This window comes from Clostridium rhizosphaerae, from assembly GCF_016765585.1.
Lineage (GTDB): Bacteria > Bacillota > Clostridia > Clostridiales > Clostridiaceae > Clostridium_AT > Clostridium_AT rhizosphaerae.
Genome location: NZ_JAESWC010000004.1, coordinates 57,672 through 235,187, shown reverse-complemented (window position 1 = coordinate 235,187; position 177,516 = coordinate 57,672). Strand labels below are relative to the sequence as shown.

139 protein-coding genes, 7 pseudogenes and 2 riboswitches (1 of these 148 cut by a window edge) are annotated in these 177,516 nt (G+C 33.1%); of the genes and pseudogenes, 121 read left to right on the top strand and 25 right to left on the bottom strand.

The features are described 5' to 3' along the window. Positions 1-1,461: pseudogene (locus JK636_RS11165) on the bottom strand (cohesin domain-containing protein); the annotation flags it as partial. 558 nt (positions 1,462-2,019) lie between these two features. Here JK636_RS11165 and JK636_RS11160 point away from each other — a divergent pair. From JK636_RS11160 to JK636_RS11140, 5 genes are all read left to right on the top strand, one after another. Then, the gene (locus tag JK636_RS11160; RefSeq protein WP_202749059.1) at positions 2,020-10,284 is read left to right on the top strand and encodes a S8 family serine peptidase; all 8,265 of its coding nucleotides are present in this window, start codon (positions 2,020-2,022) and stop codon (positions 10,282-10,284) included. A gap of 74 nt (positions 10,285-10,358) precedes the next feature. Then, on the top strand, positions 10,359-12,323 hold the full coding sequence (locus JK636_RS11155; RefSeq protein WP_202749057.1) for an O-antigen ligase family protein: 1,965 nt from the start codon (positions 10,359-10,361) through the stop codon (positions 12,321-12,323). 18 nt (positions 12,324-12,341) lie between these two features. Continuing rightward, positions 12,342-13,409: a cohesin domain-containing protein gene (locus tag JK636_RS11150; RefSeq protein WP_202749055.1), complete on the top strand. Its 1,068-nt coding sequence runs from the start codon at positions 12,342-12,344 to the stop codon at positions 13,407-13,409. A 41-nt stretch (positions 13,410-13,450) separates the two neighbouring features. Then, entirely contained in the window at positions 13,451-15,091 is a 1,641-nt protein-coding gene (locus JK636_RS11145) for a SpoIID/LytB domain-containing protein (RefSeq protein ID WP_202749054.1), read from the top strand. Between the two features lie 72 nt (positions 15,092-15,163). Then, positions 15,164-17,299 (top strand): S8 family serine peptidase, encoded by a 2,136-nt coding sequence (locus tag JK636_RS11140; RefSeq protein ID WP_202749053.1) that lies wholly within the window; start codon positions 15,164-15,166, stop codon positions 17,297-17,299. A gap of 181 nt (positions 17,300-17,480) precedes the next feature. Here JK636_RS11140 and JK636_RS11135 read toward each other — a convergent pair whose 3' ends face one another. From JK636_RS11135 to pgmB, 3 genes are all read right to left on the bottom strand, one after another. Beyond that, positions 17,481-18,848 carry an oxygen-binding di-iron domain-containing protein gene (locus JK636_RS11135; protein WP_243428200.1) on the bottom strand — a complete coding sequence of 456 codons (1,368 nt, stop codon included), beginning with the start codon at positions 18,846-18,848 and terminating at the stop codon, positions 17,481-17,483. 276 nt (positions 18,849-19,124) lie between these two features. Further along, the gene (locus JK636_RS11130) at positions 19,125-21,428 is read right to left on the bottom strand and encodes a glycoside hydrolase family 65 protein (RefSeq protein ID WP_202749052.1); all 2,304 of its coding nucleotides are present in this window, start codon (positions 21,426-21,428) and stop codon (positions 19,125-19,127) included. Positions 21,429-21,580: 152 nt separating this feature from the next. Then, positions 21,581-22,222 carry a beta-phosphoglucomutase gene (gene pgmB, locus JK636_RS11125; RefSeq protein WP_202749051.1) on the bottom strand — a complete coding sequence of 214 codons (642 nt, stop codon included), beginning with the start codon at positions 22,220-22,222 and terminating at the stop codon, positions 21,581-21,583. A gap of 164 nt (positions 22,223-22,386) precedes the next feature. Between pgmB and JK636_RS11120 the strand changes: the two genes are divergently transcribed. The 23 genes from JK636_RS11120 to JK636_RS11010 all read left to right on the top strand — a co-directional run bounded on the left by JK636_RS11120 (position 22,387) and on the right by JK636_RS11010 (position 48,356). Next, on the top strand, positions 22,387-23,340 hold the full coding sequence (locus tag JK636_RS11120; protein WP_202749050.1) for an AAA family ATPase: 954 nt from the start codon (positions 22,387-22,389) through the stop codon (positions 23,338-23,340). A 13-nt stretch (positions 23,341-23,353) separates the two neighbouring features. After that, the gene (locus JK636_RS11115) at positions 23,354-24,481 is read left to right on the top strand and encodes a DUF58 domain-containing protein (protein WP_202749049.1); all 1,128 of its coding nucleotides are present in this window, start codon (positions 23,354-23,356) and stop codon (positions 24,479-24,481) included. Then, the gene (locus tag JK636_RS11110; protein ID WP_202749047.1) at positions 24,478-25,731 is read left to right on the top strand and encodes a hypothetical protein; all 1,254 of its coding nucleotides are present in this window, start codon (positions 24,478-24,480) and stop codon (positions 25,729-25,731) included. The genes JK636_RS11115 and JK636_RS11110 overlap by 4 nt, the downstream gene beginning before the upstream one ends. A gap of 91 nt (positions 25,732-25,822) precedes the next feature. After that, the gene (locus JK636_RS11105) at positions 25,823-26,416 is read left to right on the top strand and encodes a hypothetical protein (RefSeq protein ID WP_202749045.1); all 594 of its coding nucleotides are present in this window, start codon (positions 25,823-25,825) and stop codon (positions 26,414-26,416) included. Between the two features lie 334 nt (positions 26,417-26,750). Beyond that, complete coding sequence (locus tag JK636_RS11100; RefSeq protein ID WP_338025764.1) at positions 26,751-27,104, top strand: DUF6514 family protein; 354 nt, start codon at positions 26,751-26,753, stop codon at positions 27,102-27,104. Positions 27,105-27,872: 768 nt separating this feature from the next. After that, positions 27,873-28,304: a holo-ACP synthase gene (gene acpS / locus JK636_RS11095; RefSeq protein WP_202749043.1), complete on the top strand. Its 432-nt coding sequence runs from the start codon at positions 27,873-27,875 to the stop codon at positions 28,302-28,304. Further along, positions 28,264-29,763, top strand: coding sequence for an NAD(P)H-hydrate dehydratase (locus tag JK636_RS11090; protein ID WP_202749038.1), 1,500 nt, complete (start codon positions 28,264-28,266; stop codon positions 29,761-29,763). Before acpS ends, JK636_RS11090 begins: the two co-directional genes overlap by 41 nt. A gap of 65 nt (positions 29,764-29,828) precedes the next feature. Then, positions 29,829-30,437, top strand: coding sequence for a germination lipoprotein GerS-related protein (locus JK636_RS11085; protein WP_202749036.1), 609 nt, complete (start codon positions 29,829-29,831; stop codon positions 30,435-30,437). Between the two features lie 65 nt (positions 30,438-30,502). Beyond that, the gene (gene alr / locus JK636_RS11080) at positions 30,503-31,663 is read left to right on the top strand and encodes an alanine racemase (RefSeq protein ID WP_202749034.1); all 1,161 of its coding nucleotides are present in this window, start codon (positions 30,503-30,505) and stop codon (positions 31,661-31,663) included. A gap of 416 nt (positions 31,664-32,079) precedes the next feature. After that, on the top strand, positions 32,080-32,400 hold the full coding sequence (locus JK636_RS11075; protein WP_021653889.1) for a CopG family ribbon-helix-helix protein: 321 nt from the start codon (positions 32,080-32,082) through the stop codon (positions 32,398-32,400). Further along, positions 32,360-32,707, top strand: a complete 348-nt coding sequence (locus JK636_RS11070) for a type II toxin-antitoxin system PemK/MazF family toxin (RefSeq protein ID WP_034568782.1) — start codon at positions 32,360-32,362, stop codon at positions 32,705-32,707. Before JK636_RS11075 ends, JK636_RS11070 begins: the two co-directional genes overlap by 41 nt. Positions 32,708-32,804: 97 nt before the next feature. Then, entirely contained in the window at positions 32,805-33,155 is a 351-nt protein-coding gene (locus tag JK636_RS11065; protein ID WP_202749032.1) for a hypothetical protein, read from the top strand. A gap of 163 nt (positions 33,156-33,318) precedes the next feature. Beyond that, positions 33,319-34,173 (top strand): YitT family protein, encoded by an 855-nt coding sequence (locus JK636_RS11060; protein ID WP_202749030.1) that lies wholly within the window; start codon positions 33,319-33,321, stop codon positions 34,171-34,173. A 303-nt stretch (positions 34,174-34,476) separates the two neighbouring features. Further along, positions 34,477-35,166 (top strand): cell division ATP-binding protein FtsE, encoded by a 690-nt coding sequence (gene ftsE / locus JK636_RS11055; protein WP_202749028.1) that lies wholly within the window; start codon positions 34,477-34,479, stop codon positions 35,164-35,166. Then, positions 35,156-36,046, top strand: coding sequence for a permease-like cell division protein FtsX (gene ftsX / locus JK636_RS11050; protein ID WP_202749026.1), 891 nt, complete (start codon positions 35,156-35,158; stop codon positions 36,044-36,046). The genes ftsE and ftsX overlap by 11 nt, the downstream gene beginning before the upstream one ends. 101 nt (positions 36,047-36,147) lie before the next feature. Then, positions 36,148-37,389, top strand: coding sequence for a murein hydrolase activator EnvC family protein (locus JK636_RS11045; RefSeq protein WP_202749025.1), 1,242 nt, complete (start codon positions 36,148-36,150; stop codon positions 37,387-37,389). 167 nt (positions 37,390-37,556) lie between these two features. After that, positions 37,557-38,759 (top strand): S41 family peptidase, encoded by a 1,203-nt coding sequence (locus tag JK636_RS11040; RefSeq protein WP_202749024.1) that lies wholly within the window; start codon positions 37,557-37,559, stop codon positions 38,757-38,759. Positions 38,760-38,782: 23 nt separating this feature from the next. Beyond that, complete coding sequence (locus tag JK636_RS11035) at positions 38,783-40,120, top strand: PDZ domain-containing protein (protein WP_202749023.1); 1,338 nt, start codon at positions 38,783-38,785, stop codon at positions 40,118-40,120. Positions 40,121-40,272: 152 nt separating this feature from the next. Beyond that, positions 40,273-42,258 carry an excinuclease ABC subunit UvrB gene (gene uvrB, locus JK636_RS11030; RefSeq protein WP_202749022.1) on the top strand — a complete coding sequence of 662 codons (1,986 nt, stop codon included), beginning with the start codon at positions 40,273-40,275 and terminating at the stop codon, positions 42,256-42,258. 12 nt (positions 42,259-42,270) lie between these two features. Next, on the top strand, positions 42,271-45,093 hold the full coding sequence (gene uvrA, locus JK636_RS11025) for an excinuclease ABC subunit UvrA (RefSeq protein ID WP_202749021.1): 2,823 nt from the start codon (positions 42,271-42,273) through the stop codon (positions 45,091-45,093). A gap of 185 nt (positions 45,094-45,278) precedes the next feature. After that, positions 45,279-45,716: an FHA domain-containing protein gene (locus tag JK636_RS11020; protein ID WP_202749019.1), complete on the top strand. Its 438-nt coding sequence runs from the start codon at positions 45,279-45,281 to the stop codon at positions 45,714-45,716. An 8-nt stretch (positions 45,717-45,724) separates the two neighbouring features. Next, complete coding sequence (locus JK636_RS11015; RefSeq protein WP_202749017.1) at positions 45,725-46,936, top strand: FtsW/RodA/SpoVE family cell cycle protein; 1,212 nt, start codon at positions 45,725-45,727, stop codon at positions 46,934-46,936. A gap of 1 nt (position 46,937) precedes the next feature. Continuing rightward, positions 46,938-48,356: a peptidoglycan D,D-transpeptidase FtsI family protein gene (locus tag JK636_RS11010; RefSeq protein WP_202749015.1), complete on the top strand. Its 1,419-nt coding sequence runs from the start codon at positions 46,938-46,940 to the stop codon at positions 48,354-48,356. Positions 48,357-48,424: 68 nt separating this feature from the next. Here JK636_RS11010 and JK636_RS11005 read toward each other — a convergent pair whose 3' ends face one another. Next, complete coding sequence (locus JK636_RS11005) at positions 48,425-48,634, bottom strand: hypothetical protein (RefSeq protein ID WP_202749013.1); 210 nt, start codon at positions 48,632-48,634, stop codon at positions 48,425-48,427. A 295-nt stretch (positions 48,635-48,929) separates the two neighbouring features. Between JK636_RS11005 and JK636_RS11000 the strand changes: the two genes are divergently transcribed. The 5 genes from JK636_RS11000 to hisC all read left to right on the top strand — a co-directional run bounded on the left by JK636_RS11000 (position 48,930) and on the right by hisC (position 54,505). Further along, a complete protein-coding gene (locus JK636_RS11000; RefSeq protein WP_202749011.1) occupies positions 48,930-49,535 on the top strand; it encodes a metal-dependent hydrolase in 606 nt (201 codons plus the stop codon). A 20-nt stretch (positions 49,536-49,555) separates the two neighbouring features. Continuing rightward, on the top strand, positions 49,556-51,421 hold the full coding sequence (uvrC, locus tag JK636_RS10995) for an excinuclease ABC subunit UvrC (protein ID WP_202749009.1): 1,866 nt from the start codon (positions 49,556-49,558) through the stop codon (positions 51,419-51,421). A gap of 21 nt (positions 51,422-51,442) precedes the next feature. Beyond that, positions 51,443-52,183: a phosphatase gene (locus JK636_RS10990; protein ID WP_202749007.1), complete on the top strand. Its 741-nt coding sequence runs from the start codon at positions 51,443-51,445 to the stop codon at positions 52,181-52,183. 61 nt (positions 52,184-52,244) lie between these two features. Continuing rightward, on the top strand, positions 52,245-53,159 hold the full coding sequence (murB, locus tag JK636_RS10985) for a UDP-N-acetylmuramate dehydrogenase (RefSeq protein ID WP_202749005.1): 915 nt from the start codon (positions 52,245-52,247) through the stop codon (positions 53,157-53,159). Positions 53,160-53,395: 236 nt separating this feature from the next. Next, entirely contained in the window at positions 53,396-54,505 is a 1,110-nt protein-coding gene (hisC, locus tag JK636_RS10980) for a histidinol-phosphate transaminase (protein ID WP_202749004.1), read from the top strand. A gap of 35 nt (positions 54,506-54,540) precedes the next feature. On the opposite strand, the gene JK636_RS24145 is transcribed toward hisC, so the two are convergent. Further along, positions 54,541-54,720: a four helix bundle protein gene (locus JK636_RS24145; protein ID WP_202749003.1), complete on the bottom strand. Its 180-nt coding sequence runs from the start codon at positions 54,718-54,720 to the stop codon at positions 54,541-54,543. 297 nt (positions 54,721-55,017) lie between these two features. On the opposite strand from JK636_RS24145, the gene rapZ reads away from it, so the two are divergent. The 13 genes and pseudogenes from rapZ to pyk all read left to right on the top strand — a co-directional run bounded on the left by rapZ (position 55,018) and on the right by pyk (position 70,276). Next, positions 55,018-55,902 carry an RNase adapter RapZ gene (gene rapZ, locus JK636_RS10970; RefSeq protein ID WP_202749002.1) on the top strand — a complete coding sequence of 295 codons (885 nt, stop codon included), beginning with the start codon at positions 55,018-55,020 and terminating at the stop codon, positions 55,900-55,902. Continuing rightward, positions 55,899-57,239, top strand: coding sequence for a gluconeogenesis factor YvcK family protein (locus JK636_RS10965; RefSeq protein ID WP_202749001.1), 1,341 nt, complete (start codon positions 55,899-55,901; stop codon positions 57,237-57,239). Before rapZ ends, JK636_RS10965 begins: the two co-directional genes overlap by 4 nt. Positions 57,240-57,252: 13 nt before the next feature. Next, the gene (gene whiA, locus JK636_RS10960) at positions 57,253-58,206 is read left to right on the top strand and encodes a DNA-binding protein WhiA (protein ID WP_202749000.1); all 954 of its coding nucleotides are present in this window, start codon (positions 57,253-57,255) and stop codon (positions 58,204-58,206) included. A gap of 6 nt (positions 58,207-58,212) precedes the next feature. After that, positions 58,213-59,520, top strand: a complete 1,308-nt coding sequence (locus JK636_RS10955; protein ID WP_202748998.1) for a DRTGG domain-containing protein — start codon at positions 58,213-58,215, stop codon at positions 59,518-59,520. A 21-nt stretch (positions 59,521-59,541) separates the two neighbouring features. Then, positions 59,542-59,832, top strand: coding sequence for a Dabb family protein (locus tag JK636_RS10950; protein WP_202748996.1), 291 nt, complete (start codon positions 59,542-59,544; stop codon positions 59,830-59,832). Positions 59,833-60,108: 276 nt separating this feature from the next. Beyond that, the gene (locus JK636_RS10945) at positions 60,109-60,867 is read left to right on the top strand and encodes an acyl-CoA dehydratase activase (RefSeq protein WP_202748994.1); all 759 of its coding nucleotides are present in this window, start codon (positions 60,109-60,111) and stop codon (positions 60,865-60,867) included. A gap of 94 nt (positions 60,868-60,961) precedes the next feature. Then, a complete protein-coding gene (locus JK636_RS10940) occupies positions 60,962-62,221 on the top strand; it encodes a double-cubane-cluster-containing anaerobic reductase (RefSeq protein ID WP_202748992.1) in 1,260 nt (419 codons plus the stop codon). A gap of 1 nt (position 62,222) precedes the next feature. Beyond that, entirely contained in the window at positions 62,223-62,462 is a 240-nt protein-coding gene (locus JK636_RS10935) for a putative Se/S carrier protein (protein WP_202748990.1), read from the top strand. Between the two features lie 147 nt (positions 62,463-62,609). Beyond that, positions 62,610-63,815: pseudogene (gene dnaE, locus JK636_RS10930) on the top strand (DNA polymerase III subunit alpha); the annotation flags it as partial. A 488-nt stretch (positions 63,816-64,303) separates the two neighbouring features. Then, positions 64,304-65,377, top strand: a pseudogene (gene dnaE / locus JK636_RS10925) (DNA polymerase III subunit alpha); the annotation flags it as partial. Positions 65,378-65,764: 387 nt separating this feature from the next. Further along, positions 65,765-66,976: pseudogene (locus JK636_RS10920) on the top strand (helix-hairpin-helix domain-containing protein); the annotation flags it as partial. Between the two features lie 248 nt (positions 66,977-67,224). Further along, on the top strand, positions 67,225-68,184 hold the full coding sequence (gene pfkA / locus JK636_RS10915) for a 6-phosphofructokinase (protein WP_202748989.1): 960 nt from the start codon (positions 67,225-67,227) through the stop codon (positions 68,182-68,184). A 334-nt stretch (positions 68,185-68,518) separates the two neighbouring features. Further along, positions 68,519-70,276, top strand: coding sequence for a pyruvate kinase (gene pyk, locus JK636_RS10910; protein ID WP_202748988.1), 1,758 nt, complete (start codon positions 68,519-68,521; stop codon positions 70,274-70,276). 161 nt (positions 70,277-70,437) lie between these two features. Here the strand turns inward: pyk and JK636_RS24140 are convergent, their stop codons facing one another. The 3 genes and pseudogenes from JK636_RS24140 to JK636_RS10895 all read right to left on the bottom strand — a co-directional run bounded on the left by JK636_RS24140 (position 70,438) and on the right by JK636_RS10895 (position 71,646). Continuing rightward, complete coding sequence (locus JK636_RS24140) at positions 70,438-70,560, bottom strand: IS3 family transposase (protein WP_420839271.1); 123 nt, start codon at positions 70,558-70,560, stop codon at positions 70,438-70,440. Positions 70,561-70,765: 205 nt separating this feature from the next. Continuing rightward, positions 70,766-71,104, bottom strand: a pseudogene (locus JK636_RS23875) (IS3 family transposase); the annotation flags it as partial. A gap of 272 nt (positions 71,105-71,376) precedes the next feature. Next, on the bottom strand, positions 71,377-71,646 hold the full coding sequence (locus tag JK636_RS10895) for a helix-turn-helix domain-containing protein (protein ID WP_202748986.1): 270 nt from the start codon (positions 71,644-71,646) through the stop codon (positions 71,377-71,379). Positions 71,647-72,058: 412 nt separating this feature from the next. Between JK636_RS10895 and JK636_RS10890 the strand changes: the two genes are divergently transcribed. Both JK636_RS10890 and JK636_RS10885 read left to right on the top strand, forming a co-directional pair. Beyond that, positions 72,059-72,214 (top strand): hypothetical protein, encoded by a 156-nt coding sequence (locus JK636_RS10890; RefSeq protein ID WP_202748985.1) that lies wholly within the window; start codon positions 72,059-72,061, stop codon positions 72,212-72,214. A gap of 17 nt (positions 72,215-72,231) precedes the next feature. Beyond that, on the top strand, positions 72,232-72,504 hold the full coding sequence (locus JK636_RS10885) for a hypothetical protein (RefSeq protein ID WP_202748984.1): 273 nt from the start codon (positions 72,232-72,234) through the stop codon (positions 72,502-72,504). 101 nt (positions 72,505-72,605) lie between these two features. On the opposite strand, the gene JK636_RS10880 is transcribed toward JK636_RS10885, so the two are convergent. From JK636_RS10880 to JK636_RS10870, 3 genes are all read right to left on the bottom strand, one after another. Further along, a complete protein-coding gene (locus tag JK636_RS10880) occupies positions 72,606-74,147 on the bottom strand; it encodes a sensor histidine kinase (protein WP_202748983.1) in 1,542 nt (513 codons plus the stop codon). Continuing rightward, positions 74,140-74,823: a response regulator transcription factor gene (locus JK636_RS10875; RefSeq protein WP_202748982.1), complete on the bottom strand. Its 684-nt coding sequence runs from the start codon at positions 74,821-74,823 to the stop codon at positions 74,140-74,142. Before JK636_RS10875 ends, JK636_RS10880 begins: the two co-directional genes overlap by 8 nt. Positions 74,824-74,934: 111 nt before the next feature. Further along, positions 74,935-75,399, bottom strand: a complete 465-nt coding sequence (locus JK636_RS10870; RefSeq protein ID WP_202748981.1) for a DUF4342 domain-containing protein — start codon at positions 75,397-75,399, stop codon at positions 74,935-74,937. A gap of 283 nt (positions 75,400-75,682) precedes the next feature. On the opposite strand from JK636_RS10870, the gene JK636_RS10865 reads away from it, so the two are divergent. The 8 genes from JK636_RS10865 to JK636_RS10830 all read left to right on the top strand — a co-directional run bounded on the left by JK636_RS10865 (position 75,683) and on the right by JK636_RS10830 (position 83,673). After that, positions 75,683-76,360 carry a YveK family protein gene (locus JK636_RS10865; protein ID WP_202748979.1) on the top strand — a complete coding sequence of 226 codons (678 nt, stop codon included), beginning with the start codon at positions 75,683-75,685 and terminating at the stop codon, positions 76,358-76,360. Between the two features lie 12 nt (positions 76,361-76,372). Next, positions 76,373-77,041 carry a CpsD/CapB family tyrosine-protein kinase gene (locus JK636_RS10860; RefSeq protein WP_202748977.1) on the top strand — a complete coding sequence of 223 codons (669 nt, stop codon included), beginning with the start codon at positions 76,373-76,375 and terminating at the stop codon, positions 77,039-77,041. 35 nt (positions 77,042-77,076) lie between these two features. Then, entirely contained in the window at positions 77,077-77,850 is a 774-nt protein-coding gene (locus tag JK636_RS10855) for a tyrosine-protein phosphatase (protein ID WP_202748975.1), read from the top strand. A 150-nt stretch (positions 77,851-78,000) separates the two neighbouring features. Beyond that, positions 78,001-79,503 (top strand): hypothetical protein, encoded by a 1,503-nt coding sequence (locus JK636_RS10850; RefSeq protein WP_202748974.1) that lies wholly within the window; start codon positions 78,001-78,003, stop codon positions 79,501-79,503. A gap of 205 nt (positions 79,504-79,708) precedes the next feature. Next, positions 79,709-80,716 (top strand): UDP-glucose 4-epimerase GalE, encoded by a 1,008-nt coding sequence (gene galE, locus JK636_RS10845; protein WP_202748973.1) that lies wholly within the window; start codon positions 79,709-79,711, stop codon positions 80,714-80,716. A gap of 295 nt (positions 80,717-81,011) precedes the next feature. Continuing rightward, a complete protein-coding gene (locus JK636_RS10840) occupies positions 81,012-81,374 on the top strand; it encodes a DUF1540 domain-containing protein (RefSeq protein WP_202748972.1) in 363 nt (120 codons plus the stop codon). Positions 81,375-81,616: 242 nt separating this feature from the next. Further along, the gene (rlmD, locus tag JK636_RS10835) at positions 81,617-82,990 is read left to right on the top strand and encodes a 23S rRNA (uracil(1939)-C(5))-methyltransferase RlmD (protein WP_202748971.1); all 1,374 of its coding nucleotides are present in this window, start codon (positions 81,617-81,619) and stop codon (positions 82,988-82,990) included. A gap of 8 nt (positions 82,991-82,998) precedes the next feature. Continuing rightward, positions 82,999-83,673, top strand: a complete 675-nt coding sequence (locus tag JK636_RS10830; RefSeq protein WP_202748970.1) for a LysE family translocator — start codon at positions 82,999-83,001, stop codon at positions 83,671-83,673. 48 nt (positions 83,674-83,721) lie between these two features. Here JK636_RS10830 and JK636_RS10825 read toward each other — a convergent pair whose 3' ends face one another. After that, a complete protein-coding gene (locus JK636_RS10825) occupies positions 83,722-84,606 on the bottom strand; it encodes a polysaccharide deacetylase family protein (RefSeq protein ID WP_202748969.1) in 885 nt (294 codons plus the stop codon). A 338-nt stretch (positions 84,607-84,944) separates the two neighbouring features. On the opposite strand from JK636_RS10825, the gene JK636_RS10820 reads away from it, so the two are divergent. From JK636_RS10820 to galE (JK636_RS10775), 10 genes are all read left to right on the top strand, one after another. Next, positions 84,945-86,504, top strand: coding sequence for a peptidoglycan-binding domain-containing protein (locus JK636_RS10820; RefSeq protein WP_202748968.1), 1,560 nt, complete (start codon positions 84,945-84,947; stop codon positions 86,502-86,504). Positions 86,505-86,663: 159 nt separating this feature from the next. Beyond that, positions 86,664-87,395 carry a creatininase family protein gene (locus JK636_RS10815; protein WP_202748966.1) on the top strand — a complete coding sequence of 244 codons (732 nt, stop codon included), beginning with the start codon at positions 86,664-86,666 and terminating at the stop codon, positions 87,393-87,395. Between the two features lie 791 nt (positions 87,396-88,186). After that, positions 88,187-89,275: a dipeptide epimerase gene (locus JK636_RS10810; protein ID WP_202748965.1), complete on the top strand. Its 1,089-nt coding sequence runs from the start codon at positions 88,187-88,189 to the stop codon at positions 89,273-89,275. A gap of 13 nt (positions 89,276-89,288) precedes the next feature. Beyond that, a complete protein-coding gene (gene ftsH, locus JK636_RS10805) occupies positions 89,289-91,103 on the top strand; it encodes an ATP-dependent zinc metalloprotease FtsH (RefSeq protein ID WP_202748964.1) in 1,815 nt (604 codons plus the stop codon). 16 nt (positions 91,104-91,119) lie between these two features. Continuing rightward, entirely contained in the window at positions 91,120-93,267 is a 2,148-nt protein-coding gene (locus JK636_RS10800; RefSeq protein WP_202748963.1) for a HelD family protein, read from the top strand. A 75-nt stretch (positions 93,268-93,342) separates the two neighbouring features. Next, complete coding sequence (locus tag JK636_RS10795) at positions 93,343-94,296, top strand: polysaccharide deacetylase family protein (RefSeq protein ID WP_243428198.1); 954 nt, start codon at positions 93,343-93,345, stop codon at positions 94,294-94,296. A gap of 364 nt (positions 94,297-94,660) precedes the next feature. Then, a complete protein-coding gene (locus JK636_RS10790) occupies positions 94,661-95,698 on the top strand; it encodes a LacI family DNA-binding transcriptional regulator (protein ID WP_202748962.1) in 1,038 nt (345 codons plus the stop codon). Between the two features lie 91 nt (positions 95,699-95,789). Continuing rightward, positions 95,790-97,352, top strand: coding sequence for a UDP-glucose--hexose-1-phosphate uridylyltransferase (gene galT / locus JK636_RS10785; RefSeq protein WP_202748961.1), 1,563 nt, complete (start codon positions 95,790-95,792; stop codon positions 97,350-97,352). A gap of 32 nt (positions 97,353-97,384) precedes the next feature. Further along, positions 97,385-98,545, top strand: a complete 1,161-nt coding sequence (locus tag JK636_RS10780; RefSeq protein ID WP_202748959.1) for a galactokinase — start codon at positions 97,385-97,387, stop codon at positions 98,543-98,545. Between the two features lie 96 nt (positions 98,546-98,641). Beyond that, positions 98,642-99,628 carry a UDP-glucose 4-epimerase GalE gene (galE, locus tag JK636_RS10775; protein WP_202748957.1) on the top strand — a complete coding sequence of 329 codons (987 nt, stop codon included), beginning with the start codon at positions 98,642-98,644 and terminating at the stop codon, positions 99,626-99,628. 107 nt (positions 99,629-99,735) lie between these two features. Here galE (JK636_RS10775) and JK636_RS10770 read toward each other — a convergent pair whose 3' ends face one another. Continuing rightward, complete coding sequence (locus JK636_RS10770; RefSeq protein WP_202748955.1) at positions 99,736-100,653, bottom strand: DUF2935 domain-containing protein; 918 nt, start codon at positions 100,651-100,653, stop codon at positions 99,736-99,738. Between the two features lie 154 nt (positions 100,654-100,807). On the opposite strand from JK636_RS10770, the gene JK636_RS10765 reads away from it, so the two are divergent. Next, on the top strand, positions 100,808-101,794 hold the full coding sequence (locus JK636_RS10765) for a Gfo/Idh/MocA family protein (protein WP_202748954.1): 987 nt from the start codon (positions 100,808-100,810) through the stop codon (positions 101,792-101,794). A 952-nt stretch (positions 101,795-102,746) separates the two neighbouring features. Here JK636_RS10765 and JK636_RS10760 read toward each other — a convergent pair. After that, positions 102,747-104,138, bottom strand: a complete 1,392-nt coding sequence (locus tag JK636_RS10760) for an aldehyde dehydrogenase (RefSeq protein ID WP_202748953.1) — start codon at positions 104,136-104,138, stop codon at positions 102,747-102,749. Positions 104,139-104,270: 132 nt separating this feature from the next. Between JK636_RS10760 and JK636_RS10755 the strand changes: the two genes are divergently transcribed. The 15 genes from JK636_RS10755 to JK636_RS10685 all read left to right on the top strand — a co-directional run bounded on the left by JK636_RS10755 (position 104,271) and on the right by JK636_RS10685 (position 121,788). Then, the gene (locus tag JK636_RS10755; RefSeq protein WP_202748952.1) at positions 104,271-106,991 is read left to right on the top strand and encodes a sigma-54-dependent transcriptional regulator; all 2,721 of its coding nucleotides are present in this window, start codon (positions 104,271-104,273) and stop codon (positions 106,989-106,991) included. Positions 106,992-107,264: 273 nt separating this feature from the next. Next, positions 107,265-107,567, top strand: coding sequence for a PTS sugar transporter subunit IIB (locus JK636_RS10750; protein WP_207751738.1), 303 nt, complete (start codon positions 107,265-107,267; stop codon positions 107,565-107,567). Between the two features lie 39 nt (positions 107,568-107,606). Continuing rightward, entirely contained in the window at positions 107,607-108,998 is a 1,392-nt protein-coding gene (locus JK636_RS10745) for a PTS sugar transporter subunit IIC (protein ID WP_202748951.1), read from the top strand. 62 nt (positions 108,999-109,060) lie between these two features. Further along, entirely contained in the window at positions 109,061-109,510 is a 450-nt protein-coding gene (locus JK636_RS10740; RefSeq protein WP_202748950.1) for a DUF3284 domain-containing protein, read from the top strand. A 15-nt stretch (positions 109,511-109,525) separates the two neighbouring features. Continuing rightward, positions 109,526-110,857 (top strand): 6-phospho-beta-glucosidase, encoded by a 1,332-nt coding sequence (locus JK636_RS10735; protein ID WP_274601610.1) that lies wholly within the window; start codon positions 109,526-109,528, stop codon positions 110,855-110,857. Positions 110,858-110,880: 23 nt separating this feature from the next. Then, the gene (locus JK636_RS10730) at positions 110,881-111,222 is read left to right on the top strand and encodes a PTS lactose/cellobiose transporter subunit IIA (protein ID WP_202748948.1); all 342 of its coding nucleotides are present in this window, start codon (positions 110,881-110,883) and stop codon (positions 111,220-111,222) included. Continuing rightward, entirely contained in the window at positions 111,197-111,517 is a 321-nt protein-coding gene (locus JK636_RS10725; RefSeq protein ID WP_202748946.1) for a hypothetical protein, read from the top strand. The genes JK636_RS10730 and JK636_RS10725 overlap by 26 nt, the downstream gene beginning before the upstream one ends. A 13-nt stretch (positions 111,518-111,530) precedes the next feature. Next, complete coding sequence (gene chbG / locus JK636_RS10720; RefSeq protein ID WP_202748945.1) at positions 111,531-112,274, top strand: chitin disaccharide deacetylase; 744 nt, start codon at positions 111,531-111,533, stop codon at positions 112,272-112,274. An 83-nt stretch (positions 112,275-112,357) separates the two neighbouring features. Then, on the top strand, positions 112,358-113,746 hold the full coding sequence (locus tag JK636_RS10715; protein WP_202748944.1) for a glycoside hydrolase family 1 protein: 1,389 nt from the start codon (positions 112,358-112,360) through the stop codon (positions 113,744-113,746). 37 nt (positions 113,747-113,783) lie between these two features. Beyond that, complete coding sequence (locus JK636_RS10710) at positions 113,784-114,689, top strand: ROK family protein (protein WP_202748943.1); 906 nt, start codon at positions 113,784-113,786, stop codon at positions 114,687-114,689. A 185-nt stretch (positions 114,690-114,874) separates the two neighbouring features. Beyond that, positions 114,875-116,656: a histidine kinase gene (locus tag JK636_RS24030; protein ID WP_202748942.1), complete on the top strand. Its 1,782-nt coding sequence runs from the start codon at positions 114,875-114,877 to the stop codon at positions 116,654-116,656. Further along, complete coding sequence (locus tag JK636_RS10700) at positions 116,649-118,205, top strand: response regulator transcription factor (RefSeq protein WP_202748941.1); 1,557 nt, start codon at positions 116,649-116,651, stop codon at positions 118,203-118,205. Before JK636_RS24030 ends, JK636_RS10700 begins: the two co-directional genes overlap by 8 nt. Before the next feature lie 105 nt (positions 118,206-118,310). Continuing rightward, a complete protein-coding gene (locus tag JK636_RS10695; RefSeq protein WP_202748940.1) occupies positions 118,311-119,240 on the top strand; it encodes an ABC transporter permease in 930 nt (309 codons plus the stop codon). Between the two features lie 20 nt (positions 119,241-119,260). Beyond that, positions 119,261-120,196 (top strand): ABC transporter permease subunit, encoded by a 936-nt coding sequence (locus tag JK636_RS10690; RefSeq protein WP_202748939.1) that lies wholly within the window; start codon positions 119,261-119,263, stop codon positions 120,194-120,196. A 119-nt stretch (positions 120,197-120,315) separates the two neighbouring features. After that, positions 120,316-121,788 (top strand): ABC transporter substrate-binding protein, encoded by a 1,473-nt coding sequence (locus JK636_RS10685; RefSeq protein ID WP_202748938.1) that lies wholly within the window; start codon positions 120,316-120,318, stop codon positions 121,786-121,788. 54 nt (positions 121,789-121,842) lie between these two features. Here JK636_RS10685 and JK636_RS10680 read toward each other — a convergent pair whose 3' ends face one another. Next, a complete protein-coding gene (locus tag JK636_RS10680; RefSeq protein WP_202748936.1) occupies positions 121,843-122,397 on the bottom strand; it encodes a hypothetical protein in 555 nt (184 codons plus the stop codon). Between the two features lie 379 nt (positions 122,398-122,776). On the opposite strand from JK636_RS10680, the gene JK636_RS10675 reads away from it, so the two are divergent. Further along, positions 122,777-123,298, top strand: coding sequence for a sterol desaturase family protein (locus tag JK636_RS10675; RefSeq protein ID WP_202748934.1), 522 nt, complete (start codon positions 122,777-122,779; stop codon positions 123,296-123,298). A 103-nt stretch (positions 123,299-123,401) separates the two neighbouring features. Here JK636_RS10675 and JK636_RS10670 read toward each other — a convergent pair whose 3' ends face one another. After that, positions 123,402-124,184: an alpha/beta hydrolase gene (locus tag JK636_RS10670; protein WP_202748932.1), complete on the bottom strand. Its 783-nt coding sequence runs from the start codon at positions 124,182-124,184 to the stop codon at positions 123,402-123,404. 183 nt (positions 124,185-124,367) lie between these two features. On the opposite strand from JK636_RS10670, the gene JK636_RS10665 reads away from it, so the two are divergent. Further along, positions 124,368-125,420 (top strand): aldose epimerase family protein, encoded by a 1,053-nt coding sequence (locus tag JK636_RS10665; protein WP_202748930.1) that lies wholly within the window; start codon positions 124,368-124,370, stop codon positions 125,418-125,420. A gap of 64 nt (positions 125,421-125,484) precedes the next feature. On the opposite strand, the gene JK636_RS10660 is transcribed toward JK636_RS10665, so the two are convergent. Continuing rightward, entirely contained in the window at positions 125,485-126,237 is a 753-nt protein-coding gene (locus JK636_RS10660) for a tetratricopeptide repeat protein (protein WP_202748928.1), read from the bottom strand. A 183-nt stretch (positions 126,238-126,420) separates the two neighbouring features. On the opposite strand from JK636_RS10660, the gene JK636_RS10655 reads away from it, so the two are divergent. From JK636_RS10655 to JK636_RS10590, 14 genes and pseudogenes are all read left to right on the top strand, one after another. Then, complete coding sequence (locus tag JK636_RS10655; RefSeq protein WP_202748926.1) at positions 126,421-127,032, top strand: hypothetical protein; 612 nt, start codon at positions 126,421-126,423, stop codon at positions 127,030-127,032. A 21-nt stretch (positions 127,033-127,053) separates the two neighbouring features. Further along, positions 127,054-127,770 carry a YesL family protein gene (locus tag JK636_RS10650; RefSeq protein WP_202748924.1) on the top strand — a complete coding sequence of 239 codons (717 nt, stop codon included), beginning with the start codon at positions 127,054-127,056 and terminating at the stop codon, positions 127,768-127,770. Between the two features lie 292 nt (positions 127,771-128,062). Next, positions 128,063-128,163: riboswitch (purine riboswitch) on the top strand. Between the two features lie 125 nt (positions 128,164-128,288). After that, positions 128,289-132,068 (top strand): phosphoribosylformylglycinamidine synthase, encoded by a 3,780-nt coding sequence (locus JK636_RS10645; RefSeq protein WP_202748922.1) that lies wholly within the window; start codon positions 128,289-128,291, stop codon positions 132,066-132,068. Positions 132,069-132,080: 12 nt separating this feature from the next. Further along, the gene (gene purE / locus JK636_RS10640; RefSeq protein ID WP_202748921.1) at positions 132,081-132,560 is read left to right on the top strand and encodes a 5-(carboxyamino)imidazole ribonucleotide mutase; all 480 of its coding nucleotides are present in this window, start codon (positions 132,081-132,083) and stop codon (positions 132,558-132,560) included. After that, positions 132,560-133,273 (top strand): phosphoribosylaminoimidazolesuccinocarboxamide synthase, encoded by a 714-nt coding sequence (gene purC, locus JK636_RS10635; RefSeq protein ID WP_202748920.1) that lies wholly within the window; start codon positions 132,560-132,562, stop codon positions 133,271-133,273. The genes purE and purC overlap by 1 nt, the downstream gene beginning before the upstream one ends. A gap of 1 nt (position 133,274) precedes the next feature. After that, positions 133,275-134,669 carry an amidophosphoribosyltransferase gene (gene purF, locus JK636_RS10630; protein ID WP_202748919.1) on the top strand — a complete coding sequence of 465 codons (1,395 nt, stop codon included), beginning with the start codon at positions 133,275-133,277 and terminating at the stop codon, positions 134,667-134,669. Between the two features lie 11 nt (positions 134,670-134,680). After that, positions 134,681-135,676, top strand: a complete 996-nt coding sequence (gene purM, locus JK636_RS10625) for a phosphoribosylformylglycinamidine cyclo-ligase (protein WP_202748918.1) — start codon at positions 134,681-134,683, stop codon at positions 135,674-135,676. Beyond that, the gene (gene purN / locus JK636_RS10620) at positions 135,664-136,272 is read left to right on the top strand and encodes a phosphoribosylglycinamide formyltransferase (RefSeq protein WP_202748917.1); all 609 of its coding nucleotides are present in this window, start codon (positions 135,664-135,666) and stop codon (positions 136,270-136,272) included. The genes purM and purN overlap by 13 nt, the downstream gene beginning before the upstream one ends. Before the next feature lie 24 nt (positions 136,273-136,296). Further along, entirely contained in the window at positions 136,297-137,799 is a 1,503-nt protein-coding gene (purH, locus tag JK636_RS10615) for a bifunctional phosphoribosylaminoimidazolecarboxamide formyltransferase/IMP cyclohydrolase (RefSeq protein ID WP_202748916.1), read from the top strand. A 17-nt stretch (positions 137,800-137,816) separates the two neighbouring features. Next, on the top strand, positions 137,817-139,061 hold the full coding sequence (gene purD, locus JK636_RS10610; RefSeq protein WP_202748912.1) for a phosphoribosylamine--glycine ligase: 1,245 nt from the start codon (positions 137,817-137,819) through the stop codon (positions 139,059-139,061). 156 nt (positions 139,062-139,217) lie between these two features. Beyond that, the gene (locus JK636_RS10605; protein WP_202748911.1) at positions 139,218-140,309 is read left to right on the top strand and encodes a GntR family transcriptional regulator; all 1,092 of its coding nucleotides are present in this window, start codon (positions 139,218-139,220) and stop codon (positions 140,307-140,309) included. A 28-nt stretch (positions 140,310-140,337) separates the two neighbouring features. Further along, positions 140,338-143,463, top strand: coding sequence for an alpha-mannosidase (locus JK636_RS10600; protein WP_202748910.1), 3,126 nt, complete (start codon positions 140,338-140,340; stop codon positions 143,461-143,463). A 143-nt stretch (positions 143,464-143,606) separates the two neighbouring features. Continuing rightward, a pseudogene (locus JK636_RS10595) lies at positions 143,607-143,744 on the top strand (bifunctional adenosylcobinamide kinase/adenosylcobinamide-phosphate guanylyltransferase); the annotation flags it as partial. Positions 143,745-143,801: 57 nt separating this feature from the next. Continuing rightward, positions 143,802-143,909, top strand: a pseudogene (locus JK636_RS10590) (cob(I)yrinic acid a,c-diamide adenosyltransferase); the annotation flags it as partial. A gap of 74 nt (positions 143,910-143,983) precedes the next feature. Here the strand turns inward: JK636_RS10590 and JK636_RS10585 are convergent. The 4 genes from JK636_RS10585 to JK636_RS10570 all read right to left on the bottom strand — a co-directional run bounded on the left by JK636_RS10585 (position 143,984) and on the right by JK636_RS10570 (position 150,854). After that, on the bottom strand, positions 143,984-146,602 hold the full coding sequence (locus JK636_RS10585; protein WP_202748902.1) for a glycoside hydrolase family 3 C-terminal domain-containing protein: 2,619 nt from the start codon (positions 146,600-146,602) through the stop codon (positions 143,984-143,986). A gap of 31 nt (positions 146,603-146,633) precedes the next feature. Continuing rightward, positions 146,634-147,386 (bottom strand): UTRA domain-containing protein, encoded by a 753-nt coding sequence (locus JK636_RS10580; protein WP_202748901.1) that lies wholly within the window; start codon positions 147,384-147,386, stop codon positions 146,634-146,636. A 71-nt stretch (positions 147,387-147,457) separates the two neighbouring features. Then, the gene (locus tag JK636_RS10575; RefSeq protein ID WP_202748900.1) at positions 147,458-149,854 is read right to left on the bottom strand and encodes a glycoside hydrolase family 38 N-terminal domain-containing protein; all 2,397 of its coding nucleotides are present in this window, start codon (positions 149,852-149,854) and stop codon (positions 147,458-147,460) included. A gap of 91 nt (positions 149,855-149,945) precedes the next feature. Further along, positions 149,946-150,854: an ROK family protein gene (locus JK636_RS10570; protein WP_202748899.1), complete on the bottom strand. Its 909-nt coding sequence runs from the start codon at positions 150,852-150,854 to the stop codon at positions 149,946-149,948. A gap of 171 nt (positions 150,855-151,025) precedes the next feature. Between JK636_RS10570 and JK636_RS10565 the strand changes: the two genes are divergently transcribed. The 18 genes from JK636_RS10565 to JK636_RS10480 all read left to right on the top strand — a co-directional run bounded on the left by JK636_RS10565 (position 151,026) and on the right by JK636_RS10480 (position 169,076). Next, positions 151,026-152,777: a class I mannose-6-phosphate isomerase gene (locus JK636_RS10565; RefSeq protein WP_202748898.1), complete on the top strand. Its 1,752-nt coding sequence runs from the start codon at positions 151,026-151,028 to the stop codon at positions 152,775-152,777. A 205-nt stretch (positions 152,778-152,982) separates the two neighbouring features. After that, positions 152,983-153,426, top strand: a complete 444-nt coding sequence (locus tag JK636_RS10560) for a DeoR family transcriptional regulator (protein WP_202748897.1) — start codon at positions 152,983-152,985, stop codon at positions 153,424-153,426. 19 nt (positions 153,427-153,445) lie between these two features. Continuing rightward, positions 153,446-154,237: a BglG family transcription antiterminator gene (locus tag JK636_RS10555; protein WP_202748895.1), complete on the top strand. Its 792-nt coding sequence runs from the start codon at positions 153,446-153,448 to the stop codon at positions 154,235-154,237. Positions 154,238-154,251: 14 nt separating this feature from the next. Beyond that, complete coding sequence (locus JK636_RS10550) at positions 154,252-154,686, top strand: PTS sugar transporter subunit IIA (protein WP_202748894.1); 435 nt, start codon at positions 154,252-154,254, stop codon at positions 154,684-154,686. Beyond that, positions 154,687-154,992: a PTS sugar transporter subunit IIB gene (locus JK636_RS10545; protein ID WP_202748893.1), complete on the top strand. Its 306-nt coding sequence runs from the start codon at positions 154,687-154,689 to the stop codon at positions 154,990-154,992. A gap of 337 nt (positions 154,993-155,329) precedes the next feature. Beyond that, complete coding sequence (locus JK636_RS10540) at positions 155,330-155,899, top strand: helix-turn-helix domain-containing protein (protein ID WP_202748892.1); 570 nt, start codon at positions 155,330-155,332, stop codon at positions 155,897-155,899. After that, positions 155,889-157,001: an ethanolamine utilization protein EutH gene (eutH, locus tag JK636_RS10535; protein ID WP_202748891.1), complete on the top strand. Its 1,113-nt coding sequence runs from the start codon at positions 155,889-155,891 to the stop codon at positions 156,999-157,001. The genes JK636_RS10540 and eutH overlap by 11 nt, the downstream gene beginning before the upstream one ends. Then, positions 156,991-158,769 carry an aminopeptidase P family protein gene (locus JK636_RS10530; RefSeq protein ID WP_202748890.1) on the top strand — a complete coding sequence of 593 codons (1,779 nt, stop codon included), beginning with the start codon at positions 156,991-156,993 and terminating at the stop codon, positions 158,767-158,769. The genes eutH and JK636_RS10530 overlap by 11 nt, the downstream gene beginning before the upstream one ends. Before the next feature lie 17 nt (positions 158,770-158,786). After that, a complete protein-coding gene (gene cobU, locus JK636_RS10525) occupies positions 158,787-159,335 on the top strand; it encodes a bifunctional adenosylcobinamide kinase/adenosylcobinamide-phosphate guanylyltransferase (RefSeq protein WP_202748889.1) in 549 nt (182 codons plus the stop codon). 55 nt (positions 159,336-159,390) lie between these two features. Continuing rightward, positions 159,391-159,584: riboswitch (cobalamin riboswitch) on the top strand. Between the two features lie 143 nt (positions 159,585-159,727). Continuing rightward, positions 159,728-161,236 carry a cobyric acid synthase gene (locus JK636_RS10520; protein ID WP_202748888.1) on the top strand — a complete coding sequence of 503 codons (1,509 nt, stop codon included), beginning with the start codon at positions 159,728-159,730 and terminating at the stop codon, positions 161,234-161,236. A 1-nt stretch (position 161,237) separates the two neighbouring features. Next, positions 161,238-162,191 carry an adenosylcobinamide-phosphate synthase CbiB gene (gene cbiB, locus JK636_RS10515; protein WP_202749230.1) on the top strand — a complete coding sequence of 318 codons (954 nt, stop codon included), beginning with the start codon at positions 161,238-161,240 and terminating at the stop codon, positions 162,189-162,191. Next, positions 162,191-163,279 carry a pyridoxal phosphate-dependent aminotransferase gene (locus JK636_RS10510; protein WP_243428197.1) on the top strand — a complete coding sequence of 363 codons (1,089 nt, stop codon included), beginning with the start codon at positions 162,191-162,193 and terminating at the stop codon, positions 163,277-163,279. Before cbiB ends, JK636_RS10510 begins: the two co-directional genes overlap by 1 nt. A gap of 13 nt (positions 163,280-163,292) precedes the next feature. After that, positions 163,293-164,369: a nicotinate-nucleotide--dimethylbenzimidazole phosphoribosyltransferase gene (cobT, locus tag JK636_RS10505; protein ID WP_202748887.1), complete on the top strand. Its 1,077-nt coding sequence runs from the start codon at positions 163,293-163,295 to the stop codon at positions 164,367-164,369. 35 nt (positions 164,370-164,404) lie between these two features. Further along, positions 164,405-165,352 (top strand): ABC transporter substrate-binding protein, encoded by a 948-nt coding sequence (locus JK636_RS10500; protein WP_202748885.1) that lies wholly within the window; start codon positions 164,405-164,407, stop codon positions 165,350-165,352. Between the two features lie 10 nt (positions 165,353-165,362). Further along, on the top strand, positions 165,363-166,409 hold the full coding sequence (locus JK636_RS10495) for a FecCD family ABC transporter permease (protein WP_202748884.1): 1,047 nt from the start codon (positions 165,363-165,365) through the stop codon (positions 166,407-166,409). 2 nt (positions 166,410-166,411) lie between these two features. Continuing rightward, a complete protein-coding gene (locus JK636_RS10490; protein ID WP_202748883.1) occupies positions 166,412-167,191 on the top strand; it encodes an ATP-binding cassette domain-containing protein in 780 nt (259 codons plus the stop codon). 18 nt (positions 167,192-167,209) lie between these two features. Continuing rightward, a complete protein-coding gene (locus JK636_RS10485; protein WP_202748882.1) occupies positions 167,210-168,544 on the top strand; it encodes a cobyrinic acid a,c-diamide synthase CobB in 1,335 nt (444 codons plus the stop codon). Then, a complete protein-coding gene (locus tag JK636_RS10480; RefSeq protein WP_202748881.1) occupies positions 168,537-169,076 on the top strand; it encodes a cob(I)yrinic acid a,c-diamide adenosyltransferase in 540 nt (179 codons plus the stop codon). Before JK636_RS10485 ends, JK636_RS10480 begins: the two co-directional genes overlap by 8 nt. 331 nt (positions 169,077-169,407) lie before the next feature. Here JK636_RS10480 and JK636_RS10475 read toward each other — a convergent pair whose 3' ends face one another. Beyond that, positions 169,408-170,514: a PRK06851 family protein gene (locus tag JK636_RS10475; protein WP_202748880.1), complete on the bottom strand. Its 1,107-nt coding sequence runs from the start codon at positions 170,512-170,514 to the stop codon at positions 169,408-169,410. A 155-nt stretch (positions 170,515-170,669) separates the two neighbouring features. On the opposite strand from JK636_RS10475, the gene JK636_RS10470 reads away from it, so the two are divergent. Then, a complete protein-coding gene (locus tag JK636_RS10470; protein ID WP_338025761.1) occupies positions 170,670-171,428 on the top strand; it encodes a SagB/ThcOx family dehydrogenase in 759 nt (252 codons plus the stop codon). A 114-nt stretch (positions 171,429-171,542) separates the two neighbouring features. On the opposite strand, the gene JK636_RS10465 is transcribed toward JK636_RS10470, so the two are convergent. Together JK636_RS10465 and JK636_RS10460 are read right to left on the bottom strand one after the other, a co-directional pair. Beyond that, positions 171,543-173,003 (bottom strand): 4Fe-4S dicluster domain-containing protein, encoded by a 1,461-nt coding sequence (locus JK636_RS10465; protein ID WP_202748877.1) that lies wholly within the window; start codon positions 173,001-173,003, stop codon positions 171,543-171,545. A 72-nt stretch (positions 173,004-173,075) separates the two neighbouring features. Next, positions 173,076-173,321, bottom strand: a complete 246-nt coding sequence (locus tag JK636_RS10460) for an NAD(P)H-dependent oxidoreductase subunit E (RefSeq protein ID WP_202749228.1) — start codon at positions 173,319-173,321, stop codon at positions 173,076-173,078. Between the two features lie 335 nt (positions 173,322-173,656). Between JK636_RS10460 and JK636_RS10455 the strand changes: the two genes are divergently transcribed. The 4 genes from JK636_RS10455 to JK636_RS10440 all read left to right on the top strand — a co-directional run. Further along, a complete protein-coding gene (locus JK636_RS10455; RefSeq protein WP_202748876.1) occupies positions 173,657-173,857 on the top strand; it encodes a hypothetical protein in 201 nt (66 codons plus the stop codon). 93 nt (positions 173,858-173,950) lie between these two features. Further along, entirely contained in the window at positions 173,951-175,672 is a 1,722-nt protein-coding gene (locus JK636_RS10450) for a [Fe-Fe] hydrogenase large subunit C-terminal domain-containing protein (protein ID WP_202748875.1), read from the top strand. Continuing rightward, a complete protein-coding gene (locus JK636_RS10445; protein WP_202748867.1) occupies positions 175,669-176,841 on the top strand; it encodes a SpoIIE family protein phosphatase in 1,173 nt (390 codons plus the stop codon). The genes JK636_RS10450 and JK636_RS10445 overlap by 4 nt, the downstream gene beginning before the upstream one ends. A gap of 45 nt (positions 176,842-176,886) precedes the next feature. After that, positions 176,887-177,516 carry the 5' portion of a transposase gene (locus tag JK636_RS10440; protein ID WP_202748865.1) on the top strand. 828 nt of this gene lie beyond the right edge of the window, so only the first 630 of its 1,458 coding nucleotides appear in the window; it begins with the start codon at positions 176,887-176,889; its stop codon lies beyond the right edge, outside the window.

Sequence of the window (177,516 nt, the reverse complement as noted above, 5' to 3'; positions counted from 1 at the left end):
AGTTCCAGTAATGGAAGTCCAAGTACCGGTATATACTAATGAAGTATTAGTCTCTTCGATAGTTTGAGGCTGAGGATCAGTAGGTATAGTAGTGTTAGAATTAATTTCAAAAGCATCAAAAATAACTATGGTATTAGAAGAAGAAGGATTCTTCTGTCCGGTAGCAACAATTTTAATAGTATGTAGAGCATTAGTTAAACCAGACTTTTGATAAACAGTTGTTTTAGTTTGCTCAGTAGCCGAATATAAATCAACATTAGCATCTAATACACCGTCAATGTAAACGTCAGCCTTACCTCTATTAAGAGCCTTATAAGAAATCCACTTAACAGAAGTACCAGTAAATTTATATTCAACAGAGGCTCCAGAAGCTAGAGCATATTTACCAGTACCACCACTATAACCAGTTCCAGTAATGGAAGTCCAAGTACCGGTATATACTAATGAAGTATTAGTCTCTTCGATAGTTTGAGGCTGAGGATCAGTAGGTGTATTAGTGTTAGAATTAATTTCAAAAGCATCAAAAATAACTATAGTATTAGAAGAAGAAGGATTCTTCTGCCCGGTAGCAACAATTTTAATAGTATGCAGAGCATTAGTTAAACCAGACTTTTGATAAACAGTTGTTTTAGTTTGCTCAGTAGCCGAATATAAATCAACATTAGCATCTAATACACCGTCAATGTAAACGTCAGCCTTACCTCTATTAAGAGCCTTATAAGAAATCCACTTAACAGAAGTACCAGTAAATTTATATTCAACAGAGGCTCCAGAAGCTAGAGCATATTTACCAGTACCACCACTATAACCAGTTCCAGTAATGGAAGTCCAAGTACCGGTATATACTAATGAAGTATTAGTCTCTTCGATAGTTTGTGAACTTGGTACCGTAGGAACAGTAGAGATATTGGAAGTTAAATTAGATGTAACTAAGGAAATTGTACCACCTTCACTATCCGACAACTTCACCAAAGCATTTAAAGAACCACCAGTATTCCCTGCATCAGGATCACTACTAATAAAATTCAATCCCAAATTCCCCGCCTTCAAAGCTTTAGCCTTTATAACAAATAACTTTCCATTAGCATTCGCTATACCAGGGCCATCGCCCTGCAGTGAAAATGCAAAATTAATAATTCCGGTAGTATCAGGCAATGTGGACTTTACTAATAGATTGTAGGTTGTCCCACAATTTTTTATCAAATCGCCTTCAGATATGTCTTGAATTTGTATCATTGATTTATCGTAGGCAAAGTCTATTGAACCTCCGTATAAATCGTTTATATTTTGTGCATTTACGTAAATATTAAAATCTTGTCCAACAGCCACGTTTGAGTCTACAGTGTAGTAAAGGTTTGCTGTGGTTGTGTCAGCTGCTTTGGCATTAATGCTTGGAAAAACTAAGATATTCATTACAAGAAAGAAACACGCCAAATAAGCAGTTACTTTTTTAAATTTCATTCATCCCTTCCCCCTTTGTTGAGTTAAAAAATAAGATTAGTATTTTTAATATAGTTATATTATGATGCCTCCTTTTGTAAAAGTATAATATTACTTTTATGCTTTGTTAAAGAAACGTGCGAAATGCTGCATGTTATTAAAAGCAAGCAATGGCCTTTTATCATTTATATATTTAAATATAAACCTATGAAAATATTTAAATATATAAATATTTACTTGAGCCATGCTGGTTTGCAGTAGATTTGCTTTCTATAATACCAATGAACAGGCTTATACCAACACTATTATTAAACAGCACATATTTGTATTGATTCATATAGAAAACTTTTTATAGAGATTTACAAATCTATACAACAATTCTACTATACTTTGTTTAAATTGTTAATAGAAAAGCAACAGATTTTGATTATTGATTGATTGGAAATAACTTGTATACTTGTCTATTAGAAGCATTGGTTAAGCATGTGCTTATACATAAAATGTTAACTATATGTTAACTATTATTAAGATAATATGGTATAATTATCCTTGGTTAAAACTTTTAAAAGGGGGAAAAACATGAAGAAGCTTAAGAAGTTTACAAGTTTGTTTATTCTTTATGTATTTATTGTTTCTACGGTGCTTCAAAGCGGTACTGTAAAAGTATTTGCAAAGGACGATGCGCCAAAGACTCAAAAACCTTTAAAGGCTGTTGAAGGTCAGCTTATTTTAAAGATTAAAGATTTAAACAATAAAAATTATGAAGAAACGTTAAAAAAGTATGATGGAAAAATACTTAAGGTTAATGGAAGTTCTATGTTAATAAGTGTTAATAATGAAAATGTGGACAAGACCCTTAAAGAACTTAAAGATAATGCTAACACTGATTATGTAGAAGTTAATGCTGTTGCTAAAAAGCAAGGCAGCACATCAGATCCTTATATTGGAACACAGGATTTTTTAAACTATGCCCACGTGCAGGAGGCATGGGATAATATACCTGCAAGCAGTACTCAGGTTACAGTGGCAGTTGTAGATACCGGTGTTATGTCAAGCCATGAGGATTTATCAGGAAGAGTGCTTACAGGGAAAAATATTTTAACCGGGAGTGCAGATACAACTGATAATGACGGACACGGTACTCAAATAGCAGGTATAATTGCTGCAAATACTAATAATAACAAAGGTATCGCTGGAATTGCAGGTACAACAAATACTAAGATACTGCCTGTAAAGGTTTCAGATGTGGGCGGAACTGCAACAAGCTTTGATGTTGCAAGCGGTATAAGATATGCAGCTGACAGCAGTGCCTCTATAATAAATGTAAGTATGGATGGAGAAGGTTGCAGCAAGACTGTTGAAGATGCAGTTAATTATGCCTTTAGTAAAGGCTGTACTGTTGTAGTTTCAGCAGGTGAAAATAATGATTATGCAGAAAATTACTGGCCAGCCAATATTGAGGGGACAATTGTAGTATCCAGTATACACGGTGGAAATTATGGAAAAGCTGTTACCTTGGCAGCAGGCGGAGAGGGTTATACTACAAGTAATACCGGAAAGTACACCTATGTTTTTGGAACCTCTTATTCTGCAGCAGCAGTTTCAGGGGTAGCGGCTTTAGCAAAGGTAAAGTTTCCATCCTATTCTAAAGCACAAATAGAAAATCTGTTGAAAAAATCAACCAGCAATGATTGGAAAAATTATTATAAAAATTATGATCAATATAATCATTATACAGGTAATGGACTTATAGATGCTCTTAAAATGACACAGGGTGCTGTCGGTTTTATTGAAATCACTTCTCCAAAATCATCAGATTACTATAATGGGGATGTTAATGTTAAATTTAAGGCTATTTCACCGGCAGATTTATCAAGAACTGAAATATACATAAATGATAGTACAACTGCTTTAACAACAATATCAGGTAACGGAAGCAGTGATTACACAACTGTAGTTTCTGCAGCATCTCTTCAAGAAGCAGCTAATAAGATAACTATAAAGGCTTATTCTAAAACAGGAGCCTCATATACTGATTACAGATATGTAAACGAGAAAAAAGGCTCTGATACCAAGGTTACAGCAGCCATACTTGGAATAAATAAAGAAAAACTTCCTAAAGGAACAAAAGTTTTCTTAAGAGCAGTTAATGATAAGAATGATAATGCAAAAATAGACGAAATTTCTGCTGCAGCTGATGATAACAGTAATGTAGTGTTTTATAATACTAAACCAACAGTATTGTATGACTTATATTTTTCTTACAATACTACTATAAACGGATTGAATGTACCGATTTTGTATGCAGCAAAAATTAATGGTTCCGGAAATTATTCAATTGATGCTTCTTCGCTTAAACAAAGAAGTGTTACTTCTAAAAAAGCTGATGGAACTCAATTAACAGGTTCTAAGCTTACTGTAAAGTCTTCCTTTGGTGATGCATGGATGAAGGGTATAAATATTGATAATAGTTTTGATTCAAATGGTAAGGCTCTTTTCTATGCACCGGATAATATTGATTTAGGTATTACAGTAACCAATGAAAAAGACGGTTATATGTATAATAAGCATTTAGATAGTTTAAATGGAGTAGATAGTATTAACCTTGGAGTAGATGGAACAGTTACTAAAGTTAATGCAGCTAATTACTATAGTTCTATGGTTACCTCAGAATTGTTGAATATTAATAGTATGGATGAGTTTGGATATTATAACAATGCAACCTTTAGTATTAAAAACAACAGTGCATATATTTCAAAAGCTTTTTCAGGCTATTATTACTCAGCAACTTTAAATTCTAGTAATGTGAAGAGGACTATTAGATATGAAGGCAAGACCTTGAGTCATAAAAACAGCATCGAAACCTTAAGCTTTGGCAGCTTAGGAGTTGATGTGAGACTGGAGCCTACGTCTGAAGGAGGCGTAAATCTATTTGCCGGAATAATAGACAGCAATAAAAACAGAGTTTATGTTTCAGGAAGTGATGATTTTAATATAAGTGTTTATGATCCTTCAGGAAAAATAGTACAAGCTACAGATTATGATTTACGTAAAAACGATGGGGAAGATGAATATGCCTATGAAACTTCAAGGTATTATGGCATTAAGCTTCATGACAATATGCCTAAGGGAACCTATAGTGTACAGGCATCAATAAACTATGCACCCATAGGAAATCTTATATCAAGTAAGGTGACCTTTGCAAATGGCTCCACAGACTCTACAGATAACAGCACACAAGCTACTGTTAATGTAAAAGCGCCTTTTAGTGTTGTAAGCTGGATGAGCGGAAGATATTATATTTACAACCAATCCGGAAATGTAATTAGTCAAGGATGGTTTGATTATAATCCATCTTCAACAAATGCAACTAGCTTTAAGGTTGATAAAAGTTTAATCAACTCAAGCAATAAAATTTATATTTATTGCGGCCAGGATGATGGTGATGGTAAAGGTGGGCAGTTCTGCTATGACAGGCAGCTTCCGACAGCTTTAGATAGTACCGGTGTTGTAAATATTGATAACTCTCAGGGAACGGCAAAAAGATTAACTTTCTCCATTGATGATGCGTCAAAGTTTAATATATTAAAAGGTGCTGAGATTAAAATTACTTCGAAATACATAAATTATGATGGATTAAAAACTGCAATTGATGATAAAGGTTTAAGTTATCTATGGGCTGATGACGGCCAGTATATGGCAAAGGCTTTTAATTCATCAGCAAAGTGCTACTTGGCTAAGACCTTTACGTCTAATGCCCAAAGTACTACAGTAACCTTTACAACTAATGATTTAGCAAAGTTTAGTGTAAGCGTAAATAACTTATCTGGATATAAAAAGAGCAGAGCCTATATAGATGGAATTGGTAATATAGAATTTACAAACTCGGATACATTAAATATATCACCTGTTTTAAATGCATCTGTATATTCAATTATTAATACTGCCTATGATGAAGCTTCAGGTACAATGTATCAGTATACCTATGACCTAAGTTATAATTTTAGCAAAGCAAGTGATGTAAAGCATATAAGTTTTGATGATACCACTGTTACTTTTAAAAGCTACTCCAATAATGTCGATTTACCTGGAGGTATAATTGCAGACTACAGCATTACCTCAGGGGGATTAACATTAAGCAGAATATATACAGATAATCTTTTTGATTTTATGAATGCCTTTAGGTCAAAACATCTTATAAGTATGGATCTTTATAATTCTTCCGGTGTACTTATAGATAGTACTAATTCATCTTTGAATAGATACGCAAGTGTATCACATGCAAGTTTAGTAAATAATACTCTAACTGCAGGAAACTATACTATTAAGATAAATGTACCAAATGCCATAAATTTAAAATGCACAGAACAGCCTGTAACTGTTACTACAAATAATATTCAAAGAATACGAGTTATGAATCCATTTAATGTTTCAAAGCCGGCTGCCTTTACAAAGCTTGATAGTATTAATGGAGAGTACACCACTGATAACAATGGATATATATTTGTAAAAAAAGGAACCTTTAGCTCAGTTAATGATTTTAGAGTAAACTACTCCGGAAGTGAAGGAAATGCCATATATTACGCTGACAGCTATAATTCATCTGACAGCGATATTGTCATTAATAAGGCTATAGCTTCTATGAAAAGTGTAAGCATAAAGCCCTTATATTCCCCAGGAAAAATTAATTTGGCCAATGGGATAGTTAATATGTATGATGGAAAGTGTGCTTCTATAAGCTTTAGCTTAAATTCACAAGGTCAGATTAATAATTTGTATATGAGTGGTGGTAAGTACAGCATATATGTTAGGGGACAAAATTATTACTTAACCTCAAGTTTAGACTTAGGCTCTAATCAGACTACTGCTTCTGTTGATAACAACAGCTATGCAACAATAAGCCTTGGAAGTGGAGTGACAAAAGATGTTAAGGTGGACTTGGAATATGACAGATTTGTTATGAATGAAAACTTGAATACAATTTATGTTTCACCTAATTGTTTTGTTAATTATTCTTATGAGGATTATGATAATGGAATAAGTTATCATAACAGCATAAATACAGTTAACCTGACTCAATACACTATCAAAATAGGAAGTCCAATTACAGCCAGCGCAAGCTTAGATAGCTCTGTAATTAGGCCTAATTCTACTGTTAATGCTAATTTGAGCTTGCAGGATGAAAACAAAAATAATATAGAAATCTCAAATTACTATGACAAGAGACCTGTAGTTACTGCCAATATTAAACAGGGAGGAACTTTGGTTGGTGCTGTTCAATGTAATCTTGGTCAAGATGGAATGGTTAGTTTCAATATGCCGTCGGTCAGCGGAGCAGTAACAGTAAACTTTGATATTCAATTTAACACTCTAGGAAAGGTTAATAGTAATTCCTGTGATTTAACTGTTGATGATTCGAGTTTTTATAAGGTTACTGTTTTAGATCCTATGGGTAATCCTGCTAAGGGGGGAACAATAAGCAAGTACCATTATTATGGAGGCTATACTATAGGCGATAATGGAACAGCATTTATTAACAAGTACGATATATCAAATGGTGATAAGCTTATTATTAATGGAAGAACAAACACAACAAATGAATTGTTTGTTTATAGCAGAACCTTTGATTCTGCTGTGCTTCAGTTTAAGGCTCAGTCTGATAATAAGAAAATTAATGTAACGGCTACATTGCCTGATGAAGCAAGTTTCCGGGATGGAAGATTTGCAATTTATCTAAATGGTAATGATTATCCAACCGAAATTTTTCAAGAGGATTTTCACGGCGACAATTCATGGAAAAGTTACAGCAATTTAAATGTCTATTTAGAAGGCGGAGTATATAACTTTGCAATGGATGATTACAGAACCTATTATTTAATCAGCCAGATAGATACCAGTAAAGCTTCAAGTGTTGTTTTAGATGGAAGCAAGATGGCTAGGTTAACTACTTCCTCTAGTGATGGATTTAGCTTTAGTTTAAATAAGATAAGTGAATATATGCAATATGGAGTTGCTGAGGTATTTGTTTCCCCAGGTGCAGAGCTAAGTTATTCACGTAATATGAATGACTATGGCATAAGTTTTTCTAACAAAGTAACTACTATTGCGGGCAGTACTATTAACATGGGTTTAGGAAGTAAATTAACTGTTACAGGTACACTTGATAAGAATACCTATGGGCCTGGAGAAAATATTAAGGCATCTATTAGTATTACGGATGAGAATAAAAATATTATAACAATTAATAGTTGGAACAGTAATAAGCCTGCAATCCAAGCAGTATTTAAAAATTCTATCGGTAATATTTTAGCTTCGGTAGACTGCACTATCAATTATGATGGAACTGTAAACTTTATTATTCCACCGGAGGCTGATGGAAATGTATCAATTAGTTTTGTACTTAAAAGCGATAAACTAGGTACTTTTAGCAGTGTAAGTTATCCTACTACTGTTGATTCAAGCAATTACTATAAGATATCTCTTATTGATCCTTATGGTAATCCTGCTAAGGGAGGAACATTAAGGTTTAGCAATGATTACAAAAACTATAATATTTCAACTGCCGGAACAGTATTTGTACCAAAGAGTACTCTAAGTGATGGTATGAGCTATAATGTTGTTGTAAGCGGAAACTGCAGCAGCAATGCAGATAAGTTTATATATGAAAGAACTATCACTTCAACTACTGTTAAGATAGGTAAAAATCCTGATACAAGCAGAATAAATCTTAGTATTACAAAGCCACAAGCATATAATGTTGATTATGCGTCTATACAAATAAGAAATGATTTTGGAAATGAAGTAGCTTATCAAAGCCTTGATATGAATTCTTATAGCTCTTGGTCAAATATGAATTATTGGTTTGATAAGAATGTATACAAAATTAGGGTTGAAATGGGATCATATGATGGTAGTAAATCCGTATCTTATATTTTATATGATGATATAGATACTGCAGCTGATACACAAGCAGTACTTGATGCAAATAATATTTCGAAGTTGACTTTTGTATATGATGGATTGAATTCGTTAAGTAATGAGAATTACTATGTTGGAAGTCCTTATTCAAATAGAAGTTATAGTTCAAGCGATATTTTATATGTATCTAAAAATAAAGGTTATAACATATCCGGAAATGGAACTATAAACATTAATGGAATTAATTCAAATTTTGGATTTTCTAAAAATAACTTTTTTGTGAAGGATGATATAACAGAGATCCATTTTGGTAAGACGCCGTATAAGTTTATGACATATAAGAATAATGAAATAGTTGATTATAAGCTGAAGGACGTTGTAAATATTGGTGATACACTCAATGCATATAGCTTAAGTGTTGTAGATGGCAATAATTATCAACTTAGTGTGTATGACTCAAATATTACAAATCTAAAATTAAACTTCTATCAGCAGGGAACAACTAATTTAGTAAAAAGTGTGGATGCAGCTTCAAATTCTTATAATCAAAAAAGTTTTGTTATTCCTAGTATGACTGAAGGAACTTATGATGTTAATATTACTGGTACTGCACCAGATGGAACATTAATAGCAAATAAAGCACAAAAGGTGAGTGTTTCATCACAAGATAATAATTACCGCTTTTATCCTCAATCAAAGGATTATTATAGTTCAATAAAGGAAGCAACAATTACTTTCTTTGAAGGAACTAAGATAATTTATAAAACTAGCTGCGATTCATATTCTTCAAGTGGTGAGCTGCTTGTTCCAAAGAGTATATTGACATCGGGAAAAGATTACATAGCATTGATTTCTTACACTGATTGGAATGGAAAGTATCATTACTTTAAGACAACAGTAAACCTTGATGGAAGCTTTAGTAGTATATATTTAACAGAGCCAGATACTAGTGTTGAGGTACCGTTAAAAGGAATTCCCAATGCTAAGATTGATGTTGTAAAAGACGGCGCTAGTTTAGGGCAATTTGCCTTAGCTGATGATGGTTCAGGAAATATGGTAGTACAGCCGGATAGCTATGAACTTATCTTAAAAGGTATGGATAAAAATACCGGCAAGTATTATGTACTTGATAAAAATATTACAGTTAACTCTGCAACAACAAGCTACAACTTTGATACCAGCAGTCTAAGCATACTTAGCGTAAATAGTTCATATAAAGGCGGTATCTATAGTGGAAGTTACATACTTCAAAAACAAGGAATCAATATTCAAAGCACAGTTGATTATAGTGATATGAGAGACAACAATATTTATGTTGACAAGGGAACATATACAGTTAGTACTTCCTTAGATGTTTCAGGCTTAGCTAATACCATAACAGGAAAATATACTGTTGACTGCAGTAATGCTACATCTGCAATAGAACTTGGCAAAAATTTAAAGGTAACAGCTGTATTAAATAAAGCAAGTTTTAATGCCGGCGAAACTCCAAGTGTTACTTCTGCTAAAGTAATGGATGGAACTGTTGAGCTTTCTGGTTTTATGGCATCAGACTTCTCAATAAGCTCCATAGATATTGTTCATAGAGGAAAGAGTTTTAAAAATTTCCAAGGTGCAATTCCTTCCTATATATCTGGAGAATGTAATTTAGGTTTGAATTTAGTTAATAAGGCTACCGGAACAATTTCTGTTTTAGCAGCTTCTGTTGTTATTAATAATTCAACCAATAAGGCATTAACAGATATTAATCTTGATGGTATAACAGATATATATGACTTAACTCTAATATCTAAGGATATGGGATTTGAAAAAGGAAAATCAGTAAATTGGGATGGAAGATGCAATGTGGAAAATAACGATGGTCTGAATAAGATAGATATCAAGGACCTAGCAAAGGCAGCACAAAATTATAATAAGAAGTATTAATTTCAAGAGGCTCGTTTTGAGCCTCTTTTTATTGTATAATTATTGTAGTAAATTAATTTCAACAGGAGAAAAACATGGAGAAGATTTTTTTAGTACTGCCGTTGATTCCATATTTTAAAGTACTTTCAGAAATTATAAATCCGATTATTTTTATATTAGCTTCACTAGTGGTCGTTATAAAATTTAGGAAGCGTTTGGTTAAGGTAGATTTATATTTAGGAGCAGTTCTTATAATAGGACTTTTAAGTGTATTTATCTCAAAGGATAAAGTGATTAGCTTGCTAGATTCCTTTTATATACTTATTTGCGTTCCCGTATTTATTATATCAAGGAAACTTTCTAAAGAGGAAAGAGCTAAAACCACCTTATGTATTATGTATGGGGGAATAATAACTTCAATATTATCTATTATTAGATATTTTACAAATACAGATTTAAGGCTTGATGGCCTCTTTAATTATGCTAATGCATCTGCACTTTACTTTGGTATTTGTGCTTTAATATTTTTTAGCGAGCAACACTTATTTAAGGAAAGTGCCAAAAGATATTTTGCAAACATAGGTGTTGTATTTGTTATAGCTGCTCTTTTCCTCACTCAATCAAAAGGTGGAATTTTAGTTTATGCTGCAGCTGTCTTATTTATTGCTTTTACTAAAAAGAAGGATAGACAAGCTTTTGTTAATAATTTATTGCTGTATAATTTTCTCGGACTTGTAATAAGTATTATATTTTACTATAGACAATATATAATTTTTATACTGGTTTTACCTATTATAATCTATTTGGCAGTAAAGCAGATTAAACTAAAGATTAAAGCTAACGTGATTTTGTATGGCATATTAGGCATCGCTATTATAGGGACTGCTATTGTTTTAAGTAGGACAAACCTAAATTCTTTTAAAGAAAGATTAGTTTTTTATGAGGATGGACTAAGGCTTCTTAAAAATAATCTTTTAGGGATAGGCGCAGGAAGGTTAAGCTATGAACAATATACTTATCAAACTGCTGCCTATGATATCAAATATATTCATAATGGCTTTCTTCAAATAGCTATTGATTATGGAATAATATTTTTTGTTTTATATATGGCTTTAATTATTTATATTTTATATAAGAAGTTTAATAAAAAACAATTATCACAGTTAAACTTTGTTATACCAATGATGATACTGCTTCACTCTTTAGCAGACTTTAGCATGAGTTTTATAATCATAAACATGATTTTGTGGTTCTACTTAGCTGAGGATTTAGAAAGGGACGGTTATCAAGTTAAAGGGACTGTTCCAGCCAAAGGGAGAGCCTCATCAAAGGTGAATTTGAAGGTGAAAGAAACTGTCTCATCAAATGTAGGGACTGCCACTGCTAAAAGTTACGGGGACGGTCTCTTACTTGGGGACACTCCTTTGCATAGGAAGGCAGGTATGGCTATTACTGTTTTACTTTCGTCTTTAAGTATATTAGCGATTGCATTTATACCGGGCCAATTTGTTTATAACATTGCTTCTATCAATAAAGGAAGCTCTGAAAAAAGTTATACAATATTAAAATCCTGGACATGTTTTCCTATGAAAACAATAAGGTATTATGATAAATTTTCCACTTTAGATTTTCAAATTTACTCCGATAAAAAGGATATTAAATACCTTAATGAAGCGATACAAAATTTGACAAAGTGTTTAAATGAACATGGAGATAATTCAAGGATTTATGAACTTTTAGGGAAAACCTATTTTAATCTTGGTGATTATGATAAGGCAGCAGAAAGTTTGAAAAAGAGTATTGAAGGAAGAAAATATTATCTTCAAAATTATGATGCACTTATTGAGTGTTATTATAATCAATTTAAGAGCGGAAGTTTGAGTAATGAAGAATATTCCAGTAAGCTGCAGGCAATTGAAAATAAAATTATTTCTTTAGGCAAAGAAATTAATGAAAAAAGCAAATTTATGAAAAATCAGCCCGATGGCAGTTTAAACGATTATGAGAAGAGTAGGATAAGCGAAGCCCAAAGTTTGAGCAATGAAACAGAAGAAAAGTAATGGGGGATTAGTGAAAATATGAGAAAAAGTATAATTGTCATTATTATTTTGTTTTTTATTATGATTGGCACTGAAGTCAGTGCTGCTTCAGGCCCGGATGTGCAGGCAGTTATAAGCGGCAAGTTTGATAAAGGAGAAAATATTCAAGTACTCATAAACATTAAAGATATTAAAACCTTTTATGCAGGAGACATAGAATATAAATATGATACCTCCGTACTTAAAGTAAAAAGCATAGAGCCTGGAGATTTAATAAGTAAGGCAGGAGTAAATAAGTTTGACGCTGTAAAGAAAATAGATGAACAAGCAGGTATAGTAAGATATGCCTTTAGCTGCATGGGTCAGATTGACGGGTTCTCCGGCACGGGAACTTTCGTTAAGATTAATGCCGAGGTATTGAAAAAGGATGATAAATTTTTTATAAGCAGCAAACCTTTTTTAAAGGCTTTTGACAGCAGCTATAATCTTAAGCTTCAGATTTGTGATAAGGATATAAAGGAGCTGGAATATAATTTTGCTGGGATAACCCCTCCTGCAACAACTCCGCCTGCTGAAAATAACACAGGAAACAGCAGTGCCAATAATAATAGTTCCGGCGGCACAAATGTAGGAGATAATAGTGCAGGTACAAATAATTCGGGTACTTCCGGTTCACCTGCTGGCAGTATATCATCCAGCAGCAATACATCAGCAGATGCTTCAACTAATGGAAAAACAAATTCTGAAACCTCAGCCAAAGTGGATGGTGGAAAGAAAAGTGAATCAATAATACAAATAGCCCTTGATAAAGTATTAAATGTTTTGGGAATAGACAATAAGAAAACTGAAGAAGCAAAACAGAAAAATAACATCGAACAAAACGTTGAAACTAAATCTCAACCCAGCGGGGACAATCCCTCACAACCGAAACAGGATAATGGTACGCAGGCAAGCAGCGAATCAAACAAAGTGCAAAGCCAAGGGAAACAAGATAATAAAGCTATGGCTGCTGCAACTATAATTTTAGTTATACTGCTTGGCGGCGGTGGAGGTTATTTCATTTGGAAAAAGAAACGAAATAGCAGCAAGTTAACCTCAGAACAGTAGTCATGAGGTATTACTATAAAGCTTTTTGAGGAGGGATTATTTTGAAGAAAAAACATTTTGCTTTTATTATGGTTTTATTATTTGTACTTGTAAATTTAAAAACAAATGCCTTGGCATATACAAGTACTTACTATAAGAACCAAATAATAAAAGTTAGTCTCGCGACAATGGGAAGTTCGGCAATGACTATTACTATAAATGGAAATTATCTTTTAAATGGCGAAGCGGCTCAAAGCGGTACAAGCTATGCTATAAATCTTGTTAGTGGACAAGTCACACTTAACGGAAATATAAATACTTCAATAAGTTTTACTTCTTTGAATAAAGACAGCTATGTTTCACTTCAGGTTGGAAATACTTTGAGAAATTACAGGGGAAGTATGAATTTTATTAATAAATCTACATATATAATGCCTGTTAATACTGTAAACATTGAGGATTATGTAAAAGGTGTAATAGGCTATGAAATGTCAGAGTCTTATCCGGTAGAGGCTTTAAAGTCTCAAGCTTTGGCCTCAAGAACTTACGGCATGTACAAAATAGGAAGAACTACAACTGAATATGATGTTCAAGACAATACAACTTATCAGGTTTATAAAGGCTTTGACAAATCATTTGTGAAAATTGAACAAGCAGTAAATGAAACTAAAGGGGAATTTATCAATTATAATGGTTCTTTAATCGAAGCATTATTTTCTGCAAGCCATGGAGGTTATCTTGAAGACGCTAAGAATGTTTGGGGAAATGCTTTTCCGTACTATGTATCTAAAATAGATACATATGATGATTATAGCAAATTTTCTAACTCGAAATATTACGATTGGACAAGAACCTTAACTGCACAGCAGATATCAGATAGATTAAATTATGGTTTAAGTACACCAAAATATAATTTTGTTAAAATAAACTTAGACACTATTGCTACATATGTAAGCGGAAGAATAAGCAATCTGGAAATTGTTTATTCAAACACGGACGGAAGTCAGGGAACAAAGGTTTTATCTGCAGACAGTGCAAGAACCTATTTTTCATTTCCAAGCAGTATGTATACTGTAGCTTACAACAAAGATACTAATAGTTATATATTTAGTGGACATGGTGCAGGTCATGGATTAGGATTAAGCCAAATAGGGGCTTTAAACAGAGCGCAATACAATCAAGGGTATAAAGATATTTTAGCTTTTTACTATCCAAATACCACTATAACTAATGGCATATCCAGTATAAATACTATCTCCTTAAGTGAAAATGATACTTTTGCAGGAAATAATGTACAAACAAATACCGTGGCGGCAGGAGGCTCCGGTACAGGCTATTTGTATAAGTACCAGGTTGAAAAAGATGGACAAGTAATAGAAACTAAAGACTATAGTTCAGATGCAGTCTTCTCATACATACCTGATAAAGTAGGGACCTATACAGTAACCGCTTTTTTAAAGGATAGTTTATCTAAGGATGATTATGATGATAAAAAAGCTGCTTCATTTAAGGCAACAGGCTTTGCGGACATTAACCTAGACAATACAGTTGATATTTTTGACTTAGTTCTTATATCAAAGAATTTTGATAAAACAAAAGCAGCTTCCCCAAATTGGAATCCAAAAATGGATCTAGAAAAGGATGATGTAGTAGATATTAAAGATTTGGCTAAGGCCGCATCTAAGTATAATATTAAATACTGATTTGATTTAACTTATACTAAATCGATTAGTTTCGATACGATGAAACAATAGTTTGCAATAGGGGGGATAGATTTGTTTAGGAAGAAAAAGATTATTACACTGCTGGTTTGTGTAGCTCTAATAGTTCCTCAATCAGTATTTTCAAAGGGACAGAATATACCTTATGGCAACAGTATAAAAAATCATAATAAAGCTAAATATGTTGCAGGAGAAGTCATCATTAAATATAAAAATTCTGTCACAGCAGCAAAAGCAAAGACAGATATAAGCAAAAAATATTTCTTAAAACATAAAAAAGATTTAAGTATAAATAATGCGGAATTACTATCTGTCTCTGATAATACCGATGTTGATACTATGATAAATAAACTTAAGCAGGATGAGAATATAGAGATTGCCCAGCCCAATTATTTATACTATTCACAGGATATTTCCAGCGATGAACGAAGCAGTGAAGAATGGGGCTTAGAAAATAGCGGACGAACTATTCAAGGTTCTTTAGGTATAAGCGGAATAGACATAAATATTAAAAAAGCTTGGACTATAACTCAGGGAAGCGAGGATGTCGTAGTAGGAGTTATAGATACTGGAATAGATATCAATCATCCTGAATTAAAGAATAGAATATGGATAAATAAAAATGAGATCCCAGGTAACGGTGTTGATGATGATAATAACGGCTATGTTGATGATGTTTATGGATGGGATTTTTATAATAATGATAATACTGTATTTGATGCAAAAGATGGAGACAAGCATGGCACACATGTAGCGGGAACTATTGCTGCAGAAATTAATAGTATTGGAATAGTTGGAGTTGCACCTAAGGTTAAAATAATGCCTTTAAAATTTATAGGGCCTTTTGGAGGAACCACAGATGATGCTATTCGTACTATATCTTATGCAAAGCAGATGGGAGTTAAAATTTTAAATAACAGCTGGGGCGGAAGCGGAGATGATACTTTGCTTAAGCAGGCTATAGAAGCTTCGGGTTCTTTATTTGTAGTTGCTGCTGGAAATGAGATGTCTAATAATGATATTAATCCAAGCTTTCCTGCAGCCTATGACAGTCAAAATATTTTATCTGTAGCTTCTGTTAATAACAAAGGAAATCTATCTTGGTTTTCTAATTACGGTGTTAATTCTACAGATGTAGCAGCACCTGGAGAATGGATTCTAAGTACAATTCCAAAGAATGATGATATAGGTGCTTCGGTTGAGTATGATAATGGAATGTGCAAAACTCTTGTTCAAGGGTTTAGTCTTAAGAATATGGTATCACAGTCTCAACGTGAGGATATGTTAAAAAGGGCCTTGGACTTTTTTAAAGTGACTAATTCAGATTCGATTTTGCTTATTAGTGATGATGAAAGCAGTCAAACTGATGCTGATAGTGAAACGGCAATTTGTATAAAATCTCTAAGTAACTTGGGATATGACAGTAAGGTATATTATATTGCTAAAAATCAGGATGGGCCTGACAGCGGATTTCTAAAAAACTATAAGCTTGTTCTTTGGATGACAGGGCTAAGTGAGCAATCATTGCTTACCAAAAATGATCAATATAATCTATCAGATTACTTAGATAATGGTGGAAACTTATATATTTCAGGCAACTACTTGTCAGGTGAACTGTATCAAACAGACTTTGCAAAGAATTATCTTCACATAAATTATTTGCAGAATGAAGATAATAGAAGTTCATTAATAGGGATAAATTCTACAGAATATGAGGGAGGGTTATATGACTTATATAACAATTATTTTGATATGATAGAACCCTCAGACAGACTGGGAAAGATTGTATTAAACTATGCAGGCAATAAAGACTACAGCAATTCCTACGAATATTTAAGCGGCACCTCTATGGCCACGCCTCATGTTACTGGAATAGCGGCGCTACTTTTGAGCAAAGGAGTAGACAAGCCAGAAATTATTAAAGATAAAATTTTGCTGGGGGTGCAGCTGTTAAGTTCGCTTAACGGAAAAGTTTTAACCGAAGGAATGGCTAATGCATATAATTCTTTAAGGTATATTAAGGACTTTAATGACGATAAAAAGATAGACACATTGGATTTGGCTGCTTTGGCTAAAAATTATAATATGAAAAAAAGCGATGTTGATTGGAATAAGATATATGACTTAAATGGCGATGGCACTATAGATATTTTTGATTTAGTACTTATGTCAAAAGATTTAGGAAATTAATCGCACAGAGTAGCAGAGGGGTATCCAAGGTTAGAAATACTTAGAAGTTGGTTAGCCATGTGTTTATATGTCTGAATATTATTAATATATGTGAATTTTTTTGGAATAAAGTACAATGCTGTAATGAAGTTTAACTAGATAAACCATTACAGCATTTTTATATGCTTTACATTTTGTATAATTATTTTGTCACCGCTACAAATTTATCCTGACTTCCTCCGCAAGCAGGGCAAACCTGAGGAGCATTAGCAGTCTCAAACTTTTCACTGCAAGAAGAGCATTTCCAAGTCTTTAACTCAACCTTGTTAACTTTTTTTGTTTTCTTATTAATATTCTCAACAATTTTATCAGCAATAGTTTCACCAAAGTTGAATGCTTGTAGTAACTCGTCTTCACTTGGCTTAAAGTTTATCTTAAGTCCAGGAGTTACAAGCTTCATTCTGAGAGATTTAAGTCTTGCTTCAATGTTTGGTACTGCTTCACCGCTCCAGCCAAAGGAACCAAAAGCAGCAGCAACTTTTCCACCGTGAACTAGAGGATTCATTTTTATTAGCAGTTCCATTACTGGCTCAAGAGCATCTCCGTTTATTGTAGGAGAACCAAATAAAACAGCATCGGCCCAGTAGATTTTATCTAGTATTTCTTCTTGCTTATGATAAATTACATTGTAAAGATCAATTATAGCATCACTAATCTTGGATTTGATACCCTCAGCTATTTTATTAGCTAAGTCCTCTGTGAAGCCGTAAGCTGAAACATAAGGAATAACAACTCTTGTTTTTCCATCAGTAGGAGCTACCTCAGTACTCCATTTTCTATAAGTCTCCCTATAAAAATCAATATCTCCTCTTAATATTGGACCATGACCAGTACAAATAGTATCAATTTCTAAATCTTTTATTTTATCTAAAGCCTTTAGTACATAAGGCTTAAAAGGTCCCATTATGCAGTCATAATAATACTTTAACGCATCTAAATACTCCTTTTCTTTATCATCTGGGATTAAATCTCTAAATATACCGTCAAAGCAGTAATGGCTTCCAAAGGAGTCGCAAGTCATTAATACATTGTCTTCTTCAACATAGGTATAAATAGAATCAGGCCAGTGTAGAAATGGAGCTTCAATAAATCTTAATGTTTTGTTTCCAAGGCTTATAGTATCGCCATGCTTAACTACAACTTCCTGAAAAGGTCTATTTGCAATTTGCCTTAAAAATCTTATCGCCGGAGCAGAGCCAACAACCTTTGCATTTCTAGCGTAGTCTAATAACTTAGCAACTGATCCTGCATGATCAGGTTCAGTATGATCTACGATTATATATCCGATTTCATCAAAATTAATGTTTAAGGATTGAAGTCTTTCTAAATACTGCTCAAAAGTTTTTTCTTTAACAGTCTCAAATATAGCAGTCTTTTCGCTTCCTTTTACTACATAGGAATTATATGTTGTACCATAAGGTGTATACATTATAACATCAAATACTCTAAGTTCTGGGTCTAATGAGCCTACCCAATAAATATCCTTTTTTACTTCCATTGCTTGCATCATTTCAAATACCTCCTACAACAAGGCTTCCTATGAACATTATTAATAAATAGGAAGCTGAAAAATAACCTATATAAATTGTTAAATAATAATCATTATCCATAAATTAATTATAATATATGGAGCATGTTAAATCAATAGAAAAGTAGATATTTATTGATTTATATTAGTATGACACAAAGGAAAGAATATATTTAATGAAAAATGAAGGCAATATAAAAAATCTCTTATTGGGATTTTTTATATTGCCTATTTATTTTTCCACAGGAAAAATATCCTTTAATTATTAATTATTAATTCTTCATTACCTTTAACTAAGTGGTCTTTTCCATTAACCGCTACAGTTAATTCTACATTAGACTCGTTAGTAATAACCACGTTCTCCTTAGTTACATTAACTTTTAGTAGAGCCCCTCTAAACATAACCTTGAAGGAGAAGGAGTTCCAGTGTCCCGGTATGAATGGATTAAAGTGCAGCTTGCCTTCTTTAACTCTCATTCCTCCAAAACCTTGAACAACAGACATCCAGGTTCCAGCCATGCTTGTTGTATGGCAGCCGTCTTCAGTATCGTTGTTGTAGTTATCAAGATCAAGCCTTGAGGTTCTTAGATACATTTCATATGCCTTATCCTGCATTCCAAGCTTCGAAGCTAAGATTGAGTGAACGCATGGAGATAAGGAAGATTCATGTACTGTTCTTGGTTCATAGAAGTTAAAGTTTCTTCTTATTGTTTCATCATCATATGAGTGCTCTAAGAAGAATAATCCTTGAAGAACATCAGCTTGTTTAATAAAGCAGGAGCGAAGTATTCTATCCCAGGACCATTTTTGATTTAAAGGTCTGTCTTCTTCAGGAAGTTCTGAAACAAGAATTTGTTCTTTATCCATGTAGCCTTCTTGTTGAAGGAAGATTCCGAGTTCTTCATCAACAGGATAAAACATGTTTAGAGTTATATCTCTCCACTTAGCTGTTTCTTCAGCATTAATTTGAAGCTTAGCTTCAAGTTCTTTATATCTTTCTGGTTCATTAGCTTTTAGGTAATCTATAACTTCTAGAGTATATTCTAATGTCCAAACGGCTATTCTATTTGTATACCAGTTGTTATTTACGTTATTTTCATACTCATTCGGGCCTGTTACACCGTGCATTACATACTTGCCTTTTCTAGGTGAATAGTGTACTCTTTCTTTCCAAAATCTTGAGATTTCAGCAAGCACTTCAAGACCATATTCACCAAGATAGGATTTATCCCCAGTGTAATTTACATAGTTGTATATAGCATAAGCTATAGCTCCATTTCTATGAATTTCTTCAAAGGTTATTTCCCACTCGTTATGACACTCTTCTCCGTTCATTGTAACCATTGGATATAGAGCACCCTTCTTAAATCCAAGCTTTCTTGCATTTTCCTTAGCTTTTTCAAGATGCTTGTGTCTATATATTAAGAGATTTCTAGCAACCTTTTGGTCAGCAGTTGCAAGATAAAAAGGTATGCAGTAAGCTTCTGTATCCCAGTAAGTACTTCCACCGTATTTTTCGCCGGTAAAGCCTTTAGGTCCTATGTTTAACCTTTCATCTTCACCAGTATAGGTTTGATTTAATTGGAATATATTAAATCTTATACCTTGTTGTGCTTCTACATCACCTTCAATAACTATGTCGCTTTCCTTCCACTTTTCAGCCCAAGCTTCAACTTGTTTAGCCAAAAGTGTATCAAAGCCCTCGTTATAGGCTTTTGTTAATACTTCTGAAGCTTTAGTGGCAAGTTCCTCTTTAGCATGATTTCTTGAAGTAACGTTTGAAGCATATTTATATATAACAACTTCTTTGCCTTGTTCAGCTTTAACATTTACTGTATTAGAAACAAATTTTTCTTTTGTATCAGTTGTAACAGCACTATTAATCTTAACCCCACCGTTAACTATATCAAACTTCATAGCAGAGCAGATGTGAAAATCAAGCTTCTTAGTTTTCAAAACTAAGGAAGATATATCAGTTGAAGCATTAATCTGTACTTCATCCCAGAACTTTTCATCATAATTAGAATCCTGATTCTTAACATCTCCATCTAGGTAAGGAGTAATCGTTAACTCTCCGCTGAAATTAACTGGGGTTATTGAATACTTTATGGCCCCGATTTCTGGATAAACAGCACTTAAAAATCTTTTTGAACTTACTTTAACTTCGTTTCCATTTGAAAGTACTGCATTAAAAGAACGCTCAAGATAAGCTTCCTTCATATTTAATATTCTTGTAAAGTTTTTTACCGTAGCTTTAGCAAGATCAAGAGTTTCACCATTAACTTTTATGTCTATTCCTATCCAGTTAGTTGAATTTAATACTTTTGCGAAATACTCTGGATAACCGTTTTTCCACCAGCCAACTCTAGTTTTATCTGGATAGTAAACTCCAGCCATATAGCTTCCCTGAAGAGAGTCACCGCTGTAGTTTTCTTCAAAATTAGCTCTTTGTCCCATATGTCCATTTCCAAGACTGCAAATACTTTCTGCTACTTTATTTTCTTCTGGGTTAAAGCCTTCTTCTATAACCCGCCATTCATCCAATTTAAAATACTGCTTCATCTATCTATCTTCCTTTCACAAAAACTATCAATAATTTAGGTTTTACATTTTAAAACAAATATAAACATATCATAACACTAAATGTCCTTAAATAACATAGGCAAGCGTTTGCACATGTAGCCAAAATTTAAGGTCAGTAGAGCAATACTAACCTAGAATTTAAGCCTGTTAAGAGACATTTCATTAAATGAGGAAATTACAAAGTCTGCCTTGCCAAGTATTTCAGGAGAACCAACTCCAACGCTGTGCATACCAGCATTTATAGCAGCTTCTATACCAGCCTGAGCATCTTCAAATACTACGCACTCTTTAGGATCAACTCCTAATTCTTCAGCTCCCTTTAAAAATACTTCTGGATCTGGTTTTGCATGAGTAATTTTTGTACCGTCTATAACAGCATCAAAATACTTGTCAACGTCGGTATTTTTTAATATAATCATGGCGTTTTTACTTACTGAACCAAGAGATATTTTAATTCCATTTTCTCTTAAGGAAGTAAGAAAATCTATAACACCAGGCAATACTTCTGAAGAGTCCATTTTTGATATATATTCTACATACCAGGCATTTTTCTTTGCTGCCATAGCTTCTTTAGTCTCTTCATCAAAGGAAACGCCGCCAATTTCTAATAGTATTTCTAAAGACTTCATTCTGCTTACGCCTTTTAGTCTTTCATTATCTTCTTCAGTAAATTCAAAACCAAGCTCATTAGCCAGTCTTCTCCATGCTAAATAGTGATATTTAGCTGTGTCAACTATAACACCATCTAAATCAAATAAACAAGCCTTTACCACGGAAAACCCCTCCTTACAGTCATAATCATAAAGCAATGCACACGTTAGCACGTAATCTGAATTATAGTATATCACATAATTTTAAAAAGGTTAATAGAAAATTAAATAATGCAAATATTTTTATAAATGATATAATTGAAATTAAGAAAAGGGGGGCTTCTACTATGCTAGATACAAAGAGATTTATTGAATTTAGAGAAAAAATAAACACAAATATTGGGAAAGTGATAGTAGGCAAGAAGGATAAAATAGATAAGCTTACTGTCGCTTTTATTTGCTCTGGTCATGTACTCTTAGAGGATGTTCCTGGTCTTGGAAAGACAAAACTTGCTAAGTCACTTTCGAAGACTATTAACTGCAGCTTTAAAAGGATACAATTTACTCCGGATTTGCTTCCGTCAGATTTAACAGGAATATATTTTTATAATCAAAAGCTAGGGGAGTTTGAGTTTAGAAGAGGACCTCTACTAAGTGAAATAGTATTAGCAGATGAAATAAACAGAGCTACACCAAGAACCCAATCTGCACTTCTTGAATGTATGGAAGAAAGACAGATAACTGTGGAAGGGGAGACTATTAAACTTAACAAACCTTTCTTTGTTATAGCTACACAAAACCCAGTGGAGCAGTTCGGAACCTTTCCCCTTCCAGAGGCACAGCTTGATAGATTTTTTATAAGGTTAAGCATGGGTTATCCTGAATTTATGGAAGAAAAAAATATTCTGGATATATATATAGACAAAGATCCTCTTGAAAATCTTGAAGCGGTTATATCAATGGAGGATATTCAATATGTACAAGAAAATTATACTAAGGTCCACGTTAGCGAAGATATAAAAAGTTATATTATTGAAATCATTACGGCCACGAGAAAGAATAATAATGTGGAGCTTGGCTGCAGCCCGAGGGCATCTTTGAATTTAATGAAAGGGAGTCAAGCATTAGCTGCAATAAACGGAAGAGATTTTGTTACTCCAGAAGATGTAAAGGAAATGGCTTTGCCAATATTAAGCCATAGAATAATATTAAAGAGCGACTTAAGCACCAGCATGGCCAGCACTCAAGAATTGATTGAAGGAATTTTAAATACAGTTCATACTCCATTAGAAAAAATTTAGGGGGGTGGACTTATTGTTCAGCTACTTTATAATATTAGCTGTAATTTATGCTCTTCTTCTATTTGGAGAGATTACAAGAAGATATGGCTATAAAAACCTTTTTATAAGAAGAGAAGTAGAGAATCAATTCATAAATGAAGGCGAAGAATTTAAAGTTTCCATAATCATAGAAAATAATAAATGGCTGCCTGTATCTTTTCTTTTAGTTAAAGAACTTATACCAAAAGGATTGGAGTTTCATGGAGAAGATATTTACATTGCTAATAATGAATATAATTATCATACCAGCAGATATAGCATTAAATGGTTTGAAAGGATAAAAAGAACCTACAGCTATAAGGGGCTTAAAAGAGGAACCTATCTATTAAAAGAAATATATGTAGACATAGGAGATATTTTCGGATTTTACACGGATGAAAATCAAATAGATAACTATATGGAGCTCTTGGTTTACCCAAAGCTTGCAAGTTTAAAAGACCTAAAATTAAATACAACAAGCCTTTATGGTGATAATGTTATAAGACGATGGATATACAAAGATCCGTTATATATTAAGGGAATAAGAGAGTACAATAAAGAAGATAGAATGTCTGATATCCACTGGAAATCAAGTCTTAAAATGAGCAAGCTTATGGTTAAGGATTATGATTATACTTCAGAGTTTGAGCTAGTATTAATAATTGATGTTCAGTGCGCAGATCCATATTGGCGAAACATAAGCACAGATTCAGTTGAAAGGGCAATAAGTGTGTCAGCAGCATTGGCTAAGCAGTCCATAAAAGAAGGTGTACCGGTTGGCCTTTGGACTGATGCGAAACTTATAAGCTATAAAACTAATATAAGCACTGAGATAGAACCATCTCTTCATTCTTTTAATAGTATAATGGAAACCTGTGCCCGTATTGATTATTCACCCAAATTTGCCTTTAATGAATATCTGCTTCAAAGAAGCAAGTATTTCAAGACTAATTGCACCTATATTATTATAACCTCTTTTTTAAATGAGAAAAGTATTGGAATTTTATCTATGCTTAGAAGAGCAGGGTACTCAATAAAGCTTATTGATATATCTAAGGAACTAGGAATTCCTTCTATAGCTAATATTGAAAAGATAAACTTTACAAAAGGGGTGATAAGATGAGCTGGGCAAGACAAATAAAAATACTTCAGAGTATAAGTACAAATATGTTTTTTTATATTATCTGGGGTATAGCGAGCTTCATAATATTATCTAATAAAATAGATTACAGGCTTTTTTTAATAGCTTTGATAAGCAGTTTTTTAGGAGAGTTTATATTTTCAAGATGGATCAACAAAGCTTTAATATTAATACCTGTTAGCTTTGGCGTAATACTTGTTTATCTTATAAGTAAAGGCTCAGGAATACTTTTTAATAGTTTATTCATTGTATTCACAATATACATTGCCAGCTCCTTTGATAACGAGGAAATAAATTACGAGGTTTATAAAGCAAGAGCTAAGCAGGCTTTAAGTATAATACTTATAATCGGTCTTGTTATTCCTATTATAGATGCAGATTTAACTAAAAGCATCTTAAAGTTTTATATTATGTTTGTCATCTCTGTTATATGGTCATTAAGAGAAGCGAGAAGCTACGCCTATAAGCTTAGAGGTAAAAACAGCTTTAAAGTTAATATAGGGTTAACGGCAGTGCTGCTGCTTCTTTCTGTTGATAAAATATTTTCAGCTTTTATAAACTTTTTTAACTCGATTTTCTCTACAATAAGCAGGTGGATGGATTATATAATCAATTTTATAATAGACTGCTTAGGTCTTGTAATGAACAAGCCTATTCAATATATAGTTGATCATTTACAGCCTATATTTGCAAAATCAAAGCTTTTTAAAAATCAGAATATAGAGGTTAAGGTTCAAGAAAATAATGAGCTTATTAAAAAAGGAGGAGAAGGATTTGTTCCTCCCATTTGGTTAACCAATTTAATTAAAGTAATCCTTTTAGTTTTAATTTTATATATAGTATATAGGTTTCTACTAAAAGATAAATTTTATAAATTTGGACATGATGACAGAATAGTTGAAGAAAAAAGAGAAAAAATTAAAAGGGATAAGCAAAACGGTAATTTTTTCACGAGGGCAATTCAAAACCTTATAACTCCTAAAGACTTTAGAAGTCAAATTTTAAATGTCTATAGAAAATTTGAAACTAAAACCTTTGAAAAAGGTATTTTTAAAAGCTATATGACAGCAAAGCAACTTGAAACTCATACTAGGGTTAATATAGAAAATCCACAAGGAATAAGTAAACTGACAGAAGTATATAATGAGGCAAAGTTCTCCAATCACGGAGTCAACGAAGAGAAAGTAAAAATAATCAAGGAAGAATTTAATAATATAAAGAAACAGCTGTAAAGCAGGCGCCAATTGGCGCTTATTTTTTTGCATATTTTCTGAGTTTTAGTGACAGAATAAAATGTGTGTCTACGGAAGGGAAGTGAAAATTATGAGAAGTAAAGAATATATGAGGAAAATATATAGAAAATTTTCAGATTTTGTGTCAATAGCTGCAGCTAGAGAACTTGAGTATTTTATTATGGATTCAAGGTTTACCTCAAGCTTTAATTATAGAATGAAAAAAATGGTGGATGAGATAAAAAAAGAGAAAAATGATGACATAGAATTTAGTATTTTGTTTAATACAGAGGATGAAATTGCATTAATTGACGCCAATATATTAGGAAAATATATTGGCAACAACTATAATATAAAAATCGAAGAGTACTATAAAAATGCAGGCTTAAATAAAATAATTAGAGATGTAATAAATGGCAGTGAAAAATCTCAAAAAGATTTTATAACTATATCCTATTCGGTTCTATATCGCACTTTTGATACTATTTACAGTGAAATAAGATGTAAGAAGGATACTGTAGATAAATATAAAAGGGATTATTTGCTGACAGAATACGATGAAAAAGACATTGGTGCTGTCATTGCAAGTGTATTAATTTTAGAAGATATTTGTAGATACATAGGAATTCGAGAAAATATAGTGTTGCAAGCCGTAAATGATGCGGTTTTCAGGAAAAATATATAGCAATTTTATAAGCTTTTCGACAGGTTTGTAAAAATTATTATTGAATAAATGAGAGATGCAGCCAATCATTTTGTAACATCTGTTTATTATGAGAACTAAATGTCAAAATTAAACGATAAGAAGTTATTAACACTATCCACATTACGACATTATTCTCATGTGCATAGTGTTAATATTGTGATAAAGACATTTCGGGGGGTGAATAACTGTTCTATAGAGCCGTTTTGATAAAATTTTACACTTATCCACAGGTGTTTATAGTTTGTGTTAATTATGTGGACAAGTTAAATTTAATAATATTTAATAGCAAAAGCTCTTGAGTGAACAGGTTTATATGATGATAGTAGAAAGCATGATTAGAAACGAAGTTACTGAAGATATCAAAAAAATTTATTTTTACAGACTTACTAAAAATATAATCTCACTTTCACTAGGTGATGGAAGCATGGATGTTCAGTCTTATGGAGTTGAAATTGAAAGACAAGACGTGGTAAACGGTTCAATTTTTAATATAGAAAGGGATGCAGTAAAAAGTATAAGCCCACATAGACATAAGGTACACAATCTTCTAAAGTTTTTATATGATAATTGTGTATCCCCAATTCATCTTATTGATGTACTTGGTGATTATATAGATGAATACATAGTTGATTTTGACGAAGCGTTAAAAGAAATAGCTACTTATTAAAAAGAGGAAAGATAATCCTCTTTTTTTAATCTGCTCAATATTAGAAATTATGATGGGTTAATGGTAGAATATAAGTAGATTGCGAAATAAAATTATCGCAGGCTGTGGTGTAAAGGCCTTAGAGCCTGGTGTAGAAAATAATATTATACTTTATGATAACTTTGCGTATGTTCTAAGGCTTGCAATGCTGAAAAGCTAAGAGCCTCTAAGAATTCGCTTTGACTTCTTATTACTTTAATAGCCGCAGGCTTTAAAAAATCTTTAGTAAACTTAAAATACTTTTAGCTTGTTCAGAGGAGAGGCTCTAAGCTTTTTAGCATAACTTCGCCAAGAACATGGGCAAAGTTATCAATAAAATTAAAATATTATTTTCTACACCTGCTCTCGGTCTTTACACCCAGCCTATGCATCTTATACGCAACTATAATTATATCTATATGACTTACTAAATGATTGTTTTATAATTAAAACTTTTTAATATCTGGCACTGCTTAATAATAGTGTTAATATAAGCATGATCTTATATATTGTAGAAAGTAAATCTACTGCAAACCGGCATGGATCAAGTAAATATTTAAATATTTTTATAGGCTTATATTTAAATAGATGAATGATGATAATGCCATTACTTGCTTTTAACAAAGCCTAATATTTAACCTGATTAACTAGAGAACAATAAAAGTATTATAGGCTTGCTTTAAAGCCCTGCGGACTTTAAAGCAAAGCCTGCGGCCATTTTAATTGGCAATTTTTTAAGGGGTGAGATAAATGATTACCGGGGTTGGTGTTGACATAGTTGAGATAAGAAGGATAAAAGAAGCTGTTGAGAGAAATGATAATTTTATAGATAAGCTTTTTAATAAAGAAGAAATAGATTACCTAAAAAGCAGAGGAATGAGATCAGAATATATTGCTGGAAGGTTTGCAGCGAAAGAAGCTGTAGCTAAAGCACTTGGAACAGGTTTTAGAGGTTTTAGTTTTAAAGATATTGTTATAGATAGAACAGCACTTGGAAAGCCAATTGTAGTACTTAAAGGAAAGGCAAAGGTTATTGCTCAAAAAAGCGGTGACTACAAAATACATTTAAGTATTTCTCATGGAGAAGATAGTGCTATTGCTTATGCTATGATAGAAAATGCAGATTACAGGAGTGAAGAAAATGAAGATAGCATCAGGATATATAATGAGGGAGATCGATAAATATTGCATAGACATTTTGAAAATTCCAAGTATAGTTTTAATGGAAAATGCAGCACTTAAAATTATAGAAAACTTGGAACTTGATAAATGGTTTTCTTTCACTGTTGTATGCGGGAAAGGAAATAATGGTGGAGATGGGCTTGCTGTTGCAAGACACTTATTTGTTTTAGGAAAAAAGGTAGAAGTATTTCTAATTGGAACTGAGGAAAATCTAATTGGAGACACTAAAACTAATTACTTCATATTAAAGAATATGGGCATAAAAATAAATAAAATAAGCAATTTAGAAGACATAAATGAACTTAGAGATTCCGCTGTAAGATGTGATGTTGTTGTAGATTCAATCTTTGGAACCGGGTTAAGCAAAAAGATAGATGGAATTTATGATGATGCTATATCCATAATTAATGAAAATAGCAAATATATATTATCTGTAGATGTTCCTTCCGGGTTTAACAGTGATAATGGTACTGCTATGGGTAATTGTGTAAGAGCCAATAAAACCGTTACCTTTCAGTTATATAAAAAGGGATTTTTAAGTTATGGAAGCGATAAATACACAGGAGAAATAATTGTTGAAGACATTGGAATCCCGGAATTTGTTATAGATAAATTTCATGAAAATGAATTTATTATTGATAAAAAAATGATTAAAGATAGACTTATCACAAGAGATAAATATTCTCATAAAGGAGATTATGGAAGAATATTGATTGTAGCTGGTTCAAAAGGCTTTTCAGGTGCAGCATATATTGCAGCTGAAGGAGCTGTAAGAAGCGGAGCCGGACTTGTAACCTTATGCTGCAGTGAGGAGCTTCAAATTGGTTTGAGCATGAAGCTTACAGAAGCTATGACTATTTCCTTCAATGATAGAGACAGATTGAAAGGAGCTCTTTTAAAATGTAATTCTATAGCTATAGGTCCTGGAATGGGAAATAATGAGGACACTTTTGAGGTTGTGAAGTATGCTCTAGAAAATGCAAAATGCCCTGTGGTAATTGATGCAGATGGGATAAATGTTTTAAAGGAAAGTCTTTTTATTCTTAAAAATAGAGAGCAGGGTGTAATATTGACTCCTCATTTAGGAGAAATGGCTAGAATAACTGGGCTAGATATAGATTACATTAAGGAAAACAGAATAAAGGTATCTGAAGAGTTTGCAAAAGAATATGGAGTTGTTATAATATTAAAAGGCTATAACACAATAATTACTGATGGTACTACAACTATAATAAACCCTACAGGAAACAGCTCCATGGCTTCAGGCGGAATGGGAGACTGCTTAACTGGAATTATTGCATCCTTCATAGGACAGGGATATAAGCTTATGGAAGCAGCAGCTCTTTCAACGTATATTCATGGATATGCAGGAGACAGACTTTCTGAGGAAATGTTCTGTGTAAATGCCAGCCATATTTTAGAAAGCCTGCCTTATGTGATAAAAGAACTTCAGCAGTAATGAAGAATAATAAATAAGTATGATGAATAGTATTAATAATGAAATTCTTATTCTTGGAGGCTAAAGTGAGAAGGAAAATATTAATACTATCCATTGCGTTATTGACTTTTATCAGCATTTTATCAGGCTGCAGAAGGGCTCAAAGAGATCCGAATGAAATAACGAGTTTTCTTAAAGACCTAAAAAGCTACAGTACTGATTTTACCATGGATATAAAAAATGATAAACAAGTTATAGTTCATGAGGGTAAACAATACTACAAAGAGGGACAAGGTTATAGAGTAGAGCTAAACAAAGACAGAGTATTTTTATATAAGTCAGATAAAATATACGTAAATGATGTTAAAAATAATTTTAAATATACTTTAGATAAAGATTTTGACAATATTTATAAAATCACATTTGTTGAGCAGTATATAAACATGTTGTCTACAAATGAAGATGTAAAGTATGACTATAAGACTATTGAAGACAAAAACTATCAACTTATAGAATTAGCAATTCCAGGAGGAACAAGAGAAACAAGCAAGGCTGTAATGTATGTGAATGCCAAAACTTATCTTCCTGAGTGGATTATGGTATATGATGAAAATAATAAGGAAAGAATAAAAATAACTTATAAGAACTTCCATTGTGAAGAAGAACTTGATAATAAATTGTTTAATATTGACTGATGGTTTTCTTACTGAAGATGGACAGACTGTAAAAACGCAAAGCGATTTTTAACGGGGGGATAAATGTGTTCAGGCACTTAAGACCAGTATGGGCAGAGGTAGATTTAGATAAACTCGCTCATAACATGAGAGAAATACGAAGGGTTTCAAAAAGTAAAGATATTATTGCGGTAATAAAAGCAGATGGTTATGGACATGGAGCGCTTGATATAGCACCAACATTACTTGCAAATGGCGCTACTAGAATTGCTGTGGCTGTACTAAATGAAGCTGTAGAATTAAGACGAGGCGGTATTGAGCAGCCGATTATGATTTTAGGATTTACGCCTCCAAGTCTTATAGACTTGCTTATAAGATATGACATAGAACAGACAGTTTATTCTTACGATTTAGCAAAGGAAATATCAGAGGCAGCACGGAAGAAGAATAAAACTGCAAAAATACACATAGCACTTGATACAGGAATGGGAAGAATAGGTTTTCTGCCCGATGAGGAAAGCCTAGAAGAAGTATATAAAATCAGCAAGCTTCCAAATATAATCATAGAAGGACTATTCTCACATTTTTCTTCAGCGGATGAAAATAATAAAGAATATACTAAATTTCAACTTGATAAGTATAATGGTTTTTATGAAAAACTAAAAGAAAAAGGTGTCAATGTAAATATAAGGCATATTGCAAATAGTGCTGCGATAATTGATCTGCCTGAGTCCCATTTTGAAGCGGTTAGACCAGGAATTATTTTGTACGGCTATTATCCATCTGATGAAGTTTTAAAAGAAAAAATAAATTTAAAGCCTGTAATGTCCCTTAAAACAAATATAGTCCACATAAAAAAGCTTCCAGTTGGGGAGTATATAAGCTATGGAAGGAAATTTAAAACATCTAGGGAAAGTATTATAGCAACCCTTCCTGTCGGTTATGCTGATGGCTATACAAGGCTTTTATTTGATAAGGCAAAGGTTATTGTAAATGGACGTTTTGTACCAGTTATCGGACGTATATGTATGGATCAATGTATGGTGGATGCTACTGATATTCCAGAAGTAAAACTCGGTGATGAAGTTATTTTGATGGGACAGCAGGGTGAGATGAAATTTACAGCAGATGATATTGCTGAACTTATAGGAACTATAAACTATGAGGTTACCTGCATGATAAGTAAAAGAGTTCCTAGAGTATATATTAAGGATGGAAAAGTTGTAAAGATAAGAAATTATGTATAGTTTTTAAAGAGTAAAGCTATATAGAAACATTAAATATCTTCACATTGAGCTGCCCCAAAAGATCCAATCTTCAAGGATTTATGGGACTGCTCAATGTGATTAGATATTTGCTTTCTATATATATGACGCAAAATGGGGAAATACAAATTATTACTTTGACATATTGACATATTGTGAATTATAATCTTACTATACATATTTATGCCTAAATTAAATTGTACTATTTAGTACAAAAACTTTAAGCGTAAATACCTTAATTTGTATATTACATGCGGATAAGTATCATAGATATCAAAGTAAATCAGATATTTAAATTTAGTAAAAATCATAGAAGCATGGATATTTTACTCGATTAAATCTAGATTTACTATTTGAATCTATATAGTACACGAAGCATTAGGAGGCGTTTATTTCCCATGGCAGGTTCAAAAAAACTCGTAGTCAACCTCAATGAAACACTTTATAATGAATTTAATAAGGCACTTGAAGAAGATTGCAAAAAAAGAAGTGAATTTATTAGGGATGCCATAATATTATATATTGAGGAGAAGAAAAGACTTAATTTTATTGATCAGATGAGAAAGGGATATATGGAGATGGCTCAGCTAAATCTAGAAATTGCAGAAATGGGCTTTGCAAATGATATAGACGAGTTAAAAAAGTATGAAGCGAAGCTAGCGGAGAGTGATTTTCCAAATGACGACAGTAGTGAAAAGAGGAGATATATTCTATGCTGATTTAAGCCCAGTAGTAGGATCAGAACAAGGCGGGATAAGACCAGTTATCATTATACAAAATGATGTAGGTAATAAATACAGTCCAACAGTAATTGTTGCGGCAATTACTTCACAGATAAATAAAGCAAAACTTCCAACACATGTTGAAATCTCCTCAGAAGAATATGGTTTGAACAAAGATTCTGTTGTTTTGCTTGAACAAATTAGAACCTTAGACAAAAAAAGACTAAAGGAAAAAATAGGTCATATGACTGAGGGAGACATGAAAAAAGTGGATGAAGCACTTTCTATAAGTGTTGGGTTGTAATAGGGGGCTTTTTAGCCCCTTTTTATGGTTAATTAACAATTTAAAATTAATAATTCTTAATTGTTAATTATTCATTAAACAAAAGAGGGGGATTATCATGAAGCATTATTTAGAAGATGCATTATACTGTTTAAAATTATCATTATATTTTTTTGCAGGTTCATTTATTGTAGGATCAATAGTTGGACTCATTCTGCATGGCTTCAGTTTTAGAGAGGTTATTGTTTGGGGATGCAGGCTGACAGAGATAATAGGCACTATTGGATTAGTTTTATCAGGAGTTTCTTTTGTAAAAAGAGATTTAATGAGACCTCTTAACTATCAAAGGCAGTGGGATACATACTTTAAGAAGTTTAATTTATCTCATGTTATATTTTTAATAGCTATTTTTATTATTTCCTACTCATTTATAATTGAGTATTTTATTGGTCCTGCAAGAAGTGTTTAGTATTTATAGGAGGCTAAAGTCCTAAATGGACTTTAGCGGGTAGTTTGTGAGGCTGAAGTCTTAAATAGACTTTAGCGGGTAGTTTGTGAGCGAAAGCGACCCAGTGCCCAAAGGGAGCGAACACTCATAAACTACCCAGTGATCCGACAAAAAGGAGGATTCTATGAAAAGATTTAGGGATTATTTTCTTATCACAGTTGGTTTTTTATTAGTAGCGTTTTCATTGGAGCTGTTTTTAGTACCGAATAAGATAGCTGCAGGAGGGGTATCTGGAATAGCAATAATAATTAACAGTATTTTTCCTGCCATTGATGTAGGATTGCTTATGCTAGGTATGAACGTAATATTGTTTATAGTTGCATTTATAGTTATAGGTAATAAATTTGGAGGAAAGAGTATATACGCAAGTTTAGGACTCTCAGGTTCAATATGGCTTATGGATAAGCTTGAAGTGTCTAGGTTTGTTCTTACAAATGATTTGCTTCTTGCCTCTATTTTTGGAACCTTACTTTCTGGTATAGGAATGGCTATTGTGTTTAATCAAAATGCATCCACAGGCGGAACAGATATAATCGCCAAAATATTAAATAAGTTTTTCCATTTAGATATAGGAAAGTCTCTTCTAGCAGTGGATTTTATTGTAACTATATTTGCAGGAGTAACCTTTGGAGCAAATGTGGCTATGTATGCGCTGTTATGTGTAATAATGAATGGCTTTGTTATAGATAATGCAATTGAAGGCTTTAATACTTGTAAGGAAATAATGGTTATAAGCACAAAAACTTCTGAGATAAGCAGATATATAATAGATGAACTTGAAAGAGGATGTACTATTTTTAATGGTAAAGGCGGCTATAGTGCAAAAAATACAGATATATTATATACTGTACTACATAGAAAGCAATTTATAAAACTTAAAAAATTCATTAAGGAAGTGGACAGTAGAGCATTTATAACAGTAAGTGAAGCACATGAAGTACTTGGTGAAGGATTTAAGGATATGCTTGGAGACGAGTAAATAAATTAAGGATGAATAATGAAGAATTTAGGGAATTTTTATGGTAGGGACAACAGAAAAATAATAGTAGTTTATGGAAATGACGTTTTGCGAGCAAAACGTCTATTTTTTTGCTCAGCATTCATAAAATCTACATATAAGAAGGATATAATATTTTAGAAAACCTTAAAAAATGATTTTGTTCATCAATTCTTCACTCTTAATTCTTCATTATTAATTGTCCCAAAAGGGACTCTATGTTATAATGAACTCGTGCATTGTGTATTTTTGTGTAAAAAATTATATTAATAAGGAGTTGCAGCAATGATTGAATTTAGAAATGTTAGTAAAATATACGACAATAATGTGACTGCACTTAAAAATGTAGATATAAGGATAGAAAGAGGAGAGTTTGTTTTTTTGGTGGGTCCAAGTGGAGCAGGTAAATCAACTTTTATAAAAATGCTTTTAAAGGAAGTTGAGCCTACAAATGGTGAGATTATAATAAATGATAGTTTAGATATAACTAAATTAAAAAGAGGACAAGTACCTTATTATAGAAGAAAAATAGGTGTAGTATTTCAGGACTTTAGGCTAATTCAAAATTTAAATGTATACGAGAATGTTGCTTTTGCAATGAGAGTAATAGAATCGAGTCCAAAAGAAATCAGAAAAAGAGTGCCAATGATGCTTTCGTTGGTTGGTCTTTCAAATAAGTATAAATCTTTTCCGCATGAATTGTCTGGCGGGGAGCAGCAAAGGGTTGCATTAGCAAGGGCTATAGTAAATAATCCTACTCTATTAATTGCTGACGAACCTACTGGAAACCTTGATCCAGAAACTGCAATGGGTATCATGGAAATACTTAGTGATGTTAATCGTGCAGGAACAACAGTTGTAATGGCAACCCATGCAAAGGATATAGTAGACGTTATGAAAAAGAGAGTAATTGCTGTGGAAAAAGGATCAATTGCAAGAGATGAGAAAAGGGGGCTGTACGGATATGAAGATTAATACTTTTAAACATTTTGTCGGCGATGCGTCAAAAAACTTACGAAGAAACAGAACTATTAGTACAGCATCTATGGCTACAGTAGCAGCAACCTTGTTTATACTTGGATTATTTATGCTTACTATATTAAATATACAGCAGATGATGAAGGAAGTTGAATCAAAGGTTGAAGTAAAAGTAGTTTTAAAAAATGATATTAAGGTTGATGAACAAAAGGCTCTTGAAAAAGCTATTAAAGATACAGAAGGCGTTGTTGATGTTGCCTTTGAAAGTAAAGGTCAGGCTCTTGATAATCTAAAAAAACAGCTTGGAGATCAGAATAAGACTTTAGTAGAAGGCTTGGATCAGGAAAATCCACTTCCTAACTCTTATATTATAAAGATGGACAAACCAGAAAGAGTTACTGCAGTTGTTGATAATATTAAGAGTATGTCAGGTATTGAAACGATAAAAGATGCAAGGGATGTAGTTGATAAAATAATTTCTATTACTAATGCAATAAAGTGGGTGGGAATTGTTATATTTGCAATACTAATCGGCGTTTCATTATTCCTTATAGGTAACACTATTAAGCTTACGGTTTATGCTAGAAGAAGAGAAATAGGAATAATGAAATATATAGGTGCTACTGACTGGTTTATAAGATGGCCATTTATCTTGGAAGGAGCATTTATAGGAATTATCGGAGCTCTAATTGCTGGATTACTTTTATACTATGGCTACAGATTTTTATATTTAAAAATGAATGCTGGAATTATGATGGTTCAGCTAATTGGCCCTGCTTACGTTATGAATACAATGCTTATTGAATTTATTGTTGGAGGAATTTTGATAGGAATAATCGGAAGTGTCCTCGCTATAAGAAAATTCTTGGCAGTTTAAAAAATTAAGAATGAAGGATGAAGAATGATAAGTAAAAACATCATTCAATTCTTCATTCTTAATCATTAATTCTTCATTACATAAGTGTTTGGGGTGGTTGTATGAAAAAGAGTATCGGCATGGCTTTAGCATTAATAATGTGTTTAACATCTGTAACTTATATTAGAGCTGATGAACTTACAGATGCACAGAAAAACCTTAATAATATTAATGACTCCATAAGTGATAAAAAAGATGAATTAAATAATATTAATAAACAAAAAGATAGCACAGAAAAAAACTTGAAGGACATTGAAGAAAAAATGAAAAACACTTCAAGCTCCTTGAGTGAACTTAATAGTAAAATGTATGATTTAAATACCCAAATAGAAGGTCTTGAAAATCAAATCAAAGAAAATACCAGCAATTTAAGCCATCAGAATGAGCTTTTTAAAAAAAGAATACGAGCTATATACATAAATGGTAATGAGAGCTATTTGGATATCCTTCTTAGAGCAAGTGATTTTTCAGATTTCTTTAACAGAATGGATTCAGTTGCAAAATTAATGGAGTACGACAGAAAACTTATGAAAGATATTGAAGATGATAAAAAAGCTTTGGAAGCTGAAAAAGCTGAGCTGCAAAAGAAAAAAGGCAGTACATCAGCATTAAAACAGCAGGCTGATGTTAAGCTTAATGATCTTCAAGCCGTTTCCGATAAGAAAAAAGATATAATGAGTGAGCTTACAAAAAATAAAACGGCTTATGAACAGATGATAGATGAGGAAGAGCAGCAGTCAAAAGCAATAGCTGCAATAGTTAAGCAGATACAAAAGAAAAAATCAGAAGAACAAAAACCTAAGCCTAAGCCTTCTGGTCAGACAAATCAAGGCGGAACTTCATCGAATACAAGCAATACAAATAATAATACTAATAATAGTAATGCTGGCTCAGGAAGTTCATCTTCAATTGGCAAGCTATACTGTGTAACAGGTAAAAAAACATACATAACTTCACCTTATGGATGGAGAGTGCATCCTGTTCTTGGAACAAAAAGATTTCATGCAGGAATTGATATAGGAGTGTTTAGTGGAACTTCAGTATATGCATTGACAGATGGAGAAGTAATTTATTCAGGATGGATGAGCGGCTACGGAAATGTAGTAATGATAGACCACGGCAGCTTAACTAGTGTTTATGGACATAATTCTTCCTTAGTAGTTAAGGTTGGACAGAAAGTAAAAGGTGGACAACTTATTTCATATTCAGGAAATACAGGTCTGTCAAGCGGGCCTCATCTGCATTTTGAAATGAGAAAAGAAAATGGAGATACAATAGATCCAAATCCATATTATGTTAAATAGTAAAGTAAGGGGATGTTTTACAACATCCCCTCATATTTTTATACTTAAAAATATAATTTTGGAAATTTATTTTTTTAGTGTTATAATTATTTAGTATTTATATAAATATATAGATAAGCTATTTTATTAATGCTTAGTTAAAAATAAGTAATACAGGAGGAGCAGGCATGAATATCAAAAAGAAATGGATAGCATGGACTGTTGCTATAGTTTTAGCGACAAATCTTTTAACTTATTACGGAACCAGGAGAATTTCTTTGGTGCTTCCTGGCGGAACAACCATAGGTGCACAGCAGTTTACAGATGCTTCAAAGTTTCAAAAGATGTTTGAGGTTAGACACCTTTTAAATAAACTGTACGATGGAAAAATAGACGATAATGCACTTGTAGAAGGAGCAATTAAGGGAATGACAGCTGCATTAAATGACCCATATACTGTTTTTATGAACCAAAAAGAGTATGAAGCTTTTAGCTCACAGACAGAAGGAGCTTATTCAGGAGTTGGAATACAAATCGAGGTAAAAGAAAATAATATAGTAGTTGTTTCAACTTTCGAAGATTCCCCTGCTAAAAAAGCAGGAATACTTCCTGGAGATGTTATAGAGAAGGTAAATGGAACAGATGTAACTGGGAAGGAATACGACAAGGCTGTTACAATGATGAAGGGAAAAGAAGGCACTAATGTTGATATAACTGTTTTAAGAAATTCAAAGGATACCCATACATATGCAGTAAAAAGATCAAAGATAACGATTGATACCGTTAGCGGCGAAATGCTTTCTAATAATATAGCTTACATAAAATTATCGATGTTTGATGAAAATACAGGTAAAAACTTTGACAGTAAGTTAAAAGAATTAAAGGATAAAGGTGCCAAGGGACTTGTTTTAGACTTAAGACAAAATCCAGGAGGACTTTTAACCACTTGTGTAGATGTAGTATCTAACTTTATTCCAAAGGGAAAAACAGTAGTATCTACTGTTGATAAAAATGGAAATAAGGATGTAAGAGAATCTAAGGGCGGATTAGCAGTAGGAATGCCTTTAGTCGTTTTAACTGATGGCTTAACTGCCAGTGCATCAGAAATTGTTTCAGGTGCAGTCAGAGATTATAAAATAGGAACTCTTGTAGGCGAAAAAACCTTTGGAAAAGGTGTAGTTCAAACTGTAGTTGATACAGGTGATGGAACAGCACTTAAGGTTACTATGGCCAAATACTACACTCCAAATGGAGAAAACATACACAAAATAGGTATTCAGCCTGATGTTAAAGTTGAATATCCGGAAGATTTATTGAAGAAGCCTTATTCAAGAAGTTCAGATCCACAATTTAGCAAAGCATTAGAATTAATCAAAGAAAAGATGAAATAATTTTTAGAGGAGAACATACATGCATGAATATATTACTTAGCACTTTAAGAGCTATTGCCTATACGTTGACTGATCCAATGCTGGCATTTATGCTTGTAATACTAGCTGTAATTTTATACAGACAAAACAAAAAAACTACCATAATGCAAAGAATGATTATAGGAGATAGCCTTAATTCTGCTTTAGAGCTTACTTTATCACAAATAGTAATAGGTATTTTTGCAGGCGCCTTTGCAAGTGTCATACTAACCTTTTTAGGTGTAGCTTTTGACAATGATTCAGCCATATATCTGATTTTTTTAATATCTATATTTTTTATGTTTTGGAAACCTAAATTTATTTGTTTTGCATACTCGGGGGCAGTGCTTGGCTTTATAAGCCTGTTCCTGGAGCTTATATCAAAGGTATATGCTGGAGTAAGATTTAATTTTCTGGGAAATACCATAAACTTATCTGATATAAATATACTAAAAATAGATATTGGAGCTCTAATGACAATGGTGGCAGTACTTCATTTTGTTGAAGGACTTCTTGTTATGATAGATGGAAAAAAGGGCTCTATTCCTGTATTTACCAATAGAGATGATAAAATAATAGGAGGCTTTGCCTTAAGGAGAAGCTGGGTAATGCCAATAGCATTATTTTTTATAGTCAGCAATGCAAGCAGTATAGGAATGACCGAAAATATAGCGACACCAAATTGGTGGCCTGTTTTGAAAAACTCCTCGCTTATAGGTATGGTAAAAGATGCTGCAGTAACTATATTTGCTTATTATGGAGTAATAGGCTACAATTCAGTAACCTTCACAAAAAACAAGGAACAAAAGGTTGTTTCTTCAGGAGTAGGTCTTCTTGCCTATAGCGCAATTCTATTTGCTGTTTCTCAATTGGCTCACCTTGGATATTTTTATAAGCTGTTTGTAGTTGTTTTTGCACCAGTAGCACATGAGCTTATGCTTAGTGCACAAAGATATTTAGAGGTTAAAGGAACTCCTAAGTACTTGAGCACTGAAGAAGGAATAATGGTTTTAGAAGTAGCCCCAAATTCTCCCGCAAAGGAGATGGGGATTAGAAGCGGTGACTTAATCGTAGAAGTTAACAGCAGAAAGGTTGAAAATGAGCAGGATATATTTTCTGCGGCTAAGGAGGCTTTAAACTTTATAAGCTTCAAACTTAAAAGAGGTGTAGGTAATTTAAAGGAAGTAAGCACTAATAAATTAAGTTCGGATAAAAGGTTAGGATTGGTTTTAGTTCCTAAAAATGTTCCGGGTGATGATAAAGTAGTTAGGTACGATGATAACAAATTCAAGGAAATGCTTGATAAGATGAAAAACAAAAATGACGACGATAATGAAATGTAGATTGAAGAATTAATTCTTCAATCTACATTTTTTTAAGTTCCACACTTCCCCTGTAGATTTCAATAATTACTTGTATTAGAATTATTGACAGTGATTAATTTAAAGTATAAAATAATATTTATCGAACAAATGTTCATATTGGAGTTGATGTAATGGGAGAATTTAAAATAAGTTCAAAATTTAAACCTACAGGTGATCAGCCTCAGGCAATTGACAGTCTTGTAAAAGGAATAAATAGCAGTGAAAAATTTCAAACACTTATGGGGGTAACGGGCTCTGGAAAAACTTTTACAATGGCTAATATTATAGAAAGAACACAAAAACCTACGCTTGTTCTGGCACATAATAAAACTTTAGCTGCTCAGCTTTGCTCAGAGTTTAGAGATTTTTTTCCGGACAGCTGTGTAGAATATTTTGTGTCTTATTACGATTATTATCAGCCGGAAGCTTATGTACCTCAGACTGATACTTTTATAGAAAAAGATGCTTCAATAAATGATGAAATAGATAAGCTTAGGCACTCGGCTACAGCAGCATTATTTGAAAGACGGGACGTTATAATAGTTGCTTCTGTTTCCTGTATTTATGGTCTTGGTAACCCGGAAGAATATAAAAACTTGACTATATCTCTAAGAGAAGGCATGAGTAAAGACAGGGATGAGGTAATTAAAAAGCTTATAGAGATACAGTATGAAAGAAACGAAATTAACTTTGTAAGAGGTACCTTTAGAGTTAGAGGAGATGTCTTGGATATCTTTCCGGCAGGCTCCACTAACAAGGCAGTTAGAATAGAATTTTTTGGCGATGAAATAGAAAGAATTAGAGAATTCGATGTTTTGACAGGTGAAATATTAGGTACAAGAAATCATATATCAATATTCCCTGCTTCCCACTTTGCTACTTCTTATGAAAAGCTGGAGGTTGCAATAAAGAAAATTGAAGAAGAGCTGGAGGAGAGACTTAGAGAACTTACAGCTCAAGACAAGCTTCTGGAGGCTCAAAGATTAAAGCAGAGAACAAACTTTGACATTGAAATGATAAGAGAAGTTGGCTACTGCAGCGGAATTGAAAATTATTCGAGAATATTAGATGGTAGAGCAGCAGGTTCACCACCGCAGACATTAATAGATTATTTCCCTGATGACTTCCTGCTTTTTATAGATGAAAGCCATGTAACGCTTCCTCAAGTACGAGCAATGTATGCCGGAGATAAGTCAAGAAAGGATACCCTTGTTGAATACGGCTTTAGACTTCCAAGTGCATACGATAACAGACCACTTAAGTTTCCGGAGTTTGAAAAAAAGATAAATCAAGTTATATTTGTCAGCGCTACTCCTGCTGCTTATGAACATGAGCATTCAACTAATATAGCACAGCAGATAATAAGGCCAACAGGTCTTTTAGATCCGGAGATAATAGTAAGACCGGTAAAAGGTCAGATAGATGATCTTTATGCAAGTATAAAAGAAACTATAGCAAAAGGCTTTAGAATATTAGTAACTACTTTAACCAAGAAAATGGCAGAGGATTTAACTAAATACCTAAAAGAGATGAATATAAAGACAAATTATCTTCATTCAGATATAGACACAATTGAGAGGATGAAAATCATAAGAGATCTTAGAAAAGGTGATTTTGATGTTTTGGTTGGAATTAACCTGTTAAGAGAAGGATTAGATATACCTGAAGTAGCATTAGTAACAATACTTGATGCTGACAAGGAAGGCTTTTTGAGATCAGAAACCTCTCTTATACAAACCATAGGAAGAGCAGCAAGAAACTCTGAAAGCAAAGTAATAATGTACGCAGATGTTATTACAAAATCTATGGAAAAGGCTATAGGAGAAACAAACAGAAGAAGAAAAATACAAATGGAATATAACGAAAAGAATGGAATTACCCCTACTACTGTTATGAAGGGCATTAGAGATGTTATTGAAATTACAAAGGTAGCTGAGGAGCAGGCAGAGTATAATAGTTTAGAAGAAGCAATCAAGGCTAATAATGAAAATATAGATAATCTTATTGCAAAATATGAGCAGGAGATGAGCCAGGCGGCAAAAGACCTGCAGTTTGAAAGAGCAGCGCAATTGAGAGACATGATTTACAAATTGAAAAAAGAAAAGAAAAAGAACTAATCGGAGGTTTACATGAGAGATAAAATTGTAATTAAAGGAGCGAAAGTTCACAATCTAAAAAATGTGAACCTTGAGATTCCTAGAGATAAATTTGTTGTTTTTACAGGGCTTTCTGGTTCAGGCAAGTCTTCACTTGCTTTTGATACTTTGTATGCTGAAGGTCAAAGAAGATATGTAGAATCACTTTCAGCCTACGCAAGACAATTTTTAGGACAGATGAATAAACCTGATGTAGAGTATATTGAAGGATTATCACCAGCTATTTCTATAGACCAAAAAACAACCAGCAGAAATCCACGTTCTACAGTAGGAACAGTAACAGAAATATATGATTATCTTAGATTATTATATGCAAGAATAGGTGTTCCTCATTGCCCTAAGTGCGGTAAGGAAATAAAGCAGCAGACTGTAGATCAAATGGTTGATAAAATTATGGAAATGCCGGAAAGAACAAAGCTGCAGATTCTTGCGCCTGTAATCAGAGGAAGAAAAGGTGAGCATGCAAAGGTTATAGAAAACATAAAAAAGAACGGCTTTGTAAGGGCAAGAATTGATGGAAACATAGTAGAGCTTACTGAGGAAGAAGTAAAGCTTGAAAAAACTAAAAAGCATAATATTGAAGCTGTAATAGACAGACTTGTTGTTAAAGAAGACATTAGAAGCAGATTGGCAGATTCTCTAGAAACTGCTTTAGGACAATCAGAAGGATTGGTTATAGTTAATATAATTGATGGTGAAGATATGCTGTTTAGCGAAAAGTTTGCCTGTGCAGACTGTGGAATAAGCATAGATGAACTAGCACCAAGAATGTTTTCCTTTAACTCCCCTTTTGGAAAATGCGATAGATGCGATGGACTTGGTACTCTTATGGAAATTGATGAGGATTTAGTTATTCCTGATAAAACAAAAAGCATAGCAGATGGAGCTATAATCCCATGGAGCGGTGTTAGCGGAAAGGATGATTCCTGGACTTATAGCGTTTTAAAGGCTCTTGCAAAGGAATATAAATTCAGCCTGGATACGCCTATACAGGATTTACCCCCTGAAATAGTTAAAATACTTTTATATGGAACTAACGGACAGAAGATAAGAGTAAGATATGAAAGAGAAACAGGAGTAGGAGAATTCAATCATAATTTTGAAGGAATTATAAATACTCTAAAGAGAAGGTATTTTGAAAGCAATTCGGATTCTATAAAAAGTGAAATTGAAGGCTATATGAGCGATGCGGCCTGCCCGCAATGCAAGGGAGCAAGACTTAAACCAGAAACTCTTGCAGTAACTGTAGGAGATAAAAATATTCATGAACTATGTCTTTTATCAATAAGAGACGAATTAGAATATATTGAGAATCTAGTTCTTTCTGAGAAAGATACTATAATAAGCGGCCAAATTTTAAAGGAAATTAAAAGCAGACTTAAGTTTTTAGTAGATGTAGGTCTTGATTATCTAAATCTATGGAGAAATGCAGGTACATTATCTGGTGGAGAAGCGCAGAGAATAAGACTTGCTACTCAAATAGGTTCAAGTTTGGTCGGCGTTTTATATATACTTGATGAGCCTAGCATAGGACTTCATCAAAGAGATAATGATAAGCTTATTGCTACCTTAAAGCATCTTCGCGATTTAGGAAATACTCTTGTAGTAGTTGAGCATGATGAAGATACTATGAAGGCTGCAGACTGCATTGTAGATATCGGGCCAGGTGCAGGTGAGCATGGGGGAGAAGTTGTTGCAGTAGGAACACTTGATGAAATTGCAAAGTGTGAAAATTCTATAACAGGCCAGTATCTAAGTGGCAAAAAATCTATAGAGGTTCCAGAGGAAAGAAGAAAACCAAATGGAAACTTTATTACTATTACTGGTGCTAAAGAGAATAATCTTAAGAATGTAAATGTTAAGTTTCCAATGGGAGTATTTACAGCAGTTACTGGTGTTTCAGGTTCAGGAAAAAGTACTCTTGTAAATGAAATACTCTATAAAGGATTAAATAAAAAGCTTAATAATTCAAAGAATATGCCTGGAAAGCATAAGGATATTCTTGGAGTTGAAAATATAGATAAAATAATAGATATTGACCAAAGCCCAATAGGAAGAACTCCACGTTCTAACCCTGCAACCTACACTGGAGTGTTTGACATTATAAGAGAAGTGTTTTCTACAACCTCTGAAGCTAGAATGAGAGGTTATAAATCAGGTCGTTTCAGCTTCAATGTAAAAGGCGGAAGATGCGAAGCCTGCAGCGGTGATGGTATTATAAAGATAGAAATGCAGTTTTTATCAGATGTTTATGTGCCTTGCGAGGTATGTAAAGGAAAGAGATATAATAGAGAAACTCTTGAAGTTAAGTACAAGGGTAAAAATATAGATGAAGTTCTTAATATGACAGTTGAAGAAGCGTTAAGATTTTTTGAAAATCTTCCAAGAGTTAAGAATAAGCTTCAAACTCTTATGGATGTTGGACTAGGCTATGTAAGGCTTGGACAGCCGTCTACACAGTTATCTGGCGGTGAAGCACAAAGAATCAAGCTTTCTTACGAGCTTTCAAAAAGAAGCACAGGAAAGACTCTATATATACTTGATGAGCCAACAACGGGACTTCATATAGACGATGTTAGTAGATTGATAGAAATAATTCAAAGATTGACAGATGGAGGAAACACTGTTGTAGTTATAGAGCATAATCTTGATGTAATAAAATGTGCTGATCATATTATAGATTTAGGCCCCGAAGGCGGAGAAAAAGGCGGAACAATACTAGCTTCAGGAACACCTGAAGATATAGCAAAAGTTTCTGAGTCTTATACAGGACATTATCTTAAAAAAATGTTATAATATAGCTAATAAGACTAGCATATAATGAATATGCTAGTCTTATTAAATTAATAATTTCAAATTAATAATTTCAAATTAATAATTTAATGAACAAAAAATCTATTAATGGATTTCAGATTTAAATTTTAATTATAAAATGCTATTTAATTATTAATCATTAATTAACAGAAAGGTAGTGGTTTTGTTTGGATTTTAGCAAGTTAAGTATGATTTTCAAATTTGCTATTTTAGCTATAGTTTATTTAATTATATTTTTTGCGCTTAGAATAATGTACAAAGATATAAAAAGCGGAGGACGTAAAAAGGTTTCTAACAGGAAAGGTACCTTTGGACTTGAGGTTATAGAAGCAGGAGAAAACACAAATTTAAAAAACGGCGGAATTATACCTGTTCAAGGTGAGCTTACTATAGGAAGAAAAAATACTAATCATCTTATTTTAGAGGACCAATTTGTATCAGGAAATCATGCAAGAATATTTGTGAAAAATACGGATTACATAATTGAAGATATGGGAAGTACTAATGGTACAAAATTAAATGATGAAAGACTTGAAGATAGGGCAATACTCAGAGTTGGTGATGAAATTCAAATAGGAAGTACCCTTTTTAGAGTTATAGGATAGGTGATATAGTGGACAGTATAAGAGATGAAAAGAAGCTGCTTAGATATACATATCTTCTATGTCTGGTATGCTTTTTTAATGTAGCTTTATTAAAGCCTCCTTTCGATAAAGGAGCTATGATTATTTCCGTTATAATGATAATATTAATCGCTTACTCTCATTTTATAGTAAGGCGTTTTTACCCTGATGGCGATAAGCATATATTTGTATTTGCCAGTATCTTATCAGTTATAGGCATAGCTACACTTTATAGAATTGATTTAGCTATGAAAACAACCTTTGCAATAAAGCAGGTAATGTGGTTTGCTCTAGGAGTTGCAGCTTTCATTATTATAGTTGTACTATTACCTGATTTAAAAAGATTTCAAAAATATAAATATGCATATATGGTTTTAACTTTAATATTTATGTCTATTTCACTATTATTCGGAGCTGAAAGAGGAGGAGCTAAAAACTGGATAATAATAGGAGGTTTTAGCCTTCAGCCAGCAGAATTCGGAAAGCTCTTTATGGTTGCATACCTTGCCTCTGTTTTGAAAGATTATAAAGATTTTAAAAGCCTTATTGAGCCGGCCATAGTCATTATGGTTTGCCTTGGATTTATGGTTATGCAAAAGGATCTAGGTACAGCGCTGATTATATTCGGGCTTTCTGTAACTATGCTTTATATTGCAACTTCAAAATTTAAATATGTAATAACTTGTCTAATTTTATTTATGGCAGGAGGTTTTATAAGCTATAAGCTTTTTGGACATATAAGAATAAGATTTGCGATTTGGCAGAATCCTTGGCCTTATGCAACTGAAAAAGGACTTCAAATAGTGCAGTCTCTAATTGCTATAGCCTGGGGAGGATTGTTTGGAAAAGGATTAGGCTTTGGTTTTCCTCAGTACATACCGGTAAGAGAATCAGACTTTATATTCACGGTTATTTGTGAAGAATTAGGAATTGTTGCAGGTTTAGGTATAATAATAATTTACTTTTTACTTTTCTATAGATCTATGAGAGCAGCAGTATATGTAGAAAATAATTTTTCAAGGCTTATAGCTGTAGGATATAGCGCAGTTATTGCTTCTCAGGCTCTTGTAATACTAGGTGGAGTAATAAATCTTATACCTTTAACTGGTATTACGCTGCCTCTAATAAGTTATGGAGGAACCTCCATGCTAATAACCTTCTGCTCTCTTGGAATAGTGCAGAAAATATCGGAGGGAGAGTAATATGGAACAGGATATTTCTAGTAATATAAAAAAAGTTTTTGTAGTATTTTTACTTTGTTTTATAATCATAATTTCTTACATAACTTATTTCGAGCTATACAAGGCTCCCGAAGTGGTAAAGAGCCCTTATAACAGAAGACTTTGGGCTATAAGAAATGAAGTGCTTCGTGGCACTATATATGACAGGAATATGAGTCCTCTTACTAAAAGTGAGAGAGTAAACGATGAGACTCAAAAAAGAACATATACTTCAGGAGAAGTGTTTGCTCATGCTCTTGGATATGTAGATATAAAATATGGAATAACAGGACTTGAAAGAAAATACGATACAGAGCTTATGGGAGCTGAAAATGTAGATATTTTAAGCTTAATAAAGAATAAGGGGAAAGAGGAAGAAAAGGTAGGACACAGTTTGAAAACTACTTTAGATACTAATGTACAAAAACTGGCTTATGACCTTTTAGGCAATAACAAGGGCGCAGTGGTTGCATTGAACCCTAAAACAGGCGAGCTTTTAGCCATGGTATCTAAACCTTCCTATGATCCTAATAATCTAAGCAAAATATGGGATGCTCTTCAAAAGGATACAGCTAATCACCCTATGATAAATAGAGCAACCTCAGGGCTTTATCCTCCAGGTTCAACTTTTAAGACTATAACTGCTATAAGTGCTCTTGAAAACATAAAAGATATAACAACAAGAAAGTTTCAGGATAAAGGTAAACTTGTATTTAATCAAAAGGAATCTATAAGCAACTTTAATGGAGAGGTGCTTGGAAATATAGATTTTAAGCAGGCTTATGCGGAATCAAGCAATGTATTCTTTGGAACTCTTGGAATGGAACTTGGTAATGATAAACTTAAAGCAACTGCAGAAAAGTTTTATTTTAACAAAAATCTTCCCACAGACGGAATTCCTATTGACGGCAGCAAGTTTCCTACCTACAAAAGTTATGAAAAAGGAAACAATGCTCAAAGTGCTATAGGGCAGGCTGAGGATTTAGCCACACCTATGCAGATGGCAGTAGTAGCATCTACTATTGCAAATGATGGAACAATGATGGAGCCTTATATAGTTCAACAGGTTTTAGACAGCAAAGGCAAGGTTGTTAAAGATGTAAAGCCTCAAAGCTTAGGTAATATAATATCTAAAGAAAATGCCAAAACAATGAAAGATTTGATGAGAGCTGTTGTTACAAATGGTACTGGTGGTGCAGCAGAGACCGGAATAAATGCTGCGGGTAAAACCGGAACTGCAGATCACATTGAAAGCAAAGAACCTCATGCATGGTTCATAGGCTTTGCTCCTTATGATAATCCACAGGTTGCTGTTGCAGTTATAGTGGAAGAGGGAGGAGTAGGCGGCAAGGCAGCTGCAAAAATTGCAGGACAGGTGATGAAAGCAGCGATAAAGAAGTAATATATATAATGCAATTAAAATGTATTTAGAAGGCATATTCTCACAAAGGAGAATATGCCTTTTAAATATTATTCATTAAATTTAATTTCTGCTCTATAAATAAACTCTTTTACTGTACCATCAAAATTAATAGATTCCATGTTTGGCTCAACAGTAATATTTATAACAGAATTCGGATATAATTTTTGATAATTTTGTTTGGTTTCGTTTATTAAGATATCCAATTCATTTTTACTTGATGCACATACTTTATATTTTGGTTTCCTAATTATGAACATTTTGTCTCCTCCACACACGATGTAGATAATGTAAAGAGTATAACAAAATAATATCTCCGCTAACCATATTATTAAATTAAGGTATTCTCCGCTAATTTCTGTATTCTATACAGAAGCATCATTTCCTCTATTTGTGACAAATTGCAATACATATTAAGTAAATATAGAAATATATACACATGAACATATGTTTCTATGCTATAATACTACTAGTAATTTGTAGGATTTTAGTGAGTAGTGGCGATAACCCTCTAAAATACAAATAATATTCGTAGTATTATAATAGGAGATAATAATGAAAGGAACAACACACGCGGGAATTGGTTTAGCAGTGTATACAGCAGTTAGCGACAGATTACCTGGCGGATTTAATTATATAGGTATGGCTGTCGTACTGGGAGCCTCGCTGCTCCCTGATATAGATCATCCTAAAAGCTTAATTAACAGGTACATATTACCGTTTAAAAATAAAGGCGCAAAAGTTACATTATACCTTTGCGGTGGTATAATAGTTTTGTGGTTTGATTACTTATATACAAATCAGCCGGCCTACAAGGCTTTAGGAGCTGCACTCATTGCAGTAGGTCTTTCCTCTCATAGGCAGGGACTTACTCACAGTCTTCTGGGCATGATTACTTTTTCTTTTATTATTGGATATATAGGAAATAAATATAATATAAAAAATATTACCTCCTGCTTTATATTAGGTTATAGTCTGCATCTACTAGGAGATATGGCGACTAACAGAGGAGTGCCTCTTTTTTATCCTTTCAAAAATAAAAAGATGAGGCTGCCTTTAACCTATAGGGTAGGATCTAAATTAGGTAATTTTATTGAACTTGTACTCGTAGTTTCAGGACTTCTGTATGTCATTTATAGAATTCCGATTATTACATCGTAATTTTATTAAGGGGTGATTAAGTGTTTGACTTTGAACATCAGTTAAAAATACTGCCGGATAAGCCCGGCGTTTATTTAATGAAAAATTCTTTAGGTGAAGTTATATACGTAGGTAAAGCTAAAGTTTTAAAAAATAGAGTAAGGCAGTATTTCCAAAGCTCCAAGAATCATTCTGAAAAAGTCAAGGCTATGGTGAAAAATATAGCAGAGTTTGAATATATAGTTACAGATTCTGAGATGGAAGCACTGATACTTGAATGTAATCTTATAAAAAAATATAGACCAAGATATAATATTTTGCTAAAAGACGATAAACACTATCCTTTTATAAAGGTTACAACAAACGAAGATTTCCCAAGAGTGTTTATGACAAGGATACATGCTAAGGATGGAGCCAAGTATTTCGGACCATATACAGACTATGGTGCTGTTTATGAAACTCTTGATTTAGTTAAAAAGGTCTTTCCTCTTAGAACGTGCAAAATGTCAATAAAAGAAGGAGAAAATAAGATAAGACCTTGCTTAAATTATCATATAGGTCTATGCAGTGCTCCCTGTGCAGGGCTTGCCTCAAAAGAAGAATATTGGAAAACCGTTCAAAATATTATTGACTTGCTTTCAGGTAAGGATAAGCAAATAGCAAAAGATCTAAGACATCAGATGGAAGAAGCGGCAGGAAATCTAGAATTTGAAAAGGCTGCTGCCCTTAGAGATAAGATTACAGCAGTAGAAAAGATAGTTGAAAAACAGAAGATAATTATAGGTAATTTTGAAGATGAAGATTTTATAAGTATATATAGTGATGAGACAGATACCTGTGCTATGGTATTTTTCCTTAGAGATGGTAAGGTTGTAGGAAGAGAACATTATATGTTGGAAAATACCTCAGGAATAGAAAAAGGTGAAATAATATCTGACTTTATTAAGGAATTCTATGGCGGGACAGCTTTTATACCTAAAAACATATATGTTACTGAAACTGAGGATTCGGAGCTTTTAGAGCAGTGGCTTACAATGAAGAGAGAATCAAAGGTTTGGATTAGGATTCCTCAAAGAGGAGATAAAAAAGAACTTCTTGAAATGGTAACAAAAAATGCAAAGCTAACAATGGAACAATTCAAAACTAAAATTAAGCAGGATAAAGAAATTCAAAGAACTTCTCTTAAGGAGCTTGCAGAAATTTTAGATTTAGAAGATATGCCAACACGAATAGAAGCTTATGATATATCAAATATTCAAGGTGTGGATTCAGTAGGAAGCATGATTGTCTTTGAAGGCGGCAAGGCAAAAAACAGTGATTACAGAAGGTTTAAAATAAAATCTGTAATAGGTGCAAATGATTATGACAGTATGAGGGAAATTCTTACAAGACGCTTTAAGCATGGTCTTGAAGAAATAGAAAAGATAAGAGAAAGAAACTTGGAATTGAGTGCAGGAAAGTTCTGCGTGTTTCCAGATGTAATTCTTATGGATGGAGGCAAAGGTCAGGTTAATGTAGCCCTTGAAGTTTTGAGCTCACTTAATATAGACATACCGGTATGTGGTATGGTTAAGGATGATAAGCACAATACCAGGGGATTGATATATAATAATAATGAGCTTCTAATCAGACCAAGCTCAAATGTAATGCAGCTTATAACAAGAATACAGGATGAAGTACACCGCTTTGCTATAACCTACCATAGAAGTCTAAGAGATAAGCGTGTTCTTCATTCAGTGCTGGAAGATATCCCTAATGTAGGTGAGAAAAGAAGAAAAGAATTGTTAAAAAAATTTGGAAGTATAGAAAGCATCAAAAATGCATCCTTTGAAGAACTTTTAGAAACTGAATCAATAGATAAAAAAGCTGCTCAGAATATAATAGATTATTTTAGGAATGCAAAGTAAATTACGAAAGAAGGTATATATTTGAAATACGTAATAGATACTCACACTCATACCATTGCCAGTGGTCATGCTTATAATACTTTGCTTGAAAATATAAAAGAGGCCTCTGAAAATGGAATTAAGGTTTTGGCGGCCACAGACCATGGGCCTAAGATGCCTGGAGCAGCGCACATATTTTATTTTTCTAATTTAAAAGTACTGCCAAGAGAAATATATGGAGTTACTCTTTTAAAAGGCTGTGAGGCTAATATTATTGATTTTAAAGGAAATCTTGATATACCTGATAGAGTTCAGAAAAGATTGGATATAATAATAGCTAGCCTCCATGATGCATGCAGTGATCCAGGAAGCAGAGAAGAAAATACAGAAGCTCTTATTGGAGCCATGAAAAATTCAAATGTGGATATTATAGGCCATTGCGGTAATCCATCGTTTCCAATATATGAGGAAGAAGTAGTAAAGGCAGCAAAAGAATATAATGTGCTAATTGAAATAAATAACAGCTCGCTTCCTGAGAATGGTTCAAGAGCAGGGAGTATTGACAACTGCAGAAAAATAGCACTGCTATGCAAGGAGCATAATGTCAGAATAACTATAGGCAGTGATGCTCATTGTTGTTTTCAAATTGGAAGATTTGATGAGGCAGATAAATTACTTAGAGATGTTGATTTTCCAGAGGAATTGATAATGAATACAGATAATAGTAAAATTATTAAATACTTGAAAAATAAAGGTAAATTAGCAGACTTAAAGCTTGATTAATGTATGTATTATACATTATACTGAAAATGTGGATTTTTTAATAATATCAAGGAGATGTATGATGAATCGGTATAAGGACTTTTGCAATAAGCTATATAAAATTGTGCAATCAGAAAATGTTGCAGTAGATGAACCTATGAAAAATCACACATCATTTAAAGTAGGCGGACCAGTAGATATATTAGTAACGCCTGAAAGTTATGATGAAATAGTAAAGGTAATTAAGCTGTGTAATGAGGAAAATATGACTTATTACATAATTGGAAGAGGTTCAAACTTAATAGTTAGAGACGGCGGCTTTAGAGGAATGGTAATTAAGCTTACTAAGCTAGATAAGATCAAAGTCGAGGATGAAAGACTAATAGTTCAAAGTGGAGTAGATCTATGTAAGGTTTCAGAAGCGGCACTTGAAAACAGCCTAAAAGGATTTGAATTTGCCTGCGGAATTCCTGGAACAGTTGGGGGAGCTGTAACCATGAATGCTGGGGCCTATAATGGTGAAATAAGTCAGGTTATAGAGAGTGCTTTAGTTGTTGATAAAAATGGAAAACTAATAACATTAAATAAAGAAGAACTTGAACTTGGCTATAGAATGAGTGCAATTCAAAAGTATGGATATACTGTTTTGGAGGTTACCTTTAAGCTTATTAAAGGTGAATATTCAAGCATAAAAGAAAGAATAGATGATTTAACTAAAAAAAGAGAAGATAAGCAGCCCTTGGAATATCCTTCAGCAGGAAGTACCTTCAAAAGACCAGAAGGACATTATACAGGCAAGCTTATAGAAGAGTCCAAGCTTAAGGGCTTTAGCATTGGTGGAGCACAAGTTTCAGAAAAACATGCTGGGTTTATAATAAATAAAGGGGATGCCACAGCAAAAGATATACTAGATTTAATAGCATACATTCAAAATACCATTAAAAGTAATTTTGATGTAGAGCTCCATCCAGAGGTTAGAATTATTGGGGAAGATTGATTAATTAATAATTAACAATTAATAATTAGAAGATGGTTTGATAGGTTATAAATTAATCTATGAACTAATATATGAATAATATTATCGATAAATTTTGATTTTAAAAAATATATTGTTTGTAGAAAAATCAAATTTAATTATAACTTACATGCTTGAAAATCCCTTTAGGGATTTTCTCCATTCAATTGTTAATTGTTAATTATTAATTTTTAATTTAATTTTTAGGGGGAATTTAAATGGGGTATGGTCTTAGAAAAGAAGTATTAGGTTTGGAGATGTATGTTGCAGGCAAGCCGATTAGTGAGGTTAAGAGGGAACTTGGACTCACTGAGGTTATTAAGCTGGCATCAAATGAAAATCCACTAGGATGTTCTCCAAAGGTAAAGCAGGCGCTTAAGGAAACAATAGAAGAAGCCTCGCTATATCCTGATGCATCAAACTATGAGCTAAAAATGGCAATTGCTAAGAACATAGGGGTTAAAACAAGTCAAGTTTTTTGCGGAACTGGATCAGATTTGTTAATTAGGGTAATTTGCAGCACTCTTCTAAATCCAGGGGATGAAAGTATAATGGCTGAGGTTACCTTCTCACGTTATGATGCTGGTACAAAGCTTATGGGGGGAAAGTCAATTTTAGTTCCTATGAAGGATAATGGATTAGATATTGATAAAATGGTAGACAGCATAACTGATAAGACAAAGATTATATGGCTATGCAATCCTAATAATCCAACAGGAACAATTTTCAGAAAAGATGATTTGGAAAGAATTATTGATAGAATTCCTGAAAACGTTATCGTTATAATGGATGAAGCTTATATTGAATATGTTACAGATAAAGAATATCCAGATTCTATAGCTTTACTAGATAAGTATCCAAATATGATTATATTAAGAACCTTCTCAAAAGCTTATGGGCTTGCAGGACTTCGCTGCGGCTATGGCATTGCTAATGAGAATATGGTAAAGTATTTTAATACAGTAGCCGGTCCTTTTGATGTAAACCTGTTTGCTCAAAAGGCAGCAGTTGCAGCTCTTCAGGATAAAGAATATCTGAGAACTGTTCAGGATACAAATAAAGCTGGAAAAGATTATTTATATGAAGAGTTTAAAAAGCTTGGACTTGAGTATATAGAGACAAATGCTAACTTCATTATGGTATCATCTAAAATAGATGACAAAATACTGTTTAATGAACTGCTTAGAAAGGGAATTATCATAAGACCAGGGTACCTTCTTGGAATGCCGGGATGGCTGAGAGTAACCATTGGAACAAATAAGCAGAACGAGCAGTTTGTTAAGGCATTGAAAGAAATACTGGATGAACAATTAATAATTAATAATTAATAATTAATAATTAATAGATTTTGCGTGACTTATAGTCACGCATTATTTTGTTTAAGATTTTCCTTAGTTGTAGTAATTATTAAATTTAGAATTTTACTTATTTCATTTAACTGATTATTAAGTAGGATAATTTTTGATTCACTAATATAACCAGCTTTGATAAGTAAATTAATCCAATACTTGTTTTCTGCACTTTCCTTAAAAGCTATGTGCATAAGTATTTATATAATTCAATAATATTAAGAGCAAAACTAAAACTTATATCATATATAATATTGTTTTCAATATTTTTCATACATTCACCTTTTAAATTATATTTTATAATATATATTAAAATTATTGACAAGAAGCAGATAAAATAGCACACTTTATTTATATAATTAAATATTAATAAAAATTGTGTTATAATCTAAAAATAAAACTGTATTAATTACTAGTATTTAAAATCCTTTAGGATTTTAAATAAAATAATTATTAATTATTAATTGTTAATTAAATGACGGAGGAATACTATGCGTTTTGTTATAATCACAGGACTTTCAGGAGCAGGTAAAACACAGGCAATAAGATGTTTAGAGGATTTGGGTTTCTTTTGCGTAGATAATCTTCCAGCGACACTGATTCCAAAGTTTGCAGAGTCCTGCTTTCAGACAGATGGAAAAATAGATAAAATAGCACTTGTAATAGACATCAGAGGCGGAAGCTTTTTTGATGACTTGTTCGAGAGCCTTAACTATCTCAAGCAGGAAGGCTATAAATATGAAATACTGTTTTTAGATGCAAGTGATGAGGTTCTTGTTAAGAGATTTAAAGAATCAAGAAGAAAGCATCCCTTAGCACCGGATGGAAGAGTGCTAAATGGAATTACCTTAGAAAGAAGTAGACTTAAAGAAGTTAAAGACAGAGCAAACAATATAATTGATACCACAAAGCTTGCTACAAGGGAACTTAGAGAGAAGCTTACGGCAATATATTCAGAAGAAGGACAAATCGAAAATGAATTAATGATAACCATTCTTTCCTTTGGATTTAAGTATGGAATACCGGTAGATTCAGACTTGGTTTTTGACGTAAGATTTCTTCCAAATCCATTTTATATTCCAGAACTTAAGGCTTTTTCAGGAAATGACAAAGAGGTTCAAGATTACGTTTTTGGATTTGAAGAAACAAAAATCTTTGTTGATAAATTGGAAGATATGATAGAATTTCTAATTCCTAATTATCTTAAGGAAGGTAAGAGACAGCTTATTATATCTATTGGATGTACTGGTGGAAGACACCGTTCAGTGTCTATAGCAAATGAAATATATGAGAGATTAAAAGCAAATAATCATAAGGTAAATATCGACCACAGGGATATAAATGAAGATATACACAAGGGCGTGGTTAAGTTATGAGATTTATTGACTGGTTAAAGCCAGGTGTAAAAGTTAAGAGATGGATATTGCTTGGTGCCCTTGGTATATTGATGATAGCTTTTGGCTTAGTTGAGTGGATACAACACAGATGGTACAGTCTGTATTATATTTCCTTTTATATATTTCTTATAGCGGCTGGTTCCTTTGTGCTTTATCTGGCCGTTACTCAAGGGATGAGGTCCTTTATTTTTTTAATAAATAGAGGCTATATTAACGTGTCTTTAGATTCAAGAAAACTTGAAAACTTAATATATGAAAAAAGACTTTTGGTAAAGGGACCTAAAATAGTTGTTATAGGCGGAGGTACTGGGCTTTCAACTATGCTTAGAGGTCTTAAGCACTATACTTCGAATATAACCGCTATTGTAACTGTTGCAGATGATGGAGGAGGTTCTGGAGATCTTAGACAGGACCTCGGAATTTTGCCACCCGGAGATATAAGAAACTGTATACTTGCTCTTGCAGATACGGAGCCTCTTATGGAGGAGCTTTTACAGTATAGATTTACAGGGGGAAGACTTGAAAATCAAAGCTTTGGAAACCTTTTCCTAGCAGCAATGGATGGCATATCCTCAAACTTTGAAGAAGCGGTTCAGAAGATGAGTTCTGTACTTGCAGTTACAGGAAAGGTGCTTCCAGTTACCCTTGATGATGTTACATTAAAGGCAAAACTTAAAAATGGAAATATAATTTTAGGAGAATCCAAAATACCTGAAGAGGCGCTAAAGCAAGAAAGTCCTATTGATAGTGTGCTTCTTGAGCCCCCAAATATAAGAGCATTATATGAAGCAGTAGAGGCTATAAAAGATGCAGATGCTGTAATCCTCGGACCCGGAAGCCTTTATACAAGTGTAATACCAAATCTTCTTGTTGAAGATATTTCTAGAGCAGTTCAAAGGACAAAGGCTGTAAAAATATATGTTTCTAATATAATGACACAGCCCGGTGAAACAGATAACTTTGGGGTTGAGGATCACATAAAGGCAATTTGCAAACATTGTGGTAAAGATATAATAGATTATGTAGTAGTTAATGTAGGAAAAGTAAGCAAAGAACTGGAAGAAAAGTACTTAGGAGAAAAATCTAAATTAGTTACTATTGATGAAGATAAAATCGAGAATATGAACGTTAAAGTAATAGAAGGAGATTTTATTAAGGTTAAGAATGGTCTTGTAAGACATGATTCAGAAAAGCTTGCTGCAATATTAATAGAAACAATTATGGATAAAAAGTTGTTATTTGATAGAAAGAAAATAATAGAATACTTCTACTTATCTGAAAGGCTTAAAGAAAGTAAAGGTATAAAAAACAGGTAGAGGGAGAGAAAAAATGTCATTTTCAGCTAAGGTAAAAAGCGAGGTTTGCAGAATAGGAGAACTTACAAGAAATGAAGCAAAGGCAGAGCTTTCTGCAGTGATGAAGGTTAGTGGAACACTTTCCCTTGGTGGGAATAAGCAGCTGAGCTTTAGGGTGACTACGGAAAATCCTTCTATTGCAAGGCGGGTATTTAAGCTTTTAAAACAGTATTTTAATGTCCATACAAAGCTTCTTGTTAAAAAAAGTAACTCCTTTAAGAAAAATAATATATATATGGTTGTTATTACAGAAGAAATGGGCGTAAGAAGTATTCTAAAGGAAATGGGTGTTTTGAGCAGTGATGAGGGAATTATATCCCTTGACTATGGAATTCCAAAGGAAGTTAAGGAAGATGAGGAATGTAAAAAGGCCTATATAAGAGGAACTTTCTTGGGCGGAGGAAGTATAAGCAATCCTGAAAAAAACTATCATTTGGAGTTTGTTACACACAATACTGATTATGCAGAAGACTTCAGCAGGCTTATTAATACCTATGGGCTTTCTTCAAAGGTTATACAAAGAAAAGGAAGTTATATAGTTTATTTAAAAGAAGGGGAACAAATTGTAGATTTATTGAATATAATCGGGGCACATTCTTCTCTCTTAGAGCTTGAAAATGTTAGAATAATGAAGGAAATGAGAAATAACGTAAATAGGCTTGTAAATTGTGAAACGGCAAACTTAAGCAAGACTGTAAATGCTGCAATCAGACAGGTCGAAAGCATTAGGCTTATTCAAAAGGAAATTGGATTTCAAAGGCTTCCTAAAAATCTAAGAGATATCGCAGAGCTTAGATTAGCTTATCCTGATGAGTCTTTAAAAGAATTAGGGGAATTCTTAAATCCTCCTGTAGGTAAATCAGGAGTAAACCATAGGCTCAGGAAGATAGAAAAAATTGCAGAGGAACTAAGGAAAGAGGGAAGGTAATTTTATATGTCAAAGCATGAGGATATTATAAAACATATACTCTCTTTAGAGATTGGCACAAAAATCTCTGTAAGAAGTATTGCTAATGACCTAGGGGTTAGCGACGGCACAGCCTATAGAGCTATCAAGGATAGTGATGCTATGGGCATAGTTACAACTATACCAAGAGTTGGTACTGTAAGAGTTGAAAAGGTTGAAAAAAAGAGTATAGAAGCATTAACCTATGGTGAAGTAGTTAATATTATTGATGGTACGCTTGTTGGCGGAAAAGATGGGGTTCATAAAACTTTAAATAAATTTGTAATAGGTGCTATGACTATAGATGCCATACCAAAATACTTAAGCCCTAACTGCCTTGTTATTGTGGGTAATAGAGAGGAAGTACAAAGGCTTGCGTTAATGAACGAGTGTGCGGTACTCATAACAGGAGGCTTTGGCTGCAGCGAGGATATTAAAAAACTTGCCAATGAAAAAGCTCTCCCTATAATATCCTCTACTTATGATACCTTTACTATTGCAAGCATGATAAATAGGGCAATGTCGGAAAACTTGATTAAAAAAGATATAATTTTAGTTGAGGACATTATGATAACGAATCCAATGTATCTAAACGACACAGATATGGTAGCTCATTGGAGAGGTTTGATGCAGGAGACTAGACATGAAAGGTATCCGGTTGTAGATAGTGAATTTAGAGTGGTAGGTATAGTAACTTTAAAGGACATGCCTTTGGAGGCAGCTAATGATGATGATTTAATAAGTAAATATATGACTAAAGATATAATAACAGTAACGCCAAAAACCACGGCAGCCTATACTGCTCATATTATGGGGTGGGAAGGCATAGAACTTTGTCCTGTAGTTGATGGAAGAAAATTAATTGGAGTGGTGAGCAGGCACGATGTCATTAAAGCCCTCCAGTACATATCAAGGCAGCCTCAAGTGGGAGAAACCTTAGAAGATTTAATACTTAAGAATTTTGAGTTTGATGATGTTGGAGATAAAATGCACTTTAATGGGAGAATTATTCCTGAAATGCTTGATCCTGTAGGAACGGCATCCTGGAGTGCGCTAAATATGATGCTTTCAACCATGGGCATAATGACACTTAGAGAAAGAAATAATATAAATATAACTGTAGATAGCATGACTACCTATTTTACTAAGCCTGTACAAATAGACAGTCATATTGAGGTTTTGACTGAAATAATAGATATGGGACGAAACTTCTGCAAGGTTGAAGTTACAATGGTTGACAATAGGAAGGAACTTATAGCTAAGTCGCTGATTTCAGCAAAGGTTATGAGAAAGTAAGTAATTATGGAGGAGAAAAATATGTTCACACACATTGTTTTTTTTAAACTAGCTGATCCTACACCAGTAAATGTAGAAAAGGCAAAAAACCTTCTTCTTAATATGGAAGGGCAAATACCTCAGTTAAAATATCTTGAGGTAGGAGCAGACTTATTACATACAGAGCGCTCTTATGATATAGCGCTTATAACAAAGTTTGAATGTAAAAATGATATGGATGCCTATCAAGTACATCCATTCCATGTAAATGAAGTTTTAGCAAAGCTCAAGCCTATGCTTAAAGGCTCAGCTGCTGTTGATTATGAAATTTAAACTAACCCCTTGTGCTAGTTCAGCTAACTATGCTCCCATATATAAAATATGTTCCAAGAACTATTCACCTATGCACGTTAGTTGAACTAGCATAACACGTTAAGTTAATAAAAATTCAAATAAAAAACAATAGACTTTAAAGATACTGTTGATTCAGTATCTTTTTTTATTTGTTTTTCAAATAGTTAAATATTTAACTATTTGAATTTTCAATTAGTATTTATGACAATGTTTTCATATAATTAAATTGCTAGGAGCAAATGAAAGGGTGAAGTCATGTTTTACATAGGAATAGATATAGGTTCAACAGCCTCAAAGACAGCTGTATTTAATTCAGATAAGCTTGTAAGCTATTTTACTTTGCCCACAGGCTGGAGCAGTGTAGAAACTGCTGAAAGCATAAAAGTTAGGCTATGCGAGCAAGGTTATTTTGAAGAAAGCACCATAGTGGCAACCGGTTATGGGAGGGTATCTGTGCCTTATGCTAAAAAGACTGTTACAGAAATAACCTGCCATGGTAAAGGAGCTTATTATCTTTTTTACGAAAACTGTACTGTTATAGATATAGGCGGGCAGGATACTAAAGTAATAACAATAGATAATGGAAATGTTACTAACTTTACCATGAATGATAAATGTGCAGCAGGCACAGGAAGATTTCTTGAACTTATGGCTGGCACACTTGGTCTTTCAATTAACGAAATGAGTGAACTTTCCAAACAAGGAAAGGGTACAAGTATAAGCTCCATGTGCACCGTATTTGCAGAGTCTGAAGTTATAAGCTTAATTGGAAACGGTGAAAAAAGAGAAAACATAGCCTTTGGAGTAATAGAATCAATAACCTCAAAGGTTAAATCCTTATGCCAAAAACACAGTGGTGCCAATAATTTTGTGCTTACAGGGGGACTTTGCGAAAATACTGCTGTAATTGAGAGTCTTTCAAAGAAATTAGGACAGCCAATCAAAGCAAGTTCTATGGGAAGATATGCAGGGGCGATTGGAGCAGCAATAATGGCAAGGTCGATTAAAAATTAATAATGAGGAATGAAGACCCAAATTCCTAGAGGAATTTTGAGTCTATTAATAAAATTAATTAATTCTTAATTATAAAAACTGGAGGTTTTTATTTATGGGTGATTACAGAGAGTTATGGAAGAATTTAAACATGGATTTGGAGAAGCATGATCAATTGTGTGCAGTGCTTCCAGATATGTATGGTTCAGTTTATCTAACACAGGAGAACAGACCGGAGGGAATGAATTATTTTAATTTTGTAGTTTCAGAGGTTCATGGTTTAAGGCCGGCTGAGCTTAATGAACATAAGCAAAAGGGTGGAAAGGTACTCGGAACCTTCTGTGTGTTCGTTCCTGACGAGGTAATATTTGCAGCTAATGCTATACCTGTTGGATTATGTGCAGGTTCACAATTTTGGGTTGAGGATGGAGAAAAACATCTTCCAAGAAATATGTGTCCACTGATTAAGGCGGCAGTGGGTGCAAAAGTAAGTGGTACATGCCCTTATTTCCAATCAGTTGATATGATAGTTGGAGAAACTACCTGCGACGGAAAGAAAAAGGCTTGGGAAATACTTGATGAATATGTTCCTGTACATGTTATGGATCTTCCTCAGATGAAGAGAACTAAAGACTATAATATGTGGATGGAAGAAATAAAGCTATTTATAGAAAAAGTAGAAGAGCTTACAGGAAATAAGGTTACTGTAGAAAATCTTAAAAAAGGTATTGAAATTGCAAATAGCAAGAGAAGAGCCTTAAAGAGACTTTATGATTTTAGAAAGATGACTCCTTCACCAATAAGCGGCAAGGATGCTCTTTTAATTTCACAAATAGCCTTTTATGATGATCCTGCAAGATTTGTTCAAAAGGTTAATGAGCTTTGTGATGAGCTTGAAGAAAGAGCTAAGAGCTTAAAGAGCGAAGGCAAGAAGAGAATAATGATAACTGGTACTCCAATGGCACTGCCAAACTGGAAGCTTCACGACATAATAGAAAATCTCCCTGCTGAAGTTGTTGTTGAGGAAACTTGTACTGGTACAAGATACTTTGAAAACGAAGTTTCAACTGAAGGAGAAACTATAGAAGACTTGATTAAAAATCTCGCTGATAGATATTTAAACATCAATTGTGCTTGCTTTACTCCTAACACAGGAAGAATTGATGATATAAAAAGATACGTAGAAGAATATAAAGTTGATGGAGTAATATATTCAAACTTATCTTTCTGTCATTCGTACTCTATTGAGTATAGAAACGTTGAAAAGGCACTTAAGGAAGCAGGAATTCCAATAATGAATATTGAAACAGACTACTCTACTGAAGATGCTGGTCAAATAAAAACAAGAGTGGAAGCCTTCCTTGAAATGATATAAAATGAAACACTATATTCTGTTCCACTCCTATACAAGCGGCTTGGCACTTGAGTCCCTTTTAAAAAAAGATAAAATAAAGTATACCATTGTGCCAACGCCCAGGGAGCTTTCAGTTTCCTGTGGAATTTGCATGGAGTATAAAAAGGAAGACGAGGAAGCTATTAAGAAGCTTGTTAATGAAAATTCAATAAGTATAATAGGCTTTCAAAGCTTGGAAAAGAATTATAAAAAATTTTATTAAGTAAAAGACATTGCATATTGGTGCAGTGTCTTTTTTAAATCTTATGACAGTTTAATTGAGAATAGAGCCGCTCTTCCATTTAATATTAGTTGAAAAATATACGGTATAAATATAAAATTATAGTAATCCTTAAAGAAAGGAAGTGAAATATTGGAGAATAGCTTTAATGGAGATTTTGTTCATCTCCATGTCCACACAGAATACAGTCTTTTAGACGGTTCAGGAAAAATTCCGGATTTAATTGCCCGGGTAAAAGAGCTGGGAATGAAGAGTATAGCAATAACAGATCATGGAGTTATGTACGGCTGCGTTGATTTTTATAGAGCTGCTAAAGATCAAGGGATAAAGCCAATAATAGGCTGTGAAGTATATGTAGCATCAAAATCCATGCATGATAAAACAAATAATAAGGATAATGAAACTCATCACTTAGTTTTACTGGTTAAAAATGAAACCGGCTATCAAAACTTAATGAAGATTGTTTCGCAGGCTTCAATCGACGGATTTTATTATAAGCCTAGAACGGACCATGACTATCTTAGAGAGCACAGCGAAGGCATTATAGCTTCAAGTGCCTGCCTCGGCGGAGAAGTTCAGTCAAATATATTAAGCGGCAATATAAATAAAGCAAAAGAGATCGCTCTTTTGTATAAAGAAATATTTAAAGACGGCTTTTATCTTGAACTTCAGTATCATGGAGTTGATGAACAGCAGAAGGTAAACGAAGAGCTTGTAAGAATGTCTAAAGAGCTTGATATTCCTTTAATCTGTACTAACGATGTTCATTACATAAACAGGGAGGATTCAAGAGCACATGATATTCTTTTATGCGTTCAGACTGGCAAGACAGTAGATGAAGAAAAAAGAATGAGATATCCTTCAGACGAGTTTTATTTAAAATCACCTGAAGAAATGTATGAAACCTTTTCCTATGTTCCAGAAGCCCTGAGTAATACTGTAAAAATAGCAGAACAATGTAATTTTGATTACAAATTTCACGAATCCAAGCTTCCAAAATTTCCTCTACCTGAGGGGGTAGAACCTTACCAGTATCTGAGGGATACCTGTTATCAGGGGTTAAAGGAAAGATACGGTGAGATTACCAAAGAGCTTACAGACAGGCTTGAGTATGAGCTTGGAGTAATCAAGAGCATGGGATATGTAGATTATTTCCTTATAGTTTGGGATTTTATAAGATTTGCTAATGAAAATGAGATAGCAACGGGAGCTGGTCGTGGTAGTGCGGCGGGATCGCTTGTAGCTTACACGCTGGGTATAACAAAGATAGATCCATTGAGATATGGGTTGATCTTCGAAAGGTTTTTGAATCCGGATAGAATTTCAATGCCAGATTAAAGATTAATTGTATTAATACAATTAATCATAGTCGTGCACAGTAGAAATATTGTGCTTAAAGAGCCCTGAATTGCTGGAAAGTCCTGAGAGCCCTATAGACCAAAGCATAAGATTGAGAATTAATACATATAACCATATAAAAATATATATGTATAAGAAGTTATCTAGATAAGAAGTTAAGAAGTTATCTAGATAAGAAGATAAATATATAAATATGGAAATATATAAAAATATAAATATATCTAGATGCGAAGGTGGCATGACCATAAAAATTATAGGGATTTGAGTGTAGTCAGACTCTACTGGATAACCACGCAGCCAAGCCTTGAAGAGAGGAAGGTTCAACGGCTAGTGCAAAGGCACGTAGGGGGAAGCTAGTACCCCGAAGCGGGGCAGCCTAAACCGTAAATGACGGTAGGTGAAGATATAGTCTATACCCACTGCACATGCAGTGTTAAAGTATCTCGAAAGAGAGGGTAGCTTAGATTGATTCTGACTTTTGCTACGAAAGAAGACAGGAAGTAATTGACTACGTTGTAGAGAAATACGGCGTAAACAATGTATCACAAATAATAACCTTTGGAACAATGGCAGCTAGAGCCTGCATAAGAGATGTAGGAAGAGCAATGAATTATTCTTATGCAGAGGTAGACAGGATTGCAAAAATGATACCTACTATGCTTGGGATAACAATAGATAAGGCGCTGGATATAAACCCAGAACTGAAGGCAGCCTATGATGACGATACGAGAGTTCAGGAGCTTATTGATGTTGCAAGATCCTTGGAAGGACTCCCAAGACACTCAGGAACTCATGCGGCGGGTGTTGTTATAGCATCACAGCCGTTGGTAAGCTATGTTCCAATGCAGAAAAATGAAGGCAACATAGTGACACAGTTTACTATGGGAACACTTGAGGAGCTTGGATTACTCAAAATGGACTTCCTCGGCTTAAGAACCTTGACTGTAATGAGAGATGCAGTTGAAATGATTAAGATTAGCCGAGGTATAGATATTGATTTAGATAAGATAAACTTTGAAGATAAAGATGTTTACAGGATGATAGGTGAAGGGAAAACCGTTGGAGTATTTCAGCTGGAATCTCCAGGAATGACCTCCTTTATGAAAGAACTAAAGCCTGATAATCTTGAGGATATCATAGCAGGTATAAGTCTTTACAGACCAGGCCCTATGGCCGAGATACCAAGATACATCGAAGGAAAAAGAAATCCTGAAAAGACGCACTATGAAACACCTGCATTAGAATCTATACTTGATGTAACCTATGGCGTTATGGTTTACCAGGAACAGGTTATGGAAATAGTTAGAAAGCTAGCAGGCTATTCCATGGGACGTGCTGACCTTGTAAGACGTGCAATGTCTAAAAAGAAACACAAGGTCATGGAAGAAGAACGATATAATTTCATAAACGGTATAGTAGACGAGAATGGAAAAATAGAAGTACCAGGCTGCATTAGAAATGGTATAAGCGAAGAAATAGCAAATAAGATATTTGACCAAATGATGGACTTCGCAAGTTATGCATTTAATAAGAGCCATAAAATGTAAAATATGTGTGGCACCTTACAGTGATGTATGGTTAAAAACTTCTTAAATTGCTGGAAACCCCTAAAGCTGTTTAAACCACAACATAATTTGGAAGAATAAATGTGATGGTTAGCAAAAGCTAGAAAAAATTAAGCAGATGGTATATGAAGAGATTCTAAGTACTGGTTTATTTTCATAAATAAACAAATGGGTAATCAGCAGCGAAATTTCTAAATATAACTATCGTTTCTAATACCTAAATGATGAGAAAATACGATAGATTATATCAGAAAGACGTTCAGAGACTATAATAGAAGATACTAAGTTATTTATTTAGTATATGGTATAGTCCAGACCACAACTAATAAGATTAGGCTTGTGAAAGCAAGAGTGGTAAAGGCAGCAGCCTATGCAGTAGTAGGTTTCCAGACAGCCTATCTGATGCACTACTACCCAACAGAGTTCATTGCAGCAATGCTAAACAGCGTTATGGGGACAAGTGAAAAGGTAGCCTTCTATATACGTTTTGCAAATGAACTACAGATAAAGGTTCTGCCGCCGGATATAAACGAAAGTTTTTCAAAGTTTACAGTTAAAGAGGGAAAAATTCGTTTTGGGCTGGCAGCAATTAAAAATGTTGGAATAAATGTAATTGAAAGCATAGTAAAGTCAAGAGAAGAAAAAGGAAAGTTTGAAAACTTTTCGGACTTCTATGATAAGATAGATATTTCCCAGGTAAATAAAAGAGCAATAGAAAGCCTGATTAAGGCAGGAGCCTTTGACTGCTTTAAGGTGTTTCGATCCCAAATGCTTGCGGTCTATGAAAAGCTATTAGATGGAGTCAGCAATGAGAGAAAGAAAAATATTCAAGGTCAGATGAGTCTTTTTGCAGACTTTAAAGAGGACTTTGGGGATATTGAAGTTAAGTATCCAAATATAAAAGAGTTTGAGAAGAAATACCTTTTGGCTATGGAAAAGGAAATGACAGGGCTTTATCTGTCTGGACACCCTCTTGAAGAATTTGAAGAAACTCTAAATCTTAGAACAAATACAAGAATTACAGAAATAATATCAACTGAGGTTTTGGAGGAAGGGATAATTGAGCAGGGCTCTGGAATAAAAGATGGAGACAGGGTCATAATAGGCGGGCTTATTGCAGAAGTAAATAAAAAAATCACAAGAAATAATGATATGATGGCTTTTATTAGACTTGAAGATATGTATGGAAGTATTGAGGTTATTATCTTTCCAAAGGTTCTTCAAAAATACAGGCAGAATATTGAGGAAGACAGTGTTGTTTTGATAAGTGGAAGAGTAAGCATAAGAGAAGAAGAGCAGCCCAAAATACTCTGCGAAACTATAGAGCCTTTAATGAAAGTTAATAACGATAAGGTATATATTTTAGTTGAAGAAGAAAAGCTAAGAAAAGAAGCTTTCGACAAAATAAAAAACACTCTGCTTGACTACAAAGGCGGGCAGCAGGTTTATATGTGCACAAAAAAAGAAAGACAAAAATTTTCACTTCCAAGCGACTATTGGGTAAAGATTGATGAAGAACTTTTAGATTATTTAAAGAGACAGTTTGGAGAAGAAAACGTGAAAGTGCAATAATAATGAAAAAATGAAGAATGAAGAATTAATAATTATAATTTCAATTGTAGAAAATCCGCAGGATTTTTCTCCAAAATTCTTCATTTTTCATTATTAATTCTTCATTAGCTTCTTGCAAACTTTATATTATTGAGCTAAAATTAAAGTGGGTCAATTTTTAGATTTTTTTAATACACATGGGACATAAAATGTCCAACATGGTTGAATTTTATACAGTATACTTTGTGGGAATAAGGAGGCTATACTAAATGAAGACAATTGCAGTACTAACTAGCGGAGGAGACGCACCAGGAATGAACGCTGCCATTAGAGCAGTTGTTAGAGCAGGACTTGATAAAGGTTTAAAGGTAATGGGAATTCATAGAGGATACAGCGGGCTTATCAATGGAGAAATATTTGAAATGGACAGACACAGCGTATCCGATATTATTCATAGAGGCGGAACAATTCTTAAGACAGCAAGATGCCCTGAGTTTAAAAAATTAGAAGTAAGACAAAAGGCTGCACAAATACTTAAGGTTTATGGAATAGATGGACTAGTTGTTATAGGTGGAGATGGTTCCTTTACAGGAGCTAAGCTTTTATCAGAGCTTGGAGTTAAAACTATAGGTATACCTGGGACAATAGACAACGACCTTGCATATACTGAATATACACTTGGTTTTGATACAGCTTTAAATACAGTATTAGATGCAATTAACAAATTAAGAGATACCTCAACTTCACATGAAAGAATAAGCATTGTTGAAGTTATGGGAAGAAACTGCGGCGATATAGCTTTATTTTCAGGACTTGCCGGCGGAGCAGAGAGCGTAATAGTTCCTGAGAAAGATTATAGTTTAGATGAAGTTTGTAAAACTATATTAGATGGAAAACAAAAAGGCAAGCTTCACAACCTTATAATAGTAGCAGAAGGTGTCGGAGGAGCAAATGAACTTGCTTTAAAGATTGAGGACATAACAGGAATTGAAACAAGAGCTACAATACTTGGACATATTCAAAGAGGAGGAAGTCCATCTGCCTTTGACAGAATTTTAGCTTCAAGAATGGGAGCAAGAGCTGTAGAACTTTTAATGGAAGAAAAAACAGGAAGAGTAATAGGAATTAAAGGCGGAGACATAATAGATTTAGATACAAATGAAGCTTTGGCAATACCAAGAAAGTTTGACGAAAAGCTTTATGAAATAGCAAAATCATTATCTTATTAAAATTAAAGGTTAGTTTATGTTAGGGTTTAGTTGCTAATCATTGCGAACATATATAAAATATGTACAATGAGCTGATAGCTGCACAAAGAAGTTCTAGGTTAGCTATATGCTTCATCTTCCATATTTTATATATGTTCGCTAGTTTAGTAATTAACCCTAAAAATGATAATTAAGTTTTATAAAATATGATAAACTATACATACCAAGATAACTAAATACATAACAAACCGCACACCAAGAAATGTTTTTCCTTTTGGAAAAACGAACCACCCCAAAAAACAATTATTAATTATTAATTGTTAATTATTAATTAATGAAGGGAGTTATATTACATATGAGAAAGACAAAAATAATCTGCACAGTAGGACCTTCAAGTGAAAGTGAAGAGGTGCTTTCAAAACTTATAGAAGCAGGTATGAATGCTTCAAGGCACAACTTTTCCCATGGGGATCATGAGGAACATGGAAGAAGAATGAACATGGTAAAAAGCTTAAGAGAAAAATACAATAAGTCTATTGCCATAATTTTAGATACAAAAGGACCAGAAATAAGAACAGGGAAGTTTGAAGGCGGAAGCGTAGAGCTTAAGGAAGGAACAGATTTTACTGTAGTTTGCGGAGAAGAGGTACTTGGAAACAATACAACCTGCTCAGTAAGCTATAAAGACCTTTACAAGGATGTTAAACTAGGAGATTTAATTCTTATAGCAGATGGTCTTGTAGGACTTGAAGTTAAATCTGTTGAAGGAAACAAAATTTACTGCAGAGTAAGAAACAGCGGAAGCCTTGGAAACAATAAAAACGTAAACGTTCCAGGGGTTGTAACTACTCTTCCAGCAGTAACTGAAAAAGATATCGATGACTTAAAGTTTGGAATAGAAATGGGTGTAGATATGGTTGCGGCTTCCTTTATAAGAAAAGCAGCAGACGTACTTCATATTAGAAAATTCCTTCAAGAGAACGGCGGCGAAGATATTCTTATCTTCTCTAAGATTGAAAACCATGAAGGTGTAGATAACATAGATGAAATAATTAAATTCTCAGACGGAATAATGGTAGCAAGGGGAGACCTTGGAGTTGAAATACCTACAGAAGAGGTTCCTGTAGTTCAGAAGATGATTATAGAAAAATGCAATGAAGCTGGAAAGCCAGTTATAACTGCAACTCAAATGCTTGACTCCATGATTAAAAATCCAAGACCAACAAGAGCAGAAGCTTCAGACGTTGCAAATGCCATATTTGATGGTACAGATGCAATAATGCTAAGCGGAGAAACTGCAAATGGAAAATATCCGGTAGAAACAGTTGATACAATGTCTAAGATAGCTGAAAGAGCAGAAAAGGCTCTTAACTACGAAGAAAAGCTTAAGAAGAGAAGAAGAAACCGCATACCTAACGTACCTCATGCAATTAGCCTTGCAACTTGTAATACAGCTATGGACTTAGAGGCAGCAGCAATAATAACTGTAACTCAAACAGGACATACTGCAAGAATGGTTTCGGCTTACAGACCAGAATGTCCTATAATCGCAGTAACTCCATATGACACGGTGGCAAGACGTCTGGCATTGAATTGGGGGGTGTTTCCATTACTTGCTCCTAAGATGAGCAACACTGACGAGGTTATTGACAGATCTGCTGAAATAGCAACAGAAGCTGGTTACGTAAGAAGAGGAGATTTACTTGTTATCGCAGCAGGTATTCCTGTTGACTATGCAGGAACAACAAATATGATGAAGGTACACGTTGTTGGAGACATACTCGCTCAGGGAAAATCAAAAGGAACAGGACCAGCTTTCGGAACAGCTGTTGTAGTAGAAAGCTATAGTGAAGCTTTAAAGAATTTAGACGAAGGAAATATATTGGTTGCTAAAACAATAACTGCAGAATATATGGGTATCCTAGACAAAGTTACAGGTATAATTGCAGAAGCAGATGCTATTGATGCAGATGTTGCTATACAATGCGCTTTAAAAGAAATACCAATGATTTTAAGTGCACAAGGCGTTACTGGAACAGTAAAAACAGGTGCATTTATAACTATGGATATTAGAAGAGGAATTGTTTACAGCGGAAAAGTTGGAGTAATATAAGAAAATATGAAACTTATAAAAATAAGAGTGCTCACATTGAACTGCCCCATGTCAAGTAGACAGTGAAAGAAATAAAAATTCTTGTTAAAGTACCAATCAAAAAGGTTGGTACTTTCTTTATGCGGAAATACCGGAAAGGTAGCTTCGGTATCCCAGCGGAGTCATACAGCACAAACGTTTTTGGTATTGTAATAGTATATATATTCCTCAACAGCATTCTTCAGAACCTCGTAGTCATCAAACTTATACAGATAGTACATCTCGAATTTCAGAAGCCCTAAAATCCTTTCATAGGACCGTTATCATGCATCAGGCTACCTTCGCTATACTTTGTATCATTATAGCCTTATCAAGCTTCGACTTAAATACGTTACTTTTATACTGAAACCCACGGTGGCTGTGAAAGATAGGTTTTGCATTTGAATGATCAGAAAGTGCTAAGTCAATAGTCTCAAACACAAGAGCATTGTTATTTGAATGTCCGATGACTTAAGATACTATGCTCCTATCCCCAAAATTAAGAATTGCACTTAAGTATGCCTTTTTTTCGTTGCCGTACTTAAATTCTGTTACATCCGTAAGCCATTTCTCACAGGTATGTTGCGCCTTAAAGTCTTGATTTAGTATATTTTCTGCTATAACTTCAGGAGTTGACTTTATAGAGTTATAGTTCTTTTTTCTGGACACAGATTTTAGGCCGACTATCTTCATCAGACGATAAAATCGTTTATAGTTTATCTTAAGATTATGTTCACGGCGAAGCTTTATTGTTATCTGCCTATAACCTAATATACCGTCTCTTTCCTCGTAATCTTCTTTAATAAGAGAAAGAAGATTTTTGTTTTGAAGTTCATTTTGTTTTTTTCTCTATGAAGCCACTTATAGTAAGATGATCTGCTAATTTCAGCGATCTCCCACAAAACTGAAATAGGATAGTATTTTTGCTATGAAATCATCTTTATAGTAATATATACACTTCCTGTTTAACTAGACTTAAAACCGCCTCCTTTATATCTCTTCGAGTTTTTTTAGCAATTCATTCTTCATTTCCAATCTCTCATTTCTTGCTTCTAAAAGTTTGTTCTGAGCCTTTAATCTTTCTAGCTCTGTAAGCTGGCCTTTGGCTTTTCGTTTTCCCCGCGGTCTAATAGGGCATCTATGCCAAATTCAGTATATTTCACAGTCCAGCTTCGAACTTGCTGATAAGAAACCTTATATTTTTCAGCTATTTCATTATAGTTTCTATCGCTCTCAATACAGTATTTAACTATTTCAATACGTTCTTCAAATGTGGTAATGTGACCTTTAGTCATGATTGCTTTTTCTACTGACCCCGAAGGTTTTAACTTTCCATGACTATTATACTTCAAAATCCAGTTAGACAGTTGAGCAATTGAACGTATCTTATATTTTTTTGCATATATCTAACTTTGAAGCAGTACCTTGAAGATATTTCTGTACAGCTGCGTATCTCACTTCCTCGGAGTAACTAACATTTTTGTTTGAAGTAATGAGCCCAACTTCCCCCATTGAATTGTACAAAGGAATCCATAGTTTCACTGAAATTTTTGTAACTCTATGTTCCTTTGCTAGCAGTCCTTAACTTTTACTTCCTTCTATATAATTTTTAACAGCCGATAATTTCTCCTCAAATGTAACTTTCCATTTTCTCTGCATAAAAAATATGACTCTCTGCATGAAAGTATTTATGAAAAGCTTTCTGGAAAGGATTTTGCTAATGAGAGAGTTAGAAATTCTGTTACAAATTCTGTTACAAATTGCATGCTGGGTATTGCGCTTTTAAAGGAAGTATTTGATAAGTTTCAGGTTGATTTTAATGAAGCCTCTGGTGTGAATATTAATGAAGTTTTAAAAAGTATAAGACAAATTGCTTTTTCTGATTTATTAGATTATGGACACAACAGCAAGGTATTATAGAAGAGTCCTTAGAAACTATGAATCGTATGGCAGTAAACAGACTTCTTGAGAGAGGTTATGATTATGATTCTACTATGGATATTGATGGAGATTTTGTTTTGAGGCTTAACTATAATGTTTTCTACGATAGGTTTGCAAAGTTTTGCAAGGATCATAATGTAAGTCATGAAGTACTAGCTCTGCCATCTTTTAAAAGACAGCTTAATAAACTATGTTACTGCAAGTGCTATAATAAGCCTACGAGCTTTTTAGCGAGAGATTCATTTCTTTGTAAAAGAGAGCGGCTGTGATTAATGTAGAATGACTTTATAAAAAGAATGTGGATGTGGAGTATATGCCTGACAGGGAGATGTAGAAAAAAGAAGATTCATAGATTTGACTTAGTACAAATCTATGAATCTTCTTTAGGTAATTTTATATTTATTTTAGTTCCTACTCCTAATTGACTTTCCACTTCTATAGTTCCCTTATGCTTCATCACAATCCACTTAGCTATGGCAAGGCCAAGGCCAGTTCCGCCGCTTTGCTTTGTTCTTGACTTATCGGCTCTATAAAATCTATCAAATATATGAGGTAAATCTTCCTTGGATATTCCATTGCCGCTGTCCTGCACGGATATACTTACACCTTCTGGAGTTGCAAAGGAGCTTACTTTTATAAAACCATTCTCAGGAGTATATTTTATACTGTTATCTATAAATATCCTTAAGGCTTCTTTAATTAGATTTTTATCTGCATTAAACTTAGTCCTTTCATTTCTTTCACACATTATTTGATGTTTTATATCAATAAGCCTTGTTTCTTTTACTATTTCCTCTATGAGTTCATCTATATAGAAGTCAGTTTTTTCAACCTTTTGAGTGTTCTTATCACTTCTGGCTAAAAACAACAGCTGCTCTACTAGAGCTTTCATATTTTCTGATTCAGACTTTATAGCTGTAATTGATTCTTCCAGCACTTCCTTATCATTTTTACCCCATCTATCCAAAAGGTTTGCATAACCTTGAATAACAGCTATAGGAGTTCTAAGTTCGTGAGACGCATCTGAAACAAACTGATTTTGCTTCTCATAAGACTCCTGCAGCCTATCCAGCATATCATTAAAGGTATGGGCCAAATCCTTAAGCTCATCCTGAGAGCCGCCAATATCAAGACGGGTATCAAGTGCGTTAATAGTAATGTTTTGTACAGTCTCAGTCATCTTTCCTACTGGTTTTAGTATCTTTTTGCTAGCCTTCCAGCCTGTTATTAATGTATTTATAATTGTTATTACACAAATAATTGAAAGAGCGCTAAATAAGATGCCCATGTACATAAATTCATTACCTAATTTATTAACTACTTGTATTTTATAATCCTTATTTTCTACAGTAATATTTTCATTTAGCACCATAAAAAATCTGGTGGATGTATTTGTAGCATTAGTGGGGAAGTGAAAGGAGATATCGCTTCCTAAAATAAGCACATAACTATCTTGACTATCTTGTGCAGACTTATCTTTTACATAATAATGTACCTTATTCTTTTCTTCTTCCGAGGTAAACACAAGCTTTTCACTATAATCAAATATTGAAATCTGCCTATTTTTCAATTTTGAAATTTTATCAATTGACTCATAAATAGATTCAATATTCCCGTTTGAATATGAAGTAATAAGAGAAACGTCCTTCTCCATATCAACCTTAGCACTGTACCCTAGATAAAATCCAAAACCTGCTGCTATGGCTAAGCTTAGAAAAAAGAAAAAGCCTATAATCATAGAAACAAAGGCTATATTGATTTTAAAGGCTATAGAAAACCTCAATTTTTCAATAAAGCTGTCATATGCGCTTTTAATAGGCCGTCTAATTTCAGTTATAGCTAATTTAAGTATTAAAAGGCTCTGCTTTACAAAATATTTAATTAGTAATTTAATTTTCCTTTTATTATTCATCTTTTAAAAGATACCCCACTCCGCGAACAGTATGAATCAGTTTTCTATCAAATCTATCATCTATTTTACTTCTTAAATATCTTACATAAACATCAACTACATTGGTATCCCCAAAGTACTCATAACCCCATACTCTATCCAGTATCTTCTCTCTGGTTAAAACAATATTCTGGTTTTCCATAAGGTACTTTAAGAGCTCAAATTCCCTTTTGGTAAGGTCAATAATTTCATCTTTAAAAGATACGTTATATTTATCTAAATCCAATTTTAAATTATTAATCTGAATAACCTTAGCTTCTTGAACGGTGGCCTTTTTTCTTTTTAGTGCAGCTCTTATCCTTGCCAATAATTCTTCAATAGCAAAAGGCTTTGTAAGGTAATCATCTGCACCCATATCAAGGCCCATAACCTTATCCATTATTTGATCCTTAGCAGTAAGCATTATAATCGGTATCTCTGAATGTTGCCTCAATCTTCTTAAAACTTCCATTCCATTCATTGAAGGCAGCATAATGTCAAGAATAATCAAATCTATATCACCCTCTAATGCTCTTTGTAAGCCTTCTCTGCCATCGTGGCATTGTTCAACTAGATAGCCTTCATATTTAAGCTCCAGCTCTACAAATCTTGCTATTTTCAGTTCATCTTCAATTATAAGTATTTTTTCCTTTGCCATAAGGTATTTCCCCCTATTAATATTCACTTTCTATTATTATACAATAATCAAGAGGAAATACCTATTGATTGTCATATGAAAATAACCTACATTATGCAGGTTATTTCAGTATTATTGATTTACTGGTTCAGTTTCCACTATTTTTTGCTTTGCATTGTCTACAGCTTCAGAAACTTTGTCTAAAGTGTTATTTATCTCCATGCCCTCACCATCTTTGCTTTCAAATCTAAATCTATGGCTTGTAATAAGCGCTAGAATGATTCCTATTGCTGCAAGTGGCGGTGCTATTATAGCAGCTATTACTGCTATAGTAACAGGCATGCTTAAAACTTCACGTTCATTTTTCTTGATTACAAATCTTGTACTGTTACCTTTTTTTATAATCTTCTTAATAGTTTCCCATAGACCCATACTCTTTGCACTGCACCTTTCACTTTTAATCTTGTTATTCTTTTCTAAATAAATTAGTGCTTCTACTAAGTCTCCATTACAAATTTCTAATGCTTCCTTTGCTTCACCATAACTTACATTTGCTCTTTCTCTTAAAGCTTCAATTTGTTCTAAATTAACTGACATTTTTCATTCCTCCAAAAATTTATTATTTATTTGATACTTTTATTATAGTAAGCAATAATTAGAGCACCATTAATGAAAGATTAGAATTTGATTAGAAAAATATTAAGCAAAAGAGTGCACTGAAATATGAGGAGCTTAAATATATGGCTGCTTAACCATTTAAAAATCAGCAATAATATAATTTGCCAGAATAAAGTCGATAAAAAGTCTTTAAAATTGTCTATTCATGCTATATAATAAATAGAGGTTGTCTATAAAAATAAAATGCTGTAGGAGGATGACGATGGAATTACACGAATACTTGAATATTTTGAAGAAAAGATGGTCATTAATAGTTGTTATAACACTAATTGCTACATTAATAAGCGGCGTTGCCAGCTATTTTATAATTAAGCCTACCTATAAATCAGACATATCGGTAATAATTGGCAAACAGGATGCTGGAGATGCCAAAACTACTACTCAAAATTATAATGATGTCATGATGTACCAAAAGCTAGTAAAAACCTATAGCACGTTAGTCACTTCAAGAACTGTGGCTGAAAATGCTATTCAAAAGCTTGGACTTAATATGAAAGCAGAACAGCTTCAAGGAATGATATCTGTTGCACCAAAAGGTGATACTGAGTTTTTGACAATCACAGTTAAATCAAGAGATGCCAAACAGGCAATGGAGATAGCAAATCAATTAGCTGTGTCACTTAAAGAAGTAAGCGCAAATATTAAAAAGGTTGATAATGTTCAAATATTAGATCCTGCTGAATTGCCTACATCTCCAGATAACCCTAAGCCAAAGTTAAACATGGCAATAGCGTGTTTTCTAGGTTTAATGGTTTCTGTTGGAGTAGTGTTCTTGCTTGAATACTTAGATAATACAGTAAAGTCACCGGAAGATATAGAAAAGCTTTTAGGAATTCCTGTAATCGGGACAATTCCTGTAATCGTTGATTCTGAAAAATAGTGAGGTGAAGATATGCTAAATGAAATGATTTCAATAAAAAATCCAAAGTCGCAGGCTGCGGAGGCCTTTAGAACTTTAAGAACAAATATACAATTTTCTTCTTTAGATGAAGATATAAGAACAATAGTGGTTACTTCAACACAACCTGGTGAAGGTAAGAGTACAGTTATATCTAACCTTGCCGTGACAATGGCTCAAAGCGGTAAAAAAGTTCTTCTTATAGATTGTGATCTTAGAAAACCTACTATTCATAAAAAGCTAGGGGTATCCAATCAGGTTGGACTTACAAGCATTTTGTCTAAAGAAAAGACTATGGAAGAGGTTATAAAGGCGGCTACTATTAATAATTTTTATGTTTTAACCAGCGGACCAATACCTCCAAATCCAGCAGAACTCTTAGGAAGTAAAAAAATGAAGAGCTTTATTGAAGAGCTTCACGGATACTTTGATGTAATTCTTTTTGATGCTCCACCGGTTTTAGCTGTTACTGATGCACAAATTCTTTCAACTTTTTGTAATGGAGTTGTTTTTGTAGCAGGTTATGGACAAGCTGAAAAAGATGCAATGATTAGAGGCAAGGAACATATTGAAAAGGTTGGAGGAAAGATACTAGGTGTTGTAATTAATAAGGTTCCTCAGAATTCTAGAAGCTATTATTACTATAACTACGATTATAAATAAAAAATATTATATTGAAATTATGGGGGTGAGCTATTATGATAGATTTTCACAGCCATGTTTTACCTTACATTGATGATGGTTCAAAGAGCTTTGATATGTCTATAGATATGTTAAGACTTGCGGTAGATGAAGGTACAGAGTATATTTGTGCTACTTCGCACTTTATACCGGGAGAAGTTGTTCAAGATAAGAAACTATATTATGAAAAGCTTGAGAATCTGCAGACTTTATGTAAGACGAAAGAAATAGACATAAAAATACTGCCTGCCCTAGAGCTTTATATGCACCCGGATTTGCCTAAGCTTTATAGTGAGAAAAAGGTTTGGGGTATTAATTTAACACCATATATTCTTGTGGAACTTCCTATGCAGCAGTTCCCTGTTTACACAGAGGATATTTTTTATGAACTTAGACTTCAAGGAGCTAGGCCTATACTTGCCCATCCGGAACGAAACTTGAGAATAATGAAAGATGTTTCCCTGCTTGAGAATTTAGTAGATCAAGGTATACTAGCCCAGGTAAATGCGGGAAGTTTAAGAGGAATATACGGTAAGGATATTAAGGCGTTTGCAGAGCATTTAGTAGAACGTAATTTAATTCATTTAATCGGCAGTGATGCGCATGACGACACTAGGAGAACTACTAAAATAGAAAGTGCCTTTGAGGTTGTAAAGCGCAAAAATGATGAGCTTTATGAGTGGATTAATGAAAATCAATATAAAATAATAGAAGGAAAAGAAGTTGAACCTTTACATGTAAAGAAAAATAAAAAGAAGTTTGGCTTCTTCGGATTGTTTAAAACCAGCTGACTATAGGTACAGCTGGTTTTTTATCTATTCGACAAAATAAGGTTGATTTTGTTGATAAATAGCTAAAATTGCTAACGAAAATTGTCATTAACAAGTTACTTCTATGCTATAATTTGCTTGTGTAAAATTTTAGGGGGATGGGGACTAGTTATGGATTTTGATAGTATAAAATGTGAGTTTAAAGTTAATGGCACACAGCTTAATTCTATTATTAATTTAAGAGAAGAAAGTAAAGGTCTACTAGTTAGTAATGAACTGATTATAGAATATGGATATAAAGATAATATGTTAGATATTTGCATTAAGAATAAGGGCGATAAATCCGTTAGCTTAAATTGCATCAAATTTGATTTATATTCAACAATACATTATAAAGAGATATCCTGTATGATAAATCCTAAGGATGCAGCGCAAAAAGTAACTTATATACCTATGGCAGAAGTTAATGATGAGGGAGATATAAAATCTCATTTATTTGAACTTGTAATAGATGAGGAAAATCATCAAAGCATGATAGTTGGTTTTTTAGGCTGCAGATTTTCTGGTAATTACATATATAATGAACTTAAAAGAAATAAACTAGGTATAAGTGCTGTTTATAATTTCGTAGATCAAGAACTGCTTTCAAATGAAGAAATATATGTAGATTCTCTTTATATAAAAGCAGGAGATGATATGTTTTCTCTTTTTAACAGCTTTGTAGACAAAATGGCGGCAGATTTTAATATTGATAACAGCATTAATGAGGTAAACCTAAAGGATATACCTAGTACATATAGTATTTTATACACTTATAGAGTAAACAATAGCACTCTTAGAGTAAGTGATAAACCATTACATATTAAAGTTGATGGAAAAAAGCTTTACCCTGTTGATATCAGAAGCATCGAAGGAAAAAAGCTTGTTTTTACTAATGCCAATGCAGTTTTGAGCAAAGCAAGTGCTCTAAATCTAAATGGAATAGGTAAATTTATTGATATTGTTGAAGAAAATAAACTTTTTAATGCTTATTATGAGTTAAACAAGCTCTTGAAAGCTTTAAAGGATAGCTTTAAGAAAACGGGAATTTACTCAGACGATTATCCTGTGGGCTTATTTAATGAAAAGGTATTTTCATTAAATAAAAATATAGGCTTTGATGATAAAAAAAGTTTGCTTAATATTATAAGTAGGAAAAGAATTAAAAAGGATATAAATTATGATTTTTTCTTTAAGCTGCTAATGCAAAGAATTATACAGTTAAATGATGAAGGTTTAAAAATAAATAATGACAAGATAAGAGAGCTTATGTCAGTTGTTATTGGGAATTTTGATTTAAGTAATTTAAAGAATCCTGAATTAAAAGAAATAGCAAGAGATATAGATACTAAATATGCTGTTATACCTTGTATAGAAAGAAAAGATGTTTTTGGAATTTTACTAAGAGGAAGGAGAAATATATATTTTGCTGTATTTAATCTTGGGAATGAGGCTGTAAAGTTTTATTGCGATTTAAGCCTGCATTCTGGTTTCGATGAGTTTAATGGGGCTGTAATGGAAGTTTACTCGAATACCAGCTACCTTATATCAGATGCAAAGCTCTATATTAGAAACCTAAAGGCAGGAGACTGCTGCTTGTTTAAAAAAGAAATTGCATTGAAAAAGGTAAACTAGAATGTTTATGATTTAATATAATAAAAACTAGCTTTTAAGAGTTAGTCTATTTTTGTATGTAAAATAGAAAAAATCATTCAGGTCTGATATAATATATAAAATACTTAGTGTTATAACAATGAAAGCCATCTTCAAAAAGTAAGAAAAAGAATACGCCCAAGGAGTATAGAAAAAGGGTGAATTAAGATTATATGGAGGAACAAATATGAAAATTCTTGTTACAGGGGGAGCAGGTTACATAGGAAGTACAGTCTGCTCAGCGTTAATTGACAAAGGTCACACTCCGGTAATACTGGATTCTTTAGTTACCGGGAGAGAAGAGTTTACAAGGGGTAAAATATTTTATAAAGGCGATATAGCTGATAGAGGCATATTAGAGAAGATATTTAAGGATCATCCGGATATTGAATATACTATACACTTTGCAGCATTGATTGTAGTTCCAGATTCAGTGGAAAGACCTTATGATTATTATAAGGAAAATGTGGCTAAGTCATTAGAATTATTTAAAAATCTTAAGGAGCTTGGCTGCAGTAATATTATATTCAGCTCTTCAGCTTCTATTTATGATGATGTTGAAGGTTTTATGGTTACAGAGAAGTCTCCTTTAAATCCTAGAAGTCCATATGCAAGAACAAAATATATGATGGAAATGGTATTAAGAGATTTCTGTGAGGCTTACGATATGAAGGGTATTGCACTAAGGTATTTTAATCCTATAGGTGCAGATCCTAAGCTTAGAAGCGGAGTGCATGTACAATTCCCATCCCATGTTCTTGGAAAACTTGTTGAAGCTGCAGCAGGAGATTCAACATTTAAAATTACAGGGGTTAACTGGGATACTCGTGATGGCTCAGGCGTTAGAGATTTTATTCATATATGGGATTTGGCACAGGCTCATGTTAAGGCTATCGAAAACTTCGAAGAGGCTTTTAAGAAGGCTGATAACGGAAATTCAAATTACTTAGTTATAAATCTTGGAACAGGAAAGGGAGTTACTGTTAAGGAGCTTGTTAGTGCCTTTGAAAAGGTCTATGGAAAACCAATTAAAAAGGAAGAAACAGATCCAAGACCTGGTGATGTACCTGGTTCTTATGCAAATGGAGACACTGCTCTTCAGCTTTTAGGTTGGAAGGCTGAAAAGAGTATAGAAGAGGGAATACGAGATGCTCTTAAATGGTCAGATATTAGAGAAACCATTATAAAATATTAATTCATGAATATAATGTATAAATTTTGGAAAAAATACTAAGATGGAATATTTCAGCAACTGATTCATATTTAAAGATAAACAACTACAGCTATAAACTTACATGCAAGAAAAAATCAGTGAAGATTTGATATTTTTATTGTATGTAAGTTAAGTTGTAGTATTGTTTATCTATGTATTACTTGGCAGCTCAGCTGCTATTTTTTTTTAGGAATAATAATCCTCCTACTTGGTAAAATATAATGATAAGCAGGCTACACTTGTCATTTAATATTTTAGTCTGAAAGGTGGAATTTTAATGAGTAGACAATTAAGCTGCAGTGCATTAGACTGTGTACATAATATGAGCGGACTGTGTTCTGCAAATACTATTCATGTTTTAGGCTCAGGTGCTCATACGAGTAATCAGACTATGTGCAATACTTTTGCAGAAAAAGGTTTTAAAAATTCTGTTGCACATTTTCCTAATATGAATGTGACTGGTGAAATTAGACAGCTACTTAATAATGATTCAATCGAGATGAGTCCTAGTATAAAATGCGAATCAGTTAATTGTATTTATAACGAGGATAGAGTCTGCATGGCGCATAATGTGCAAGTTTCAGGGCCGAGAGCGCAATCAAGTCAGGATACAGTGTGTGAGACGTTTAGGATGCAATAGAATGAAGAGTGAAGAGTGGTTAAAGCTTAAGAATTTCGGACAATTCTTAAGCTTTAACATTTGGAGGAGTGCGTAAGCATAGAGATAAGACAATAACTCTTTACATTGAGGCTGTTTTTGATTATATTTAGTATAATTGGCTTTTTATATTAATAGCAAATAGGAGTATGTAGAAAGAACTTTGAACAATTCTTCATTCTTCATTATTAATTATTCATTATAAAAAAGGGTGGTTTTTACATATGCTTGAAAATACAGCAGTCGAAAAGAATAAGGATTATATTATAGATATAGTAAGCATGGGCTATGAAGGAGAGGGAGTTGGAAAGGTTAATAATTTTACTGTGTTTGCGCAGGGGGCATTGCTCGGCGAAACTGTAAAAGTAAAGATAGTAAAGCTTTCTAAAAACTTTGCGCATGGTAAGCTTTTAGAGGTTATAAAATCCTCAAAGCACAGAATAGAGCCGGAGTGCAGTATTTATAAAAGATGCGGCGGCTGTCAGATGCAGCATATGAGCTACGAAGGTCAGCTTGAGTTTAAAACTAATAGAGTAAAAGATGTTGTTAATAGAATTGGCAAGCTTAAAGATGTAGTAATTCATCCTGCTGTTGGAATGAAGGAGCCTTACAGATATAGAAATAAGGTTCAGCTCCCTATTGGAAAAGTAAAGAATGAAGTCGCAATAGGATTTTATGCTCCAAGAAGTCATGATATCATTGATATGGATACTTGCCTTATACAGGATGAGGCGGCAGATAAAGTTGTTCACCTGACTAGGGAGTGGATTAATAAATTCAATATAGAACCTTATAATGAAGAGGAGAATAAGGGAACTTTAAGGCATATAATGATTAGGCGGGGCTTTAAAACCTCTGAGGTTATGGTAGTTATAGTAACTAAGGAAGAAGTTTTGCCTTATTCTAATGAATTTGTAGAACTGATGGTTAAAAATATAAGCGGCTTAAAAAGCGTTATACAAAATATAAATCCAAAAAAGACTAATGTTATTTTAGGCAGTAAAAATAAGGTTTTGTGGGGTAAGGATAAAATAACTGATTTTATAGGAGAGTTTAAATTTAATATATCTCCATTATCATTTTTTCAGGTAAATCCAGTGCAGACTGAAATATTGTACGGCAAAGCTTTAGAATATGCTGGCCTAACTGGAGAGGAAACTGTTTTCGACGCATATTGTGGTACAGGTACAATCTCTTTATTTTTGTCCCAAAAAGCAAAGAAGGTTTATGGAGTTGAGATCGTTCCTGAAGCCATTGAAGATGCTAAGAAAAATGCAGAAGAAAATTCAGTAGAAAATGTTGAGTTTTTAGTTGGGGAGTCTCAAAAGGTAATACCGGAGCTTATCAGAGAAGGCGTTAAAGCGGAGGTTGTAGTTGTTGACCCTCCAAGAAAAGGCTGTGAAAGAAGTCTTTTAGAAGCTTTCAGCACTATGAAACCTCAGAAAATAGTATATGTTTCCTGCGACTCGGCTACTTTAGCAAGGGATCTTGGAATATTAAATGAGCTGGGTTATAAAACTGTTGAAATTCAGCCGGTAGACATGTTCCCGCAAACAGCTCATATAGAAAATGTTGCATTAATTGTTAGGAAGGTATAGAGATATTTATGAGTATTAGTTATATATTAATAATAAGATCAATTTATACTGGTCTGTTCACAGGAATGGTTATTGCAATACCTATGGGGCCGGCTGGTTTTGAATCTGTTAGATGGACTATGACAAAAGGTCTTAAAAAGGGCGTTGCTGTTGCAGCTGGATCACTAATTGCAGATGCTATCGATGTCATGCTTATTAATTTTGGACTTTTGGAGTTAATAAAAACTAACAAACTATTAGAAGTGTTTTTCTGGGAGATATCAGCGGCCGTAATTTTTTATATTGGTTATAAAGCATTGAAAAACAGTAAAAAAGATAGTGCTGAGGAAGAAAAGCAAGAAGATGATGAAAAAAAGAATATGGATTCTCGTGCTGTATTTACTGGGTTTATAGTGAATTTTTCAAATCCAATGACTCACTTTTTTTGGCTTACTTTAAGCAGTACAGTAATAAGCATATGGAGAAGCTATGGAAAACTTGTTTATTTTCTGTTTGCTGTAGCAATGCTTTGCGGCATGTTTTTAAGCCTTTGGGGAATAAATATTTTAGCTTCTAAAGGAAAGACAATATCAGCTCCTAAGGTATCCGGAAAGGCAGCAAATTTGCTAATTTATGTTATATTGGCTTTCGGAGCAGGCTTTTTTATAAATGGAATATATAAGTTGTATCTATTTTTAAGATAAATAAAAATAAACACTAAATTAAAGAACTCGGGTCTATGCCCGAGTTCTTTAATTTAGTGTTTTAAAAACATAACCATCATCTTGTAAGAACTTTATTAGCTGAGGCAAATACTCAACAGTGGTATCTTTTTCATCCGAGTCATGCATTAATATTATTAAATCTTTCTGATGAGAAAAATTCTTTTTTACATTGCTATCTAATTGATCTACAGGAACATGGGATCCTTCTGCATCTTTAGTAAGACAGTTCCAATCAATATATTTGTAACCAGCATTTCTTACAGCTTCTCTATATTCCTTTGGCCTGTTTTTTGACCCTCCAGGAAATCTTACTATTTTAGCTTTATAGTCTGGATAAAATTCTTTTATAGTGTTTTCACCTTGCTTAAACTCATCTACTAAATTTTTAGGTGCTTTGTATATAAAATCAACATTATGATCATAAGTATGATTAGCTATTGCATGTCCCTCATTTTTTTCCCTTAAAAAAATATCTTTGTTTGGAGCAATATTTTTTCCTATTACAAAGAAGGTTCCTTTAATATTATTCTTTTTCAATATATCAAGTATTTGTGGTGTAATACCTACAGAAGGTCCATCATCAAAAGTTAAATAGGCGACCTTATCACCTTTTTTTACAGGCTTGTTGGATGACTTTACTGGTTCTTTAGGTTCATCCTTATTTACTTTAATGATTTTACCATCAGGTTTATCCTTATTATCTATTTTGTTATCATCGGCTGGCAAAACAACTACTAGCTTTTCATCAGGACTTTTTCCGGGAATAGGATCAATATTTTTATGTATATCTTTATCAATAAATGTCTTATAATTTTTCAGCTCATTTTTTTTATAAATTATGTAGCCAGAGCTCAAGCCTATAACTATAAGCATAAGAATAGTAATAATTAAAACAACCTTATTATTTTTCACTGAAGCACCCCCTACGTTATATATATGATTATAATGGAAATTACTATGAGGAGCAATAAGATTATTGAAGTGTATAATTTTTAACGATAGTATAGTAATTTTATAAAAAAATTGATGTTAGTTTAAAAGTCCAGAGCATTTTTAAATTAGTAATTCTTATTAAAAATACTAGCCAATAATTGTAAAGTCAACTAAAAAGTCCTTAAATATAAATTAATCTTATAAATAAAGCGTTTACACATTATTAGAATATTGTTATAATTAAATTGTTATAATTATGCAATTATAGCATAATTTCAAAGTTTGACAATTAACAAACTTAATTGGGGGGAGTTCAAATGAAAAAAACATTAGCAACGGTTGCCTGTGCATTGGCAGTAGTACTTTCACTATCAATTGTACCGGGTAAAAAATTAGGAATACTTGGAGTAGACGTTGTTTCAGCAGCTACTGGTGAAACACCAGGCACAAATACAAAAACTACATACAGTACATCATCAACTATTTCAAGAGTACTTAAATCAGGATCAAAAGGTAATGATGTTAAGACACTTCAGACACTTCTTAACAGCAATGGGTACAAGCTTAGCGTAGATGGTATATTTGGAAATCTTACATTAACAGCAGTTAAAGATTATCAAGGTAAAAATGGACTTGCAGTTGATGGAATGGTTGGACCAAAGACTCTTGCAAAGATTAGTCCAGCAACAACTTCCACAACTACAACAACTTCATCACAAATAACACGTTTACTTAAACTTGGTTCAAAGGGCGATGACGTTAAGCTTTTACAAACATGGCTTAACAATAATGGAAATAAGCTTAGTGTAGATGGTATATTTGGAAATCTTACATTAGCAGCAGTTAAAGATTATCAAAGCAAAAACGGACTTGCAGTAGATGGATTAGTTGGGCCTAAGACTATTGCAAAGATAACTCCTGCAGCAACTACCCCTGCAACACCTACAACACCAGCAGCACCAACTACACCTACAACTCCACCAGTTGATACTGTTGCATCAGCTTCTGTAGTAAAGGAAAATAGTGCTTTTGAAAAAGCAATTAGCAAAGATGGAAAATGGATTATAGCTACTCTGAATGATTTGACTTTTAATAAGCCTCTTGTACTAGATGGACAGTTCCTTAATGGAAAAACTGATAGCAAGACAGGTTTAAAGACTCTTCAACGTAAGATAGCTTTATATACTCAAGATGATAAGCGCAATGTAACTGCTAGATTTACTCTTACTGCACCAAAATTGACTATAATGAGCACAAATGCTAGCATACAACATGGAACCTTCAAGGGAGATCTTTATGTTTCAGTTCCAGATTTCCAATTAGTAGATACTAAGGTTGAAGGAAATGTATATTTTACTACTAAATCTGCTCAAGATACATTCGTAATGGATGATAAGAGTTCTATAACTGGAAAGAAAGAACTACAATTACTTAAAGAAGTAGATGTTGTAGCGACTGCATCATTAGTAAATGATAAAGCTACTTTTGAAAACGCAATAGGCAAAAATGGAAAATGGATTATTTCTGTTCTTAACAATTTAACTTTTGATAAAGAGCTTGTATTAGATGGTGAATTTAAAAATACAAAAAATCCTCCAGCTGTACAGCGTAAAATAGCTCTTTATTCCCAAGATAGTAGTCATGCTACTACTGCTAGATTTACTTTAAAAGCGCCTAAATTAACCATAAACAGCCCAATGGCTAGTATTCAAAAGGGAATGTTTAAAGGAGATCTTTATGTAACAACACCAAACTTCCAATTAGTTGATGCTGTAATTGATGGAAATGTATACTTTGCTACTCAACAGGCCAAAGATACATTCAAACCAGATGCTACAAGTATTATAACTGGAAAACAAGACGTAAAGGCTAACTAATTAATTGCAAATTAGTTGTTAGCTAATTTATAAAAGAACATCTCATATGAAATTAGTTATTCTATTTTTCATGTGAGGTGTTTTTTTATAATCTTCTTTGCTTAAATTTATAGTGCTATAATAGTAATGTTAATATAGTAATAATTGGGGGTTATAAATATGTATATGGTTGACTATACCAGCGATGATTTTAAAACAAATTTATCTAAAGCAGAAGTTGCAATTGTTCCTATAGGTTCAGTGGAGGCCCATGGGCATCATCTTCCATTAGGTACTGATATATTTTCACCAAGACTATTTTGCAAGATGATAAATGATAAAATAAGTGATGAAATTTGGATAGCACCGGAAATTCCTTACGGTCAAAGCTATGATTTATCAATATATCCCGGAACAATACATATTCCAACAGAAGTTATGTCAAGCTACGTCTTTTTTGTTGGTAAAAGTCTTTATGATAATGGTATAAAAAAGCTAGTGTTTTTAAATGGACACGGTGGGAATGCTAACGCTCTTAATCTTGCAAGTGAAAAACTTATGCAGATGGGAATGGATATTATAATAATAAACTGGTGGCTTGATTTTTCAAAGGAAATACTAACTATAACAGAAGGTCAGGGGCATGCCGGTGAAGATGAAAGCTCTGCAATTTTATATTACAATAAAAGCCTTGTACAAATGGATAAAGCCTTAAAAAATGATAAAAAACCTTTGATGAGAGTTTATTTTAAAGACAGGGGCAGAATTTTATATGAAAATGCTCTTTCAGGAGATGCAACAAAGGCAACCTTTGAAAAAGGTGAGAAAATATTTGAAGTTTTAACTGAAAAGATTATTGAGCTTATACATAACTTTATAGCCGGAAATTACTATTCTGAAGAAAATAAGTAGAGTACGAACAAAAATAACCAAAGGCTGTGGTGTAAAGACCTTAGAGCTTTGTGTAGAAAATAATATTTTACTTTGTGATTCCTTTGCGTATGTTCTAAGGCTTGCAATACTTAAAAGCTAAGAGTCTCTATGAATTCGCTTTGACTTCTTGTCTCTTTAATAGCCGCAGGCTTTAAAACAGCTTTATTGAACTTAAAATACTTTAGCTTGCTCAGAACAGATCTTCTAAACTTTTCAGCATTGCTTCGCCAAGAACATGAGCAAAGTTATCAATCAAATTAAAATATTATTTTCTACACCTGCTCTCGGTATTTACACCCAGCCTATGTTGATATAAGCATGTTCTTTGATATCGTAGAAAGCAAGTCTATTGCAAACGATCATGGCTCAAGTAAATATTTAAATAGATATATATTTGAATATTTTTATATAAGTATTTTGCCCATATTGTGAAGCAATCTAACAATTCTTCATTATTAATTCTTCGTTATATAATTGCGATGCAATAGCAATTATATTAAATTTGAATTTAATTTAAATATTTTATAAACAGTATATCTAATGTGCATACTTTTGGTTTATAATTTGTAATAGATATCTATATTTTATAGATAATTTTTATCTGGAGGTTGGAGTCCTAAATGGACTTCAACGGGTAATCTGCGAGGCTAAAGTCCTAAATGGACTTTAGCGGGTAACTTATGAGCGAAGCGAATATCTTAAGTTACCCCGTGCCCGAAAGGGGGCGAGCATTCTAGATTACCCAGTGTTTCGAGGGAAAGGAGAAAATTTTGAAAATTAAAGATATAAAGATTGGAAAAGTAAGTACTCCTCTAAAGAAACCTTTTAAGACGGCATTAAGAGAGGTTAAGACAGCAGAAGAAATAGTTATAAAAGTTGAGACGGATACTTGTGAAATAGGTTTTGGAAGTGCTCCTCCTACGGCTGTTATTACTGGGGATATAGAAGCTTCAATTGAAGGAGCAATAAAAGGAATAATAAAGCCTAAGCTGGTTGGAATGGACATTGACAATATTGAAGATATAATGTCTGTGCTCAATGGTTCAATGATAAAAAACACAAGCGCAAAAGCAGCGGTAGATATGGCTATTTACGATTTGTTTGGAAAGAAGTATAATATTCCTTTATACAAATTTTTTGGAGGATTTAGAAATAGTATAACTACTGATATAACTATAAGTGTCAACTCACCGGAAGAAATGGCTCAAGATTCAATTGAGGCTGTAAACGCAGGCTTTAGTATATTGAAAACAAAAGTTGGAACTGATGTTTATAAGGATATTGAAAGAGTTAAGGCAATAAGAGAAGCAGTAGGAAAGAATATTACAATCAGAGTAGATGCAAACCAAGGATGGAAACCTAAAGAGGCAGTTCGAATCATAAGAAGATTTGAGGATATGGGACTTGGTATAGAACTTGTTGAGCAGCCTGTTAAGTATTGGGACCTAGAAGGTCTCAAATTTGTAACTGATAATGTAGCTACAGATATTTTAGCAGATGAAGCGGTTTTTGGCCCATTTGAAGCTATGAAGCTGATACAGCTTAGAGCTGCAGACTTAATTAATATAAAGCTTATGAAATGCGGCGGACTCTACAATGCAGCAAAAATTTGTGCTATAGCCGAAACCATGGGGATAGAATGTATGATGGGCTGCATGCTTGAAGGTAAAATTGGAATTACTGCTGCTGCAAGCTTTACAGGGGGAAAGAAAAATATCACTAAGGCAGATTTGGATACAGTTAATTTAATGGCTGAAGATCCTGTAATAGGAGGAGCCAAGTTCGAGGGAGATAAGGTTATACTATTAGATGAGCCTGGGCTTGGAGTAAAAGACGTTATAGGGTGGCAAGAAATATGAAAGGGAGAAAAAAATGTTCGACAATAAGAAATTTAGATATGCTATGTATTATGTATTCGGTGCAGGGATTATTCTAATGATTTTAAATTTTGTACTCGTAGATTTTAAAACTCAATCTATAAAATACAACGAGTTTACAAAAATGCTTACTGAGAAAAAAATTGATGAGGTTCAAATTTCAGCAGATAAGATAATTATTATTCCTAAACCGGAAGAAGGACAAAAGAAAAAGATACTTTATACCGTAAATATAGGGGATGATCAGTTAGTTGAAAAACTCACTGCTGCAGGAGTAACCTTCGGAGGCGTAGCTAATGATACTAACCCTCTAAAGGCTTTTTTCTTCAACTGGGTTTTGCCTATAATTATGTTTACCTTTTTAGGAAGGCTTATATTTGGAAAGTTGGATAAAAAGCTTGGAAATGGTGTTATGTCTTTTGGGAAGAATACAGCAAAGCTTTATGCCGAGAATGAAACAGGCAAGACTTTTTCAGATGTAGCCGGCCAAGAAGAAGCTAAGGAGTCTTTAGTAGAAATTGTAGACTTTCTTCATAATCCTCAAAAGTACGTTGAGATAGGAGCTAAGCTTCCTAAGGGTGCGCTTTTAGTAGGGCCTCCAGGTACAGGTAAAACTCTGCTGGCTAAAGCTGTTGCAGGAGAAGCTAAGGTGCCTTTTTTCTCTATGTCAGGTTCAGAATTTGTTGAAATGTTTGTGGGAATGGGAGCTGCAAGAGTAAGAGATTTATTTAAGCAGGCAGCTGAGAAGGCTCCTTGTATAATATTTATTGACGAAATAGATGCTATTGGAAAAAGCAGAGAAGGAAACATCAGCGGCAATGACGAAAGAGAGCAAACCTTAAATCAACTTTTGGCAGAGATGGATGGTTTTGATTCTTCAAAGCCTGTAGTTATACTGGCTGCTACTAACAGGCCGGAAGTTCTAGACAAGGCCCTTTTAAGACCAGGAAGATTTGACAGAAGGGTTATTGTTGACAGGCCTGATTTAAAGGGAAGAGAAGCTATTTTAAAAGTTCACTTAAAGAGTGTAAAGTACTCTGAAAATCTTGATGTTTTAGCTATAGCAAAAGCAACTCCAGGGGCTGTAGGAGCAGATCTTGCTAATATGGTAAATGAGGCTGCTTTAAGAGCTGTTAAGCATTCAAGAAAAGAAATAATGCAGGAAGATTTAGAAGAGGCTATTGAGGTTATACTAGCAGGTAAAGAGAAAAAAGACAGAATTATGTCAGACAAGGAAAAGAAGACTGTTGCTTTTCATGAAGTTGGGCATGCACTTGTGGCTGCACTTTTAAAGGGAACTGATCCTGTGCATAAAATAACTATAGTGCCAAGAACAATGGGTGCGTTAGGATATACAATGCAGCTTCCTGAGGAAGATAAATATTTATTAACCAAAGAAGAATTATTTAATGAAATTTCTATATTATTAGGCGGAAGAGCTGCTGAGGAAGTTGAATTTAAGGCTATATCTACAGGAGCGTCAAACGATATTGAAAAGGCTACTCAGACAGCAAGAAGCATGGTAACTATGTATGGGATGTCTGATCGTTTTGACATGATGGGACTAGAGTCTCCATCAAATAGATATCTTGATGGAAGACCGGTACAAAACTGCAGTGCAGAGACTTCTTCAATTATTGATGAAGAAACGCTCAAAATTATAAAAGAGGCTCATAATAAAGCCGTAGATATACTTGAGAATAATAGAGAGCTTATGACAAAGATTGCCGAAAGATTATTGGATAAGGAAACCATTATGGGAGACGAATTTATGGAATTTGTAAGAGGAAGCGAAAGCCATGAAGATTAATAACCTTTAAGAAGGGATGATTTTATTGCAAAATAATAGTTTTGATATGGATAAAGAGATAACTCTTCAAAAGGAAATAGAGCTTAATGTTGAAAAAGAAAAGCTTGAAGAGGTTATTTCACTAATTAATAAAGAGATTTTAAATTATATAGGAAAAAGAAAAGAAGCTTCTCAGTATATTCAAGATTATAGAAAAAATGTACTTGAAGAGTACAGAGATGATGAAGATAAGGTTATAGAATATTTTGATCATGAAAGATATGTAAAAGAAGAGGCTTTTAAAAATATTGATAGAAGACTGAGAGAACTTACAATTCTCTCAACTGCTCCATATTTTGGAAGAGTTGATTTTAAACAAGAAGATTTCGATGATGCAGATAATATATATATAGGCAGATTTGGAATGACTCCTGAGGGAGAATATGAACCTGTAGTTATAGACTGGAGAGCACCAATTTCAGCACTTTTTTATTCCAGTAAACTTGGTTCAAATACTTACAGTGCACCTGCTGGAAGTATAGATGTTGATATACTTTTAAAAAGACAGTTTATAATAAAAAAGGCAAAGCTTCTTGGCTTATTTGATTCTGCATTTGAAGTCAAGGATGAAATACTGCAAATGGTTTTAAGCGGTAACACATCTGATAAACTCAGAGATATAATAATGACAATTCAAGAGGAGCAGGATAATTTAATAAGACAGCCCAAGGATAGAACTATAGTTGTAGACGGGGTTGCTGGAAGTGGAAAGACAACCATTGCTTTGCATAGAGTAGCATATCTTTTATATAATTATAGAGAAAGTCTTCAGGATAAGGTTCTAATTTTAGGACCTAACAGTATTTTTATGGAATATATTTCCACGGTACTGCCAAGCCTTGGTGAAGTTGGTGTGAAGCAGACTACCTTCATGGATTTCGCTCTTGATATATTAGAGCTTAATAGTGTTATGAACTTTAAGGATTATATGGAAAGAGTACTTAAGGGTGATAGAGAATTTATCAATAAGATAGTCCATAAAAGTTCTCTTGAGTATCTTAATGAACTCAATGAGTATATAGATAAACTTGATAAAGAATATTTTAAGCTTCAAGATATAAATTTCTTTGATAAGACAGCTGTTTCTAAAGCAGAGCTTGACGAATTATTTAATTCCTATTATAAAGAAATGCCTCTTTTTAGAAGAAGTAAAAAAGTTAGAAGAATCATATTTTCAAAACTTAAAGATTTAAGAGATGAAGAAGTTAGAAGAATACAAAAAGAATACAATGAAAAGATTTCTAATATGACAAAGGCTGAAATTGAGATTGAGGAAGCTAACCTTAACTTGAAAAGAAAAATGGCAATAAGAGAAGTTATTGCTGAAGTTATGAGAGCAAAAAATAATATGGGCTGGCTTGGCAGCAGAGATTGTTTGGAGCTTTATAAAGAAATAAATGGTGAAGCTGAACTTACTCAAGACGACTTAGCACCAATACTCTATTTAAAAATCAAACTTGAGGGATTAAGAGTTAAAGAAGAAATAAAGCATGTTGTAATAGATGAGGCTCAGGATTACAGTCCTATTCAATTTTTAGTAGTAAGAGAACTTACAAAATGCAGTTCAATGACTATTGTAGGAGACAGCAACCAAAGACTTCTGCCTTTAAAAGGAAAGACTCCTATGCTTAACCTTGAAGAAATTATTCCCGTTTTAAATACTGAGTATTTTGAGCTTACTAAAAGCTATAGATCTACTAAGGAAATAATGGAGTATGCTAACAAGTTCCTTAAAGACAGCAGAATAGTTCCAATAGTGAGAAGCGGAGAAGAAGTTACTGAGGAACTGGTTCATAGCGAAGAAGAACTTATAGAGAAAATAGATAATACTATCAGTAGCTTAAGGCATAAAGAATTTGAAAATATCGCTGTCCTTTGCAGAGATTTAGAAGAAACAGAGAGAATAGGAAGTTTATTAAAGGCAAAGGAATATTTAAAGATTATTGATAATGAAGAAATAATCTATAAAGGCGGAACTGTAGTTATCCCTTCCTATTTTGCAAAAGGGCTTGAGTTTGATGCTGTTATACTTGTTGATGAAAGCAGAAGAGAAGATGAAAGTAAGCTGAATTATGTAATGGCTACTAGAGCACTGCATGAACTTAAGGTGATAAAAAGAAATTAAAGAATGAAGACCAAAATTTCTAAAGGAATTTTGGCCTTCTAGTAAATTCTTCATTTAGTTATTGGAGGAGATATTTTGAAAAAACTTAAGAAAAATAGAATAGTTGTACTTTTAATTGCAACTATTTTTCTTGTTGGAGCATCATTTTTTGTAATTAATAAGGAAAGAAAAGATAATATTTTAAAAGCACAAACAAATCTTAAAGATCAAGAGGAGCTAAAAGTAGAAACAGATAAAAAGAAGCAGCTTGAAGAAGAAGCTAAAAAGGAAGAACTAAAGAATAAGCAGGAACAGTTGAAGCTTGAAAAGATAAAGGCTTTAAAAGAAGATCCAAAGCAGCAGATGGCGGTCAAAGGTATAGGAAAGTCTAAAAATATACCGATACTAATGTATCATTCCATAGATTATGAAAAAGGAAACGAGCTTAGGATACCTAAGGATAAATTCAGAGAACAGATGAAGTACTTGAAGGACAATGGGTACACTCCTTTGAGCTTAGATGAATTGTACTCTCATATGGTCAATGGTACATCAGTTCCAGAAAAGCCAATAGTTATTACGTTAGATGATGGATATTCAGATAATTATACAAATGCTTATCCGGTACTTAGAGAATTTGGATTTAAAGCTACAGTATTTGTAATCACAAACACTGTAGAAGGCGGCGGAAGCTATCTAAATGCTGAGCAGATAAAAGAAATGGACAAGAATGGAATTGATATGGAAAGTCATACTGTAAGCCATCCAAGACTTAATGAATTAAGCTATGATAAGCAAATGAGTGAAATGAAGGAATCTAAAGAGTACTTAGAAAAGCTGCTTAATAAAGATATAAACTACATAGCATATCCTTATGGAAACTTTAATGAAAATACCTTAAAAGCAGTAGAAGAAATAGGATATAAAATGGCTGTTTCAACTAAAAGCGGATTAGCAGCAAAGTCAGATGGAATTTACAAGCTTCATAGAATATATATCAGCAATAACTATGATATGGAGAAGTTTAAGAGACTGGTGAATGGGAAATGAAGAGACTGTATCAAAACAGCTTAAACCTATTGCATGTTATTTGAATTCTAGGAAACGTTCGCTTCGCAGATAAGACTAATAATTAAAAAATTTATAAAGCCTAAATCTTATAAACTCGCATTGCTCGGACAATATAAGATTTTTAACGGCTTTATAAATTTTTTAATTAAAGTCTTATTGCTGCTTACTCAAACGTTTCTACGTATTCAAATAACATACTAAGTTTAGTTGTTTTGATACAGTCTTTTTTAGTAATTCAATCCTTAGTTATTTATTCTTAATTTCTAATTTATTTATGGGTTGCAAGTTTCTGAAAAGAGTAATATAATAAAATTATAGAAAAGGTTTTCTAAAGGGTGATGATATGCCGACAACGATTAATGATGTAGCAAGAGAAGCTGGAGTTTCAATAACTACAGTTTCGAGAGTTCTAAATAATAATTATCCGGTTAAAGAAGAAACAAGAATAAAAATAGAAGAAGCTATAGAAAAATTAAATTATAAGCCTAATACTATGGCAAGAAGCCTTATAACAAAAAGGAGTGCAGCTATAGGAATTATAGTCCCAGGTATAACAAATCTATTTTTTCCAACAATAGTTGAAGCTATTGAGGAAATGATGAAAAGCAAGGGGTATAGTGTTAACCTTTCCAACACAGATGGAGAAGCTTCCAAGGAGATAAAACTCGTTGAAGAACTTACGGCAAGGCAGGCTGATGGAATAATTGTTATAGACCCTGCCATTGAAAATCTGCATAGAGGTTTTTATGATAAGTTGTCAAAAAATCTTCCGGTTATAATAGTTAATGGTTCTCCGGACAGCAATAAGTGCAGCTTTGTGTGTTATGACGAAGAAGTTGGAACTATAGAAGCTTTTAGATATTTGCTTAAGTTAGGACATAAAAAGATAGCTTTTGTAAGAGGGCATAAAAGCTTCTCTTATGATATAAAGGAAAAGATATATAAGTCTGTTTTAAAAGATGAACATTTGCAATATGAAAGAATTTTAAATGTTGGAAAAGGAAATAGTATAGAAGTAGTTGAAAGAGCTCAAAGCTTTACAGAAGAGCTTTTAAAGAGCGATGACAGACCGACTGCGATATTCGCTTGTAATGATCTTATGGCTGTGGGAGTTATGAATGCTTGTTCAAAGCTTGGAATTGAAGTTCCTAAAAACATGTCGGTTGTAGGCTTTGATAATACAATACTTGCTAATATAACTCAGCCTAAGCTTACCTCTGTAGATTTAAGTATGAAGGAAATAGGGCATAGGGCAGCACTGGAGCTGTTAGATATTATTGAAAATAATACTAGAGTTAGAAAGAAAATTATAATTGATACTAGTCTGGTTGTCAGAGAAAGCTGCGGCGAGTGCAGGATGAAGAATGAAGAACAAATTTAATTTTTGCTATGCAAAAATTAAATTTATATATTTATAGAAAAGGATTTCTATAAACGATTTATTAAGTTAAAGGAAAGGAATGAGGACTTGTATGAGCGAAATTAATGCGGGTTACGAGATTGAAAGACTTTTAAATTTTGCATTAAAACATAACATGATAGAAAAACTGGACATTATACCTTCTAGAAATTCACTTTTAGATTTATTTAAGCTGGAGGAACCATATGCAGGGGAAGTTCAAGAAGAAGAGCTTGAAAATGCAGTTGATATCTTAGATAAGCTTTTGGAATATTCCTATGAAGTCGGAGTTATTGAAGCGAATACAACCACGTATAGGGATCTATTAGATGCAAAGATTATGGGACTTTTAATGCCTAGGCAATCAGAGGTTGTTAAGAACTTTAATAAAACTCTGAAAGAAGCTGGAGTGGAAAAAGCTACTGATGATTTTTACTCTTTATCGCAAGCTTCAAATTATATAAGAATGGATAGAATAGAAAAAAATCTTTATTGGCTTTCTGAAACAACCTATGGAGATTTAGAGATAACAGTTAATTTATCAAAGCCTGAAAAGGATCCAAAAGAAATAGCAGCTTCAAAGCTTAAGCCTCAAGCTAATTATCCAAAATGTTTGCTTTGTATTGAAAATGTAGGGTATGCTGGACATATAAATCACCCAGCAAGGCAGAATCATAGGGTAATACCGGTAAGTCTAGATAATGAACAATGGTATCTTCAATATTCTCCATATGTTTACTATAATGAGCACTGCATATTATTCAATGAAAAACATATACCAATGAAAATTTTTGATAAAACCTTTGTAAGGTTACTTGATTTTGTTCAGGAGTTTCCACATTACTTTATTGGCTCAAATGCCGATTTACCAATAGTAGGAGGTTCTATATTAAGCCATGATCATTTCCAGGGAGGAAGACATGTGTTTCCGATGGAAACAGCCCCTGTAGAAGTTAGCTTTACCAATGACAGCTTTAAAGGAGTTAAGGCTGGAATAGTAAAATGGCCAATGTCTGTTATACGATTATCATCGAATAACAAGGAAGACTTAATAAAACTCTCGGTTGAAATATTAAATAACTGGAGAGAATACAGCGACGAAGCAGCAGATATACTAGCTTATTCAGACATCAATGGAGAAAAGACACCGCACAATACTATAACTCCAATTGCTAGAAAAAATAGCGATGGAGAGTATGAAATAGATCTAGTTCTAAGAAATAACAGAACCAGTGAAGAGCATCCGGATGGAATCTTTCATCCTCACAAAAAGCTTCATCACATAAAGAAAGAGAATATAGGTCTTATCGAGGTTATGGGATTGGCTGTACTTCCGGGAAGATTAAATACTGAATTAAAAGAAATTGAGGCAGTACTTCAAGGAAATATAAATAGATTAAAAGCAGCAGAAGAAAACAACAGTGATTCTATAAACAAGCATACAGCTTGGATAAAAGAGCTTATTGAAAAGTATGGAACAAACTGTGCTAAAGAAAAAGCAGAAGAGATAGTTAAAAAACAGGTAGGAGACAAATTTCTTCATGTACTTATGGACTCCGGAGTTTATAAGAGAAATGAAGAAGGACAGGAAGCATTTATAAGGTTTATGAAGAAGTTAGGATTTAAGAAAAATTAAGAACGAAGAATTAAGAAAGAAAGGGGTTTACTATGAATATTCATGAATTAAAACAAGAGTTTAAAAAGCTTTATGGAGAAGGTGAGATTAGAGTTTTTCATTCTCCTGGAAGAGTAAATTTAATAGGAGAGCATATTGATTACAATGGCGGCTATGTTTTTCCATGTGCGCTTGAGTTTGGTACCTATGGTCTAGTTAGAGCTAGGGAGGACAAAAAAGTTAATTTAGCCTCTACTAATTTTGATTTAAAGGTTTCAGTTGATTTAGATAACATTTCATATAAAGAGGAAGATGATTGGGCTAACTATCCGAAGGGCGTTATGAAAGTCATGATGGATGAAGGGTTTAGTATTGGCGGCATGGATATTTTGATTAGCGGAAACATACCAAATGGCGCTGGACTATCCTCCTCAGCTTCATTAGAAGTTTTGACTGCTGTTATAGTTGATACTTTATTCAACGAAGGTATTGCTGATAGGGTTGCGCTTGTCAAGCTTTCACAAAAGGCTGAAAATACTTTTGTTGGAGTAAATTGTGGAATTATGGATCAGTTTGCTGTTGGTATGGGAAGAAAGAATGAAGCTATACTTCTTGATTGTGGCAGCTTAAAGTACAACTATGCAAAGGTTGAATTAGGAGAGTATACTTTAGTTATAATGAACACAAATAAAAGAAGAGCACTCAATGAGTCAAAGTATAATGAAAGAAGAGCAGAATGCGATGAAGCCTTAGAAATTCTTAAGAAGGAAAAATCAATAAATGCATTATGTGATTTGACAACTGAGGAGTTTGATAAATTAGAAGCATTGTTAGAAAAAGAAAATGTAAGAAACAGAGCTAAGCATGCAGTTTATGAGAATGAAAGAACAAAAACAGCTTATGATCGCTTAAATGAAGGAAGACTTTTAGAGTTTGGAAAACTTTTAGTTGAATCACATAATTCCTTAAGAGATTTATACGAGGTTACAGGAAAAGAACTTGATACCATAGTGGAAGAATCCTTGAAGGTACAGGGATGTATAGGGGCAAGAATGACTGGCGCAGGCTTTGGTGGATGTGCTATAGCTCTTGTAAAAAAGGATGAAGTTAACAACTTTATAAACATAGTTAAGGAAAACTATGCTAAAATAATAGGGTATGAACCAAGCTTTTATTTAAGCGGTGTTGGTCAAGGAACCGAAGAAATCAGATAATAGAGGTAAAAGCCCTAAATGGGCTTTTACGAGTAATTTTCGAGCGGAGCGAGAGTTTTAAATTACTCAGTGCTCCGACTATAAGGAGGTTTTTGTATGTCAATATTAGTTTGCGGCGGTGCAGGTTATATAGGAAGCCACATGGTTGCTGCACTTCTAGAAAAAGGTGAAGAGGTAGTTATATTAGATAATCTTCAAAAGGGACATAGAGATGCAGTTCTAGGCGGAAAACTTTATGAAGGTGATTTAAGAGACAGAGCAGTACTTGATAAAGTATTTACAGAAAATAAAATTGAAGCAGTTATAGATTTTGCAGCTGATTCATTAGTTGGTGAAAGTGTAACAGAGCCACTTAAGTATTTTGAAAATAATGTAGGGGGAACGCTAAGCCTTCTTCGTGCAATGAAAGATCACAATGTTAAGAATATAGTATTTTCCTCAACAGCTGCAACTTATGGAGAGCCTGAAAGTATTCCAATAGTTGAAGATGATAAGACTTTCCCGACTAATCCTTATGGGGAGTCAAAGCTTGCTGTAGAGAAAGTGCTAAAATGGTGCGACAATGCTTACGGAATAAAGTATACTGCACTTAGATATTTTAATGCTGCCGGAGCACATCCAAATGGAAAGATAGGCGAAGACCACAGCCCTGAAAGTCACTTAATACCATTAATACTTCAAACTGCACTTGGAAAAAGAGAAAAGATAATGATGTTTGGTGATGATTATAATACTGAAGATGGAACATGCGTAAGAGATTATATTCATGTAATGGATTTAGCTTCAGCACACCTTCTAGCTGTTGACAGATTAAGAAAAGGCGGAGAAAGCAGAATATACAACCTTGGAAACGGCAAGGGTTTCTCTGTTAAAGAGGTTATAGAAGTAGCAAGAAAGGTTACTGGAAGAGAAATAAAGGCAGAGGTTGCTCCAAGAAGAGCAGGAGACCCTGCGGTTTTGATAGCTTCTTCTGCAAAAGCAATGGAAGAACTAGGCTGGAAGCCGGAATTTAACTCTCTTGAAACTATAATTGAAACAGCTTGGAACTGGCATGTTAATCATCCAAGTGGATACGAGAAATAATTTGATTAATAATGAATAATTAACAATTATGGAAAAAGAAAATCCCACATAGGGATTTTCTTTTTCTTAAAATTCATTTAAAGATTTGCTTTGAAAACATTTTATAATTATTTAACGCTGTTTAACAGCCTTAAATAATGGTTTGCTTCTCTAAGCACATGGTCAGCTAACAGCGGAGGGATAATGGACTTAATTTCACATGCCAATATGCCTTCTGCACCTTGTTTTTTGAAGTTTCTAAGTTCAGTTACCTGATTTATGCTTTCTCTAGTTATTTCTGGTAAGAGATTTGGATTTTGCTGAAGGTTCAGTGTTCTTTCTACTAAAAGCTCAAGTTTTTTAGCAAAATCATTTGCTGTTTCAAAAAGCTGTTTTTCTGATGGATCCAAATAACCTCTTATAAATTCAGAGTGTTCTTCCATGATATGATTCCAAAATACTTCAAGTTCAATTAGTTCTTTTACACTGTCAATAGTATCTTTATTTTGCAGTTTTGTAAGCATCATAACTGCAAACTTAGATTCTTCTGTAACGTGGTGAAGCATGGTTGGATAGGTATAGCTGAAGGCTTTGCACTCTGATATATTTCTATACAAATTATTTAAAAAAGCTATGGTTCTGTTAGTAAGAGTTAAGGCTTCATTGTTAAGTCTTGATACTTCTCCTGAAAGTCCTGTTTCAGCTCTTGTTTTAGCTGCTTCTACCATGTTAAGCTCCTCTTTTGTAATACTTTTATTTATTGGAAGGCCGGTTAAAAATTCTGTAGCTTCTTCTGCGGGCAGTGTAAGCTCAGTTACAATTTCATCAGAGGTCAGGACTTCTTTGCTGATTACATTATGTGATAAGGATACGGCTCTTTGAAGAAGAGTTTCATAGTTCTGTTTTACTGCAAGAAGCTGCTGTTGTATTGCTTTATCTCTTGGAGGCAGTGAAGCAGCAGCAAAAATTGCATGTTCCTTTGCTATTCTCAAAAAGAAAAGATTAAATTCAAGAGAAAGTCTTACATATTGTTCGTTGGTTATCATAATATCCCCTTCCTAAACCTTTATATGTAATAAGTCCTGTCTTTATCATAATATGTTAAAGTTTTATTAACGTGAGCAAATTTATATAAAGAATAATTTAAAATGCTATAATGAATTAAAATTAATATATCAATTAAAAAGGAGCTGAAAAAATATGTGCGAAAAAATTCGATGGGGAATAATTGCGCCAGGAGGAATAGCAAATGCCTTTGCAGATGGACTTCAAGTTTTAGAAGAAGCTGAAATAACGGCTGTAGCTTCAAGAAGTATAGAAAGAGCTGAGAGCTTTGCAGCAAAGTATAAGGTTTCAAAAATTTATGACAGCTATAAAAGTTTAGCTGAGGATGATAATATTGATGCAGTATACATAGCTACACCTCATTCTTTTCATAAAGAAACTGCAATTATGTGCCTTGAAAAAGGAAAAGCTGTGCTTTGTGAAAAACCGATAGGAATAAACGAAAATGAAATGCTTGAAATGATTAAATGTGCTAAGGAAAACAAAGTTTTTCTTATGGAAGCTATGTGGACCAGATTTTTACCTGTTATTAATGAGGTAAAACAATATATTGAAAAAGGACTTATTGGTGACATTTGCTTAGTTAAAGCTAACTTTGGGTTTAAAGGTGACAGTAATCCAGAAAAAAGAATTTTAAATCCTAAGCTTGCCGGAGGAGCTCTATTGGATGTGGGAATATATCCGCTTACCTTTGCTGATTTAGTATATAACAAAGAGGCCTCAGAAATTAAAAGCATGATGAGCTATACAGAAACAGGCGTAGACCAAGACAGTACAATAATTTTGGACTACGGCAGCGGCAAAAGGGCAGAGGTATCAATTTCTATTAAAGATTATATACCACATGAAGGGCTTATTATAGGGACAAAAGGAAATATAAAATTGGATAGGTTTTTTATGCCAACATCTGCAGTAATTGAGATTGAAGGAGAGGAGCCTAGAGAAATAAAAATTCCTTTCTTAAAAAATGGTTATGAATATGAAGCCATGGAAGTAATGAGTTGTATAAGAGAAGGCAGGCTTGAAAGCAGCATCATGCCTCATGAAAAATCCTTAAGGCTATTAAGAACTATGGACAGAATAAGAAAACAATGGAACTTTAAGTATCCTGGAGAAAACTAGAAGTTAATAAAATTTACGCAGGCTATGGTGTAAAGATCTTAGAGCCTAGCGCAGAAAATAATATTTTACTTTATGATAACTTTGCGTATGTTCTAAGGCTTGCAATGCCGAAAAGCTAAGAGCCTCTATAAATTCGCTTTGACTTCTTGTTACTTTAATAGCCGAAGGCTACAAAACATCTTTAGTAAACTTAAAATACTTTTGGCTTGCTCAGAAGAGAGGCTCTAAGCTTTTCAGCATTACTTCGCCAAGAACATGGCAAAGTTATAAATCAAATTAAAATATTATTTTCTACACATGCTCTCGGTCTTTACACCCAGCCTAGTTAGCTTTTATACGCCCTTATAAGTATCTATATGTACAACTTGCTTAATGATTGTTTTTATAATTAAAAGTTTAGGCTTTTTTAAAAGCAAGAAATTGCCTTTTTTTCATTAGCCTATTTAAATATAAACCTATATAAATATTTAAATATTTACTTGAACCATGCGAGTTTGCAGTAGATTTGCTTTCTACAATATTGAAGAGCATACTTACATCAACACTATTATTAAACAGCACCAAACTTTTTAATGTTTAATCTGATTAACTAGAGAACAACAAAAGTATTATAGGCATGCTTTAAAGTATGCAGGGCAGTGTGGAAAATAATATATAAGATTAATTGAGTATTTTGCCCATGTTCTTGGTGAAGTGAAGTCATAAAAATTAGAGCCTCTCTTCTGAGCTAACAAAACTACAATATGATATAAAGATTTGTTATAGCAGCTTCGCTTTAAAGATAGCAAAAGTTAAAGCGAATTCCTAGAGGCTCTTAGTTTTATGACTTCACGAACCTTAGAACAGTAGCAAAGTAATCACAAAGATTATATATTATTCTCCACGCAAAGCCCTGCGAACTTTAAAGCGCAGCCTGCGGCATTTTAGTATGCAATTTTATTAATGAGTATACTTACTTTAAAAATCTTTTTACTAACTTAACCTTATCCTTATAAGGAGGAAATATTAGATTGATATTAAACCTAGTACTCTTTTTTAAGATACTCTTCCTATGAGAGAAGGTTTCAAAGCTTTCTTTTCCATGATAACCGCCTATGCCTGAGTTTCCAACGCCTCCAAAGGGCATATATACGCTTGCAACATGGGATATTGTATCATTTACGCAGCCGCCTCCAAAAGATATACTGCTTAATACCTTATGTTCTACAGCTTCATTTTCAGTAAACAAATATAAAGCAAGAGGCTTTGGTCTTTCGTTAATCATGTTTATCACTTCATTTAAATCGCTGTATTCAAGTATAGGAAATATCGGTCCAAAGATTTCATCTCCCATTGAGGCATCCTGCCAAGAAGCATTATTAATTAAAGTTGGCTCAATATAAAGCTTTTCACGATTGTAATTACCGCCATATATAACTTTAGATTTATCCTTATCAATTATTGAAGTTAGTCTATCGAATTGTTTAGTGTTAACAATTCGCCCGTAGTCTTTACTTTTTGAAGCATCAACTCCGTAAAAATTAATAATAACTTTTTTTAACATTTCAATAAACTGTTCCTTAACATCTTTATGAACAATTAAGTAGTCAGGTGCTATACAGGTCTGTCCAGTATTAATAAGCTTTCCCCAGGCAATTCTTTTAGCAGCAATTTCAAGGTTTGTTGTTTTATCAACTATAGTTGGACTTTTGCCGCCAAGCTCTAGGGTTACCGGTACTAAGTTTTTTGCAGCCGCCTGCATAACTATTCTTCCTACAGGAACGCTTCCAGTAAAGAAAATATAGTCAAAGGGTGAGTTTATTAATGCGGAGGTAGTTTCTTTTTCACCTTCTATAACTCTTATGTATTTATTATCAAAAGTCTCTTCTATTAGCTCTTTTATAAGTGCTGATATTGCAGGTGTACTTTCAGAAGGTTTTAATATAGCACAGTTACCAGCTGCTATGGCACCTATAAGAGGTTCTATTACAAGTTGGAAAGGATAATTAAAAGGACCCACTATAAGCACTGTTCCATAAGGTTCATACATTATATAGGTTTTTGAAGGCTGCTGATGTATCGGTACTTTAACCTTTTTAGGCATAGACCAGTTTTTTAAGTTTTTTATCATATAAGAAATGCTGTCTAATACAAAACCTACCTCAGTGCTGTAGGCTTCAAATTCACTTTTGCCTAAATCTTTATAAAGTGCATCTAATATATTGTCTTCATATTTTTTTATAGCAGTTTTTAATTTTTTTAGGTTTTCTATTCTAAAATTTATATTTTTTGTTACACCGGTATGAAAGTAAGTTTTATGTTCTTTAAGTATTTGGTTAACTTGTTGTTCTGATAACGAATTCATTCATAAGTCTCCTTTAGCGTTATATATTAATAATAGTATTTGAATAGAATTATAACATATGATAGAATTTTATAAAATGACTAAATATTCAATCGTTTTCTTTAAGTTATTTCATTTAAGGTGGGGAGTGCTATGAAAAAGGGGACAAACAAGGAGGAAATTCTAAGGTATATAGAAGAAAAATGCAGGCGGCAGCATGAAAAAGGTGAGAAGACTATTGGATGTGATACAAATGAAATAGCTGAAAAGCTTGATATAAAAAGAACAAATGTAAGCAAAATACTAAATGAGCTTTATCAGGAAGGTTTGATTATTAAAATAAAAGGAAAGCCTGTGTTATACAGTCTTAATTTTAATAAGAAAGCATCAAAGTTCAGTATGAGTTTTGATAATCTTATAGGTTCGGACAAAAGTCTCAAAAAATCTGTTCAGCAGGCCAAAGCATCTATTCTTTATCCGCCTAGAGGGCTTTATACTCTCCTTTTGGGAGAGACGGGAGTTGGAAAAACTATGTTTGCGGAGCTTATGCATAGATTTGCTATAGAAAACTGCATACTTCCTTCAAATGCTCCTTTTATTACTTTTAATTGTGCAGATTATGCTAATAATCCTCAGCTTTTATTAGCTCATCTATTTGGAGCTAAAAAGGGTTCGTATACAGGTTCGGATAAGGATAGAATAGGTTTAGTTGAAAAGGCTAATAATGGCATTTTATTTTTAGACGAGGTACATAGACTTCCGCCTGAAGGTCAGGAAACCTTGTTTTATTTAATGGACAAGGGTGAATATACATCAATTGGTGATGCGGATAATGTAAAAAAAAGCAGCGTTCTCATAATTTGTGCTACTACAGAGGATGTAGATACTAGTCTTTTGTCTACATTTACAAGAAGAATACCTATAAATATAACTATACCTCCACTCAGAGATAGAACTTTTGAGGAAAGATATGAGCTTGTTTGCGAATTTTTGAAAATTGAATCAGCTAGAATAGGGAGAGAGATTATAGTAAGTCCAAATAGCTTAAGATGTCTTTTATTATATAATTGTCCGGGAAATGTAGGACAGTTAAAAAGTGATATTCAGCTTGGATGTGCAAATGCATTTTTAAAATGTGTGTCAAGGAAAGAAAAAAACATAAGGCTTCATAGTACGGATTTTACAGCTCAGGTTAAACAGGGGCTTATATTATATAAAAGCTACAGCGATCAGATAGATAAGATAGTGGATAGCAGTAAAAGACTATCCTTTAGTGCTGCGGGTATTGAGGAAATTTTAGAGATAGATAAAACAAAACTTCCAGACAACTTCTATGAAGATATTGAAGATAGAATTCAAGAGCTTCAGGAAAGAGGCGTAGATGAGGAAGATATTAATGTTTTAATGTCTCTTGAAATTGAAAACTATTTTAGAGAACTTGTAGGAGATACTCAGAGACAAGTAAATAAAGAGGAACTGTCAAAGCTTGTTGATAAGAAAATAATTGATTTAGTAGAAGAATTCTTGAGTTATGCAGGAGTAAAGCTTGGAAAGGTTTTTCCAAACAAAACTTTTTACGGGCTCTGTCTACACATAAGTTCAAGTATTGAAAGGCTTAAATCAGGTAAAAAGGTTATTAATCACAATCTTAAAAGAATTATAGAGGAAAATAAGGAAGAATATGTGCTGGCACTTAACTTTGCAACTAAGCTTGAAAAACAGTTTAATATTAAGCTTCCTGTGGATGAAGTCGGTTTTATTGCCATGTTTTTGACTCTTGGGAAAAACTCTGATACTGAAGAAAGTTGTATCCCAATTGTTGTAGTAGCCATGCATGGAAGACATACAGCTTCTTCAATGATGGAGGTAGCACAAAAGCTTGTTGGAGCCTATAACATTTATGCTTATGATATGAGCTTGGATAAAAATGCGAAAGAAGCCTATCAGGAATTAAAAGAGATAATTGTTAAAAATCATAGAGGAGCAGGGGTTCTTCTTCTAGTAGATATGGGTTCCTTAAAAATGTTTGGAAATTTAATTGAAGAAGAAACAGGAATTAAAATAAAGGTTTTGGAAATGGCTTCTACTATTACTGTCATAGAGTGCGCTAGAAAATCCTTAATCGAATATGATATAGATAATATATGGTACTCAGTAAATGAAAGCCATTCCAATTTCTTTAATTCATCTTTACATAGTCTTAGTGAAAACTTTATGGCAAAAAAAGATAAGCTTATAATAACTGTTTGTACAACAGGAGAGGGAAGTGCACTAACTTTAAAAGAAATGATAGAAAAGAAATTGAAGCTTCCTAAAAATGTGCAGGTTATGGCTTTAACCATTAATAATACTAAAGAGTTTTATTCTTCAGTAAATAAGCTTGCAAAGGACAAGAAAATAGCAGCGATAGTAGGAACCTTTAATCCAGATATATATGGAATACCATTCGTATCAATTTCACAGATGTTTAGTGAGGAAGGCGTATCCCTATTAAAATCACTTATAAATGGAAACGATGTAAGCGAATATGCCTGGATTATTGAAAATTATAAAGAGGAAATAGACGGATCAATAGATGTTGAAGAATATAAAAATATTTGTTTATCCACTATAAGCTTTATTCAAACTAAGCTGGGTTTTGAAGTTTCAGAGGAAATAGCAACAGGGGTAGTGCTGCATCTTATTTGTGCTATTAAGAGGTTAATAAACGGCACAGATAGTCCTGAGTGTGAGGTAAAAGCCAAACTGTATGAAAATTATAAGCTTCAGCTGTTAAAACTAAAAAAATTTATGAATTCCATATCTAAAAATATAAATATTTCCTTTAATGATGATGAAGTTTGCTTTGTTTTAAGAAGTGTATTAGAGATTTAAATAAAATGTGTATACAAAACTAAATAATGTGTATAGGATTTTATAATAATATTTAATGTTTTGTATAAATATGTATTTAAATGTGTATATCATAGTATACAAAAGCACAGCAGAGATGGCATTTTCTCTGCTGTTTTTATTTTGGCACGCAAGTTGCTATATAATAAGACATGGAAATGAAAATGTATACATTTTATAACCTATTAACTATTTAAAGAGCATAAGGATTAATAATCCTTATGTGATTCTAAAAAATTACAAGGGGGTATTTTTATGAAAAAGGTTATGCTAATTTGTTCGGCAGGGATGTCCACATCGCTTCTTGTTTCCAAGATGCAAAAAGCTGCAGCTGCAAGAGGTATAGAAATCGAGATTTGGGCTGTTGGAACAGCAGGCTTTAAAAATGAGTTAGCAAAGCCAGATGTAATTCTTTTAGGACCTCAGGTTAGATTTATGAAGGATGAGGTAGCTAAGCTGGCAGCACCAAAACCTGTAGAGGTTATTGACATGAGATCCTATGGAAAAGTTGACGGCGAAGGAGTTTTAAATCAAGCTTTAAAACTGATAGGGGCGTAAATAATTATTTGAATTTTAAAATTTGAGGAGGAATTATTTATGGGTTTTTTAGATAAGTTAGCAGCGTGGCTGGAAAAACACTTCTTACCTATAGCTGGGGCTATCGGCAGACAGAAACATCTTGCTGCAATGAGAGATGGATTTATAGCTATACTTCCAATGACAATGATGGGTGCTTTGGTTGTAATGCTTAATAACGTATTGTTCAATGCAGATTCATTATTTGGAAAAGCGCTTAATAAAATGGGCTGGTATGCAGATAGCGTACAACCATTCCTTGCAAAATATATTATTCCGGTAATGAGTCAGATTTGGTGGGGAACTCTTGCACTAGGAGTTATATTCTCAGTATTTACAATTTCATATAATCTGGCTAAAAATTATGAGGTTGATGGATTATCAGCCGGTGTAATTGCAACAGTATCATATCTTACACTTTTACCACAGACAGGTAAAATAGAACTTGCTAAAGATATTGCTGAAAAAGCAGGTGTAAAAGCTGTTGAAGGCTGGGGACTTTTATCTTGGACATCCTTTAACTCTTCTGCTGTATTTACAGGTCTTATTACAGCAATCTTAGCTACTGAAATATATAGATTAGTTATTAAAAAAGGCTGGGTAATTAAAATGCCTGAACAGGTTCCACCAGCAGTATCAAAGGCATTTTCAGCTGTTATTCCGGGTGGAATAGTTATGCTGGTATTCGGTATATTATCGGTTATATTCTTAAATTTTGTAAAGCTTCCTTTAAAAGACTGGATAGATTTGACTATACAAAGACCTCTTACAAGTCTTGGTCAGTCACCGGCTACAATGATATTCTTAGTAATGATATCACAAATACTTTGGTTCTTCGGATTGCATGGTATGAATATAGTTGGACCTATTCTTGATACAATGTACGCACCTGCGATACAAGAAAATCTTCAAGCTGTTACAGTTTATCATACTGCACCTACAAACGCTATTACTAGAAACTTCATAGACGTTTACGCTATGCACGGTGGTTCAGGTGCTACTTTAGGATTAATAATTTGTATATATCTATTCTCTAAGAGACAAGAACATAAGGAACTTGCAAAACTTGCTACAGCTCCTGGTATATTCCAGATAAATGAACCGGTTATTTATGGACTTCCAATGGTATTAAATCCACTTATGTTTATACCTTTCGTATTAACACCGGTTGTTACTTTGTTTATTGCTTGGTTATTTACTGGTCCAATACCATTTGCAGGCAAGATTTATATTGCATCTCCATGGGTTACTCCTCCAATAGTATCAGCTTTCTTATCAACAGGAGGAAGTATAACAGCTACTATACTGGCAGCAGTGACATTGCTTATTTCAATATTAATCTACGCACCATTTGTTATTGTTTCTAACAAAGATGCTGTGGTTGAAGAGTCAGGAAACAGTCTTAACGTATAAAAAGAAATAATTACAGGGGGATTATATATCCCCCTAATAAATCTTATGAGGTGGAGGGTTATATGGCAACCTATAAGAATCAAGCAGTAGTTGATTATCCCGTCAATGAAGTTTTTAGAGTTTTTAAAAAGACTGCTAAAAGAGATTTTCCTAAATTTAATGAAAAAAACCCAGTAGGGACTATGGTAGAGAGAGCTGCAGGAGCTTATTCTGTGCGAAATGGAAAGGTTGTTGTAGAGATAACTGATTATAAGACTAATCAGATTTATGAAATAACAAGCACTCATGATAATATATTTTACAAATCAAGATATGAATTTTATTCTATAGATGAAAACAAAACAAAGATTATTTTAGTTGAAGAAAATCATTCGTCTGGATACTTTAACAGTTTTAATATTCTGGTATCTGGTCTATTTTTTAAATCCAGAGTCAGAAAAAGATTTGACTTTTTAGTTAAAGGGTTAAAGGAGCAGATTGAAAAAACAACCATGATTAAGGAGCTGAGATAAGAAAGGGATGGTATGATGCTGAAAATTGTTACTATAGGCGGCGGTTCATCTTATACACCTGAATTTGTTGAAGGTATTATTAAAAGATATGAGGAGCTTCCCGTAAATGAATTATGGCTTGTAGATATTGAAGAAGGAAAAGAAAAATTAGAAATAGTAGGTAACCTTGCAAAAAGAATGATCGAAAAAGCAGGGCTTCCAATAAAAGTTTATTTAACTCTAGATAGAAGAGAAGCATTAAAAGATGCTGACTTTGTAACTACTCAGCTTAGAGTAGGACTTTTACAAGCTAGAGCTAAGGATGAAAGAATTCCATTATCACATGGATTTATGGGGCAGGAAACTAATGGTGCAGGAGGACTATTTAAGGGCCTAAGAACTATTCCGGTTATTTTAGATATAGCAAAGGATATAGAAGAACTTTGTCCAAAGGCTTGGTTAATTAATTTTACAAATCCTGCAGGAATGGTTACAGAAGCTTTAGCAAGGTATTCAGTCCATAGAAGATTTTTAGGCCTTTGCAATGTTCCAGTAGGAATGGAAAGAGGTCTTGCTAACATACTAGGTATCGAGCCTAAAAGAGTAAGAATAGATTTTGCAGGACTTAATCATATGGTTTACGGTTTTAACATTTATGTTGATGATGAAAATAAAACTGAAGAAGTTATGAATAAATATATAGAAAAGTCTTCTGAAATAAACATGAAGAATATAACTGCTATGGATTGGGATGCAGATTTTATAAAAGCCTTTAAGCTCATGCCTTGTCCATATCATAGATATTATTATAAAACAAAAGAAATGCTAGCTGATGAGCTTGAAAAGTTTAAGCTTGGAAAAACAAGAGCAGAAGAAGTTATAGAAACTGAAAAGGAACTTTTTGAGCTGTATAAGGATATAAACCTTAAAGAAAAACCAAAGCAGCTTGAAAAAAGAGGAGGGGCTTATTACTCTGATGCTGCCTGTAATTTGATTTCTTCTATCTATAACGACAAAGGCGATTTGCAGGTAGTTAATACTATCAATAACGGAACAATAAAGGACTTTCCAGATAACTATGTACTTGAAATTACTTCAAAAATAACTAAAGATGGCCCTATACCTCATAAGTTTATTGAAGAGTTTCCAGTGCACATTAAGGGATTAATAAATCAAATTAAGCAGTTTGAAATATTAGGTGCAGAGGCGGCGGTAGAAGGAAGCTATGAAAAAGCACTTTTAGCTATGATTACAAATCCATTGGTTTCAAGCGACCTTGAAGGTCATAAGCTTTTAGATGAGTTACTTGAAGCACATAAAAAATATTTACCCAAATTTTTTGATGAAAGCGGCGGCATAAGAAAGTAGACGTAAGATAGGAGGATAACAGCATGAACGAAGTAGATTATCAAGAAACAGCATTTCAACTTATATTATCAGCAGGAAATGCTAAGGCTTTGGCCTTCAAGGCTATAAATTTTTCGAAGCTAAATAAATTTGAGGAAGCATATAAATGCTTGGAAGAAGCAGAAAAAGAACTAGAAACTGTACATTCTCTTCAATTTGGCTTAATTCAAAAGGAAGCTGAAGGTCAAAAAAATGATATATCTGTTCTTTTAATTCATTCGCAGGATCATTTTATGGATTCTCTTTTAGCAAAGGACATGGCAAAGGAGTTCATTCAATTATATGAAAGGATGAATAAAATTGAAAAAGTTTTTGGTAATTTGTAAAAACACAGGCCAGGCAACAGCTTTTAAAAGAGTTGTTCTAGAGCATTCAGAAAAGAATAATTTGCCTATTAAATGGTTTTTTGCAGATGATAAGAATTATTTGGATACCATCAGTGAGGAAGGTATTGATTTAGTTCTTATATCCCCAGAAGTTATCTTAATAGAAAAGCAGATTAAAGAAGTATTAGATAAAAAAGAAGTACAATATTTTTCTATGAAGCCTATAGATTTCGGACTTAGAAGAATGGAAAAACTGATGCCTATGCTTGAGCCTTATATTAACAAGCAGGATTAGGGGATGAAATAATATGAAACTTATAATAAATGCTGATGACTTTGGCTTAACCAAAGGAGTTTCAGACGGAATACTTGACTGCATTGAAAAAGGGGTTGTTACTTCAACTACAGCTATGGTAAATGGTTTGTATTTTGAAAAAGCCATAGAGGAAGCAAAAAAAAGAAACTTTAAAAATATAGGAATACATTTAACACTTACATGGGGAAAAACCATTTTGCCTGTTAATAAAATACAATCTCTTGTTGATAAGAAAGGGTATTTTTATAAAAGAACTCCAGAGGATAAACCAAACTATGAGGAAGTAAGAGAAGAACTTAGGGCACAAATTGAAAAGTTTTTATCTACAGGTATAAAACCTACTCATTTTGATGGCCATCATCATTTCTATGCTTTCGATGAAGAAATATTAAATGTGGTTTTAGACCTTTCAAAAGAGTATGATCTTCCTTTAAGAGGAATGCCTGAGCTGATGGAGTATTATACAAAAAAAGGTGTAAGATCGACAGAAGTTTTTACTTCCGAATTTTATAATGAGAATGCTGAAGAAGGTAAGCTCTTAAGCATTATATCAAAGTACAAGCAGTTTAAGACTGTAGAAATAATGTGCCATCCTGCTTATGTAGATGAAGATTTAATTAACGCTACATCCTATAATAAACATAGAAAACAAGAGTTTCAAATACTGATTTCAGAAAAAATAAAAGAATTTATAAATAAAGAAAATATAGAATTGATTGCTTATAATGAGCTATAATCTAGGGGATGGTATAGTTAAATCTGTTTATCTATAAGCCATCCTTAAATTTTGTTTTTATATTAAGGAGAGTGATTTAGTTTATGACAACACAATTTCCTAAAAATTTTTGGTGGGGTGCTGCAACTTCGGGGCCTCAAAGTGAAGGTTCATTTAATAAAATTCATAAAAACGTATTTGACTATTGGTATGAAATTGAGCCTGAAGCTTTTTATGATAGAGTTGGACCAGCTGTAACATCTAATTTCTATAATTCCTATAAGGAAGATATTGCTTTGATGAAAGATATAGGTTTAAACTCTTTTAGGACCTCTATTCAGTGGTCCAGACTAATAAAGGATTTTGAAACAGCAGAAGTAGATGAAGATGGAGCAGAATTTTATAACAATGTAATAAATGAGTGCCTTAAAAATAATATTACTCCGGTTATAACACTTCATCATTTCGATCTGCCAATAGAATTATATAGTAAATACGGGGGTTGGGAATCCAAGCATGTTACTGATTTGTTTGCAAAGTATGCTGTAAAATGCTTTGAACTTTTCTCTGATAGAGTAAAGTATTGGACTACCTTTAATGAACCAATTGTTGTTGTTGAAGGACAGTACTTATATCAGTTTCACTATCCTAAGCTTGTTGATGGAAGAAAGGCGGTACAGGTACTTTATAATATTAACCTGGCTTCAGCTAAAGCAATTAAGGCTTTTAGAGAAGGTAATTTTAATAAGGTTTCTCAAATAGGAATAGTATTAAACTTAACACCATCTTATCCTAGATCAAATTCAGAAAGAGATATAAAAGCAGCTGAAACAGCAGATTTATTCTTCAATAGAAGCTTTCTTGATACTGCAATAAAAGGAGAATTCCCTGATAAGCTTGTTAAACTTTTAAGCGATGAAGGAATACTTTGGAAGGGTTCTTTGGAGGAAGCTGAAATAATAAAGAATAATACAATAGACTTTTTAGGAGTAAATTTTTATCAGCCAAGAAGAATTAAGGCAAAAGAAACTCCGGTAGATTTGACAAAGGGATGGATGCCTGACAAGTACTTCGATAATTATGATATGCCGGGAAGAAGAATGAACCCTTATAGAGGCTGGGAGATATATCCTAAAGCTTTATATGATATAGCAATTAACATTAAGAATAACTATGGAAATATACCTTGGTATGTATCGGAAAACGGTATGGGAGTTCAGGATGAGGAAAGATTTAAAAATAGCGAAGGAAGAATAGAAGATGATTACAGAATAGATTTCATAAAAGAGCATTTAGAGTGGCTTCATAAAGGAATAGAAGAGGGCTCAAACTGTTTTGGATACCATCTTTGGACTCCAATAGACTGTTGGTCCTGGCTCAATGCTTATAAAAATAGATATGGATATATAGCCTTAGACTTAGAAACTCAAAAGAAGACAGTGAAGAAATCGGGTTGTTGGATAAAAGAAACTTCAAAGAAGAATGGGTTCTAAAGCAGTTGTGCCAGTCTTTTTAAATGGAGGGAAATAGATGAAATATTATATGGCATTCGATCTTGGGGGAACAAATCTTAAATATGCTGTTGTAGATAGAGAAGCTAACATAATTGAAAAGGGAAAGTTTCCTACACCTAAGCAAGGTATTGAAGAATTAGTTTCTCTTATCGGCAAAACCACTGAGAATTATAAAAGTAAATATGAGTTTGATGGGGTTGCATTAAGTTTTCCGGGGGTTGTAGATAACAAAAACGGTTTTATTGGAGGAGCTTCTGCCGTTCCTTATATACACGGACCTAATATAAGGGAGCTCATTGAGAAAGAAACAGGCTTTAGAATATCCATGGAAAATGATGCTAATTGTGCAGCTTTAGCAGAGGTGTGGAAGGGTGTTGCTAAAGATGCTGAAGATGTATTGTTTATAGTTGTAGGCACAGGCATAGGTGGTGCCATTATCAAAGATAGAAAGCTTCACACAGGCAAGAACCTGTATGGGGGAGAATTTGGCTACATGATCACGGAAAGAGATTATGAAAAGCAACAGTTTAAAATATGGAGTACAACTGCATCTACAAATGCTATAGTACAAAAAGCTGCAGAGCTTAAGGGAATATGTGCGCAGGAATTAAACGGTGAAATGGTATTTGATATGGCTGAAAAAGGAGATGAACTTTGCCAAAAGGCTATTGATTATTGTCTCATGTCTTTAGCAGAAGGGATATTTGCTCTTCAGCATATGTTTGATCCGGATATGATAGTTCTAGGTGGAGCAATAAGTGCCAGAGAGGATATAATTGATCAGCTTAACAAGAGGATAGATATACTTATGAAAAATATATCTGCTGCAAGACTATATCCTAGGATTGAAAGATGCAAATTTAATAATGACGCTAATATTATTGGTGCAGTTTATAACTATATGAATACTTTTAATGAATAATGCTAAATGGTGTTTAAGGATATGTCAAAGTAAAAGACATATCCTTTTTTAGTGTATAATGTTTCTATGGACAAACTAGAAATATTTCACTAAAACTAGAAATAGTCCACTATTGTATATAGAATTTTTATTATAGATTTAAAGTAATAGACTGAAAGAAAATACTTAACGGAGTTGAGATTAAAGTGGAATTTTTTAAAAATAAAGTTTTTAGAAGGGTATTTTTAATATACACAGCTGTTATAATTGCAAGCATATCTTTTTTATCAGCCTTTATATTAGTTAATGTTAAGAAGACGCTGACTGCCAACCAGACGTATATTAACCGCAAGATGATAGATAGCGTTAATGAATATTTTAAACAGCAATATGATAACTCAAGATCAATAATTAATGGATTATACAGCAAGCAGCTTGAATTAATGGACGCAATCAATTTCTTAAATTATGACTATGAAACATATATTGAAAACAGACTGGATAATTATTATAAATTTGAAGGGTATATATACGGAGGAACAAATTCTTTTATAAGAAGTGCATATAATTCGAATGACAATATAGAAAGTATAATATTTTACAGCTATAAAAACGATAATTTTTCTATGTTTGATTCATTAGGAAATATCAAATATGTTAACAACATAAGAAAAAATATAAGTTTTGATGCTAATGAGGAAAATATTAATAATAGTTTTATTGACCTATTAAACTCCTATGACGGTAAAGAAAGAGGCAGTAGCTACTATATTATTAATAAAATAAAGGATCCAAGCAAATTAGATACCGTAGGACTTATAATTATTAAATATAAATTAGACAGGCTAAATGCTATAATGCAAAGCTATGATAAATCTAAAAATAATATTATAGCTATAAACAAAAACGGAGCAGTTATATATGATTCTTCAAATAAATATACAGGTAAACCCTATCCTTATATTGACAGATTGAAAACAACCGATAAACCCATAATGCTTGATAAAAGCAGTTATATTGACTTTGTTACAAGTACTTTAGACGTAATTGTAGTAGGGATAATGCCCGTTGAAAACATCTACAGTGGAAATAAAATAATTACTCATACTACAATTATTCTGGCAATAATTTTAATAATAATCGCTGAAGCCATTGTATTTGTTAAAATCGACAGCTTATCTAAGAGGGTAAATGGTATTACTGAAGCAATGAAAAGTGTGCAGGAGGGAAATTTCAAGATAGAAATAAAAACTGGCAGTGAAGACGATGAGTTTTCTATGATATCAAAAAGCTTTAATGACATGTGCAGGCAGCTTAATGAGTACATAAGCAGGGTATATTTATCAGAAATAAAACAAAAAAATGCTGAAATGCTGGCGCTGCAAAGTCAAATAAACCCACATTTTTTATATAATACTTTAGAATCTATTAGAATGAAAGCCGTAAGCATTGGCGAAAAGGATTTAGGCAAAATGCTTTATAACCTTTCTGCTCTTTACCGAAACATGATTAAAGGAAAAACCTTTATTACTATAGAGCAGGAACTTGAACACTGTAAAATGTATTTAGACCTATTTAAGTTTAGATATGAAGGAAAATTTAATTACTGCATTGATGTGTCAGAAGAGTTATATTCAAAGGAAATAATCAAGTTTTCTCTTCAGCCAATAATAGAGAATTTTATAGTGCATGGAATAAATTTAGATAGGGATGACAATTATATAGTAATTTATTCTGAGAAAGATGGACAAGATGCTGTCATATTTATTGAAGATAACGGTATGGGAATAGAGGCGGAAAAAGTAAAAAGTTTAAATGAAAAAATGGAAAATATTGAGACAGGTGATTCTATAGGACTTCTAAATGTAAATGAGAGGATAAGGCTAACCTATGGAGAAGAGTACGGTTTGGTCGTAAAGGGCAGAAAGTTTATGGGTACTGTAGTAAGCATAAGAATTCCAATTAGGGAGGTTAATTCTGATGTATAAGGTATTGCTTGTAGATGATGAAATTTTAATACTTAACGGCTTGAGGAATATTATTGATTGGGAAGAGCTAGAATTGAGTATTGAGGATACAGCTTTAAATGGTGAGGATGCACTGAATAAATTTAGAGAAAATCCAGTAGATATCATAATTACAGATATATCAATGCCTAAGCTTAATGGGTTGGAGCTTATAGAAGAGATAAAGAAAATCAATAGTAGCGTCAAGTTTATTATTTTAAGCGGATATGATGATTTTAACTATGCCAGGAATGCAATTAAATTGGGCATAGAAAATTATATATTAAAGCCTATTAATGAGGATGAATTAAAGGGAACCCTTGAAAATATAGTGAGCAAGATTAATTCCAATGATAAAAATATGAATCTAAATCTAGAAACACTAGAAGTTTTGAAGGAAAATATCCTATACAGATGGGCTACAGATAATATAAGTCATTATGAATTAGAGGAAAGAGAATTTATTCTGGGAATAGGCTTAGGCTTTTCATATTATTCTGCAGCTATTATAGAGTTTGAATTTAGCAGTGAGATTTTTCAAAAGCTATATAAATATATAGTTGGCGCGGTTAATAAAGAATCCTGCTGCACTGTTTTTAAGGACTTGGGAAATAACATTATTCTAGTTATGGCAAATAATGATGTTGAAGTTTTGCAAAATAACTTAAGGGTATTTTTCGGTAACTTGATATGCAGTTTGAGAGAAGGACTGAATGTAAATACCTTTATATCTGTGGGTACAACAGAAGCAGGCTATAAGAATTTGCCCAAAAGCTATAATGCGGCAAAAAAGCTTAAGGATTATATACTTATGCATGGCTATAATAGAGTTATTTATGCCTTTGAGAAGAATTATAAAAAAGAGCACTTGGATTTGGATGTTTCTTATTTAAAAGAATTTAAAAAATGTATTTTGAGCAAAGATATAAGTTTAGTAAAAAATCATATTGATAATACCTTCGGCATGCTTTCAAGTGCTGAAACATCAAATCCAAGTATTATACAGAATTCTGCAGTAAAAATGATACTTATTATAAGAGAAATATACAGCGAACTTAATATTATGAGTCTTCCTAAGGATGAAGATATAAAAGAAATAATACTCTATATAATTAATCTAAAGGTTCTAGATGAAATAAAGAATTTAATAAAAAATGAGAGCATAAAGCTTTTAGAACATATCAAAAGAAACAGCAGTGAAACAAGTCCCGTAATACAACAGGTTATACACTACATTAAAAACAACTATCAAAATGAAATATCAATCAAGACACTAAGCCAAAAATTCAATATAAACCCGTCTTATCTAGGGCAAGTCTTTCATAAAGAAGTGGGAGAACCTTTCTCAGATTATTTAACAAGAATAAGAAACGAAAAAGCAAAGGATATGCTTTTAAATACAAACTTAAAAATAAATGAAATAGCACAAAGTGTAGGATATAGCGATACAAGCTATTTTTACAGAAAATTTAAGGAAGTTTTTGGCATATCCCCTAATGCAATGAGAAGCAGTAAAAATTATAAACTATAATTTTTACATTAAATCTAAATTTAATCAACTTTATGACTATTTGGGAGAATGTTATATTGTTAATTAGGTAACGTTTACTTTATTAACATATAAGGAGGATGGAGTATGGGTAAATTTTTTCGGAGGTTTAAAGCTAATAAAGAACTCCTTTTATTAGCCCTTCCAGGTGCTGTTTGGTTTTTAATTTTCAGTTACCTTCCAATATTTGGAGTTATTATTGCTTTTAAAAATTTTAGAATTACAGGAAAAAGTTTTATTAAAAGTCTTATAGACAGCGATTGGGTAGGTTTTAAGAATTTTGAATTTTTATTTAAAACCAATAATGCTTGGGTAATAACAAGAAATACAGTTTTATACAATTTAGTTTTTATAGTTTTAGGTATTGTACTGCCTGTATGTCTAGCGATTATAGTCAATGAGCTATTAAATAAAAAAATGGCTAAGGTGTATCAAAGTGCAATGTTTCTGCCTTATTTTTTATCCTGGGTTGTAGTAAGCTACTGCTTATTCGCATTTTTAAGTGTAGATAAGGGATATATAAATCACCTGCTTGCAAGATTAGGTCATGGAGAGATTTCATGGTATACAGAACCTAAATATTGGCCTTTTATTATTATATTTATGAGTCAGTGGAAGGGTATAGGTTACGGTACAGTAGTTTATTTAGCTTCTATTGCAGGTATTGATAAAACCTATTATGAAGCGGCAATGATAGATGGTGCCACAAAATGGCAGCAAATAAAAAGTATAACATTACCCTTATTAAAACCTGTTATTACAATATTATTCATTCTATCCATAGGCAAAATCTTTAATGCGGATTTTGGATTGTTTTATCAACTTCCAAAGGATTCAGGGCCTTTATACCCTGTTACTAACGTAATTGATACATACGTTTATAGAGGTTTGATGAACTTGGGAGAAATAGGAATGAGTTCAGCGGCAGCATTATATCAATCGGTTGTAGGTCTTATACTTATATTGCTATCGAATTATGTCGTGAAAAAAATCGACAGTGAAAACTCACTATTTTAAGGCTTATGGAGGTAGATAGGATGTTTGCAAAAAAAGATAAAACTGAAATGCTTGAAAACAATCGTTTTGGAAGTGTTTCGAAGAAAAGTAATTTAATTATGAATTTTATAATGGCTTTACTGGCATTTTTATGCGTAGTACCTTTTATTTTTGTAGTCATTATATCTTTTACCAGCGAAAAATCACTAAAGACAAACGGATTTAGTTTTTTCCCGGATAAATTAAGCTTGGAGGCCTATAAGTATATAATTACTTCAAGCGATCAATTGCTGAAATCTTATGGGGTAACTATTTTAATAACTGTGCTTGGAACTATAGTAGGTTTGTTTTTTATATCTACTTATGCATACGCTATATCAAGAAAAAGCTTTGCCTACAAAAAGTTTTTTACAACCTTTGCATTTATACCGATGCTTTTTGGAGGAGGAATGGTATCCTTTTATCTGGTAGTAACTAAGTTTCTTCATCTGAAAAATAGCATATGGGCACTCATACTCCCAATGTGTATGAATTCCTGGTATGTTATAGTACTCAGAACCTTTTTTAAGACCTCAGTTCCGGATGCAGTTATTGAATCAGCTAAGATTGATGGAGCCACTGAATGGAGATTGTTCTTTCAAATTGTACTTCCTATATCACTTCCGGGGATGGCAACAATAGCATTATTTCTAACTTTAGGCTATTGGAATGATTGGTTTAATGCAATGTTGTTTATAGATAGTCCATCATTAACACCACTTCAGTATTTGCTTATGAGAATAGAAAACAGTATGGAGTTTTTATCCCAAAACGCTACAAAGTTAGGTGTATCGCAAATAGAAGCTGCGGCTAATATGCCAAAAGAAACTGCAAAGATGGCAATGGTTGTTTTATCAACATTACCTATAGTTTTTGCATATCCATTTTTTCAGAAATATTTCGTTAATGGACTTACTATAGGAGCGGTAAAGGAATAAATGCTCTAAAAAAATCAATATTTTTCACAGTAAAAATAGAAATACTACACTATAATTAAATATTACCGCTTTATATAATATAGATGTAAACGAAAACATTTCGATATGGAGGGGTTTAAATGTTAAAATTTAAAAAACTAATGGCGCTGACCATGGGGACTTTAATGGGAGCTTCCATAGTTCTTACTGGATGCAGTACAAGCAAGTCTGCTAATGGGGAATCGGGTAAAAACTCACAGCCTGTTGAGTTGGTTTGGTATACCATAGGTGCACCTCAAAAGGACACCGAAAAAGTAAATGAAGAAATAAATAAGTATATCAAAGATAAAATAGGTGCAACAGTTAAAATTAAACAGATCGACTGGGGTGACTATAGCAAAAAGATGCAAATAGTTGTTAACTCAGGGGAAGAGTATGACATAGCCTTTACCTGTTCATGGGCAAATGATTACTTATCTAATGCTAGAAAAGGTGCATTCATAGCATTGAATGATCCTAAAAATAATTTGCTGGATAAGTATGCAAAAGATACTTATAATGCAGTTGATCCTGGTTTCTGGGAAGGTGCAAAGCTTGACGGAAAAATTTATGCTGTTCCGACAAATAAAGAGCTTGGAGTAGCTCCAATGTGGGTATTCACAAAAGAGTATGTTGACAAATACAAAATAGATATAAGCAAGATAAAGAATCTAGAAGATCTTGAACCATACCTAAAGATTATCAAGGAAAAAGAACCGGATGTAGTTCCGTTTTATATAACTAAAGACTACTCTGTTCCTAATTACTTTGATAAACCTATTGATTCTACACCTGTAGGTATAGGTCTGGATGATTCTTCGTTAAAAGTAGTAAATACATTTGAAACTGATAAAGTAAAGAAGCAGCTTGAAACAATGAATAAGTATTATAAAGCTGGATATATAAATAAAGATGCTGCAACTGCAAAGGATGAAAAGACTGTTAAAAGATTTGTAACCAAGGGCGATGGACAGCCTTATGCAGATGTATTATGGTCAAAGGATTTAGGATACCAAGTTGTTGCAACTCCAATAATGGATACTTATATAACAAATGGTTCTACAACTGGTGCTATGCAGGCAATTTCTGTTACTTCAAAGCATCCAGACAAAGCAATGCAGTTCTTAAATTTATTAAATACAGACAAGACTTTAAGAAATCTTGTTAATTATGGAATAGAAGGCGTTCATTACCAAAAGGCAGGCGATAATCAAATCAAGATATTGCCGGATCAAAAGAATTACCAAATGCCATATTTCTCACTTGGAAACTTATTTATAACATATACTTTAGACAATGAGCCAAAGACAAAATGGGATGAATTTAAAAAGTTTAATGCTGAATCAAAGAAATCTTCATCACTAGGCTTTAAGTTTGACCCAGCACCTGTAAATACTGAAGTAGCAGGTCTTAAAAATGTTTTAGACGAGTTCTCTCCATCATTGTATAGTGGAACAGTAGATCCAAATGAATACCTTCCAAAATTAAATGCTAAGTTAAAATCAAGCGGAATAGATAAGATAATAACTGAAATGCAAAAACAAGTAGACGATTGGAAGAGTAAAAATAAATAAAATAAAAGAAATAAAAGAACAACCGGCTTCAATTTGAAGCCGGTTACTTTTTTATTATTTTGCGTCTGCTTTTTTAAACAATTCTTTGAACTTGTCATCAACAGCTTTATCAACTTTTTTAGCATCCTTTAAAGTTGGTTCATCGCTATCGCTAATAGTCATTGTAACTTCATATAAATCAGTTGGTACTTTATTAGCATCAAGAACTACAACAAAGTCCTTTTCAGTTTTCTTTCCGCTGACATTGCTGTAATATGTATAAACCTTTGTGTTAGCCATATCAACCTTTTGGTCTGTCATAGCTTTTTCTCTTATTGCTTTAGCCTTGTCAGCATATGTTTTGAATTTAGCTTTGTCTAATATTTTTATAGTTCCGCCAGCAGCATCAAGATAGAAGTAATCTTTATTGCCTAGGTTGTCTAAAATATCAGAAAACTGAGTAACTTCCTTTGCTTTGAAATCAGGATCAAGCTGGTCCTTTTTAACTTCTTGCTTAGTTTCTTGTTGTGGCTTAGTATCAGCCGCAGTTGTTTTTTGTTCCTTTGCTGAACAAGCAACTAGAGAAAGTGTTAAAGATGCTGCTAAGATTGCAGTAATAAATTTTTTCATGTAAATCGCCCCCGTAAAAATAAATTCATTAATGTTAATTAACTGAACTAATTATACCACATAAAGTAAAATATGCAAATGTTTTTTAAAATTCAATATTCTTAATATTCATTTTATGAAGGAAATACTTCAAAATGATTATATTTTTATTTAAACGCCTTAAATATTATGATTTTGATAAAAATAAAAATAAAATTTAATGAAAGTCAATTGTCAAAATATTTAGATTATGATTGATTATACTTCAAAATATATGATTTTTTAGTTTTTATAAAATATTATTTTGGTACATTCACAAAACTTTAAATATAGTATATAATAAATGAGAATAGTTATTAATTAATATTCGCTTATAAAATATAATGAAGGGGAAATTTGCATGGTGATATTAATAACTGTAATTTTAGCTTTTTTATATGCTTCTTTGGTTGAGTATTGTCTTCATAGATTTGTGCAGCATCGTTCTTATGAGTTAGAACATATAAAAAATCATCATAGATTATTTCATGGGGTAAAATCCTATCAATTTAAGGAAGCTAAGTCGGAGGATATCCTTTTGGATGCAAAGGGAATTTTAATGAATATTGGATTATACCTGGTACCTTCTGTTTCGATTTTTATGAAAAGCAAAATATATGGTGTTTTATTTTTTGTGATTTGCTTTGTTTATAATATGTGGGAGGAATGTGTTCATTTTTACTCTCATAAAACTACAAATATGTTTTTGGAGAAAACTAAGCCTTTCAAAAGGTTAAAGGAACATCACAGAGTTCATCACTACATCTATAATTCTAATTATGGAATAGGCTCAACTATATGGGATATAGTGTTTCGAACAAAGAAGCTGGCAGATAAGAGATGGGAAGAGCGAATAATCAGCTTAATGAAGAACGAAGAATGAAGAATGAAGAATGAAGAATGAAGAATGAAGAATGAAGAATGAAGAATGAAGAATGAAGAATGAAGAATGAAGAATGAAGAAAAAATTGCGGCAAGCCGCAATTTTATTTTTGTATTGGAAGCCAATTTAGTACTTTTTGTATTTGAGTATCCCAATATGCCCAGTCGTGAACTCCTGGACCTTCATCATAGGTGTAATCAAAGTCAGTATCTTTAATAAAGTTTTTAAAAATCTGATTGTCTTCATAAAGAAAATCTTCTGTTCCGCAGCATTGGTATAGCTTAGGTTTACCAGATTTTAAAGCTGATACTTGTTTAGCTAGGTAAAGAAGGTCGTTTTTACTTTCAGCTATTGAATTTAGGTCTCCAAATATGTTATATAATTCTTCTTTATCCTGTATTGTATCTTCCTTAACTCTTGAAGCCATATCCAGTACACCTGAAAGACTTGCCGCAGCAGCATATTTTTCAGGAAAGCTTAAAGCTGCTTTAAATGCTCCGTAGCCTCCCATTGAAAGTCCTGCAACAAAATTATCCTCTCTTTTTGAGCTTAATGGGAAGAACTGTCTTGCTATTTCGGGAAGTTCTTCTGTTATGTACGTAAAATATTTGTAGCCATGCTTCATATCTGTATAAAAGCTTCTGCCTGCATTTGGCATAACTACTGCAAGCCCCATGTCAGAAACGTACCTTTCAATTGAAGTTCTTCTTTGCCATATTGTATGGTCATCAGATAAGCCGTGAAGCAAATATAAGGTTGGATACTTCTCTTTTACTTCCGAACCTTTCATGCCGATTTGTGAGTATGTATTTTGAGGTAAAATTACACATATAGATGTAGATATACCCAATACATCAGAAAAAAAGTCGCAATGAATTAGTGCCATATTACTGCCTCCTTATAATTATTACTATATAGTGAATATAAACATTTTCCTACTATATAAAAATTATTTCAAGAATTTTTGTGCAAAATATAGAAAATATATAAGTTTGCTTTAAAAAGTAACTTCTATAAATTAATATATGATATATTTTAAAGTAGATATAAATAGAGAGGATGAATTGCTATGAGCATAGAGAAAAAGGCCTTTGGAAAAACTTTAGAGGGCAATGAAGCATATATATACACTCTTACAAATTCTAATGGAATGTCAGCTGATATAACAAACTTTGGCGGAATAATTTTATCTCTTAAGGTTCCTGACAAAGAAGGAAAACTTGACGATGTAGTGCTTAATTATAATAAGTTGGAGATGTTTTTTAACAGAGGACCATACTTTGGTGCAATTATAGGCAGATATGCAAATAGAATTGAAAATGCAAGCTTTGAACTTAATGGAATTAAACATGAACTTTACAAAAATGACGGAGAAAATACTCTTCATGGAGGGCTTAAGGGGTTTGACAAGGTGCTTTGGGATGCAAAGCCTATAGAAGAGAAAAATGCGTTGGAGCTTACTTACTTAAGTACAGATGGAGAAGAAGGCTTTCCAGGAAACTTAAGTGTTAAGGTTACATATACTCTTACTGAAGATAATGCAGTTAAAATAGATTATAATGCTGTTAGTGACAAGGATACATTAATTAATCTGACAAACCATTCTTACTTTAATCTGTCAGGCCATGCTTCAGGAAACATTCTAAAGCATAAAGTTATGATTAACGCAGATAGTTTTACTCCAAATGATGAATATTCTATACCAACAGGAGAAATTATGAGTGTTAAAGGAACGCCAATGGATTTTACAGAGTTTAAAGAAGTTGGCATAGATATCAAAGAAGAGTATGATCAATTAGTTTATGGTCATGGATATGACCATAATTGGGTGCTTAAAGTAAGCGGCAAAACACCTGAAAAGGCAGCTGAAGTTATTGATGAAAACAGCGGAAGAGTTTTAGAGGTGTATACAACAAAGCCTGGTATTCAGTTTTATGCAGGGAACTATTTAGATGATTCTGAGATAGCTAAGGATGGAATAAAGTATAGAAACTTCAGCGGGCTTTGTCTTGAAACTCAGTACTTCCCAAACTCTATAAAGCATAAGCATTTTCCTTCACCAATATTAAAGGCTGGAGAAGAATATAAACATACAACTATTTATAAGTTTTCTAATTTATAGTGCTAAGATAATAAAGCCTCTATAAGAACTAATAATTTTCTTATAGAGGCTTTCATAAAATAATTTAATTTTGAACCAGAAGTTTTATCTGGTTAATCTCGTTTTCTATATCTTCTTTCGAAACTGCGCTTAAAAATGAAAAACGGCAATTTAAAGCATTACTAAGTGCATCTAAAGCTTCTGTATAATTCTCAAAGTATACCAGTGTTTTTGCGTAATAATAATAGGCTGTTGAAAACTGAGGCTTCATAGGAATAAGTTTATTGTAAATTTCTAGTGCTTTATTGTAATCATCCAAAAAATAATAGTTCATAGCTAAATTATCTAAAAGGCTTGGATCATCTTTACTGTACTCATAGGCTTCTAAGTTAAACTCTATAGCTTTGTTGTAGTCGCCACTTAGTATTAAGTAATAGCCTAAATTTTGATAAAGCACTGATGTTTTTATGCCATCTTTATATAGTTCTTCAAGCAGGCTTATTGCTTCGTTTATATCGTTCTTTTTCCAAGAAACTAAAGATAAATTTAGAATAGCACTTATCCTATCCTTTTGAGAAATATTCTGGCTTAATATTTCTTTCAATATTTTTTCAGCTTTATCGGTATAAGCTTGTCTTAATAATACATATGAGTACATTATTTTTATAGTAGGTGTGCTGTGCTTTGAATTATAAGCTTTCTCATAAAACTTTAGAGCATCTTCAATATTTCCGCTATTATATTTCTTATTAGCCATAATAAAATAAATAAAAGGCATAAATCTATAAACGAAATAAAGTATAGCAACTAATACAATAAGTAGTAAATATTTGCTCATTTTTATATCCCCCAATCTATAATAAGTCATAATAATAGTATACAAAAAAATGAATAGAATAACAAATCTGAATATAATAGAGTTATTTTATTTACTGTGTAAATCATATTATGATATATTATTTGTAAAGCATTATTTCAGTTACAAGGTTATGGATATACTTATATAAAGGGGAATTATAGTATGGTTGACTTAAAAAAGATGAGCAGAAAAGAAAAGATAGAATATATATGGGATTATTATAAAATCCATATTATTGCAACGATGATTGCTATATTAGCTGTAAGTTCTTTTATTTATAGTTACGTTACAAAAGTAGAATATGTATTTAATCTAACAATACTCTGCAATGACATGGATGAAAACGCAAGGGTTAATTTAGAAAAGCAGATTACAAATTATGTGGTAGGTAAAGGTGAAAAAAGAAAGCAGGCTGCCGTGGAAGTAATGCCAATTACTGATACAGGCAATTCATCGCCGATGACTGCTCAGTATATGCAGAAGTTTATGGTTAAACTTGCTGCAGGAGAAATTGATTTGGTTATATTTGATAGAAGTATGCTTGAAACATATACTAAACAGGAAGCTCTTGTAAAACTTGACGATATAGTAAATGATAAATCAGTACAGGGCGTATCTGATAATACTAAAGGGGTATACGCGGTAGAAGCTGATAATATTAAAATTCTTAAGGATGTTGGCTTCAATACCAAAGATAAACTTGTTGGAATTATAAGTTCTGGTAAACAAAAAGAAAAAGCAGTTTCAGTATTAAAGTGGATGATAAATAAATAACAAAGGAGTGTTCATTAAGTTATGGCTAAAAAAGAATTTGGAGAAGGAGCTATTTTTACGATAACAAACTACATTTGGTGGTTTTTCTTAGGGAATTTTTACTTTGCTCATACAAATATATTATTTATATTTGTATGGTTAGGTACAAGCTCTCAAGGGGATGCCGGTTTTAATCTGCTTACTGTTATTTCACTGCTTCCGGCAGGACCTGCACTGGTTGCTCTTTTAAGTGTTATGGGAAAGCTTGTTAGAGATAAAGATGTTGATATGACTAAGGATTTTTTTAGAGCATATAAAAAGAACTTTTTTGAAGCTTTATTTTATTGGGCTGGACTTTTGGTGATTTTAAGTGTGCTTTATGTTGATGTACTATATTTTAATTCAAATACAAAGCTTACTATATTAAAAATGTTTTTAACTGTGATAGCTTTTATTGTAATTTCTATGGCTCTTTATATTTTTCCGATTATATCAAGGTTCTATTTTAAAGTTAAAGATGTATTAAAAACATCATTTTATTATTCTATAAAGAAGTTTCCGATTACAGTATTAAACTGGATATTGTTTGTAGGATTAACATACATGGCTGCTAAGATTACAAGTCCCTTTGTGCTTATGTTCTTTTGGAGTGTGCTTTGTTACTTGATTATGCTTAATACAAAGCCTATACTAAATGAATTGGAAGGCAAATATGTAGATAGACAAGATGAAAAACAAATTAATATTGAAAATGAGTAGATATTTTGAGAGCTTCACTGGAATCAGTGAGGTTTTTCATTTATTATACAGCAGGAATTTTTATAGCAACTGTAGTTCCTTTGTCATATTGACTATGAAAAGATTGATTTGCTGCCTTATGGAAAAATAGAACTGGAGGCATTTGATATAAGAATATTAAAGAGATGAAATAATAAAACAACGAACATTTATATTTAAAGGTTATAAATAGTATGTAATGGTACGAAAGCATAAATAATTTATTCGACAATCTATTGCTATTTTAAGTAAACAATGCTATTATATAAAATATAATAAAACAGAATATTCCATCCATATAATTCTGATGATATGGTTCAGAAGTTTCTACAGAAAACCCTAAATTTTCTGGCTATGGGTGAGTCCTAAAGGCATAATTATCTCTATGAGTGTTTTTACGCATCCATTTTGAGGTTTATTAGCTGTTATTTAAAATCCACTATGGGCTTACCTTAAGCTTATAGTGGATTTTTTATTATTAAAATTAGGAGAAGATATTTATGGATAGTAGTATAAGGAGATTATTTGTTGAGAAGAAACCAGGCTTTGATGTAGAAGCTCAGAGCTTAATTAAAGATTTGAGAGACAACCTTTTTATTAAGGGGCTCAACGCATTAAGAATAATAAATAGATATGACGTACATGGAATACAGACAAATGAATATGAAGGTATAAAACAAAATATATTATCCGAAAAAACTGTGGACTACGTTTATGACGAAGTTTTAGAGATTGCCAAAGAGGATAGAATATTTGGCTTAGAATACCTTAAAGGCCAGTATGACCAAAGGGCAGACTGGGCTGAGCAGTGTATACAGCTTTTGGTTGGAAGAGAAAATATACAGGTTAAGTGCGCAAAGTTCATAGTCCTAAAAGGAAACGTAACAGATAAAGAACTTGTAAAAATAAAAGAATATTGCATAAATCCTGTAGATTCAAAAGAAGCATCCATTGATGCTGAAAGTTGTTTTGAAGAAGAGCAATCTAAGCCTAAGGATATACAAATAGTAAATAATTTTATAGACAACGATGATAAAGCATTAAAAGACATTTTCCAAAAACTCAACCTTGCAATGAGTTTTGAAGATTTAGTTTTTTCCAGAGAGTATTTCAAAAACATTGAAAAACGTAACCCATCTATAACAGAACTTAAAGTAATTGATACTTACTGGTCAGATCATTGCAGACATACCACCTTTAATACAAGTATAAAAAATGTTCATATCCACAATGGAAAATATTCGAATCCTATTTATATAACTTATGAAGAATATTTAGAAAGCAGAAAATTTGTTTACAGAGATAAGGAAAAGTCGGAAAGCTTAATGGACATAGCTGTGATAGGCATGAAGGAATTAAGAAAAAAAGGGCTTTTGAAAGATTTGGATATTTCCGAAGAAATTAATGCCTGCAGTATCGAGATAGATGTTGATATAGACGGAAAAATTGAAAAGTGGCTTTTAATGTTTAAGAATGAAACACACAATCATCCTACTGAAATAGAACCCTTTGGAGGGGCGGCTACATGTTTAGGAGGTGCCATTAGGGACCCACTCTCTGGACGAGCTTATGTATACCAGGCCATGAGGGTAACTGGAAGCGGAGATCCAAGACAGAAACTTGAAGATACCATACCTGGAAAACTACCTCAAAGAAAGATAACTATCGGAGCTGCTAGCGGATATAGTTCTTATGGAAATCAAATAGGTTTAGCAACTGGACAAGTAACTGAAGTTTATGATGATGACTTCGTGGCAAAAAGAATGGAAATAGGTGCTGTAATAGGTGCTGCTCCAAAAGAAAATGTAGTACGAGAAAAACCGCAGTCTGGAGATATAGTTGTACTCATTGGTGGAAGAACAGGAAGGGATGGCTGCGGAGGTGCAACTGGTTCCTCCAAGGAGCATGATGAAAAGTCTATTGCTAACTGCAGTGCAGAGGTTCAAAAAGGTAATGCCCCTACAGAGAGAAAGCTGCAAAGATTGTTTAGAAACAAAGAGTTTAGCAAATTCATTAAAAGATGCAATGATTTTGGCGCAGGCGGAGTATCCGTTGCAATAGGAGAACTTGCGGACGGGTTAGATATATATCTTGATAATATACCCAAAAAGTATGAAGGTTTGGATGGGACTGAGCTAGCTATATCAGAGTCTCAAGAACGTATGGCTGTAGTTATATCAAAAGAAAATAAAGAATTAATCTTTAAATTTTGTGAAGAAGAAAACCTGGAGGCAGCTGAAGCGGCATATGTAACTGATACAAACAGACTAAGGATGAGCTGGAAAGGAAACTACATAGTAGATATAAGCAGAGAATTTTTAGATACAAATGGGGCTAGACAGACGACAGACATTGATGTAATAAGTCCAAGCGAGGAAAATAATTATTTCAATTACTGGATAAAAGAAGCAGAGCATTACAAAGATTGTTTAGCGGATTACTGGAAGTATAATTTGCAAAAATTGAATATCTGCAGTGAAAAAGGATTAGTCGAGAGATTTGACAGCACAATAGGTGCAAGCACAATTTTAATGCCTTTTGGAGGGAGGTATCAGTCATCCCCGGCAGAAGGTATGGCTGCTAAAATTCCTGTACTTAAAGGAAATACAAATACTGCATCTATCATGACTTTTGGTTATAACCCTCTAATAGGAAAGTGGAGTCCGTACCATGGAGCCTTATATTCTGTAGTAGAAGCTGTGACAAAAGTTGCTGCAATGGGTGGAGATTATAGAAAAGTAAGACTATCTCTGCAAGAGTATTTTGAAAAGCTGGGAAAAGATGCTTCAAAGTGGGGAAAACCTTTTTCTGCTTTGCTTGGAGCACTAAAGGCTCAAAAGGAATTAGAAATTCCGGCAATAGGAGGTAAGGACAGTATGTCAGGTACCTATAAAGATTTGAACGTTCCTCCTACATTGGTAGCTTTTGCAGTTTGCACATGCAATGCAGAAGATATTGTTTCTACAGAATTTAAAAGGATAAACAGCAGGGCCGTTTTAATACCTTTATCTAGAAAAGAAGATGAAACACCTGATTTTAGTATACTAAAGAGAAATCTTAGCAGGGTAAAAGAACTTGCAGATAAAAAGAAAATTATAGCAGCCAGCAGTGTAAGACAAGGCGGAATCAGTGAAGCTATAAGCAAAATGTGCTTTGGAAATAAAATAGGTTTTAAATTTACAAAAAAAGTATGTTTTAAGGATTTATTTGAGCCTAACTATGGAAGTTTAATAGTTGAAATTGATGCGTGGGAAAATGTTGAGCAACTATTTGATGGAATTGAGTATGAAGTTTTAGGAACTACGAAAGTAGAGGAAAACATAGAGTTTAACGGAGAGAAACTTAGCATTTCAAAACTTTATGAAGAATATGAAGCGGCATTGGAAAATATATTCCATACTAAAACCGATGCCTGTGATGAACCAATTAAAAATATCGAGTTTAATAAAGATATAACTAGAAGCAATAAAACAAGTATTGTAAAACCGAAAGTATTTATTCCTATATTTCCCGGAACAAATTGCGAATATGATTCAGCTAGAGCCTTTGAAAAAGCAGGGGGTATAGTAGAAAGTTTAGTATTTAATAATTTAACTTCAAGACATATTGAAGATTCTATTGAAGAGATGGTTAGAAGAATTAATGCTTCACAAATAATTATGATTCCAGGTGGATTTAGCGCTGGTGATGAACCTGAAGGTTCAGGAAAGTTTATAACAGCAGTTTTTAGAAACAAGAAAATACAAGAGGCTGTTATGGAACTTTTAAAAAAGAGAGATGGACTTATGCTTGGAATTTGTAATGGCTTTCAAGCTCTTATAAAGCTTGGACTATTGCCTTATGGAGAAATAAGAGATATAGAAGAAAATAATCCTACATTAACTTATAACGAGATTGGAAGACATGTTTCAACAGTTGTAAAGACAAAGATAACTTCAAATCTATCACCTTGGTTTAGCAATGTTAAGGTAGGAGATGTACATTGGGTGCCTGTTTCTCACGGTGAAGGAAGATTTATAGCTAGAAAAGAAGAAATTGAGAGGTTGATTAAAAGTGGACAAATTGCAGCTCAGTATGTTGATTTTAGTGGAAATGCAACCTATGACATAAATCATAATCCTAATGGATCTTATTATGCAGTAGAAGCTGTAACAAGCCCAGATGGAAGAATATTAGGCAAAATGGCTCACAGTGAAAGAATTGGAGAAAACCTATTAAAAAATATACCAGGAAATAAAAATCAGAAAATATTTGAATCTGGAATTGATTATTTTAAGTAAAGGAGAGCGCGTATGAAAGTAGCTATTATTTTTGGAAGTAAATCTGATCTGGAAATTATGAAGGGAGCAGCAGAAGCCCTGAAAAGCTTTGGTATAGAATATAAGGCGTATATTTTATCAGCACATAGAGTTCCTGAAAAGCTTGTAGAGACTATAAAGGAAATTGAGGCAGAAGGTGGAGAGTGTATCATAGCTGGAGCTGGACTTTCAGCACATCTTCCTGGAGTAATTGCTGCGCATACTATACTTCCTGTAATTGGGGTACCTGTAAAGGCAGCCTTAGGAGGACTTGACTCATTGTTATCAATAGTTCAAATGCCTAAAGCTATACCGGTTGCAACTGTTGGAATAAATAATAGCTTTAATGCCGGAATGCTTGCAGTAGAGATACTTTCTATAAAGTATAGTGCTATAAGAGAAAAATTAATTCGATACAGAATTGATATGAAAGAAAAATTTATAAATGAAAATAATGAAGGAGTTGAGCTTTAATGGAAAAGAAAGTAATGATGTACGAGGGTAAGGCTAAAAAAATATACAGTACAGAGGATAAGGATAAAGTAATTGTTTATTACAAAGATGATGCTACTGCCTTCAACGGTGAGAAAAAAGGACAGGTGCAAGACAAAGGCATTTTAAACAATACTATTACTTCAATGTTATTTGAACTTATAGAAAAAAAGGGAGTTAAGACCCATTATATAGAAAAACTTAGTGAAAGAGAACAGCTTTGCAGAAAAGTAAATATAGTACCTCTTGAGGTAATTGTAAGAAATGTTGCTGCAGGAAGTATGGCAAAGAGGCTGGGACTTAATGAAGGCTTTGAGCTTAAAACTACAGTCTTTGAACTTAGCTACAAAAATGATGCTTTAGGTGATCCTTTAATTAATGACTGCCATGCTGTTGCAATAGGGCTTACTACATTTGAAGAACTTAAAGAAATCTACAGCATGACTGATAAGATAAACAATATATTAAAGGAATTCTTTATGAAGCAGAATATAAAGCTTATAGATTTTAAACTTGAGTTTGGAAAAACCAATGAAGGAGAAATCATACTGGCAGATGAAATATCGCCTGATACATGTAGATTCTGGGATGCTGATACAAATGAAAAGCTAGACAAAGACAGATTCAGAAGAGATATGGGTAATGTTAAGGAAGCTTATGTTGAAATACTAAAGAGAATCAGCGGAGAGAAATAATATGTGCAGTGATAAATTTAAAGAAGAGTGTGGAGTATTTGGAATTTACTCTAGAGAAGACTTGGATATAGCATCAATTACTTACTATGGATTGTATGCACTTCAGCATAGGGGACAGGAGAGTGCAGGTATAGCAGTATCAGATGGTGAAAATGTAATTTGTCATAAGGAAATGGGACTTGTTAATGAGGTTTTTAACAAAAGTGTACTTGATGAAATGAAGGGAATATCTTCTATAGGTCACGTTAGATATTCTACAACAGGCTCCAGCAATGTAAATAATGCTCAGCCTATTTTAGGAAAATATAAGCTTGGAAATATTGCTATTGCTCATAACGGAAATCTTGTAAATGCGAATATTATAAGAGAACTTTTAGAGGATGGAGGTTGTATTTTTCAAACCACTAATGATTCTGAAGTAATTCTGAATCTTATAGCACGAGGAGCAAAAAGAGGAATAGAGCAAGCTGTCTTAGACGCCATTCAAGCAGTAAAAGGATCTTACGCCATAGTCATACTTACAGAAGATAAGCTTATAGGAGTTCGTGACCAGAACGGTATAAGGCCTCTGTGCATAGGAAAATTAAACGATAGTTATATACTTTGTTCTGAGAGCTGTGCTTTAGATTCCATAGGTGCGGAACTTGTCAGAGATATAAGACCTGGGGAAATAGTTATTATTGATGAAAATGGGATAAAGTCTATTAATTTTAGCGAGAGGGCGAAGCAGGAGGTTTGTGCTTTTGAATATATCTATTTTGCAAGACCTGATAGCACTATTGATGGCATAAATGTTTATTCGTCAAGAGTCAAGGCTGGTGAAGAGCTTTATAAGGAAAATCCAATTAAAGCCGACATAGTAATAGGTGTACCGGACTCAGGCGTTCCTGCAGCCGTTGGGTATTCAAAAGCCTCAGGAATACCATATGAAATCGGATTTGTAAAAAACAGATATGTAGGCAGGACTTTTATATCCCCTTCTCAGGAGCTTAGAGAAAAAGCTGTATCCGTAAAATTAAATCCTTTAAAGGTGAATATTGAAGGAAAATCAGTTGTGCTTATTGATGACTCTATAATTCGTGGAACTACAAGCAGAAGACTTATAGAAGCTTTAAGAAAGGCAGGAGCAAAGGAAGTCCACTTTAGGATTGCGTCTCCTGTTGTTAAATACCCCTGTTACTTTGGAATAGATACTCCTTACAGAAAGGAACTCATAGGGGCACAGCTTAATATTGAGGATATAAGAAATGAGATAGGTGCAGACAGTCTATCATACTTAAGTCTTGACGGACTGCTAAAATCTCTTGGTTCCAATAAATTCTGCTTAGGTTGTTTTAATGGTGTATATCCCGTAGCAGCCCCAATGGAAACAGATAAAAATCATTTGGAAGTTTAAAGGAGAAAAATATGATAACTTATAAAGATTCTGGAGTAGACATAGAAGAAGGTTACAAGTCAGTAAACTTGATAAAAAAGCATGTTGAGAGGACTTTTAATGCTGGAGTTTTAAATAGTATTGGAAGCTTTGCTGGAATGTTTGAGCTTCCTAAGTATAATAACCCTGTACTTGTTTCGGGTACTGATGGAGTAGGGACCAAGCTTGATATAGCCTTTAGAATGAAAAAATATGATACTGTAGGAATAGATTGTGTTGCTATGTGTGTCAATGATATCTTGTGCCATGGAGCTAAGCCTTTATTCTTTTTAGATTACCTAGCCTGCGGAAAGCTTGATTCAAAAGTTGCTGAGCAGCTTGTGAAAGGAGTTTCTGAGGGATGTATAACTTCAGGCTGTTCGTTAATAGGAGGAGAAACTGCAGAAATGCCGGGCTTTTATAGAGAGGGAGAATATGATATTGCCGGTTTTTCAGTGGGTGTTGTTGAAAAAGAAAACATAATTGATGGAAGAGATATTAAAGAGGGAGATGTGCTTATCGGAATAGCAAGTTCTGGTGCGCATAGTAACGGATATTCTCTCATTAGAAAGCTTATTCCCAATTTAGAAATTGATTTCGAAGGAAAAGCAATAGGAGAAGTGCTGCTTACGCCGACAAAGATATATGTAAAACCGGTATTAAAACTTATGGAAAGCTTTAATATTAAAGGAATGGCTCATGTAACAGGAGGAGGCTTTTATGAAAATATTCCAAGAATGTTTAAAGATAAGCTTACAGCCGTGGTAGATAAAAAAAGTTATCAAGTGCCTTCTATATTTAATTATTTATTGAGTTTAGGTATAAATGAGGAACAGATGTTTAATACATTTAATATGGGAATTGGTTTTGTTCTTTGCGTAGATAGAAAAGATTCGGAAGGAATTATTAAGGCTCTTGAAGCTATGGGAGAAAAAGCCTTTGCCATTGGGTATGTTGAAGCTGGAGGTGCAGGGCTTTGCTTAAAATAGCAGTGCTTATATCGGGTAATGGAAGTAATCTTCAAGCTATTTTAGATAGTATAGACAGCGGAATTTTAAAGTGCAGTGTAGAAATGGTAATCAGCGATAGAAAAGAAGCTTATGGGCTTGAAAGGGCAAAGCAAAGAAATATTAAGACCTATATTGTAAACAGAAGTGAAAAGAATATTTCGCGGGAAATACTTGAGCTTACCTTAGGCAAGGTTCAGCTAATTGTGCTTGCAGGATTTTTATCAATTCTTAAGGGTGAGATTATAGAAAAGTTTAGAAACAGAATAATAAATATTCATCCCTCACTCATCCCAGCCTTCTGTGGAAAAGGAATGTACGGAGTAAAGGTCCACGAGGCTGCTGTAAGCTATGGAGTAAAGTATTCAGGCTGTACAGTACATTTTGTTGATGAAGGCACGGATTCAGGTGCTATAATATGCCAAAAGACAGTGCCTGTATATAATGAGGATACAGCAGAAACTTTGCAAAAAAGAGTGCTTGTAGAGGAGCATAAGCTTCTGCCAAAGGCAATAAATTATTTTGCAGAAGATAAAATTAGATCGGAAGGAAGAAAAGTGTTTGTTATAGAGGAATAAAGTTAAAAGTAGGGGGATTCTCTCATGATAAAAAGAGCACTTATAAGTGTATATAATAAAGAAAATATATTAAAACTTGCTAAATTTTTAATTGATATTGATGTGGAGATAATTTCAACTGGAGGAACCTATATTTATTTAAAAGATAACGGAATAAAGGTAACTGAGATTTCAGAGGTTACAGGCTTTGAGGAAATGCTTGATGGAAGGGTTAAGACTCTGCATCCTGTAATTCATTCTGGTATTTTAGCTATTAGAGACAACAAAGAACATATGGAAGTGTTGCATAAGAAAAATATAATGCCGATAGACCTAGTAGTAGTTAACTTATACCCATTCTTTGAAAAGGTTCAAGAAGATATTTCATTTGAAGAAAAAGTTGAGTTTATAGATATTGGCGGCCCAACAATGCTTCGAGCAGCAGCTAAAAATTTTAAAGATGTATTAGTTCTTAGTGATACAAAGGATTATGACGGTATAATAGAGCAGTTAAAGGAAAAAGGCAGCGTTAGCTTAGAAGCAAGAAGAAAACTGGCTGGAAAGGTGTTTAACCTTATATCTGCCTATGATGCTGCAGTGAGTAACTTTTTGTTCGGTGATAATGAATATCCGGACTATTTAAGTTTATCATATAAAAAGTCAATGGATTTAAGATATGGAGAAAACCCTCATCAAAGCGCTGCGTATTATGAAGCAAATGTAGAAAAGGGTGCCATGAAAATGTTTATACAGTTAAATGGCAAAGAGCTATCTTATAATAATATAAAAGACATGGATATAGCTTGGAAGGTAGTTAACGAGTTTGAAGAAACAGTATGCTGTGCAGTAAAGCATAATACTCCTTGTGGTGCAGCAATAGGAATTGATGTATGCGATGCTTATATAAAAACCTATGAATGTGATCCTGTTTCAATATTTGGAGGAATTGTTGCTTTCAATAAAAAAGTTGATAAGGCTGCAGCAGAAGAAATGGCAAAAATATTTTTAGAAGTAGTTATAGCACCTGATTATGATGAAGAGGCGCTTGAAATTTTAAAAACAAAGAAGAATTTAAGAGTTATTAAGTGCAGTGTTAAACCTAATAAATCTTTAGAACTTGTTTCTGTAGATGGCGGAATTCTTGTGCAGCAAAGCGACAATAAGTTTATTGATGAATTAACTGTAGTAACTGAAAGTAAACCTTCTGAGGAGGAGCTTAAAGATTTGATCTTTGCTATGAAAGTTGTAAAATATGTAAAGTCTAATGCGATTGTGGCAGCCCAAAACGGTGTAGCTAAAGGTATTGGCGGCGGTCAAGTGAATAGAATATGGGCGGCTTCAGAAGCTTTAGACAGAGCTAAAGATGGTATAGTTATTGCATCAGATGCGTTCTTCCCTTTTAGTGATGTAGCTTTAGAGGCAGCAAAATATAATATAAAAGCTATAATCCAACCTGGTGGATCTATTAGAGATAAAGATTCCATAGAAGTATGTAATGAACATGGAATATCTATGATATTTACTGGAGTAAGACATTTTAAACACTAAGTTATGGTGGTGATTATATGAAGATATTAATTATTGGCGGTGGAGGCAGAGAACATGCAATTGCATGGAAGCTTTCTCAAAGTGCAAAGGTTCATGAAATATACTGTGCTCCAGGGAATGCTGGCACTGCTTTAGAAAATAAATGCAAGAATATAGATATCACAAATTATGATGAACTAATAAACTTTGCAGTCGAAGAAAAAATAGATATCACTATAGTAGGTCCTGAGGTGCCTTTAATTGATGGTATTGTTGATAGGTTTAAAGAAAGAGGTTTAAAGATCTTTGGACCCTCCAAGGCTGCTGCAAAGCTTGAAGGAAGCAAGGCTTTTTCTAAGGAATTTATGAAAAAGTATGGTGTTAGAACTGCCGAATATGAAGTTTTTTATAATCCAAAGGAAGCAGCAGAATACTTGTTTAGAGCCTCCTATCCTATTGTTATAAAAGCAGATGGTGCTGCTGCCGGAAAAGGTGTAGTTATAGCAAACAATTTCGAAGAAGCTAAAAAATGCATAGAGAGTTTTATGATTGAAGATGTATTTAAAGGTTCGGGAAAGAAAATAATCATAGAGGAATTCTTAGATGGGGTAGAAGCTTCTATACTGGCCGTAACTGATGGAAATGTAATTGTACCATTTTTATCCTCTAAGGATCACAAAAGAATTTATGATAAGGATAAAGGCCCTAATACTGGCGGCATGGGAGCTATATGCCCAAATCCTTATTGTACTGAAGAAGTATTGAAAGAGTTTAAAGAGAATATATTAAAGCCTACCTTAAGAGGATTTAAGGAAGAGAAAATGGACTATATAGGAATTGTATTCTTTGGAGTAATGATATGCAAAAAAGGAGTATATCTTTTAGAATACAATGTTCGAATGGGGGATCCTGAAACTCAAGCAGTTCTTCCACTTATGGAAACAGATTTTACTCATGTAATTTTAGAAGCTTTAAATAAAAATTTATCCGAATTAAAGATAAAGTGGAAGAATAAATATTCCTGCTGCGTTGTTGCGGCTTCAAAAGGTTATCCTGAAGAATATAAAACAGGTTTTAATATAGGCAATATTAATAAAATAAGAGGTAAAGTATTTACGGCAGGGGCTGTATTTAAGGATGGTGAAATCAAAACCTCGGGCGGAAGAGTGCTTAGTGTTGTTTCGCTTGAAGATAATCCATCTAGAGCTAGAGAAGTAGCTTATGGGGATTTGGAAAAAATAGAGTTTGAAAATATATACTATAGAAAAGATATAGGAAATTAATAAAAATATTAAACAAAGCTGCAGCCTAATTATAGACTGCAGCTTTACTTTTTATGAAAAATAAGAAAATTTGCATATTGAGTATTAAAAATAAATATGATATAATAAGTTTATGGAAAATAATAAAAATGATATATCATTTATCGGAGGGTATTTATGGAAGATGACAAGAAGGCGTTATATAACCAAATAGTAGATCATCTAATGAATATGATAGAGAAAAAGGAAATACTTCCGGGAGATAGACTTCCTACTGAACATGAACTTATGGTTAAATTCAATGTAAGCAGAATTACTGCAAAAAGAGCCTTAGAGGAGCTTAAAAACAGAGGCTTGATATACAGAAAGCAAGGACAGGGAAGTTTTTTAAGCAATACGATAGGCTTAGAGAATATGAATAGGCCTAAAATTATTTCTATGATAATTCCATATGAAAATTCAACCGGAAGATTTATAGATTACATAAGGGGTGCTGGGGACTATTTATATTCAAAAGGTTATCTTTTATCTATAAATTGTACAGATGGCGATGAGAACAAGGAAAGAGAATTTCTGTTGAATATGAGTAAAGTAGGAGCAAGCGGAATAATATATTATCCAACTAACAGAATGCATAGCTTTGATATATTAAGTATGTTTTACATGAATCAATATCCTATTGTGCTTATAGACAAATACTTTGATTCTCTGCCTTTAAGCTTTTCAATATCTGATAATTTTGATGGTGGTTATAAAGCGTCAAAACATTTAATTGAACTGGGACACGAGCATATTGCCTTTATTTCCAGTGTAAATATAGAAAGAGTGCCTTCGGTAAGAGATAGATTTTTAGGCTATTGCAATGCGTTAAAGGATAGCGGAATAGAAATCAAAAGTGATTTTATAGTTTCGCAGCTTGAAGATACGTGTGGCAAAGAAGGTATGGATCAAGTTCTTAAAAAGCTATTAGAAATTGGTGTTACTGCTGTAATTTCTGAAAACGATTATGTTGCTATTGATATAATAAAGGTCTTAAAATCAATTAATATAAATGTGCCGAATGATATATCATTAATAGGGTTTGATAATATATCAATTTTGGAACAGGTAGATATATCTTTAACTACTATAGAGCAGGATTTTTATGAAATAGGCAAAAAAGCTGCAAAAATAGTTATAGATAATCTAGAAGGCAAAGTAATAAGTCAGGTAAAGGAGATAACTCCAATAAGATTAATTGAAAGAAACTCAACTATAAGTCTTAAATAAATTAATATAATTTAAAAGGAGTGTTAATATGTTTTATGCACTAGAAAGAGTCCAAAAAATATGCCATGAATTAAAAAACTATGTGTATACTGACAGCATTGAAATTGAAAACTACAAAATGCTTGAAGGCAATTTTCTTGGCATGGAAGGAATAAATAATGCTGAAGGTGAGTGGAAGGAATTTCACAAAGGAGAAAACTGGGGAGGAAGAGAATATCACTGCTGGTTTAAAACAAGTGTTACTATACCTAAGAATTTTGATGGAAAAGTAACGGCGCTTAATTTAAAAACCTTTGATGAAGGCTGGGATGCAATCAATCCTCAGTTTATACTTTACATCAATGGCGAGCATATCCAAGGTATTGATATGAATCATAGAGAAGTTATTATTTCAGACTGTGCTGAGGCAGGTAAGGTTTATGAAATAGACATTCATGCTTACGGCGGTTTGATTGACAAAAAAGCTAAATTATTTATAAATTTAGTAACTATAGACAAACCTTTAAGAGAGTTATTTTATAATCTTCAAGTTCCTGTTTGGGTATGTGAAAAACTTAATAAGGAAGATAAGCGAAGAATTGATATGCTTACTGTTTTAAATGAAGCAGTAAATCTTTTGGATTTAAGAAAACCATTTTCAAAAGAATTTCATGAAAGTGTTGAAAAAGCTAATGATTATTTAAGAGTTGAGTTTTATGAAAAATTGTGTGGACATGAAGACACTATAGCAACTTGTGTGGGACATACACATATTGACGTTGCTTGGCATTGGACAGTAGCACAAACTAGAGAAAAGGTAGCAAGAAGCTTTTCAACTGTTTTAAAGCTTATGGAAGAATATCCTGAGTATGTGTTTATGTCAAGTCAGCCTCAGCTTTATAAATTTTTAAAGGAAGACCATCCTCATGTATATGAAAAGATTAAAGAAAAGGTTAATGAAGGAACTTGGGAAACAGAAGGAGCTATGTGGTTAGAAGCAGATTGTAATGTAACCTCCGGAGAATCCTTAGTGCGTCAAATTCTTTTTGGAAAGAGATTCTTTAAGCAGGAGTTTGGAGTGGAAAGCGAAATACTATGGCTTCCAGATGTATTTGGATACAGCGCTGCACTTCCTCAAATATTAAAGAAATCAGATGTAAATTATTTCATGACTACTAAAATTGCATGGAATCAATTTAATAAACTGCCATATGATACTTTTATGTGGGAAGGTATAGATGGAACAGAAGTATTGACTCACTTTATAACTACTAAAGATCCATACCAAGATCCAAATTCACACTTTACTACTTACAATGGTCAAATACATCCAGGTGCTATTATTGGAGCTTGGGATAGATACCAACAGAAGGATATAAACAATGATGTGCTTGTTTCCTTTGGCTTTGGAGACGGCGGCGGCGGAGCTACCTACGAAATGCTTGAGGTAGGAAGAAGATTAAATAAAGGCATACCAGGATGTCCAAAGGTTAAAATGGGTACATCCAAGGAATACTTCAAGAAGCTTGAGACTAAGGTAAGAAAAAATAAGAGACTTCCTAAATGGGTTGGAGAATTATATCTTGAATACCATAGAGGAACATATACTTCTATGGCAAGAAATAAGAGAGATAACAGAATAAGTGAGAATTTATATGCATCAGCTGAAAAGATGAGTTCACTTGCTATGCTTCTTGGTAAGAATTATCCTCAGGATAAACTTAATAAAGGCTGGGAAAATATATTATTGAATCAATTCCATGATATACTTCCGGGTTCCTCTATAAAGGAAGTTTATGATGTTACGAAGGAAGAATACAAAGAAATCATAGGAAACGGCAATGAAGTACTTAACGATGCGCTAAACACTATAGTTTCAAATATTAATTTAGATAAAAAGTCCTTAATTGTATTTAATACATTGGCTTTTGAAAGAAATGATATAGCTAGCTTTACAGTGCCTGAGGGAATAATAAATCCAGCTTTAGTAGATGAAAATGGCAAAGACGTAGTATGCCAAAGAATAGAGAACAACAAAGCTATATTCTTTGCAGAAAAAGTTCCTGCACTAGGCTATAAGACTTATTCATTAATTGAAGGTACAGTTAAAAATGAATCAAATATAAAGCTTAGCAAAACTGACGCTGAAAATAGATTCTTTAAAATTGCATTTGATGAAAAAGCACAGATTAAATCTTTATTTGATAAAGAAAATATGAGAGAAGTGTTAAAAGAATGTCAAGTGGGAAATGCACTGCAAGCCTTTGAAGACAAGCCTATGAACTTTGATAACTGGGATATAGATATTTATTACCAAGAAAAGATGTGGGCAGTAGATGATATCCAAAGTTTGGAAGTAATAGAAGCAGGACCTGTAAGAGCGACACTTAAGATTGAAAGAAAATTCTCAGATTCTTTAATAGTACAAAAGATATATATTTATAATGATATTCCAAGAATAGACTTCAATAATTATGTAGATTGGAAAGAGCATCAGGTGCTTTTAAAGGCAGCTTTCCCTATAGATATTAATACTAATAAAGCTACCTATGAAATCCAGTATGGCAATGTAGAAAGACCAACTCATAATAATACATCTTGGGATGTAGCTAGATTTGAAGTGGTTGGACAAAAGTGGGCTGATCTTTCAGAAGGAGATTTTGGAGTAAGTTTATTAAATGACAGTAAATATGGACATGATATAAAAGATGGTCTTATGAGACTTACTCTTATTAAGAGTGGAATAGAGCCTAATTTAACTACTGACCAGGAAGAGCACTTCTTCACATATTCATTATATCCTCATAGTGGAGATTGGAAAGAAGCTAAAACAGTTCAAAATGCCTACAACATTAATGTGCCTTTATATGCTAAAGCTTCAGATGAACATTTAGGTAAAATGCCAAAAGCTCTATCTTTAGCTAAGGCTGATAAGGATAATGTAATAATTGAGGTTGTTAAGAAAGCAGAAGATACTGACGACTTAATTCTAAGATTATATGAATGCCATAATAAGAGAAGCAAAGTTAACGTGACTATGTTTAATGAGCTTATAAACGTGGTAGAATGCAATCTTATGGAAAGAGATTTAGAAGCGGTAGATTTTAAAGGACAAAACTTCAGCTTTGAGATTAAGCCATTTGAGATTAAAACTTTTAAATTGAAAATAAAGTAAAAAAACAAAAGCAGCAGTTTTTCATTGCTGCTTTTGTTTTATAATAAGTTTTGATATTGATATAATTAATAACATGATAAATTAAAATTAAATGAAATAGCAGGATTTAATAATATAATTACACTAAATAGGAGATAAACAAAATGAGTAAGATAATCTTAGTAACTGGAGGAAGCCGCAGTGGTAAAAGCAGTTTTGGTGAGGAGATGCTGAAGGATAAAGATAAAGTTTTATATATTGCTACCTCAATAATTACTGATGATGAGATGAGAGAAAGAATACCATAGAGGATTTAAGTGCTATAAGAAGCTCAGGGCTTGAGGAAGCTATATTAAATTAATGTGCCTGATTCAATAATAGAAAAATCAGATTTAGTAACTGAGATGAAGGAGATAAAGCACTATATGCATGAAGTTGTTTATTCAAGAGAAGGAATAGAGTATTAGCAGGCGATATAATACAAAGGCACTGGCAAAAGCATCTCCAATAGATACTTTTACCAGTGCTTTTTCAATACATATTATAGTGGTAAAACATTGAATTCATCAGTTAACAATATATTTGCTGAATTATTGCCAACCATGACTTCAAATTTACCATCCTCAACAACCCATTTAAAGTTTTTATTTAATACTCGTAATTGCTCGTTTCCTAATGTTAATATTACAGTTTTTGTTTCACCTTTATCCAACTGAATTCGCTTAAATCCTGCTAATTCCTTATAAGGACGCAAAACGCTGCTGTATTCATCATGAATATAAAGTTGTGCAACTTCTTCGCCGCTGCAGTTACCAGCATTAGTTACGTCAAACATGACATCGACAGTTTCATTTACTTTGATTTCTGACTTTGATAATCTTATATTTGAGTACGCAAAATTTGTATAACTTAGTCCATATCCAAAAGGATATAAAGGTAACCAATCCATTTCCACATATTTGATTGCACTAAATGGGCATCTATTATAGTGAACTGGGAGCTGTCCTACTGATTTAGGAAAGCACATTGGTAGTCGGCCTGCTGGATTAACATCACCAAATATAACCTTTGAAATTGCCATACCGCCTTGTTCACCTACATGCCAGGCTTCTATAATAGCTGGAATATTATCACTTTCCCATGTAATTGATAGCGGTCTGCCATTTTGTAAAACCAGTACAACAGGTGTGCCTGTTGCATGTATAGCCTTAACTAAATCCAGTTGTTTACCCGGAAGGTTTAGGTCAGCTCTATCAAAATTTTCTCCGCAGGTTTCCTCGCTGTCACCTACAGCTACAATGGCTATATCTGCATTTTTTGCTATACGGATTGCCTCATCCATATTTACTCTTCCATTATTATATCCGAAAATTACTCTAGCACCTCTTTGGTCATTCTTATATTCAATTTTAATTTTATACTCTTTACCTTGAATAAAATCAAAATCTACCATTTGATTAGCATTAAGTTCTTCCCAGCCATCTATAATTAATTTATTATCGATCCATAATCTCATACTGTCCATGGTACTAAGTCCAATGCAGCCCTTAAAGCTATGGTCAGTTAATAAAGTTCCGCTCCAACGTACTGCAAATCTATCTGCATTTACACCTGGTGCCGGTTTTGAATAGATAAAGTTAAAGTTTATCATACTATCCACTCTTGTACACACTGGTTCACCTGAGAAATCCAAATCGTTAAAATACTCACCAGTCAAACCATTTTTGCCGTTTATATCACGCAGCCAATTCTGTGGAATAGGTTTTATATCTGCATCCAATATACTACAGCCAGAGTTATATGTTACATTAGTATCTTTTGAAACTATTGCTTTAATTCCATCTAATAATGTGACCGCACGATCTACACTGGTGGCTGAACTATAGCCGCCAAATCTGCAAACTGCTGCGCTTGGACCAATAACGGCAATATTCTTAATGGATTTTTTAAGTGGTAATAGGTTGTTTTGATTTTTGAGAAGACATATTGATTTTTCTGCAACCGCTAATGCTATATCCTTATGTTCCTGACAGTTTACAACTCTTTCACTTAATGACTCATCTGTAAGTGGATTTTCAAACAAGCCCAGCATAAATTTAACTCTTAAAACTCTACTGCAGGAAATATTAATAATTTCTTCCGTAATTTCTCCGGAGTTAACTAAATCAATAAGGGTATTTTGATATTTTTCATGAGGATAATCATACAACTGCATATCCACACCAGCTTCTATACCCATCTTTATAGCTTCTCTGTCGCTTTTAGCTGCATAATGACAAGTGTGCAGCATACGAATAGCCGTCATATCGGAACGGACAAAACCTTTCATTTTAAATTCATCACGTAGTACATCTGTAAGTAATTCTTTATCTTGAGCAACAGCCACACCATCAATGGTATTGTAAGAGCACATCGTATTTAAAGCTCCAGCCTTAAATGCTGCTTCAAATACTGGCAAGCAATAATTTGCGTGATCACGTCGTCCCAACATTGCAGGTCCACAATTCAGCCCTCCGCTTGGCGCACCGTACCCTGTAAAATGCTTAGGCTCTGATACGATGGTATTATTTTGAGTTAAATCGTTACCTTGTAATCCTTTTACCATTTTATATGCAAATTTTGCACCTAAATAAGTATCTTCACCGTAACCTTCTTCAACTCGTCCCCATCGCGGATCCCTAGCTAAATCAAGTACAGGTGACCACCCTTCATGTATGCCTAAGCTTCGTGCCTCAGAAGCAATAGCCCTGCCTTGTTTATAAGCAAGGTCTGGTTCAAATGTACCGGCTAAAGCAATTTGCTGTGGAAATATCGTAGCTTCCGGCCAAACTAATCCGTGCAGAGTTTCTTCACTAAATAATATAGGAATTCCTAAGCGTGTATTCATAATATGGTATTTTTGTATTTGATTATTGAGTTTAGCTGAAGAATATCTCACTTGCAGGCAGCCAGCACCTAATTCACCAAATAATTCTGTATACTTTTCGACCTCAAATTTAGTTAGTACTTTAGAATCACCTAAAAATTCTGTTCCTGAATAAATATCAAGCTGACGAACTTTTTCTTCTAATGTCATTCTGTTTACTAAATCCAAAACGCGTTCTTCAATATTAATGTTTTTATCCATATAAGGATAATCTTTTAAATCTTCTCTTAACATCATTTCACCTTTTTTTGATTTTACTTTGAAACTATCTAGTTATTTCTACTATAAATTTATTTCTCTCTCCTGGGTATATGCTTTCGGAGTATTCAATAATTGAACCGTCATCTAAATAACCAAAAGAAGATATAAAATGTATAGGCGAACCTTCATTAATTTTTAATAGTTTGCTGCTTTCCTTATTAGAAAGCCGCGCCTCTATTTCTCTCAATGCTTTTTTGATATAAATATTATTCTCTTCAAAAACTTCGTAGAGAGAACGTTCTTCAAAATCATACATTATAAGGTTAGGAAATTTTTTATAAGGTATGTAAACTGTAGTTAAAAGAATAGGCTTTTTATCTTCTTTATTCTCTATATAAGCATACCTAAGCCTTTTAAGCTTAATAAATTTATCTCCTTCTGCAACACCAAGCTTATCTACCAAAAAATCAGGACAAATTTTTATTGATATTTCTAATACCTTGGTTTCTGGAATCAACCCTTTTTTGTGCATCTCTCTATTATAACTTTCTATAAAACGGGTACTTTCCTGAAGAATTTTGGGCTTAGTAACAAAAGTTCCTTTGCCCTTTAATCTTTTTAAGTAGCCTTCTGAAACCAAGGTGTTTAATCCCTGTCTTACAGTAGGACGACTCATATTAAACATATTACTGAGTTCCATTTCCGTAGGGATTAAATCTCCTTCTTTTAGCTTATTGTTTTTTATAAGATCTAATATATAGTTTTGTACCTTATAATATAAAGGCATATTTGACTTGGATTCCATATCTTTAACCACTAAAATCTTCCTTCCTCTATATAGGTAAAACCTTATTTAATCTTACACTAAAATTTATTCTAGGTAAATGTTTATAAACTAGTCATAAAGGTTACAACACCACAACTTTTATTTTTCATTGTTTTAAAGCTTTGCTCTGCATCCTTTGTCTTAATAAGGTCTAATGTATAGCAGAATTCTGTGATACCTGATAAATCTATTTTAAAGTTTGTCTCCCATGTATTATGCATAATCCATGAGTACACATCTCTTTTGTTATATTCTTCCTTATTATCACAAAGTAATATTGGATGATGTTTCAATTCCCCCATATAGATAAGAGGGGCATCTTTTGTTTGAATTAATATGGTATTTTCTTTAGACTCATAAATCAAACCATTATCTACAAGATAGTATTCCATACAAGTACCTGGTATTTGATCAATACCTGGTCTCATAATGGCATCACTTTTATCTACATATAATGTTGCATCAAGATTGTTTAATGTTAGCGACAGATAAATGCTTTCAATATCTGTAGATAAAGTCTTAGCAATTTTATACTTAAATTCTAACTTTGGAAGAGTGTTATAAAGTTTGATAACCACTGAGCTAAAGTAGGTACCTTCTAACTCATAAATAAGCTCTATTGTTGTAAATATTTCACCATTATCAATGATTTTTACTTCTGCTAATTCACCAATATATTTTTTTGCATGAAGGCCTCTTATATTTCTTCCTAAAATGCTTCTTTCTGAATAAACGTTTGTTCTAATTTTAGTATTTTCATATATTGGAGTAAAGAATCTAGCATCTCCTTCTTTTAGCATTTCTATATTATCTATCTTATTGTAGAAAGAAGTTACGCCTTTACCTATTTCATAAGCTATTTTGAAATATTCGTTTTCTATTTGGTAAGGTAGCTTATAGCTTTTTGTATCGTAGCTATTCACTATGTCTTTTACTCTTTCTGCTCCAACATAAGCGACTCTTGAATTAGCTACTTCAATTTTTGCATCTGCCTCTTCATACCTGTATATTTTTTCTTCCTTAGCTTCAAAAGTATCTACGAAGCTGATAAGAACACCCCTTGGATGTGAAGACATTTGAGTCTTCATTTCTTGTCCTGTTGTTTCACAAATTACTTTTACTCCTGGGTATCTCCATACTTCTATATAGAATTCTACTACTTGCTTACTTTTTTCATCTGATAGGCTGATTGCTTTTACTTTACCGTTTAGATCGTAATATCTAAGTTTATCTCCTCTGCTATGTGTAATACGGTTTAAGTTTTTAGCGGAGGCTTCATGTGCTTTTGAAGCATAGCTTGTTTTTCTAATATCTAAGTTTTGCACCATGGTATCATAAGGATTTGTAATAGTGGCTGAATGTCCCCAAGTATGTTCTGCATATAGCAGCAAGTTATCTTCAGCTTGTCGTATTAATTCCTTTTTGCTTACATGGCCTTCATTATCTAATCTTTCACATAAGTGATACATCCTTTGAGCTTCTTTGTAGTGTTTAACAGCATAAGGTGTACTTGCTACACCATTTGCCCACCAGTCATTGAGGTCGCCTTTGTAAACAGGTGCATCCTTTACTTGATTTTTAATTTTTTCATAAAATTCTTGAATAGTTACCATTTCTAAAAGTATTTCATCACCATAAGCTTCATTAAATTCTGTAATGGTTCTTATAATATCTGTATTTGGAGGCGCATTGTCACTAAATACTCCTGATACACAAGCAGGAATAAAGCTGTAATCATAGCCATTTTCTTCACAGGATGTTAAGTACTTAACTATATTTTCTTTAAGTGTTTCAAGATGAGTTTTTGGTTTAGCATTTTTTCCAAGATAATTTTCTGTCATAAAATTAATATTTTTATTATAAATTAAACCCAAAGCATTACCTAAGTTATAATGTTCTCCGTTAAATACTAAAAGTCGTTTCCCTTCTTTATTTTCCCAATAGTAAGGTTTTTGGTTTTGGTAAAGAGGATACATTCCGTGATGTGTATGAATGTTTGTAAATAGGAATTCTATTCCATTATCTAAAAGCACATCAAGAGTTCCTAAAGATACACCATTAACGTCTGCATTCATAGCAACTTTAACATCTATTCCTTGTACTTTAAAGTGATCAACCATTTCTTTTGTTCTTTTATTAAGTACCTTTTTATCTACTAAATCCGTAAAGTTAAGGTAAGTTGCTGATAGTCCTATATTGTTTGATTTAATCATTGCATACAAGTCTTGCTTTTCTTCTTCTGTTGCTTCCTCTAAGAATCTTTCTACGCAGTAGTAAGTTTCACAGTTCCATTTGAAGTTTTTATCGATTGTCCCATTTTTATGACCTTCTTTTGCAGCATTTACTGCAGTCTTTATATAGTCAACGTGATTATAAATTATTCTTTCCTGTAAGTCCGTATAACCTATGTCTGTGTGTGAATGATGTAATATATACATGGTCCATTTTCTATCTAGCATAATTTAAATCCTCCATTTTTAGGTTTACATTTTAATTTAAATAAAGTATATTTGCTATACTATTAACACATTCATTCATAGCTGCTTTAACCTATTTACATACCTCACCTCCAAATAGCATAGCAACACCTTTTAAAGTAGATTCAGATGTGTCCTTTGAAACATACAAATTGATTCTTCTAGCTTTACATTCCTTTGAAATATCATCTCCAAAGAATATAAAGCTTTTGGATATCTGTCCTCCAATAACAAAGGTGTCTGGTTTGAATTCATTAAAGAAAGATATCATCACTTCTCTAAGTCTTTTTCCAAACTCTTTAAATACTTCCTTTGCTTCGTAGTTATCAGACATTGCTAAGTCATACAATTGACTCACTTCTTTTATATATTTTAAGGATTCTACATTCTTACTTATGCCTAATATTCCTCTAGCAGATATATAATCATCTACAATTCCTTCTCTATAGGCAGTATGATATATCCACCCTTCCTTTGGTACATTAATTGCTTCTTTTATAAGGCTGCCTCTTTCTAAAAAGGAAGATCCTGCACCTGTTCCAATGCAGATACAAATTGTCCTAATTGAATCTTTAGCATAACCTTTTAAGTATTCTCCCAGAGAAAATAAATCGCCATCATTAGAAAAAGCTATCTTAAAATCGTTTTCAAAGTTCTTTTTAAGTTCTATGTCCTTTTCTATAGCTGTTTTTAATTCTTCTTTAAGGTTTATGCCATATATGTGCTCATACTTATTTAAGCCTTTAATGTAACTTACACCACTTTCATAATCAAAAGGACCAGGAAAAGCTAAGCCCACGCCGCTTAATTTAATAGAATTCAAATTGTTTTTTCTAACTAATTCATTCATTATAAATTTAAAATTATTTATTATATTTTCCTTACTTTCTTTGCTTTTGGAATCAAAAACCTTTATATCATCTAAAATATCTCCTGCAGAAGATATAATAGCAGCTTTAATTTTTGTTCCACCTACATCCATCCCAATGTAATATTTCAGATATACCGCCTCCTTGTATTTACATTTTAAATTTAAGTAAATTATAATCCGATTTTCTACTAATGTAAATACAGATTTGTTATAAAACTTGAAAAATGTAATTACATATTGTAGAATTTAAAATGAAATGTAATTACAATTGGGGGGAGAAATTTGACTGATAAATATAATAACTATGATAAATATCCAGAAGTATCTATAAAAGGCTATGACAAATGCGCATGGCAGGGTTATGAAGATATACTAAAAGAGCTAAAACAATCATTTTCTACTTTAAAAAAAGAAAAAGTAATATTAGTATTAGATTTTTATCCAGGAGTTAGAGAAGAAGAAATTTTGCAAGCTTTTACTAAACTTAATCCTTCTTTAGTGATCAAATCAGAAGATTATACCTATAATGAAGATACAATAAACTCCATGATAAAAGACTATTTAACAGAGGACAGAGTCTTTGGAGTACTTACTACTAAAAAACTTCAAGATCTTTTTATACAAGAAAAAATAGAAGAGGCCCAAAGTACTATAGATAACTTAAATGAAGGAATTGTTTTAGTTTACGGAGTGGGAGCTTCTCTAATAACCAAAGGAGATATACTTTTATACTTTGATCTAGCTAGATGGGAGATTCAGCTTAGATTTAGAGCTGGTATGGAAAATTGGAAAGCTAATAATTGTAAAGATCCAATCCTATCAAAATATAAGAGAGGATATTTTGTAGAGTGGAGATTAGCTGATAAGCATAAAAAGAACATCTTTTCTCAAATAAATTATTTAATAGATACAAATCAAAAGGACAATCCCAAGATGATAACAGGAGATGCTATAAGAGCAGGTCTTAAACAAGTAGCAGAAAAGCCCTTTAGGGTTGTTCCTTACTTTGATCCAGGTGTATGGGGCGGTCAATGGATGAAAGAGGTTTGCGGTTTAGATAAAGACTCTCCAAACTTTGCTTGGAGCTTTGATGGAGTTCCAGAAGAAAACAGTCTTTATCTTAAGTTTGGAGAGGTGAAAGTAGAAGTTCCTTCAATAAACGCCGTATTTTTTGAACCAAAAAAACTTTTAGGTGAAAGAGTTCATAGCAGGTTTGGAACAGAATTTCCTATTAGATTTGACTTTTTGGACACCATGGGAGGAGGCAATCTATCTCTTCAAGTACATCCTCTTACAGAATACATTCAAGAAACCTTTGGAATGCACTATACTCAAGATGAAAGCTATTATATGCTGGACTGTGGAGAAGATGCCTGTGTATATCTTGGAGTAAAAGAAGGTATAGATAAAGACGAGATGATAAAAGATTTAAAGAGAGCAGAAAAAGGAGAAATTTCTTTTCCAGATTATAAATACATAAATAAATTTCCTGCAAAAAAACATGATCATTTTCTAATTCCCGCAGGTACAATACACTGCTCCGGTAAAAACTCTATGGTTCTAGAAATAAGCGCTACCCCATATATTTTTACTTTTAAGCTATGGGATTGGGAAAGAGTTGGCTTAGATGGCCTTCCAAGACCAATTCATTTAAAGCATGGAGAAAAAGTTATCCAGTGGGATAGAGATACAAAATGGGTAAAGGAAAATCTAATAGATCAAGTAGAAGTTTTAACAGAAGAAGATGGAATAAGAGTTGAAAAAACTGGACTCCACACAAGAGAATTCATTGAAACCATACGACACTGGTTTTCAAAGCCTGTACTTCATAAAACCAACGGAAGTGTTAATGTACTAAATCTAGTAGAAGGAGCAGAAGCTATAGTAGAAAGCCCTTCTGGAAACTTTGAACCCTTTATAGTACACTATGCAGAAACCTTTATAATTCCTGCATGTATAGAGGAATATACCATAAGGCCTTATGGAAAATCTGAAGGAAAAGAAATTGCTACAATAAAAGCTTATGTTAGATAAAAGTTTTGTAGAAGCTAAAGATACTGACAATTGAACAAGATAAAAACCAGAGCTCTAAGGTAAAATATCCTTAGAGTTATTTTTTTGCGATTATGCTTTAGAATTTTGCCACATTAGTTGAAGATATTTTGAGTTATTTAGGAAAAAAACTTAATGTATAATAAAATCAAAGAGGACGAGATGTTTTCTAAAATGAGGGATGAAAATGATTACGCTGACAAAAAGGCAAAAAGAAATTATCAAATACATGTTAGGCTTGAATGATTTCGTAAGCATAAATAAAATCTCAGAGCGCTTAGATGTAAGCGAAAGAACTGTAAGATATGATCTTGATACTATTGAGGAGTATCTAAAGCTTTTAAAGTGCAGTATGCTCAGAAAGCCAAGGTTTGGAATACTTTTAGGCTGTGATGAAGACAAAAGGGAAAAACTATTGCATTCTATTATGGATTTTAATAGCAGAGTATTTTCACCTCAAGAAAGAGAATTCTTAATCATCATTTATATACTCAGCAAAGAATCTACAATGACTATTGAAAAATTATCTGCATTATTAAACGTAAGTAAGAACACAATCATTGCAGACCTTGCTTACGTAGATAAAAAGCTTAAAGTCTATAATCTAAACTTAAATAAGAAAACTTATTAGGGACTCGAGATATGTGGAAATGAAGAGAAGATTAGAAAAGTTCTTTGCTGATAGTATTTTTAAAGATAAGGTTGATTCCAGTGATTTATACTATCTTACTAAAAGATTTTTAGGTGCAAAAATATCATACTTTATAGAAAAGGCAGATATCTCAGAAGAAGCAAAAGAAGCTAGTTTAATTGCTAAAAAGATTATCCAGGATTCAGAAGAGTATCTGGGAATAGATTTTAGTAATGATTATGAACTAATAAATTCACTAACAATTCATCTTAAGGTTGCACTTTATAGACTTAGAAATAATCTTGCTATTGAGAATATACTTACCGAGCAGATAAAATATAGAATTACTTTTATTTATGAGATAACTAAAAAAATTCTAAGCCAATATGAATCACAATTAAATTGTACTTTTCCTGAAGATGAAGTAGCATATATTGCAATGTATATAGGGGCAGCCTTTGAGAGAAATGTACAAAATGGTTTTATGCAAAGAGTGCTGGTTGTATGCGGCAGTGGTATGGCTACATCCAGTATTTTAAGTACAAGGCTTAAAATACTGATACCAGAGTTGAAAATAGTAGGGCCTATAGCTATAACTGATGTGAAAAATAAGATAAAGGACGAGGAGTTTGATTTTATAATTTCAACAGTTGCAATTGAAGTGCCTGGATACCAAATAGTAAACGTAAATCCTCTGCTTGATGTTGAGTATATAAACCAAATTAAAAACCTAAGATTTAAAAAGCAAAGTGATTATTTAGCTAAAAGATATGAAATTAAACATAAGGATAAAGTTTTGTTAAATAGCTAGATGGAGCGACATGTATGAAAGAACTTATAAAAACTCAAGTTGAAGTTAATGATTGGGAGCAGGCTATAACTGAGGCTGGAAAACTGCTCTTAAACTGCGGAAGTATAACTGAAAAGTATATAGAAAATATGATTAATTCAGTTAAGCAATTGGGACCGTATATTGTAATTGCACCTTATATTGCAATAGCTCATGCAAGACCAGATGAAAGTGTTTTTAAAGAAGATATTAGTTTAATAATTCTCAAAAATCCTGTTGAATTTGGAAATAAAGACAATGATCCTGTTAAATTAGTCTTTGCGTTTGCTGCAAAGGAAAATGGAGGTCATTTAGCTCAGCTTGCTGAAATAGCAAACGTTCTAGGAAACGAGGAGCTGATGAATAATATTATAGCTTCTTCATCAGAAGAAGCGGTATATAACATAATTAACGGAAGAGAGGTGAATTAGATGAGAAAGATAGAAGTAATGGCTGTTTGCGGTTTTGGTGTAGGCTCATCAATGATTCTTAAAATGAAAATAGATGAGCTTATAAAAGCAAATGGATTTCAGGCAAATGTTTTTACAGCAGATGTTGGAACAGCTGCAGCTACTCCGTGTGATGTTATTTTTACATCAAATGAACTGGCAGATTCCTTAAAGAATAAAGTTAAGGTACCAGTAGTTGTAATAAAGAATTTTATAAATAAAAAAGAAATTGAAGAAAAAGGACTCTCTGTATTAAAAGATATGCAGCAAATAGAGTATAAAAAATAAAACTATACAAGGGGGAGTAGCTTGCAACTTTATTCTTTACGAAAAAAAGAAGATTTGCATATTGAGTATGAATAAAATGAACATGATAGAGAGAGCAGAATTGAGCCTAATGAGGCAACTGATTAGTAAAGCTGCCAAGGTATTATTCTTAGCTAAGAATTAAGTATTAAGCCCAATTCAATAGTATTATACGGTACGACGATTATATGTCATCATTAAAATGGTGGTAGATATATAATTATTCTCTATTTCATTCATATAAAATATATTGTTTTATATTTCATAATGATGAAATTTATAGTATAATATTCATATGAAGAAAAATATGGAGGGAATTATGAATATTGGGAATAAAATTAAGGAACTACGAAATTCAAAAAATATTACTCTAAAAAAACTTAGCGAGGAAAGCAGTTTGTCAGTAGGCTTCTTATCTCAGCTTGAAAGAGGGTTAACCTCTATTGCAGTAGATTCTTTAGAAAATATTGCTGAAATATTAGGAGTAAATCTTTCTTACTTTTTTGATGTTCAAAATAAACCTGAAAGAAAAGTTTTGAAAAGCTATGATAGACAGGTACTAAGTATAGAAGAGGGCGGCTTTGTATCTTTCAGTCTGGGACAAAATCTTGAGGATAAATCATTTATACCAAGGCTTATTGAGGTTTTTCCACATAAAACTGATGAAGAAGTTGCTTTGTATAAACATTCTGGTGAGGAATTTATATATGTCTTGGAAGGAATTTTAACATTGTATATAGATAATGACATGCATGAGCTTTATCCCGGGGATAGTATTCATATGAATTCTGATATAGTTCATAACTGGTCAAATAACACTAATAAAACAGTTAAGTTTATTACAGTTAATTCTCCAAATTATTTCAAGAGGGATTTAAATGATAAGTAAGATATTGATATATGTAATTGGTGTGTTTTTTATAATCGGTGCAATTGATTATATGTTTGGAAACCCTTTAAGACTTGGATATAAATTTGAAGAAGGAATTAAGACTATGGGCACACTTGCCCTTGGAATCATAGGTATTTATTCTTTATCGCCTTTGCTTCTTAAATTGTTTTCACCAGTATCACAATTTGTGTGGAGAACTTTTAGCTTAGATCCTTCAATTATCCCTGGCAGTGTTTTTGCTGTTGATATGGGGGCATATGAATTGTGTAAAAACATTTCGTTTAATAGTGAGCTTGGAAGGTTTATGGGAATTATAGTTGGTTCTACATTAGGTGCAGCATTTAGTTTTACCATTCCAATAGCATTTAGCATTACTGAAGATGAAGATAAAGAGTTTATAGCAAAAGGAATAATGATTGGAATAATTACGATTCCTGCAGGCTGTATAGCAGCAGGAATATGGCTTGGAATAGATTTGACTTTACTTTTGTGGAATATGACTCCAATAGTTTTGATCTCATTGTTATTAGGAATTTTAATTTTAAAAGCACCAGGTATTATAATTAAAGTTTTTAGATATTTTGGAAGGCTTATAATAGGGTTAAGTGTTTTAGGATTAATATTTCAAGGAATTTATTTGATTTATGGCTTTAAGGTATTGAGTTCTATTATTTCTTTCGAAGATTCTACAGCTTTAGTTGGCAAAATTACTATAATCCTTGGAGGGGCCTATCCAATGCTTGAAGTTATAAACAGAATGTTAAGGGTTCCTTTAAATAAATTAGGAGAAAGATTTGGGCTAACTTCATCTGAAATTACGGCTATGATAGGCAATCTTGCAAGCAATCTGCTTGTATTTGGAAACTTAAAGCATATGAATGAAAAAGGAAAGGTAATGTGTACTGCTTTTGCTGTAAGCGGAGCATTTATATTTGGGGGACAACTTGCTTATATTGCAAGTGTAGAGGCAAAATTAATAGGAGCATTTTTTATTTGCAAATCGGTCTCTGGTATTTTAAGTCTATTATTATCTAATTTTATAATAGAAAAAGAAAATCAACAAATCAATATTGGGGAGGTAATGGGATATGGAGATTAAAGAAAGAATATTAAAGCTTAGGGAGCTAATGGCAAAGAACAACTTAGCTGCATACATTGTGCCAAGTGAGGACCCTCATTTTAGTGAATGGGTTGGAGAACATTTTAAATGCAGAGCATGGATAAGCGGTTTTACAGGGTCTGCTGGTACAGTAGTATTTACGCAGGATAAGGCGGGTTTGTGGACTGATGGAAGATATTATATTCAAGCTGAAAAACAACTTAATAACGCAGGAATAAAGCTTTTTAAAGCTTCAGAGCCTGATGTTCCAAGCTATATAGAGTGGCTAAAAGACGAATTAAAGGAAAAGGATACAGTAGGCTTTGATGGAAATGTTTTCTCAGTATCGCGAGTTAATAAAATGGAAAAGGAATTATCTCAAAAGGATATAAGAATAAATAGCAACTTAGACTTGATAGATAATATATGGTATGATAGACCAGAAATTCCTTCAGATGAAATATATGTTCATGATATAAAATATTGCGGCAGAAGCAGAAAAGAAAAAATTACTCAAGTTAGAGAGGAAATGAAGAAAAACGGAGTAAATTATTACATGATTTCTTCACTCGATGATATTTGCTGGCTTTTAAATATTAGAGGAAATGATATACCACACAATCCTTTTGTCACCTCTTACGGTATCGTTGGTGAAAAAGAGACCTTATTATTTATTAACAAGAACAAAGTGAGTTCTTCCGTAGAAAAGGAACTAATGGAGGATGGAGTTTTTATTAAAGATTATGATGATATTAATGGCTTCCTTGAAAAGTTGGGGGATAAAGCATCAATTATATTGGATTATGATATAGTGAATTATAATTTATTTAGCAGAATAAATAAGAATGCAAATAATGTCAATCATGTGAACTTAACTACTATGATGAAAGCAATAAAGAATGAAATGGAAATTAAAAATGTTAAGGATGCTTATATAAAAGATGGAGCCGCTTTAGTACAGCTTTTTAAATGGATTAAGGAAAACGTTAATAATAATATTACAGAAATTGATGTTGCTGAAAAAGCAGAAGAGTTTAGAAAAAATCAAGCATTATATTTAGATACAAGCTTTGACAGCATAGCATGCTATAGAGAAAATGCAGCTATGATGCATTATAATCCTTATAATCAGGAAATTCCTACATACTTAAAAGAAGAAGGATTTTTCCTGCTGGATTCAGGAGCGCAATATCTTAATGGAACCACTGATATTACAAGGACAATTGTTTTAGGTAAATTAACAGAGGAAGAAAAAAGAGATTTCACCTTAGTTTTAAAATCTGTAATAGCGCTTTCAACTGCGAAATTCCTTTATGGTGCTACAGGTTCAAATTTAGATGTACTAGCAAGAAGACCACTTTGGGAATATGGTATTGATTATAAGTGTGGAACAGGTCATGGTGTTGGTTTCCTATCAAGTGTCCATGAAATGCCTCAACGCTTTAGTCAGGTTCCAAACAACATAAAGCTGGAAAAAGGTATGATGATAACTATAGAGCCCGGTGTTTATAAAGAAGGAAGGTATGGAATAAGAACAGAAAATACAGTAATAGTAGTGGAAGATGAAAAAACTGAATTTGGTCAGTTTATGCGTTTTGAAGAATTGTGCTGCGTTCCAATTGATAAAAGAGCAATAATTATTGAAATGCTTACAAAATATGAGATGGAGTGGTTGAATAATTATCATAAGAAAGTATTTGAAACTCTTTCTCCATATTTAGATGAAGCTTGCACAGAATGGCTTTTAAAAGAAACTGAGGAAATATAATTTATAGGAGATAATGAATGAGTAAAATAGTCTTAGTAACAGGTGGAACTCGAAGCGGAAAGAGTACATTCGGAGAAGAAATGTTAAAAGAAAGAGAGGATGTACTTTATATTGCTACTGCAGTGATTACTGATGAAGAGATGAGAGAAAGAGTTGCAATACATCAAAGTAGAAGAAATAAAAGCTGGAAAACCTTTGAAGGGTACAAGAATTTAAAAGATGTTGTAAAAGAAACTGAGTGCAGCAGTATCATGCTTGAATGTGCAACTACTATGATAACAAATTTGATGTTTGATAGATATACGGATTTTGATAATCTATCTAAGGAAGAAATAAATGTTTTGGAAAAAAGTATAAGTAAACAATTTATTGATTTAATTAATGCCTGCAGGGAATTTGACAAGGAACTTGTAATAATAACAAATGAAGTAGGTTTTGGCCTCATATCTGAATATAAGCTTGGAAGAATATTCACCGATATAGCAGGAAGAATAAATCAATTCCTTGGGAGAGCCAGTGATGAGGCTTACCTGGTTGTATCAGGTCTGCCTCTAAAGCTTAAATAACTTATAAACTATTTGACATCAGAGGTAAAAAAAACTATACTGAAAAAGGTGATAAAATTTAATAACAAATTTAGGTGCTTTTTATATGTTAGTTTCATATAAAAGTGAAAAGGGAATGCGGTTAAAATCCGCAGCAGCCCCCGCTACTGTAAATGATGACGAGTCTTTATAATCCACTCTGTTTTCAGGGGAAGGAAAAGACAAGAATGATTCATAAGCCAGGAGACCTGCCTATATTTACGTTTTAATATGCTTTCGGTGGGAGGGCCTATTAGAGTAAACAATGACTATTTATAAGGCTAGGTCTTATTTGGTTGTGAGTTAATTCTAGTGGCAGTATGTGTAAAGCATACTGCCTTTTATATTTTTTTGGATTAAAAGGGGGGAGTATTATGGCAAAAATAATGATTCAGGGTACCGGTTCATCTGTAGGTAAGAGTCTCATTGTTGCTGCACTATGCAGAATCTTTAAACAGGATGGATATTCAGTGTGTCCTTATAAATCTCAGAATATGTCCTTAAATTCTTATATAACTATGGACGGAAAAGAGATGGGTAGGGCACAGGTACTACAAGCCTATGCTGCAGGTTTAGAACCACAGGTGTTTATGAATCCTATACTTTTAAAGCCTACAGCCGACACCAAGTGCCAGGTTATTGTTAATGGTAAGGTATATAATAATCAAACTGCAGAGGAATACCATAATTTGAAAGTAATTTTTAAGGATATGCTCAAAGAACAATTCCTAGAGCTTGAAAAAGAGTTTGATATAGTAGTTATGGAGGGCGCCGGAAGTCCCGCTGAAATAAATTTAAGAGATAGGGATATTGTTAATATGGGTATGGCGGAACTAGTGGATGCGCCTGTAATAATAGTTGGAGATATAGATAAAGGAGGAGTATTTGCAGCTCTTGCAGGCACAATGCTTTTATTGACTGATGAAGAACGAGAAAGAGTTAAGGGAACTATAATTAACAAGTTTAGAGGAGATATAAAACTTCTTAAACCAGGTGTCGATATGCTTGAGAATATAATAAAAAGACCTTCCCTTGGAGTTGTACCTTATTTTAATTTAGTGATTGAAGATGAAGACGGAGCAATGATTGAAATAAACAAACAGGTTACTGCTGAAATTGATGCCGCTGTTATAATGCTTCCGCATATATCTAATTTCACAGATGCTGATTGTCTAAGGTGTGAAGAAGATGTAAGCGTTAGGTTTATTGAGAGAAAAGAGGAATTTGGCAAACCTGATCTTCTAATCATACCAGGAAGTAAAAATACTATAGAAGATTTAAGGGCCTTAAAAGACTCAGGTCTTGAGAAGGAAATATTAAACTATAGCAAAGAAGGAATAATACTTGGAATTTGCGGCGGATATCAAATGCTTGGAAAAGAAATAAGAGATCCTTTAAATGTTGAAAGTTCTATTAATAGTATAGTTGGAATTGGTCTATTAGATACTATAACTACCCTTGAAAATGAAAAAGTAATGACGAGAGTAGAGGGGAGTATAAATCTTCCGGATTTTCAAGGCAAGATATATGGATACGAGATACATATGGGAAGAACTATATTGAATAATGATGACAGAAGCCTTGCTACCTTAAATAGTGAAAATGGAAAAGAAATTTCTAAGTGTGATGGTATTTTCAATAAGGAAGAAACAATTTTTGGTACATACATTCATGGAATACTAGACTCTACAGAATTTAGGCAATACTTGCTTAATAAAATAAGAACTAAAAAATCAATGTCGTTAAGGAAATCTCCAGTATACGAAGGCTTTAGAGAAGAAGAGTTAAATAAGCTTGCAGATATAGTAAGAAACTCATTGGATATGAAAAAAATATATGAAATTTTAGGACTTAAGCAGCATGATGAATTTTACAACTATTAATATTATTGATATTGCTGCAGCTGTAATAATAGATTTAATTCTTGGAGATCCTTATTGGCTTCCTCACCCTGTAATATTTATTGGAAGATTAATTAAATTTATTGAAAATAAAGCAAGAGCGTCTGCTCATAATGATAAACAGTTAAAGTACTTTGGAGGTGCTATGGTTATAATAGTAACTTCAGTTTGCTTTTTATTTACTGCTGCAGTGCTTTATGCTGTTTGGAGAATAAAACCTTTATTTCATATAATAAATATCTGCATTCTTTGGACAACCATCGCGGCTCGATGTTTAAGAGATGAGAGCATGAAAGTATATAATGCTCTAAAAAATAATGATTTAATACTCGCAAGGAAGTATACCTCTTATATTGTAGGAAGAGATACTAATGGCTTGGATGGAAAAGAACTTATAAGAGCCGCTGTGGAAACAGTTGCAGAGAATACTTCGGATGGTGTTATAGCTCCTCTATTTTATAGTTTAATAGGGGGAGCACCCTTGGCAATGATGTATAAGGGAGTAAATACTATGGACTCCATGGTTGGCTATATGAATGAACCATATACTCATATAGGATTTTTCCCGGCAAAGACAGATGATTGGTTTAATTATATACCAGCAAGAATTACAGGAATTATTATGTGTATTGCCTCGCCGCTTATGAAAAGCAGCATTATTAAAAGTTTTAAAATTATGATGAGAGATAGAAAAAATCATAAAAGCCCCAATTGTGCGTACCCTGAGGCTGCTGCAGCTGCAATATTAAAGGTTCAGCTTGGCGGAAATAATATTTACTTTGGAAAGCTTGTTGAAAAGCCTACAATCGGCGATAAGACAAGGGAACTTGAAAGAGAAGATATTGTATATGTAAATAAAATAATGTTTCTGACAGAATTTTTATTTATAGTTTTCGCATTAGCTTTAGTTTACTTTATACACGGGAGAATAGTTTAATGAACAGTTATAAAAGTTTTATGGATCATGGCGGAGATATATACACTGAAGGTAAATTCAAAGGGATAAGTCTCTTAGATTTCAGCTCCAATATAAATTTTCTAGGTATTCCCGAGAGTTTTATAAAAAACATTAATAAAGCAGTAGAAAATATGGTATGTTATCCGGATTTAAAATATAGACAATCAAAGCTTCATATTGCTCACTATTTAAAACAAGGTGTAAAAGCTGAAAATATCATTTTAGGAAATGGAGCGGCTGAGATAATAAATCTTGCTGTTAGAGTCTTGAAGAAGCCTTGTATAGTAGTGCCATCCTTTTCAGAATATGAAAGCACTGCAAAAACCTATTGTGAGGAACTTATATTTTCTTATTTGAATGAAGAATTTGATTATAATTATCAGGATATATTTGAGAAGCTTAAGGAGTGTGACGGGTTAGTTATAGCTAATCCTAATAATCCTAATGGAGGAATAGTTGATAAAAAGCTTTTTCAAAAAATTTTAGATTATTGTGAAGAACATAAAAAGAAAATAATAGTAGACGAAGCTTTTGTAGAGTTTGTCAACATTGAAAATCAAAGTTTTATAGACCTTTGCATGAAATATAAATGCTTATTTATAATAAGAGCTTTTACTAAGTTTTTTGCGATGCCGGGAATTAGACTTGGATACGGTATAAGCTCAGATAGTGAGTTTCTTGAAAAGTTAATAAAGCTTCAAATACCTTGGAATATAAATTGCTTTGCAGAAGCTGCCATAGAAAGTGTTTTGAAGGATGAAGAGTATATAAGTGTTTCAAAGGAAATGCATGAAAAAGAAAAGGAATATTTTGTTCAAAGACTTAAAAAGTTTAGCTTTATTGATAATATTTACGAAAGCCATGCAAACTTTGTACTTATAAATCTTAAAAATATTTCTGGAGAGGGTTTTTATAGCTACTGCATTTCAAAACACATGCTAATAAGGAGGTGCAGTAATTTTAGAGGACTTGATGATAGCTTTATTCGATTGGCTGTTAAAAATAGATCAGATAATAATAGATTGCTTGAGATTTTTGGACAATCAGAAAGAGAAATAAATATTTAAATGGGGGAAAAGTATGAATTTATTAACTAAAACTATTAATACCATAACATCATCTGACAAGGAATCTGTAGAAAGAGCTGTGAAGTATATTGATAATCTTACCAAGCCTCTTGGAAGCTTAGGGAAACTTGAAGAGATTGGTGCAAAGTTTGCTGGAATTACAGGTAAGGTTTTTAATAAGGCAGAAAAGAAAAATATAATAGTGATGTGTTCTGACAATGGCATTTGTGAAGAAGGTGTAAGCTCGGCAGATCAAATAATAACTCAAGTAATGACAAACAGTATTCCTGAAATGAAGACAGGAGTCGGAGTATTGGCTTCTTTTGCGAATGCAGAATTAACAGTTGTTGATATAGGAGTAAAAGGTGAAATTTTAAATTCTAAGGTAATAAAAAGAAAAGTAAATAATGGTACGGCAAACATATGTAAAGGACAGGCTATGTCGAGAGAAGAAGCTGTCAAGGCAATTGAGGTAGGTATTGAAATCACCGATAAATTATGCAGTGAAGGTTATGAAATGCTTGGAACCGGAGAAATGGGTATTGGAAACACATCAACAAGTGCTGCAGTTATTTCAGCTCTTTTAGATATAGATATAGAAGAATTAGTAGGCCCAGGTGTTGGCCTAACTGAAGAACAAGTTGAAAACAAAAAGAAGGTAATAAAAAAAGCTTTAGAAATTAATAAGCCTGATAAGAAAGATGTAATTGATGTATTAAGCAAAGTAGGCGGTTTTGATATTGCAGGAATGTGCGGATGCTTTCTTTCAGCCGCAAAAAATAAAAAGCCTATAGTAATAGACGGAGTTATTTCTTGTGCTGCAGCTTTATGTGCATATATTTTAAAGCCTGAGACAAGGGATTATATGTTTACCTCTCATAAATCAGAAGAGAAGGCTGTGACTTTTGTTTTTGACTATATAAACCTTCAGCCAATACTTGATTTAAATATGAGACTTGGAGAAGGCAGCGGATGCCCGCTTGCTTTTAACATTATTGAAGCAGCACTTCATATGGTTAACAATATGGCTACCTTTGGGGATGTGGGTATTACTGAAGAATCAAAGGATAGGCTTGTTGATATTAGATAATAAAAAAATATTATTAAAGAAAGAAGGTAATTTTTATGAAAAAATCTATGAATAAGATAATGACTTTATTAATTGCAGCAGTAATGATATTTACTTTTGCAGCATGTACAAACAACAGCAAAGAAGGTAGCTCAACTAAAGCTGATAAAGAAAGCTCAACAACAAAGTATCCGTATACTGCAAAGGATTCAAAGGGTAAGGAAGTTGTTATTGAAAAAGAGCCTAAAAAGATAATATCTGTAGCTCCAAGCATTACTGAATTAATTTATGCTTTAGGGAAAGGCGATGAACTTGTTGGAAGAACAGATTATTGCGATTATCCAGAGGAAGCAAAAAAAGTTCAAAGTATAGGCTCGTTAACAGATCCGAATGTTGAAAAAATAATTGAACAGAAACCAGACATTGTAATTGCATCTACACACTTTAAGGATGATGTGGCTAAAAAACTTGAAGGACTAGGAATTAAGGTAATTGTTTTATATAATGCTGATAATTTTAATGGAGTTTATGATTCAATAAATACACTAGGACAAATAGTAAATGCTCAAGATAAAGCTAATGAACTAATTTCTTCTATGAAGAAAAAGACTGAAGCTGTCAAGGAAAAAGTAAAAGGTAAGGAAGCGCCAAAGGTTTATTATGTAGTAGGCTTTGGTAAAAACGGAGATTACACAGCAACAGGGGATACTTTTATATCTCAAATGATAGAAATGGCCGGAGGAACTAATATAGCCAAGGATGCTTCTGAATGGAAATATAGTCTTGAAAAGATAATGGAAAAGGATCCTGAATATATAATTATATCCAAAAACTTTGAAATGAAAAATCAATTTATTAATACAGCAGGTTACAAGGAACTTTCTGCAGTAAAAAACAATAAGGTTATTGAGATAGATGATAATTTGCTAAATAGACAGGGACCAAGACTTTCAGAGGGTGTTGAGGCTGTGGCAAAGATTCTTCATCCGGATTTATTTAAATAAGGTATAAAAAATGATAAGACTTATAGCAAAGAGAAAAAAGCTGTTATTTATTATTCTTTTAATAGCATATGTTTTACTGGCAATTACTGCTGTTTCTATGGGAGCTGCCAGTTTAACACCCTATATGGTATTAAAGGTAGTTTTAAAGTCAATACCATTTATAGGTAAGTATATATCAGGAAGTGTGTCGAGTACACATTTCCTGATAGTTTTTATGGTGCGTATGCCGAGAATAGTTATGGCGAGCATTGTTGGAACAGGGCTTGCTGTAGTTGGGGCATCCTTTCAGTCGATGTTTAAAAACCCAATGGCAGACCCTTATGTTCTTGGAATATCTTCAGGAGCAGCATTAGGGGCAGCGGCAGCTATAGTTATAAAGATTCAAAATGCGGCTTTTTCATTGAGTATTATTACAATCTCTGCCTTTGCAGGTGCTGCCATAACTACAATAGTAGTATACGCAGTAGCACAGGATAGAGGAAAAGTGACAACTACAAATCTTTTGCTGGCAGGGAGTGCTGTAAGCTTTTTGATGTCCTCTATGATTTCAATAATAATGGTTTTTAATCAGCAAGAGGTAAATAAAATAGTATTTTGGATGATGGGAAGCTTTAACGCATCAAGCTGGGAAAATATAAGCATTATAGCTCCAATAGTATTACTAGGAACAGTTGTTATTTATTTTTTTAACAGAGATCTTAATTTAATGCTTACAGGTGATGATAATGCACGAAGCTTGGGGATTGAGACGGAGAAAGTAAAAAAAATAATAATTGTTGCATCCTCAATGGTAATGGCTGTAAGTGTTGCTTTTTCAGGAATAATCGGGTTCGTTGGGTTTTTGGTGCCTCATATAATTAGAATTATATTTGGGCCAGACAATAAGATTCTGATTCCTTTTTCAGCTTTGGGAGGAGCAATATTTTTATTACTGGCAGATACTGCCGCCAGGACTGCTGCAGCACCGGCAGAGCTTCCGGTAGGTGCAGTCACTGCGCTGATTGGCGCTCCGTATTTTATTTATCTTTTAATAAAAATGAAAAAGAGGAGTGTATAGCCGTGAAGCAGCACATTCAAATAGATATAAAAAAGCTTGATTTTTCTTACCGTGAAAAAGAGATTTTACAAGATATAACCTTAAGCTTTAATAAGGGTAGTTTCTACTCAATTATTGGTCCTAATGGTTCGGGAAAATCCACCCTTATAAAAAATATTTCAAAACTTCTTATGCCAAAGCATAGAAGTATTTTTATAAATAATGAGGATATATGCAGCCTTAGCAATAAAAGCTTAGCAAAGAAGGAATCGGTTATACCTCAAAATATATTGATAGATTATGAATTTACTGCTTTTGATATAGTAATGATGGGAAGAAGTCCTTATAAGAGAAGATTTCAAGATTTTGATACCGGAGATAGAAAAATAACAGAAAAGTATATGAAGCTTACAAACACGTGGCAGCTCAAGGATAAGCTCATAACTGAGTTAAGTGGTGGAGAAGTGCAAAGAGTGATTGCAGCAAGAGCTTTATGTCAGGAAACTGATATAATTTTATTAGATGAGCCAACCTCTCATTTAGATATACAATATCAAGTAGAATTTTTAAATATATTTAGTAAATTGAAAAGCGATAAGATTATTATTGCAGTTCTCCATGATTTGAATTTAGCATCTATTTTCAGCGATGAAATAATTTTAATCAATAAGGGACGAATCGAAGCAATAGGAGACCCTTGGCAGGTAATAAGTAAAGAAAATATCAATAATGTATATAATCTTTCAGTTGAAGTATTTGAAAATCCAATCAGCAAGTGTCCTTATATAATTCCAGTTGTTTAGGAAGGAGGAGAAATCACAATGAAAAGTATAATAATATCATCTAATTGCAGCGGCGGAGGCAAAAGTACTTTTACTTTAGCCCTAATGAAGGCATTGATTGACAGAGGTTATGATGTTCAAGGCTTTAAAGCAGGTCCGGATTATATAGATGCAGCTTTTCATACACATATATGCAAGAAGGCCTCAAGAAACTTGGATTTATTTATGATGGGAGAGGATGGAGTTAAAACTTCATTTTCAAAAGGCGAAGGTGATATAGGGGTAATTGAAGGGGTTATGGGATTATATGATGGACTTGGCTATGACAGTAGATATTCTACTTATCATTTGTCAAAGGTTTTGAATATTCCTATAATATTAGTAATAACTCCAAAGGCTCAAAGTAATACTATTTGTGCAGAACTCTTAGGCCTTTTAAATTATGAAAATGCTGATATAAAGGGTGTAGTGCTAAATAATATAACAGAGGGCTATTATAAGCTTTTGAAAAAGCTTATAGAAAAGAATACACCGCTAAAGGTGTTTGGATACATTCCGGCTGATAAAAGAATAGCAATTGGCAGCAGGCATTTAGGATTAATTCAGAGCAGTGAAGTAGAAGATTTGGATAAAAAAATAAGTATTTGCTCGAAGTTTTTGCAAGAGCATCTTGATCTAGAAGAAATAATAAAATGTATGAAAGAGACTGAGAATTATAATAGTACATTTATTCAAAACAAAGATAGAAAACTGAGAATAGCTTATGCCTACGATAAAGCTTTTAGCTTTTATTATAAAGACAATTTGGAATTATTACAAACTGTTGGAGATATGATTCCTTTTAGTCCTCTTAAGGATAAAAAACTTCCTAAAGATATAGATTTTCTGTATATTGGGGGAGGATATCCAGAGGTTTTTGAAGAAGAACTAAGTAATAATATAGAGCTTTTAGTAGATATTAGAGAAAAGCTTCAAAATGGACTTCCAGCCTATGCAGAGTGCGGTGGATTAATGTATTTAACTAAAGGATCAGAAAAAAACAGTTTTGTAGGATTCTTTAACGGTTTTTATAAAATGAGCGACAGGCTTGTTAACTTTGGTTATGCAAACCTTAAGGTAGCAGAGAGCAATCATATTTTCAAGAAGGGGTTAAGTATAAATTGTCACGAGTTTCATAAAAGCTATGTAAAACTAAGTGAACAAGCTATATACTGTTTAAGTAAGGATTATTATGAAGAAAAGAAATGGCATTGCGGATACATAAAAAATAATGTTATTGCAAGCTATGCCCATGTTCATTTTTATGGCAACATGGAGTTTTTTAATAGCTTGGTAAATCTAGCATATAAAAAAGGGGGAAATTATAATGGATAAGTTAGAAAGAGGATATGTACAAATATATACTGGAAATGGAAAAGGCAAGACAACAGCTGCTGTTGGTCAAGCTGTAAGAGCGGCAGGAAATAATTTAAAGGTATATATGCTTCAATTTCTAAAAACTGATCCAACAGGAGAACTTGAAATAGCAAAGCTTATAGGAGATAAATTTCAGATTTTCAGATTTGAAAGCAAAAAGGGCTTCTTTTGGAATCTTAACGATGAGGAAAAAGTAATACTTAAAAAAGAAATTGACACAGCTTATGATTTTGCTGCTGAAGTAATCAAAAATAACAGCTGTGATGTATTTATACTGGATGAGATTATGGGTGTTTTATCAAATGGGATCTTAACCGTTGATCAGGTTGCAGCTCTTATAGATAACAAACCTGAGAATATGGAGCTCATTTTAACAGGAAGAAATGTTCCTGATTTAATTAAAGATAAAGCAGATTTAGTAACAGAAATGAAAGAAATTAAGCATTATATGAATAAAGGGGTTTACTCGAGAGAAGGAATAGAATACTAGTAAAAAGGGGATGTTACAAAACAGTTTAAACCTATCGCGTGTTATTTGAATTCTTGGAAACTTTCGCTTCGCAGATAAGACTAATAATTAAAAAATTTATAAATCCTAAATCCTGACACTGGGCAACTTAAGAGCAGGCTGTTGCCACAGCCTAAGTTTCCCATGAAAAGTCATTTAGACTTTTCATCTCTCTTCGTTCAGACAATATAGGATTCTTAACGGCTTTATAAACTTTTTAATTAAAGTCTTATTGCTGCTTACTCAAATGTTTCTACGAATTCAAATAACACGCTGGGTTTTGATGTTTTGAAACATCCCCTTATATTTTAAATTATAATTGTTTTTCTTTAAGATATTCTTCTTCATATTTTAAGAGCTTACTGATAACTTTCTCAGTAACCTTATTTATCTTATCGAAATCCATATTAGGAATAAAATAAGTTTCTAAATGGTCATGAAGCGCCTTAGCAGAAGCTATAGTCTTAAGACCTTTATTAAGAAGTTCATAGAACATTTCCATATCAAATTTTATTTCTTCTCTATTTTTGCTTATGGAATAAGAATTTAATAGATTATCCATATAAATTTGATTGCCTTCAAATTTTATTTTATTTATCTCATTAGAAGTAATTAGAGCAGTATTGAGTTCAGGAATAAATATATGCTCAATTCTTTCTGGAATTAAAGGGTCGTGGAAGAACTGAACATCTAGTCCTCTCTTTAATGCTTCTTTAGATATGAAATCCAATACATCGGATTTTCCTGTACCTGGCCCACCGTTAAGTACATAAACTTTCTCATAGCCGCTTACAATGCCTTCTACAAAAGTAACAATGCCAGCTGGAGTAAATGCCGTAGCAAAAAGATGTCTTTCTGTTCCATAGCCGCCTATAGGAGTAGTAAAAATCTTGTCCTTCAATTCTTCTTTAAGTTTATTTAATTTAGCTGGATTCAGAGCTTCGCTGTTATAATTGCTCAAATCATCATGTACAGCTTTTGCAGCTGCAAAAAATCTATAAGCGCGTTTAAAAGTTTTTCCTATTTCTTTATTAGTATCTATAATATTCTTTCTGTATTTTTTAAAGCCTTCTTCGTTCCAGCAGTCCCCCATATTAAGTATTTCATCTACAGCACCCGGATTTACAGGATCAACTACATGAGGTGCGGTACCATCAAGTATAGCTATATTTAAGCCTTTGATAACAACACCATCTAGTGAATTATTGTCAGAGGAGCAGTGATGATATTCTATATCGTAACCTTTTTCATTAAAGTATGCTCCTATTTTTTTCATAAGCGAAGATTTTCCTGTACCTGGTCCGCCTTTTATACATATAATTCTTCTGGCTTCTTCCTGCCCGAGTATATATCTGTAGAAGGAATAAAATCCCTTAGAGGTATTTCCTCCCGGGAATAGGTCTACTGTTTTTCCGTTCATAAAATCACACTCCTAATTATCAAATCAATATATATTATGAATGTGACAGAAAAAGTGTGACTGAATAGGAAATCACTAAAAGCTTTAAAACCTTGCATAATTTTTAATTAGATGTTATTAATATGTATGTAAATAAAACGAAAGAAGGTATTAAGGTGGATAATGTAAAATCTCAAAGAGAATGGTTAAAAGCGAATTTTAATTTGTTAAGTAATATAGAAACAGATCAAAAACAAAAATTTCAGCAGCCTCCTATACAAAAAGATTTAGAAGAAGGTGCTGAAATAATTGACCTTCCAGAAGTAACTAGAGATGTAGTTATTAAGAAGGATGTATTTGATTGTTTAATGGATAGAAAAAGTAATAGGGTTTTTACCGAGGAAGCATTATCACTAGAAGAGCTTTCATTTTTGCTTTATATGACTCAAGGAGTTAAAAAGGTGGTTGGGAAAGTTAACTTTGCTACCTTTAGAACAGTACCTTCAGGTGGAGCAAGACACCCTTTTGAAACTTATATGGTTGTTAATAATGTTAGTGGATTAAAAAAAGGTGTGTATAGATATTTGGCTTCAGAGCATAAACTTATCCATTTGTTTGATGAAAATAATTTAGAAGAGAAAGTATCTGAAGCTGTTTCAGGACAAAAATTTGTTGCTTCTGCACCAGTTATATTCATATGGAGCTGTATTCCATACAGAAGCGAATGGAGATATAATGTAGCAGCACATAAGACAATACTTCAGGATTCAGGACATCTATGTCAAAACCTGTATCTAGCTTGTGAGGCTATAGGAGCTGGAACAGTTGCTATAGGAGATTATGCTCAAGAAATTATCGATGAATTTTTAATGCTTGATGGTGAAGATGAATTTGTAATTTATGCAGCTCCAGTAGGAAAGGTTTCAGCTGAATAAATCTTATAAAAATAAAGGGGATGTCAAACAAGAAAGCAATTTCTTATGTAGGCATCCCTTTAACTATATAAATAGTTATATAGTTATATATTTGTATATTTGTATATTTTTCAGTTAGTACTTTCTGTTAAAGTCTATTTCTTCAAGTTCAAATACCCTTAATGAATCTGCTACATGCTTTTCAAGGGCAAGTCTTCCATATTTATCAACTTCAGTCTTATCCTTGGGGCCGTGGCATAAAGAAGCGGCGCCGCCTATGCAGCCTCCTTGACAAGCCATCCCTTCAATGAAATTTGAAGGCAGTTTGTTGAATTTTAAAAGTTTAAGAGCTTTGTCGCATTCTTGAAGACCGTCACAGCTTATGGGTTTAAAATCTACTTTCAATCCTTTATCATTAATAATATGCTTAATAGATTCGGTAAGTCCGCCGCTTCGCGCAAAGATTCTTCCATAAAAAGAAGCATTGTTTAAAGGACTGTCTTCACAGTCTTCAATATTTATTTCATAAGCATCAAGCATAGCCTGAAGTTCCTCGAAGGTAATTACAAAGTCTGTAATACCCTTGATATCAGGCTCTAAAATCTCGGCTTTTTTAGCTGTACAAGGGCCTATAAAGACCACTTTTGCTTCTGGATCAAGGTTTTTTATAAGCTTGGATATTGCTATCATTGGAGAAACTGTAGAGGATATATTAGAAACAAGCTCAGGATAATTCTTTCTAATATAAGCTACGAAAGCAGGGCAGCAGGAACTTGTTAAAGCTCTTCCTTCGCTTATGCTATGAGCGAATTCTTCAGTCTCAGAAAGTGCAACCATGTCAGCACCAAGAGCAGCTTCAACTACATCGTGGAAGCCAAGCTTTTTAATCCCAGTAATTACTTGACCTATTCTTGCATAAGTAAACTGACTGGAAATAGCAGGGGCCATAAGAGCATATACATGAAAATCATTTTGGACTTTTGCCTTTTCTAGCAAATTAACTACCGGCGTTATAAAAGATTTATCCATTATTGCTCCAAAAGGACATTGATAGACACAAGCACCGCATTGTATACACTTCTCATTATCTATTATAGCTTTTTTATTTTCATCAAAGCTTAGAGCTTTTGCATTGCAGGCACGTTTACAGGGCCTCATAACATCTGAAATAGCATTATAAGGACATACGCTCTTACAGCGGCCACACTCAATGCACTTTTCAGTATTTATGTAAGAACGTTTATTTATAATGTGAATTGCGCCTACAGGACAAACTTCAGAGCACTTATGAGCAAGGCAGCCTCTACATGCTTCTGTAACAGTAAAACGGTGTATAGGACATTCATCGCAGGCAATGCTTATAACTTCAATCATATTTTTATTTTTTTTGTTGCCTCCCATTGCAAGCTTTACTCTTTCATTTATAATTTCTCGTTCTTTGTAAATGCAGCAGCGTGTTCTAGGTTTTGGACCTGGAATTATTTTTTTTGCAATGGTTTTATATTCTTTCTTAAGCTTACCTTCTAAAGAAAGCTTAACTACTTCTTTTAGAACTTCATATTTTATTAGCTGAACATCGCTTTCAAAATTTCTCATAGTATCACTTCTTTCATAAAAGATTTTAGGATAAATACAAATGTGAAAGAAGCAAAAACAAATTTAATGGTGCTATAAGTTTTTAATTATATGTTCATTGAAAAATTCATCAATATTATCTTTATTAACAGAAATAACAGGGCCATCCTCAACCTTTACACATACTCCATTTTTGCATTCCCCCAGGCAAAAAGAAGCTTTTATTTCTGTCTGGCTTTCTAAGTTGTTATCCGCAATAAGCTTTTGAAGCTCGCTAACAATATTATAAGAACCTTTAAGGTGACAGCTGCTTCCAATGCATACTGTTATTGTCATAATATAATTCCCCCTAACGAGTTTAAAAAATATAAAATTACTTACACAAAAAGTATAACATTCCACTAAATGCTTATCAATTTATATTTTGAAATGGGAGCAATATAATGGCTTTATGCGGCTTAACTCTGCATGTGATAAAGCTTTGCAGTACTTTATTCAAAAAAACCTTATCTAATAATACAATGTAAAAAATCAATAAAATAAAAAAATTTAAAGTTGTTTGAAGCAGCTTTTTGGCGCTGATATTATTTATCTATAGGATAGATACAAATTATTAAATTTTAAAAGCAAAAACATTATTAAAGTGTTCATCACTAAAAGGAGGGAAAAATAAAATGTTACATTGTGATTTATGCGACTATTATAAAACAACTCATACAAAGGGGCAAAGTTCTGCTAAGTGTATGTGTGAGCTTACAGGTTTTGTTTTTCATAAAAAAGTAGAGGAATATGATTTTGAAAATCATCCTTGCCACGAATATGATGTGAAAGCAAATGCAGTTAATCAGGAGCTAAGCGTGAGAATATCTGCTTAAATATCAGAAATGTTTGACAAATGTTTGACGAAGTTATGTATATGTTTTATTATTGTATTGTAAGAAGTAAGCCTAGGGAAGGTGGAGTTCTGTATGAGTACAATACAATTTAAAGAGGTTAATTGCAAAAATTGTTATAAATGCGTTAGAAGCTGCCCAGTCAAAGCTATATCTTTAAAAAATGATCATGCACAGGTCATTGAAGAGGAATGTGTATTTTGCGGAAAATGCCTGCAGGTATGCCCTCAAAATGCAAAAAGTGTTAAAAATGATGTGGAAAAGGTAAAAGGTTTTGCAGATAAAAAGCTTAAAATATATGCTAGTATCGCACCTTCTTTTATGGCAGCCTTTAACTTGCAGGATTTAAGACAAGCATATTCTGTATTTAAAAAACTTGGATTTACTTATATAGAAGAAACAGCTGTTGGTGCTTCGGCAGTATCAGCAGAATATCAAAAGCTATTAGAAAAGAAGCAAATGAAAAATATAATTACAACAGCCTGCCCTACAATTGTATCCTTGATAGAAAAACATTATCCAGAGTTGATTGAGCAAATGGCGCCAGTAGTTTCCCCAATGGTTGCTCATGGCAAAATGCTTAAAGAGCTCTATGGCTCTAGAATTAAAGTTGTATTTATTGGTCCGTGTCTTTCTAAAAAGCAAGAATGTAAGGAGCTTGAGGAAGATGTTTTGGATGCAGTTATAACTTTTGAGGAATTAGAACAATGGATGAAGGATGAAAATTTATCATTCGACAGCACGGAAGAGGCAGAGCTTAAAAATATAGAATTTAATTTTAATGCAAGGTATTATCCAACTCCTGGAGGGATAATAAAGTCTCTTGGGAGTCCAAAGAAACACAATTATAAGCTTATGAAATTTGATGGATTAGATAGATGTATAGAGGTTTTAGAACAGTTAAGAAATGATAAAGTTAAGGATTATTTTATTGAAATGAATAGCTGCAGAGGGGCATGCTTGGGCGGTACCTGCATGAACTCTGAAAATCCCGGATATTTAATAATGAGAGAAAGACTTTTAGAATATGCTCATAAATCTTCTTTAAGTCATAATACTATTATGGAGTATGATAGAGAGATAAGCTTAACTAAAGCTTTTAAAAATAAATCGAACTCTTATATTGTTCCAGAGGACAAGATTATAGAGGATATTTTAAGTAAAATAGGAAAATACACAAAGGAGCAGGAATTAAACTGCGGGGCCTGCGGATATATGACTTGCAGAGACAAGGCTGTAGCTGTTTATAATAAGAAGGCTGAGCTTCATATGTGTGTACCATACATGAGAGAAAGAGCGGAATCTATTTCTAACGTTATAATAAATTCTACTCCAAATGCTATTTTTGCAGTTACTGAAGAACTTACTGTTCAAGAAGCAAATATGGCTGCTCGAAGACTTTTCAATTTAGAATGTGAGGAGCTTCAAAATAGGAGTATATTTGATATTTTAGACTGTCTGGATATACTAACTGTTAATGATACTAAACAAAATATTTTAAATAGTAAATATACTTATTTAAAATATAACGTGGTGGTAGAACAGTCTATATTGTATTTGAAAGAAAATCATATGCTGATGATAGTAATGAAGGATATAACTAAAGATGAAAAGCAAAATCAAAAGCTTAATAAGGTAAGAAGTGAAACTATAGAAATAGCTCAGAAGGTTATAGATAAGCAGATGAGAGTAGCTCAAGAAATTGCGAGTCTTTTAGGTGAAACTACTGCTGAGACCAAAGTAGCCCTAACAAAACTTAAAAAATCAATGCAGGTTGAAATGGGTGAAGAAATATGAGCTTATTTGTAGATGTAGATTATGCAAGCATAAATAAGTACAAAGAAGAGCTATGTGGAGATAAGGTTGAAGTACTAAGAAGCGATAATTCTGTGATTATAGTACTTGCGGATGGACTAGGAAGCGGAGTAAAGGCAAATATATTGTCTACGCTTACAAGTAAGATAATTGGTACTATGCTTTCTATGGGATCAACTATAGAAGAAGCTGTTGAAACTATCGCATCTACGCTTCCTGTATGTAAAGTCAGAGACTTAGCCTATTCAACCTTTTCGATACTTCAGATATATGAAAATGGAGAAGCATATTTAGTAGAATTTGATAATCCTTCTGCTATAAAACTAAAAAGAGGTAAGTTTGTACCAACAGATAAGCAAGAAAGAGAAATTGAAGGTAAGCTCATTAAGGAAAGCAGATTTATGATGGGCCCAGAGGACGTAATTATTCTGATAACTGATGGAGCAATACATGCCGGAGTTGGTGAATGCCTTAATTTAGGGTGGCAGTGGGAAAATGTTAAAGAATATGCGGAAAGAATTTATAAAAAAGACATGTCCGTAAAAAGTATTTCCAATACGCTGCTTTCTGCCTGCGATAGTTTATATGCAGGAAAGGCTGGAGACGATACAACAGTTGTAGCTGTAAAGGTAAGAAATGCTCAGCCGGTAAATGTTTTAATCGGACCTCCTTTAGATAAAAACTTGGACAGCTATGTAGTTGATAAATTTATAAATCAAAAGGGAAAAAAGATTATTTGCGGCGGTACTACAGCCCAAATTGTAAGTAAGGTAACAGGTAGAGAGATTATTACTAGCTTTAATTATATTGATCCTTCAATACCGCCTACAGCAAGAATTGAAGGAATAGATTTAACTACAGAAGGTGTTTTGACTATGTATAAGGCTTTAGAGCATGCTAAAAAATATTTAAACCCAGACAATCTTTTGCAGGACTTTTCAGGTTTAAATAAAGAAGATGGAGCATCAAAACTTGCTAAGCTTTTGCTAGAAGAGAGCACTGAAGTTAATTTTTTAGTAGGAAGAGCAATAAATCCTGCTCACCAAAATCCTGATTTTCCTATAAACCTAGGAATGAAGCTGAAGCTGGTAAATGATATGGAAAATCATCTGAAGCAATTAGGTAAAAAAGTATTTGTTGAATATTTCTAGATAATTTTATGCTGATAGAAGCGGTGATACATTATGGGAATATCTATGAAAACTATAGAGCTCAAGCTATATAAGCCAAGTTCTAATAAAAGGAATGTAATTGATGAAGCCTTAGAGAACTATTCTAGGGCTTATGCTTATTTGATGAATAAAGCTTATACTGAAATTGATATGATAAAGGAAAACTATAAATCTTCTACAGGATATTACAAGACAAGGGATATTGTAAAATGGATAGATAAAGAAACCTTAAAGAAGCTTAATAGGTTCAGTGCTGAACCTTTCAAGGACTCAATAAAGCTGGATTTTTCTGCGGTTTTAGCAGGATTACTAAATAACAAAACTGCAAAAAGCATTGATGGAATTCAAATGAATTTTAAAGAAAGACCTATTTACTTTTGCAGATATTCTAAAAATCGAAATTACTCTCTGCTCTATGATGCAGAAAATAATAAATATTATGCAAAGCTGTATTTAATGAATGTTAAAAATGAAAAAAGAAAAAAAGCTATGGGAAATTATGATAGAAAGCTTGATTATATAGCTGAGGATAAAGAACCTTACATTGAAAATGATAAGAAAAGAAGCTTTATAATAGTTCCACTAGCCTTTGGAAAGTGGCAGGAAGAATATCTTAAAGAAGCTATAAATACTCCCGATATATTAAAAACAGCC

Coding starts and splice junctions, on each gene's coding strand:
- JK636_RS11160 (WP_202749059.1), top strand. CDS start 2,020: ATGAAGAAGCTTAAGAAGTTTACAAGTTTGTTTATTCTTTATGTATTT.
- JK636_RS11155 (WP_202749057.1), top strand. CDS start 10,359: ATGGAGAAGATTTTTTTAGTACTGCCGTTGATTCCATATTTTAAAGTA.
- JK636_RS11150 (WP_202749055.1), top strand. CDS start 12,342: ATGAGAAAAAGTATAATTGTCATTATTATTTTGTTTTTTATTATGATT.
- JK636_RS11135 (WP_243428200.1), bottom strand. CDS start 18,848: ATGATGCAAGCAATGGAAGTAAAAAAGGATATTTATTGGGTAGGCTCA.
- JK636_RS11130 (WP_202749052.1), bottom strand. CDS start 21,428: ATGAAGCAGTATTTTAAATTGGATGAATGGCGGGTTATAGAAGAAGGC.
- JK636_RS11120 (WP_202749050.1), top strand. CDS start 22,387: ATGCTAGATACAAAGAGATTTATTGAATTTAGAGAAAAAATAAACACA.
- JK636_RS11110 (WP_202749047.1), top strand. CDS start 24,478: ATGAGCTGGGCAAGACAAATAAAAATACTTCAGAGTATAAGTACAAAT.
- JK636_RS11105 (WP_202749045.1), top strand. CDS start 25,823: ATGAGAAGTAAAGAATATATGAGGAAAATATATAGAAAATTTTCAGAT.
- JK636_RS11100 (WP_338025764.1), top strand. CDS start 26,751: ATGATGATAGTAGAAAGCATGATTAGAAACGAAGTTACTGAAGATATC.
- acpS (WP_202749043.1), top strand. CDS start 27,873: ATGATTACCGGGGTTGGTGTTGACATAGTTGAGATAAGAAGGATAAAA.
- JK636_RS11090 (WP_202749038.1), top strand. CDS start 28,264: ATGAAGATAGCATCAGGATATATAATGAGGGAGATCGATAAATATTGC.
- JK636_RS11075 (WP_021653889.1), top strand. CDS start 32,080: ATGGCAGGTTCAAAAAAACTCGTAGTCAACCTCAATGAAACACTTTAT.
- JK636_RS11070 (WP_034568782.1), top strand. CDS start 32,360: ATGACGACAGTAGTGAAAAGAGGAGATATATTCTATGCTGATTTAAGC.
- JK636_RS11065 (WP_202749032.1), top strand. CDS start 32,805: ATGAAGCATTATTTAGAAGATGCATTATACTGTTTAAAATTATCATTA.
- JK636_RS11060 (WP_202749030.1), top strand. CDS start 33,319: ATGAAAAGATTTAGGGATTATTTTCTTATCACAGTTGGTTTTTTATTA.
- ftsE (WP_202749028.1), top strand. CDS start 34,477: ATGATTGAATTTAGAAATGTTAGTAAAATATACGACAATAATGTGACT.
- ftsX (WP_202749026.1), top strand. CDS start 35,156: ATGAAGATTAATACTTTTAAACATTTTGTCGGCGATGCGTCAAAAAAC.
- JK636_RS11045 (WP_202749025.1), top strand. CDS start 36,148: ATGAAAAAGAGTATCGGCATGGCTTTAGCATTAATAATGTGTTTAACA.
- JK636_RS11040 (WP_202749024.1), top strand. CDS start 37,557: ATGAATATCAAAAAGAAATGGATAGCATGGACTGTTGCTATAGTTTTA.
- JK636_RS11035 (WP_202749023.1), top strand. CDS start 38,783: ATGAATATATTACTTAGCACTTTAAGAGCTATTGCCTATACGTTGACT.
- uvrB (WP_202749022.1), top strand. CDS start 40,273: ATGGGAGAATTTAAAATAAGTTCAAAATTTAAACCTACAGGTGATCAG.
- uvrA (WP_202749021.1), top strand. CDS start 42,271: ATGAGAGATAAAATTGTAATTAAAGGAGCGAAAGTTCACAATCTAAAA.
- JK636_RS11010 (WP_202749015.1), top strand. CDS start 46,938: ATGGAACAGGATATTTCTAGTAATATAAAAAAAGTTTTTGTAGTATTT.
- JK636_RS11005 (WP_202749013.1), bottom strand. CDS start 48,634: ATGTTCATAATTAGGAAACCAAAATATAAAGTATGTGCATCAAGTAAA.
- JK636_RS11000 (WP_202749011.1), top strand. CDS start 48,930: ATGAAAGGAACAACACACGCGGGAATTGGTTTAGCAGTGTATACAGCA.
- murB (WP_202749005.1), top strand. CDS start 52,245: ATGAATCGGTATAAGGACTTTTGCAATAAGCTATATAAAATTGTGCAA.
- hisC (WP_202749004.1), top strand. CDS start 53,396: ATGGGGTATGGTCTTAGAAAAGAAGTATTAGGTTTGGAGATGTATGTT.
- JK636_RS24145 (WP_202749003.1), bottom strand. CDS start 54,720: ATGCACATAGCTTTTAAGGAAAGTGCAGAAAACAAGTATTGGATTAAT.
- rapZ (WP_202749002.1), top strand. CDS start 55,018: ATGCGTTTTGTTATAATCACAGGACTTTCAGGAGCAGGTAAAACACAG.
- JK636_RS10965 (WP_202749001.1), top strand. CDS start 55,899: ATGAGATTTATTGACTGGTTAAAGCCAGGTGTAAAAGTTAAGAGATGG.
- whiA (WP_202749000.1), top strand. CDS start 57,253: ATGTCATTTTCAGCTAAGGTAAAAAGCGAGGTTTGCAGAATAGGAGAA.
- JK636_RS10955 (WP_202748998.1), top strand. CDS start 58,213: ATGTCAAAGCATGAGGATATTATAAAACATATACTCTCTTTAGAGATT.
- JK636_RS10950 (WP_202748996.1), top strand. CDS start 59,542: ATGTTCACACACATTGTTTTTTTTAAACTAGCTGATCCTACACCAGTA.
- JK636_RS10945 (WP_202748994.1), top strand. CDS start 60,109: ATGTTTTACATAGGAATAGATATAGGTTCAACAGCCTCAAAGACAGCT.
- JK636_RS10940 (WP_202748992.1), top strand. CDS start 60,962: ATGGGTGATTACAGAGAGTTATGGAAGAATTTAAACATGGATTTGGAG.
- JK636_RS10935 (WP_202748990.1), top strand. CDS start 62,223: ATGAAACACTATATTCTGTTCCACTCCTATACAAGCGGCTTGGCACTT.
- pfkA (WP_202748989.1), top strand. CDS start 67,225: ATGAAGACAATTGCAGTACTAACTAGCGGAGGAGACGCACCAGGAATG.
- pyk (WP_202748988.1), top strand. CDS start 68,519: ATGAGAAAGACAAAAATAATCTGCACAGTAGGACCTTCAAGTGAAAGT.
- JK636_RS10890 (WP_202748985.1), top strand. CDS start 72,059: ATGCTGGGTATTGCGCTTTTAAAGGAAGTATTTGATAAGTTTCAGGTT.
- JK636_RS10885 (WP_202748984.1), top strand. CDS start 72,232: ATGAATCGTATGGCAGTAAACAGACTTCTTGAGAGAGGTTATGATTAT.
- JK636_RS10880 (WP_202748983.1), bottom strand. CDS start 74,147: ATGAATAATAAAAGGAAAATTAAATTACTAATTAAATATTTTGTAAAG.
- JK636_RS10875 (WP_202748982.1), bottom strand. CDS start 74,823: ATGGCAAAGGAAAAAATACTTATAATTGAAGATGAACTGAAAATAGCA.
- JK636_RS10870 (WP_202748981.1), bottom strand. CDS start 75,399: ATGTCAGTTAATTTAGAACAAATTGAAGCTTTAAGAGAAAGAGCAAAT.
- JK636_RS10865 (WP_202748979.1), top strand. CDS start 75,683: ATGGAATTACACGAATACTTGAATATTTTGAAGAAAAGATGGTCATTA.
- JK636_RS10860 (WP_202748977.1), top strand. CDS start 76,373: ATGCTAAATGAAATGATTTCAATAAAAAATCCAAAGTCGCAGGCTGCG.
- JK636_RS10855 (WP_202748975.1), top strand. CDS start 77,077: ATGATAGATTTTCACAGCCATGTTTTACCTTACATTGATGATGGTTCA.
- JK636_RS10850 (WP_202748974.1), top strand. CDS start 78,001: ATGGATTTTGATAGTATAAAATGTGAGTTTAAAGTTAATGGCACACAG.
- galE (WP_202748973.1), top strand. CDS start 79,709: ATGAAAATTCTTGTTACAGGGGGAGCAGGTTACATAGGAAGTACAGTC.
- JK636_RS10840 (WP_202748972.1), top strand. CDS start 81,012: ATGAGTAGACAATTAAGCTGCAGTGCATTAGACTGTGTACATAATATG.
- rlmD (WP_202748971.1), top strand. CDS start 81,617: ATGCTTGAAAATACAGCAGTCGAAAAGAATAAGGATTATATTATAGAT.
- JK636_RS10830 (WP_202748970.1), top strand. CDS start 82,999: ATGAGTATTAGTTATATATTAATAATAAGATCAATTTATACTGGTCTG.
- JK636_RS10820 (WP_202748968.1), top strand. CDS start 84,945: ATGAAAAAAACATTAGCAACGGTTGCCTGTGCATTGGCAGTAGTACTT.
- JK636_RS10815 (WP_202748966.1), top strand. CDS start 86,664: ATGTATATGGTTGACTATACCAGCGATGATTTTAAAACAAATTTATCT.
- ftsH (WP_202748964.1), top strand. CDS start 89,289: ATGTTCGACAATAAGAAATTTAGATATGCTATGTATTATGTATTCGGT.
- JK636_RS10800 (WP_202748963.1), top strand. CDS start 91,120: ATGATTTTATTGCAAAATAATAGTTTTGATATGGATAAAGAGATAACT.
- JK636_RS10790 (WP_202748962.1), top strand. CDS start 94,661: ATGCCGACAACGATTAATGATGTAGCAAGAGAAGCTGGAGTTTCAATA.
- galT (WP_202748961.1), top strand. CDS start 95,790: ATGAGCGAAATTAATGCGGGTTACGAGATTGAAAGACTTTTAAATTTT.
- JK636_RS10780 (WP_202748959.1), top strand. CDS start 97,385: ATGAATATTCATGAATTAAAACAAGAGTTTAAAAAGCTTTATGGAGAA.
- galE (WP_202748957.1), top strand. CDS start 98,642: ATGTCAATATTAGTTTGCGGCGGTGCAGGTTATATAGGAAGCCACATG.
- JK636_RS10770 (WP_202748955.1), bottom strand. CDS start 100,653: ATGATAACCAACGAACAATATGTAAGACTTTCTCTTGAATTTAATCTT.
- JK636_RS10765 (WP_202748954.1), top strand. CDS start 100,808: ATGTGCGAAAAAATTCGATGGGGAATAATTGCGCCAGGAGGAATAGCA.
- JK636_RS10760 (WP_202748953.1), bottom strand. CDS start 104,138: ATGAATTCGTTATCAGAACAACAAGTTAACCAAATACTTAAAGAACAT.
- JK636_RS10755 (WP_202748952.1), top strand. CDS start 104,271: ATGAAAAAGGGGACAAACAAGGAGGAAATTCTAAGGTATATAGAAGAA.
- JK636_RS10750 (WP_207751738.1), top strand. CDS start 107,265: ATGAAAAAGGTTATGCTAATTTGTTCGGCAGGGATGTCCACATCGCTT.
- JK636_RS10745 (WP_202748951.1), top strand. CDS start 107,607: ATGGGTTTTTTAGATAAGTTAGCAGCGTGGCTGGAAAAACACTTCTTA.
- JK636_RS10740 (WP_202748950.1), top strand. CDS start 109,061: ATGGCAACCTATAAGAATCAAGCAGTAGTTGATTATCCCGTCAATGAA.
- JK636_RS10735 (WP_274601610.1), top strand. CDS start 109,526: ATGCTGAAAATTGTTACTATAGGCGGCGGTTCATCTTATACACCTGAA.
- JK636_RS10730 (WP_202748948.1), top strand. CDS start 110,881: ATGAACGAAGTAGATTATCAAGAAACAGCATTTCAACTTATATTATCA.
- chbG (WP_202748945.1), top strand. CDS start 111,531: ATGAAACTTATAATAAATGCTGATGACTTTGGCTTAACCAAAGGAGTT.
- JK636_RS10715 (WP_202748944.1), top strand. CDS start 112,358: ATGACAACACAATTTCCTAAAAATTTTTGGTGGGGTGCTGCAACTTCG.
- JK636_RS10710 (WP_202748943.1), top strand. CDS start 113,784: ATGAAATATTATATGGCATTCGATCTTGGGGGAACAAATCTTAAATAT.
- JK636_RS10700 (WP_202748941.1), top strand. CDS start 116,649: ATGTATAAGGTATTGCTTGTAGATGATGAAATTTTAATACTTAACGGC.
- JK636_RS10695 (WP_202748940.1), top strand. CDS start 118,311: ATGGGTAAATTTTTTCGGAGGTTTAAAGCTAATAAAGAACTCCTTTTA.
- JK636_RS10690 (WP_202748939.1), top strand. CDS start 119,261: ATGTTTGCAAAAAAAGATAAAACTGAAATGCTTGAAAACAATCGTTTT.
- JK636_RS10685 (WP_202748938.1), top strand. CDS start 120,316: ATGTTAAAATTTAAAAAACTAATGGCGCTGACCATGGGGACTTTAATG.
- JK636_RS10680 (WP_202748936.1), bottom strand. CDS start 122,397: ATGAAAAAATTTATTACTGCAATCTTAGCAGCATCTTTAACACTTTCT.
- JK636_RS10675 (WP_202748934.1), top strand. CDS start 122,777: ATGGTGATATTAATAACTGTAATTTTAGCTTTTTTATATGCTTCTTTG.
- JK636_RS10670 (WP_202748932.1), bottom strand. CDS start 124,184: ATGGCACTAATTCATTGCGACTTTTTTTCTGATGTATTGGGTATATCT.
- JK636_RS10665 (WP_202748930.1), top strand. CDS start 124,368: ATGAGCATAGAGAAAAAGGCCTTTGGAAAAACTTTAGAGGGCAATGAA.
- JK636_RS10660 (WP_202748928.1), bottom strand. CDS start 126,237: ATGAGCAAATATTTACTACTTATTGTATTAGTTGCTATACTTTATTTC.
- JK636_RS10655 (WP_202748926.1), top strand. CDS start 126,421: ATGGTTGACTTAAAAAAGATGAGCAGAAAAGAAAAGATAGAATATATA.
- JK636_RS10650 (WP_202748924.1), top strand. CDS start 127,054: ATGGCTAAAAAAGAATTTGGAGAAGGAGCTATTTTTACGATAACAAAC.
- JK636_RS10645 (WP_202748922.1), top strand. CDS start 128,289: ATGGATAGTAGTATAAGGAGATTATTTGTTGAGAAGAAACCAGGCTTT.
- purE (WP_202748921.1), top strand. CDS start 132,081: ATGAAAGTAGCTATTATTTTTGGAAGTAAATCTGATCTGGAAATTATG.
- purC (WP_202748920.1), top strand. CDS start 132,560: ATGGAAAAGAAAGTAATGATGTACGAGGGTAAGGCTAAAAAAATATAC.
- purF (WP_202748919.1), top strand. CDS start 133,275: ATGTGCAGTGATAAATTTAAAGAAGAGTGTGGAGTATTTGGAATTTAC.
- purM (WP_202748918.1), top strand. CDS start 134,681: ATGATAACTTATAAAGATTCTGGAGTAGACATAGAAGAAGGTTACAAG.
- purH (WP_202748916.1), top strand. CDS start 136,297: ATGATAAAAAGAGCACTTATAAGTGTATATAATAAAGAAAATATATTA.
- purD (WP_202748912.1), top strand. CDS start 137,817: ATGAAGATATTAATTATTGGCGGTGGAGGCAGAGAACATGCAATTGCA.
- JK636_RS10605 (WP_202748911.1), top strand. CDS start 139,218: ATGGAAGATGACAAGAAGGCGTTATATAACCAAATAGTAGATCATCTA.
- JK636_RS10600 (WP_202748910.1), top strand. CDS start 140,338: ATGTTTTATGCACTAGAAAGAGTCCAAAAAATATGCCATGAATTAAAA.
- JK636_RS10585 (WP_202748902.1), bottom strand. CDS start 146,602: ATGTTAAGAGAAGATTTAAAAGATTATCCTTATATGGATAAAAACATT.
- JK636_RS10575 (WP_202748900.1), bottom strand. CDS start 149,854: ATGCTAGATAGAAAATGGACCATGTATATATTACATCATTCACACACA.
- JK636_RS10570 (WP_202748899.1), bottom strand. CDS start 150,854: ATGGATGTAGGTGGAACAAAAATTAAAGCTGCTATTATATCTTCTGCA.
- JK636_RS10560 (WP_202748897.1), top strand. CDS start 152,983: ATGATTACGCTGACAAAAAGGCAAAAAGAAATTATCAAATACATGTTA.
- JK636_RS10555 (WP_202748895.1), top strand. CDS start 153,446: ATGAAGAGAAGATTAGAAAAGTTCTTTGCTGATAGTATTTTTAAAGAT.
- JK636_RS10550 (WP_202748894.1), top strand. CDS start 154,252: ATGAAAGAACTTATAAAAACTCAAGTTGAAGTTAATGATTGGGAGCAG.
- JK636_RS10545 (WP_202748893.1), top strand. CDS start 154,687: ATGAGAAAGATAGAAGTAATGGCTGTTTGCGGTTTTGGTGTAGGCTCA.
- JK636_RS10540 (WP_202748892.1), top strand. CDS start 155,330: ATGAATATTGGGAATAAAATTAAGGAACTACGAAATTCAAAAAATATT.
- eutH (WP_202748891.1), top strand. CDS start 155,889: ATGATAAGTAAGATATTGATATATGTAATTGGTGTGTTTTTTATAATC.
- JK636_RS10530 (WP_202748890.1), top strand. CDS start 156,991: ATGGAGATTAAAGAAAGAATATTAAAGCTTAGGGAGCTAATGGCAAAG.
- cobU (WP_202748889.1), top strand. CDS start 158,787: ATGAGTAAAATAGTCTTAGTAACAGGTGGAACTCGAAGCGGAAAGAGT.
- JK636_RS10520 (WP_202748888.1), top strand. CDS start 159,728: ATGGCAAAAATAATGATTCAGGGTACCGGTTCATCTGTAGGTAAGAGT.
- JK636_RS10510 (WP_243428197.1), top strand. CDS start 162,191: ATGAACAGTTATAAAAGTTTTATGGATCATGGCGGAGATATATACACT.
- cobT (WP_202748887.1), top strand. CDS start 163,293: ATGAATTTATTAACTAAAACTATTAATACCATAACATCATCTGACAAG.
- JK636_RS10500 (WP_202748885.1), top strand. CDS start 164,405: ATGAAAAAATCTATGAATAAGATAATGACTTTATTAATTGCAGCAGTA.
- JK636_RS10495 (WP_202748884.1), top strand. CDS start 165,363: ATGATAAGACTTATAGCAAAGAGAAAAAAGCTGTTATTTATTATTCTT.
- JK636_RS10485 (WP_202748882.1), top strand. CDS start 167,210: ATGAAAAGTATAATAATATCATCTAATTGCAGCGGCGGAGGCAAAAGT.
- JK636_RS10480 (WP_202748881.1), top strand. CDS start 168,537: ATGGATAAGTTAGAAAGAGGATATGTACAAATATATACTGGAAATGGA.
- JK636_RS10475 (WP_202748880.1), bottom strand. CDS start 170,514: ATGAACGGAAAAACAGTAGACCTATTCCCGGGAGGAAATACCTCTAAG.
- JK636_RS10465 (WP_202748877.1), bottom strand. CDS start 173,003: ATGAGAAATTTTGAAAGCGATGTTCAGCTAATAAAATATGAAGTTCTA.
- JK636_RS10455 (WP_202748876.1), top strand. CDS start 173,657: ATGTTACATTGTGATTTATGCGACTATTATAAAACAACTCATACAAAG.
- JK636_RS10450 (WP_202748875.1), top strand. CDS start 173,951: ATGAGTACAATACAATTTAAAGAGGTTAATTGCAAAAATTGTTATAAA.
- JK636_RS10445 (WP_202748867.1), top strand. CDS start 175,669: ATGAGCTTATTTGTAGATGTAGATTATGCAAGCATAAATAAGTACAAA.